Raw genomic sequence first — 230686 nt, 5'->3', positions numbered from 1 at the left:
CTGAAAACTGAGACTAAAAACTTGAAACCTGAAACCTGAAACTTGAAACTTTAAAAAAAAACTACTTATGATCAAATGGGCAGATGTAATTCGTTTTACAAATAAAGGAAATCCGGCTCCTGAAAAGAGAGTGGAAAAAACAGAAGAAGAATGGAAACAACTTCTAACTGCTGAAGAATATCAGGTAACTCGTTTAAAAGGAACAGAAAGATCTTTTAGTTCTGAGTTATGCAGTTTATTTGATCCCGGAATTTATGAATGTAAATGTTGTGGTACGCTACTTTTTGATGCCAGTGAAAAATTTGAATCAGGAACAGGCTGGCCCTCCTTTACGCAACCGATTAAAGAAAATGCAATCGCTTATAACGCCGACAAATCATACGGAATGATTCGTGTTGAGGTAGTTTGTAATACTTGTGACGGACATTTAGGACACGTTTTTCCCGATGGCCCGGAGCCAAGCGGATTGCGCTACTGTATCAATGCTATATCTCTTTCTAAAGTAAAAGAGTAATTAATTCAAGTTATAAGTTTTCTGATGCCGAAAGCCAAATCAACTAAGGTTTGTTAAAGCATTATATTGAATAATCTCCTGCTTTAGTTTGAGGAATATAGTTAAGATGTTTTTCATGCAGATTTTGCGGATTTTTTTTATTTCAATCTGCTAAAATCTGCGAGAGACTTTCTTTTGACAATCCTTAATTTAATGGCGTTGAACTTTAGCTGGAGGAATATAGTTAAGATGTTTTTCACACAGATTCTGCGGATTTTGCGGATTTTTTTTATTTCAATCTGCTAAAATCTGTGGGAGACTTTTTTTGACAATCCTTAACTTAATGATATTGAGCCAAAGCTTGAGGCAAATCAAATAGTAAAAAATTCAAAAAGGATAATTATTTACAAACTAATTATTCAGAAAAGCGATTCCTTATTAGTAAGTGAATTGCTTTTTTATTTTAGTCTTATAAAGTAAACGATTATTGTAAGTCGCTTTTAAAAGTAATCCGCTGCTAAATCATTTCTTTCGTTTTTATAAATCATACTATTTATACTACTATTTTTTCATATAATCTCCCCATCACTAAAAAAACTTTTTTTCGCCACTATTTTACGCTTCGTCCTCATTATGAACGAATTACAATAAAGATCAAAATCAAAATTCGGAATGAGCCCAAAAAACCGAAAATTGTAATTTTTCCGATCTCTCTTTTTTCACAAAAAAGAAACAACAAAGCAGATAGTACGGCATAAAACATCAAAAGCAGTTCACAATAAATACATGATAACCAACAAAATAAAACCTCATTCTTCTTTTTATTTTTTACTGAGATTTACATATCTAAACTACAAAATCTGCAGCGGAATCAAAATTTATGCAAACCTGAAAATTGCACAACAATCAAAAAATTAGTAGTTCTAGTATTAAATTTGTAATATTTAAACTATTATTTAGAGAGTAATTTAAAAAACTTAAAAAGAACATTAGGTAATTCGAATCAAATTGATTTTATTTGGCAAAAAATAACCCCTACAATCAATTTAATTCATTCATGAAATCCTATTCAATCCAAGAAATTAACGAAGTCATAAAAGGTGAAATTTATGGCACTACTTCGCAAAGCGTAACTGCAACAGAGCAACTGGAAAAAGCAACAACTACTGAAATTTCTTTCATAGGAAATAAAAAATATGAAAAATTATGGGAAGCTTCAAAAGCCTCAATAGCAGTTGTTAATGAAGATATTTCGATTGAACCTGGAGATAATCGTGCTTTTATAAAAGTAAAAAATGCCGATTTAGCGATGTCTCAAATTCTTGCCCTTTTTGCCCCACCTACTCCAATATTTCACAATCAAATCCACAGAACTGCGGTTATTGACGAAACTGCTATTATTGGTGAAGGAAGTAAAATTGGTGCAGGCTGTTATATTGGTCCAAAAGTAGAAATTGCTGCTAATGTGACCATCTATCCAAATGTGACTATTTTAGACGAATGTACTATCGGTAAAAATACCGTTATCTGGTCAGGAACCGTAGTGCGCGAGCGTTGCCATATTGGTAGCGATTGTATCATTCATCCAAATGCAACAATTGGAGCTGACGGTTTCGGATTCCGTCCTTGTAAGGAGAAAGGATTGGTCAAAATTCCACAAATCGGAAATGTAATTATCGGAAACGGAGTTGAAATTGGAGCCAATTCCTGTGTGGATCGTGGTAAATTCAGTTCAACCATTCTTGGTGACGGTTGTAAAATTGATAATTTAGTTCAAATCGGACATAACAGCAAATTAGGTAAATTTTGTATTATGGCCGGAAACAGTGGTTTAGCAGGTTCTGTAACCCTTGGTAACGGCGTAATAATTGGTGGTAGCGCCTCTATTAAAGACCACACCACTATCGGTGACGGAGCCATTGTAGGTGCCGGTTCCGGAGTTGTTGGAGATATCCCTGCCGGAAAAACAATGTTGGGTTATCCTGCTGTAGAAGCTCGTGATGCTCTAAAACAATGGGCAATCCTAAAAAGATTGGTTTGCGAATCTAAAAAATAATCGTACGATTTATACATATACTAAACAGGAGTTCGCTCCTGTTTTTTTTTGCTCTTTAATTACAAAAAAGAAATCAAATTTCAATTTTAAATCCATAATAGTTTATTTCAATTGATTTTGTAAATTAGCGCAGACTATTTTGTAAAAAAATCAATTTCTTATGGATTTAAACTTCAATAAAAACGAAGATCACAATAAATTACTACTTTCTGAATTAAAACACAGATTTGCTAAAGTCAAATTAGGGGGAGGTGAAAAGCGAATTGCAAAACTTCATGCAGAAGGCAAAATGACAGCCCGCGAACGTATCGATTATTTACTGGATGAAAATGCTAAAAGTATCGAAATCGGAGGATTTGTCGGAGACGGAATGTATGCCGAACATGGAGGCTGTCCATCCGGTGGTGTGGTTATCAAAATAGGATACATAAGAGGAAAACAATGCATTGTGGTGGCTAATGATGCTACTGTAAAAGCCGGTGCCTGGTTTCCTATTACAGGAAAGAAAAACTTACGCGCTCAGGAAATCGCAATGGAAAACAGATTACCTATTATCTATTTGGTAGATAGTGCCGGTGTTTATTTGCCATTACAAGATGAAATTTTTCCTGATAAAGAACATTTTGGACGTATTTTTAGAAATAACGCTCAAATGAGTAGTATGGGAATTACCCAAATAGCTGCCGTAATGGGCAGTTGTGTAGCCGGTGGTGCTTATCTGCCTATTATGAGTGATGAAGCTTTAATTGTAGACAAAACCGGAAGTATTTTTCTTGCCGGAAGCTACCTGGTAAAAGCGGCCATTGGTGAAACGATTGATAATGAAACTTTGGGTGGCGCAACAACACATTGCGAAATTTCGGGTGTAACCGATTATAAAGCAAAAGATGATGCCGATGCCTTAGATAAAATAAAAAACATCGTAGATAAAATAGGTGATTTTGATAAAGCCGGATACAGTCGTATCAAAGCCGAAAAACCTGCTTTAGAACCAAAAGATATTTACGGAATCCTGCCAAAAGCCAGAAACGAACAATACGACATGATGGAAATCATCAATCGTCTGGTTGACAATTCTGAATTTGAAGCTTATAAGGATGGTTATGGACAGTCTTTGATCACCGGTTATGCCAGAATCGATGGTTGGGCAGTTGGTATTGTAGCCAATCAAAGAAAAGTAGTTAAAACCAAAAAAGGAGAAATGCAATTTGGAGGAGTTATCTACTCTGATAGTGCCGATAAAGCAACCCGTTTTATTGCCAATTGCAACCAGAAAAAAATTCCCCTTGTCTTTTTACAAGATGTGACCGGTTTTATGGTTGGATCAAAATCAGAACATGGCGGAATTATAAAAGACGGAGCGAAAATGGTAAATGCCGTGAGTAATTCAGTAGTTCCGAAATTTACCGTAATTGTGGGTAACTCTTATGGAGCCGGAAATTATGCCATGTGTGGAAAAGCCTATGATCCAAGATTGATTTTTGCCTGGCCAAGTGCAGAACTTGCCGTTATGGGTGGAACTCAGGCCGCAAAAGTATTGGCTCAAATTGAAGCCTCTTCGCTTAAAGCTAAAGGAGAGATTGTAGATGAAGCCAAAGAAACAGAATTGTTCACCAAAATAAAAGCACGTTACGACGAACAGACGTCTCCATATTACGCTGCTTCGAGATTATGGACAGATGCCATTATTGACCCTTTAGATACCCGTACATGGATTTCTATGGGAATTGAGGCTGCCAATCATGCTCCTATTCAAAAACCATTTAATTTGGGTGTAATTCAGGTATAACTTTTAAGGGATTCTTAAAATACGTTAAATTAAAAGTAAAAAACTTATTTTAAGTCCCTTAAAAATATTTATCTAATTAAAAATTAGTAACTTAGTGTGTAATTTTTAATCAGGTAACATCATGGAAAATGTAAAAAGCTTGAATAAATGGGCTAATTCGCACACTTATTTGCCAGTAGATTTAATACGTATTGTATTGGGCATTTTTTTATTTATGAAAGGAATTTCATTTGTAACCAACGTTCAATATTTGCATGATTTGATTTCACCAATTGACCAATTTGGAGGCGGAATGTTTCTCTTACATTATATTGCGCCAGCCCATATGATTGGAGGAATCATGATTTTCTTTGGATTACTCACCCGTTGGGCAATTGCCGCGCAATTACCCATACTATTTGGAGCTGTTCTCGTAAATTCCATGGGACATATGCACTCTGAAAATCTGACTGTAGCCATAGTCGTTTTATTAGTTTGCATTTTCTTTTTGTTCTACGGAGGCGGAAAACACTCGGCTGATTATTATTTCAAAATGCAAAAATAATATTGTTTTATCCTCAATTGTATCACAAAACTGTTGAGGATAAAATAATAACACCTTTTTTTAGCGTTAATTAATTCTTTAAAATTTCTTTAATTGTCTTTTATGAATTAAATTCGCCGCTATGAACGGGATTCGCAGAACCATTATCTTTTTTTCACTTTTAATTATAAGTTTCTTTGCTTGTCAAGGGAATGAAATTACTGTTGAAAAAACTCAAACGGAGAAAAGAGATCCTGCGTTCTCTATGGAATTACCTGATTCTTTAGCTTTCATACAACCTCAGGCAAGCTATCAATTTGTTGCAAATGTCAAAACCAACTATCCAAACTTAGTTAAATGGTTTGACGCTATATTGATGCCCATTCCAAGACATCAGGCCGTAAAATCAGCATCCAATTTTGCTAATCAACATTTAAATCAGAGTAAAAGAATACTACTTCTGCTCTATCCTTTCCATTATTTTTGGTAATTAGTTTTTGAAATTTCAAACGGAAGAAGTTCGTTCTTCTCCAATCACTAAACGGTTTTCCTTATGAAAGCGGTTTAACTATTTCATTCAATTAAACTTCAAAAACAAAATGGATACAAGTGTAACTATTATTGGTATTGTGATTGCGATCATAGTAGCCATCCCTATATATTTTTCTGCAAGAACAAATGCCGTAAACAAAGCAAAAATTTTAGACATAAAAAAAAGATTCAATCCAAATCACCCACAAGATTTCGATTTGACAGAATCTCAAAACAATAAAACGCTTACTATTGATCAGAAAAACGGGAAATTTATTTTGATGAATTTCAATCCAAATCAACAGGAATCTACCTACGTGGATTTAAAAAACATTTCTTCCTGTAAATTGGTTCCGACTACTGAATCCGGTTCAGATACCATCTTGAAAATCGATTTTGAGTTTCAGGAAAAAGAAACCTCCAAAAAAATTACAATACCATTCTATGATTTCGATGACGATCGCATCAAACAAATAAGTGCTTATCAAGATCAGCAGTTTGCAAAAAAATGGCTTAAAATCATTCAGGATTCTATTTAATGTTAGTTATTTAATTCACCGAAGAGGCTCAATTGAGCCTCTTTTTTTTGTGCCGGTCGTATGACATTTATCATTTTATATGTTGGCCTCGCTCCTTAATTTTGATAAATCGAAAATCCATTTTTATGAAAATTTCCCTCACACAGAAATACAATGTTCCCGGTCCAAGATATACCAGTTACCCTACTGTTCCGTATTGGAATGAGTCTGATTTTACAGAACAAAAATGGATAGAGTCGTTTCAAAAAGCTTTTTCAGAAAGTAATACCCAAAACGGAATTAGTTTGTATATCCATCTCCCTTTTTGTGAAAGCATGTGTACTTTTTGCGGTTGCAACAAACGAATCACAAAAAATCATACGGTTGAAGAAACGTATATAAAAGCACTTTTAAAAGAGTGGAGTTTGTATTGCAAACTTTTCACAGAAAAACCACTTATAAAAGAAATACACTTGGGAGGAGGTACGCCCACTTTTTTTTCTATAAACAATTTAGAACACCTCATCAACGGAATTTTCTCTTTTGCCAATAAAGCAGATCATTACGAATTTAGCTTTGAAGGCCATCCCAACAATACCACTTACGAACAACTTAAAAAATTATATGAATTAGGTTTTCGCAGGGTTAGTTTTGGTGTTCAGGATTATGCAGAAAAAGTGCAGAAAGCAATTCACCGCATTCAACCTTTTCATAACGTAGCCAAAGTATCGTTTTGGGCAAAAGAAATCGGATATACTTCTATTAGCCACGATTTGATCTTTGGATTGCCTTTTCAGAATGTGGAAAACATAATTGATACGGTCGAAAAAACAAATTCTCTAAAACCGGACCGATTGGCTTTTTACAGCTATGCTCACGTGCCGTGGATAAAAGGGAATGGCCAACGTGGTTTTAATGATGAAAACCTCCCAAAAGATGCCGAAAAACGACAACTGTATGAGATTGGAAAACATTTACTTTCTGAAAATGGTTATCACGAAATTGGTATGGATCATTTTGCTTTAAAAACAGATAGTTTGTATAAGGCTTCGCAAAGCAACCAATTACACCGAAACTTCATGGGATATAGCGCTTCTAAAACCCAACTCATGATTGGATTGGGCGTTTCTTCTATTAGCGACAGTTGGTACAGTTTTGCTCAAAACACCAAGAATCTGGAAGATTATTATCAATTGTTGGAATGGGATAAATTGCCTGTTGTTAAAGGGCATGTTCTTACTGATGAAGATCTGACGATAAGAAAACATATTCTAAATCTTACCTGTGAATTTGAAACTTCCTGGAATAACAAAACAGGCTATTTTAAAGAACTTCCCGCTGTTTTATTTGATTTGAAAGAGATGGAAAGAGATCATTTAATGGTAATCGAAGAACATAAAATCAAAATTACAGAAGCCGGAAAACCATTTGTTCGCAATATTTGTATGGCTTTTGATTTGCATTTAAAAAGAAAGTCACCGGAAACAAACTTGTTTTCGATGACCATTTAAGTTTAATGACAATTGGACTTTTGCTGTACAAATAAACTCATATTTGATGGTGACAGGTACGGAATTCCGAGCCCCAAACCCCTTAAGATAAACAAAACTCCAATAAGCACCGCTACATATGGAATTACCTTCTGAATTCTGTTTCTAAAGGATACCGTAATTATCGAATTGATGTACACTACAAGGGTCATTAACGGCACTGTACCCAGTCCAAACAAAAGCATATACAAAACTCCTAAACCGGCACTTTGCATGGCCATTGCTCCAAATAAAGCCACATAAACCATTCCGCAAGGCAGGAATCCGTTTAATAAACCGATTAGAAAAAGGGATTTGTAACTCTTGTTTTTAAAATGACTTCCTAAACTTGATTTTATTTTTGAAATGATTTTGTAGACGGGTTTCGAAAAATTGTATTTAGAAATTGTTTTTTCCGGAATCAAAACCACAAGTATCATGGCGACACCTATAAAAATGGACATTTTTTGCTGTAATCCTGCCAAAAAGAAAACCCGTCCCAGCAGTCCAAATAGTAATCCTATAGTGGCATAAGCTGTTAATCGCCCCAAGTGATAGGTTATAATCTGGGCGCTCTTTTTGGCTTCATTGGTACGATCTACAGGCAACATCATCGCAATCGGGCCACACATTCCTATGCAGTGAAAACTACTGATGAGTCCGAATATAAAAGCTGAATATAACATCTTGTTTTGTATTAATTGACATAAATCACTTCTTTTGACAAGTATTTTGTGCCATTACACTGCCATTCCATATGGACATCCCAGCGTCCTTTGATTAATTTTTTCTGCGGAATTAACAGTTCATTATTGGTCAAGGCAATTTCAGTATCAAAATCAAATTTCTTGTTTGATGGTCGATACAATAGTACGTTTCCTTTTATTTTTTCATTTTCAAATGTATTCGGAAAAGCTATTTTTAAACCCTCAGCGGTATAAATGATAGAAGGTTTATTCTTTAGATCATGGGCGTTCTGAATTCTTGCCATCTCGTCCTGAAAATGCGAATCGTGTTTGTAATATTCCTCGACAACCAGGTCGTTGTCGTATTTACTATTCGATTGTACTTCAAAAACAAAATATAAAATAAAGGTCATAAATAATCCAAACGCGATTACTATTCCTGTTCCCCAGTTGATTTTCATGGTAGTATTATTTTAATTATTTTTTTTCACGCAGATTTTGCGGATTCCGCGGATTTTTTTTTATTTCAATCTGCTTAAATCTGCGTGAGATTTTTTTTTGATGATTCTTTACTTGATGACGTTGGGCTGAAGCACAATGTCATTGAGTTAAGAGATTTTTTTCACGCAGATTTTGCGGATTTTGCGGTTTTTTTTTGTTTCAATCTGCTTAAATCTGCGTGAGACTTTTTTTGATGATTCTTTACTTGATGGCATTGTGTTTTAGCCTAAAGAATTACGGTATATTTTGGCTAAAGCCATTTTATTTTTAATCCCAACAACATTCCTACAGCTAAAGCTGTAGGCAATTCATAATGATCCTTTTATAAATCTTTTAATTTTTAATCTTTAATTTTTACAGTATTACAATTCAGAAAACGAGGTATAACTTGTTTCATTTTAGGGATAAGCCCCCCAAACTTGAATTAGTTAAAACTTCGTGGTCCTAAAAAATTTGTTGTGGCTGTTTCCAACAACTGATTTCCGTTATAAATTCCAATTTTGACTTTAGTTTTATCGCTTTCTAAAAGTGCTTTGTCAATTTCTATAAAAAGAGTTCCTTGCGAAATTCCTTCTTTCAATACTTTAAAATGTTGCTTTCCGACGTTTTTAATTGCTCCTTTTTGGTCTATGAGCTCAAAATGGATATCGGGATACTCTTTCATCGTTTTGTTTACAATTTTATAAGTATACACATTACTTATTTTATCGCCTTTGTGCTGAAAAAGCTGTCCAGGAAGTCTCAAAACAATCGCCTGAACATCTGTTCTTAAAAATAACATTCCAACAAAAACACTCAACAGTATCAATAAAACGGCGGTGTAGCCTTTCATTCTGGCGGTGAATTTAAAAGGTGCTTTTTTCTCAATTTCATCCTCAGAAGCGTATCTGATAAGTCCTTTCGACAAACCTACCGTTTCCATTATAGTGTCGCATTCGTCAATACAGGCGGTACAATTGGTACATTCTAACTGAGTGCCGTTTCTGATATCAATTCCCATTGGGCAAACATGAACACATTGATGGCAATCAATACAATCTCCTTTTCCTGTGGCCGCTCTGTCTTCTTTTTTACTGAATTTTGCTCTGCCGGTTTCTTTTTCGCCACGAACAAAATCATAGGCCACATTTATTGATTTATTGTCTAAAAGTACTCCTTGCAAACGACCATAGGGACACGCAATGATACAAACCTGCTCACGAAACCAGACAAAAACAAAATAGAACACCGCCGTAAAAATCAGCAACGCCAGAAAGTTACTGGCCTGTTCAAGAGGCCCTTGTTCGATCATTAAAAACAAGGTATCACTCCCTACTAAATACGCCAGAAAGACATTTGCAATTCCAAAAGAGATTAGAAAAAAGATAGTCCATTTTAAAACTCTTTTGCGAATTTTTTCGGCATTCCATTCTTGTTTTGACAATCGCAACTGAGCGCCACGATCTCCATCAATCCAATATTCGATCCGACGAAAAACCATCTCGAGAAATATGGTCTGCGGACAAATCCAACCGCAAAAAATCCTTCCGAAAACCACGGTAAACAAAATAATAAAAACGATACCAACCAGCATGGAGATCACAAAAAGATAAAAATCCTGTGGCCAAAATGGAAATCCGAAAATAGTAAACCGACGTTCCAAAACATTGAACATCATAAACTGATTTCCGTTTATTTTTATAAATGGGTTAGCTATTAAAATGGCTAATAACACATAACTGACCCATTTTCTATACTCATAAAATTTACCCGACGGTTTCTTAGGAAAAATAAACTTCCTTTTACCACCTTCATCAATAGTTCCAATGGTATCTCTAAATGTTTCGTCCGGTAAATTTGACATGGTATTTCTTTTATTATTTAACTTGCGTACTGTCTGCGGCTTTAGCAACCGCTGCTTCTTTTTTGGGAGCCGCTTCATCAACCCAAATTTCGCCCTCAGATTCTTTCGGGTCTTTTGGATTGCTTCCTTGTAAAGACAAAATATAACTTGCTACTTTTTGAATTTCTTTAGGTTTTAAAGTTCCTTTCCAGGAAATCATTCCTTTTCCGTCACGTCCGCCGTTGGTTATGGTGTGAAATAAATTTTTAATTCCTCCACCCAATATCCACTGATTATCTGTCAGGTTTGGTCCAATTTGCCCGCCTCCATCTGCACGGTGGCAAGCGGCACAGTTGGTGGTAAATATCTCTTTTCCGGCATCGAGACTTGGTGCATCTGTTAGCAGAACAACTGTTTTTTCATCCATTAAATCGGGGGCAGTCTTTAGGTATTCTTCTACATCAATTTTAGCCTGAGCCATCTCCATTTTTAGCTCCGTTTCCTGATCGTCACCACCAAACAATTCATATCGGGCGACATATATTACTCCGAAAATGACACAGATATAGAACAAATAGACCCACCAGGGTGGTAAATTATTATCGAGCTCTTTGATTCCGTCATAATCATGATCCATCAACAAATCGCCTTCTTTTTCTATGGGCTGAGTCTCGGTCAATTTTTGCATTAAGTTTTTGTACCAATTGCTTTCTGTCAGCGGCAGACTCTTTTCATACTCTATTTTTGCTTTTTCTTCGGGAGACAATAATTGAAACAGAACCCTATTTACAGCACTTAGCGTAATTTCTATTGCAATTAAAATGAATAAAAAGACCAATAGAAAGACAGTAACCATCGGATATTTCACAAAAGCAGGCCTATCTCCTGAATCAATAAAATACTCCATCAAACCGAAAACGATAAAGAAAATCACAGGGACTCTTAGATATACGGGGAAAAACTTTTTCATTTTATTTGTCTTTTGATATTACACAAAGTCCTTCGTCTAAAGGGATTGCACTCATTTCTCTAATTTTTTCTTTTTTATAGGAGAAAACCCAAAGGGCCAAACCCACAAAGAAGAAAAAGAATATCAGGAGGGAAAGTATCGGGTAAATTTCGATACCCGATATGTTTTCCATGTTGTGTTTAATTTGTTCGAACATAACGCTTAGTTTTTGGCAGTTTCTTTTACTTTAATATCTGTACCCAGTCTTTGGATGTAAGCAATCAACGCTACAATTTCTCTTTCGTTCATAGGAACGAATTTTTCGCCTTTTGCAGCTGCTTTCTTCTTACTGTCTTCGTAACTTTTTACAAAATCAGGATCGCTTTTTAGATTGTTCTCGATCGCTATTGCTTGCGTTCTCAAAGTCTTTTGCGCATTGGCTACATCGGCATCGGTATAAGGAACACCAAGCGAAACCATGGCTTTCATTTTCTTTTCTATTAAAGAAGTATCCATTGGTTTGTTATCAAACAACCATTTGTAACCTGGCATAATTGATCCTGCGGAAGTACTTTGAGGATTCCAAAAGTGATTAAAATGCCAGTTGTCGTTATATTTCCCTCCGACTCTCAACAAATCAGGTCCTGTACGTTTTGATCCCCAAAGAAATGGATGGTCGTAGACAAATTCTCCGGCTTTGGCTTGTGGTCCATAACGTTCAACTTCACTTCTAAACGGACGAACGGATTGAGAATGACAACCAACACAACCTTCACGAATGTATAAATCACGTCCTTCAAGTTCCAACGGACTATATGGTTTCACACTGCTTATCGTAGGTATATTTGATTTTACCATAATCGTTGGCACAATCTGAATAACTCCTCCGATTAAAATAGCGATCGTAGCTAAAATGGTTAGCTGGATTGGTTTTCTTTCTAACCAAGAGTGGAATTTTTCTCCGCTAAGTCTATTGCTGTTTATTACCTGTAAAGCAGGAGCCTGAGCTAATTCGTCTTCCACTGGTTGACCGGCTCTCACTGTCATGATGATATTATAAACCAAGGTCAGCATACCAATCAAATACAAGGTACCTCCAATGGCTCTCATCCAGTACATTGGCATAATTTGCGTAACGGTTTCCAGGAAATTTCCGTAAGTTAAAGTCCCGTCCGGATTAAATTGTTTCCACATAGAGGCTTGAAGAAAACCGGCTACATACATCGGAACGGTGTACAGGATAATCCCTAAAGTACCAATCCAGAAATGGAAGTTTGCTAATTTGTTTGAAAACAAAGTGCTTTTTGTCATTCTTGGAATTAACCAATAAATGATACCAAATGACATAAACCCATTCCATGCTAAAGCTCCAACGTGTACGTGGGCAATAATCCAGTCCGTATAGTGTGCAATAGCGTTTACGTTTTTAAACGATAACATTGGTCCTTCAAAGGTTGCCATACCGTATCCCGTAATAGCGACTACAAAGAATTTTAAAACCGGTTCTTCACGAACCTTATCCCACGCTCCTCTTAACGTTAAAAGTCCGTTGATCATACCTCCCCATGATGGGGCAATAAGCATTACAGAGAATGCAACTCCTAAATTTTGTGCCCAGTTTGGTAAAGCAGAGTATAACAAGTGGTGTGGTCCTGCCCAGATATAGATAAATATTAAAGACCAGAAATGTATAATTGATAAGCGATACGAGTAAACAGGTCTGTTAGCTACTTTCGGAACGAAATAATACATTAATCCTAAAAATGGCGTTGTAAGGAAAAAGGCCACGGCATTATGCCCGTACCACCACTGCACTAAAGCGTCCTGAACACCCGCGTAAACAGAATAACTTTTTAAAGCTGAAACCGGAATTTCGATATTGTTGAAAATATGCAATACGGCAACGGTAACAAATGTGGCCAGATAAAACCAAATGGCTACATACAAATGGCGTTCTCTACGACGCAACATCGTACCAATCATATTAATCCCCATTACAACCCAAATAAGCGCAATAGCAATATCAATTGGCCATTCGAGCTCTGCATATTCTTTTGAGGAAGTATAGCCTAACGGCAGCGTAATTGCAGCGGCAACGATAATAAGCTGCCATCCCCAGAAATGAAGTTTACTTAAAAAGTCGCTAAACATTCTGGCTTTCAGCAATCGTTGCAGCGAATAATACATCCCTGCAAAAAAGGCGTTACCTACAAAGGCAAAAATAACCGCATTGGTGTGCAAAGGTCTTAATCTCCCGTAACTCAGCCAGGGAATCCCGTCGGTTATATTGGGAAAGAGGTACATAACCGCTAAGGTCAGTCCTACTAACATCCCTACGACTCCAAAGAGGATCGTAGCGTAAATGAACTTCTTTACAATTTTGTTGTCGTAATAAAACTGTTCCATTTCCATAATTATACTTGTTTTTCTTCTGTATTTGATTTATTCTTTTTGGGGGTAATATTGGTCTCATCGTCAAAAAGCATTCTGACCGAGGGGGTATAATCATCGTCGTATTGTCCGGATTTGACAGCAACGATAAAAGCAATAAAGAATCCAATTGCTACGAAAATACTTACTGTAATTAGCAGATAAATGACACTCATACTCTAAATTTTATGTTACCAAAATTATTGTGTAACGAGCGTATAAAAAATGATATTTATCATGGTAAGGGAGGAATGTTGGCTTTATAAAAACACCTTCCGTATATTTTTAGTTTACCGTAGATTCTTAGCACTAAAATAGTTAGTAGCAAAAGTTACAAATCCAACTATAGTAATCGTACTTAAAGGCATAATTATAGCGGCCACTAAAGGAAGGAGATTGCCTGTAACAGCAAAAGATAAGCCAACAATATTATAGAGTAAGGATAAAGCAAAACTCATCTTTATAATAAGAATTGATTTTTTCGAAAGTTTTAAAAAATAACCTAAGCGGGCAAACTCCGACGCATCTAAAATGGCATCGCAGGCGGGTGAAAAAACATTCACATTCTCTGAGATTGAAACTCCGATATTACTTTGCACCAAAGCACCTGCATCATTCAAACCATCTCCGACCATCATCACGTTTTGTCCTTTTTCCTGGAGTTGTTTAATGAATTCTAATTTCTGCTCGGGTTTTTGATTAAAAACCAATTCTGTATTTTCCGGCAGGATTGCTTCTAAATTGGCTCTTTCACCATCATTGTCACCCGAAAGTACTTTTATCTGATACTTTTTGCTTAATGCTAAAAACAATTTTTCTAAACCCTCCCGATATTGATTTTGAAATGTAAATCTGCCATAATAAATACCGTCAATTTCGATATGAAGCGAAGTTTTCCCAGCCTGCGTCTCTTCGGAAACAGGAACGTCAAGAAATACTGCTGAACCTATCCTTACTGTTTTATTAGCAACTGAGGCCTGAATTCCTTTTCCGGTTATTTCGCAGAAATCATCGATTTTAGTCTTTTTATTTTCAGGTAAAAAGTCATATAACATTCGGCATAACGGGTGATTTGATGCACGTAGTACATTTTTTATAAGTACATTATTTTCTTCTGAAATTAGTTTCCCGTCATACTTGATATTTGCCTTTTTACTGGTGGTGATCGTCCCTGTTTTATCAAAAACTATGGTATCTACTTTTGCCAGCTGCTCAATTACGAGCGCATTTTTAAGATAGAATTTTTGTTTTCCTAAAATCCTGAGGATGTTCCCAAAAGTAAAAGGTGCTGTCAGTGCCAGTGCGCAAGGGCATGCTACGATAAGCACCGCCGTAAAGACATTAAAAGCAATGTTTGCATCAATAGCAATCCAATATCCAAAACCTGCAATAGCAATTAATAACAACAGAGGCGTAAAATAACGACTAATCGTATCCGTAATGGTTTTATGCTGCTGCAGTACCTTTTTCTGAAAAATCTCATTGCTCCATAACTGTGTCAGGTAACTTTGCGAAACCGAATGTAAAACTTCCATTTCGATCACTTTCCCAATTTGTTTTCCTCCGGCAAAAACTCTATCCCCTGATTTTTTGGTAATCGGAATAGCTTCACCGGTAACAAAACTATAATCGATCTCTGCTTTTTCACTAATCAAAATACCATCAACGGGGATCAATTCCTGATTTCTGATTATTAATCTATTGCCTTCTACGATATCATAAACCGGAACACTTTCTTCAGATCCGTCAGCATCAATTCGGGTGACGGCGATCGGAAAATAGGATTTAAAATCTCTTTCAAAACTTAAAAAACTATAGGTTTTAATCTGAAACATTTTCCCTAGGAGCATAAAGAAAACCAGTCCCGTTAAACTATCAAAAAAACCTGAACCATAATCCATTACAATATCAAAAGTGCTTCGAATGAACATTACAATAATACCCAGGGCTATTGGAATATCAATATTTAACATTCCGGCCTTTATACTTTTATAAGCCGAAACATAATAACCACTTGCTGAATATAAAAAACTGGGCAATGATAAAATCAAAATCAAAACCCTGAAAAATGGTTTGTAATTGTCTAACCAAAATTCCTTTATTTCGAAATATTCCGGAAATGACAGTAACATAATGTTTCCAAAACAAAAGAAGGCAACCCCTAATTTATAAGTCAGACTACGATCTACATTATTTTTTCCGGTTTCATAATTTTCTAAACTTATATAAGGTTCATATCCTATCGAGCTTAACAGGTAAACAATAGTTTTAAGAGAAACGAGTTCCGAATTGAAAGTAATTCGAACTTTCTTGTCCGGAAAATTAACTTGCGAGTTACTGATTCCGGGTTGCATCCTATTGAGGTTTTCCAGAATCCAAATACACGAACTACAATGGATATGCGGAATACTTAAGGATACAATAGCAGTATTTCCTTCCTGAAATTCTAGTAGTTTAGATAGTATGGCTTCATTTTCCAGGAAATCATATTTGCCCTGAATATCTTGCGGTGTAGCTCCCGGTGCTTTTTCAAAATCATAATAAGAGGTTAGATTATGAACGCTGAAAATCTCGTAAACTGTTTTACAGCCTTTGCAACAAAACTTTTTTTCATCAAAATTGATCTCTTCGTCTTTAGAAATGGTTAATCCGCAATGAAAACACCCTTGCTCGCTCATAATATGTTATTTTAACTTCTGCAAAGTTTATAAATCACAAAAGACTTTAACTATGATATTTATCATTCGCAGCTACCGGATAATTACAAACCCGCAGTGCATTTAGAAAACCAGCTAAAAAAGCATATATAGCGGATCAGGAGAATTTTTTATTGCAAATACAATCTGTAACTTCTAAAATTGGTACTTTTCATTGCAAAGAGTTGAATTGCCGTTGGTTTCAACCAATGGTTCTGTAGGTCTGAGTTCGGAGGCTTTAGCCAAAATTTTATACTTTAAGTTTTTTACTAAAACATAATTTCATTAAAATTAAAATGTTTTTTCACGCAGATTTTGCAGATTTCGGGGATTTTTTTTATCTGCTAAATCCGCTAAATCTGCGTGAGACTTTTTTGAGAATCCTTAGCTTAATAATATTGGGCTAAAGCCTTACATCAGCACCTTTTAAATCAGTTGGTTGAAACCAACGGTACTGTAGGTCTGAATTCGGAGGCTTTAGCCAAAATTTTACTCTTTAATTTTTTTGCTAAAGCCTAATACCATTCAAATTAAAATGTTTTTTCACGCAGATTTTGCAGATTTCGGGGATTTTTTTTATCTGCTAAATCCGCTAAATCTGCGTGAGACTTTTTTGAGAATCCTTGGCTTAATAATATTGGGCTAAAGCCTTACATCAGCACCTTTTAAATCCGTTGGTTGAAACCAACGGCTATTCAAAAAATACAATGTTACTTAAATGTACTGCACGCAATTACAATTCTAACTTTACAGAAATAAAAAAATACTAGCTATCAATAATTTTTTGCTGTTATTTTTCCAGTATAATTGGAGCATGATATTAAAACTCTTACATACGATTTTGGATAAAACACAAAAAGTAAATCAGGAGAGTTTTTTATTGCAAATACTATCTGTAACTTCTAAAATTGGCACTTCCCACTGTAAATAATCAATCCGGATTTGAATTGCCGTTGGTTTCAACCAACGGTACTGTAGGTCCTAGTTCGGAGGCTTTAGCCAAAATTTTATTCTTTAATTTTTTTGCTAAAGCCTAATGTCATTCAAATTAAAATGTTTTTTCACGGAGATTTTGCGGATTTCGGGGATTTTTTTTTATCCGCTAAATCCGCTAAATCTGCGTGAGACTTTTTTGAGAATCCTTAGCTTAATAATATTGGGCTAAAGCCTTACATCAGCACCTTTTAAATCCGTTGGTTGAAACCAACGGCTATTCAAAAAATACAATGTTACTTAAATGTACTGCACGCAATTACAATTCTAACTTTACAGAAATAAAAAAATACTGGCCATCAATAATTTTTTGTTGTTATTTTTCCAGCATAATTGGGGTTTTGAATACGAATAATCGTAATTTTGCAGTAAATTTTTTTGCTATGAACAAATGTGATCAATGCATCGTAAGACAGCTTACTTCTCTAAAAGCACTGAATAAAGATGAGGTTATTAGATTAGCAAATAGCAAAACAACATTAAGCATAAAAAAAGGGGATGCGATTTTTGAAGAAGGTGAAATTACCAATGGTGTTTTTTGCGTAAAAGACGGTATTGGAAAACTTTCTAAGTTAAGTGCTAACGGAAAAGATCAGATTGTAAAGCTTGTTAAATCAGGTGAACTTTTAGGGCAACGCTCGATGATCAGTAACGAACCCGCAAATCTAAGTGCAAAAGCTGTCGCTGATATGGAAGTTTGTTTTATTCCAAAAACAGAAATCATCAACTTTTTTAACCATAACAATCAGTTCTCCATGAATCTGATGCAATCGGTGTGCGAAGATTTAAAAGAATCTGAAAACGACAAAATCGCATTGGCACAAAAAACCGTAAAACAAAGACTGGCCGAAACTTTATTATACTTACTGGCTACTTTTGGTGAAAACACAGACAAAACCTTAAAAGTTCAGCTTACTCGTGAAGAATTAGCCGGAATGATTGGTACTGCCACTGAAAGCTGTATTCGTTTATTATCCGATTTCAATAAACTCGGACTAATCGAATTGGTTGGAAAAAAAATTGTACTCAAAGACATCAATTCCCTAAAACGATTGGCGGAATAATTGACTCAAATTGCTAATTATTATTTTTCAATCTGTTGCTATTTAAACAGCCTTCTTCTTTAGCTTAATTTCATTAAATTATTATTTTTTTCACGCAGATTCTGCAGATTTTGCGGATTTTTTTATTTCATTCCGCTAAAATCTACTTGGGCTTTATAACAACCTTAACTTAATGATATTGTCCTTTAGCAAGAAATAAATAACTGATCAGCAAACAGTTGAATTTCACCGAAAGAGGTGTAGTATATTTTGGCTAAAGCCCTTTAATCTTAACGTATTCCTCCAGCTAAAGCAGGAGGCAATTCAAAAAATGAGGTATCACTGGTTTCATTTTTGAGATAAGAGAGCCTGCAACCTGAATTAATTACTGTTTTTTTGCTTCATTCCAAAACACATCCATTTCAGCTAAAGTCATATCCATTAAAGGTTTGCCCATATCACTTGCTTTGCTTTCTAAATATTGAAAACGCTTAATGAATTTTTTATTGGTGCGTTCTAAAGCATCTTCGGGATTTACATTTAAAAATCGGGCATAATTGATCATAGAGAATAAAACATCTCCGAATTCGGCTTCTATTTTATCCTGATCGCCTGCTTTTACTTCTACTTGTAATTCTTCTAATTCTTCCTGTACTTTATCCCAAACCTGGTGCGGTTCTTCCCAGTCAAAACCTACACCTTTTACCTTATCCTGTATTCTGCTGGCTTTTACTAAAGCGGGTAAACTTCTCGGAACGCCTTCTAAAACTGATTTTTTGCCTTCTTTAAGCTTTAGTTTTTCCCAGTTTTGTTTGACTTCTTCTTCATCTTTTACAACCGTGTCACTGTAAATATGAGGATGGCGATGAATCAGTTTATCACAAATTTCATTGCACACATCAGCCATATCAAAAGCATTGGTTTCACTGCCTATTTTAGCATAAAAAACAATATGTAATAACAGATCTCCAAGTTCTTTTTTAACTTCATTCAAATCATTGTCCAAAATGGCATCTCCTAATTCGTAGGTTTCTTCAATAGTAAGGTGTCGCAGGGTTTGCAAAGTCTGTTTTTTATCCCACGGACATTGCTCACGAAGTTCATCCATAATAACTAATAATCTTTCGAAAGCCTGAAGTTGAAGTTCTTTGCTCATTTTTGACGTTTTTTTGATTGTATAACCGAACGGTGTAAAAGTAAAAAATCCTGTCAAGAAAACATCTTAACAGGATTATTATATTTGAATGTAAAATTTACTATTCTTCTTTTTTAACTTTTGCTTTCTTAGGAGCTGCAGCTTTTTTTGGTTTTTCCTCAGCAACAGGAGCTTCTTCAGTTTCAGTTGGAACCGGAGCTAAATCTGTCACTAAACCTTTTCCTTGAAGAGTGTTGTACCAGTTTAATACTTTTTTAATATCTGATGGGTAAACTCTTTCTTCATCATAATCAGGTAAAACTTCTTTAAAATAAGCTGTTAAAGTTGCATTATCTTCTTTATGAGAAATCGCCTGACCTTTGTTTTCTTTAACCGCAATGCGTTGCATTACTTCAGTCAACGGCTTTTCACCATCTTGTGTATAAATCGAAATTTCAGACAATAAACTTACATTACTTTTTAAGCTTACAGTGATTTTTTTTCCATCAGTTAATGATTCAGCTACAAATCCTGTACGAGTCTGTACTTTTAAAGCATATAAACCTGGTTTCCCGGAAACAGCTAATATTTTTTCTAAATTCATGTTTATTATAATTTGTATTAAGAATTTCGTTTATTTTTTATTGTCTCTTTTTTTATCAAAAATAATTATCTGCCTTTTTTGGCAGCAACAAATTTCATTTTATAATCCTGAAAAGTCTTGCCTTCTGTAATATTTTTTAATTTCTTTTGAATCAAACGCTTTTTTAAAGAAGATATTTTGTCTGTAAACAACACTCCTTCAATATGATCGTATTCGTGCTGAATAACTCTGGCAATCAAACCGTCAAAAACCTCTGTTTTTACAACAAAATCTTCTTCACAATACTCGATTGTAACGGTTGGTTTTCTGTAAACGTCTTCACGAACATCAGGAATACTTAAACAACCTTCGTTAAAACTCCACTCCTCGCCTTCTTCTTTCACGATTCTGGCGTTGATAAATGTTTTTTTGAAACCTTTTAATTTATTTTGTTCTTCTGTTGAGTAATCTTCATCGTCACTAAAAGGAGTTGTATCAATTACAAACAAACGAATTGCTATTCCAACCTGTGGCGCAGCAAGTCCAACACCATAAGCGTTGTACATGGTTTCATACATGTTTGCTAATATCTCTTTTAAGTTTGGATACTCCGGTGTAATTACCTCACACACTTTTCTTAAAACTGGATCACCGTATCCTACAATTGGTAAAATCATTTGTATTATTTTTTGTATTATCTACTGGAAAACACTGAATTTTATTCTCCTAATTCAGCTGGCAAAAATAGTAAAAAATAGTCAATGAATAATTCTAAACAACATATTAATCTCATTTTTGCATGCTTATTAAAAACTCAGCTATAATTGTGCCAAAAGAATTCGTACAATTCTTACCTTTGCTGGTAAACCATACTATATGTTTAATCGTATCTCCAAATTTACCAATAGTACCTCTTTTCTAAATGCTTCTAAAGTAACTATTGCTTCTGTTGTTCCTGTTCTGATCCTGAACTTTCTGGGACATTTTGAAATTGGTTTTACGATTGCCTTAGGTGCGTTTTATACCTATCCGAGTGATATTCCGAGTACGTTAACGCATAAAATAAAAGGTCTTATTGTAGCCTCCTTAATCGTTTCGGGTGTAAATCTTCTGGTGAATCTTGCTTATCCGTTCCCAATATTATTTTATCCGTTTTTAGGATTGTTACTGTTTTTATGCTGTATGATTTCTGTTTATGGGCAGCGCGCTACCTTGGTATCCTTTTCTGCATTACTTTCAATTTCTTTGTCTTTTGGCCATTTACATGAAGGCTGGGATGCGGTTGAATATTCCGGTTTTATTTTTATTGGTGGTATTTTATACCTCATTGTCTCGCTTATTTTTCATTTTGTACAACCTTATAAATATGTTGAATTACAAATTGCTGAAGGCATAAAACTAACGGCAAAATATTTAAAACTAAGAGGAGATTTATGGAGCCCTGAAGCGAATCGCGAGAAAATAACTCAAAAGCAATTGGCTGTTCAGGTAGAACTAAACCAAATCAACGAAGATTTAAGGAAAGTGTTAATTGGAAATCAAAGCACTTCCGCTGCCACCAGTCAGAATCGTAAAATGTTACTTGTTTTCATAACGCTTGTTGAAATTCAGGAATTAGCATTATATACCTCATTTGATTACGACAAACTTCATGAAAAGTTTGACAAACATCCCGACGTTTTAAGAACGTATCAAAATGTGGCGTACAAACTGGCTTCCACTTTAAAAAAACTATCCAAAAATGTACATCATATTGCCGCTTATGTGGACAAAAATGATCTGAAAAATGAATTGGACGCGCTCGAATTTGCCATTTTTGACTATGAAAAAAGCTTAGGAAGAGACGAAGCAAACGAAGGAGTTCTCATGCTGACCAATATGCTGAAATATGCTAAAAATCAGGTTGGAAAAATCAAGATTATACAAAGGGCTTTTTCGCTTGCCATGCAATCTTACAAATTGAAAGACAAAGACAAGGAACTGGAAAAATTTCTGACACCACAGTATTATCCGCTTCGTACACTTATTGAAAATATGAGTTTTTCTTCTTCTATTTTCAGACATTCGCTCCGACTGACCATTACGATTCTGATTGGTCTTGTTGTTGGGAACTTTCTTCCTTTTCAGAATGTCTATTGGATTCTACTAACCATCGTTGTCATCATGCGTCCGGGTTATGGATTAACAAAAGAGCGTTCGTATAATCGAATTTTCGGAACTGTACTAGGCGGACTTCTGGCATTTGGGATTGTATCCCTTATTCAGAACCATGTGGCGTTGAGTATATTTTCTATTGTTTGTATGTTACTGGGTATCTCATTTACACAGATTAACTATAAAATAAGTGCCACTTTCGTAACCATGTATGTGGTTTTTATTTACGGAATTCTAACGCCAAATGTTGTAGAAGTAATCCAGTTTAGAATATTAGATTCGCTTGCAGGAGCTATTTTAGCTTTTATTGCCAATCAATTTTTATGGCCGGCCTGGGAGTTTATCAACACTCCAATACACATTGAAAATTCGATTCGCGCCAATCGAAATTACCTTAAAGAAATTGCTGATTTTTACAATAAAAAAGGAGAAACACCAACATCCTACAGATTAGCCAGAAAACATGCTTTTGTTGAAATTGGCAATTTAACGACCTCGTTTCAACGTATGATGCAAGAACCTAAATCAAAGCAAAAAACGCTGCCATTGGTCAATAAACTGGTGGTTTTGAATCATTCTTTGCTATCGGCTTTGGCTTCTTTGTCTACTTATATCCAATCGCATCAAACTACATCTGCTTCGGAATCGTTCAACTATATTATTAAAACGATATTATTGAATCTTGATCATTCTATTTCGGTTTTAAAAAACGAAACGATTATAACCGATACTTTTTTTGATAAGGAAGATGTAACCCTGCAATTTGAAGAATTAAAACGCATTAACTTTACGCGTCTGGCGGCAGACGATGAACTTGATAAAGAAACCCGTCAGGCTAAAATGCAGGAGGCTCAGATGGTGATCGAGCAATTGATCTGGATGAGCAATCTGGCAGAAAAAATACTAAAAATTACGAAAGAGCTAAAAGCAACAAATCCAGATTAATTCATCTGGATTTGTTGTTTATAATAGTAAGTAGTTGATTCTAGTTTTTCAATTTTAAAACTTCAGAAGTATATTTTCTCATTTCTTCTAAAAGCTCCGGTGTCTCATTCAGGTTTTTACCGTAAGAAGGAATCATGATTTTCATTTTCTCTTCCCATTCAGGTGATTTACTTTGATCTGCAAAACATCTGCTAATTAAGTCCACCATGATAGAAACAGCTGTAGAAGCTCCCGGAGAAGCGCCTAATAAAACCGCTAAAGTTCCGTCGTGTGTATTAATTACTTCTGTTCCAAATTCTAAAACTCCACCACCGTTTTCGTCTTTTTTAATCACCTGAACACGTTGTCCGGCTCTTTCTAATGTCCAGTCCTTAGAACGTGCTGTTGGTAAATATTCGCGAAGTGCTTTCATTCGGTCTTTTGGAGACTGACGCACTTGTTCGATCAAATATTTGGTTAATGGAATATTATGAAATCCCGCTGATAACATCGGGATTACGTTGTTTGCTTTTATAGACAAAGGCAAGTCCAGATACGATCCGTTTTTTAAGAATCGCGTAGAGAATCCGGCGAAGGGCCCAAAAAGAAGCGCTTTTTCACCATCAATGACACGGGTATCAATATGTGGAACGGACATTGGAGGTGCTCCAACACTTGCTTTTCCGTACACTTTTGCCTGATGTTTTGCAATCACTTCAGGATTGGTACATTTTAACCATTGCCCGCTTACCGGGAAACCGCCGTACCCATTTCCTTCCGGAACATTGGCTTTTTCTAATAAAGGTAATGAACCTCCACCAGCTCCGATAAAAACAAACTTGGTATAAGATTTTCTTTTTTGTCCTGTAGCTAAATCGGTAATTTTAATTCTCCAGGATTTATCTTCACGTTGTCTCATTTTTTGAACCTCGTGATTGAAATGCAGCGACACACCATCCAGTTTTTCCAGATAATTAAACATGCTTCTGGTCAATGCACCGAAGTTTACATCGGTACCAATCGGCATAAAGGTGGCTGCTAATTTTTCATTATTTTCTCTGCCTTCCATTACAAGAGGCATCCATTGTTTCAATTGTTCAAATTCGGTACTAAAAGTCATTTGAGCAAAAATTGGATTGCTTTGTAAAGCTTCAAAACGTGTTTTAAGATATTCAACGTTTTTATCTCCCCATACAAAACTCATATGCGGAACGCTTTTTATAAAATTGTCAGGAGAGGGAACTTTATTTTGTTGCACTAAGTAGGCCCAAAACTGGCGGGAAACCTCGAAAGATTCCGCTATACTTATTGCTTTTTTAGGATCAATACTTCCGTCTGCCTTTTCCGGAGTGTAGTTTAATTCACAAAAGGCCGAGTGACCGGTTCCTGCATTATTCCAAGCATCAGAGCTTTCGGCTGCAGCAACATCTAATCTTTCGTATATTTCAATTTTAATATCCGGTTGTAACTCTTTCAAAATTACTCCAAGAGTGGCACTCATAATTCCAGCTCCAATGAGAACTACTTCACTATTTGAACGTATTGTTTCGTCAGGCATAACAAATTTATTTTAAAACGCAAAGGTACTTTTTATAATTGCAAAAAAAAACTAATTTCATAGGATAAAAGTTAGGAAATTTAAAACTCTAAAATCCTTGAAGATTCCAAAAAAGAAAATGCTAAAATCGTTTTGAAGAAAGATAATCCTGAAGCATTATGGTAGCCGAAATTTCATCAATCAACCCTTTATTCTGGCGTTGCTTTTTGCTTAATCCGCTATCTATCATCGTCTGGAATGCCATTTTTGAAGTAAAACGCTCGTCTACACGCACTACTTTCATATCCGGAAAGATATTTGAAAAATGCGTTACAAATCCTTTAATTATCGAAGCACTTTCAGACGGAAGCCCGTTCATTTGTTTAGGCTCCCCGATCAAGACCGCTTCTACTTTTTCTTTAGCGAAATAATCTTTCAGAAAATCTATTAAAGTATTCGTCGGAATCGTTGTCAAACCCGAGGCGATAATCTGCATTTCGTCTGTAACGGCAATTCCGGTGCGTTTTTGTCCGTAATCTATAGAGAGGATTCTTGGCATTTTAGTAATTTTTATCAAAGATAGAAAGGAAAATTTACAAACCTGAAAAAAGAATTATTTCATTTTACAAAAAAAGAGTCCGCCTTGATTACTCAAAGCGAACTCATCCAACATTAAAACCTAAAAAAATGGGGTTATCTACCAAATAAACGACTAAAAAAACCTCTTTCGTCCTCTTCCTCCTCTTCCTTTTGCTCCTGGTGGAAAGACTTAGATTGTGCTCTTTCGTGGTCTAAAATCAGTTCCTTGATATATTCTACATAAGATCTCTTTTTCTCTTCTAAAAATCCGATCAGGTATTTTTCGCTGAACTCCACTCCGCTCGCGTTTTCTATTTGCAGTAATTTTTTGTACAAGGGTTCAATATGCAGGGCAATGACTTCTTGAGGAATGGCTTGTCTTCTTCCAAAATAATTTACAATAACGCCATTTTCATCTTTCGCAATTTCAAAATCAGTAATAACCCAGTAATATCTTCCTGACTTGGCCAGATTTTTTACAACGGCATGAAAGTTTTTACCTACTTTAAGATTTTCCCACAAAACTTTAAAAATTACTTTGGGCATATCGGGATGCCTGACGATATTATGTGGCTGCCCCATAAGCTCGTAATCTTCATATCCGCAAACGTCTATAAAAGTTTCATTTGCATATTCGATGATACCAAATGCATTGGTTTTACTCATAATCACCTGAGTTTTGTCCCACGAGACTTCTTTATCTATTATGGTTCGGTTTTGGAGCTGATTTTCGCTATTCATATCTTAGTAGATTAATTTGTTTTGGATTGGTACTGACAATTCTTACTTTATATTGTCCGAATTAGGGTACAAAACTAACAAGAAGTAAAAACACAAAATCTGACTTTTATCATATTATAACAGTAAAAAAACGTTTACAGACCATTGTTTTAATTTTTAGATATAAGAAAGTTGTACTAAAAAACCAGGAAAAGCATCATTTTATACTTTGATTTACAAATCATTTTTTTGTTTTCGTAAATTCTCTACAGACTTAAAAGCCTTCCCAAATAATCTGTTTTACGAATATAAACTAAACATCAAAGCATATCAATTTTTAAGAGGATTACCACTTTGTCAGGTTAATTTTGAAGCTGCTTCTAATACAAAAACCTACAAATAAATGAGCCGTTACAAACAAAGCATTTCTTTGCTTTTAAAAAGAGTTCTTATCGTTTTATTACTCTATCAATTCACCAGAGTTCTTTTTTACTTATTTAATATTGAATTGTTTACCGAATTTACTTTTCAAACTTTTTTGGGAGGACTGTCTTTTGATATGTCGGCTATCGTATACATAAACAGTATTTTTATAGTTGGTCATTTACTTCCCGGTAACTTAAAATATAATACGGCTTATCAGCATATTTTAAAGGTCTCGTTTTATCTTGTAAACCTTCTTTTTATCGCTACCAATTTTATTGATATTATCTATTACAGATTTACAGGAAAAAGAAGCACTCTTGCCATGATCACTGCAAAAGGAATGGAAAATGAAACATTAGGACTAATCCCTTCTTTTTTAAAACAGTTTTGGTACGTTACGCTCTTTTTTCTTATTATTAGTATTTTATTCTGGTTCTTACTATCGAATTTTAAAAACAATACAAATCCAGAACATTCAACAAAGAAAGACCGTTTTAAAGAATATGCCTGTTTTATTATTTCACTACTTGTAATTGTAATTATAGGACGCGGAGGATTCCAAAAAAAACCAATTAAGGTCGTAGATGCAATTAGATACAGCACACTTAACAATACAGGCTTAGTCTTAAATACCCCTTTCTCCATTCTTACAACTCTCTTTAAAAAAGAGGATATTGACAAAGTTAATTACTTCAGTGAAAAAGAATTAATTTCAATTTACAACCCGATAATTTCACTAAAGCCTAACCAACCTACTATAAAGAAAAATGTAGTAATTTTAATTTTGGAAAGTTTTGGGAATGAAAATATCGGACGAGGACAAACTCCTTTTTTAGACTCACTCATCACAAAATCTTATTATTTCAAAAATGGTTTTGCAAACGGGAGAGTTTCTATAGATGCGGTTCCCTCCATAATTTCGAGTTTACCAAGTCTAATGAATAATGCATTCATATTATCCAGTTATTCATTAAATAAAACAAATAGTCTTCCGCAAATTCTTAAAAAAGAAGGATACAATACCTCTTTTTTTCATGGTGCTTTTAATGGTAGTCAAAACTTTAATCAGTATGCACTAATATCCGGTTTTGATCAATATTATGGAAAAGACCAATATACAGGACATGATGCCTTTGATGGAAAGTGGGGGATTTTTGACGAAGAATTTTTACAATTTTACGCTCATAAATTGAACACTTTTAAAAAGCCATTTTTTAGTTCTTTATTTACAATTTCTTCTCATTTCCCGTATACAATTCCAAAAAAATATCAAGGAAAATTTCCAAAAGGAACTACTGAAATACAAGAAAGTATAGCTTATACTGATTACTCTTTACGAAAATTTTTCAACACTGTTAAAAAAGAAAAATGGTATAAAAACACCTTGTTTGTTCTTTCATCGGATCATACTTCCGGCGGAGATAAAAAGACAGACAAAACAAATATTGGAATATACCGAATTCCAATACTATTTTTTGATCCTTCCAACCCCGAATTAGTTGGCGTTACTAAAAAGAACTTTCAACAAATTGATATCATGCCTAGTATCCTCGATTACTTAAATATAAAAACTGATCTAATTAGTTTTGGAAAAAGCTACAGATCTAAAGACGACTTTGTAATCAATTATCTTCAAGGAACTTATCATTATATACAAGGCGATTATTATATAAATTTCGCTAATAATCAAATAATTGGCTTATACAACTGGAAAAAAGATGTTTTATTAAAAACAAATTTGATGCAATCAGACAAGACCAGAACCAAAAAAGCTACAAAATTTCTGAAAGCATATATTCAATCTTTTAACGAAAGGGTCATTGACAATAAATTGACTCTTTAAATCAATCAAATTTCACTTCTTTCATTGAAATTTAGTACTACATATTCAAAAAAAAACTTCAAATAATTGTGATAGAGCGTTTCTTCCTGAAAAACACAATATTACACATTACTTATTAGAATAATTAAATTATGCAATTGAGAAACACAAAAAAACTATCCGTTATCATTCTTACTCACAATGAAGAGTTTTACATTAGTGAAGCAATAAAATCGGTTTCCTTTGCAGATGAAATCATTGTTTTAGATTCATACAGTAATGACAGAACTCCAGAAATTGCTTCGGGCTTAGGAAGCAATTTAATTTTCAGAGAATTCGATAATTATTGTAATCAAAGAAATTATGCCATACCCTATGCCACGGGAGATTGGATTCTATTTTTAGACGCTGATGAGAGAGTATCTGAAAAACTTAAAAGAGAAATATTAAAAAGCATCGAGTCAAATAAATTTAGTACTTATAAAATCTGGTTTCCTCATTTTTTCATGAATCGATTTTTATTTCATTATACAGATAAAACTGTTCGTTTGATGAAAAATGACGATCTACTATTTAAAAATGAAGTACACGAAAGATTAGTTCTTAAGTCAAAACCTGGTGTATTACGAAATCATATGATACACTATACCTACAGAGGGCTTTTACATTTTATAAGTAAAAAAGATAAATATGCTTGGTTTCAAGCAAAAATGTGCATTTCTAAAGCACAAAAAGTAACTTTGTTTTTGTTGATTTTCAAGCCCTTTTATCGTTTTTTCCACACCTATATTATCAAAAGAGTATATCTTGATGGCGTTCCGGGTCTTGCTGCTGCAGCAATAGATGCATACGGGGTTTTCTCCAGATATGCTAAAATGATGCTCATTGAAAAAGACTCAAAATAGTCTTAATTTACCCCATCTTATTTTTAATCTAAAGATCATTAAACTATCGTGCCCTTCAATACTAATTCGTTTTATCTCATATTGATCCTTAAAAGGAAAATAGTTGGGGCGATTACCAATTTTTAAACCAAATTTCATTTTATTTTCAACGATTACGCTCTTAAATTCTGCTTTTTCCTTGTTTTCCCTCGGATAATTACCGTAAGGATACGCTAAGACCGGGAAAACTTTCAAATTGTTCTTTGTCATCACTTCTTCACATTTTAAAAAATCATTTTCTATTTCCAAAGCAGATAATGAACTGTATTTTTTATGTCCAAACGAATGATAACCTAATTCTATTTTATCACTATTAAGACATTTCAATTGATCCATAGTCATTATTTTCTCTCCAGGGAACTTTGAGTTTTCATTCCATAAGTCTATTTTACCAATATAAGAAAAAGGAATAAAGAAACTGGCCTTTAAATTGAACTTCTCCAATAACGGAACTGCATAAATCAGTTGATTCTCTGTAACGTCGTCAAAAGTAAGAACAATACTTTTCCGGGGAATAACCTGCATCTTTTCCAATTCACCAAAATGAAATGTTCTGTAGTTATTGTCTTTTAAAAATCGAAGTTGCTCTTCTAAATTTCGTGCTGAAATAGTCAGTTTATTGCTTTCATTTTCACACTGACAGATGTTATGATACATTAAAATGGGAAGTTTAGACATTTTTAATTTTATTTTTAAAAATTATTAAAAAATACGTATTTTCATACAAAAATATTCTATGTTATCCAGTATACCAACTCCCAAAATCAGTGTTATTGCCTTTTGCACTAACGAAGTAAACGATATTAAAAAACTTATAGACAACGTTTCATTTGCTCATGAAATCATTCTAATAAACACTAATAAACGTAACAATGCTATCCTACCACTTGTCGAAAAATGTGGGGCAACTCTTGTACAACAAACTATCACAAATAAAACCCAACAACAAAATCTATTAATTAACCAAGTACAAAACGACTGGATACTGCTATTAGATCTAAAAGAATATATTTCTACTGAACTTAAAAATGAAATTTTACTCAAAATTTCTAATCCGCAAGCAAATAGAATTTACTACATCAAACAGACGTTTCATTTTTTTAAAAAGAAAATAAATTATGGCGAATTTATATACCGAAAAAGGGTCTTCCTTTTTAGAAAAAAAGTAGAAATCTCTTTATCTAATAACAGGAATAAACCTTCTATAATTGCTTTCTTTAGAAAATCTGAAATATTAAAAAACAGAATCGATTCATACACTTATAAAGATTTCGACGAATACAACTTGCGATTAAGTTTAAAAAGCAAAGAGGAAGCAATACTTTTACATATGAAAAACATCAAACCCAATATGTATCATTTTCTTTTAAAGCCTTTTTTTAATTTTATGAATCAATATTTCGCAAAACTTGGTTTTTTAGATGGAAAGGAAGGTTATATTCTTGCTTACATAAACTCGTTTGCCATTCTAAAACGTTATTTATTCCTTTGGTTATTACGCAATAAACTGGAATAATTTTATCTGTAATCAGAAAATTTACTAGTTCTTTTTTTTTAGAATCCTTATAAGATCTCCAATAACAGAGTGTATTTTTCTTTTTCGATTTATTCCCTCATTAGTCAGAAACACTCTTATTGTCGATGCCAAAAAAGTACTTTTTACTTAAAAATTTAATTCTCTGTTCAAAATTTTTAAACCAAAGCAATGAAGCAGACCTGTTAAGTCTATTTTCTTCTCGAATAATGTCTTTTATTTCGCTTATTGTTTTTGTAGGAAAAAAAGCTAATTTCTTGCATCTTTTAGGTTTTGAATAATGAAAGTCTCTGTATTCCTTATAATTATTTTCATTAACCTTCAGCCATTTTACCAGGAACCCATTGTCAACTTCTGCATTATGTCCCCAATTTTTAAGTTTAAAACGTAAATCTTCTTCTGTTCTGGATAAAGACTCATGCAAGACTATATTGTTAGTATAAATTTGACGCCCGTAGGTTCTGCGTCCAAACATATACTCGGGGTAATTTGTAGCAAAAATTGCTTTCTGAGGTTTATCTACATATAGAATTCCATTATCTGTGTATTTATAAAGCATGATCAAAAAAGCACAAATCTGAACCGGTTTTTTCTCCGGATTTTCAAGATAAGAATCGTATTCTCTTAAATCGTAAACAAACTGTTTGAAATTAACAAAATACTCGTCACTATCAATTTGAATTAACCAGTTTCCTATACCCATCTTCTCCGAAAGCATTTTTCTTTCCCTAATTTCGCACTCCATCGTTGTTAAGGTCGGAACGTAAAAATCCTCTTCATAAATGACAATCTTATTTTCGATATCAAAATTATCAATCCATTGAAAAAATGATTCTTCTATAAAAAAAGAATCTCCCTTCCATGTAAGTCTTTTTTTATCAATTGCAAAAAAGATAGTATCCGCATCCTGATAGATAATTGGTATTGATTTTTTTAATAATTCGTAATCATATGAAACTAAATAACCTATTTGTATTTTCCCTTTCATTCTTTCCATATTAAATCTGTTGCAAGATACAAATTGACGCTCAAAAGTTTAACAAGAAAAAGACACGATTATAAATCGTTACCTGCCATTGATTTGCTCAAAACCAAATTTGCGTCAAGAATTACGGTACAAATCCAACTAAATAATAAAGCTTCTTTAAGTCAGCACTTATTTTTTCAAGTTCAATTAAAAAAGTACACCTAAATTTAAAAAATTAGCATCGAGACAGATTCCGTTATTATTCTTAAATTAATTTAGAAATAAATTGCAAAGGTTATTCTGTTATAACAACGAAAAAAAATAGTCTTCTTTCATTTACTATAATTTTTAGTACGCAATTTTGTTTATCAAATTAAACACAAAATGTTATATTTATAACACTTTCAACTGCTTTTACCTTTTTGCTTTTGGCCAAATACGCTATCTTTGCCAAAAATTAAAACTTATGAATTCTTTACAAACGATAATCGAACAAGCTTGGGAAAACAGAGCTTTACTACAAGAAACTACTACAACTGATGCCATTAGAGAGGTTATAGAATTATTAGATACAGGAAAATTACGTGTTGCTGAGCCGGTTGGTGAAGGATGGCAGGTAAACGAATGGGTAAAAAAAGCAGTAGTAATGTATTTCCCAATTCAAAAAATGGAAACATTAGAAGCGGGTATCTTCGAATACCACGACAAAATGTTACTAAAAAGAGGTTATGCTGAAAAAGGAATTCGTGTAGTACCAAATGCAGTTGCACGTTACGGAGCTTACATCTCAAGCGGTGTTATTTTAATGCCAAGTTATGTAAATATCGGAGCTTATGTTGACGAAGGAACTATGGTTGATACCTGGGCGACTGTTGGTAGTTGTGCACAAATCGGTAAAAATGTTCACTTGAGTGGTGGTGTTGGTATTGGTGGTGTTTTAGAGCCTTTACAAGCTGCTCCGGTAATTATTGAAGATGGTGCTTTTATCGGTTCTCGTTGTATTGTAGTAGAAGGTGTACATGTTGGTAAAGAAGCCGTTCTTGGTGCTAATGTTTGTCTTACTGCATCAACAAAAATTATAGATGTTACGGGTGACGAACCAGTTGAAAGAAAAGGTTATGTTCCGGCTCGTTCCGTTGTAATTCCGGGAAGTTATACTAAAAAGTTCGCTGCTGGAGAATTTCAGGTTCCTTGTGCCCTAATCATTGGTACACGCAAACCTTCTACAGATTTGAAAACTTCATTAAACAATGCACTTCGCGAATACGATGTAGCTGTTTAAATTAATGTTAACAAAATATTAATTTTTTTAGGTTTTTTTTAAAATTGGGTTTATACTTTTGCGCAAAAATTAAAATCCCATTTTTAAAAAAAACCTAAAATTTTTAAATGAACAATATTAATCAAAACGTAATTTTATTTTTAAAAAGATTTACTTTAATATTACTGACCTACCAACTTAGCAGATTTCTATTTTTCATTATGAATATAGAACTGTTTGAACAATTTACTTTTAAAATTTTTATCGGAGGACTGCTTTTTGACTTAGCTGTTATAGCCTACATAAACTGTATTTTCCTTATTCTACATATAATTCCGGGTAATTTTAAATACAGGCCGTTATACCAAACAACATTAAAAATTACTTTTTTCGCAGTTAATCTTCTGCTTATTTCTACCAACTTTATTGATATTATCTATTACCGCTTTACGGGTAGAAGGAGTACTTTTGGACTGATTACTGCTACAGGTATGGAAAATGATATTATCCGATTAATTCCTTCCTATTTAAAAGAATATTGGTATGTTGGTGTTTCTTTTTTATTGACCAGCATTGTACTTTGGATGTTGATGCCAAATCCAAAAGACAAAATTGTTATCAACAATTTAACCAAAAAGAACTATTTAAAAAAATGCTCTTACGGAATTGCATTGCTGCTTGTCATTTTAATTATTGGCCGTGGTGGGTTTCGAAAAAAACCACTCCGAATTGTAGATGCTATTGAATATGGTGAAGTCAACAATGCAGGATTAGTGTTAAATACTCCTTTTTCTATTTTAAAAACTTTATTCAAAAAAGAGGGCAATACTTTTACACACTACTACGACAGTAAGGAATTGTCTAAGACTTACAATCCAATCATTTCCATAAAATCAAATCAGGCACCGCTACGAAAGAATGTTGTCATTATAATTTTAGAAAGTTTTGGAAATGAAAATGTCGGAAGAGGTCAAACGCCATTTTTAGACTCCCTTATTACAAAATCATACTATTTCAAAAATGGATTTGCAAACGGAAAAGTATCAATTGACGCTGTTCCTTCGATCATATCAAGCATCCCGAGTTTAATGAACGATTCTTATATATCGTCCAGTTATGCTTTAAACAAAGTACATAGTCTACCCCTGATATTTAAGGAACAAGGATACACTACTTCTTTTTTTCATGGTGCTTTTAATGGCAGCCAAAACTTTGACAAATACGCAAAAGCAGCAGGTTTTGATGAATATTACGGAAAAGATCAATACCAAGGAAAGGATGCTTTTGATGGAAAATGGGGCATATTTGACGAAGAATTCCTGCAATTTTACGCTACGAAACTAGGCACATTTAAAAAGCCGTTTTTCAGCTCCATATTTACTATTTCTTCGCATATCCCTTACATTATACCGGAAAGATATCAGAATAAATTCCCTAAAGGAACAACTGACATACACGAAAGTATAGCGTACGCGGATCATTCTCTTCGTAAATTTTTTGATACTGCAAAAAAACAGAAATGGTACAAAAATACATTGTTTGTTATCTCATCAGATCACACTTCATCTGGTGGAGATCGGGAAACAGATCAAACTAACATTGGCAAATTCAGAATTCCAATCTTATTTTTTGATCCTTCAAATCCGGCATTAACAGGTGTCAGCGAGAAAAATTTCCAACAAATTGATATTATGCCTAGTATTTTGGATTATCTGCATATCAAAACCGATATGGTGAGTTTTGGAAAAAGCTACAAATCAAAAGAAAATTTTGTTGTGTACTATCTTCAGGGAACTTATCATTATATTCAGGACGATTACTATGTTTCATTTTCAGACAACAAGGTAATTGGATTGTATAATTGGAAAAAGGATGTTTTATTGAACAATAATTTAATGAAAATTGATAAAGTCCGAGCCCAAAAAGCAGAAAAATTCTTAAAAACCTATATTCAATCCTTTAACGAAAGAGTAACAAATAATCAATTGGTAATTTAAAAAGAAAATTACTTTTCGAAAGACAAATAAAATTCCAAATTCCAATCAATAAAATAATTGGAATTTGGAATTTTTTGCTTCAATTTGTATTCTCAAAAAAAATTCTATTTTTCTATATGAAGATACTTGTAATTCAGCAAAAAATGATTGGTGATGTTTTGGTTAGCAGTATCATTTGCAACAATCTGCGTATTGCTTATCCTGACGCCCAGATTGATTATTTGGTTTACAGCTCAACAACTCCTGTTCTCGAAGGCAATTCAAGTATTGATAATATTATCCTGTTTGAAGAAAAACATCGAAAAAGCAAAAAAGAATTACTTCAACTTGGTTTACAGATCAGAAATGAAAAATATGATGTATTAATTGACGCCTACTCCAAATTAGAAAGCTGGGTGTTGGTTCTCTTAAGCAATGCCAAACGAAAAATCTCGTACAAAAAACCGGGTAGAAACTTTCTTTACACAGACAATATTCCGTTTGAATCTTATCCGAAAACCAATCTGGGTCTGGCGATTGAAAGACGTCTTTCTTTACTGGAACCTCTGGATTTACAAATAAAGACAGATCCTATTCCGAAATTATTTGTTTCGGACAAGGAAAACCAAGATGCCATTGCGCTTTTTGAGAAACATAAAGTTCAAAAAGACCGAAAAACAATTATGATCAGTCTTTTAGGAAGTGAAAAACTAAAAACATACCCTTTAGCCTTCATGGCCGAAGTTGTCGATTATATTGCGGATCAGGAGGATGTAAATATTCTTTTTAATTATTTTCCAAAGCAACTTGAAAGCGCCAAAACCGTATTTAATGCCTGCAAACCCTCCACTCAGGAGAAAATTTATTTTGATTTACTAGGCGATGATTTAAGATCCTTTATTGCCATTATGAATCAATGTGATTTAATTATCGGAAACGACGGGGGTGCAATCAATATGGCAAAAGCCTTAGAAAAACCCTCTTTTATTATTTTCTCTCCTTGGATTGAGAAAAAAATATGGGCCACTTTTGAAGATGGAATCCATCATCTCTCAGTGCATCTTAAAGATTTCCGACCGGACTTGTTTGTGGACAAAACGGAAAAAATGCTCAAAAAAGAAGCCTTATTTTTATATGAGGAGTTCAGACCTGATTTTTTTAGCGATACAATCAAATTGTTTCTAAATCAAAACATAAGCAAGTAACAAAATGATATTGCCTGAAAAACAACTTTTATCGGCCTTGCTTATCACTTATAATGAGGAGTCAAATATAAAAGAAGCGCTTCTCAATCTGTCTTTTGCAGATGAAATAATCGTTGTTGATTCTTTTAGCACGGATCAAACAGTAGCAATTGCCTCAAGCTTTAAAAATGTAAAAGTTTTTCAACATGTGTTTGACAACTTTGCTTTGCAACGAAATTATGCACTAAGCCTTGCTTCCAATCAATGGATTCTTTTTATTGATGCAGATGAAAGAATAACTCCGAAATTGCAGCAGGAAATCAACGCTATAATTAATGAAGCCGACAGTTATCCTGCTTATTTTATGTATCGCAATTTCATTTTCGAAAACAAAAAATTACGTTTTAGTGGCTGGCAAACAGATAAAATCATTCGTCTTTTCAAAAAAGAAAACGCCATTTATAACATCGAAAAGATTGTTCACGAGAAATTAATTGTAAACGGAAAAACCGGCAAATTAAAACACAAACTGATTCATCATTCGTATTCCAATTATGAGGATTACAAGCAAAAAATGATTTTTTACGGGAAGTTAAAGGCGCAGGAAGAACTGCTAAAGAAAACCAATCCAAACTTTTTTCATTTTTATATCCGTCCGCTTTACCAGTTCCTGAATCAATACTTGCTTCGCTTTGGTTTTTTAGACGGTAAAAAAGGAATTATAATTTGTTATCTTAATGCCATGAGTGTGGCCATACGTTTTCAGGAACTTAAAAAAATCCGAATGACGTCTTAAGACTTCCAGAATTTAAGTTTCTTTTTAAGTCTTTTCTTTTTTGCAAACTCTTCCTGAAACTGCGTTGTATCTTGCCACATCTGCTCAAAAATCTCCAGTTCAGATTTAGCGGTATAGAACTTCGAATATTCATTACTCATCACCGCAATCATTTCTTTCTTTGGAGTTAAACGTCTGAAATTATTCATGCGTTGTTCAAAACTCATATTTTCATGAAAATTCATTCGATTTAAGTCGACCAGAAAAAAATCATATTGATTAGCTTCCTTTTTCTTGATTAAAGTGTTTCCGGGTGAATGATCTAAGAACTCTACTCCTTTTTCATGCAACTCAAAAGTAAATTTAGTGAACTGTCTTAGAATGTTCTCATAATCCGGATAATTCGCGATTTCTACCAGTTCTCTATAAGTCAATTCCGTTACCAAATGCTGGCTTACATAATAGCTGTCCCTTAATCCAACCCAGCTAAAATTTTCAAGAAATGCAAGGGGCGTAGGAGTTCCAATCCCTTTTTCTAATAAGATAGTAGCAAATTCAAAAGAGCGTTTGGCTTTGGATTTCCTAAAGTATTTATAGGCGATTTTATTAACAATATTGGGGATTTTAAATGACTTGATATTAATGGTCTCCTCATTTAAACTAAAAAGCTTTATTTTATTTCGATCTCCATTACCAAAAAGAGTTCCTGAAGTATTAAATGTTTCAATATTTTTAAGTATTGACTCGGTACTATTTTTAAAAATCGGATTTATCTTGAAATTCATTCAGTTGTGTTTTACGAACAAACAAAAATACGCATAGAATTTTAGACTTCAAATTATTATTGTATTTTCGTAAAAAAAAGAATTAAATGTCCAGCAAAAAAAGTGTTTTCTTAGAGACCCATAATATCAACAACAGGGCTACTGGCTTAGGCACTTTTAATTATGAACTAATTAAAGGTCTGCAACATCTTAATTTTGAGGATTTAGAACTGCATCTCAACGCAGGACAACCTAAATTACTAAAAGACGAATTTGGCGATTCATTCAAATACCATAAATACAGGTCGTTTCACAGGTATAAAACCTTCAGACCGCTACATAAATTTGATTTATGGCATTCTGTAAATCAAAACTCTAAATTAGAACCCAGATCGTATTCTAAATATCTTTTAACGATTCATGATGTCAATTTTCACGAAGAAGTTTCTTCTGACATGAATCATAAAAGAAACCGACTTTTTACGGAGAAACTAAATAAAGCGACCGCTATTACTTATATTTCTGAATTTGCAAAAAAGCAAACTCATGATTATTTTGATGTCCCAAATGTTCCGGAACATATTATATACAACGGAAATCCAATTTCTACCTTATTAGATACTTCGGGTTTTGTAAGTACCGTTCCTGTAAACAAACCTTTCTTTTATACTATCGGAGATTTTATCGAAAGAAAAAACTACACCTCTATTATCAACATGATGAGGTTAATGAAAGATTTCAATTTGATTATTTCCGGAAATAATGACAGGAAATACGGGCAGGTAATTAAGGATCTTATACAAGAAAACGGGCTTCAGAACCAGGTTTTTTTAACAGGTAAGATCAGTAATGAGGGAAAACAATTTTACATGAAAAACTGTACCGCTTTTCTTTTCCCGTCTATACGAGAAGGATTTGGTTTACCTCCTATTGAAGCAATGAGTTTTGGCAAACCGGTCTTTTTATCTGATAAAACTTCTTTACCTGAAATTGGTGGCGAAATGGCTAATTATTGGTCCGATTTTGATCCCGAATACATGAAAGAGGTATTACTAAACGGACTGGATCATTTTGAAAATAACAAAAACCTAATCGAAACAGAGATGAAAAAAAGAGCAGCAAGTTTCGATTGGAAAGTTGCTGCTGCTGATTATTTGAAAATTTATAAGGATATTCTAAAATAGAATTACTTAAATAAATGTTTGAACCATTGTCCGAAGTTTTTCTTTGAGATGTACGAAAATGTTGGAAGTACATCTAGGAAATCTAAATTTTGCTCAATTTCTTTAAATGTGGTTCCTTTTACGAAAGCCAGTTTTTTCCATTTTTCAGGCTCCATATAGAAGAAATTGCGCATCTCTTTATAATTACTCTCATTTACAGCTTCCCATTTTTTGAGAAACTCGTTTTTATTGATATCGGTATCGTGTCCCCAGTTATTGAACTTCATTTGCAGTTCTTCTTTTGTTCTGGAAAGGCATTCATGAAGCACGGCACCTTTGTAATAAATAATTCTTTTACGGGTTTGACGTCCGACTCTATAACTTGGATAATTGGTGGCGACCATAATTTTTGTTGGTTTCTCAACATACAGCACCCCATTCTCAACCCATTTATACATATTAATTAAAAAAGGAGAAATCTGAACCTGCTGTTTTTTAGGGTTATCCAAATAATGGTTTTTAGACCTCAGAAAAGAGACAAACTCTTTAAAATCCAAAAAATATTCATCGGCATCCAATTGGATCAGCCAATTTCCAATTCCCATTTTTTCTGCAAGAATTTTACGCTCGCGAACTTCGCATTCCATACTTGTTAATTCCGGACGATAGAAATTATCTTCCACAATTTGAATTTTTGAATCAACATCAACTGATTTAATCCACTGAAAAAAACTGTCTTCAACCGTAAAAGACTCCCCTTTCCAAGTCTTTCTATCCTTATCAATTGCTAAAAAAATTGAATCGGACTCCTTATACACCTGAGGTATAGCATTTTTAAGCAATTCGTAATCATATGAGACCAAAAAACCAACTTGTATTCTTTTCATTATAAAATTTTGTTAAAAAACAAAGATAGAAACATTCGCAAATTATCACACAAAATTACTTTTGAATTATATAAAATAGACTAAGTTAATATTATATATTTGTCATTTTAATAATAAACTAAGTTTATGGTAACTCCCGAAATTTCTGTTATAATGCCCGTTTACAATGCAGGTAATTTTTTAGCTGAAAGTATCGAAAGCATTCTAAAGCAGACTTTCACGAATTTTGAACTAATTATTCTTAACGACAAATCTACCGACAATAGCCTGGAAGTAATCTCTAATTATCAACGAAACGATTCGAGAATTATTATAATCAACAAAGACATTAACGTTGGTCCGGCAAATCTTAGAAATGAAGGTCTGAAAATCGCTAAAGGAGATTTCATCGCTTTGATGGATGCAGATGATATCGCATTGCCTACACGTTTTGAGAAACAAATTGCAGTTTTAAAAAACAATCCTGAAATTGGAGTATGCGGAACCTGGTTTACTTTTTTTGGATCTAAAAAGAACAAACTCATAAAACACAGCGAGAAACCTGATGCTATAAAAATTTCATTTCTACACAGCTGCGTTATAGGAAATCCAACTGTGATGCTTCGAAAAACAGCCTTAAACAACGCTCAATTCGAAAACGAATATGTACCTGTGGAAGATTATGATTTATGGAGCAGATTATCAGCTAAAACGGCCTTTTACAACATCCCCGAATCCTTACTAGACTACAGACAGCACGATAACAACATCAGTAAAACCAAAATTGACAATGTAAACCGATCGGTAAGAAAGGTTAAAATCAATCAACTGAGCCAATTTGGAATTGAAAGCTCAGACCCAAAAATTGATTCTTACTTAAATGCAGTATCGTTAAAAAAAGGGTTGTCTTCGGAAGAAATACTTCAGGTTATTTCAGCAGCAAAACATTTGATTGAACAAAACAACAAACTTAACAATTACAATTCCGAATTACTTGAAAGCCACATTACCAAAACCTTATTGCGTACAATAAGAAATGCCGGTAATTATAACTTGGCTTTCTACAATCAGTTAAAAGAAACCGACAAAAAGTTGTTTGGAAAAATAAATGGTCTTGATAAAGTCCTTCTATTTTTCAAATCTTTAATTGGCTGGAAAAAGTAGTTTTTTTTTACTTCAACATCTTACTTTTTAAAGAACGCATAAAAAATTTGATTCTGGTTCCTATAGAGGCCTGATCTAAAAATTCTTTAATTGCCTCTTTTTGCTTTGTATTATCAAGCGTTTTATCATGAACCGATTTTAAGGCTTCGTATGCTGAAGCTTTTAATAACGTTTTCATAACACGCTTAACATTTGCTGTTTGCGACTGAGGGATGATGTGTTCGTAAATTTCTTTAACATTCAAATACGAAGAATAACGTTGAGTGAATGGCTTCTGCAAGGAGTAGATTCCTCCACAATGCCACCTGTAAACGGCGCTTTGGAAATTCATGTAAGCCCCTTTTCCGTTACACAATACCAGCGCATAAAGTGTGTTGTCTTTACCGTAAGCAAATTTTTTATAATCAAGAGGATCAACTGCCGTTTTTCTGAATACAGCTGTTAAGGTATAGGTACAATACGGAACAAATAAATTATCAAAGTCAATCGTATAAATGTCCGGTAGCGAATCTTTAAAATCATTTGGAACCATTTCACTTTCTTTTTTCATTAAAAAGTCAGTCCATGTTATGGCATAGTCCGCATTGTTTTCTAAAAAATCAACTTGTTTTTGTAATTTTAAGGGATCGATCCAATAATCATCTCCTTCGCATAGGGCTATATAAGTTCCTTTTGCTTTCGGAAAAGTAACATCACTCCAGAAATTAATCTTTTGTGAATATTGGTTCACTGTTTGAAAAACAGGCTTTATAATTAAGGGGTATTGATCTGCAAATTCTTTTACGATTGCTGCCGTTTTATCTGTAGATGCATCATCATGTACGATTATTTCAAAAGGAAAATTCGTTTCCTGACTTAAAAAACCCAGCAAAGTTTCACGAATAAAATTTTCATGATTATACGTATCGCATAAAATACTTACCAACGGTTGTTCCGGATTTCCTTCCCAATTTAAAACAATACTTTTTTGATCTCTCATTCAATACCTCTTTCAATATTATACAGTTTCTTTTGATCTAGAAATTCAAGACTTTCGCCGGAACACCAAAAACTGTAGTACCTTCTTTTACATTTTTAATCACTAAACTTGAAGCTCCTACTGTTGCTCCTTTACGAACGGTTATATTTGGCAAAACTGATGCTCTGGTATTCAAGCACACTTCTTCCTCTAAAACCGTAAAACCTCCAGTAAAGCTATACGCATTCAGATGTGACCATTTACCTATTTTAGTATCATGGCCTAACCCTACAAAACCTTGTATCGTAACAAAATCATCAATAACACAATCATTACTGATATTGGAATACATAAAAACAATCACCCCATTACCAATAACAGCATTTGTATTTAAAGTAGATGAAGGATGAATCAGGTTAATAAATTTACCTCCTTTAGCCAGAATAAGTTCAACATAGTGTTTTTTCCATTTGACACTCCCAAGAGCGCATACAAAAACATCATTATCCTGTATTTTGTACTCTTCAACACCTGAAATAATTTCCGGGTAATTCTCAAAATCATTTAATGCATCTGATTTATCATCCAAAAATCCTTTTATAGTATATTCTGTATTATATCCTGAACATTGTTTTGCCAGATCGTGTACCTCACGCCCGTAGCCTCTTGCTCCTATTATAATTAAGTTTTTCATTATTCTACAATTAAATTACAAGCTGCCCAGGAGTAACCAACACCAAATCCTGCTAAAACTATATTTTTACTGCTATCAACCCTGCCTTGTTTTTGAGCTTCATATAAGGCTATTGGAATTGTTGATGAAACTGTATTACCACAATTTTCCATCGCGATAAAAAAGTTTTCTTCCGCAATCTTTATTTTTTTCCTTAAATGATTCAGCATGTATTTATTTGCCTGATGAAAAATAAATAAATCGATGTCTTCTTTAACCAGATTCGATTTCTCTAAAATTGCCTGGGTAAGTTTTGGAACAAACTCTCCTGTAAAATTAAAGATTTCGGTTCCATTCATGAACAGGTTTTTATCATTTCGAACATTTCCAAACTCATCTGCAACATCTTCACTTTGGTTTGAAACCGGGAAACGCATTCCACCTTGTTTTACAATTAGATTTTCAGCTCCTTTTCCATCTGTTCCAAAAATAAAATTTTCAATAGAACAAAATCCTTTTTCACTGGTTACTAATGTCGCTGCTGCTGCATCACCAAAAATTGTTTTATTGCTTTTGTCTTTTGGATGGATAAATTTTGAATAGGTTTCTGAGGTAATCAGTAAAACATTTTTTGCCATTTGTCCCGCAATTAATCCTTTTGCTAAACTCAGACCGTATACAAAACCGGAGCATCCTAAATTAAAATCTAAGGCTCCAATAGTGGTTTCAAGTCCTAATTTCTGCTGAATTATACAAGCTGTTGTTGGCAAAAAGTAATCCGGACTTTGGGTACAGAACAATAAAAAATCAATTTCTGATTTATCAATATGGTGTTCAGCAAATAATTTTTCGGCTGCTTTAACGGCCATATCTGATGAAAACTCTTCCGGAGCACTAATGTGTCGGGCATTAATTCCCGTTTTAGAACTGATTTTTTCAATACCCCATTCCGGAAACTCCTGATGGATCAAATCATTCGATAAAACTCCTTCAGGTAAATAATACGAAATGGCTTTTATATTCGCTTTCATTGTCAATTATATCGTTGAGGTTCTCCCGCCGTCTAAAACTATATTTTGTCCCGTAATCCAGCTGCTAGCCTCAGACAATAAAAACACAATTGGATTTGCCACCTGAACAGGGTCACCATATCCTAAAGGGTATTTTTTTTCGTCCTGCTGAATTACTTCTAAAGATAAATCTTCAATAGACTTTGAGGTTATTTCTGTTTTTACCATTCCCGGCGAAACACAATTTACTCTTGTTTTACTGTTTGCAAACTCGCTTGCCCATACTTTCGAAATCGCAATTAATGCGCCTTTACTTGCCGCATAGATTCCGTTTCCTTTCATTCCGAATAAACCTGCGATTGACGAAACTAAAACAATAGAACTTCCTTTATTTATCTTTTTCTTTTTGAAAATTAAATTAACCAGATAGGCTATTGAGTCAAAATTTATTGCCCTCATTTCATTCATTAACTCTTCCGAATAAAATTTAACCGGTGCTAATGAAACAATTCCTGCAGAATGTACAATACCGTCGATATTTTCTATAGTATCTACAATACTTTTAATATCTTCCATTTTAGATAAATCAGCAGCTATAAAACTATTTTCGCCTGTACAGTCTTCAATTAGTTTTTCGAGAAAATCCTGGCGTCTGGCGACCGCAATAAATGTCCCTCCCTGTCTTACTATTGCCAAACAAGTTTCGTAACCAATGCCCGAAGATGCTCCGGTTACTAGTATTTTTTTTCCTGATAAATCAAATGGATTCATTATATATCTTTTAATTCTTTCTTATTAAAATATTCATAGAATTTTAAAATTCTAAACTCTTCATCACCAAATATTGGAGAACTGTCTTTAAAATTAACCAAGTTGGTCTGAATATTTTCGACTATTTTTTTGTCTTCATTCAAAACAAGATCCAACGAATCATTTGAACTGTTATTAATAAAATCAATAATATTCTGTTGTGACTCATTTAGTTCTTTTTCAAATTTAGGAGCAAAATATCGTACTCTTAAATTTGTTTTTGAAGGGGATTCCGGAAACATAAATCCAAAATAAAACCCTTTTCCTTCTACAGAACTAATAAATGCGTTCGGGTAAATATAAAAATGTAAATAGCCCTGTATTTTTAAAGTTCGGTCTGCTAATGCTTTTTCAATAATTTTACTTGGCTTGGCACTTTCTCCTTTCGGAAACTCGCACCAGCTGTGTGCATCAAAAAAATCGAATTTTTCGGGAGCAACTGATCCAAATCCCATTTTTGCAAATGAATTTTCATGAACCGAAGTACAATGATAACATTCTAAAACATTCTCGACCAAAAGCTTCCAATTGACTTTATGTTCAATTGTATAATCAATCGTTTTGTCACCAAAATGCTTGCTTATTTCCTCTAGCGGACTAAATATGTTTCCTAAATAATCACTTAATTTTTTATCTGTCTGCTCGTTTAGCTTTATAAAAACGAAATCGCCGCAAAAATCAACTTCATATTCTTTTAATCTTAATTCACTTATATGGTCTTTCTCAAATGAATTACGACACATTAACCCTACTACATTTCCTTTTTTACCGTAAGTCCAGTTATGATACAAACAAGAAGAAACCCGGTTTCCAAAAGGTTCCTCATGTATCGTATTAAACCTGTGCAGACAAACATTCTGAAAAGATTTAATAGTGCCATTATAGTTTTGGACAAAAATTTTATTTCCAAAATAGTCTAAAGCGACAAAATCGTTGTTGTTTAGTAACTCATTCTTGTGGGCAACTAATATCCAGGATTCATTAAAAAACAAAGATTTTTCTTTTAGATAAATAGCTTCATCTATGTAATTTAAGTTTTTTATCATATTTCAATTAAATCTGAAATTACAGTATTTTCCAGTCTTACTTTTACTGTTCCCCAAGATAAACCAACTCCAAATCCACAAAGGATTAAATCCTGTGAAGCATTTGTCAGATTGTCTTTTAATTCGGTCACAATAGTTAATGGAATTGTTGTAGAAGAAGTATTACCGAATTCTTTTAAGGAATACGGAACTTTCTCAAGGGGTAATTTTAATTTTTTAACAATCATTTTATTCATCATTAAATTGGCCTGATGAAATACAAAATGATTGATTGCCTCTTTATCGATATCAAACTTTTCAATAAGTTTATTTACTGTTTTCGGGGCTTGTGAAATTCCAAAACTAAAAACATCCATTCCGTCAAGAATCAGCTGACAAGCATTTCTTTCAATTCCCGGTGAAATCGTATGATAGGTTAGCGAATCTGAATTTATTCTGTTTCTGGATCCGCCATCGTTTATAATTATCGTTTTATATCCCGAACCATCCGTACCCAGATCAAAAAGTAAATCAGCTGCTTTTTCGTCAAATTCAAATGCAGTGGCACTACCTCCGTCTCCAAAAAGCGGAACGGTACTTTTGTCTGATTTGGAAAGCAGTTTAGTACTGGTGTCCCCGGCAAGAAGTAATCCTTTTTTCAAACCGGTTGCTTTCATCATACCTGCTATTATAGACATTCCGTACACATAGCCCGAACATCCTAAAGGAACATCAAAAGCAATACAGTTTGTCGATAAACCCAATCTGTCTTGAAGTATCGCAGCAGAAACAGGTAAAATGTAATCGGCCGTTTGTGAAACAAAAACTAAGATTTCTATTTCCTCCTTTTGCCAATTCAAATCTTTGATTAATTTTTCAGCAGCTTCAGAACATAAATCAGAAGTACAAATTTCTTTTGTTGCAACACGTCTTTCTTCTACTCCGGTTGCATCAATAAACTTCTGAATTTCTTCCTGTGTCAATATATCTAAATCTATATTGCGCTCCGTATTTTTCGGAACGCAACACGATATACCTTTAATTGCAATATTATTTACTGAAAAAGTAGCCATTTCAATTACCCTTTATTTTTGATTATTTCGAAGATATCATTTAATGAATTTGAAGATTTAATATCATCTCCCGTTAATTTTACTTCATATTCTTCATCGGCCATAGCTATAAGCGACAAAGCAGTTAACGAATCCCATTCTTCTAAATCTCTAAAAACAGTTTCTTGTTTTATTAATGTTGCATCTGTATCGTCTAAAAGATCTGCAAAATTTTGCAAAAAAGTGTTGATTTCCATAGTATTCCTAAATTTATTTTGTTTTTATTCTGTTTTTTAATTTTGTGAAATTTCAAAAAGGCAGCCATTTCATTTATCTTAGGAAAACTACTCCTAAAATATTGTTTTTCAAAGCCTCAAGTACATCTAATAAAGGTTCTCTTTTTTATAATTCCCGCTTATGCTGATAAATCAGCATTCTTTTGTTATTTTTACCCCGCAAATATAACAATAGTTTGCCCTTAAAGGTTAATTAAACTTACTAAATCCATAATAAAATGATTCCTGTTACCAAAACTTTTCTACCTCCACAAGAAGAATACAATTCTTATGTAAAGCGTGCCTGGGATAAAGTTTGGCTCACAAATCGTGGTGAACTCACATTAGAACTTGAAGATAAACTTAAAAAATATCTGGACGTTCCTCATATTACAATTACTAACAACGGTACAATACCGCTACAAATTGCCTTAAAATTATTTGGCAAAGGCGGAGAAATAATTACCACACCTTTTTCTTACGTAGCTACTTCGGCTGCTATTGTATGGGAAAATTGCACACCTGTTTTTGTTGACATCAATCCGGAATACTTAACGATAGACGAAACTAAAATTGAAGCTGCTATAACTTCAAAAACAACTGCCATACTGGCTACTCACGTTTTTGGAAATCCATGTCATATTGAGGCCATAGAAGCTATTGCAAAAAAACACAACCTGAAAGTGATTTATGATGCTGCACATTGTTTTGGAGTGACCTACAACAAACAATCAGTATTTAACTTTGGAGATGTAAGCACTTGCAGTTTTCACGCGACCAAATTATTTCATACCGGAGAAGGCGGTGCCATGTTCTGTAATGACGATGCAACACAGCAGCAATTGTTCTACAGTCATAATTTTGGACATAACGGACCATTAGCCTTTCATGGCCTTGGAATTAACGCGAAGATTTCAGAACTGCAATCAGCCATGGGATTGGCTCTTTTTCCTTATATGGAGCATATTATTGCAGAAAGAAAAAAGGTAACTGATTTTTACAATAGCCATTTGAATTTCGAAAACCTTAAAAGCATAAAAATCAGAGAAAATACCGAGTGGAATCATAGCTATTACCCTTTACTTTTCGAATCTGAAGCTGTCTTATTAAAAGTTCAGGAGGCATTAGCAGAGGAAAACATTATACCAAGACGTTATTTCTACCCTTCCTTAAATACCATTACTTATACTAATGGTGCTGAAATGCCGGTATCAGAATCTATCGCCTCCCGAGTAGTTTGCCTGCCGTTATACGTTGGTCTTTCTACAATTGATCTGGAGAAGATTGTCGCTATTATAAACAAATTAACTTCATAAAAAGCAGTATCGTTTTTTACGAAGTATTACAATTACAAAGTAAATTTTTCAATTATGAGTCAGGATATCAATCAGGAAATAATCAACGCCTACGAAGTTATTAAAGAAGGCGGAATCATCCTTTACCCTACCGATACGGTTTGGGGAATTGGTTGTGATGCCACCAATCCGGAAGCAGTTGCCAAAATATACAAACTCAAACAACGTGCAGAAACACAAAGTATGATTGTTTTGATGAATGGAGAAAAAATGATGTACAACGTTTTTAAAAACATTCCTGAAGTTGCCTGGCAGCTTTTAGACTTGTCTGAAAAACCAACTACCTTAATTTTAGATGAACCGAGAAATGTTGCCGCAAATATAATTGCAGCTGATAATTCGCTTGGAATTCGCCTCGTAAAAGAACCTTTTTGTTTTAAACTTTTAGAGCGAATGAAAAAACCATTGGTTTCTACTTCTGCTAATATTTCAGGACAACCAACACCCATCGCTTTTAAGGATATCAGTCCCGAAATTGTAAAAGGTGTTGATTATGTGGTAAAATTAAATCAGGATAAACTTGCCGGAAAACCATCAACGATTATCAAATTAACGAATGATTCTCAAGTGAAGGTTATTCGTAAATAGTTTTTGTGTGAAATGTAAAATGGTCTTGGTTAAATTGTTGATTTGAAAAATGCAATGACATGATTTAATCAAGGTTCGTAAAGTTTAATTGTAGCATTACGACTTCTTTTTAATTTTATACCTATTCCTTTTGCACGCAGATTTGGCAGATTACGCTGATTTTATTTACTTTTTATAAAAAATCTGTACAATCTGCCAAATCTGCGTGCAAAAGAAAATCTTTCCGAGCCTTTTTAATCGCAAAGTAAAAACAAGGTTTTACGCAAAGTTAGCTATACCTATACACCTAAAAACCTCAGAAACTTTGAGCCAGCAAACCTAAAAACTCAGAAACTCAGCCTCTCAGAACCTCAGAAACTTTAAAAAAACTAAACCGTTTTCAAACTCTCAATCAACCAGTCAATATCTTCTTTGGTGTTGTAATGGCTGAATGAAATTCGCAAGTTTGGCAGTTTTAAATCTTCCTCTGAAAGCATTTCTTTTAAAACATGGGAAGGTTTAATACTTCCGGATTGGCAGGCACTTCCTCTGGAAACTGCAATTCCTTTCATGTCTAAACTAAACAAAAGCATAGCAGTTTTATCGGAAGAAAAAGGAAGAATGATATTGATGATATTGTAAAAATCCTCTTTTTTACCGTTGATTCTAAAGCCCGGGAAATGAATTTCAAGCTGCTCAATAAGATACATTTTCAAATCTGAAATGTATGTTCTTTCCTGATCTAAATTTTCATAAGAGAGCGCCAACGCTTTTGCCATTCCGGCAATTTGGTGCACGGCTTCTGTACCTGCGCGAAGTCCTTTTTCCTGCTCTCCTCCAAAAATAGAAGGCTGTAATCCCGAATTTCTTCGAATAAAAGCAAATCCGACTCCTTTGGGGCCGTGAAATTTATGCGCACTAGCCGAAATAAAATCAACAGGCGTTTTTTGCAGGTCTATTTCTGTTTTGCCGACAGATTGCACCATATCAGAATGAAACAAAGTATTGTATTGCTTGCAAATAACACTTACCCTATCCAGATCCAAAATAGTACCGGTTTCATTATTTACATGCATTAAACTTACGATGGTCTTCTTTTCTTCAGACAACAAATTGGACAAATGAGTCAAATCAATGCTTCCATCGGGATTGATTTTTACATAATCAACCTGAATAGTATACTCCGCTTGCAAAGCCAAGGCGGTATATAAAACAGCATGATGTTCAATTTTGGTCGTAATAATACGCTCTATTTTAAGATCCTTTACTGCAGAACGCAAGATCCAATTATTGGCCTCAGTTCCTCCTGAGGTAAAAATAATTTCCTGTGCAGAACAGTTTAGGTATTTGGCAATACTTTTTCTGGAAAGCTCCAGAATTGTTTTGCCGTTTCGTCCAAAGCTGTGAGTTGAAGATGGATTACCAAAATCATCGGTCATGACTTTTGTTATTTCCTGAATAACTTCAGCACGCATAGCAGTTGTCGAGGCGTTATCGAGATATACTTTTTTCATTGCGGCAAAGTTAAGAAATATCAATTGTGAATTCTTAAATATCAATTGCCAAATTTTTCACTATTTTTGACCCAAATATATTTATGATGAGAAAATATGCATGCCTTCTGTTATTCGCCCTTATATTAAACGGCTGCGATGATGGTGATGTAACTGTTGAAACATTAGATTTTAGCGACATCAAACAAGCTTCTAGTTGTCCTAGTAGTAACAATCAATTGGTTTATAAAATTAAAAGTCAGGAATCACTGCTTTTACAATTAGACAAAGACACCTTCAAAAACGAACCAACACTTCCTGGTAAACCAAATACATATCAGATCGATGATAATAAATTCAAGCTTTACTATAGAAGTTACGACGGACCTGTAGGAATACCAAACATTTGCGACTTCATTCCTCCCACAACACCAAATGTGATTAATGAATGGTATGCAAAATCCGGAAGAATTGAAATTGCGACTACAGCAATAACATCTACAAACTCAACCACCAATGCTATCACAATTACAGGATACAGTCATAATATTGTCATCAAAAATATAACCTATTCAGTATCCAGTCTGGATATCACACAACCTCAGGTTGTTTTTGGTGATTTTACAACAACCGTAGCTGATGTGGATAAACTGGATTTAGCCTTCACCAGACCACTAGTACAATGTCCTACTTCAAAACAAATCTACACCTACAATACCAAATCTGCAATGACAATTGATGCTATTGATCCTCTATTAATTAAAAATGAAGCAACAGCTCCAAATTCCCCAAGAAGAGGATTAATCGGGTCAACTGTAAACAAGCTTTTGTATAAATTATTTACTGGCCCTCCAGTTAGTGACGATTACTTTTGCGGTACAACTATACCAACTACACCTACAGTAAAAGAGACCTGGACCGGAGTCGATGGTGTAGCTAATACAAGTGGTATTATAGAGGTAACCACAACTACAGCTGTAAACAATCAGTTCAAACACACAATTGTACTTAAAAATACTTCTATAAAAAAAGGAAACAACTTTGTTAATTTAGGAACCAGTTATGTATTGGGGGAACTATTAACGAAATAACCGACCTTAATTCCTGTTTGTAAAAAAGTTTTTTTTCTTACAAAAAAGAAGTCCGTTTTCATGCTAATTTAATTTTAAAATTAGTTCTGAAAACGGACTTTTTTTTACCGTATATTCTGGGTGATCTCACACCCAAAAAGTACTTTACTTGGTATTTTGCCTAAAATAAACTTCGGTCGCTCCTAAGCCATATTTTTGATAATTGGCGTCTTGAAAATCTACTCCGTCATATCGACCCAACAAAAAGTCAAGTTCTGACTTTAGAATTCCTTCACCAACTCCGTGAATAAAAACTATTTTCGGAATACGATTTCTAATCGCAAATTCTATGTGTCTTTTTGCCGTCTCCGTCTGTAAAGTTAAAATGTCATAATTCGACATTCCGCGTTTGTTCGGAACCAGTTTTTCGATATGCAAATCAAATTCCGGAGCCGAAATTTCGCGTTTATCTTTGCGTTCTTTCACAAAACTTCTTGGTTTTGGCTCTGTTTTCTCTTTTGTAATCTCATCTAAATTAATTCTTTTAATAGAATTCATTAAATTACTGGTATCTTGTATTTTAAGTAATTCATTGACAAAAAATGTCATCATAAATCCATCCTCCGTTTCAATCAAAACCTCCTTGTTTTTAACTGAAACCACTACTCCGTTTATGGCCTCGTCTAAAACAGAAACCTTATCTCCTTTACTTAACATCTTCTTCTTCTTTATCCTGGTTTTTACTTGGTGTTTTTGCACTCAACTGCATCATTCCATACATGAAAACCACAATGGCAATTATCATGATATAGACATTTTTCTCTGCTGAGACCTGCTCATATAAAGCGACCGAAATGGCAAGTAGCATTATTAAAATTTTAAAAGCTTTCATATTTTTAAATCATAAGAACTCAAAAGTAAGAAACTTTAAAATAGCAGTTCTTACCTCCGGAAACATTATCATATATTTTTTGTAAAATTGTAAAAATTAAAACCCATGAGTTTAGAACATTATATGCTACCCTGCCTTTTCAAAACGCTCTTTGGAATAGAGTGTTTAGGCTGTGGTTTTCAACGCGCTTTATTCTTACTTTTTCAGGGTGAGTTTTTAGCCGCTTTTAAGATGTATCCGGCACTCTATTCTACCCTTCTTTTTTTTGGTTTTATCCTTTTGTATTATTTCGACAAATCAAAAAACTACACCAAACTACTTTGGATTTCCGGAATCCTAAATGCCCTTTTTATGGTTGCGGGATATTGGTATAAACACTTTTAAATTCAAATATTACACTCCAATTATTTTTTAATCTGGTTCAGAATATCATCCATCATTTCGATTTGTACTTTCTGAATTTCGATTAACTCCTGTTGTTGGTGCATAATCAAATGATCAATTTTATCGTGAATCATTCTAATTTCCAATTCCGATTTTAAGTTAATCATATAATCTTTTTTGGCACGATTTCTATCTTTTTCTTCCTGACGGTTCTGACTCATCATAATTACCGGAGCTTGTAATGCAGCAATACAGGATAAAATTAAATTAAGCAAAATAAAAGGATAAGGGTCGAAACCTTTATTCACCAAAATCCATACATTCAAAGCAATCCAAACGATGATAAAAAACAAGAATGAGATTATAAACGTCCAACTCCCTCCAAAATCAGCTACCTTATCGGCTATTTTTTGTCCAAAACTTCTGTTCTCATCTTCATCCTCAACAATACTCACTATTGATTTATCTTCTTTTAATGACTCAATAACATTCTTTTCAAGATCCGAAAGGGCTCCAATCTCCGTAGATAAATAATTGGAGATGTATTTCTGACGATACGCATTCAATTCCTTAACCGCTATGAAATCACTATCGCAAAAAGCCGGATAATCTTTTACAATAAGGCCTAAAATAGGATCGTGAATCGATTTTCCCGAAATTTTATCCTTTGCAGGGAAAGACAAATTTGAAATAGCACTTTTAAAAGTCGGATTGTTTTTCATTTTAATGTGTTTTAACTGCTAATTTAAGCATTTAACTTATTCCGAATCACAATAAATTAGTAGTCTGTTATTTTTCTTTATTTATCACAAATCCAATTCGCAAAACAAAATTTCTTTAGGCAAATCATGCCTTTGTTTCCAAAAAACACCTTACTTTTAAGGCTTCAAAAATATTCATTCAATTTTACAATTGTGTCAAAAGAACTTATCATACAAAATATAAAAGCGTTAAAAAGTCATTTAAATATAAATTACGGGATCAAAACCAAAACGGAAGACTTTACCGAAAAGCTTTTTTACACTCTTTTTGATTCTAATGCAGCGTTAGACCAAAGTATCCAGGAACTTGAAGTACGATTTAAAGAGATTGCTATTCTGGCCTGCAAAAAACCGGAAAACTTGTGCGAGTCGATCTGGGAACGTTTTCTGGAAAAACTTCCGGGTGTCTTAGAAAAACTAAATGAGGATGCGGAGTATATTTTAGAAAATGACCCTGCGTCTAACAGTATTGATGAGGTTTATTTAGCCTATCCGGGCTTTTATGCCATTGCTATTTACCGATTAAGTCACGAATTGTACCTTATGGACTTGTTACTCTTCTCGAGATTAATGAGTGAATATGCACATCGCATTACCGGAACTGACATTCATGCCGGCGCTACTATTGCTTCACCGTTTTTTATTGATCATGCCACCGGTATTGTTATTGGAGAAACCACCGTTATCGAAAAACATGTCAAAATTTACCAAGGTGTTACTTTAGGTGCTTTGAGTGTAAGCAAAGAAATGAAAAATGCCAAGCGCCACCCAACCGTGGAAAAAAATGTTTGCATTTACGCAAATGCGACCATTTTAGGAGGAGAAACCGTTATTGGCAAAAACAGTATCGTAGGAGGAAATGCCTGGATCACCAAGTCGATTCCTGCCGATTCTATTGTAACAAATACCACCACTACAGAAATTAAAATAAAAGAAAAAAGATAATATGGGTCCACAGAAACTGCTAAACCTAATTGGAAACACACCATTGATGGAAACAGTCAATTTGGTTAAAAATAAAAATGTAAAACTGCTATTAAAATTAGAAGGAAATAATCCCGGCGGAAGCGTAAAAGACAGAGCCGCTTATAACATGATCGCATCGGCACTTGAAAGAGGCGACATCAAAAAAGGAGACAAACTAATTGAAGCAACCAGTGGAAATACAGGAATTGCACTTGCAATGATCGCTCAATTGTTTCAAATAGAAATAGAATTAGTACTACCGGAAGATTCTACAAAAGAACGAACACAGACCATGCGTGCTTATGGCGCTACAGTGATTTTAACACCTGCCAGTGAAGGAATTATCGGATCACGTGACTATGCCGACAAAAAGGTCGCAGAAGGCGGTTATTTGATGTTAAATCAATTCGCCAATGAAGACAACTGGAAAGCACACTATAAAACTACCGGACCAGAAATCTGGAACGATACTGAAGGAACGGTAACCCATTTCGTTTCAGCAATGGGAACCACCGGAACGATCATTGGAACTTCGACTTATTTAAAAGAAAAAAATCAGGACATTCAGATCATTGGTGCACAGCCAAGCGATGGTTCTCAGATTCCGGGAATTCGCAAATGGCCAAAAGAATACTTACCTAAAATTTTTGATGCTTCAAAAGTTGATACTGTGATTGATGTCAGCGAAGACGAAGCCCGTCAAATGACCAAACGTTTAGCTCTTGAAGAAGGTGTTTTTGCAGGAATGAGCAGCGGAGGTTCTGTTGCAGTAGCTTTAAAAATAGCAGAACAATTAGAATCGGGGGTTATCGTAGCTGTAATCTGCGATCGTGGGGATCGCTATCTTTCATCTGATTTATTTGATTAAGAAAAAGAGACTAAGTTTCTGAGATGCTAAGTCAAAAAGTTTTCTTTTCATTGTAAATCAAAATTTATCATTTTAGCCTCTCAGAATCTTATTCAAATTAAACAGAATCTTCCATTATAAGACTAAACTCAGTCACTTCAAACAAAAAATTCCATTCCAAAATTAAACTCAGTACCTTAGCCCCTCAGGAACTTAGTCACTTCAAACAAAAATGCTTACAAAATCAAATTTCAAAGAATGGTTTAACAGGTATAAATATGCTGAATTAGCAAGCACAACAGCAGCACTTCTAACCTCATTCTTTAGCACAATCTACAGCGGATTAACAACAGCCTACCTTATTACCTTTGCCGAATACCTGGCCTTTTACGGGACCATTCTGGTTTCTTCTTATAGAAAAATTGCACAGCAGAATAAACTTCAAAACAAAACAACCACTTTTGGCGAGATGGTATCTCTTGTCAAAAATTTAGTTTTAGAGTTTGGATATCCGGCGTTTTTAGATTTTTTAGTCGTTCGCCCTTTTTGTATGTATTGGATGCCAATCTTATGCGGAAACTATTTCTTCGGAATTATTCTGGGGAAAATAACAGCAGATACTTGTTTCTATTTTTTCACCATTATCAATTACGAAATCATCAAGAAAAGATCTTGATTAGAGTTCAAAAACGATTTTAAATTCAGCTCCTTTATTTTTTCCTTCACTGGTAGCACTTAAGATACCTCTATTTCTCTCTATGATTTTTTTACAGAGATAAAGCCCAATTCCGGTTGAGGATTCTTTTGCTGTCCCTAATCGGCTCATTGTGGTGAACTTTTTAAACAATTCATCAATCTGGTGTTTATCAAAACCAATCCCCTTGTCAGTGACCGTAATGATCAATTCGTCATCTTCAAAATAGATTCTTACTTTAATTTCACTATCAAAGTAAGAAAATTTTATTGCGTTACTGATTAGATTCACTAAAACCTGAACCAACAAACCTTCTTCGATTCTCAATTTAGCTTCAGATAGCTCTAAACTCAAAGTCAGCTTAATATTTTTATCAATCAGTCGTTGTTCAACCTGCTCATTGATAAAAGGCAAAATATTAGGAAATACAATCGTTTTTAATTCCTGATTCATTTTTACAATCTGATCCTGTTCATTCAACAATTTTATGAAATTATCGATATATCTAAATTGCAAATTAGTGGATTCACAAATCAAACCAGCCAGATGTTTCACCGAGTCTGACGGGTTTTCGCTTATAATGAGATTGGCTAAACCTTGAGGATTCCCTGCAAAGTTTTTTAAATCATGTGAAAGCATATAAATTAAATCCTGCTTTTCATTTATATAACTTTCGGCTTCATAAATAGACTCCTGAATATTACACATTAGCAAACCTGCCTCATCACTGTATTCCGTTGGCAAAACCGATAATCTTCTGTTATTCCTGTAATCGTCTAAAGATTTTGAAGCCTTTGCTATCGGCTCAATTAGATTCTTTAAAACCAAGAGTGTTATCGCAGTTGCCAGTAAGGTCATTATTAAAGAAAAAACCAAAACAGAAGCCGGTGAAATAGAAGTATCAAAATAAAGCACAAAAAACAAAATACCGATAAGGGGAATATGTATACCTATAAAAGCTACAAACAAGAATTTGAATGCGTAACTCTTCTTTAAAAAGCTAATTTGTGAAAGATTGTGATACAACTTCATAAAAAGATAACAAAACTATAGGTTAAAAATGTAGCTTTTGGGATTATTGCTAAAACAAAGTTACTTTTAAAAGTCGATTAAACTAACAATTTAAAAAAAATGGTAAAATATTTTAAAATTTAAATTTATAAAAGTTTACAAACCCTTATTTTTGCGCTATGGGAAGAAAAAATACAGACAAAGTTGTCTTTCATCAAATTCAAGTTCTTGATGCTGGAGCAAAGGGAGTATCAGTAGCAAAGGCTCCTGACGGAAAAGTGATCTTTATTCCGAATGTGGTACCTGGTGATGTAGTTGATGTACAAACTTTTAAGAAAAGAAAAGCCTATTATGAAGGCAAAGCAGTAAAATTTCATGAATTATCAGAGCATCGCATTGATCCTATTTGCGATCATTTTGGTGTTTGTGGAGGATGTAAATGGCAAAACATGAAATACAGCCAACAGCTGTATTACAAGCAAAACGAGGTGAAAAATCATTTACAACGTATTGGAAAAGTTGAACTTCCTGAATTCGAAACTATTCTGGGTTCAGACAAACAGTTTTTCTACAGAAATAAAATGGAATTTTCGTTTTCTAACAGTCGTTGGTTAACCGAAAAAGAAATTGATAGTACGGAAGATTTAGGAAACAGAAATGCTTTAGGGTTCCATATTTCAAAAATGTGGGATAAAATCCTTGACATTACAAAATGTCACCTTCAGGAAGACCCTTCAAATGCTATTCGTAACGAAATCAGAGCATTTGCCAACGAGCATAATTTAGCTTTTTTCAATCCTAGAGAGCATTCCGGTTTATTGCGTACTTTTATGATTCGCACGGCTTCAACAGGAGAAATCATGGTTTTGATTCAGTTTTTTGAAGAGGACCAAAAGAACAGAGAATTGTTATTAGATCATTTATATGAAAAGTTTCCACAGATTACTTCTTTGCAGTATGTAATTAATGGAAAAGCAAATGATACCATTTATGATCAGGATGTTAAATTATACAAAGGAAGAGATTATATCCTCGAAGAAATGGAAGGTTTAAAATTTAGCATTAATGCGAAATCATTTTACCAAACCAACTCTGATCAAGCGTACGAATTGTATAAAATAACACGTGATTTTGCAGGTCTTTCCGGCAACGAAACGGTTTATGATTTATATACAGGAACCGGAACTATTGCTCAGTTTGTTTCTAAAAAGGCAAAAAAAGTAATCGGGGTAGAAAGTGTACCTGAAGCTATTTTAGATGCTAAAGCCAATGCCGAACGCAATAATATTACCAATTGTGAGTTTTTTGTTGGAGACATGAAAGTCGTATTTAATGAGGCTTTTATTGCACAACACGGAAAACCTGATGTAATTATTACAGATCCGCCAAGAGATGGTATGCACGCTGCCGTTATTGATCAGATTTTGAAAATTGCACCTAAAAAAGTCGTTTATGTGAGTTGTAATTCAGCTACACAAGCACGCGATTTAGCCTTGATGGATGAAAAATACAAGGTAACACGTGTTCGTCCGGTAGATATGTTCCCGCAAACGCATCATGTTGAAAATGTTGTACTTTTAGAACTTAGATAACAAAAATATACATGAAAAAAATAATCTCTTTTTTATTGCTTTTTGCTTTTGGTTTATCCGGCTGCGAGAAAGATGACATTTGTGATGCAGATACACCAACAACGCCACGTTTAGTAATCTCCTTTTATGACATAACCAATGCATCTATAAAAAAGAATGTAAAAAACCTTAAAGTAATTGGTAAAAATCAAGATAGAGGTATTGTTTTCAACAAAACCGGTATTGGTGATGCAATGTACATAACCAGTGCGAACACTATATCTATTCCTTTAAGAACAGATGCTGACACGACAACTTATACGTTTATTTACGACTCGGGAAATCCGAATTCTCCTGAGTTTAATACGGATGTACTGGAATTTAAGTACACGCGTCAAAACATTTATGTTTCAAGAGCTTGTGGTGTTAAAACTATTTTTAATCTAGAAGCTTTCATTCGAATAATCCCTGATGCTGACAACCCTTGGATGAAACAAATTAACATAAAAAAAACTAACATTGAATACGAAAATGAGACACATGTTGAAGTATTTTTTTAGTATTCCTCTCTTGTTTTCAATGTTTATGGTTCAGGCACAAGAAACAACCAAAACAAAAGAAACTGTTCAGGAAAAACCAAAATCGGAAATCAAAAAACCAGCTGCTCAGCAGGTTACCACGGACACAATCCCTCCAAAAACAGATCGATACGGTCTGCGCGTTGGTGTTGATGTCTACAAATTAACACGTGGTTTTTACGACAAAGATTATAAAGGTGTTGAATTTACAGGTGATTTTCGTCTGACGAAAAAATACTATTTAGCAGCAGAACTTGGTTTTGAAGACAAAACCACTGATGACGACAGAGTAAACTCCACCGCAACAGGAACGTATATAAAAGGAGGTTTTGACTACAATACGTATCAAAACTGGCTTGATATGGAAAACCTTATCACTATAGGCTTGCGAGGCGGTTTTAGTACTTTTAGTCAACAATTAAATACTTATAAAATCTATAATCGAGATCCTTACTGGTCATCACAAGAATCAATTGTTTCAGGTGAGAAATACAATGGTCTTACTGCTGCCTGGCTCGAAGTCGCTATGGGAGTTAAAGCAAAAGTTTTCAATAACGTATTCGTTGGTTTTGGTGTTCAGTTAAAACTTTTGGTAAGCAATAAAGAACCAGGGAATTTTGAAAATCTTTACATTCCCGGTTTCAACAGAACCTATGACGGAAATTTTGGAGTAGGTTTTAATTATACTGTTTCTTATTTTATTCCGCTTTACAAGAAAAAAGTAATCATACCGGAGATTAAGGACATTCCGAAGAAATAGGTTTTCTTAAGTTGCTAAGCTCCTAAGTCGCTAAGTTTCTGAGTTTTTTAACTGAGAAAAATACAGCCAAAAAATAAGCCACAAATTCACGAATTAAACTTAATAATTCTTGAATTTGTGGCTTATTTTTTATCAGAAAAACTCATCTCAAACCAATCAAAACTAAAAGTTATGATACACTTTGTCTCGTTTTTAGAATCTCGCAAAGACGCAGAGTCGCTAAGTTTTTTCTTAGAAACTCAGTCGCTTAGAAACTCAGTCACTTAGAACCTTAGCACCTTCAACACCTACCCTATTTCTCTAATTCCTTTTATAAAAATCCATTTCATAAAAAGCTTTTCACCGTCTTTGGTTTTTACTGCTTGAAATTTAGGCGAAATCAAAGTCGCGGCAATAAAAGAGGTCACCGGAATCCAAAGTCCTGTTAATCCCGTATAGCTTGCTACCAAATACCTTCCTGCTATAAACAAAATAGCGAAACATCCCAACTGATATAAAAAACCTCTTACTTGTAGTTTTGTCATTTTTTTTTTTAAGTTGCTAAGGTTCTAAGATACTGAGTTTCTAAGATTTTTTTAATCTGGCAACTCAACATCTTAGAACCTTAAAATTATTATTTTAAATTGTATAGAAAAGCTTAGCACCTCAGAAACTTAGTCCCTTAGAACCTTTTTCCTATTCATTAACCTGAAACTTAGTTCTCTTACTTCCCTCGTACATTTCGTACTTCACCAAACGCGCTTCTAAACTTGCGTTGAAAAGTTTGATTTTTCTAGACGGTTTTAATCCAACAAATTTCAGTGCTTCAAGATTGGCTGTAATAAACCAGGCGTTTGTTCCCGGGTAGCTTTTCTTCAAAGTATCTCCAATATTTTTATAGAATTCTTCCATATGAATGTCCAAACGTTCATCATAAGGAGGATTGAAAACCATATGTAATTTACCTTCAACCGCTTTTTCGCTATCAAAAAAGTTGTTTTCCTGAACCGTAACGTAATCTTCTAAATTAGCGTTTCTGATGTTATCTTTAGCTTTATTTACCGCACTTGGCGCTTTGTCAAAACCTTTTATGGTGTAATGAAATTCTTTTGTCTTTTTCATCAGACTGTTTACAATCTGATCAAATAAATCATTGTCCCAGTCTTTCCATTTCTCAAAAGCAAACTCTTTACGATTAATGTTTGCCGGAATATTACAAGCAATCATAGCAGCTTCTGCCAAAAACGTTCCCGAACCACACATTGGATCCAGAAAATGACTCTGTCCTTCCCAACCTGACAACAATAAAATTCCTGCTGCCAAAACCTCATTAATCGGTGCAATATTCGTAGCAGTTCTGTAACCACGTTGGTGCAATGAATTCCCTGAAGTATCCAACGCAACCGAAACCTGATCTTTATCAATATGAATGTTAATTCTTAAATCCGGAAAAGCTTTATCAATACTCGGACGTTGCCCTGTTCGCTCTCTAAATTGATCTACAATGGCATCTTTACACTTTTGAGAAACAAACTCAGAGTGATTAAAATAAGTAGAATGTACCGTAGCATCAATAACAAAAGTCTGATTGGCATTCAATAATTTAGACCAGTTTACACCTGAAATTCCTTTATACAATGCCTGTTCATTATTCGCCCTGAAAGAATATATAGGTTTCAAAACTTTAAGAGCAGTACGCAACGACAAATTGGCTTTGTACATAAATCCTTTGTCGCCTTTAAAACTAACCATTCGCACTCCTTTTTCTACATCCTGAGCACCAAGCGCACGCAACTCATTTTCCAATATTTCTTCAAAACCAAAAAAACATTTGGCTATCATTCTAAAATTTTCTTCCATTTTTTCTCTAAATTAAAACAGATTTCTTATCAATCTCAAATCTGCATTAAAAATTTCACCTTACACACAATGATTCACGAGGTATCATTGCGAAATAGTTATTTTTCGGCAAAAATACACTAAATTTGCGGGACTTTTGAATTAATTGAAATAGAATAAATGTCTGACGCATCGAACTCATCCACACCGAATCAGGAACGTAACACCGAAAATTGGTTTACTTCGTGGTTTGACACTCCTTATTACCACATTCTTTATAAAGATAGAAACTACCGCGAAGCTCAGATTTTCATGGATAATCTTACACATTATCTAAATTTACCTGAAAAAGCAAAAGTACTCGATCTTGCCTGCGGGAAAGGCCGTCACTCTATTTACTTAAACCAGTTAGGTTTTAACGTAATAGGAGCCGATTTATCTGAAAACAGCATTGCTGAAGCAAGCAAAAACAGTAATGAGACACTTCATTTTAAGGTACACGACATGCGTGAGCCTTTTGAAGAAAAATTTGATGCGATATTCAATTTGTTTACCAGTTTTGGTTATTTCGAAAGTGACGACGACAATCTAACCACCTTAAAAGCCATAAAAGAAAGCTTATCCGAATATGGTTTTGCTGTAATTGATTTCATGAATGTAACTCAGGTCTTAGAAACTTTGGTTCCCGAAGAAATTAAAACAGTAGACGATATCGATTTTAAAATTAAAAGATATCTACAAGACGGACATATTTTTAAAGAAATAGATTTTGAAGATAAAGGCCAGCATTTTCATTTTACTGAAAAAGTAAAAGCCTTAACATTAAAGGATTTCGAAGAGTTAATGAATGAAGCAGGTATTTTTCTTTTAGATACTTTTGGAGATTATAAACTAAAAAAGTTTCATAAGACTGAAAGCGAACGATTAATCATGATTTTTAAATAAAATGGTTTAATTGCCACTTTGTTTAACCGTTGCATCGATTAAACAACCCAACAGTTAAACGATTAAACTTAACAAACGATTAAACAAAAAATGAACTACTTATTACCTTTATTTTCGGTACTTCTGGGCTATATTGTAGCTTTGTTTTTAAAGCCAAAAAACAAATCCAATCTAAAACTTTTATTAGCTTTTAGCGGCTCGTTTTTACTATCCTTGACGGTTATGCACCTGTTGCCGGAAGTTTACGCGTCACACAATCATAATATTGGTTTGTTTATCATGGTGGGAATCCTGTTTCAGATCATTCTGGAATTTTTCTCACAAGGCGCAGAACACGGTCATGTTCACGGGCACGAAAAAATGAACCAAATCCCGTGGTTGCTTTTTATAAGTTTGTGTATTCATGCTTTTTTAGAAGGTTTCCCAGTCAGCCATCATCATGATTTAGCGATTGGAATTGCAATTCATCATTTGCCAATTGCCATTATATTAACGACATTTTTCCTAAACGCAAGCTTAAACAAAAAAGCCATTTTTGCTTTTATGCTAACTTTTGCAGTTATGACGCCGTTAGGTACAATCGCATCAGAATATTTGCCGATTTTAAACGAATACTATACAGAGATTACAGCAGTTGTAATCGGTATCTTGTTTCACATCTCCTCTACTATTATTTTTGAAAGTAGTGAAGGACATAAATTTAATGTCGCTAAAGTGTCGATGATCGTTCTTGGAGTTCTGTTGGCTTTTTTCTTATAATTAACAGCAACAGATCTTAACAAGAGATTCTATTTGACAAATCGCTTACAATACCCACATTTCATAAACATACAGAAGCAGGTTGTTTCTAATTCCTCACAAAAAACTAATTGGTACAAATATATTTCGTTGTTATAAGCCTTAAAACTTTGTAACTTTGAGGCTTTGTAACACAGCACATAAAAGATACCATGATTTTTACAAAAACTACAGAACAAGCATCAAAATATGATCATTTAGAAAAAATGTCTGTCCATGAATTGCTTGCTAATATCAATAACGAGGACAAAACCGTTCCGCATGCCGTTGAAAAAGCGATGCCACAAATTGAAGCTCTTGTAGCACAAGTTGTAGCCAAGTTAAAACTAGGCGGAAGAATGTTTTACATCGGAGCCGGAACATCGGGACGTTTAGGCGTTGTTGATGCTTCTGAGTGCCCTCCTACTTTTGGAGTTCCCTTTGATCTAGTAAACGGAATTATTGCCGGTGGTGATACCGCTATTCGTCGTGCCGTAGAAAATGCCGAAGACGATGCAGCACAAGCCTGGATTGATTTACAAGCAAATAATATTGGAAAAAATGATATTGTTATAGGTATTGCTGCTTCTGGAACAACACCTTATGTTATTGGAGGTTTAGAAACTTGTAATGAGAATAATATTACTACAGGCTCTATTACCTGTAACGCAGGAAGTCCTTTGGCCCTAACAGCACAATTTCCAATTGAAGTGGTTGTAGGACCAGAATTTGTTACCGGAAGCTCCAGAATGAAAGCCGGAACTGCACAAAAATTAGTTCTGAATATGATTTCGACTGCAGCCATGATCCAAATTGGTAAAGTAAAAGGAAACAAAATGGTCGATATGCAGCTCAGCAACATCAAATTGGTCGATCGCGGTGTCAAGATGATTATGGGAGAAATCCCTGTCACTTATGAAGAAGCCTCTGATTTGCTGAAAAAATATGGAAGTGTCAGAAATGCTGTTGACAACTATAATTTGTAAAATGTGAGATGTTTTTGGTGAAAAGACTATCGATTTGTCATTTTGGTCATACGATTTGTCATTTCGAGGTACGAGAAATCACACTCAAAATTCGACAAAGATTAGCGATTTTCATAACGGAATTTCTTGTGTGATTTCTCCTCCGTCGAAATGACAAGATTGCGAAAAACTTGAAACCTGAAACAACTTTAAACCTGAAACACTTTTAAACCTGAAACCTTAAAAAAAAATGGCAACAAATAAAGAACTACTCGGAAAAGGCATCAAATACGTGACAGGTTCATTACCGTTACTATTCATTGGACCATCCCTAATTTATAACGCTTTTATGAATCAGCATACGAACTGGCACTATTTGGTTTTAGGAATCGGAATTGTAGCTTGTTTAAGTGCCATGTTTTTAATTTTTTATGGATTGAAAATCATCATGAAAGGTTTGTTTAATGATTAATTTATATCTTTACTAAAACTCTTTATTATGGATATGCAAGCAGAAATAAATTGGATTCATCAAGAAATTGACAAGGTCAAAGATCCTTCCTTTGTAGAGAAACTAAAACATCTTTTACAATCTGTCAATAGCACTACTGCTGATTCTGATACTGCCTACAATTTAGATATAGAAAATGCTTTAGAAGACATTAAAAAAGGGAATTTCCATTCTGAAGAAGAAACCAAAGAAATAGCCAAAAAGTGGGGAAGAAAATAATTTGGTCGGGTAACGCTCTACAACAATTAGAAGATATTCATTTCTATATTTTCTTTGAGAGTAAATCACTCCAAATTGCCGACAAAGTAATTAATTCCATTTTTGACAGTACCGATATACTAAAAACACAACCTGAAATTTATAAACTTGATAAGCAAAAAACCAATAATGATGGTAGTTTCAGAGTTTATATGATCTATAATTTCAGCGTTTCATACCAAATTACCAATCAAGTAATTCAAATTTTACGGGTAAGACATACTGCCCGGAAATCAAAAAAATATTCATGGAAAGTCTAATACACATTCAGAAAACATTTGACAAAGTCATTTATATTGATAAAAAAATAAACAATCGGGAGTTTGAAGATTGTGTTTTTAAAAATTGTGATTTTTCCAACAGTAATTTTGCTTACAATACTTTTTTAGACTGCGAATTTATAGATTGTAATCTGTCGATGACCAGTTTAGCCGGAACGAGTTTAAAAAATGTGACTTTTAAGAATTGTAAACTTTTAGGAATTGCTTTTAATGAGTGTGATGACTTTTTATTTCAAGTTTATTTTGAAGAAAGCACTTTAGACTACGCTGTTTTTTCGAACAAAAAAATGCCAAAAACTAAGTTTATAAACTGTTCGGTGAGAGAAGTAACTTTTATAGGAACCAATCTCACAAGCTCTTCTTTTGATAATTGCAATCTTGAAGGCGCTATTTTTAACGAAACTCAATTAGCGGCAGTTGACTTTAGAACAGCTTATAATTACAAAATTGATCCTGAATTCAATCCGATGCGAAAAGCACAATTTGCAACTCAGGGAATTGAAGGCCTTTTAGACAAATATGACATTAAAATTGTTTAGTTATGGATGCAACCGAATCGTATTTAGAAAGTGTTAAAAAGCAATTTTTATATTACAAAATCTTAGGCGAAAAAGCAATGGCTCAATTGGAACCCGAACAGCTTTTTACTGCCGTAAATGAGGACACCAATAGTATCGCTACAATCATAAAACACATTTCGGGCAATATGTTATCACGTTGGACTGATTTCCTAACTACCGATGGCGAAAAAGAATGGCGCAATCGTGACGCCGAATTTGAAAATGACTTACAATCAAAAGAAGAAGTTTTAGCGGTTTGGAATAAAGGATGGGATTGTTTTCTGACTACTTTAGAAAATTTAAAACCCGAACAACTTTCCCAAATAATCTACATCAGAAACGAAGGCCATACGGTCATTGAAGCCATCAATCGACAATTGGCACATTACCCTTATCATATCGGACAAATTGTTTTTTATGCCAAACAATTAAAAAAAGACGACTGGAACAGTTTATCAATTCCGAAGAATAAATCGGGAAATTACAATGCCGAAAAGTTTGCCAAAGAAAAAGAAATTAAGAACTTTACGGATGACGAGCTAAAAAAATTGAAATAATCGTATTATCCGTCTAAACGAAGTCAAATGTCGGTCTGAACGAACCCGAATGTCAGTCTAAGCGAACCTGAATGTCAGTCTGAGCGAAGTCGAAGACCTACTAAAACTCCTTCGACTTCGCTCAGGATGACTCAAAAAACAACATAAACAAAAAAATGAAAAAAATTATATTCTTACTTCCGTTATTAGCATTAGTATCATGTTACAACGCAGAACACAACTGCAAGGACTTCAAAAACGGAAAATTCAAATTTGAGTTTGAAGTAAACGGTGTAAAAAAAACCACAATATTTGAACGAAAAGACACTATAGAAATTGAAACCTTTGATGGTAAAACAGATACATCAACCGTACGTTGGGTAAGTGATTGTGAGTACATTCTTCAAAAGAAACACCCAAAAAATATGGCAGAAGAAAAAGCAATCAGTATGAAAATCCTAAACACTACAAAGGATTCCTATACATTTGAATTTGGAATGGTGGGCTCTGAAGAAAAACAACGCGGAACAGTTCATAAAATAGAATAAATTAAAAGCTCTTAAAAATGGAAGTATTCCTAAACCCCGATGCGTGGATTGCACTCTTAACACTTACTTTTCTTGAAATTGTTCTGGGAATTGATAATATCATTTTTATATCGATTGTAACGGGTAAACTTCCGGAAGAAAATCGCAAAAGAGCTACCAGAATTGGTTTGTTTTTAGCCATGTTCATGCGTATTGCCTTGTTGATGGGGATTTCTTATCTAATTGCTATGAAAGCCATTTTGTTCAGCATAAACTGGGGTTGGCTAAATGCAGATTTTACAGGACAAGCACTGATTTTATTTTTCGGAGGATTGTTTCTTATTTATAAAAGTACCAAAGAAATCAGCGAGAAAGTAGATCATAAAGGCGAAGAGGAAAAAAACATCAAGACGGCAGCAAAACAATCCTTCTCCAATGTTATTCTACAAATCTTATTAATCGATTTAATCTTTTCGGTTGATTCAATCCTAACGGCGGTTGGAATGACAAACGGCGTAAATGGCGCTTTGACTATTATGGTAACTGCCGTTATTATTTCGGTAGCAGTAATGATGCTGTTCGCTGTTCCGGTTGGGAATTTTGTCAATCAGAATCCTTCTATACAAATATTAGGATTGTCTTTTTTAATCCTGATTGGTTTTATGCTGATTACCGAAAGTATGCATTTATCTGAAGCCACACTTGCAGGGGAACACATTGGCGCGATTCCGAAAGGGTATTTGTATTTTGCCATAACATTTTCGTTGGCTGTTGAATTTGTCAATATGAAAATTCGAAAGAAACAATAATATCTTTCTTAAAAATAAGCTTCTTTTCGGGGAATTTTAACCGCAGAGCGCGCAAAGGGTTTACGCAAAGTTCGCAAAGTTTAGTTATAGCTTTGCGAACTTTGCGTTTTTTCTTTTGCAAGCAGATTTAGCAGATTAGGCTGATCTTATTTACCTCTTAAAAAAAATCTGTGCAATCTGCTAAATCTTCTAAATCTGCGTGCAGAAAAATTAGGTATAAAGTTAAAAAAGTGCCGCAATACTATAATTAAACTTTGCATACCTTACCGTTTAAACTTTTTAGCTCAAAAGAGACAAAATCATTTTTAATCTTTAAAATCTGTGGCTACTTTTTCTTGCCACAGATTAAACGGATTGGATGGATTTATTTTTAGGGTTACTTTTTCAATTTCGCATCTTTACTCTGCTATTATACTTCTATTTTTTCCGCAGTTTTATTATAACTTCCCTACACGCATAAAATTTACAATTAACTTCCAATATTTACGATTTAATAATATATACCTTATAGTTTATTAGCAATTATAAAAAACTGACGTAACATGTATTTTGTTTTTGAGGGATAGCTTTGCTCAAAATAAAAAAACCAAAATATTATGAAATTTAATTTTTTAAGATCGCTAGCATTGCTTGGTATTACGGGTCTTTCTGCAATCAGTTGTCAAGATGATGACAACAAAGGTGCTACTAACGAGGTAAAGTCCTCTATCGATTTCACATCACACTCAAAAGTCCCTGCTTTTGTTTTTCCGATGACTGGTTTCGAAAACCTTCAGATTAGCACCTTGATCAGTAGTGCAGACGTTTTACCGGAATCTCCGAAATTTGTTTATGGAGCACAGCCAGATGGAGCCGGGTTCATGAAAAATCCAAACGGAGAAGGTTATATCTTAATTACCAACCACGAAATATTACAATCTGTATCAAGAGTTTATTTAGACAAAACTTTTAAACCAGTAAAAGGAGATTATCTAGTAGACGGAATTGGAGGTTTAACACGTTTGTGTTCGGCAACTTTAGCTACTCCTGAAATTCACGGATTTGGTCCAATCTTTTTAACTGCCGGAGAAAGTGGTCAGGAAAGTATGGTTCATGGAATTAATCCACTAGGATTATCTTCAGACAAAAGCAAAACCGACAGAGTTTTACCTGCTTTAGGGAAAGCCAGTATGGAAAATGCAGTTCCATTACCAAAAGAAGCGTATCCTGGAAAAACAATTATCATGATTGGTGAAGATCAATCTTACGCAACTTCACATGCAAGTGCGGGACAATTGATCATGTATATGAGTACTGTAGGAGATTTATCAAACGGAAAACTATATGCTTTAAAAAGAAATGATGGAAATCAGGTAGAAACTGCCATGACTTTAAACAATTCTTATCCTGTTTCTTTTGTTGAAATTCCAAATGCAAAAAACCTGACAGGAGCTGTAATTAATACTACTGTAAATGCATTAGGAGCTATTCGTTTTTCAAGAGTAGAAGATGTTGACTACAGAAAAGGAAGTGCCAGCAATAACAGAGAGGTTTACTTTACAGCAACCGGACAAGCTACTTCAAACGCTCCTGTTGACGGTTATACGATGTGGGGAAGAGTTTACAAACTAAAAATGGATGCTGCTGATCCTTTAAAAGGAACTTTAGAATTAGCCGTTGAAGGTGATAGTACTCCGGGAACAGGAATCATCAATCCGGACAACCTTTGTGTTACTGAAAATTACGTTTACATTCAGGAAGATGGTGATAGTTATTATGCTGATGCAAAACACGATTCGTACATCTGGCAATATAATATTGCTTCAAAACAAAACAAGCCTTGGTTAAACATGAATCACAAAAGAACAGACGCGTCTTGGAATGCCTTATACAATCAAGCTGGAGAGACAAGACTTGGTAGCTGGGAATTTGGTGCCATGCAAGATATCTCTGATTTAATTGGTGTACCAAACACTTTTACAGTAAATATTCACTCGCACACTTGGCAACTTGATGCATTCAAAAATGCAGATGGTTCGGGTATTAACACCAACAAAGAAGGTGGACAAACTGTTATTATTAGAAACGTACAACGCTAATAATTTCAACCTAAATTAAATTTACAACCCTTATTTTTTTGATAAGGGTTGTTATCTTTTTACGTACTATGATAAAATTAAAATACTTTATTCCTCTGTTTATACTTTTTTGCCTGGCCATTTCATGCAAAGAAAATCAAGCTTCTCAAACTACCATCAATCAGGATTTGATCATTGATTTAAACAAATTAAACAATGAAATTGTACAATTTCAAAAATTAGTGACTACAGACCAATCCCAAAAAGAAATTGTAGAACAGTTTAAAAAGTCCCGTCTGGCCTATAAAAAAGTAGAATGGGCAGTTGAATACTTCATTCCCGAAACCGCTCGTTTTATGAACGGCCCAGCCTTAGACGAAATGGAACTGGAAGAAAACAAATCCTTCGAACCACATGGTTTTCAGGTTATGGAAGAACTTATTTATCCGGAATATGAAATTACGAACAAGGAAGATTTAGTTCGAGAATTAAACATTTTCGCCTCCAACATAAAACAGTTGAAAAGCACTTTTGAAGTTATTACGATTAGCAACGATTATGTCTTAGATGCTGTTCAGCAAAACGTTTTTAGAGTAATTGCTTTAGGTATAACTGGTTTTGACAGTCCAATTTTACAGACCTCAATTCCTGAAGCTGGTGAAAGTTTAATCGGTATTCCAAGTCTACTTCAAAGAATTGATGGCAATAGTAAAACGTTAGCAGATTTAAAAAAACTAATCACAGAGGCACAAAAATATTGCAAAAACAACAACAATTTTAATGCCTTCAACCGAGCCGTTTTTATAACTCAATATCTGAATCCAATTTCAAAAAAAATAAAAGCTTTCCAGAAAGAAGAAAAGATTCAAAATGTAAAAAAAAGCAGTCCGTTAAAACCCACTGCAGCCACTTTTTTCGATAAAGAGGCCTTTGACGTAAATGGATTTGTTCTTTCGGATGCACATAATTTTACCGCTGATAAAGCAACATTGGGAGAAAAGTTATTTTATGATAAAACGCTTTCCAAAAACAATGACAGAAGCTGCGCCACTTGTCATCATCCTGAAAAAGCCTTTACTGATGGCCTAAAAACAAATGTTTCGCTAAATGGCAGTAACTTGATGAGAAACACGCCTACCCTGACTTATGCTTCACTACAGAATGCACAATTTTGGGATATGCGCCAATTAGATTTAGAAAAACAAAGTGTTGATGTCATTGAAAATAAAGACGAAATGCATGGTTCCTTAAAAGATATTCATGCTCAGATTTTACTGGATGCCGAATACGTAAAACTTTTCAAAAAGGCTTACCCTAAAACGGCAAAACCGGAAGCCTGGCAAATTCAAAACGCAATTGCAAGTTACGTAAGGTCGCTTAATGCTTTTGATTCTAAATTTGACGTTTACATGAGAGGCGAAGAAAATACACTGACCAATCAGGAAATAGAAGGCATGAATCTTTTTATGGGTAAAGCAAAATGTGCGACCTGCCACTTCACACCTCTGTTTAACGGTACGGTTCCACCAAATTATTCCAAAACCGAACACGAAGTTATAGGAACTCCAAAGGACATCTCAGGAAAAGCATTGAGCCCCGATACCGGCAGATACTTATACAATAAAATGCCTCAGTTGGTTGGAGCTTTCAAAACACCAACGGTTCGAAACATTGCTGTAACAGGACCCTATATGCACAATGGTGTTTTTAAAACTTTAGAAGAAGTTGTTGACTTCTACAATAAAGGTGGTGGAAAAGGATTGGGTTATGCAGTAGACAACCAAACATTGCCTTTTGATGCACTAAAACTGACTAAAAAAGAAGAACAATCGTTGGTTGCATTCATGAAAACACTAACGGATAAAAAATACCAACAAAACTAAAATAACACTTTATCACCAATAAAAAGGATGTCTCGCAGTTAGCGAAACATCCTTTTTTTATTACTTCTTTTTCTGAACAGCTCAACTTCAGCAAATTTGAGCTCGCTTTTTTTACCATTTCGATACGAGAAATCACACTAGCTGCTCCATTTTTATTTCCCACAATTTTGTCATACTGAGGAACGAAGTATCTTCACAAGTAATTCCGTAAAGTGAAGTTAAACGCTATCGATTCAGCAAACGTAGATCCTTCGTTCCTCAGGATGACAAACTGTACGGAGTTTCTTCTATGATTTCTCGTGCATCGAAATTAACGCTCGCTTTTATCATGGAAATCGGAATGACAGGTCGGGCCAAAAAATGACTCCAAAAATTATATTGCAAATTGCCTCCTGCTTTAGCTGGAGGTTCCAAAATGCATACAAAAAAGGCTTTAGCCAAAATTGCAGTTTTGGCTAAAGCCTTGAAATCTATACTTGATCTGATTCCTCCAGCTAAAGCAGGAGGCTATTCAAACCTTGCTCTAAATCAAGAATGGATTTTTATGATTTTATCTTTTTAGTAACTTGCTCTACTTCCTTTGTAGTAAGATTCAAAATAACTGCTATTTGTTCTATTGTCATCTTCTGTTTTAGTAAATTGGAAATAACCGTCATTTCAAATTCAATCCTTAAAGACTTTTCTATTTTTGCGGTTTCCTTAAATTCTTTTGCCGATTCTTTTAATTGGTTTGTTGTTTCCTTTAATTTATCCGCTTTTTCTTTCCCTAATCTGATTTCCATTTCCTGTTTGCGGATTATTTCTTCTATTTTATACGGAACAACATATTTCAGGCTTTTTTCTAATTGAGCCATTAATCCAATATCCAAAAAACTAATATATTTTTCTGCACTAATAATAAAATGGTCTAAAAATTTTATATCTAAAATTTTCCCCACTTGTATTAATCGGTCTGTAGTATCCTTATCGGCTTCAGATGGAGTCAAATTACCACTCGGATGGTTATGCACAGCGATAACACTTGTAACACCTTTTAATACCGCAACTCTATAAACATTCATTGGCTCTGCTTGTGAAGCTTTTACGCTCCCCATACTTACCAACTCTATATACACGATTGTATTTGCCATGTTTAGCCCTATCATCCAGAAATGTTCCTTCTCACGGTCTATTTTATTATCACGAAACAAAATCTGTCGCATGATTTCGTATAATTCATCAGGATTCGTTACACTAATTTTATCTTTATCTGTTAGCTTAACATTCATTTTTTATTACTTTTTAGATTCAGTAAGTTACACAAACATAATCAATTTTGGTTGATCAACATCTGTATTGTAGGAATAGATTTTATTACTGTTTCATCTAATAAATCAGATTTCGGAGGCACGAGAAATCACACTAAATGCTCCGCTTCTATTTTTCACAATTTTGTCATACTGAGGAACGAAGTATCTTCACAAGTAATTCCGTAAAGTGAAGTTCAACGGTATCGATTCAGCAAACGTAGATCCTTCGTTCCTCAGGATGACAAACTGTACGGAGTTTCTTCTATGATTTCTCGTGCCTCGAAATTAACGCTCGCTTTTTATCATAGAAATCGGAATGACAGGTCGGGCCAAAAAATGACTCCAAAAATTATATTGTAAATTGCCTCCTGCTTTAGCTGGAGGTTCCAAAATGCATACAAAAAAGGCTTTAGCCAAAATTGCAGTTTTGGCTAAAGCCTTGAAATCTATACTTTATCTGATTCCTCCAGCTAAAGCAGGAGGCTATTCAAAAAAAACTTTTATCGCTTCATATTAAAATAAAATCATTCTAATCCATTAATCTGTGGCAAAAAATCTAAATCGCTATATAGCTACAAGCAAAAGCAAAAAAAACCGCCTCAAACTGAGACGGTTTACACTAATTTATCTTAATCCAGAACCAGACCAATCTGGCCGTCGTCATCTAATTCGGTTTCAACTGAACCATCGTCATTATAACTCACTTTTCTTTCTACAACCTCTTCTACAGGCTCTTCGTAAGGCAATGGCTCTAATAAATTAACCTGTTTCAATTTATCAGTGGTCAATTGATTTCCTAATGCTTTAAATCCTTTTACAGCAATGAAATCCTCAACATCAATATGTAAATCTTCTTTCTGAACTCCTTTTACTTTTGCAAAAACCAATTGCGCAAGCGGACGATAGTCTGTCGATACAATTTCTAATTGCGAATTTGGGTGATCGGTAATAAAACTTTCTTCCTTGTTTTCGGTTTCCACCAGAAAACGTTTCAGAAAATAGCGCTCTTTTTCCCCATCATAATAAATCGCTGAGATCGGTTTCTTAGGTTTCCATTTCTCCAGAACAATCATATCTTCATCAAAATGAGTAGACAATTCCGGAATGATAACTTTTACTTTACCTGCCTGGCTAATGACCAATATCTTATCACTTGGCTTAAATTCGCCTAACAGTTCGCCTCGTGCATCTACATTCAGACGTTTTACCGTATCGTCGAACCAAACTTTTCTTGGTAGTAAAGTTGAAATTCCTTTCTCTTTTAATTCGATTTTTTTAATTGGATATTTAGTAACCAGATTCCCTTTTGAAGCGCGTCCTTTAATCGCCAAATTAGCAAAATCAATATCAAATTTCAATTTTTTGATAGTTCCAATCTGACGCAGTAAAATGGTCACCACCTCAGCTTCTCCGTTTGGATTATGTGAAAAATAAACGACCTGTGAACCATTTGTACCATTTGTCAAATCGTAAGGTTTGTCACGGGTAACTCCAGTCACGTTAAAACGTTTTATATAAGAAGGACCCGATTTACCATCACGATACATCATGTTGTAAATTGTACGTTTGTCTCCTTTATCAAAAACGGCAACATGTATAATATCTTTTCCTGTAAATGTTTTGGAATCGACTTTTGTAATCATCAATGTACCATCACGCAAAAACACAATTACATCATCAATATCAGAACAATCTGCTACATATTCGTCTTTCTTTAAACTCGTTCCGACGAAACCTTCTTCGCGGTTTACGTACAGTTTTGTATTTCTTAAAACTACTTTTGTAGCTTCAACATTATCAAAAATACGAAGTTCTGTCTGGCGTTCACGACCTTTTCCGTATTTCTCTTTTAATTTCGTAAAGTAGGCAATGGCAAAATCTATCAGGTTTTCTAAATGATGCTCTACCTCTTTCATTTCGTCTTCTAACCTAGCGATAAGATCATCGGCTTTATCAGAGTCAAAACGGGTGATACGAATCATCGGAATCTGAGTCAGTCGTTGCAAATCATCGTCGTTGATTTCTCTGACGAATGCTTTTTTGAAAGGCTCAAATCGATCGTACATATATTTGTATAATCCTTCTTTATCACCATACAGCTTAAAGTCAATATACATTTCTTCACGGATGAAGATTTTTTCTAAAGTAGCAAAATGCCATTTGTTTTTTAATTCCTCCAATTGAATTTCCAACTCCTGACGCAGTAAATCAACCGTTCTCTCTGTTGAAATTTTCAACATATGAGAAACTCCTATAAACAACGGTTTATTGTCTTCAATTACACAACCTAAAGGCGCTACAGAAGTTTCACAGGCCGTAAAAGCAAACAAAGCATCAATTGTTTTATCCGGAGAAACGCCTGGAAAAAGGTGAATTAAAATCTCAACATCGGCTGCTGTATTGTCTTCGATTTTCTTGATTTTGATTTTACCTTTATCATTGGCTTTCAAAATACTGTCAATCAAAGTCGTGGTATTGGTCGAAAACGGAATTTGTGTAATCACCAATGTGTTTTTATCCAACTGGGCAATTTTAGCGCGCACACGCACACGACCGCCACGAAGTCCGTCATTATAATTGGACACATCGGCAATACCCTGTGTCATAAAATCCGGATAAAGTGTAAACGGTTTTCCTTTTAAAATCTTAATTGAAGCATCGATTAACTCATTGAAGTTATGAGGTAAAACTTTCGTTGAAAGTCCAACCGCAATACCTTCAGCTCCTTGTGCCAGTAGTAATGGGAATTTTACCGGAAGATTGTTCGGTTCAGCACGACGTCCGTCATACGAAACACCCCAATCGGTAATTTTTGGAGAGTATAAAACTTCCAAAGCAAATTTAGACAAACGCGCTTCGATGTAACGCGAAGCTGCAGCACCGTCACCCGTTAATATATTTCCCCAGTTTCCCTGGCAGTCAATCAATAAATCTTTTTGACCAATCTGTACCATAGCGTCACCAATACTAGCATCTCCGTGTGGGTGATACTGCATGGTGTGACCAACTACATTGGCAACTTTGTTATAACGACCATCATCCAGCTCCTTCAAAGAGTGCATAATACGACGTTGTACCGGTTTAAATCCGTCTTCGATAGCAGGAACTGCACGTTCCAGAATTACGTACGACGCATAATCCAGGAACCAGTCTTTATACATTCCGGTTACTTTCGTAATCGTATCCTGACCTTCCTCTTCCTGATTTTCGTAAAAATGCTGGCCTTCGAAATGTTTGGCATCTACATCAATAATTTCGTCAGAATCCCCATCCTGATTATCATCAGCTGAGTTTTCTTCGTAATTATTATCTTCCCCGTCCCGAATTATGTTATCGTCTTCTTCGTCTTTCATTATTTATATTCGAAATTATAAATTTAATGTTATCTGTTTTCAATGCGTTTTTTTAATACTGACTCACTAGGTAAAACGGTCTTATACTTGCTGGCAAAAATTTGCTCATTATTTTCATCTTCCAAATGCTTTTTTCATCATCAATACGCATTAAAAATTGTAGTGCGTAAAACTCAATTTGAAAAACGAAGACAATGTTGGATAATCTAGTTTACTAAATTGAGCAGTAACCGACTGCTCTTTTTGAGATATGAATTCCGCAGTCACTGATTGCGTATTTCGAATTTGTAAAATCCGCATCACTGACGCGGAAATTGAGTAAGTCAAATAAAACTTCCTTATTCTTTCCAAATTATCTATCGAAAATCCTTTTCCAAATTCTTAATTCAATCGTTGTAAAAGTCCTGATAAAACCTGCTGTCTAGCGTTTTGAAGCAACTCGACTACTTGTTGAAATACATCTTTATTTTGCAGATTGTTTGACAATAATATGTTGTTTTTTAAGCTTCTTCTTCAATCGCATCCAACTCCACCTTCAAATTCTTGATAATAAACTCTTGTCTGTCCGGTGTATTTTTACCCATATAAAAAGACAATAATTGCTCAATCGAAGTATTTTTATCCATCATAACCGGGTCAAGGCGAATGGTATCTCCGATAAAGTTTTTAAACTCGTCGGGCGAAATCTCTCCCAATCCTTTAAATCGCGTGATTTCCGGCTTTGGTTTTAATTTCTCAATCGCGTCTTTTCTTTCTTCTTCCGAATAACAATAGATCGTTTCTTTTTTATTTCTAACCCTAAAAAGTGGTGTTTGCAAAATGTATAAATGCCCTTCTTTTATTAATTCGGGGAAAAACTGAAGAAAGAACGTAATCAACAACAAACGGATGTGCATACCATCGACATCGGCATCGGTTGCGATTACGATATTGTTGTATCTTAATTTTTCTAATCCGTCTTCTATATCTAAAGCAGCTTGCAGTAAATTAAATTCTTCGTTTTCATACACAATCTTTTTGCTCATTCCGTACGAGTTCAGAGGCTTACCACGTAAACTGAAAACGGCTTGTGTATTTACATCACGCGATTTGGTAATCGATCCCGATGCCGAATCTCCCTCGGTAATAAACAAAGTACTTTCTAAGTTTCTTGGATTTTTTGTATCAGGAAGATGTGCACGACAATCTCTTAATTTTTTATTGTGAAGATTGGCTTTTTTAGCACGGTCTGTGGCCAGTTTTCTAATTCCTGATAGTTCCTTACGTTCGCGTTCTGCTTGTAAAATTTTACGCAACAAGGCTTCTGCCGTTGGTGTATTTTTATGTAAATAATTATCTAATTTGGTTTTCACAAAATCATTTACAAAAGTACGAACCGATACTGCAGGCGTTCCATCATCAGAACCCATGTCCATTGAACCCAATTTGGTTTTGGTCTGAGACTCAAAAACAGGTTCCATTACCTTGATACTAATCGCACTCACAATCGATTTACGAACGTCTGATGCCTCAAAGTTTTTGTTATAAAATTCTCTAATGGTTTTTACAACAGCTTCTCTGTAAGCGGCTAAGTGCGTACCTCCTTGTGTGGTATTCTGACCGTTTACAAAAGAATGGTATTCTTCGCTATATTGTGTTTTACTGTGTGTTAAAGCGATTTCAATATCATGATCTTTCAAATGAATAATCGGATATTCTAAATCTTCTTCACTGATGGTTTCTTCTAATAAATCTCTAAGACCGTTTTCTGAAAGGTATTTTTCACCATTGAAGATAATCGTCAAACCATTGTTCAGATAACAATAGTTTTTGACCATTTTGATTACATATTCTAAACGGAATTTATAGTTTTTGAAAATCGTTTCGTCCGGTGTAAAAGAAACCTTTGTTCCTTTTCGTTTTGTTGTATCAATTACATCTTCTTCTGAAACAAGATTCCCTGCCGAAAATTCTGCTGCTTTCTGTTTCTCATCACGAACCGATTCTACACGAAAACTACTTGACAAAGCATTAACCGCTTTTGTTCCGACACCATTCAGACCCACTGATTTCTGGAAAGCTTTAGAATCGTACTTTCCTCCAGTGTTCATTTTCGAAACTACGTCGACTACTTTACCTAACGGAATTCCACGTCCGTAATCCCGAACAGAAACCGTTTTATCCTTGATCGTCACTTCAATAGTTTTTCCGGCACCCATAACGAATTCATCGATACAGTTGTCTAAAACCTCTTTTAAAAGAATATAAATACCATCATCTGGTGAAGATCCATCACCTAATTTTCCGATATACATTCCCGGACGCATACGGATATGTTCTTTCCAATCGAGTGATCGAATGTTATCTTCGTTATATTGATTTTGCTCTAGCATAAATGAATTTAGGATTTTTGGCTAATGTACCATTTCTGGGTAAAAAATGAAAGCGTATCATTTTAAAGTTATCAATAAAAACGGCTTTTTAAAACTATTTAAATTGATTTTAAAATAATACGGACCTTAAAAATATAAAAAATCAACGTTACAACAAAAAATACTATTTAATTCCCAGTACTTCTTTTGCCAAAGCAATCATTTCGGGCGTTCCTGTATTTTTATTTTTTTCGTCAGAAAGTTTCACAACTCCCTGCCAATGTGTATTATCTGGTTTGGTATCGGTTAATTTCACCACCATATTCATAGACGGAAGGCCAACATCATTGGTAAAATTAGTTCCGATTCCAAAAGACATTCTGATCTTGTCTTTACAGAAATCGGATATCACTTTTACTTTATCAAAATTAAGAGAATCCGAAAAAACAATACTTTTTGACTTGGGGTCAATTCCCATCTTGGTGTAATGTGCAATTACTTTCTGAGCAAATTCTACGGGATCACCACTATCATGCCGAACGCCATCAAAAAGTTTGGAGTATTTTTTATCAAATTGGTTGAAAAATATATCCGACGTATACGTATCTGTAAGCGCAATTCCGAGATCTCCTCCATACACCTGTGTCCAATGCTCCAAACTCATTGAATTGGCCATCTTAAAGCCGTATTGTGCTGCATGAAACATAAACCACTCGTGTGCATGTGTTCCCAGTGGTCGTTTATTGTTGACCATTGCAAAATGCACATTACTGGTTCCAATAAAACTTTGATTACCAAAATTATTCAGCGTTTCATTTACCAACTCCTGCACCTCGTAAGAATGGCGGCGGCGTGTCCCAAATTCCAAAACAGCCACCCCAAGTGCATTGTAATTATCTATTTTATCTTTGGTCAGGCTTTTTATGGCATCATCGTTTAATCGAATCAGAAGATTGGCTTTATAAAAAAGTTCCGATATCAGAGCCATCAAAGGAACTTCCCACAAAATGGTACGATACCAATAGCCTTCAATAGTAACTTTTAACTCTAATCCTTCCTGACTAATTTCGACTTCTGAAGGATCAAAACTGTATCCTTGCAAAAAATCCAAATAGGTGGGATCAAGGTAATGGGTATGATGAGACAAATAACGCTTCTCTTCTTTTGTCAATCGCAAATCTGCCATCGCATCAACCGAACGCCGAAGCAAATCAGCAAAACCGGGCGGAAAAACATGCTTTCCACGATTGATAAAAGCATAACGCACCTTTGCTTTTGGAAAAAGTTTAATTACAGCATGCTGCATCGTAAATTTATAGAAATCATTATCTAAAATTGATTTCAGAAAAGTTGTTTCCATAAGTCCAAAACTATTTTTTTATACTTCTTGCTAAGATACGCTATTAAAATAATATTTCGAAATCTCCTTAAAGTCTAAATTGTTTTTGGAACTACTTTAAAAGAAGCAAGAGCATTTTTATCAAGATACAAAGTAATAAAACGACCCTGTTTTCTATTATAAGTAATTTGAAATTCTAATACCCCATCCTGTTCTTTTAGATTTTCAATTTTAACTTTTTCTTCCTTTTTATCAAGATAATAAAGATCATCCCCTTTTGAAACATTTTTAATCTTAAAAGTTACCTTATCTCCTTCATTAGCATTAATTACACCCGAAAAAGGCATTAAGATTTCGCACTTTTCCGCTATAAAATCGTTATAGATAAGTGGTCCATTCAGAAATTCATTTTTATTTCCTGTATTACCTTTGTACATCGCAGCTTCAGGATAATGTTTGGCGTTAAAATATTTTGGCTCCATGTCAAAATAAATAGGCGTAAATTTCCTTACCAGTACTTTACGTTTGAAATCATAAGACCCTTGTCCCCAGGTAACATCAATTAAAATCCATTTTCCATCAACCTGAACCGTATTCCAAGCATGATTCGAAAGATAATTTCTTCTTCCAATATCCGGTAAATCTACTTTTGAATCCCCGGTTACTACCTGACATTTTAATCCGGTTAATGCAGCCAAATGTGCATACAAATTCGCAAATCCTTCGCATACCGCTTTTCGGGATCTAAAGGCTTTTTGAGTAGTACTGGCATCGTTTAATTGTTTTTTTTTAGCCCAATCAGCATCCTCTTTGGCTGAAAAACTTTTTTTATCGCGTGGATTTAAAAATGTCTCTAAATCATATTCTAAATTTAAAGCAATCCAACTGTATATTGCTCTTGCTTTATCATGTTCTGAAGTAAAATCTATTTTAATTCTTTCTGCTAATTTTGTTGTGTTTCCAAAATCCGGATATTTTAATACAATACTGTCAATAGCGCTGTAATTTTGGGAATAAGAGGCATGTAAAAAAATCATATTCGCAAAAAGGAATAAGATAAGGAGTTTTTTTAGTGGCATTTAATTAAGGTAATTTTTGGGAAATCTGGTTTTAAGTTTTATTTATTTTTGAATAACTTTAAAGGAAACAATACTGCTTTTGTCAAGATAAAAAGTAAGGTATTGGCCGATATTCTGGTCAAATGTAACCTGAAATTCTAAACTTCCCCCCCTTTCTTTTGAGTTTTCGATTCGAACCGCCTGATTTTTTTGATTCAGATAAAAAAGTACCGCTGTTTTTGAAATGTTTTTAATTCTAAAAGTAACCTTATCGCCTTTTTTCACTGTAATAGTTCCCGATTGAGGTGCCATAATTTCATAGTCCCCTTCAATCGTTTTGTTATAAATCAGAGGTGCATTCATGAAATCACTTTTACTTAATTGATCCCCAAGATAAGTACCTGAATCAGGAAAATGTTTGGCAAAAAAATAGGATGGATTGGTATCAAAATAAATGTCCGTAAAATCTTTGGCCAATTTTCTTTTGCTTTGATCGTAATATCCTTCTCCCCAGGTCACATCTACCAATCGCCATTTTCCATCTGCTAGAACAACATTCCAGGCGTGGTTAGAGGTAGTGTTTTGTCGCCCGATATCATTCAATCTGGTTTTAGAATCTCCGCGGACAATCTCACACTTTAAACCAACCAATCCTGCCAAATGACGGTACAAAAGCGTAAACCCTTCGCAAACTGCTTTTCGGGTTTTAAACACTTTTTGAAGGTCTTTATCATTCTGAAGTTTTATTTTTTGCTGTTTATCCAATTCAGTCGTATAACTAAAACCTCGTGCTCTTGGAGGATTCAGATATGTGGCTAAATCGTAACTTATATTAAAAGCAATCCAACTGTAGATCGCTCTTGCTTTGTCGTAATCTGAAGTAAAATCTTTCTCAATTCTTTCTGCTAATTTTTCAGTACTGCTAAATTGCTTTGGGTATTTTAAAACAATATTGTCAACCGCATTATACTTTTGCGAGTAAGCGGATTGTAAAAAAAGGACACTTAGAAAAAGAACGAAAATGGTATTTTTTTTTAATATCATGGACTAGAAACTGGCTTTTATACTCTCTTTTAATTCTCTATCTAACTCTGTATTTGAAATTTTATTTTGCTCAATATCAAAATTAGCATTGAAAGCCGGTAAGGAGAAAGTCGCTTTTATCTGCGCTCCATACCTTGGTAAAGCATTGTTTGCTATTTCTAAAACAGATGCTCCTCCTCTAGCTCCTGGTGAGGTCGCTAATAACAGCATCGGCTTTTGCTGAAAAATTTCTTTCATAATTCTGGAACTCCAATCAAAAAGGTTTTTGAAAGCTGCCGAATAATTTCCGTTGTTTTCTGCCAGAGAAATGACCAAAGTATCAGCACTCTCTATTTTACTCAAAAACAATTTGGCAATTTCGTGCTGTCCTATTTCTTTTTCCAGATCGACACTAAACAAGGGCATTGCATAATCATTTAAATCTAAAACTTCAATTTCTGCATTTTCAAATAAACCGGCTGCGTATGTTGCCAATTTTTTATTGATTGAATGCTGACTGTTACTTCCTCCAAACGCTATAATTTTCATATGTATAAATATTAATTTTTCTTTGTGTTTTTAAACATTTAAGGTACTCATTTTCTAAACCATATAAGTAATGTAAGTTCATTAAAGCTTTGCGCATAGTTTGAAAAGCTTTTTAATATGAACTTACATTACTTATATGGTTAAAAAAAACGTATTATTATCATTCCTTGATTTCGAAAATTTCTTTTTTTATTTCGACCGAATACTCGTTTGGCACAATCTGTCCGCCGTATGATTTTGCATATACTTTCGTAAATTCAGCTCCAAAATATAAAATAATAGCCGAGTAATAAACCCAGACTAAAATAATAATTACAGAACCTGCAGCTCCGTAAACGCTGGCGATAGTTGAACTACCTAAATAAAATCCAATCGCAAATTTACCGATCATAAAGAGAGCCGCTGTGCAGGAAGCTCCTATAAAAGCGTCTTTCCATTTTATGACCCCATCGGGCAGCGTTCTGAAAATAATGGCAAAAAGCAACGTGATACTCGCCAAAACAAGGACTAAATTTATAACATAAAAAAGATATACCGTACTTTCGGGGAAATATAATTTCAACCTGCTGTTTAAAAGGTCTAAAACAGTATTTAACATTAAACTGACCAGCATTAAAAACCCCACAGAAGCAATCATAGAAAACGACATGATCCTGTTTTGAATGAATTTCTTTAGCCCTTTATTAGGCTTGGCTCTAAGTCCCCAAATAAAATTAATCGAACTCTGAATCTCTGCAAAAACACCCGAGGCCCCGATAAGCAACATCACAACTCCAAAAACCGTAATAAAAACATTGCTATCTGACAATTGCACATTTTTTATCGCTTCCTGAATCTGAATGGCGGCATCGTTTCCTACCAATCGGTTGATTTGTCCATAAAGTTCTCCTGTTACGGCTTCTTCTCCAAAAAAGAAACCACATATCGTTATAATGATGATCAACAAAGGTGGTAATGCAAATAATGTATAATAAGACAGTGACGCACTTAACTTGATCGCGTTATCTTCGTTGAATTCTAGAAAAGTATCCTTCAGTAAATTCCATGATTTTAAAAATATATTTTGACGTTTCACGAGTTCCGGTTTTAGACATACTCTCAAATTTAAGGATTCAACAGAAAAATTACGTTTCGATATTCCCTTAGAAGTTTATCAGATTCCCATGTTAGTTTAAGGTAAATTAAGACGGGAAGCTTTTTTTTTAAACCATATAAGTAATGTAAGTTCATTTAAACTTTGCGCATAGTTTGGAAAGCTTTTTAATATGAACTTACATTACTTATATGGTTAGAAAAGCGCATTACTTTTTTTTTGCACGCAGATTTAGATTTGGCGCATAAAAAAACCGCTAAATTTCTTCAGCGGTTCAATCTATATTCTTTATTCTATTCTCTTTATTCTATCGTCAAAAAAATTATACGTTGAAACGGAAATGCATTACATCACCATCTTTCACAATATATTCTTTTCCTTCTACTTTGAATTTTCCTGCTTCTTTTGCTTTGGCTTCTGAACCGTATTGAACGTAATCTTCGTATGAAATTACTTCTGCACGGATGAATCCTTTTTCGAAATCAGTGTGGATAACTCCGGCTGCTTGTGGTGCAGTAGATCCGATATTGATCGTCCAGGCACGAACTTCTTTTACACCTGCTGTAAAATACGTTTGTTGTTTTAATAATTTGTAAGCAGCACGAATTAAAACAGATGCTCCCGGCTCTTGTAATCCCATATCTTCAAGGAAAACCTGACGCTCTTCGTAGCTTTCTAATTCGGTAATATCTGCTTCTGCTCCTACTGAAAGGATGATAACTTCAGCATCTTCGTCTTTTACTAACTCACGAACCTGATCTACATATTTATTTCCGTTTACTGCTGAACTTTCGTCAACATTACAAACGTATAAAACCGGTTTTGCGGTAATCAATTGGAAAGATTCCATTAGAACCTCTTCATCATTCCCTTGAGGTACAATAGTACGAGCCGACTTAGCTTGTAATAACGACTCTCTGATTCTGTCTAAAAGCCCTTTTTCTGTTTGCGCTTCTTTGTTTCCGGTTTTAGCGGCACGGTTTACTTTTTCCAAACGTTTTTCAACCGTTTCTAAATCTTTCAATTGAAGTTCAATATCAATTGTTTCTTTATCACGAATTGGGTTTACATTTCCGTCAACGTGTACAATATTATCATTATCAAAACAACGTAAAACGTGAATAATAGCGTTACACTCTCTAATGTTTCCTAAAAATTGGTTTCCAAGACCTTCCCCTTTACTTGCGCCTTTTACCAAACCTGCGATATCTACAATATCAACGGTTGCCATTTGTACGCGTTCTGGCTTTACTAACTCTTCTAATTTGTTAATTCTCGGATCCGGAACGTTTACAACACCAATATTAGGCTCGATAGTACAAAACGGAAAGTTGGCACTTTGCGCTTTTGCATTAGATAAACAATTAAATAATGTTGATTTTCCAACATTTGGTAATCCTACAATTCCTGCTTTCATCTGTTGACTCTATTTATTTTTTATGTAATCCCGATTTTATCAGGACTTCCCACCTCATGTTATCCTTATACAGGAGTCACTTTAAACGGGTTATGATTTACGTATTGTTCTTATTCTTCTGTCAAAATATTATTTTTCGACTTTAAAATTTTGCAAATATAAGATTTAATAGCTCGCCAGTGAAGTAAAAATGATGATTAATATTTTTAAAAGCATCCTCTTGAAAATAATTATATTTTTTATTAATTTTTTGTTAAAAAACATTACTTTTATAATATACCAAACAGAAAAAGTAAACCAAACTTAAGTAACTATGAAAAAGATTGCACTATTATTATTTCTATTTAATACGGTATTTCTCTTTGCTCAAAAAGAAATATCGGGAGTTGTAAAAGACAAATCAGGCACACCAATACCGGGAGTTAACGTTCTTGAAAAAGGAACAACAAATGGGGTATCTACCAATTTTGAAGGCGGTTACCTTATAAAAGTAAAAGAAGGTGCTACCTTAATTTTTAGTTATGTTGGCTATACTAATGTAGAAAAATCAACAACAAACCGTATAACTGACGTTACTTTAGACGAAAATGGCGGACAAGTACTAAGTGATGTCGTAATTGTTGGATCAAGAAATTCCAAAAGAACTGTAGTCAATTCTGCTGTTCCTATTGACGTTATTAGCGTAAAAGATGTTACTACCCAAAGCGGTAAATTAGAGATTAATGAATTACTGCAATATGTCGCTCCTTCTTTTAATGCCAACAAACAGTCCGGTTCTGATGGTGCCGATCACGTAGATCCTGCTTCCTTGAGAGGTCTGGGACCGGATCAAACCTTAGTTCTTATTAATGGAAAAAGAAGACACCAATCGTCACTTATTAATTTATTTGGAACTCGCGGGCGTGGGAATACAGGAACGGATTTGAATGCAATTCCGGCTACGTCTATCAAAAGAATTGAAATTTTACGTGATGGTGCTGCAGCACAATACGGCTCTGATGCTATTGCGGGGGTTATTAATATTGTATTAAATGACAATGTTGATGAACTAACCGGATCCGTAACTTATGGCGTGTTTAATACCAATGCAAAAGGTGATTTCCTGGACGGAACTCCAAATACCAAAGATTTCAGATTGGATCAAAACGGGAATGGAAATTCATACGGTAAAAACCAATCTTTTGATGGTGGATCCGTAAAAGTAGCTGCCAACTATGGAGTTGCTATTGGTGAGAAAGGCGGTTACGCTAATTTCACTACAGAATACATCAACAAAAACAAAACACTCAGACCTGCTTATGATTTTAGAAAAGGTTTTGGAGATGCCGCCATTCAAGGCTTTAATCTTTTTGGAAATTTATCCATTCCTATTTCTGAAAAAACGCAGTTTTATGCTTTTGGAGGCCGAAATTACAGAGATACTGATGCTTATGCTTTTACCAGAAATGGTGGCGAAAGAGTGGTAGAATCTGTATACCCGGGTGGTTATACACCAAGAATTACCTCTAATATTGTGGACAATTCTTTGGCGGCAGGATTTAAAACCAAAACAGCCAGTGGATGGAATATCGACATGAGTAATACTTATGGGAAAAACCTTTTTCATTACTATATAAAAGGAACCATAAATGCTTCATTAGAAGACAAATCTCCAACAGAATTTGATGCCGGCGGACACAGTTTGACTCAAAACACTACTAATTTTGATCTTTCTAAAAATTACGATTCGGTATTGAGTGGTTTAAATCTTGCTTTTGGAGCAGAATTCAGAACAGAAAAATTCAACATTTTTGCCGGAGAAGAGGGTTCTTATGCAACCTATGATACTAATGGAAGACCTATAACGGATCCTACAACGCAACAGGCTCCAACAATCCCAAATCCGGATTATGACCCTACTAAACCTACTTCGCCTGATAATCCTTTAACAATTTCAAGACCAGGAGGATCACAAGGATTCCCAGGATACAGCCCTGCCAATACAGTTGATAAAAGCCGTACCAACTTATCCTTATATACAGATGCTGAGTTGGACGTAACAGAAGCCTTTTTATTAAGCGGAGCGGTTCGTTTTGAAAACTACAGTGATTTCGGAAGTACTCTAAACGGAAAATTAGCTGCCAGAATAAAAGCAGGAGAACATATTAACTTCAGAGGATCTGTAAGTACCGGTTTTCGTGCTCCGTCATTAGCACAAATTTACTATAACTTACGTTTTACAAATTTCAATGCAGGCGGTGCTACCGAAGTTTTACTGGCTCCAAATAATAGCCCTGTTACAAAAGCTTTTGGAATTCAAAAATTAAATGAAGAGAAAGCCGTGAACGCCTCTTTGGGTTTCACTGCTACATTTGGTGACTTCACAGCAACAGTAGATGGTTATTATATCAAAGTAAAAGATCGTATCGTTCTTACCGGATATTTTGATGCAAGTGCTTTTAATCTTGGCGTTGACAAAGCGCAGTTTTTTGTTAATGGTGTTGATACCAGCACACATGGTTTGGATTTAGTTTTGGCCTGGAAGAAAAAATTCGGAGCCTCACAATTTGGAGTGACTTTGGTTGGAAACATCAATGATATGAAAATTGATAATGTGAAAAATGGTTCTCTGGCCGAAGCTACTTTCTTTGGAAAACGTGAGAAAGCCTTTTTATTATCCTCCGCTCCGGACAGCAAATTTGGTTTAAACTTAAACTATTCTAAAAATAAATTTGATGCGGGCTTAGCGTTCACACGATTTAGTAAAGTAGTTTTAGTGGACTATGGTGACGAAGATGATGTTTACAACGCAAGATTAATTACAGATCTAACAGTTGGTTATAAACTGACAAACAACCTAAAATTAAGTGTGGGTAGCAATAACTTATTTAATGTATACCCAACTAAACAAGACGAATTAGGTAACACCGAAGCCGGTGGTTATTGGGATGCGGTTCAAATGGGTTTCAGCGGTGCTTACTACTATGCCAGAATTGGATTTAATTTCTAATAGGTAGTACATAAAAAAATAAATCCGACAGGTTTTTGAAACCTGTCGGATTTATTTTTTTATATTTTTAAAACTACAGCTTAAAATCTAATGCGCTGATTAATACTTTTTCCTCTTCAGTAGCTGTGAATCCTGAAATATCCCAGTAATTAGTCAAAATCTTATTGCGTTTATTAAAAAGGGTTTTCTCTTTAAAAACATCGCTATCCTTATAACTAAACTTTTGCTTATTGAAATTGGTCGTAATAAAATTATTGCGAACATGGATTTTTTTAACTTTATTATCTTTCAGAATAAGATCATACGCAATCTCTTCATTCGAACTCAATAAATAATAGTCTAAGCCATCCAGTCTGTAATTTACTTTCACCACCGATTGGGTAATATTCTTAGCTCCTACTCCTATTTTATCTACTTTTTCGGCTAATGTTCTCGGAGTAATCGTAATCGAAAACTCCATAATTACTTTTTTTACCGGATCGTACACAATTTCGAAATTATCTACTGCGTCTTTAGATTTATCGCGTGGACTAATACTCATTATATAATAGTCCGTATTAGAAGGATGTCCTTTGGTAAAAAAATCGTACTCCTTTTTTGCTTTTGGACTTAAGAGTGGATCCAAATAACTTAAATTCGAATAATTCTCCATGATATTATTCAAATTATATCCTTTTAAATCTGCGCTTACATCATTTTCCAATAAACCATACGAACGATTTTGCTCTACCAATAATGTAGTATTCACTTTCTTCTGGTTCACCGTAAATTGAAAATTAACAAGACCGTCATTATAATACGAATATTTGTTATCAAGACTAAAAAATTCCCTCACATACACCTTTAATCGATAAGGCATGGCCAGTTTCTTTCTGGAACTGGAGATAATTTTTTGCAGTGTTTTTTGAGGAGATTCTTTAGATAAAACAATTTCATCTAATTTGCTGTGTCTGTTTTTTAAATAAACAACAAATCCACTTTCTTTTAAAACAGCCCATCGCACGGTTAAATCTTCATGATCCGGTTCCGAAACCTGAACATTAGTACCCCCATTTAGTATAAAAGTAACTTTACCCTCTACATTACTTAATAAAATTTGCTTGGTTTTCATGATCACAACCGATGCATTTTCTATAGGCAACTGTGTTTCCAGGTCTTTTACAACAATAGAATACTCTGCGTTTTGGGCTAAAACACTGACACTAAAGAACACAAAAAGTAAAAGTAAAACTCTCTTCATAGGATGCTTTTAAAATTATCAAACAAAGTGTTAAAAAACATCGCCAAATTAACTAAATTAAATCCTTAAATACCAATACTATACAAAAATAAAATAAGAAATAGCTGGTAAAAAAAATCCCAAGTTCTAAAACTTGGGATTTTTCTTATGTTTAAAACTTGTGAAATATTATTCGTTGTGCAGAAATGCCTGACGCTCTAGTAACGTTTCTTCATCTTCTACATGATTATCATCAGGTACGCAACAATCAACCGGACATACTGCAGCACATTGAGGTTCGTCATGAAAACCTTTACACTCCGTACATTTTCCGGGAACAATGTAATATACTTCATCAGAAATTGGAGTTTGTGCATCACCTGCATCTACTTCAGTTCCATCAGGTAAAATTATTTTTCCGGATAAACTTGTACCATCTTTGTATCTCCAATCATCCGCTCCTTCATAAATTGCTGTATTCGGGCACTCCGGTTCGCAGGCCCCACAGTTAATACATTCGTCGGTTATAATTATTGCCATTTTTGTCTTAGTTACGAGTTAAAAGTTACAAGTCGAGAAATAATCGATTAAGATTTTATTCTCCTTTGCCTTATAACTTAATATAGCTTATTTTTGTGCAAAATTACAATCAAAACAATTCATAAACAAACATTATGACATTAGAAACAAAAAAAAGTGTTTTTGTTGAATTAGGAAAATTCTTAAACCAATTTTCTGAGCAGGATACAATTAAAAAATCGGATGTTTTACACAACGATTTATTTTTTGATGATTTCGAAAAACTCATTCACTTATCGCAATCTCATAATGGCTGGTATACTCCTGAACAGGTTTATTTTGCTCTTCAATCCTGGGCTGCTGCCTTAAAGGAAGAAAACATTACAAAATGGCTTTCTGCTTATTCGTTAGACGCTGCTGAAAATGACAAAACGGTAGCTTTGATATTAGCAGGAAATATACCATTGGTAGGTTTTCATGATTTTTTATCTGTTTTACTGACAGGAAATCGTGCTATCATCAAAACATCTTCAAATGATCAGCATTTATTGCCTTTTTTCGCAAAATACATCATTGCGGTTAACCCTGATTTCAAAGATAAAATCACTTTTGTCGAAGGTAAATTGGAAAATTTCGATACTGTAATTGCTACGGGAAGCAACAATACAGCGCGTTATTTTGAATATTATTTTAAAGACAAACCTTCTATTATTCGAAAAAACAGAAATTCGGTCGCTGTTTTAAACGGAAAAGAAACCAAAGAACAACTAGAAGCTTTAGGGGAAGATATTTTCAGATATTTTGGTCTGGGATGTCGCAATGTCTCGAAACTATTTGTTCCAAAAGGATATTCTTTTACTGCTTTTTTTGAAGCAATTTTCAAATATCAGGACGTTATACATTATGAAAAATACGCCAACAACTACGATTATAATAAAGCGGTATTCTTAATGAGTAATTTTAAATTGCTAGATAATGGCTTTCTAACGATAAAAGAAGACCCAAGTTACGCCTCACCTATTTCGAGTGTTTTTTATGAGTTCTACGATGATATTGAAGAGCTGGAAAAACGCCTTCAGGCTGATGCTGAACAAATTCAGTGTATCGTTAGTAACGATTTAGTAAAAAACAGTATTTCGTTCGGACAAACACAAAATCCGCAATTATGGGATTATGCGGATAACGTAGATACTATAACGTTTTTGTTAACAACAAAGTAACAAAATGTTCAAACATTTCTAATATTTTATCGCTTTTTCCGCTCCTATTGCCGAAATTTGCGTCTTTAAAATTCTCGACTATTAACAAAAACCATGAAAAAACACAACTACAGCGCAGGACCAAGTATCTTACCTCAAGAAGTTTTTGAGAAGGCATCACAAGCAATTTTAAATTTTAACGATTCAGGACTTTCTATCCTTGAAATCTCCCACCGAAGCAAAGATTTTGTTGCTGTAATGGAGGAGGCGCGATCGCTTGCTTTAGAACTACTTGGTCTTCAAGGAAAAGGATACCAAGCCCTATTTTTACAAGGTGGTGCCAGTACAGCATTCTTAATGGCTCCGTATAATTTGATGAAAGAAAACGGAAAAGCAGCCTATTTAGATTCAGGAACCTGGGCAGCAGCTGCAATAAAAGAAGCCAAAAATTTTGGTGAAACGGTTATCGTTGGTTCATCAAAAGAAGAAAATTACAACCATATTTCAAAAGGTTACGAAATACCAAGTGATGCTGATTATTTTCACTGTACCAGTAACAATACTATTTTTGGAACTCAAATGAATGATTTCCCTACTACAAACGTTCCTGTAGTTTGCGATATGAGTTCAGATATTTTTTCACGTGTTTTAGATTACTCTAAATTTGATTTAATCTATGCCGGAGCTCAAAAAAACATGGGTCCAGCTGGAACAACTTTGGTTGTTATAAAAGAGGAAATTTTAGAAAAAACCGGAAGAACTATTCCAAGTATGTTAGACTATGCTAAACATATTAAAGCAGAAAGTATGTACAATACACCTCCTGTTTTTGCTGTTTATGTATCGTTATTAACTTTACAATGGATTAAAAATAAAGGTGGCGTTGCTGCAGTTGAAAAATTAAATGACGCAAAAGCAACTTTACTTTATAATGAAATCGACAGAAATCCTTTATTCAAAGGAGCAGCAGCAGTTGAAGATCGTTCTAAAATGAATGTTACTTTCTTATTGAACAATCCGGATCACGCAGCTACTTTTGATGCTTTATGGAAAGAAGCTAATATTTCAGGATTGCCGGGTCACCGTTCTGTTGGTGGTTACAGAGCTTCTATTTACAACGCAATGCCTATCGAAAGTGTTCAGGTTTTAGTTGATGTAATGAAAGCTTTAGAAACTAAAGTTTAATTGTTAATTCGGTTACTTTTTTAATCGAAATAATGGTTTGCTCAGAATACCGGAAGCCCTAGCCCCGATGGGAGGGAAAATCCTTTTGCTTTTTTCTTTAAAAAGCAAAAGATTGGAAGGAACAGCGGGAAATAGCTACTGAACAAAAAAGAAAAAATCGTAATACTTGGTTGATCAGTTAAACGATTAGCCATATAAACAAAATAGATACAAATGAAAGTATTAGCCAATGATGGAATTTCTAAAAGTGGAATTCTAGCTTTAGAGAAAGGTGGATTTGAAGTTATAACTACAAAAGTTGCACAAGAACAAGTTGCTAATTTTGTAAACGAAAACAATGTAAGCGTAGTTTTAGTGCGTAGTGCGACTAAAGTTCGTAAAGATATTATTGATGCTTGTCCGGGTCTTAAAATCATTGGACGTGGTGGTGTTGGTATGGACAATATTGATGTTGATTATGCTAAAAGTAAAGGGATTCATGTAATCAATACTCCGGCTTCCTCATCAGAATCTGTTGCGGAATTGGTGTTTGGTCACTTGTTTAGTGGTGTTCGTTTTTTACACGATTCTAACAGAAATATGCCACTTGAAGGAGATACTAATTTTGACGGTTTGAAAAAAGCCTACGCAAATGGTATTGAATTAAGAGGGAAAACTTTGGGAATTGTTGGTATTGGCCGTATTGGTCAGGCTACTGCAAAAATGGCGCTTGGTTTAGGTATGAAAGTTATCGCTGCCGATAGTTTCATACCGACAGTAGATATTAAAGTGGAGTTTTTTGACGGTCAGTCGATCACTACAACAATTGTTTCTCAATCTTTAGAGTCTTTATTTAAAGAAGCTGATTTTATTACTTTACACGTTCCGGCTCAGGATGGTTACATCATTGGAGAAAAAGAACTTGCGATCATGAAAGATGGTGTTGGAATCGTAAACTGTGCCCGTGGCGGTGTTATTGACGAAGTAGCATTAGTAAAAGCGCTGGATTCAGGAAAAGTTGCTTTTGCCGGATTAGACGTTTTTGAAAGCGAACCAAAACCGGAAATGACTATTTTAATGCATACTAAAATCTCGTTGACGCCTCATATCGGAGCGGCAACCGGAGAAGCACAAGACAGAATTGGAACAGAATTGGCTTCACAAATTATTACTTTATTAAGCTAATTAACTATAATTAAATATCTTAAAAGGGATTTATTAACATCGTTTAATAAATCCCTTTCTTTTTTTCATTAAATTTGAGGATACCAATCCAAAAAAATTTAATCATGTTTGAACAATTAACACAATTAGTGCAGCAATATGGAGGAGATGCTGTTGTAAATAACAGTGCTGTCCCAAATGAGCATAATGAAGCAGTAGTAAAAGAAGCTGGTAATTCGATATTTGAAGGACTGCAAAAAATTGCTTCAGAAGGTGGTGCAGAGCAATTGGCGGGTTTATTTAACGGAAGCACTCCAATAGACAGTTCAAATCCTGTTGTACAGCAAATAACACAACAACTAACTGGAAGTCTTGGTGAAAAATTCGGACTTAGTAGCGCTGACTCTTCAGGTGTGGCTTCTAATATGATTCCGCAAGTATTGAATTCTTTAGTTAATAAAGCAAAAGATCCTAACGATAGTAGTTTCCAGATTTCAGATATCATCAATTCAATTTCAGGAAACAGCGGACAAGCGTCAGGCATCATGGACACCATTTCTAAATACGGAATGCAATTTGGACTGGATCAAAATGCCGACGGAAAAGTCGACATCGCAGATGCCGTTGCCATTACTCAAAGCAAAGGTGGTATTTCTGGTCTGCTTGGTAAATTATTTGGAAAATAGGTTCTTCTTATAAGTTGCAAAGTTTCAAAGGCACAGAGGAACAAAGTTTTTCTCTTTGTGAACTTCCTTAATACAAAAAGCTGTTTATTTTTTGAATAAACAGCTTTTTGTATTTTATTAAAACCTTTGAACCTTTGCCACTTTGTACCTTCCTTCAAACCAACCTTCACTTTTTTTTCGTAAATTTAAGATCAAATAAAAAGTCATGAAAAATGCTGTTTACATCCTGATCATTTTAGGTACTATTATTGCGTGCTCTACTGCTAAAACCAATGTAGAGCAACCTGTAACTAAAAATGTAGCCTTAAGCGATACGGTCAGAATTGCGAATGATTCTTTAGAATATGAAGTTATTATTATTGATAACGGCTTTAGTACGTGGTTAGCTTCCAGAGCTTTTCCAAGACAGTATTACTCACAAAGCTACCTTGAAACAAAAAACAGACTTTACATAACCGAATGGAACAATCGTGTTTTACAACCACAACGTTACAGTCCGAATTTGTACGAAATGAATATTAATTACAATCCAACAATCGATTATGGATATGAAGTAAATTACCTCATTTACAATTACATGATTTATTTTCAAAATACTTACAAACAAAAGCTTTGGGGATATGTTCCGTCCAGATAATGTTGTTATATTTGTAATTGTTATAAATAAAGAATGAAGAGATTAAAAGAACGTTGGGGTATTACCTCAAACCTACAAGCCATAATCATACTTACCGTTTTTGCTATCACAGGATCATCTTCTGCATGGCTTTCTAAACCCTTTTGTGTTTTATTGGGAATTACGAAAGAAGATTTTGGAGGTTGGTTTACTCTAATTCGTCTGTTGGTTATTTTTCCTATTTATCAGGTTCTATTGGTTGCAATAGGAGCTCTTTTCGGTCAATTCCGTTTCTTTTGGAATTTTGAAAAGAAAATGCTTAAAAATATGGGACTTGGATTTTTATTCAAAGACTAATTTAAACTCGTCTTGTATAATCCAGCTAAAGACTATTTAACACATAGAAACATAGACTTAGAATTGTCAATTTAAAGCGCTCAAGAAGTCATAATTTTTTCACATAGTCTTATTAGTCATATGTGATTTATTTCAACAAAACATCCTCTTTAGCTATCCTCGATGTAATAAAACTAATTGAAGTCAATAGCTTAATTCTACTCTTTCTTCTGAATATAATAGGTATAAATCCATGTAAGAGTAAAGGACGGAATTATATCTGTAAAGGGTAAAATCTCTTCTACAAAAGTCAAAATACCGGCTACTTTCCCAACCCTGCCTTTATACATATAAGTCATTAAGAAACCGGCAAGCGGTGCCCAAATCACATCGGCAAAATCGCCAACTAAAGGAATCGTAAAGGAAAGCATTCCTATACCATCAAAAAGTAAACCCATCAAAAGTTTCTTGTTTTTTTCGTCCTTCACGATTATTTCTTCTTTCATGTTCATAAATTTAGTTCTATTTTCTTAAAAAAACAACTTCCCTAAAATTCCAAATCTTAAATCTTAAATTCCAAATTCCAAAATCTACATTTCTCATTTTCTCATTTTCACAAACCACCAGAAACCCATTAATCAAATATTGTTCCCAAAATTCTGTTACAACCCATTTTAATATCGACAGAATCTTTGTTTCTTTGTAAAAACAGTTTCATCATGATACACGCAAAAAATATACATAAGTTCTACGATCAGCTTGAGGTTTTAAAAGGAGTAGATCTGCATATTAAAAAAGGTGAAATTGTTTCTATCGTTGGAGCTTCAGGAGCCGGAAAAACAACGCTTTTGCAAATTTTAGGGACTCTTGATAAACCTTCAAAGTCAGCGGATGAAACTTCATTAATCATAAATGGAGAGAATATTTTAGGACTTAACGATAAAACATTATCCAAATTCAGAAATCTGAATTTTGGTTTTATTTTTCAATTTCATCAACTTTTACCTGAATTTACAGCCTTAGAAAACGTGTGTATTCCCGCTTACATTGCAGGTAAAAAACCCGCGGAAACAGAAGCAGCAGCAAAGAAACTTTTAGACTACTTAGGATTATCTCACCGAATTAATCATAAACCAGGCGAACTTTCGGGCGGTGAACAACAACGCGTCGCCGTTGCAAGAGCTTTAATCAACAAACCCGATGTGATTTTTGCCGACGAGCCTTCAGGAAATCTGGATACTCATTCTGCCGAAAACTTACACCAATTGTTTTTTCAGCTTCGTGATGAATTTGGTCAAACATTCGTAATCGTCACTCATAACGAAGAATTAGCCAATATGGCCGACAGGAAACTAATAATGGTTGATGGTTTAATTAGTAATTAGTCACTTTAAGCTATAAGCTCAATGTTACTAAATTAAGCTGTCTTCTCACGCAGATTCTGCGGATTTTGCAGATTCTACGGATTTTTTATTTCAATGCTAAAATCTACGTGAGACTTTTTTTGATAATCTTTAACTTAATGATATTGGGTTATAAATTGTAGGCACAAGCTAAAAACTAAGAACAAAAAAACACAAACCTCCAAGAACTTTCATTTTATCATGACCCAAAAAGAACTCAAAGAATTTCTCGACGAAAAAGTCATTCAATACAACAATCTCGATTTTATTGAAAGCGATCCGGTGCAGATTCCGCATTTGTTTACGCAGAAAGAAGACATCGAAATAGCCGGTTTTCTGAGTGCTACTATTGCTTGGGGAAATCGCAAAATGATTATCAAGAATTCACATACCATGATGGAATTAATGGGGAACACTCCTTACGATTTTATCATGTCCCATTCGGATGAAGATTTAGAAAGATTAGAAAATTTTGTACATCGAACGTTCAACGGGAAAGATTTTACCGCTTTCGTAAAAGGATTGCAAAACATTTACAAAAACCACAACGGCTTAGAAGCTGTTTTTGCCAAAAATCAGGAAAAAGACAGTTTACAGAAAAGTATCCATGAGTTTAAAAAAGTCTTTTTTGAAATTGACCATTTACCGCGAACGCAAAAACACATTTCAGACCCTTTAAACAATTCGGCAGCCAAAAGAATCAATATGTATTTGCGATGGATGGTGCGTCAGGACTCAAAAGGTGTCGATTTAGGCATCTGGAAAAGCATTTCGCCAGCCGCTTTATCTTGTCCACTAGATGTGCATTCCGGTAATGTTGCCCGTAAACTGGGCATTTTAACCCGAAAACAAAACGACGGAAAGGCTTTGACTGAATTAGACCTTAAACTCCGAAAAATGGATCCCAAAGACCCTGTAAAATATGATTTTGCTCTTTTTGGATTAGGCGTTTTTGAAGGGTTTTAAAAGATTCTAATCCTCATCAACACCTGTATACAAACACTGATTTCACAATTATTTTAGTTCAAATAGATTTTAATGTTTTTTGCTTGACTACAAGTATTTTTTTGCCAAATAAAACATGTCGAGACTATATTTCTGCTATCCCTATCTTGTTAAATAAATATAAGCTTTAATTAATTTACGTATTTTCTTACAATTAATCAAATTAATTGCTAATATTGCAGCTTAGAAAAATAACAGATGGCTGGAGAAAGACCGAGAATAAAATCTATTATCACCGACTCAATTGTTAACCTTGAAGCATATTCTGAAAATTGCTGTTCAAAAAATGCACGACAAGTACTATCAAGTCCCCATAAATTCAACTCAGATGTATGGGCAGATAAACACTATACTATTAGAGTACAACAAGGTGATGATAATGGAGTTCGAGAAGGAATTGAGCTTGAAGCAATTTTAGAGCTTATAAGAGACACTTTTAATCACGTCATTAATTATTCACTTAAATATGGCAAAATTGTTAATTTTCCACCATTTGCGCCGCCACAAAGCACAAGAATAGTTATTCAAAATCATGTTGATAATCAAGAACATTTTTTAAATGTTGCTCTCGAATATCATTTTCTCGATGTTGATACTTATGAAGTAACGGTCTGGACTGCCATGAAACATAAAGGCTTCCATATTAGAGAAGGGCAATATATTATCCAGTTACATCATGACAAAACTATTCTTTTACAATTTGTAAAAAGAGCTCTTAAAAAACTACATACTTTTGACAGAAAATAACTATAAACTATAAAATAGAATATCCTAATAGATTAATACAATTGATTTTATTTACACAAATGAAAAAAATACTTACCTTTGCTTAAACAAAGACAGGATAAAGAATTTGACAGGTCGAAAGACAGAATTCTTAATCTGAAAGGTCTTTAAAAAAACCAAAGCTCCATTAGTGGAGCTTTTTTTATATGAAATTCTTACCCATCTTGCGAACAAATTAGGGATCAAGACATATTGTTGTGGAGGAACAAATATCTTATAGTTCTGTAATTTCGAATCAAGTTAAAAAGTTGTGGAATAATTTTTAGAAATTTCTTTTGTTAGAAGTAACAGATCTTATACTTTTTCGCCACAGCTTTTTAAGTACCTAATTTTCCAACTTCTCGCTTTGACGATCTCGCAAAGACGCCAAGTCGCAAAGTTTTTTTTCTGTTTTTTCATTAAAACTTTGCGATTTTGCGTCTTTGCGAGATTTTTACTTCCCCACAACTTTGGGACTTGATCCCAAATTGGCATCAAACCACTAGCTATTTTCCTTTTGCAACTATTTGAACTTTAGCATTCAAATTACCTCTTGTTAAGATTACAGAACTTAGTTTTCCATCACTGTAATCAAATTTTAACAAGTTCGGGTAATCTGCAATTTTAAACAATCCGTTTTTAAGATAGATTAATTCAATATCATTTCTCTCCATGAAATGGCCCAACATTACAGATTCTATATAAAGACGATTATTCTTTTCTGTTATTTTTGTTTCTCCTCCCATTCCGTAAAGGAAATCGTCGTAAGTTCCGATTAGTTTCTCTCTTAGAGCTAAGGGGATATCCTGAACCTCGTCAATCGCTACTTTTTTATTCCAGTTCATCAATTTCAGAATTTTCATTTGCGTATGTTTTATCACAGGAATTCGGTTCTGTTTTTCGCCGTTAGCAAGAAAAGCAAAGCCATTTCCATCGGTCATTGTAGCAAAAACACTGCCACCCACTCCGGTATTAGAACCATTACACGACAACCAATCATAGTTATTATAACTAAAAGATCTTTGCCATCCACTACTCCAGCCCCCTACAGCATTTTTTAAAGCAGCTACTTCTGCTATTTTTTCAGCCACGCTATGAGAAATCACTTTGTTGTTTTTATTACGTAAGGCATTTTGCATTTCAAACGAAAGTTTAGCTAAATCAGTCGGTGTAGACCACATTCCTGATGCTCCTACTTGCGGCGTGATTGGCAAACCTGTTCTGATCACTTTCTCCTCTTTATCGTGTGCAAGAGCTACATTGGTTAGAAATCCTTTTTCATTGGGCTGAATCATGGTTGTGTTTTTCATCCCCAGAGGCGAAAAGATATATTCTTGAGCAAGTGTTGTAATAGATTTGTTTAAAGTGTCTTCCAGCGCCATTTGTACAATTACATAACCTCCACCGCTGTACGACCAACCTGTTCCCGGAGTAAACAAAAATTCAATTTCTTTATCATATCTTGGTATCTGTCCTAAAAGACTTTGTTTTATTGTTGGAATCGTATCGCCTTGATAATGGTCTGCAAATCCACCTTGACTGGTACCGGCGGTGTGATTCAAAAACTGTTTCCAGGTTGGACTGTTGTTTTCCGTAAACTTACTTTTTGGCAAATGCCAACGTTTTAAATACTTGTCGATTGGATCATTGAGGTTAATTAATCCTTTTTCGGCAAGGATATGACAAAGAAGCGCTGTTACTGATTTAGAAATTGATCCCGTAGAAAAAGCTGTATTTTCATTGATCTTCTCTTTAGAATCTACCGATTTCACACCAAATTGATTGGAGTATACAATTTGATAATTTTCAAAAACAACCAGACTAAATCCGGCCAATTTGTATTTTCCTAACTGTTGGTCCATTTTCAAACTGTCCGTAAGAAAACTATAGTCTCTTTTTTGAGACAATGTTTTATTGTTTGTTTGAGCGTTCGAGATTATAATTGCAAAAAATAGTAAAAAAATAGTACTTTTCATTGTATCGTGTTTTGGGTTAAAAATTTATTTCGATACAAAGATGTGGATGTAAGTATTCTTATGCGACCGAATAAAAACAGTCGGACGCATTTGTTTCAAAAAATAAGTACGAGTAGATAAAAACACAAGTACGAATCATTACAAAATACTATTTTACAGACTTTTACGGTAATCAGTAGGTGTGCTTCCCGTGTGTTTTTTGAAAGCGGTATTAAAAGAAGATTTTGAATTAAACCCTACATCGTACAGAATTTCTAAAACAGTTACCTTACTTTTTGTAACATCTTTTAAAATTTCCATAGCATTTTCTATACGATAGGTATTGACAAAATCATAAAAATGTTGCTCTAGTTTATGATTAATCAGAAGAGACAAATCGCGAACAGGAATTTCAATCCCCTTAGAGACATCTTGAATAGTCAGCGAAGGATTAAGAAATGGCTTTTCTTCGATCATATACTTTCTCAATTTTACTAACTCTTCATTTGATTCGTTTTCCTTTAAAGCCGGCTGCTCCTTCTTTTTTTCTTCTAAAACAATATCCGAAACCAGTTTTAATTTCGAGTCAATATTTCTAAATAAACCGGGATTGTTTAATGCTTTAAACAAATACCAACAGGTAATAACCAACTGAAATGCCAGTAGTCCTACTTTTATCCCTGCTGAAATATAGGGGTAATCCGAAAATTTAAAAATGTTTTTTACAATGGTAGCCGCATATAAAACAGTCAGTACAATCGTAAACTGAAACAACCAATTATAGGACTTAATATTTGTACCAGCGTAATTTTCAAGATATAGTTTTTTAGCTTTTCTCAATATCATAAAAACAAGAACAAGGTAGGTCACCATTTGAACATGTATCAGAGCATGATTAAACTTTAGCTCTATTTCATTTTGATAATTTTGAAGAAAACTGATCTTAGAAGCGAGATCAACACTATAAAAACGAGGTATCAAAATGGCATTCGCAATAAAAAAAGGAAGCAAATGCAGTATAAATTTAGGTTTGAACTTAAAATCCGAATAACAAGCAGATACTACATAAAGATAAAAAACAGGGAGCTGTAAGAAGCATAATAAATTTCTTAACATTCCTAAATTTGAAGGTCCGTCACTCACTAAATCAAATAAAGGATAACTAAAATCAATCGCGCTTATTATTAAAAAAAAAGCAAAAAGAGAATTACTAATCTTATGTTTTGTTTTAACCGTAAGCAGAAAAAAGGCAAGAAATAATGAAATAAACAAGGAGATAACAGTCACAATAATTAGTAAATTAATCTTATCCATTTATTAGTTTCTATTGGTTTTTTGGGTTTATAATTTTGGTAACGTTTTACGATTTGGTGAAGGTAGGATTTTGCCATAAACCTTCATTTGAAACCTTAATGTTCAAACTTACAAAAAACTTTTATACGAAGTCTATCCTTCTTGCTTTTGCCTAACCAAAATCTAACACAGGCATTTCTATCCTTTGTCTATAGTGATAGTCAGTTTGTTTTCTTCCTGTTTTATAAATACATCTCGATTGTCATTTCGAGCGAAGTCGAGAAATCACACAAGGTACTCCGTTTCTATTTTCTCCAATTTTGTCATAATGAGGAACGAAGTATCTTCACAAGTAATTCCGTAAAGTGAAGCTCAGCGCTATCGATTCAGCAAACGTAGATCCTTCGTTCCTCAGGATGACAAACTGGACGGAGTTTCTTGTGTGATTTCTTGTATCTCGTAATTGACAAGCTACACAATACATTTTACAGATTTCAGTATACTGCTTACTGGTATCGAGATTGTCACAATTCTGTCATTTCGAAGTATGAGAAATCACATCCAATATTCCGTACAGTGCGTGCTCTGCTTGTGTGATTTCTCGACTTCGCTCGAAATGACAATATTGAGGAACATGGGGATAAAAGTGAATGTAATATATTTCACTAACAATCAAATAACAAAATCCCTAATCTAGTTGATTTTTTTCTTAAACTGTAACAATAATACGTTTCGATTGTCAATTTCGACGCAAGGAGAAATCACACAAGCTGCTCCGTTTCTATTTTCCCTAATTTTGTCATACTGAGGAACGAAGTATCTTCACAAGTAATTCCGTAAAGTGAAGCTCAGCGCTATCGATTCAGCAAACGGAGATCCTTCGTTCCTCAGGATGACAAACTGTACGGAGTTACTTTTGCGATTTCTCGCATCTCGTAATTGACAAACTACACAATACATTTTACAGATTTCAGTATACTGCTTACCGGTATCGAGGTTGTCACAATTCTGTCATTTCGAAGTATGAGAAATCACATCCAATATTCCGTACAGTGCGTGCTCTGCTTGTGTGATTTCTCGACTTCGCTCGAAATGACAATATTGAGGAACATGGGGATAATAAAGAGCTGATCAAACAACTCCCCCTATCTAGTTGATTTTTCTCTTAAACAATTAAAGTAATGCTCTATTTAAACTAAACACAAACGTTTATTAGAAACGTTAATTTTTCTAAAGTTCAACTTCGTCGAGCAGATACAGATGACAGTGTTTTTTATTCAATATTATGCCATTCATGTCCGCAATCATTTTGACACACTGAATTTCTTCTTTCTGTATCTGTTTGCTTAAATATCCATAACAAAGCAATTATAGTCTTACTTCTTTCGGCTTCTGTAATTTTCTCCAGTTTATTAAATGCAATTTTTGTCGAAAATGAGTTTAAAATAACGACCGGTGTAAATGTTGCTCGCAAAGGAATTGTTTGAATTGCATTTTGATAAGCTTGACTATTATAATTTGTTTTCTCCGGAATAGAGTTAAAAATATAATTTCGTAAACAGTTAAAAACGATTTCGAAGTTAAAATCTAAATCACTCAGTACCTTTTTACAGCCTTCATTAAATTCAATTTTATCTTGCGCTATTTCATTAATAGTACGTTCTATCTTATTCATTCGTTTTTTGATTTCAATCTTTTGGAAAGTATTCAATTTCACCTTTCACTACCTTTATCAATACTACTTTATTTTCGTTCTCGGGTGTTAAAATAACCGGTTTGTTTAAGAGGACAGACATTTGACTCATATATTCTATAATTTTTTCATGGTCTTCAATAGTAACGATTTCTCTTGGTGAAATATCATTTTCAATTTCATCTTTCACGAAGAAATGGTTATTGATTTGTATCTTTCCTATATAAATACTAGCCATAGAAATGAACTCGTGTTCCGCATTCAAATACCCTTAAACAGTTTCAAACTCAATTTTATCTTCATTAATTTGTTTTAAACCATTAAACCAATTAACCTCGTAGTTATTATTCGCAAATTCACACCATTTCTCATTATCCTCTATGTCTGTATTTTGAATATAAATATCTTTCAAAGAGCCGTCTGTATAGTAAATTTCACTTTTTAATTCAGTCCAATCCATCGTTTAGTCAAAAGTTGCACTTGCAATAAATCTTGTAATTGTATATTTATTTTCAATATATAATCCATAAAATATAGCAAATTGATAAAGCCTGTTTTTAGTATCCCAAAAATATTCAAAAAAAAATGCAAATCGTTGCAAAGCTTTTTTGTTCTTGAATACTTTTCATGTATGAAACAATACAAATGACACCAATAATTAAGACTTACCACTTTTTGAATTGGTCGTTTTTAAAGCATACAATCATTGATAATCAACCAATTAAATACCTAAATTTCTCGAATCAACTAATAATCTAACAATCAAACCGTTATTTTAACGTACCTTTGCACAAAATTTAATGTAAATGAGCACTTTCGAACAATTCAATCTTCCAAAATCACTTCAAAAAGCAATAGACGAATTAGGTTTTGTTAAACCTACTCCTATTCAGGAAAAAACTTTTTCTGTGATTATGTCAGGTCGTGATATGATGGGAATTGCCCAAACCGGTACGGGTAAAACATTTGCCTATTTGTTGCCACTTTTAAAATTATACAAATTTACACCAACCAATACACCTAAAATTGTAGTGCTGGTTCCAACACGTGAATTAGTTGTTCAGGTGGTAGAAGAAATCGAGAAATTAACCAAATACATGTCGGTTAAAACACTTGGAATCTTTGGTGGTGTAAACATCAATACACAGAAAAAAGCTGTTTACGAAGGAATCGACATTTTAGTCGGAACTCCGGGAAGAACAATGGATTTGGCTTTGGACGCGGTAGTTCGTTTTGATGAAACTCAGAAATTAGTTATCGATGAGTTTGATGAAATGCTGAACTTAGGGTTCCGTACTCAATTGACGGCTCTTTTGGCAATGATGAAAACCAAACGTCAAAACATTTTATTCTCTGCAACAATGACTGATGAAGTTGATGCTGTTTTGAATGACTTTTTTGATTTTCCGGAAGAGGTTACACTTGCCGCTTCAGGAACTCCACTTGAAAAAATCACACAGATTACCTATAATGTTCCGAACTTTAATACCAAAGTTAACTTACTGAAACATTTATTAGAAACAAACGAAAGCATGGAACGTGTTTTGGTTTTTGTGAATAATAAAAAGATTTCGGATATGCTTCATACCCGAATCGAAGAGGATTTTGAAGGTCAGTTTGGGGTAATTCACTCGAACAAGTCTCAAAATTACCGTTTGAGCACGATGGCAGAATTTCAAGAAGGAAATCTACGCGGATTGATCACAACCGATATTATGGCCAGAGGTTTGGATATTTCGAACATCTCGCACGTTATCAACTTTGAACTTCCGGAATTCCCTGAATTGTACATGCACAGAATTGGTCGTACTGGTCGTGCTGATGCAACGGGAACTGCAATTAGTTTCATCACTCCTCGTGAAGAAGAATTTAAAGTTGAAGTTGAAGTTTTGATGAATCAGGAACTTGAAATCGCTGATTTCCCTGAAGAAGTTGAAATTTCTTTGAAATTAATCGAGCCGGAAAAAGACCGTCAACCAATTAAATTCTTAACGAAAAAACCAAAACTTACCGGAGATGGTGCTTTTCACGAAAAAGATAAAAAGAATAAAAAAGTCAATCTTGGTGGTCCTTCAAAAACCAAAAAGAAAACGCATGGTTCTGTTAATAGAAATATGTTGAAGACTAGGGATAAGAAGAGGAAAGATAAGAATAAATAGTTTTCTTGAAGGTTCTGAGGTACTGAGTTGCTGAGGTTCTGAGTTTTAAAATATTCAATTTGAGATTCTGAGACACTTAAGATACTGAGATTCTAAGTTTTAAGATATTAAAAAAGCTTCAAATACAAGTTTAATCATTTAAACCTGTATTTGAAGCTTTTTAAGTTCCGATTCTTAGCCACTTAGAAACTCAGTACCTCAGTACCTTCAGAAAACTAAATCTTCGTAAAAACCAACCCAACCGGCGAGCACAATTCGATTTTTTTGCCTGTATCGGTCAATTTTCCTGTTGTTTTATCTCTTTTAAAAATAACGATAGTGTTTGTGTATTGATGCCCTACTAAAAGGTAATTTCCAGTTGGATCGATAGCAAAATCTCTTGGGCCTTTTCCTAAGGTACTTACTTGTTCTACTTTTTCAAGACCTCCGTTTTTAAGGATTTTATATACGGAAATAGCGTTAACATCTACACGATCGGACACGTATAAAAACTTTCCGTCAGGCGAAATTTTTATGGCTGCTGCTCCCGTTCCTCCTTTAAAATCTTTTTCAAGAATGCTTGTTTCTGCGATAACTTTCAGGCTTCCGTTTTTATCAAAAGAAAAAGTAGTTAGTGTTCCGTCTAATTCCTGAACCAAGTACACAAATTTGCCATCTTTGCTAAAAGTCAAATGTCTTGGGCCACTTCCCGCTTTCACAGCAACACTTTCTTTTAATGTCAATATTTCGTTTTTAGAATCGGGATTGTATTTATAAACAAAAACTTTATCTAAGCCTAAATCATTAGACAAAACATATTTTTTATCGGGAGAAAAACAAACCATATGTACGTGTGCCTTTTCCTGGCGTGCAGGATTAACTCCTTTTCCTTCATGTTGAATTAATTGCTGTCCTGTTGTAATACTTCCGTCAGGATTCTTTTTGAATACAGCGATGTTTCCACCGGAGTAATTGGCGATAATTACATTTTTATCGTCATTAATCAGATGACAAGGATCAGCTCCCAAAGCATCATTTTTATTCAGGAAATTAAGTTTCCCGCTTGCTGAATCATAACCAAAAGCGCTTACTGTACTTTGAGTTCCATTTTCGTTTACTGCATAAACAAATTTGTTATCCGCCGAAACCGACAAATAACTTGGGCTCAAAACATTTTCTGAAGAACTCTTTAACTTAAAATCTCCGGAATTTGAATCAAATTCGTAAACGTAAATTCCGTCACTTTGACAAGTATTGGTATAAGTCCCAACCAACAAATTAAATTTGCTTTGAGCCTGTGAAGCCGAAAAAGCCAACACAGAAAAAAGCAACATATAGACTCTTTTCATATTTTTTATTTTTTGAATCTGGCTAAAATACTTAATATTCTAATTAGGGCATCTAATTTTTATTACAAATGAATTCACAAAAGTTATATTTCTTTTTAAACCATATAAGTTATGTAAGTTCATTTTACTTTTGCGTATAGTCCCCATTTTGTCTTAATGCTTTGGAATAAACTCGCACAAGTTGTATTTCTTTTTAAACCATATAAGTAATATAAGTTCATTTTACTTTTGCGTATAGTCCCTAAAGTCGCCTTTTTCATTAAACTACGTTAGCGCTAAAAATTAACTTTACTTTTGCGCACAGCTTTGATGAACTTACATAACTTATATGGTTAAAATTACATTGAAAAATAAATTAAATCCGTTCTGATCCGTGTCTTCGTGTTAACGAATCTATTCAATCCGCTTGTGAAATTAAGTTACAACATCAGTATGTGAAGATTGTGATGAATTTAGACGCAGATTATACCGATTTGCAATAGCAAAAACGCGGACAAAAACGGATTTTTTTATTAGAATGCAATTTTTAACACATAGAAACATCGTTTTAAAATGGATTGTTTTAAGTGGTTTTAAGAAAATCGTGATTTATTCGCACAGGTATCTGTGATTTATTTTAAATGAAATGCCTTATTATGATTTCTACAAGCTATGTTTCTATGTGTTAAAGAACTTTTACAGCATTACAGCCGCCACCTTAGATTAATTTAAGTTTAGCCCGCTTGATTTTCAAAGCACTGTATTTACATGAACTTATATAACTTATATGGTTAAAATAAAAAAACAAATTTGTATTTTTGACCAGCATCTTCATGAAAAATCAAACGTAGTGAAGTAAATCGAAGCCAGAATGCATTTTAAACACCCTGAAATTCTATACTTTCTGTTTCTGTTGATTGTTCCAATTTTGGTGCATTTATTTCAATTACGCCGCTTTAAAATCTCTTATTTTACTAATGTCCGTTTCCTGAAAGAACTTTCGATACAAACCCGAAAAAGTTCGAAAATTAAAAAACGATTGCTACTGGCAACCCGTTTATTACTGTTGGCATTTGCTATTATTGCCTTTGCCCAGCCTTTCTTTGAAGCAAAAGACAGTAAAAATGCCTCAAACGAAATGTATATCGTTTTGGACAATTCGTTTAGCATGCAGGCCAAAGGAAAAAAAGGCGAATTACTAAAACGTGCCGTTCAGGAATTGCTTGAAAACACACCCGAAACAGCGCAATTCTCCCTACTTACCAATACCGAAAACTTTTGGAACACGGATATCAAATCATCCAAAGGTGCTTTGCAAAATCTAAATTACAGCGCCACTCCGTTTGAACTTTCGGCTATACTGGCGAAAATAAAAGCGCATAAATCGGCTCATAAAAAAGACATCGTCATTATTACAGATGCCGTAGGTCTGGCCGAAAAAGAGTTAAAAAACATTGATTTTGAAGAAAAACCGTATTTCATAATTCCCGAGGCCGAACAAAAAAACAATGTGGCCATTGATAGCGTTTTTATCAATCAGACTTTAGAGAATTTTTACGAAATCACTGTCAATTTAGCTGCTTACGGTGAAGATTTCAAACCTGTATCGATGGCCTTGTACAATCAGGAGAAATTAATTGCCAAAACCATTATCAATTTTGACAGTAAGGAAAAGAAAATCAATTTTACAATTCCAAAAGAAGCTTTTCATGGTTACGTAACGATCGAAGATCATGGTTTGACTTACGATAACAAACTTTATTTTAGCATTTCTAAAACTAAAAAAACGAATATAATTAGTATCGGAGAACCGGAAAAAAGCAACTTTTTATCGCGAATCTATACCCCAACCGAGTTCAATTACAACAATTATTCGATCAGTAGTTTGGACTATAATAGTTTAGACAAACAAAACACTATTATTCTAAACGAATTAGAAGAAGTGCCACAAGCTTTGCAAACGACCTTAAAAGCATTTGTAGCCAAAGGTGGTAATCTGGTAATCATTCCATCTGAAAAAACTTCGGTTGCGAATCTAAATTCTTTTTTAGGCAATTTTGGAAAAATTCAATTCAAAAACCTTCAAAATACCAGTAAACTAATTACCAAAATCAACTTTGATCATCCTTTGTTTTCGGGTGTTTTTGAAAATAAAATCACCAATTTTCAATATCCGAAAACGTCCAAATCATTTGATATTTCGAGCCCTTATCCGGCCGTTTTATCTTATGAAGACCAAAGTGTATTTTTGACCATGGTTCAAAATCCGGTTTCGGGAGTCTCTGTTTTTTCGGCACCGATTAATGCTGTGAATTCAAATTTTCAGCAGTCTCCGTTAATTGTTCCTCTATTTTACAAAATGGGACAGAACAATCAAAAAACTGGAGTTAATGCTTTGACCATTGGCAATAATCAGCCTTATTTTGTTGATGTTCTTTTGACGAAAGATGCGATTTTGGAAGTAAAAGGAAATGATGATTCTTTTATTCCGATTCAGCAAATATTGAACAATAAAGTAAAATTAGTTTTCAATGATTTCCCTGAAACAGCCGGAAATTATAGTGTATTTGACAAAAAAAATTGGGTAGAAAATCTGAGTTTCAACTACAAACGAAGCGAAAGCGATTTAAGCCAGGTCAATACAAATGTGGTTTCAGATTTCAAAACTGCCGATACCGTTTCTACTATTTTTAACACCCTACAAACTGAGCGAACTGACAGCCAACTTTGGAAATGGTTTATTATCTTTGCACTGTTATTTTTAGCATTAGAAATGGCAATCATCAAATTTGTAAAGTAATTCAGTCCTCATTTCATCGAAAGAAAAAGTACAAGCACTGAGAATACACTACATGGAATATTGAATGCGATTTCTCCTTCGTCGAAATGACAAATAGAATGGTTAAAAAACGATTTCAGTACAAAATAAATTTATCTACATATGAAAATAATCATCAGAAGCGCCAAAATTATCGACTCCAAAAGTCCGTTTCACAACCAGACCGTTGATCTTTTAATTGCAGATGGTATTATAGAAAAAATAGGAGCTTCACTTCCTGAATCTACAGAGGCTAAAGAAGTAAAATTTGATAACCTGCATCTTTCACAAGGCTGGTTCGACAGCAGTGTTTCTTTTGGAGAACCTGGTTACGAAGACAGAGAAACCATTGCAAACGGGTTAACTGTTGCTGCCAAAAGTGGTTTTACGGGTGTAGCCTTACAACCGAACTCCTTTCCAATTATTGACAATCAATCGCAAATTAATTTTGTAAAAAGTAAAGCCCATGGTTTTGCTACAGAACTTTTCCCTATTGGTGCTTTAACCAAAGCCAGTGAAGGAAAAGATATGGCAGAATTGTTTGATATGAAAAAATCGGGTGCCGTGGCTTTTGGAGATTACAACAAAAGTTTAGACAATGCCAATTTGCTTAAAATCGCTTTACAATATGTACAGGATTTTGATGGTTTGGTAGTAGCGTATTCGCAAGATGTTAACTTAAAAGGGACTGGTGTTGTAAATGAAGGAATCATTTCTACCAAATTAGGATTGAAAGGAATCCCGAATTTAGCCGAAGAATTACAAATTTCAAGAAATCTGTTTTTACTGGAATATACCGGTGGAAAATTACATATTCCAACTGTTTCTACAGCAAAATCGGCTGCCCTGATTAAAGAAGCCAAAGCTAAAGGTCTTAACGTGACTTGCAGCGCTTCTGTTCATCATTTGGTTTTAAACGATGAAAAACTGGAAGGTTTTGACACCCGTTATAAAGTTACGCCACCCTTGAGAACTGAAAGCGACAGAGTTGCTCTTGTAAATGCTGTTCTTGACGGAACTATTGACATGATTACTTCTGACCATAATCCGATTGATATTGAATTTAAAAAAATGGAATTTGATACGGCTAAAAATGGTACTATTGGACTTGAAAGTGCTTTCGGAGCTTTACTTACTGTTCTACCTTTGGAAACTGTTATCGAGAAACTAACTCTTGGAAAAGCTGTTTTTGGAATCGAAAATAATTCGATTGCGGAAGGTTCTAAAGCCAATTTCACCTTCTTTTCTCCTGAAGGCAACTCAACTTTCACAAAAGAAAACATCCTTTCAAAATCAAAAAATTCTGCCTTCTTAGGAACTGAAACAAAAGGTACTGTTTATGGCATTTTAAATCAAAATCAACTCGTTATCACAAAATAATTACAATGAATAATTCAATCGAAGAGGGAAAAACGGCCGCAATTACCAGCTATATTTTAATCGTTGGTGTACTAATTGCCATGTCTATGAACTCGGAAAATAAAAATAGTTTTGCTTCTTTTCATATTCGTCAGGCTTTGGGATTGTCTTTAGCTTTTATTTCGTTTGGAGCGATTATCAGCAACTTTGACAGCTTTTTTATCACTTTCCCAATGTGGATTTGTATTTCTGTTCTATGGTCTTATGGCATTTTCAGTGCTATTCAGGGACATACAAAACCAATTCCTTTGGTTGGTGAGCTTTTCCAGAAATGGTTTAAAAGTATCTCTTAAGTTTAAATCCCAAACTTTTTAAATTCCAAATTCCAATCTTTGTTAAAGTTTAAAACTTTGTCAAAGTTGAAGCCGAAAACCAAAAACTTACATTTCACAATTAAAAACTTAGAGCCTCAGAATCTTAGTCTCTTAGAACCTTAAAAAAAAATGAATCTATCTTTAGAATATAAAATACAAGAACCAAAAGTTATTTTAGATAAAAATCCTGTTTTACTTTTATTACATGGTTATGGCAGCAACGAAGCGGATTTGTTTTCGTTTGCAACCGAATTACCGGATCATTATTACATTATTTCGGCCAGAGCACCTTATGACATACAATATGGCGCTTATGCTTGGTACGCTATAAATTTTGATGCAGATCAGAACAAATTTTCAGATAACGAACAGGCGAAAACCTCTCGTGATTTAATCGCTACTTTTGTTGATGAATTGGTAGCTACATATCCTATTGACGCTAATAATGTTACTTTAATTGGTTTCAGTCAGGGGTCGATTTTAAGTTATGCAGTGGCACTTTCTTATCCGGAAAAGATTCAGAAAGTAGTTGCGATGAGCGGTTATTTTAATGACGAAATCATAAAAGAAGGTTACGAGCAAAACGACTTCAAAAACCTGAAAATATTTGCTTCTCACGGAACTGTAGATCAGGTTATCCCAATTGACTGGGCGAGAAAAACTCCGGCAATTTTAGAAAAATTACATATTCCTGCTGTTTATAAAGAATATCCTGTTGGTCACGGTGTGGCGCCTCAGAATTTCTTTGATTTTAAGAATTGGTTGGTGGAGTAGTTTACAGTCGCAGTTTTCAGTATTTAAAAATTAAATGGAAATAAAAATGGATAAGAACATTGAAAATTTAATTCCGAAAGATAAATTTGATATTGAAAGAGCTGAAAATTTAAAGAACTACTCCTACTTAGAAATAAAATCAATTGTTCCAGAATTATTGGAGTGGATTCAAGATTGTAATTGGTCCGTAGCAAAACCTATTTCAGAATATTTAGCTAGTATCCATGAAAATATCACTTTTGAAATTCTGCAAATTCTAAAAACAAATGACGAAGTTTGGAAATATTGGACTATTTTAATTTTTGGAGAAATCACGAATAATAAATCAATTCGTGATGAAATTATCAGAATTGCAATAAATCCTACTGAAAATGAAATCGCTGAAGAAGTTGATAAAGTAGCAAATGATATAATAAAAGTTCGAAATTGGAATTAAAACTTCAAAATATGAGTAGCACAAAACTTAATAACCTGGCATTAATTTTAATTGATATTCAGAAAGGATTCGATGATATTGCTTATTGGGGAGGAGACCGAAATAATGTAACTGCAGAACAAAAAGCCGGCGAACTTTTAGGAATCTGGAGAGCTAAAAACTTACCGATTTTTCACGTACAACATTGTTCCTCTAATCCAAATTCAATTTTGAATGAGACAAGTCCGGGAAATGAATTTCAGGATGTTGTAAAACCACTTGAAGGCGAAACCGTCATCAAAAAGAATGTAAACAGCGCTTTTATCGGAACTAACTTAAAAGAGTTACTCGATACTGCAAAAATAGAAAACCTTGTTATTGTTGGTCTAACAACCGATCATTGCGTTTCTACAACAACGAGAATGGCCGGAAACTTCGGTTATTCCGTTTATTTAGTTTCGGACGCAACAGCAACATTCAATAAAAAAGGTATTAACGGAGAAGATTTCTCAGCAGAAATAATTCATCAAACCGCATTAGCAAGTTTAAACGAAGAGTTTGCACAAGTGGTAACAAGTGCTTTTATCCAACAAATCGTTTAGATTTATGTGAAATGTGAAGTTTGATGCACCTAATAAAAAAGTGAGATATAATTTGGCATTCACCATCTTACATCTCACTTTTTCACATCCCACATTTTACAAATTTGGAATTTGGAATTTCAAAAATTTGGAATTTCCAAACCTATATCCCTGTATAAATAATTTTACCTGCTTTTTTAAGAACATATCCTTTCCATGGAATTAGCTCATAATCGCCTTTTGTCCAGGAATCACCTTCTGATTTTCTTTCTAAGATAATGGTTTCGTTTTCTGTATTGTCCAGAAAAAGCTCTGCTTTATCTCCTTCAAAAATTACGTAGGCAACTGTCGAATATGTTTTTCCGTCTTCGGCGTGAGCCAACTGTGTTCCGACTTCAAAAAGACGTACACATTCTTTCTTAACAATTGACCAGGTATAACCGGCAGAGCCTTTACATCCATGAGCATCACTATCGCCACCAACCACTCTTGGTTTTGGTTCTTCTTGCACTGGTTTAGCTTCCTGAGCAACTTTCTTATTGCAAGAAAAAGAAAGTGTGATAATAACTGCGAATAAAAATAGTTTTTTCATAATTTCATTGTTTTAAATTACTACATATCAAAGCATTATCATTCTTTATTTTTGATACAACAAAGATTGATTTACTTCAAATGTAATACTTTCGTCAGTATTAACAAAGTACTTTAATAAGACTTCTCCCCATAATTCACCATTACTATAATCAGCGATAATCCATCTGTGATTCAGGATTTTAATTTTATTGATGATAAACTTTTTACCTTCAATTTTATCCTGTCCTGTATAAGGATTCCCATTTGGATTCGAATTCAGGTCTAATAATTTTTCAGTTACAACCGGAATCAGTTTTTCGTATTGAATAATTTTTCCACCTGTAGCACTGTTATCAAAGTAGTTTTGGGCATTTTCGTTACGCTCTAAAGAAAAATAATCTGATTCAGATAGTTTTGTCGAAACCAAACTGATACTGTCTCTGAGCTTTTTAGTAGTCTTCTCGTATCTTTCCTGCTCAAATTTCACTTCGCGACTATAAAACATATAAGTAAAAACATTCATTAATATCGCCAGGATAAAAAGATAAAGCATTAAGGATTTTTTCATTTTGTAATATAATTAAATTGTAATTTCTAAATTATCGTAAGCCAGAAAAACGTTTTTAGGCAGTAGTTTTTGCACTTCTTCGTGAAAACCTAAAACATGACTGATATGCGTCAAATAAGCCACTTCAGGTTTTACTAAATCAATAAAATCTAAAGCTTCCTGTAAGTTAAAATGGGTGTCATGCGGTTCAACGCGCAAAGCATTCACCACCAAAACTTTCAGATTTTTAAGTTTCTGTATTTCAACATCTTCTATCGTCTTTACATCGGTCAGATAAGCAAAATCATCGATTCGATAGCCAAAAACCTGTAAATCACCGTGCATTACATTTACCGGAATTGCCATTTTATCTCCAATGGCAAAAGGTTCATTGTTTTTTACTTCAATAGTTCTGACACTTGGAGCGCCGGGATATTTGTTTACGGTTTCAAAAACGTACTCAAAACGACGTCTTAAATTGTCTATAACACGTTGATGCGCATAAACCGGAATTTCGCCTTGCCTAAAATTAAACGGACGAATGTCGTCCAATCCCGCAGTGTGATCCGCATGTTCGTGTGTAAATAGGATTGCATCCAGTTTTCTGCAGCCGCAAGTAAGCATTTGTTGCCTGAAATCAGGTCCGCAATCTACCACATACGAATGTTCACCCCAAGTGATCCAAATGGACACTCGAAGTCTTTTATCCTTAGCATCAGTGCTTTTACAAACAGGATGATCAACCCCAATAATTGGGATGCCTTGAGAAGTGCCGGTACCTAAAAAATTGATCTTCAATTGAACTTATTTTTTTTACAAAAATAGGATTATTTCTCTTTCATTAGAAGCCTAATTTGCTAACTTTGTAACAAATCTATTTAAAATAAAATGGGTACAGAAATAAAACTCAAAGGTGACAAGGTCATCGAACAGATTCCTTCTATAAAAGACAAAGCTTTACGCATTAATTTAAACGAGAATATTTACGGGACATTTGCTGAAATCGGTGCTGGACAAGAAACCGTTAGACACTTTTTCAGATCCGGAGGTTCATCGGGAACAATTGCAAAAGCAATGTCTGCCTATGACAAAGATTTTAGTGATGCGGTTTACGGAATTGAAAGTGATGGAAGATATGTGACGGAAAACCGTCTGAAAAAAATGCTGACTTTTGAAGGAGAGCTTATTGAAGAGCGTTTGAGCCGTGAAAAACATCCAAACAAACTTTTCTTTAGTTATGCGAATACCGTTGCAACTATTGATTTTGCAAAACAATTTAAAGGTCATGGTTGGGTTGGAATCCGATATCAAATTGAGCCGGACGAAGCTTACAACGAAATCATTCTACACATTCGTTTTAAAGAAACCGATGCCAGACTACAACAGGAAACACTTGGTATTTTAGGGGTAAACTTAATCTACGGTGCTTTTTACAAATACAATGATCCAAAACGATTACTTCGTTATTTATACGATCACTTAGACAAAGATCAATTAGAAATTGACACGATTAACTTCTCAGGACCTCGTTTTGCTGATGTTGACAATCGTTTGATGAGTTTACAATTGGTTAAAAACGGAATGACTGATGCGGTAATGTTCAATCCTGAAGGAAAAAACATCTTACCAGCTGCTATTTTATACAAAAAGAACCTTTTAGCTTTAAGAGGAAGTTTTCGTCCCGTTACAAAAGTTAACATGGACATGTATGAGAAGTCATTAAAAATGTTTCTCGAAGAAAACAAAGTTGACAAAGACAATACTTTGGTGGTTTTTGAAATCACACTTTCGAATTTACGTTCAGATGGTGAAATTGACGAGCGTGACTTTATGGACAGAGCCGAATTACTTTGTTCGCTAGGTCAGACTGTTATGATTTCAAATTTCCAGGAATATTATAAGGTTGTTGAATATTTTGCAAACTATACCAAAGCACGTATGGGACTGGCAATGGGTGTTAACAATTTAGTTGATATTTTTGATGAGAAATATTACCGTCATTTAAGTGGTGGAATCCTTGAAGCTTTCGGAAAATTATTCTACCGAGATATGAAAGTATTCTTATATCCGATGTTAGATGAAAATGGGACTCTAATGAATTCAACGAACTTAAAAGTACATCCACGAATGAAAGAATTGTACAAATTCTTTAAATTCAACGGAAAAGTGGTTGATGTCGTTGGTTACGATCCACATAATTTGGAAGTTTTCTCTCGCGAGGTTCTAAAAATGATCAATCAGGGAAAAACCGGCTGGGAACATATGTTACCTCCAGGTATCGCCGAAATCATAAAAGAACACCATCTTTTTGGTTACCATCCGGAGAAAGAGCTGAATCAGACGAATTAAAAAAAAATCCCCTTAGAAGAAATTCATTCTTTTTAAGGGGATTTTTTTTTAGTATTCAGTCGCAGTACTCAGTTTTCAGTCGCAGTTTTCAGTCTCAGTTTTATACTAAACGCTGAGACTGAGACTGAATACTGAGACTGGGTACTTATTTCAAAATCTGCGCTGCGTGTTCTTTTGTTTTTACTTTTTCGATTACCTCGTCGATGATACCGTTTTCGTCTATTACAAAAGTAGTTCTGTGGATTCCATCATACTCTCTTCCCATGAATTTTTTAGGTCCCCAAACACCAAAAGCATTGATTACCGATTTATCTTCGTCGGCAATTAGCGGAAAAGGAAATTCATATTTATCTTTAAATTTCCCTTGTGCTTTCTGACTGTCTGCACTTACACCTAAAAGTTCATAATTATTGGCTTTAAAACGCTCAAAATTATCTCTTAAATCACAAGCTTCTGCCGTACAACCCGGTGTACTAGCTTTAGGATAAAAGAAAACCACTAATTTCTTACCCGCATAATCCGCCAATTTATGCACTTTTCCATCCTGATCTGTTCCCGAAAATTGCGGCGCTTTATCTCCTTTTTGTAGTGTTGTCATATCTTGTTTATTGTTTACTATCGTTCTGTGAAAATGTGAAATGCCAAATGTTTGATGTGAAATATGTTTGTAAGATCTGAAATTTTCAATTTTATTAATTTTAACTTGTCAGAATACGCATTTTACATTTCACTATACACATTTCACTAATAAAATTATGCTATTTTTACGGGACTAAAATTACGGAAATGAATAAAGAAGCTCGCGTACAATTTGTTATAAATACGTTAAAAGAACTCTATCCTACTATACCAATTCCTCTTGATCACAAAGATCCTTATACTTTATTGATTGCTGTTTTACTGTCAGCGCAATGTACAGATGTGCGGGTGAATCAAATTACGCCTTTACTTTTTGCAAAAGCGGATAATCCGTATGACATGATTAAAATGTCGGTGGAAGAAATCAAAGAAATCATCCGTCCTTGTGGATTATCGCCAATGAAATCGAAAGGAATTCATGGTTTATCACATATATTAATTGACAAACATGACGGAAAAGTTCCGCAAAGCTTTGAAGCACTTGAAGAATTGCCGGCTGTTGGTCATAAAACAGCAAGTGTTGTCATGTCTCAAGCTTTTGGAGTTCCGGCATTTCCGGTTGACACACACATACACCGATTGATGTACAGATGGAACCTTACTAATGGGAAAAATGTAGTTCAAACTGAAAAAGATGCCAAAAGATTATTTCCAAGAGAAATATGGAATGATCTGCATCTTCAGATTATTTGGTACGGACGTGAGTACTCCCCTGCCCGCGGCTGGAGTTTAGAAAAAGATATTATCACCCGAACCATTGGGAAAAAGTCTATTATTGAGGAGATGAATAAAAAATTACAAGTTTAACCGCTAAGTTCGCGAGGGTTTCGCAAGGTTCGCAAAGTTTAATTATAGCATTACGACTCCTATCTAATTTTATACCTAATTTTTTTTCACGCAGATTTAGCAGATTGCGCAGATTTTTTTTCAAGAGTTAAAGAAGATCTGCCTAATCTGCTAAATCTGCGTGAAAAAGAAAATCTTTGTGAGCCTTGCATTTAATTTTTAAAGTAAAGGTTAGCGTAAAGGTTTTAAAATAAACATGGATTTTGCCATTTGGAATTTAATTCCCCTTATAACAAATACCGATACCTATTTTAAAACCTTTACCTCTTTATACCTTTAAACCTTCAAACTTATTCCCTCTCTACATCCCTCCTTTCAAAGAATTATACTCATTGGTCATATCAAGTGATTTATAAACTCCCAAAAGTGTTTTTGTAACGGACGTATTTTTAGGTTCAATAAGAAGTGCTTTTTTAAGATATGGTATAGCACTTCTGGTTATATCATCTTTTTTAGCATTTAGTTTGTCATACTTTTGCATTTCTGCTGCGCTGGTACCTAAAGTCGCAATCTCGTCTGCCAATACCTTTTTCAATTCTAATTTCAAATATGCCAAATTGATATACGCATCTATATTGTTAGGATCTAACTCCAAAACATTATTATAGATTACTTCTGCTTTGGCGAAATCCTTTTTTTCCAGATAGGCATAAGCTAAATTCTTATTGACTTCTGTTTTCTTGGATGGAATAGACTCCGTTCTTGGTTTTTCGTAAAGCCCGGCCTGAATAGCTGATTCTCTTGCTTTCGGTGAGATAAAAGTATCTTCTTCTTTTGTTTTTTTATTTGTAGCGAAATAAAGGATTCCTTTTCCTGAAAACTTAATCTTTTTTAACTGTTCATAATATTTTATGGCTAAGTCATAATCTTCTCCGTTTATAGAAGCTGCGGCCGCGTTATATAAGTTCAAAGTATCTTTTTTATCAAACAAATAAACCTCGTAACTCTTTTTTGCACTTTCTTTGAAATTACCAGTTTTAAAATCATTCATCGCGCCGTTAACGAGATTCGATTTCATTTGTTTTAATGCGGCATTCGCTTTTATACTGGATTTGTATTTACCGGATTCGTTTTCGTATAACAAAACATCCTGATAGGCTTGCGAGGCCAGAGTGAAGTTATTGGCTGCATCTATATTTTTGGTCGCTAAATCCTTTAATACATTTCCTTTTAAAAAGTAAAAATCAGATTTGTCTTCATCGGATGCGTTAAGAATAAGATACTCTGTTTTATTCAAAATCGTAATCGCATCTTGGGAATTACCTTTTTCAAAAATAGATTGGGCTTCTTTTATTTGTGCATTTTGTGCATACGCACCAACATTTACCAGTAGTATGGATACTATTATAAATTTTATTTTCATTGGAGATTAAGTTTGATTTTTAAAATAGATTTTGGGCCTAATTTTGCGACCAATTTTTAGCAGTAAGCCAGCTTAAAAAATTACCATTAGAATATTTTAAACAAAATATCCTTTATGATTCCAGACAAAACGAAGGTTTATCAATGTCCAGTGGCTTTCTTTTAAACAAAATTGTGTCTTTCTTTTAATATCCTCTCGTGGATTTAAAAGTGTATCAAACTGAAAAATTAAAAAGGGTAGTTTTTTATCATACTGAGCATTTTACAGGTTAAACATATCACATTACTTCTTTATCATAATTACAGAAAAAATATCATTTTAACAATATTTAAGCTATAAATATTTTTTAATCAATAAATTATTAAAAAGAATTTATTTTTAACTAAAATAAAATTAAAAACTGAATGCACAAATAAAATACAGGCAATTTTTTAACTAAAATATAACATTTTAGGTAAAATAAGTAATAACTTATGATTTACTAATTATAAGAAAGTATTTTACTATAAGAATAGTCTTGAATTACATTTTTGATCCTATTTGAATATTTTGCACTTTTTAAAAAGACAAATGGATCAAACTTTAAAATTGTGGAGTTTATGGGAGCTCTTCGGCTTTGCTCAGAGTGCTCTTCGACTTCGCTCAGAGTGACAGGCTTATTGGTTTTAACAAACCTTTGTTTTTTTGTTGGGAATGATAAAATTATTTAATCCGTTGCTTGTTTTTGTTTTGCTACAGATTAAAATGATTAAATAATCTGTGTAAATCATTTTAATCTGTGGCAAAAAAAACAATTCGTGACAATTGGTATAATTCGTGGCAAAAAGATCACCCATTAATCGGCTTATTCTTTCTACAGGTAAAACTAATTCAAGTTTTGCGGTTTCCAAAAACTTGAAACTTGAAACTCGAAACCTGAAACAAACAGAAAAACTCACTAGCTGTACTTACATACCTATAGTGAGCTTTCAACCAAACGACCAGTTGGTTTTTCTTTTTAAAATATATCCCGTTAAAAGTACCGGGCAGTTTAATTCGCTATTATCTCAAAACTTTTGCCTTCCACTTTCACAACAGAAAGTGCTTGTGAATAGCTTAATAAAAAAGAAACAACTTCTTTTCTAGGTTTTAGGTCTTTAGAAGCTAACGCTTTTTTAGAGTAAATTTTCGCCATACTATTAAAATGATTTGTTTTATAGTATAACGAACTAATACTCAAAATAGTATTAGTTGGTTAAAATAATTTGATGTTTGTCAATTATTTTTCTCAAATTCATTAATGCATAACGCATTCTTCCTAATGCGGTATTGATGCTTACCCCTGTAAGTTCTGAAATTTCTTTAAAACTCATGTCTTGATACATGCGCATTACCAAAACCTCTTTTTGATCTTCAGGAAGCTCTTCGATTATCTTTTTCAAATCCACCTCAACCTGATCAAAGATCATTTTGTTTTCGATTGTCAAAGAGTTGTCCGACATTACAGAGAAGATAGAAAACTCTTCTGTTTCTCTGTACATGGGCATTTTTTTGGTTTTACGAAAATGATCTACAATTAAGTTATGCGAAATACGCATTACCCAAGGCAGAAATTTTCCTTCTTCATTATAGGAATTACTTTTAAGGGTTTTGATTACCTTAATAAAAGTATCTTGAAAAATATCATTTGAAATATCTCTATCAGCAATCTTCGAATATATAAAACCATATATCTTAGATTCGTGTCTTTTTATTAGTGTCGCCAAGGCAGTTTCGTTGCCTTCGATATAGTTTTTTACTAATAGAGCGTCTGGAATATGCAGATCAACCATAATACTACTTTTTTAGTTTCTGTTTAAAATTTGGAGTAATTTTTTCTAAAAAGTAATTTTATGTAATAGGCGGATCTTTTTTTGTGAGTTATGTTAATATTCTGTTCAAATTTAACAAATTATTATTCTAAAAAGCAAATTAGAACGACAATTAATTAATAATAAAAAGGGCACTATTGCAAATTAAAAGTAATTTTTAGGTGCAAAGTGCTTAAAATCACCAAATAACAGCGACTTCTTTAACAATTTAAAATGAAGAATAACAAGTTAAAACATTCAGTACAAACAAGTTATCCTTCATTTTTTTGTACTATTTATAGTACTTATATTGCTATTGATAAACACGAATATAATCGATATAGTACTTTTGAGGCAATATACTATCATCAACCTCAGGCCCTCCAAAGTTACCTCCGATCGCTAAATTAACAATTATATAAAAGGGCTTATCAAAAGGCCAGGTATTTTCATCTTTTACCTTAGGATCAAAAGTATAAACTAAAGTAGTGTCTACAAAAAAATCAATTTTATCTTTAGACCATTCTATTGCGTATACATGGAACCCTTCTTCAATATTAGGAAATTCTGTTCTTTTGGTATTGATTGTATTCCCGTGACTGTCTTGTGTATGCAGGGTTGTATACACCATATGAGGATCTCTTCCGATGTATTCTAAAATATCAATTTCGCCTGTTTTTGGCCATTTTACCTCATCAATATTAGCGCCCAACATCCAAAATGCCGGCCATAAACCGTGACCTACAGGCAATTTTGCTCTCGCTTCTATCCTGCCATATTTAAATTCTTTTTTTCTTTTGGTTGTAATTTTAGTAGACGTGTACTTATTTCCTTCTTTTCTAGCTTCAATAATCAGATTTCCGTCTTTTATTTCGTGGTTTGTCTTGGTATAAATCTGTCTTTCATTATTACCATAACCACACAAATCCGGACAGCCGTCTCCCAGTTCAAAATTCCAAAAGGTCTCGTTTATTTTCTTTTTGTTAAAATTTTCTTCCCAGATGAGTTTTCTGTTTGTCTGCTGTGCAAAACAAAAGCTGCTCATTAATACCAACACGATTATTTTCTTCATACGTACGTTTTAAATTTCTACAATTAAGAAGGTCAGCCTGCAACTGACCTTCTTCTTTTATTCTTACTACTCAACTCGTTGTTGCTGTTTTAAATCACATCCAACGAATTACTTTATTGATACCCTATTGATACACTCTCACATAATCAATCTCCATAGCCGACTGTGTAAAGGCAGAATCAATCGCACCTCCGAAGGTTCCTCCCATCGCAACATTCAAAATCAGAAAGAAATCCTTATTGAATGGCAAAGTGGCATCATTCGGAACAGAGTGAATCAACTCTGTGTCAACGTAAATTTTTACCGATGCAGGTGACCAAATCGCTTTATATACATGGAACTCTGTGGATACATTAGGAATGGTTTTAGAACCTGTATTCGCATTTCCTCCGGAACGTCCCGGATAATGGAGTGTTCCGTGTATCAAGTTTTGACTGTTTCCAACATGTTCCATAATATCTATCTCGCCACATGCCGGCCATGCATTTGTAGCATAATTGGCACCCAGCATCCAGATGGCGGGCCAGGTTCCTCCTCCTATTGGAAGTTTGGCGCGAACCTCAACTTTACCATACGTAAAATCAAATTTTCCTTCCGATTTTAAACGTGCAGAAGAATAATTGAATCCACCTGAGGCTTCTTTTTTTGCAGTGATTTTTAAGTTTCCTCCTTGTACTACTACATTTGATGCGGCATTGGTATAATTTTGTTTTTCGCTATTTCCCCATCCGTTATCGCCATTTCCTAAGTCATAGACCCATTTGGAAGGATCCGGTGCTCCATCCGTATTAAACTCATCAAACCAAACTAAATTGGTGTAATCTGTAGTTGGATTTTGATTGGGCGGTGTTGTGGTAAAGGTATGATACCAAGCCAATGCTGTGTTGCCTCCCATTACGGCTCTAACCGTCATTCTGTTTTCGGTTATTGATAAAATCTCGTAAGAACTTTGTCCAATATAGTACCCCATAAAACCTCCATCAGAGAAATTCAACATCGTTCCTCTGGTTTGCTCGGCATGTTTTGGGTTTTTCATCACTACTGATTCTGACGGACCTAGTAAAACCGATTTAATTCCGCTCGCATCGTATGCCAAACAAGCATCAGAACCGGAACTTCCGCCACCGATGGCTTCGAAAGCAGCATTAAAGAATGTAGCTCCGCCATTGTCTAACTGATATTTTAATTGTCCATCTACTAAAGAGAAAGTCAATACGTTTTCGTATAAACAGCTGCTCGTTGGCGAGCCTGCTTTTTCAAAAGGAGTGGCTTTGTAGTAATCCGGAATCCAGTTTTTATCGACATTGTCATCATTTGGACCTACACCCAAATGCCCTACTTCTGCCGCGGCCCAATACCATTTTTTAGAAGTTCCTGCTGTTAAGAACTGTACGGCTTGCTCGTCTTTGAAATCACTAAAAACCTCAACCTCCATTGTTATATTGGTTGCGACACCACCTCTTCCATAAGCAATAACAGTAACCGTGTATTTATTAATTCCTGTGGTATTAAATCTCTTTTCAGAAATTCCATTCGGCGAATTTTCCGAGCCACCATCACTAAATACGTATTTATACGAAATAACCTTATCTGCAGTGGCTTTAAAATTAACTTTTCCTGATCCGTCACCATAAGGCATCTCGGCCGTCTTACCTACTATCTCAGCGGTTATCTTAAGATTTGTTGGCGTGTCTATTGCCCCAAACGCATAATCTTCTTTTTGACAACTCATTGCCAGTATTGCAAAAAGGAACACGAAGTATTTAATATATTTTTTCATTTCGATTTTTTTATAAAATGTAAATTCACTTTAAATGAATCAATAAGACTTACTTTCTATTTATGAAAATAAACGTTATCAATATAAACAGTATGACTTCCGGCAGGCTTTCCTGAATAGATCAACTGTGCAATATGTCCTCGCGTAGTTAATCCTGTAAAGTCACTGAGAGGAATATCCAGACTCACCCAGCCTCCCTGTACGGGCGCCGTAAACTTAATTTCGTGTTCAACATCATCACTTCCTGCTCCGTTGTAAACGCCATTTACTCCAAAATCGACTAGTTTTATTCTAAATTCTGTAAAATCAGAAGACCATACGTCTACGTGAAAATGTGTCATTGCAGTGGCATCAATTGGTGCAACAGGTTCAACACCTACGAAATCTAAATCTGCGTATTTTTTTACTGCATTTCCGCTAATGGCGGTCTCCTCCAATACAGCACTTGACCATGAAGTTCTCCAGGTACTCATTGGTATATTGGTATACGCATCACTAAACAATGAAATAACGTCTCCGGCTGCTTTTGTTGGTGTTGGAGCTGGGGTTAAACTCGTACCTTCTTTATAAAAATAAATATTATCTATAAAAACCGTTCCTTGTGCCCAAGGTGTTCCAACCAATTTCAATTGAAAAATATTGGTCACGATGAATCCATCCTGGCTTGTAAAAGCCGAAATCGGAATGTCTATACTAGTCCATTGATTTGCAGTAAGATTTTTCACAACCGGTCTTTCTTTACTTGCTGTATTGATTAAAGAAGTTTCAATTTTCTCTACATCAGCTGTCCAAACATCCATGTGAATGTAATCCATACCGGAAACATCTATAGAAGTCCCCTCCGCTAATGCAATCCCTTGGTAACTCAGCTTGATATAATTCAGCATTTTATCACCATTCAGATCAAACTCACTCCAACTACTACCTTGGCTTGCTTGTCCCCAATCCGGGAAATAATTGACTCCGGCAAGGTTTGTATATTTAGACCCATAAATCGAAATTACATCTCCGGCTTGTCTGTTTGGAGGCGTTGGCGCTGATGCTGTCGGGTTTAGAATAAGGATGGCTTCAAACTGCTGCGTTTTTTCTGTAGTCTGAATTGCAGCACTTTTTGAAACAACTCGTATCGTATAAACTCCCGCTTGCTGATAGGTATAGGAAACAGGATCTCCATTGTTTGCCGAAACAGGGTCCGGTTTTCCTGCTTCTCCAAAATAAACATCGTAGAACAAAGCAAAATCGGCTGTTGCCTTAACGGTTACTTTTTTTGAGATAGCGATATCATTTGTAATAAGAACCACTAAATTTTCGGGAGCTCTGAAAGAAACTACCACTTCTTTGTCTACTGTGGTTATTTTTCCGTTGATTCCCATTGCAGTGATTTTAGCTTGATACACACCTTCAGCATAGGTATGTACGATTCCTTCTCCGGGAGCTACATAAGCCGATTCGGCGCTACCATCCCCAAAATTGATTTTGTACTGCGTTGCACCTTCACCTTTAGGAACAAAAGTTACTTTACCGGTATTATCCTGCGTTACGGTCGTCAAAGCCGAAATATTTGCCGGCGCACTAACGCTATCTAAATCAATAGTACCACCGTCATCGTTTGCACAACCTATAAGTGTGGCTAAAACGAAAAGACTTATAATAAAATGTATTTTTTTCATAATTACTTTTTTTTAATAACCCTGATTTTGAGGCCAGTTTCCATTAGCAAATTGAATTTCTTCAATCGGCAGCGGAAATAATTCGTTTTTATTTGCTTTAAAACCAGGTATGGTTCCAGCTGCTTTTCCGGTTCTTACTAAATCAAAGAAACGGTGTCCTTCTCCGAAAAGTTCTACTCTTCTTTCATTCAAAATCACATCCGTCAAAGAAGCTCCTGTAAGATTTACATCATGATTGTTGTCTCCAAAAGCACGTCTTCTGACTTGATTCAGGTATTCTTTTGCTTTGCCATCGTCGATTGCGCCTCTGTTGTAGGCTTCTGCTGCCATCAATAAAACATCTGCATAACGAATGGCTCTGTAATTATTTGGATTTGTCAGGTTCAAATCTCCCTGAGAATTGGTACTTCTTTTTCTTGGAATGTATTTTCTGTTAAAGAAACCGGTGTCTTCATTCCCTTTTCCGAATTTAATTCCGTTACCACCATCATAACTTGCATTTGCCAAAGCCCACGCATTAATATCCAAAATAGCAACCTCTTTGCGTTTGTCTCCTGCCGCAAATGCATTTGCACTTTCCTGCGTTGGAAGATTAAAACTAAAACCTGATGTGTAAAGCGGTCCGTCATAACCTCTTACTCCGCTAAAACCTACGGCAACGTTTCCTTCACTACATTGTAAACAGGTAAAAGCTGCTCCTTCAACATCGGTATATTGAACTTCAAAAACAGATTCATTTCCGTTTTCTTGCTCTGCTTCAAATATTTCATTGTAATTAGGTAGTAAGGAATAACCTCCCGTAGTAATTACAGTTTGTAAAATATTCGCAGCCGGAACAAATTTATTTTGGTACAAATACACTTTACCAAGCAATGCCTGAGCAGCACCTTTTGTAACTCTTCCTTTTTGTGAAGGTATTGGAGATAAATTAGCTGCCGCGAAAATCAAATCGCCTTCAATAGCAGCATAAACTTCTGCTACTGATGAACGTGGTATCTTAGTTTCATCTCCAATTTTAAACCTCGCGTCGCCTTTCATCGGAATACCACCAAACCATTTCACTAATTCAAATTGGTAGTAGGCTCTAAGAAAACGGGTCTCCGCTATAAGTTGTGTTTTACCTTCAAAATCTATTTTATTTTGAAATTCAAGTATATAATTAGCTCTTTGAACACCTGCAAACATCCAGTCCCATACATCTTTAAGGTTACTGTTTGTCGGTGTATGAATCATATCATCTATTTGCTGAAAACCAATTACATCTGTTGGGCTTTCTCCTCCACAAAGTGTATTGTCTGATGCAATTTCACCCAATAAAACATTTACATATGTGGCTTGAAGTAAATCGTAAGCTCCGATCAAAGCCTGATCGTAATCGGCCTTTGAATTGAAATAATTCTCAGAGTCGATGGAATATGGCGGAGTGGGATCAACAAAATCATCCGAACAGGAAATCGTTACGGCTGAAAACAGTGTTACCATTACTATTGTTGTAAAAAAATATTTTTTCATTTTAATAAAAATTAAAAATTAATGTTTAAGCCTAACAAATAGGTTCTTGGAACGGGATAGAATCCATAATCGATTCCGGCTCCAATAGGAGATTGTGATACTCCATCTCTATTTTGAGGTCCAAAGGAAGCTCCGGGATCAAAACCTTTGTACTTTGTAAAAGTGTACAGATTATTTACTCCTGCATACAGTCTTAGTTTTGTTATTCCGGCCTTCAGCGTTACTTTCGGGTCAAGTGAATATCCTATCTGTATATTTTGAATTCTCAGATAAGAAGCATCTTCAACAAAATAATCGGAGAAAACATTGTTTGCCGTAGCTCCTGTTGTAACTCTTGGTGTCGAATTACTGGTTCCTTCTCCGGTCCAGCGGTCTAAAACATAATTTAAACGATTGGCGTTTGTAACGGTTCTTTCGTAGTTTCTTACCATGTCATTTCCGACAGAGGCAAAAGTAAAGAGCGCAAAATCTACATTTTTATAATTCAGTTGTAAATTGAATCCCATTGTGGCTTCAGGAATTGGGTCTCCAATATTTGTTTTATCCTGAGTATCAATTTTTCCATCACCGTTTACATCAACAAAACGAAGATCTCCCGGCGCCGCATTGGCTCCCAACGCTAATTGAGAAGGATGCGCTGCAACTTCTGCCTGATTCTGAAAAATCCCATCGGTTTTATAGCCATAAAAATAGCCAATTGGTTTACCTACTTCCATACGGGAAGGCGCCAATTGCCCTACTCCAAAGGCTCCTCCGGGAATAAATCCGGTACCATTGTTTACTTCCAGCACTTCGTTTTTCAAAAACGTCACGTTGTACCCCACACTTAATGAAAACGAATTAGAAAATTTTTCTTTATAATCTATTGAAAATTCAAACCCGGAATTTCTAACGGTACCCGCGTTCACTGTTGGCGGACTTGCACCAGGTGCTCCGGTACCATTAATTCCTGAAACAGGGACATTGGGAATCAACAAATCTTTTCTCGTATCAATAAAGTAATCGGCAACGATGGAAACTTTGTCATTAAAGAGTTTTAAATCTAAACCTGCATCAAATTTTTTCGCCTCTTCCCATTTTAAATCAGGATTTGGCACTTGTCCTGTTGCTTGACCACTGGCCAAAGAACCTCCAAACACATAGGTCGCTTCACCATTTAATAGAGAGATATAGCCGTAATTTGGAATTTGATCATTCCCCAGCGTACCATAACTGGCTCTGAACTTTAAAAAATTAAATGTTTCAGATTTGCCAAAGAAATTTTCGTCAGAGATCACCCATCCTGCGGTAAGAGAGGGAAAATAACCTACTTTGTTGCCCGGACCAAACTTAGTAGAGGCATCACGTCTGATCATAGCCGAAAACAAGTATTTTCCTTTGTAGTCGTATTGCACTCTTCCAAAATAAGAAAGCCTTCTTTGATCGTACACATATCCGGCTGTATTGACCGCGACCGGCACTCCTCTTGTTAAACTAATGTCGGCATACTCCCAGGAATTGTTCGGAACATCAAAACCGGTAGCATTAAAACTGTTTCCCCATTGTTTGTAGATGGTATTACCTATTGTAGCGACTATGTTATGATGTTCTGCAATTTTAGTCGTATAAGTTCCAAAAAGGTCAAATGAATAGTCATTGTCATTCGTTGCACCCTGATTAACCGAACTTCTCAATACGTCAAATACTTTATCACTAGGATTAATCCAGTACAAAAGTTTTTTCGCAAAAGTTTTTGATTCACTGTTAGAGGTATTAAAACCTATAGAAGACGATAACGTAAATCCTTTAAAAATTTTATAATCCAAGCCAAAATTTCCATTGATTTTTTTATAATTATAGTCATTATAAGTATTTTCAATTTGTGCTAATGGATTTATAATTTCGTTTCCAAATCCGGCTATAGGCACTTTGGTAAGTTCACCATTAGCATCGTAAGGAGTCATCGTTGCAGGCACGTTTAAGGCATTAAACAAAACCGATCCTAATCCATTTTCATTTAATGTTTTTCTGGTGAAATACGTATAAATAACATTGGTTCTTAATTTGAATTTTTCGCTTAAATCAGCACTAAGGGCTATTCTAGCTGTATTTCTTAAAAAACCTGATTTATCACCTCCTACTATACCTTCCTGATCTAAGTGAGAACCACTTACAGAATACGTAATTTTTTCTGAACCTCCCGAAATAGTCAAATCGCTATTGAGAATAGGCACTCCTGTTTTAAAAACCTCATCCTGCCAATTGGTTCCTTTGCCTAAACCGCTTACGTTCGGGTAAAGAACCGGTTTTCCTCCATTGGTATAACTTTCGTTTAACAATAAAGCATATTCTGTGGCATTCAACATTTGTATTTTTCTGGATGTTTCCTGAAATCCGGTGTAACTGTTGAAAGAAATTTTGGTTTTAGAATTTTTCTTTCCCATTTTGGTCGTTACTAAAATAATTCCGTTTGCTCCAATCGTCCCGTAAATGGCGGCCTGAGCATCTTTTAAAACGGTAATAGTTTCAATATCGTTTGGGTTTAAAATTCCTAAATCGCCGACATAACCGTCAATAATTACGGTAGGTGAATTTTGTCCATTAGTAGCAATACCACGAATACGGATATCCAACGGAGCTCCCGGCGAACCTGATTGTGTGGTCACATTTACTCCCGAAATAGTTCCTTGTAAAGCTTGTTCGATTCTTGCTGGTTTTAAAATATCAAGTGTTTTACTGTCCAGAACCGCTACTGCTCCCGTTACTTCTCTCTTTTTCTGGCTACCATAACCAATCACAACAACTTCGTCCAGTGATCTGGCATCCTCACTCAATTTCACGGTTATTTTAGGTCCCGTAACCGCAACTTCCTGCGTCCGAAAACCAATATAACTTAAAACAATTATAGTCCCTTTTGGAACACCTGAGAGCTTAAAAGATCCATCAAAGTCTGTGGTTGTACTTTGTGATGAACTTTTAACTTTTACATTCACACCAGGTAATGATAAACCTGATCCATCCAGTACTGTTCCGGTCACATCAAAAGTCTGCGAGAATGCAAAAGATGTAAACAGTAACAATACCATTAGTAATAATTTAGATTTCATAATTAGTTAGTTTTTATTGAAAGTTAAATTTATCGCATCCTTTTAACAATAACCCAAAATTAACCTCAACAAAAAACATACATCATAAAAAAATAAGACTAATTTTTAAGATATCATAAAACAAACCCTTATTTAACTGTAAATTACAAATGTTAATTTTTTTAACATTTACATCGAAAATGCACAACAAAACGTTAATGTTGTGGTGATGTATAGGTGTTTTGGGGCGCTCTTGGGTTTCCTATACAGCCAGAATGTACTCTACTAAGCCATTTTCGTGCTGTAAATCCATTTTTTTGCGTAAACGATATCTTTTTATCTCCACACTTCGAACGGAGATATTAAACAAGGGAGCGATTTCTTTTGAAGAAAGATTCAATCGTAAATAAGCACAAAGGCGCAAATCGTTGGGTGTTAATAAGGGATGTAAAAGCTTAATTCGCTTTAGAAAATCTTTATCGGCACTATCAAATGCTTCTTTAAAAACCTTCCACGAATCCTCTTCGGTAATGTTATCGTTTATGGTTCTGATCACCGATTTGATGTTTTTAGTATCGTCCTGAGCTGTTTTCTTTAAATCTTCTTTGATAAAAGCCAAAAGTTCATTTTTACTATTCAAACTCATAGTCGAAACGGCCAGCTCTCTGTTTTTAGTATCGACATCTTGCGACAACTGTTCGTTTCTTAACTTCATGAGTTGCTGCTCATTTTCCAGCTCTTTTATCTCCAGCAAAAGATTGTTTTCTTCGATTAACTTCTCTTCTTGTTTTCGGTAAAAATTACGATAGGTTTTGTTCACAAAATAGGCCAGAATAAGGATTAACAGGAAATAAATAAAGTAAGCCAGATAGGTTAAATACCAAGGTTTTAAAACCACAAAAGTATAAACCGCTGTATTCTGCAAAATTGTATTGGCGTATTTAGCTTTTAATTTGAATGTATATTTGCCCGGCGCCAGATTTTTAAAATTAACCGACGATTTTGTACTCCATTCGCTCCAATCGTTTTGAAATCCTTCGAGTAAATATTGATACTCTGTGTTGATGTATTTGTTGTACTCGGGAACGGTGTAGTTTAAGGTGATGTTATTTTCATTCGATTTAAAACGTCCTTCTTCATTGAGCACAACATCCTTCAGCGTTTGATTTTGCTTATTAATTGAAATTTCCGAAATCAAGACGGTATAGTTTTTAAAACTTAAATCATCAATATCCAGCATATAATAGCCATCAGTAGTTCCGATTAAATAAGTTGATTTTGAAATTTGTGTAATATTCTCAAAACCCAACATCGAATTGGTCAGAGAGGACGGAATCGGAATTATGTTTTGTTTTAACTGATTGCTAAGTTTGCTGGCAGAGAAGTAATGAATGTAGTTTTTAGAGAAAAGCCATATTCTGTTGGAATTATCTACAATTAATTTACCGGAAGTATATTCGTCCTTTTCAAAAATAGAACTTAGTACTTTCTCTTTTTCAAATTGTTTTGTGGTAGGATTCAATTTAAAAATCCCTCCTTTATAAGCATAATAAATCGAATTATTGAATTTTATTAAACTTGCATTTTTTCCTTTTTTTGGAGCTGAATAGGCATAGAATTCTTTTGCTTTTAAAAGGCTTTTGTCCAGTTTAAACCTAAAAATCCCCTTGTACTCGTGGCTAACATAAACCTCCAGATTATTTGTTATTTCGAAATAACGGGAAGAATAATCAAATCCCTGAATCTTATTTCTAAACTGCCATTGATCCCCTACTTTTTCTAAAACCGAAATTCCGTAATAATTCCCTTGTATTAACTGGTTTTTCGCATTCGGAACGGATTCAAATTTCCAGGTTCCTGAACCGGAGAAAATAGTTCTTGCTGAGGTATTCGCCACGATAAAAGTCCCGGAATCGTGCCCACAAAAAAGCGTATTATCATAAACAAACAGCGACCAAACTTGTCCTTTTGTTCCGCTTATAAACTGAAAATCTCCATTGCTTTGGTATTTTTTACAAAACAATCCCTGATTGGTACCTACATACAACATTCCGTTATAGGTAATCGATGCATATACGGTTCCCAAAACTCCGGTATCGTCTGTAAAATTATGTACCGGTGTTTGCAGATTGATACAATTAATTCCATTATCAAGACCCACCCATACATTTTGATCTTTATCTTCAAACAAAGACAGGGCGGTATTGTTGCTCAAACCTTTACTTTGCGAAATATGGTATCTTAATTGCCCTTCTTTTGACAGAATATAAATCCCATTTGAAACGGTCCCTAAAGCATATCCTCCATCTTGTAAACGCTGACTGCTGTACACAAAACTTGATTTCAAATCTGCATCTACAGCGGTTTTAAATGGTGTTAATGCAGTTCCGCTTAGCTTATAAAATCCGTCTAATTGGGTTTGAACTAATAAACCATCATCAAGTGTAAAAACATTAACAATAGTATATTTTTTAAAAACGGGATGATCTGAAATTAGTTTTCCTTTTCCGGCTTCAATTTCAAAAAGACCTTCGTTTGCGGTTTGATAATAAATCGAATTTTTGTTACTGAACGATTTTATAACCCCTTTCTCAGGCGAAATGATTTTGAAGTTTTTTGTTTTTGTATCGTAAATATAAATTCTGTTTAAAGACTGAAACAAAATCCATTGATCGTATTTTAGAATGTTCCAAAACTGTTCGTCGTCCAGAATTTTTGATTTAATGGTATCACTTAACGAAGTATACGTCAATTTTCCGTTTGGCTGTCTTGTCCAATAGCCAAAATTCATATAACAACCTGTGTAGATCTTATTGTCGATTACTTTTACAGAACGCATTATGGTTTCGTTTGGCGTCGGATATAATTTCCAATTGGTACCATTAAACTCCAGAAGGCCCTCGTTGTTGGCAAAATACAGGTAATTTTGCTCGTTCTGAGAGATCATCCAACTTTGATTTCCGGCACCATAAACGATGGGCGGATATTTTACAATTGGCGGCAGCTCTTGCGAAAACACCGTAAAGCTGACCAAAACAAATAGCAGATGTAATTTTGATTTCAAACTGGAATGGTATTAATTTACTATAAAAACTGCTCTAAAATAGCTTATTTTATACTGATACAATAACTTTTTAATAAAAAAACCAATATTAAAAAATGAGAAACCAAGCTGTAAATTGTTAAGATTTGGATCAATCTCATTAACTAAACTCAAGTCAAAATTGATTACTTTTGTAGAAATTGACTTTTTTTATGCAAATCGACCTTTCTACACTCGACCCAAAACATAATATTATCATTAAAGGCGCACAAGTACATAACTTAAAAAATGTAGATGTAGCTATTCCCAGAAACAAACTCGTGGTTATTACAGGACTTTCAGGTTCCGGAAAATCGAGTTTAGCCTTTGATACCTTGTATGCCGAGGGACAGCGTCGTTATGTGGAGAGTTTGTCTTCTTATGCGCGTCAGTTTTTAGGTCGTTTAGACAAACCAAAAGTTGAATATATCAAAGGGATTGCACCGGCAATTGCGATTGAGCAAAAGGTAAATACTACCAATGCCCGATCTACTGTAGGAACATCGACTGAGATTTACGATTATATGAAACTGCTATACGCCCGAATTGGTCGTACGTACTCTCCGGTTTCAGGTCAGGAAGTAAAGAAAAATACCGTTACTGATGTTGTTTCAGATGTAAAAACATTGGAATTAGACAGCAAATGGCTTTTATTAGCTCCCATTCATCTGGAAGAAGGAAGGCAATTGGAAGACAAACTAAAAGTGCTTCTTCAACAAGGTTTTGCCCGTATTCTTGTGAATAATGAAATGGTTCGTCTGGATGAATTTGCTGAGGCAGAGTTACATCAATTTGACAATAAAGACATACTGCTTATTATTGACCGAATCGTTGTAAAAGAGGAAGAAGAATTCTATAATCGTCTGGCAGATGCGATACAGACTGCTTTTTTTGAAGGAAAAGGGATTTGTTATCTGCAAGAATTAAACTCAGAACGAAGATTTTCTTATTCTAATAATTTTGAATTGGATGGCATTACGTTTTTAGAACCAAATGTTCATTTATTCAGTTTCAACAACCCCTACGGTGCTTGTCCGGTTTGTGAAGGTTATGGAAATATTATCGGAATAGATGCCGATCTGGTGGTTCCGAATACTTCTTTATCTATTTTCGAAAGCGCCATCTATCCCTGGAGAGGTGATAGTATGAGCTGGTACAAAGAGGAACTGGTTAAACATGCTTATAAATTTGATCTTCCTATTCATAAACCTTATTTTGAACTGTCAGAAGAACAAAAAGAGCTGATCTGGAGTGGAAATCAATATTTTCAAGGGTTAAATGATTTCTTCAAAGAGTTAGAAGAAAAAAATTATAAAATCCAAAACAGGGTAATGTTATCCCGTTACCGTGGAAAAACAAAATGCCATGTTTGTCGTGGTAAACGCCTACGCGAAGAAGCGTCCTATGTAAAAATCAATGGAAAAACGGTCTCTGACTTAGTCGATTTGCCAATTAAACATCTGGTTACTTTTTTCAAAAATATAGAACTAAACGTTTACGAACATCAAATCGCAAAACGTCTGATGATCGAAATCAATAATCGTTTGTCATTCCTAACCGAAGTAGGTTTAGACTACCTTACTTTAAACCGAAATTCTGCAACACTTTCAGGAGGAGAATCACAAAGAATTAATCTGGCTACCTCTCTCGGGAGTAGTTTGGTTGGGTCAATGTACATTCTAGATGAACCGAGTATTGGTTTGCATCCAAAAGATTCAGAACGTTTAATAAAAGTTTTACTCTCTCTGCGTGATTTAGGCAATACCGTTATTGTTGTAGAGCATGACGAAGATATCATGAAGGCAGCCGATATGATTATCGATATTGGTCCAGAAGCCGGTACTTTTGGTGGACATCTTGTGGCACAAGGTACTTATCCAGAAATCCTGCAATCAGAATCTCTGACCGCAAAGTATTTAAATGGAGATCTGGAAATTACCGTTCCGAAAAAAAGACGAAAATTCAAAAATCATATTGACATCGTTGGCGCCAGAGAAAACAACTTAAAAAATATTAATGTTACTTTTCCTTTAGACGTTTTGACAGTCGTTACCGGTGTATCCGGAAGTGGAAAAAGTACCCTGATAAAGAAAATTTTATTTCCGGCCATGCAAAAAATGCTGGAAAGTGCTTCTGAAAAAGCGGGGCAGTTTAGCGAAATAAAAGGCTCTTTTTCGCAAATAAAACATATTGAGTATGTCGATCAGAATCCGATTGGAAGAAGTTCGAGATCTAATCCTGTTACATATATCAAAGCCTATGATGATATTCGTGATTTGTACTCCAAAGAAAAACTATCAAAAATAAGAGGGTATCAGGCGAAACATTTTTCTTTTAATGTTGATGGAGGCCGATGTGAAACCTGTAAAGGAGAAGGTTCTATTAATGTTGAAATGGTCTTCATGGCCGATGTGCAGCTACCTTGCGAAACTTGTGGAGGCAAACGCTTTAAAAAAGAAGTCTTAGAAATTACTTTCGATGATAAAAACATCAACGATATCCTTACGATGACGATTGATGATGCTATTGCTTTTTTCGAAAAAAACAAACAAGCCAAGATCACTCAAAAATTACAACCGCTTCAGGATGTAGGTTTAGGGTATGTGCAATTAGGGCAATCTTCTTCTACTCTTTCAGGTGGTGAAGCGCAACGTATTAAGCTGGCTTCCTTCTTGGTAAAAGGAGCTACAAAAGACAAAGCTTTGTTTGTATTTGATGAACCTACCACCGGTTTGCATTTTCACGATATCAAAAAATTACTTGCTTCGTTTGAAGCATTAATAGATAAAGGTCATTCGATAATTGTTATTGAACACAATCTGGATCTCATCAAATGTGCTGACTGGATCATTGATTTAGGCCCGGAAGGTGGAGAAAATGGAGGTCATTTACTAGCGGTAGGAACTCCGGAAGACATTGTAAAAGTAAAAGAATCGGTTACTGGAATATATTTAAAAGACAAACTGTAGGTTTTGCACAAAGCTTTACGAATACTATTTCGTTTAGTCAGTGCAAGAATGACAAAATAGTAAAAGGAGAAATCAAAAACCTTAGATCAAATCCTTTTAATTAGTGTAATTCGTGGCCAGCTTTTCTTTGTATTGCTATCACTCTGAACCAGCGTACTTATTTTTGTACCACAGATTTCGAGAAAGTACATTTTTGGGATAGGAAATACAAAAGTAGAATAGCACGCAGATTTTGCAGATTTAACAGATTTTTTCAAAAAACAATGAAAAAAAATCTGCAAAATCAGCATGAAAAAAATAAATAAATTGCGTTTAATACGTAACTAAATAACTCAAAAAATAAAACGGCCAGAAATCCTATTTCTGGCCGTTTTACTTACTGTTAGCTGTTACTTTTAAGCTACTAAACATTTCTCTTCAAAAGGAAACCCGTCTTCATCTATTGCGACTAATATTTTTTTCTGTTTAGACGCTTCCAGAGTAAGATAAAGCCATGCAAATGACCATAACCCCAAAGTCAGACAAAAAATTGTAAAATTCAAACTGTGATTGACCACTTTTCCCCCTTTTGAAAGAACTGCAAAAAGCAATTCATCATTTCTTTCTTCCAGTGTAAATCCATTATGAACTTTATTCGATATCATATTAGAAAATACTTGTAAGCTTTGTTCCTGACTAAGTTGATTGTGCTTCATAATTACCAAATTAAATTAATCCCAATACTTCCACTCTCATTGTTAATTTTTCTTAATTACTATCAATTATTTCAATCTACTAAAACACCATTACTTTATATTTATTGCATTTTATTAGATTTTTTTAATCATACTAATTAAACTGCTATTAAATTCTCACCTAAAGTTAGTTTTTATTAAGCGAACAACAAAATAAAAAACTGTTAAAATTTTAATACTTATATCTGCCTATCAGCAACTTAACTCTTGTTCTTTACATTAAAGGTTGGTGCTTCATAGTCTGTTTTTAAATAATTTTCAGGAATTGTTGTTGTGTTTCCGTCCCTTAACGCTTTATAGTGTGGAGACATGATCTCGATACCGGCAGCATTAAAAGAGTCCTGAATATTTTGATGCAACGACGAATAAATCCTCGGTTGTTTTGTAGGTTCTTTAGTATAAACATTTACCTGATAGGAAACGTAAAAATCATCCAGACTCGTTTGCAATACAAAAGGAGTCGGAGTTTGTTCTATCATGTCTGTTTTTAGTGCTGCTTCAATCAAAGCTTTATGAATATCTTTCCACGGAACATCGTATCCAATTGTCACCGTAGTGTGGATTAACAAGCCATTTGAGGCATTTTTTGTATTCGCCGAGAAGTTCGTCGATGTACTCGATAATACAGTCGCATTTGGAATCGTAATGTCTTCAAACTTCGGAGTTCTTACACGGGTTACTAAAGCTGTTTTTTCGATCACTTCCCCGCTTACATCACCAATCTTAATAAAATCACCAATCTTAAAAGGACGCATATAAGTAATAACTAATCCCGCCACCATATTGGCAATGGCGTTTGAAGAGCCCAATGAAAACAAAACCCCCACAAATACGGAAACTCCTTTGAAAATCGGAGAATCAGAACCCGGCAGATACGGGAAAATAATAACCAGCATAAAGGCCATCATTAAAAACCGAATAATATTAAAGGTTGGCATTGCCCAATCGCTGTAAAAACCATCGATTTTTATGTTCTCTTTTTTTATTTCGTCAAAAAAGAATTTGATAATTTTCAGCGCGTATTTGAATATTACAATGATCACTATAATAGCAAATAAACTTGGCAGAAAACCAACAAATCCTAAAAAAGCAAGTTTTGCCGGAGAAAGCACCCAGCGAAGCAATGTTGTGGTGTAATCTTCTGTAGCCGGAAAAATACTAAACAATAAAGGCAAAGAGAAATAAACGATCAGAATCAGCGCAATAATCTTGACGAATCCGTATAAACGCATCACGACAAATTGCTGTCTTTGCGGCGAAAGCATCGTGATATTATTATAAACAAACCCTTTAAAGTGTTTGTCGCTGTTCTTTAAAATGTAAAGTTTAACTCTATTAAAAATCTTGCCGACAAAAAACAGTATAAAACCAACAATCAGAATAAGCAGAACCGTATAACCCAATCTTTTTGGAAGCTGGGAATGATTTTCGTTCTGGCCAATAATTGCTTTCTTAATTAAGTTTAGATTCCGTTTTGCAAGATAAGCTGCGGACTGTTTTTCGGACTGGGCATCAATGTCCAAAACAGACATAATGACAAAATCACCTTTATAGACGATGTCCTGAGTAATATCCGACGGCACGACCTGAATCGAGTCTGTATCGAAAAAAGAATCTTCGTATATTTTTTTTATCTTTCCTGTAATGGTGTTTGCTCTGTCTTCTGCAGAAAACGAGCCTACTCTGTTGTAAATGTAAAAAAGTGTATCTTTAAAAGGACTTACAGGATAACCTTTTAACTTAACTGAATCTATAGCTTTTGCTGGCTCTTGCGGCTCTTTTTTCTGAGCAAAACTGACAGAAGAAGACAGTGCAATAAAGAGCACTAAAAAACAAACTAATCTTTTTTTCATAAGCTATTAGAAATAAATTAATTATCCTTTCTAACAAATATAAAAACAATTAAGTTTCCTTTTAACATTTCTTTTTATTTTCTGTAAAATCTTATTAAATGCTAATTCCGATTCTTTTTAAAAGATTCTTAATAACCTGATTGATTTCAGGTGAGATATTGAACTTATAATTGAAATAAACATAAAAAACAGTTACTATAGCGGATTTTAAGGCAATGCTAATCAATTGATAAAAAGGAAATTCCCAAAAATAAAACACTAAAAACAAAGCAGCTGTTATTAAAATAGAATGTATCGTCTGTTTTGTAAACGGATACAGATGCAGTCTCTTAACCACAAATTGCAATTTAGCTAAGCTGTATAAAGTAATAGACAATAAAGTCGCAAATGCAGAACCGAATATTCCCCAATACGGAATAAAGATCATGTTTAAAACAAAAGTCAAAAACACCAGCAGTAATCCTAAATACAGCACCATTCGGTAGTATTTGGTATTAAAAATAATGGCATTATTATTTCCTAAAATCAAATCGAAGTACTTCGACAATCCAATCATAAACACTACAGGAATTCCCCCGCTGTATTCTTTAGGAACCAATTCGTACAATTGATTGATGTTTACAAAAATGCACAGCATTACAAAACCACCGACGAACTGTAGGTTTATTGAGGTTTTTTTGTATAAAACATTCAGTTCATCATGTTTATTTTCGTGCATCAATTTTGCTGTAATTGGATATACAATCTGATGCATCGCCCGACTTGGAACCGAAATTACCAACGCAATATAGGTCGCAACAGAGTAATAGGCAATATTCTCAATTTTCATGTATTGATTCAGCATCAGTTTATCCCCGTCCAAAAGTAAATTTGCTACACTTCCTGATAGAATAATAAAGAAAGTATATTCCATTACACTTTTTACATTCGCTGGAATTGTAATCTGAAAATTGGGTCTTTTTATGTAAAAGGCATAAAACATCGTCACCAGAAAGCCAATAAAATAAATTACTGCCGTAACGTAAACAAATTGCACCAAGGTAATCCAATGAAAATACAAACCAACTAATGCAAACGAAGAAAACAATCTCAATCCTACTTCTTTAATAAAATTTCCAAAAACCGAATGCATGTGTACTCTTGCCCAGGCATAAAAAATTTCAAAATAAGCCATACAAATTCCGATAAAAGGAATCAGAAGCATAAATTCCTTTACAACAGGATTTTCTTTAGAAACAAAAGCTGTAATATCGTCAAAGAAGAGCAAACCAATAATCCCTAAAGGAATACACATTATAATAGGAAACAATGCCGTAAACGACAGAAACTGCTCTCTTTCTTTTTCTGTTTTATACTGCGAATAAAATTTAACCAATGTGTTTTGCATTCCGATTGCAAACAATGGCATGATTACATTGGCCGCGGAAAGAACATAATTGGTTAAAGCATAATAGGTAGCACCTAAAAAAACCGGATACAAATAAAGGGTATTGATAGCTCCAATTCCGAAGCCTATATAAGTAATTATGGTATTTTTGAAAGACTGATTTAAGACAATGCCCATTTGTAATTTTAGATTGTAGTGTTCTGATCGTTTATTCGCTAATCAACTGTGCTAACTGTTTGGTTAGGTTTTTTCTCGAATATTGTTGCAAACCAACGCCATTCGCTTGTAATTTCCCTTCCAAATATTGATTATAAAAGTCCAAAATTACACTTTTTAGTTTCGCTTTTTCAGAATAATCAAAAAATACACCTGTATTTGTTTCCTTTATAATATCCGCGAAATCAGAACCTTGTGGTCCAATTGCTATTATAGGTCTGTTTGACACCATATATTCAAACAATTTACCCGGAATAATACTTCTGGTATCTTCTGAATTAATTTCGATCAGCAGCAAAACCTGTGATTTTTTCTGATGCGCAATAGCTTCATGATGCGAAACATAACCCAATAGGTTTAAATATCCCTCCAGATTAAACTCCTTGATAGCATCTAATACTTCCTGACTTACGGCACCAATTAATTTTATTTCTAAATGCGTCTTAAAATCCGGAACTTCCTGAAGCAATTCGATCAGACTTTCCCATAAAAAACGAGGGTTGCGATCTGAAAGAAAGGATCCGATATGAGCCAGAGTAAACTTGGTATCCAACGTTTGTTTTTCAACATTTTCAATATCATAACCGTTTGTAATTACCGAAATTGGTTTACTGGTGATCGCCTGAAACTCCGTTTTCGTCGTTTTACTGGTTACAATAATCGTATCTGCCGAATTAAGTACTTTATGCTCTAATTTTTTATGTTTTTTCGCAGCGTAAGCAGATAAACGCAATGCTTTATGATAGCCAATTGTAGTCCACGGATCGCGGAAATCAGCAAACCATTTTACATTTAGTTTTTCTTTTAATTCTAATCCGATTAAATGCAAACTGTGCGGTGGACCCGAAGTTACAATCGTATCTATATTGTTTTCTTTGATGTATTTTTCAAGATAAGAAACAGAAGGTTTTACCCATAAAACACGGGCATCCGGAATAAAAAGATTCCCTCTGACCCAAAGAAAAAGTTTATCCAGAAACGTTTGCTTTTTCTTTTGTGGAAAGATTCCCGAACTGATTTTCTTTGTTTTATTTTTAGAAAAAAGAGCCGCCAGTTGGTAAGGCTCCATAATTTTATTTTTAAGAACAATTACCTGATCCGACACTTCGTTAACCAAAGCTTCATCAACGATTGGATAGGTTGGATTTTCAGGAACATAAACGATAGGCTGAACATTAAAGTCAGGTAAGTACTTTACAAATTTCAACCAACGTTGTACACCAGGCCCTCCGGCAGGTGGGAAATAATAGGTAATGATTAAGAGCTTTTTTTGTTCCAAGAAAAATTGGTTTAAAGTTTTAAAAATGCAAATTTAAAAGTTATTAGAATCATTTATGCCTTTTTAAAATCAATTTCTTATATAAATTAAATAAAAAATAAAATAACAGAATACCGTTTAAGATAAGCCAGAAATTACTAAAGACATAAACTACTTTATATTTCATTTCCATGCTTGAAAAACTAAAATACTCTCCTTGACTTTCATCATAAAAATCATCGTATCCCATCATAAAAAGACCACAGAAAATATAAACTGAAAGATCTAAAATCAGCAGACCAATAATTGAAAAAACGTTCAAAAATAACTTACTCAAAATCACCCATTTCTAATTAAACTAGCTTTTATATATCTTTAAAAGTGTACTTTTTTACCCTTCTCAACATATAACACAACTCTATCAGAGCCATTAATTTTTCAAATCTTTCCAAATAAGAAAGCGCTTTTTAGATTCTGCTTTCCATTTATTTTTTATTCAATTTATTCAATTCTTCAATATCCAGCTGATCTTTTAATCTATTAGTCGCTTTTTTTGCAATCATTAAATTATCATAATCAATAAAATAGACAGGTGTTTTTTGTAAATAAACAATAGTAGCTTTTCGATGTAATTCATCAAATTTCACATTCTCTAGACCTTTAATCGAAGTCATTACATCTAATCTCAAATCATAAGATATAGTAAAATCAGTATATCCTGCTACAAATTGCATTGTTTCAATTTGTGGAAAATCACCTAATCCTATTTTTTTAAAAGCGGCACGAAGGTTTAATCTATTTTCAACAGAATCCTCAATCAATATATCAATATCTCCTGTATTTCTTACATAACCATAGATATTAACAGCCAAACCTCCAATAGTAATGTAACGAACATTCTCTTCATTAAAAATTCTCCAAATATTTAGAATTTCCAGAAGCATTATTTACTCTGAATAATTTTAGGAGAATGTTTTAAGGCATATGAAAGTTCCACTAAAGCCATAAAACGCTCTATCCTTTCAACGTATAACTGCTGCAATTCCGAATTAACGGAAGTATCATTCACTTGAGGTTTCTGATTTTTTTTTACAGTAGTAGTTTTCATGAAAATTTACTCTTTATGTAAAATTACTCTTTTCCTTTCAAAATAAATCCCACCAATCAACAATAATAACATTCCGATTGAACTTATCAAGGTAATCGTACTTCCGGTTTTTACAACCTGAGGTTCAAATTTAAACTCAATAGTGTGTTGACCACCCGGAATCTCCATCGCTCTTAAGACATAATCTACAGGGAAATGATCTGTCAATTGTCCATCGATATAGGCATTCCAACCATTTTTATAATACATTTCAGAAAAAACCGCTAAACCGTCTTTCTTATTATCCGATTGGTATTTAATATAATTTGGTTTGTATACTACCGTTTTGATCGTTCCGGTTGTATCCCATTGCTTTTTTAAACGTGCATTTCTGAATTTACCTTCGTGTTCACGGACATTAAAAACAGCGACCCTTTTAGTATCGATATTGTCTAATGCTTTCATCACATCATCCGGTTTGTTTACCAGTCTAACCGAACTTACAAACCAGGCATTACCATTGGTATTCGGGTTTACGGTCGGGAATTCTTTCCCTTCTTTATCCGTCTGGATAATATATTTTACATTCAACATGTCCAGCACTTCCATATTGTTTTTTGCAATTTGGTAATCAAACAACTGTTGAATTCTTCTTGGTTTTGCTGCGTGGTATCCTCCCAATGAATGATGAAAATAAGAAGCACGTGCACTCGACATATTTCCGTTTACTTCAAAAACTCTGTAATGTGTGGTATCTTTTAAAATCTGAGCATCGGATGGCGTTTCCTGAAATGGAGCTGCAATTTGCACCGGACTAACGAAATCTTTGGCTGAAACATATTTTTTATCTACAAAAAACAAATCAAAAATCATTAAAACACCAACAATGACCAAAGTTGTATTTTGCGAAAATTTGTTTTTAATGAACAACCACAGAATTCCAAAAGTCACTACAATAAAAAAGCCTGATCGCAATAAATCTGCCGAATACAAACTCATTCTGTCTTCTTTTAATGCGTCAACAAAATCAGGTCCGTAGCTTTCTAAGTAATAACTATCGCTGCTTCCTGAAAAATGGAACATGCTTTTGGTAAATACTAAAATCAACAAAATTCCAAGACCAAAAACTCCGGTTTGCACCAATGCTTTCTGTTGTAATTTTGGTTCTTCTTTCGCTTTAAAAAACGATTGTAATCCCATAACAGCCAAAACAGGGAAACACAATTCAAGTATCACCTGAATAGAAGAAACGGCTCTGAATTTATCGTACATTGGTACGTAATCGATAAAAAAGTCTGTTAAAAGAGAGAAGTTTTTCCCCCATGAAAGTATAAGTGAGACTAATGCTCCAGAAAGAAAAACGTATTTTATTTTTCTATCATCAATAAACAATGCCAAAACGGCTAAAAAGAAAACTACAACCCCAATATAAGCCGGAGCTGCAACAATAGGTTGGTCTCCCCAATAAGTAGGCATCCCGGATACAAAATCTTGTGCTTGTTCTGACGGAACTCCTTTTTCGATCATGAAAGAATACATACGACTGTCTGTCCCTACATTTTCATGATTTGAACCTCCAAAAAGTCTTGGCGCAATTAGATTCAAACTCTCTGCAATTCCATAACTGTATTCTGTGATATATTCACGGCTTAGCGCATTCTCGTTAGTCTTTTTTGTTCCGTCCGGATTAAAAGTCAATTCGCTATTGCTTCGTGTACTAAATTTAGCATATTCGCTAGTCGCCAATAAATTAGTTGCATTGGCTCCAATAGCCAAAATTCCTGCAGCTACCAAAACACCAAACGAAATTAAAAGCGGCTTGTATTCTTTATCTTTAATGAAATTGAACGCATAATAACCCGAAAGTATCAGCAGAAAAATCAATAAATAATAGGTCATCTGGAAGTGGTTGGCATTAACCTCTAAAGCCACCGCAAACATGGTGAGCAAACCTCCCCAAATGTATTTTTTCTGAAAAACCAGTATAAATCCGGCAATAACCAATGGCATATAAGCAATCGCATGTGCTTTTGCATTGTGCCCTACTCCCAAGATAATAATTAAGTAGGTTGAAAAACCAAATGCCAATGCGCCAATAAAAGCTTTTAAAGGATCTGTTTTTAAAACCAACAATAAACCGTAGAAACCTAAAAAGTATAAAAATAAGTAATCAGCCGGACGAGGTAAAAAACGCAATGCATCGTCTAATTTCCCAACATAATCGTTAGGGTAATTGGCACCAAGTTGGTACGTCGGCATCCCTCCAAAAGCAGAATTTGTCCAATAAGGCTCGGCATGTTCTGTAGCTCTAAAATCATTTTGCTCCTTTGCCATTCCGGTATACTGAGCAATATCAGACTGGAAAATTTGTTTTCCCTGTAAAACCGGGTAAAAATAAATTAGGGAAACGAGAATAAAGCCCAAAACTACTAGGGCGTGCGGATAGAACTTATTTACTATTTTCAATTTAGGCAAGTTTGGTTAAATGATGAATCCTGTTTTTTCAGGACACAAACTTAATCTATTTCTTCGTAATCAACATAATCTCCCACTTTTTTGGTTTCACGGGGATTTTTCGCATTCGCAGTATCGATAATTATCTCATCTTTATTGCGTTGCGTATTTTGCCATGAGTTACCTTGGCTATATTGTTGTTGTCTCTGAAAATTCTCTCCTGCTTTTTCTACAGCCTTTTTAACCAACACAGGCAAAAAGATTCTAGCTAAAAATTTAAAAATATAATAAAAAGCCAAGATGTAAAAAATAGCTTTTATTAAACCTGAAAAAGATGCTTCTTGCATAATTGTATATTTTTTTTTCAAAATTAAGAAATCTGTTGTTTAAAATTAAAATATCAATCTTAAATAAATAATAAAATATGTACATTTGAAATGCGTTATTACTTTTTAATCAAAAATTACGTTTATGTTAAAAGTTAAAAACTTATTTATTGCTACTCTCTTTTTTACACCACAATTCTTTTTCGCACAATACACTGATATCATTAATTCTAACCGTCCGGGGGAGACAATGTCTGCCTTTGCTGTTGGAAAAACTGTTATTCAGGCCGAAATTGGCATCTATGGAATAAAGGAAAAACATGATTTATTAAATTATGATGCGAATGGTTTTGGTACCGATTTAACATTCCGTTATGGTGCATTTTTAGAAAAACTTGAATTTGTACTTGATTTGCAATATCAAATGGAAGCTTTTAATACACCCTACAACAATTCTAAGAGAAATAATTTCAGACAAACCGTTTTGGGAGCGAAATATTTAATTTACGATCCTTTTAAAAACTACGAAAAAACCAAAAACATATACAGTTACAAAGCCAATCATAGTTTTGACTGGCATCAGTTAATACCTGCTGTATCACTTTTTGCGGGAGCCAATTTTGTTGGCGCAGACAATCCGTACTCTTTTTCTCCGAAGTCCAGTATTTCGCCAAAAGTAGTATTGATTACACAAAATCAGTTTGGTGGCGGGAAATGGGTATTTGTAACTAATATTATTGCCGATTATATCACAACAGATTACCCAAGTTATGGTTATGTATTAACTTTAACGCACGGTTTCAACAACAAATGGTCTGGTTTTGTTGAAAATCAGGGTTATAAAAGTGATTTTTACAGCGATGCCATCGTGCGCGGTGGAGCAGCCTATCTGATTAACCCAAACTTACAGGTTGATGCTTCTGTAAGCACCAATTTTAAAAACACACCGTCTATATTGTACGGAGGAGTTGGAGTTTCATGGCGTTATGATGGAAAATACAAAGAGAAACAAATAGAATCCAAGAGACAGTCCCGAAAAGACAAAAACAATCCTAAAGATGCTAAATCTAAGAAAGAAACAGATTATCAGGCACAAGAGAGAAAACGTAAATCTAAATACGAATAAAAATTTAATAACCTAAATCTCAAAACAAAGAGATATTTCACAATACGATCTTAATGATTACAATTAAAGAAGCCAAAAGCAAAAAAGAATTAACAGATTATATCAAATTCCCGTTTTCATTATACAAAGACAACCCGTATTGGGTTCCGCCTATAATTGCTGACGAACTGGAGTCTTTTGATAAAACCAAAAACCCTGCTTTTGAGAACGCCGAAGCTTATTTTTATCTGGCTTACAAAAATGATGAAATTGTTGGTAGAATAACGGCCATTATCAACTGGTCGGAAGTAAACAATCAGCACAAAAAGAAAGTTCGTTTTGGCTGGTTTGATGTTATTGATGATATTGAAGTGACCAAAGCCTTATTAGAAAAAGTATACGAATTAGGAAAACAAAACAATCTGGAACATGTTGAAGGTCCAATGGGCTTCTCTAATTTGGACAAAGTTGGAGTACTTACAGAAGGATACGATCAGATGGGGACTATGATTACCTGGTACAACAATCCTTATTATGTAACCCATTTTGAACAATTAGGTTTTCAGGTCGAGAAAGAATATCTCGAAAGCATCTTCCCATTTTCTAACGTAAAACCTGAATTTTTCCTGAAAGCACAGGAATTAATCAAAAAAAGATACGGTTTAAGATCGCTTACTTTTACCAAAACAAAAGACATTATGCCACATGTGGATAAAATGTTTGATTTGTTTAATGATTCTTATGCAAACCTGGCTTCATTTGTTGCCATTTCTGATGTGCAGAAAGAATATTTCAAAAAGAAATACATCAGTTTTATCAATCCGGAATACATCAAATTTGTTGTGGACAAGGACGATAAATTAGTAGCTTTTAGTATTGTAATGCCTAGTTTTTCTGAAGCTTTACAAAAAGCAAAAGGAAAACTTTTCCCATTTGGTTTTTACCATCTATTAAAAGCCAGAAAACACAGTAAAGATGTTGTTTTCTATTTAATAGGCGTACATCCCGACTATCAAAACAAAGGAGTTACAGCGATTATCTTTGATGAGTATTTTAAAACTTTTTCTGAAAAAGGAATCGTAAACTGCATTAGAACTCCGGAATTAGCCGAAAATACGGCCATTCATTTACTTTGGAAAAATTTCGATCCAAAAGTACACTGTCGAAGAAAAACGTATAAAAAGGATCTTTAAAATAAACTAAACCCGACAGGTTTGAAACCTGTCGGGTTTGATTTTATTATTTTATTCGACCTTACAATCGACCTTCGTCAACGCATTTTTCTGATCAAACTTCAGTTTTGTTTTATCCTTAAAGGTTGCTTTATCATTTACCTCGACAATATCTCCATATCCTTCAATAAATGCACCGTCTTTTTGAAGAAAAACAACTTCTCTGACAGACGAAAGTCCTTCCGACATAAAGGTATAATCTGCAATCAGCGTATCTCCCTTCATATTTCCGATAATCGTTCCGTCATTCTTATCCTTTCCCGATAAAGCATAACTCAATTTCCCGTTAACTTCCTGATGTGAATTTACATTAAAACTAAGTTGCACAATACTATTATTAGCAATAGAAGCATAACATTGATCTCCGGAAGGCTCTACAATCTCTGCCTCTTTTGGCGGATTTGGCGCAATCTCTACCGGTTCAGGTGCTTTTTTACAGGATGTTAAAACAGCCAAAGTGACTATCGTTAGTGCGAGTATTTTTTTCATAATAATAATTTTTATGTTTTACTATTATAAATTTAGCTGAAATAAAAAAAATCCATTCTTATGCAGAATGGATTTTTTTACATAATTCCCACTATTGGAGGAATCTATCATTTTCAGCAATTAAGCATCTAAATCAACCTTTGTTTTACTTGCTATTTCTTTGTAGGTACCGTTTTCTAATTTCTCACGAATTGCTTCAAAAGCAACTAACGTTTCATCAATATCAGCTAAAGTATGTGAAGTTGTTGGAATCATTCTCAATAAAATAATCCCTTTTGGAATTACCGGATAGATTACAATAGACAAGAAAATACCGTAGTTTTCTCTTAAATCATTCACCATAACCATTGCTTCAGGAACACTTCCTTCTAAATAAACCGGTGTTACACAAGTATTAGTATCTCCAATATTGAAATTTTTTGAACGTAATCCGTTTTGTAATGCATTTACGTTTTCCCAAAGTTTATCTTTCAATTCCGGGTGGTTACGCAACAATTCCAAACGTTTCAAAGATCCAATAGTTTGAATCATTGGTAACGCCTTAGCGAACATTTGAGAACGCAAATTGTATTTTAAATAATCGATAATATCTTTATCTGCAGCTAAAAAAGCTCCAATATTAGCCATTGACTTTGCAAAAGTAGAAAAGTAAACATCGATACCGTCCTGAACTCCTTGCTCCTCACCTGCTCCGGCTCCTGTTTTACCAAGAGTTCCAAAACCGTGTGCATCATCTACTAATAATCTGAAATTGTATTGCTCTTTAAGCGCAACAATTTCTTTCAATTTCCCTTGTTGACCACGCATTCCAAAAACACCTTCTGTAATAAGTAAGATTCCACCACCAGTCTCCAATGCCATTTTAGTAGCACGCTGCAGGTTTTTCTCTATACTTTCAAGATCATTGTGCTTGTAAGTAAAACGTTTCCCCATATGCAAACGAACTCCGTCAATGATACAAGCATGAGAATCTACATCATACACAATAATATCATTTTTAGTAACCAAAGCATCAATAGTAGATACCATTCCCTGGTAACCAAAGTTCAACAAATAAGCCGATTCTTTCATTACGAAAGCAGCCAATTCATTCTCTAATTGTTCGTGGTATTTAGTGTGACCAGACATCATACGTGCTCCCATAGGATAAGCAGCACCATATTCTGCAGCAGCATCAATATCTGCCTGACGTACTTCAGGATGATTTGCCAAACCTAAATAGTCGTTTATACTCCAGTTCAAAATATTTTTCCCACCAAATTGCATTCTTGGACCAAGTTCTCCTTCTAATTTAGGGAATACAAAATACCCTTCAGCTTGTGAAGCCCATTTTCCTAACGGCCCTTTATTGTTTTGAATTCTTTCGAATAAATCTTTTACCATAATATAATGAAGTAATATTTTTAATTTTAAACGCGAGCAAAAATAAATATTTATTCTATGTTATCATAATAATTTAAAAATGAATCGGATTCAAGGCAATACTTTAATATACTTTAAGAGTAAAAACCTTTTTATTTGTAGTGTTTTTCTTTTAAAAAAATACAACCAACACTAAAAACCGTAATTTATACCTGTTATAAATTCCGCTTAAACGAACGAAATTGTTTTATTTTTTATTAATTTTAAAAGCATTTTACAAAATGAACATTATAAATTCTAATATCTAAATAATGGCTTTAAGCACCTCAAAAGATTTAAAACTAGCCGTTCTTATTGATGCCGACAACGTTCCTTATAGTAATGTAAAGGGTATGATGGAAGAGATAACAAAATTTGGAACACCAACCACAAAACGTATTTATGCCGACTGGACCAAACCAAACGCTAACGGATGGAAAGGGGTTTTACTCGAGCATGCCATCACTCCTATACAACAATACAGTTATACGGTCGGTAAAAACTCCTCCGATTCAGCACTTATAATCGATGCCATGGACTTGCTTTACTCCGGTAAATTGGATGGTTTTTGCATTGTTTCCAGCGATAGCGATTTCACACGTTTAGCAATTCGTCTACGGGAATCCGGCATGAAAGTGATTGGTATTGGGGAAAAGAAAACACCAAACTCTTTTATTGTCGCCTGTGACCGATTTATTTATATTGAAGTTTTAGACGGTGCCATTCAGAAAAAGAAAACAAAAACCGCCGTAGCCGATATTAAAAAACCCGTCGAAAAACCCGCCGAAAAAGCCCTTCACAAAATCGACAAACAAACTATCGAACTTATCGAAGCCACAATTGAAGACATCGAAGACGATGACGGCTGGGCATTCCTTGGTGATGTCGGAAATCTGATTGTAAAGAAAAAACCCGAATTTGACCCTAGAAACTACGGTTTCTCAAAACTTACGCCCATGTTGAAATCCTTAACTGATATTCTTGAAATTGACGAAAGAGAATCAGACAAAAAAGGCATTAAACACGTATACGTTCGTTTACGCTTCAACTAATTACCAAACTATTCCATTTTAATTTCAAAAAAACATGAGAAAAAAATTCTTTATTTACGGATTCTTATTGTTTCTAATTGTTGCTGCCGTCTATTATTATACAGATCGTGGTTTTTTACTCGTTATCATTCTGCCGATTCTATTGGTTGTCGGAATCTATAACGCTGTTCAAACCAAACATGCCATTCTGAGAAACTTTCCGGTTTTAGGCTATTTCAGGTATTTATTTGAAATGATCGCTCCGGAAATTCAACAATATTTTATCGAAAGATCTACAGACGGAAAACCTTTTTCCAGAAATCAGCGCTCCTTAGTCTATCAAAGAGCCAAAAATATTGATTCAAACACCCCTTTCGGAACACAACTCAATTTAAACCAGGACAGCTACGAAGGAATCAAACATTCTATTTTCCCCGCAAAAGTAAATGACGAACTACCACGTGTATTAGTTGGAGGAAAAGACTGCAAACAACCTTATTCTGCCTCTCTCTTTAATGTTTCGGCCATGAGTTTTGGCTCCCTAAGCGAAAATGCTGTTCGTGCATTAAACATTGGCGCACAAAAAGGAAAATTTTATCAAAATACCGGTGAAGGAGGATTAACAGAATTTCACCTTGCCGGAGGCGGAGATATTACCTGGCAAATTGGAACCGGTTATTTTGGCTGTCGTGACGCTGAAGGAAATTTTAGTTCGGAAAACTTTAAAGAAAAAGCCAATCATCCAAATGTAAAAATGATTGAGATTAAACTTTCGCAGGGTGCAAAACCAGGTCATGGTGGTGTTCTTCCGGCAGCAAAAAACACCGTTCAAATTGCAAAAATAAGAGGAGTTATTCCACATACGCTGATCCTCTCCCCTCCTAGCCACAGTGCTTTTTCTGATGCAAAAGGCTTAGTTCATTTTATAGCACACTTACGTGAATTGTCGAACGGAAAACCAATCGGTTTTAAATTATGTATCGGAAACACTGCCGAATTCGAAGCCATTTGTCACGAAATGATCGCAGAAAACATCTTCCCTGATTTCATTACAGTAGATGGCGCAGAAGGTGGTACCGGAGCAGCACCTCTGGAGTTTTCTGATGGTGTCGGAATGCCTTTTGAACCTGCTTTGATCTTTGTAAACAAAACATTGGTAGGTTTAAATATTCGTGACAAAATACGCATTATTGGCAGCGGAAAAATTATTTCGGGTTACTCTATTCTACATGCCGTTGCTTTGGGCGCCGACATGTGTAATAGCGCCCGTGGATTTATGTTTTCTCTAGGTTGCATCCAGGCATTACGTTGTCACAATAACGAATGTCCTACCGGAGTAGCAACTCAAAACAAAATGCTCATGAAAGGTTTGGTAGTAACTGATAAATCTGATCGTGTCTATCATTTTCACAAAAACACTTTACATGCCGCAAATGAACTTCTTGCCGCAGCCGGCAAAAAAAGCTTCGCCGATGTAGACATTAATATATTCATGCGTGGTGATGAATTCAGCAATTTATCAGACAGTTATTTCCCTGATAACCTAACGAATGTCACCAAACATTAAAACAACAAAAGCTACTTTGCGGTTATATTCAACCGAAAAGTAGCTTTTATTTTTAGTTTGCGGTCGCAGTTTTCAGTCGCAGTTTACAGTCTCAGTTTACAGTCTCAGTCCCAACCTGAAACCTGAAACTTGAAACTTGAAACCTAAAAACAGTCTCAGTTCACAGTCTCAGTCCCAACCTGAAACTTGAAACTTGAAACCTAAAAACAGTCTCAGTTTACAGTCTCAATCTCAACTTGAAACCTGAAACCTGAAACCTTAAACAGTCTCAGTTTACAGTCCCAATCCCAACCTGAAACTAAAAAAAACTTCTCACCCCTCTAGATCACTTTGCTAAAACTATTTTTTCAACAAAACAACAACAGCTTCCTTATCCAGAATTTCTTTTACCAGAACCGTATTATCATTGGCTAAAAAATAAACATCAAATCGCACTCCTTCTTCGATTAGCTCTTTGGGAATTTGATTTTTATGGATCATTTCTTTTAATAATTCAGGAAATGATGCATTGGCAGCTACTTTATTAGGTTCGTTTTGTTCTAAATTGGTTTCAAATCGCAGTTCAATCTTATCGTCGTTTATATATCCTCTTGCGGTAGTTAATGTTACGTTTTCTGCTTTAAAGCTTTTAGCCGTATTGTTATATTCAACCACATACTCCTGAAGTTTTTGTTTAGTGTTTTTACAACTTACCAATAGTACCATGATACTAACTGCAAACAAAATCCGACTTATTTTCTTCCTCATAATTTTTAGAATTTTTACATTAATCGCTTTACTCTTAAAAGTGTCTCAAGATAATAATAATCCGTCTAATATATAAAGACAAAAAAGAAACCTAATCTGTTGCCTTTTTTTTAGACACGCTAAAATCACACTACTTTACGCCCCTTTTTATATCTTTGTTTAACTAAAAGACTACCAAGACCTAAATTAATACAGAAATTGAAAAAATCAAGAATCTACTATACTCTCGTATTTCTTTTGGTAATCTGTCTTGGAATACTCTCCAGAAAAATTACACTAATTCCGCTATGTTTTGGAGATGTATTATACGCCATAATGATGTATACTTTAGTTAGAATTGTATTCATTAATAAAAAAGCATACTTTATTATACTAATTTCTTTATTGATTTGTTATAGTATTGAAATTTTTCAACTCTGTCAGCAAGAATGGATTATCGCTCTGAGAAAAACGCTCTTCGGAAGGTATGTTTTAGGACAGGGATTTTTATGGAGTGATCTCCTAGCTTATACTTTTGGAATTGCAATTGCCTATACAATAGAAAAACTTACCTTAAACTATACTACTTATGAATCTCGTTTTCGCTTCAAACAACAAAAATAAAATTAAAGAAATACAAAGCATCCTTCCGGATTCTATCAAAATATTAAGTCTTGAAGAAATTGGCTGCCACGAAGACATTGCCGAAACTGCCGATACCATAGAAGGAAATGCAATTTTAAAAGCCGATTATGTATCTAAAAACTATGGCTACGATTGTTTTGCAGATGATACAGGTCTTGAAGTTACTGCTTTGAATGGCGTTCCAGGTGTATATTCTGCCCGTTATGCAGGCGAACATCGTGATGCAAATGATAATATGGACAAACTTTTAGATGCGCTATCGGATCAATCAGATCGCAGCGCCCAGTTCAAGACCGTTATAACATTAAACTTAAAAGGAGAACAACATCTTTTTACGGGAATCGTAAAAGGAACCATCACACTTACCAAAGCAGGAGATGAGGGTTTTGGGTACGATCCGATTTTTCAGCCCGAAAACTATACGGAAACTTTTGCGCAACTGCCTTTAGAGATCAAAAATAAAATCGGTCATCGCGGAAAAGCAACACAGCAACTAATTGATTTTCTGAATTCAGCAAAATAATCGTTTAAAATACAACATTTTAAACTCAAAAAATTATATTTCACGACGTATTTTTTTTCTTTTTTAACGATTTCTTACTCAAAATGATTTTACAATATTTATAACTTTTTGATAATCAAATCATAACAAATCCATAATTCTTAAATAAGCATTAGTTTATCTGAATAATTAACAGTAATTTTGCACCCTATTTTAAAAATACATATGAATAAATTTGAACAATTAGGATTGAATGAATCGTTACTGAAGGCGATTTTAGATCTAGGATTTGAAAATCCGTCAGAGGTACAGGAAAAGGCGATTCCCCTATTATTGGAAAAAGACACAGATATGGTTGCGTTGGCTCAGACAGGGACAGGGAAAACGGCAGCTTTCGGTTTTCCGCTAATTCAAAAAATTGATGCTGACAACAGAAATACACAAGCATTAGTTTTATCGCCAACACGAGAACTTTGTTTACAGATTACCAACGAACTTAAAAACTACTCAAAATACGAAAAAGGTATTAATGTGGTAGCAGTTTACGGCGGGGCTAGTATTACAGAGCAAGCCAGAGAAATTAAAAGAGGAGCTCAGATCATTGTAGCTACTCCGGGGAGAATGCAAGACATGATCAACAGAGGTTTAGTTAACATTAAAAATATAGATTACTGTATTCTTGATGAGGCTGACGAAATGTTGAACATGGGATTTTATGAGGATATCGTATCTATTTTATCCGATACTCCAGACGAAAAAAGCACATGGTTGTTCTCTGCAACTATGCCACAAGAGGTAGCCAGAATTGCAAAACAATTCATGAGCGAGCCTGTAGAAATTACAGTAGGTGCTAAGAACTCAGGTTCTGCAACTGTTTCTCACGAATTTTACTTAGTAAATGCACGTGACCGTTACGAAGCTTTAAAACGTATCGCCGATGCTAATCCGGACATTTTCTCAGTAGTATTCTGTAGAACAAAACGTGATACACAAGCGGTAGCTGAAAAATTAATCGAAGATGGATACAGCGCTGCTGCGTTACACGGAGATTTATCTCAAGCGCAACGTGATGGTGTAATGAAATCTTTCCGTGGAAGACAAATTCAGATGCTTGTTGCTACTGACGTTGCTGCACGTGGAATTGACGTTGATAATATTACTCACGTAGTAAACTATCAATTACCTGACGAGATTGAAACTTACAATCACCGTTCAGGACGTACAGGTAGAGCTGGAAGATTAGGAACTTCTATCGTAATTGTTACTAAAAGTGAATTGCGTAAGATTTCTTCTATCGAAAGAATTATCAAACAAAAATTCGAAGAGAAAGTTATTCCATCCGGAATCGAAATCTGCGAAATTCAATTATTACACTTAGCTAATAAAATTAAAGATACTGAGGTAGATCACGAAATTGACAACTACCTACCGGCTATCAACAACGTTCTTGAAGAGTTATCTAAAGAAGAGTTGATCAAAAAAATGGTATCTGTAGAATTTAATCGTTTTATCGCTTACTACAAAAAGAACAGAGATATTTCATCTCAAGCAGGAGAAAGACGCGAAAGAAGTGATTCTGAACCAAGAGAATTCAACAATAATGGAGCAGTTCGTTATTTCGTAAACATCGGTTCAAGAGACAACTTCGATTGGATGTCACTTAAAGATTACTTGAAAGAAACATTAGACTTAGGTCGTGATGACGTTTTCAAAGTAGACGTAAAAGAAGGTTTCTCTTTCTTTAACACTGATCCTGAGCACACAGAAAAAGTAATGGAAGTATTAAACAACGTACAATTAGAAGGACGTCGTATTAATGTTGAAATTTCTAAAAATGACGGTGGCGGAAGACGTGATCATAATGGACGTTCTGGTGGCGGAAGAAGCTCTGGAGGACCAAGAAGAGAAGGAAGTTTCGCTCCAAGACGTGAAGGTTCTGGTGGTGGTGGATTCAGAAGCGACAGAAACTCTGCTCCTAGAGAAGGTGGTTTCAGAAGCGACAGAAATTCATCTGCTCCAAAAAGAGAAGGTGGTTTCAGAAGTTCAACTCCAAGAACTGAAGGTGGTTCTGACAGAGCCCCAAGACGTTCTGAAAGCTTTGGTGATTCGCCAAGACCAAGAAGACCAAGAAGAGATTAATTCTCTTTGTTAATTTTCTGATAATTATATTTGGATACTGCGAAATATTTAATCTTGATTCACTACTTTTAGTGCTTTAAATCAGGATATGAAATATTTCGCAGTTTTCTTTTTTACATTACTATCTACTATTGCTTTTGCACAAGACACCCCGTCTACAATACCTCAAAGAGTTTCGGGTTACATTATTAATGACAACAGCAAACAACCTCTTTCAGGAGTTAACATCATCAACACCAATAAGGTGAGAGGTGCAAAATCTGATGAAAAAGGATATTTTGAAATCGATGTACAAGTCAATGATACCCTTCATTTTTCGATTTTAGGATTTCAATCGCTGCGTATCAGAGTAACCAATGACTGGATAAAAAATAAAGTAACCAGAATTCAGCTTACTGAAAAAGCAATTGCGCTTGAAGAAGTTATTATTGCTCCCTTTAGCTTAACGGGTTACCTTGAAGTTGATTCTAAATTAATTCCGACTAAAGAAAACTATCGTTATAGCATTTCAGGCCTTACACAAGGGTACGAAGCCGGTGAATATTCTCCAAATGCCTTTGGAAAAGTATTAGGCTCGATCTTTAATCCTGCAGATATGCTTTATAATTTCTTTGGAAAAAATGGTAAAGAACTCAAGAAGCTTAAAGAGATGAAAAAAGACGATACGGTTCGAAATCTCTTAGAGTCCAAATACGATCGCGAAACAGTTTCTGTATTATTAGGTATCAGTAAAGATGAAATTCCGGAGATTATGCATCGTTGTAACTATTCTGATTCTTTTATTCAGACCGCAAACGATCTGCAAATCATGGATGCCATAAGCGCTTGTTATGAACAATATAAAGTATTAAAACGAAATTAATTGCTACATTATAAAAATCAATCCTCAATTGTCTAATTGGGGATTTTTTTATTTACGGCATTATTCTTTCAAAATAATGGTATTTCAACAAATAATTGATTAAATTAGTCATTATACATCTCTTAAAATCGTCATCGATTTTAAAAATCAATTTAAAATGATAAACATAACCGATAAGATTCTAAATTTTATAGATCTGCATAAAGGGGAAGAAGACAAAAAAACAGTAATACAAAACATTAGCAGCACGGTATCTTTTAGAGGATCAAATCTCTGGATCTTAGTATGCGCTATCATCATTGCATCTGTAGGGCTAAATGTCAACTCTACCGCTGTGATAATTGGCGCCATGCTTATCTCTCCTTTAATGGGACCAATCGTTGGCGCTGGATTTGGCTTAGGAATGTATGATTTTGAATTACTAAAAAAATCGATTAAGAATCTATTAATTGCAACAATCGCAAGTTTAGCAACTTCTACCATTTACTTTTACATTAGCCCTTTTAAAGAAGCACAATCTGAATTACTAGCCAGAACATCTCCAAATATCTACGACATCTTAATTGCCTTTTTTGGAGGTTTGGTTGGTGTGATAGCCGTAACCAGAGTCGAAAAAGGAAATCCAATTCCAGGTGTTGCTATTGCAACGGCTTTAATGCCTCCTTTATGTACCGCGGGTTATGGCCTTGCTTTAGGTAATTTTAAGTTTTTCTTAGGTGCCATGTACTTATATACCATCAATTGTGTTTTTATCTGTATCGCTACTTTTGTAATTGTCAACTACCTGAAATACCCTATAACCAGACAGCTTGATACTGTACATCAAAAACGTGTTAAATACATTATTACGATTCTGATTTTATTTTTAATAGTTCCCAGCATCTATTTTGCTTACCAATTATTCATTCAAAAAAATTATACCTTTAAAACAGAAACTTTTATCCGAAAAGAATTTCTGGATAACGATTATCCTATCATCTACAAAAACATCGAATACAATACTAATCCAAAAAGAATAGAACTTGCATTTTTAACAAAGAAATTTAACGATGCCGAGATTATCAACTTAAATAAAAAATTAACGGAATACGATCTGAAAAATACCCGATTGATTATTAAACAAGATACTTTTAATCTGTCAAAAGACATCATGAATAAAATCAACAGCAGCAAAAACTTAGTCGATCAAAAAGATGTTCTGATTAACGATTTAAGAAATCAATTGTCACAATATCAATTCAAAAACCTTCAGATAGGAAGCGAAGCCAAAATTCTGTTTCCATTTGTAACCTCACTGTCTATTGGAAATTATTCGTCTGAACACAAAGACAGTAAAACCAAAATTATCCCGATAATCCTTTTTCAAAGCAAAAAAGACATCACTTCAGAAACCAAAGAAAAACTAAAGTCCTGGCTAAAAGTGAGACTTCAGAAAGATTCTATAGAAGTATATAGACAAAGTGTACCCGAAATAAAAACCCTAAAAAAATAAATATTATGTCAAAAAGTCAAGATGCAAAAAAAACGGTAAAAAAAGAACCGTTAAAAACGGCTAAAGAAAAGAAAGAAGAAAAGAGAGAGAAGAAAAATAATCCTAAACGAGATTGATAGTAGTATTCAGTCGCAGTCGCAGTTTTCAGTTATTACCGAAAACTGTGACTGCAAACTGAGACTAATTACTTATTTAACCGGAATATTTGATAGAATTTCTAATACAAATTTCCAATATTTCTTAGCAGAAGAGATACTTGCTCTTTCGTCCGGAGAGTGTGCTCCGTGAATGGTTGGCCCAAAAGAAATCATATCCATATCCGGATAATTTGTTCCTAAAATTCCACATTCCAAACCAGCATGACAAGCCACTACTTTTGGTTTCTCGTTATTTTGTTTTTCGTAAATCTCTTTTAATACTTCTAATATTTCTGAGTTTACATTTGGTGTCCAACCCGGGTAAGAACCTGAAAGTTCTACTTCGCAACCTACTAATTCAAAAGCAGAACGCAATGCATTTGCCAAATCAAATTTTGAAGTCTCTACAGAAGAACGTGTCAAACATCCAATTGTGATTTCACCGTCTTTTATTATTACTCTGGCAATATTATTGGAGGTTTCAACTAAGTCCTCCATATCAGCACTCATTCTGTAAACACCATTATGAGCTGCATAAATAGCACGAATAATACCTTCCTGAACCCCTAAATCCATTACTTTTTCCGGTAAATCGCATTTCACGATTTCAATAGAAAGATTAGGTTCAGTCGTTTTATACTCCGCTTTAATATCGTTGATGATTTCCTGCATATCAAAAATGTAAGCTTCATCAAACATTTCAGAAATGATTACTTTAGCAACACTTTCTCTTGGAATTGCATTTCGTAAACTTCCTCCGTTTATTTCAACCACTTGTAAACCAAAGTTTTCAAAGGCATCAAATAACAAACGGTTCATGATTTTATTAGCATTCCCTAAACCTTTATGAATATCCATTCCTGAATGACCTCCTTTAAGCCCTTTTACGGTAATAATATGTCCAACAGAACCTTCCGGAACTTCTTCTTCATGATAGCTTCTTGTAGCCGTTACATCAATTCCTCCGGCGCAACCAATATCAATTTCATCATCCTCTTCAGTATCTAAATTCAATAAAATCTGTCCTTGAAGAATTCCTCCTTTTAGGTTTAAAGCTCCTGTCATTCCGGTTTCCTCATCAATTGTAAACAAAGCTTCAATCGCAGGATGCGGAATATCTTTACTTTCTAAAATAGCCATAATAGTAGCTACCCCTAACCCGTTATCTGCACCAAGTGTAGTACCACGCGCACGAACCCAGTCACCATCAACATACATATCAATTCCTTGCGTATCGAAATCAAAAACAGTGTCTGCATTTTTTTGGTGCACCATATCAAGATGCCCTTGCATTACAATCGCCTTACGATTTTCCATTCCCAGTGTTGCCGGTTTTCTAATTATAACGTTGCGGATATCGTCTTCAAAAGTTTCTAAACCTAAGCTATTTCCAAAGTTCTTCATGAACTCTATCACTCGTTCTTCTTTCTTTGACGGACGTGGAACGGCATTCAAATCAGCGAATTTATTCCATAGCGCTTTAGGTTCCAGATTTCTTATTTCCTGACTCATTATTTTGTGTTTGAAGTTTAACAATTAAGAGCATCAAAGTTAAGAAAGTATTACCTCTTAAAAAAAAGTATCTACCATTCAATCAACAAATAAAATGAATCGTTGGATATTACTTCCAATTAACAAATAAGGAAGGTTATAAAAAGTAAAAATCTATTTAAAATTATAAAATTTTTCTTACTTTTAGTTATTGTTTTAATTTTTAAACTAAAAATCATTTTATGGAATCTCTCCTTTCAGAATTTACAGTTTCCACTCTATTATTCAATATTATTTGCAGCTTCTTTGCTTCGTTCTTTTTTATCTTTACGCTTTTAATTTTTTTCAAACCCAAATTTGAAATAGTACCCTTAATAGCAAAAAACAATAGTCCTTTTGATAATATTGACCAAATTTGTTATTCGTTCAAAATTATAAACAAATCACTCTTTGGTGCTTATAACATTGAAGCCAGAACCAATTATTATTACATCATACAAGGCGAAAATGGTATTATTAATAAGATCTTTTCCAGAATTGAACTTAAAACAGATACAATCAATTACATACCCGGTTATATTCCTTTCAAAAAGAATTACGGTCATAACTGCATTCAGTTTTTTACTTATGAAGATTTACCTGAAAAAATGAAATATTCCCCTACACACATACAATTTCAAATTACTGCCCGTCATAGTTTAACGGGGTTAAACAACATATTTACACATGAATTTGTCAATAAAGCCGCGATCCGTGAAGGAAAATTTAAAGAAGGAAACTTCAAAGAAATCTTACAATGTTAATTAACTTTTTATATCAATAATAAATACATACATTTACGGTATTAAACTTAAAACAAAACGGTTATGAAAAATGATATCATTGCAATGTAAGCCCATCAAAAAATAACACTTAAAAAATACAACCAAAAACCGAAGTCTCTTCGGTTTTTCTGTTTTTTAATACTTCGTATCGCCATAAATGTATCTTTACCATTTACGATCTGCCAGAATATCAAAAATCTCTTATAGAAAATTAATAATTGTATTTATATTTACGTAACCAAAATTTACATTGTGAAACGAAAATACATTCTACCTTTATTACTTCTCCTGCAGATTATTCTTTTAAAGATTCTTCCCTTTTTTCCGGAATTCATCGAACGCTTTTATAGCAATGGAATGTATTTGAAAATCTCTCATTTCTCGAGAATTATTCTAGGTTGGATTCCGTTTTCGATAGGCGATTGTGTATACTCGGTTTTAATACTCCTTTTAATTCGTTGGTTTTGGAAAAACCGTAAGACCTGGAAATCAAATTGGAAAGACCATCTTTTAAGAACACTAAGCGTAATTTCTATATTTTACTTTTTCTTTCACCTGATTTGGGCTCTTAATTATTATCGTGAACCTCTTTTTGAAAAAATGAAGATTAAAAGAGAATACACGGATGCCGAACTATTGGTTTTTACTAAAAAACTAATAGCAAAAACGAATGAAATTCAATTTCAAATAACAAAAAAAGACAGTTCAAAAGTCGTTTTCCCGTATTCACAGCAGCAAGCTTTTCAGATGAATTTAAACGGATATCAAAATCTTGCAAAAGAACATCCCTATTTTGCTTATCAAAATCTAAGCATCAAAAAATCGCTATTCAGCCTGCCATTGACTTATATGGGATTTGGAGGTTACCTGAATCCATTTACCAATGAAGCGCAGGTCAATGATTTATTGCCAATGTATAATTTCCCTGCAACGAGTTGTCACGAAATGGCACATCAAATCGGGTTTGCCAGCGAAAGCGAATGTAATTTTATTGGCGTTCTGGCAACCGTTAAAAACGATAATTTATATTACCAATATTCAGGTTATAGTTTTGCTTTGCGTTATTGTCTTGGCATTTGGCAGGCAAAAAATGAACCCCTTTTTAATCAATTAAAGAAAACGGTTCATGTTGGGATTTTAAAAAACTATCAGGAAAGTCAGGACTTTTGGAAACAATATGAAACCCCGATCGAAACCGGTTTTCATATTTTTTATGATAATTTCTTAAAAATAAACCAGCAAAAAGACGGCATGGAGAGTTACAGCAAATTTGTCGATTTGATGGTGAATTATTATAAAGGAAAAGAATTTTAATTTTTAGAGGATCCAAACCATTACTGTCTGGATCCTCATAAAAAAATTAGGGAATAACTTCTATTTCGACTCCCTGATTCCAGTTCTTATGTTCATTTTCATAATACAGATAGGCGGATGAAGCTACGCCTTTATACTTCCCGGGAACAATCGCTTTCAGATCAATGTTAATTTTCCTGATTTCATTGGCTTCCAACTTTCTAAAATACAAAACCAGTTCACTTCCAAAAATTTCATAATAATCTATATTGTTTTTTTCCACAAGCAATTTCAATTGCCAAGGCTCAGGAGTTAATCCGCCTGGAATTCCAATTCGGGCAATAGGGTTTGAAACCTGTTCTGCGCTCTTGTTTTGAATTTCAATTTCGAGTCTTGCTGTCTCACTAATCTTCAATTTATTAGTCAATGTGTTTGTTTTTAAAAGCAGCTTACATTTTTTAGAATTGTTTGGTGTGTACGTATTGTATTTCACATAAAACAAATAGGGAATTGTATTATTCTCCGGAATTTGAACCGAAAAATTGTTTGTTCCTGCATTGATTTTTAAATTTCCTACTATTACATTGCCGCTATTGTCTTTCGTTCTTAAATCTATCGACTCCCTATTTAAATTCATTTTGGGAACTGCTACCGTTACTGAGTTGCTATAAATTTTGGTAAACTCGGTAATTGCTTTCAAAGCCAGAGCAGTAGCTTGTGTAGAACCAAATCCATAAATTGAATTTGACGACTGAATATAGTCTAAAACGTCTGTCACTTCTTTTGTAACTTGTTTTTCTTTTAACAAAGCAAGAGCGTAAAGAGATGAAATTTCTATAGTTTTAGATTTCCCGTTACTAGAAATAACAGTTTGTTCTGCTTTCAAATCTTTTAATCCCAGCTTATCAATTTTAGTTTTTATTAGTGACATCAACTGCTTGTACTCATGCACTTTTTTCAGATTAAAAGAAGCTAAAGCCATTAATTCCATTCGGTACAAATCATTGCTCTTTAAAGCTTCTTCTAACCCTTTTTCATATTCTTTTTTGATATTATCTTCTCCAATTTCAGACAAAACATAGACAATATAAGCATTGTTAACCTCGTATTTTATTCCTGAAAAACCATATCTTCCTGAATTTTGTTTGAATCCGCCCAGGCCATCTTTCCTTGAGTATAACCAATTCGTCGTTCTTTCAATCATCTTTTCATCGACGTTTATAAATTCCTTCATTTCATTAAATTGCAATAAACCATAAGCAGTTAAAGCTTCATTACCGGGGTCTCCACCGTACCATTCAAAACCACCGCCTTTTGATTCATAGTTTTTTAGCTTTTTATAACCTGATTCTAAAAATTTTAAAGCTTTATTTTTAAATTCCGGTGCCGTATTTTTATATTTTAACAACTGCATTGCCATAATATTGGGGTAATTGGAAGAAGAAACCTGCTCAAAACACCCGGAAGGTTCACGCATCATACCTTCTAAACCATCAAAAATAGCAGAGAATGGATTGAAGAAAAACTTAACTCCCGAGTCAATAGAACTGGGCATTGGTTCAAAAATAGAAAAATCTGTATCCTGAGATTTAGTTCCGGCAATATCAATATTCATCGGAAAACCTTTAGCGTAAACACTGATCGTTTTCTTAATTTTAGTTTTAAAGTTTTCACCTTCCAATACAATTTCCAATGAAATATTTTCCCCCATTTTGTTCGGAATCAATGTGATATAAACTGTTTTAGATTCATTTGGATTTAGCACTACGAAAGAATTTTTAAAATTGTCGTTTTCTTTCCCATCAAAAATCATTTTATAGTTTAATTTCAAACTATTTTCAGAATTATTTTTTAACCACAGTGGCATCAAAATAACATCTTCTTGTGAAGTATAAACCGGAATTTTTAAATCGCACTGAATTAATTCCCTTACCGAAAAAACAGCTTCCGATTTTCCAATATCTCCCTTATAAGAAGTCCCTTCTGCTATAATTTTAAAAGACGTATTATCATCAGAATTATAAAACCCAAAATAGGCTACTCCTTTATTATTGGTTTGAATAATTGAGTTCCAGTAAATACAGCTTCTAAAATCCGATTTTTCTTCTGTTGTTGTTGCGCTATAAATCGGCTTATAAAAAGACTCTGCTTCGTTTAGTTCTCTTGTACCTGACTTGGAAATATTTTGAAAACTGTAATTGTAATTTCCTCCCAGAAGAATATTTCCCTGTTGCAATTTCTTTTTTGTCGTTATCAAGATTACTCCATTAGCCCCACCTGAACCATAAAGAGTGGTTGCGGACGCATCTTTCAGAATAGCAATTGAGTTTATTGAATCTGGAGGCAGATTTCCCAGCACAGAAGAATTCTCATTATTCGGGTACGGAATTCCGTCAACAATAATCAATGGCTGTCCCCCTGCCCTGTTTCCATAAAGTGAAGAGTACCCACGGATTACCACTTTGTCGGAAGCACCCGGCTGACCTGATCCTGAAGTAATTTGAATTCCGGCTGCTCTCCCACTTAACGAACGTGCAATTTCCTGGGCACTAATAACAGTAACTGAGCTTGAAAGCTGTTTTTTAAAACTATAACCATATGCTGTTACTACAACAGACTCCAACAAAGCCTGATCAGAATTTAAAGAAACGGAATTAGATCCTGATGTTACATGTGCGGTTGTTTTTTCAACTGTATTCTCTTTATTCACAACCTTATAATTTATTTCCACTGAACTCGTATTGGAAAGCGTGTCTTTCATTCTCAAAAAATCAGCTTGATTTGAAATTGAGCTTTTAATCGTGTATTCGTTTAATTTTCTGCTTTCCGTAATCAAACATCCAAAATCAGAAAAAACAACTCTGTTAAAATTAAAATAACCACTTGAATTACTTTTTGTTTCAAAAACTTTTCCCTGATCTGTAAAAAACATCACTTTTACCGCAACCGGTTTTTCTTTATTATTTAAAACAAAACCTTCGAGTATATCACTTTTTTCAGGCTCAAAATGTTCCCTTTCTGACATTAACTTCTGAATCTCTTTTTGACTGTACTTTCTCCAACCATGCGTATTTAAAAGTAAATCGATGGCTTCTTCTTTTAATTCTGTTTTTTTAGTGTCATCAAAATAAAATCTTGGCTCATGAATTTTGCCTTTCAGCTCTGATCCGAGAAGCAGCCACGATAAAATAGTATCTTGTTTGTCATCTATATAAGTCAACAACTTGGAGTCGACTACTGAAACAGACAAACTAGAAGAAATCGGATCATTATTTTTATCCTTTGTGAGAACGGAGACCTCAACTTTTTCTCTTGGTAAATAACTGCTTTTGTCTGTTTTAATTTCTATTTTTAATCCCTCCTGATAATTCAGAAAAACAAGTCTCTCAGCTACTACTCTTTTTTCAATAACTAAAGAAAAGGACTGTATACCAACCGGAAAATTCTCTGTTTTTATAGTAACGGTATTCCAGCCCTGCTCTAAATTCACCTTTACCGATTTATGAATCTTTGATGTATTGCGTACCAAAACATTGCCATCAATTGCTAATGGTGCATAAATATTTAACGCGACACTTTCTCCGGTCTTTTGAGCGTTTATTGTAAAAACATTTTTTCCGGCTTCAGGTAATGTTATTTTTTTTTGCGATTTAAATGGAGAAGTTACTACTGCAACGTATTTTTTGTTTTTTTCTGTCTTTAAAAATACCTTTCCCATTCCATCATGAGTGGTTGTAAAATCAGTCACTTTAGTTCCATTTTCATCTTCAATATAACCTCCAACATCCATTGGTAATCCGAACTCATTTTTTGCAATAAAAAACAAAGAAGAAATTTCATTCAGAATAAAATTACCGCTTTCCGGCAAAAATTGTAAGTCAACAAAATTTAAATCAATGGGAATGGCACGTGTTACCGATTCTTTAAAATTATCGTAATCAAGCATAACGTTTACGATTCCATCGTTTGACTTTAAATCATTTGGCAATTTAAAATGAATAATCGCTTTTCCTAATTCGTCGGTTTTTCCTTCTAATGAATCTATCTTTCTTCCTGCAATAAAAACATCATATTTAAACACCTGATACTTAATGGCCTGGTTTTCTAGATTTTTTAATTCAAAATCGGCTTCACAAGTTTCACCTTTTCCGTATGATTTTTTCTTAAAATCTAACGTCATTAGAATTCTTGGTGTTACTACTTTTTGTACAAAAACTGTTCTCTCAAAAATATTCTCGGAAGTCTGTTTTTGAATTCGGGTATATGCTTTTATTTTATACATCCCGGCAGCTGCATTTTCAGAAATTCTATAAGAACAGGCTACACTGCCGTTTTCGACAACATAAATCTGGCTGGCTACTTTTTTGTTACCACTATCAAACAGATCTACATAAACAAAGTCACTTAAAGTTGATGGACTGTTGTCACTTTCTGTAACAAATCCTTTAAAATAAATCGTTTCACCAGGCGCATACAGCACATTATTTAGTTGCAGATATACTTTTTCTGTGATCGGTTTTCTATAAATTTTATCCCAATCTTTTTCAATATCTTGGGCTAGCACGGTTTGAAATACCAACAGAAACATTGCGTATAATATATTTTTCATTTTAATTAAAATTTGATTGTTAAGGAAGATCCAAAGCTTCTCATCATTGGGGCATTGAAATAATCTAATCCACCGGTTTCTATAGAATTAAACATGGCATTGTTACTAAAAGCAGACTTGCTTTTGGAGATAATGAAAACATTATTCATAAAAAAGGAAATAGAAAAACTGAATTTATTATCAAAATAATCGAAACCTTTTGTGTAAGACAGATTAACCGAACTCAATCTTACGTACGTAGCGTCTTCTATCGCCTCTTCTGCGACTCCTTCTACACCATATCTTGACCAGCGATTTTGTTCTACCGGAAGATTGACATCATAAAACGAAACTGGCTGAGTGTTTTTTAAACCGGATTGTGTGACACCGTCAAAAACATAATTGGTAACATTTCTTTGGTTTCCGGTCCATTCCGATTTTCCGTAATAATTTAAAGTTTGCTGTGTACCGTTCCATATTTTACCTCCCTGACTCCAATCAAAGGAAAAATTGAGCGTTAAATCTTTGTAACGGATTGTATTAGACAAACCAACAACAAAATCCGGATTCGCATTCCCTAAAACTTTTGGTTGTGCGTCTTCAATAGGAAAACCATTTTCATCGACAATAACAGTATGATTTGCGTCTCTTAAATAACCATTACCAACAATAACACCAAGTGGTTGCCCTACTATATAATTTTTGTTTACATCGGCAAAACCGGCAAAAGGAAGACGGGTTTGATTGCTGTTAAAGCTTGTTACTTCATTTCTGAAATGTGTAAAATTCAAGTTAAAACCATAACTCAATTGACGTGAAAAATAAATTATCTTATCTAATTCCGCTTCAATCCCCTTTTGTTTATAATTGACCTCAGGTGACCAATTGACCGTATTCGAATTAAAAACCGGAACATATAAATTATGCACATTTTTGTTGTAATAATTCACCTTAAAACTCCAGCGGTAGTTTATGTTATAAAGCAACCCAAAACTGGCAGTTGTTTCTTCTGTAGCAATGGCATTTTTTGGAGTCATCAGCTCTAAGTTATTCTGAAGCTGCTTAAACTGGGCGACCTGGTATCGCAAAGAATTAAAACTCAAATTATTATTCTGCAGAGAAGGTTCCGTCTCATTTGAGGTGTAGCTGATACTAAATGCCATTTTTTTATTAAACAGGTTTTTTATTTCTGCAGAAACAAGTGAATTTAACATTAATCTATTCTTGACTGTTGAAGAATAATTTAAGTTCGAACTTGCTTTTAAGACAAGTTCTTCATAGTTGCCTAAAATATCTTTAAAAGAATAGGAACCATTTAGATTGTAAAAAACTTCAACTCTCTTCTGTCTACTATCAAGTTTATTCTGAGGCAAATTATTGGCAGGAGCATCAATTGGAGTCACAAATCCGCTAAAATAATTTCTTTCCAGACCCCGCTCCAGAAATCTGAACTCCATTTTTGATTCGACAAATGCATCACTATTAAAATCACGTCTGAGAAAATCCGAAACAGAAAAATTCTTGAATTTTTCGAATCTTTTATTGACATTTGGAGCCGTAATCCTCGCAAAATTAAAATTCTGACCGCTACTGTTTGTAATTTCAGAAGATTGAAAATTGGCATTTAAAGTATTTTCATAAGCCCCCTTACTGTATTTATGATTAAAAACAAAAGAAACTGTTTTACTTTTGTTTTTATCTAAATTATTCTGAATCAAATAATAGGGGTTATTTTCAAAAGCAGAATAACTTCGTTGTAAACCGCTTGACAGTGTTGAAGCTGTTTTATTATCAAAATGAATTGGTGTAACAGCGTTACCAAAAATGATTTTATTTACTCCAAAATTGGAATTGGAAAGATTGTTTTCAAAATCATTGTATGACAGAAGTGTTTCAATTGTGCTGAAATTCGACACTCTTCTAAAATACTTTAACGTTGTTGTACTTTCATTATTTCTACTTGTTGGAATCGAGATGGTACCTGTTTTATAGAAAAAATTTATTTTAAGAAAATTTCCTTTGGGGCTTTCAATTTGAGTGGCCAACGAAAATTTATTATCCACCCCGTTTTGGAAAAAATCATTCGCATTGTGCAATTGTAATGTATTACTATTCCCTGAAGACTTGTTTACAATATCCCCTTGCGGATAATACTCTGAAGGGGTTGTCGAATATGCTAAAGAATTGACATTTGGTCCCCAGCTAAAAATTTCCTTAGTCGCAGGAGATTGATACACTGCTTCTCCGTTTAAGCTCCTTCCTTGTGCATATGTATTTTGATATTTTGAGAGTCGGATTGGTGTCGAAGAAATATATTCCTGATTTAATTCAAAAGATATTTTATGATATTGGTTTCTTTTTTTAACGCTATAGATACCATACTTATTTCGATCAATTTTGAGTATATTTTGATCTTCGAAAACTTCACTAAGATTAAGCTCATGGCTTCCGGATGACTGCGCAATTTTAACTGTATCTGTCGTTTTTCTTACTTTTTCTATATAATCACTACTTAGAATCTGATCACCTGAATTGCTCTTTTTTTTAAAACTTGCATGCGTAATTTTAAAAGACTTTGTTTTCATTCCAATATAAGAGATCTGCAAAATATCCCCAACCTTAGCCTCAATTTGGTAATTCCCATCAAAATCACTGGTAGTACAGGTTTTTGTATTTCGAATGCATATACTGGCTCCCGGTAATGCAAGACCTCCCTCACTTACATTTCCCTTATAAACTGATTGTGAAAATCCAACTGTTGAGACAAAAAGCAAAAGTAATAGTTCTTTCATATTCATGTTTTTATATATAGAGTATCTATTTTGGCAAAAGGTTGGAAAGAACTTAAAATTTTATAAGAATAGCATTAATATTTTATTTTGTTATTAATTATATTTTTCTACTTTCACACTGTAACAAAATTTGTTGTAACACTACTAATACAATATGAGCGAAAATCTAGAACAGTCATTTGTTGTGCAATTGCAGGCAAATCAGAATATAATCCACAAGATTTGTAGATTATATACTGCTGGCGAAGACGCTCATAAAGACTTGTTTCAGGAAATTACTATTCAATTATGGAAAGCTTATCCTAAATTTAGAGGCGACAGTAAATTTTCGACCTGGACGTATCGCGTTGCTTTAAATACCGCCATTACCTTATATCGAAAAACCAAAAGAACCATATCTACTGTAGATTATGAAAGTCATCAGCATTTTGTAAAAGACGTTGATTACAACTATGAAGAGGAGGAACAAATTAAACTGATGTACAAAGCCGTTTATCAGCTTAATGACATCGAAAAAGCATTAGTTTTTATGTATTTAGAAGACAAAGATTATCAAGAAATAGCAGAGACCTTAGGAATCAGCGAAGTGAATGCACGTGTGAAAATGAACAGAATAAAAGGGAAACTTAAAAAAATATTAAATCCTTAAAAATTATTATGAAAGAACTGGATTTATTAAAAAAAGACTGGAAAAAGAATGCCGATTCTTTTGAGCAAATTTCAGAAAATGAAATCTACAAAATGATACACAAAAAATCTTCTTCGATCGTGAAGTGGATTTTGATTATCAGTATTTTGGAAATTTTATTCTGGACCGTTTCAAATTTATTTTTCAGTACTGATGAAATGTTAATTAAGATAAAACATCCTGAAATGATTTTTTATCTTGCTGTTTTAACCTACTTCAACTATGTAGTTGTGCTTATTTTTGTCTATTTTTTCTATAAAAATTACAAAACAATATCGACTACAGGGTCTACTAAACTATTAATGAGCAGTATTTTGAAAACCCGAAGAACAGTTCAATATTATGTGTGGTATAATTTGGGAATGGCCGTAATCAGTTCGATAATAAGTTTCTTTATCGCCTTTGTATACAATCCGGATATGAGCTTTTTAAGAGATAAATTAGCGACAAACGGTAAAGCAATGTTTGTTACGGGTGGGATTTTACTTTTGGTTACATTAGCTTTCTTAGGGATATTCTGGTGCTTTTACAGATTATTGTACGGTACACTTTTACGCAGATTATACGCTAACTATAAGGAGTTGAAGAAGATTGATCTGTAGTTTTAAAAAAGGTTCTGAGGTGCTGAGTTGCTAAGGTTCTGAGTTTTTTTCTTAGGCGCAATTCAGAGTTGCAGAGGTTTCTTTGAGTTACTATGTCTATTGTGGTGCTAAATCTAAACAATAGACCAACAAACTTTAGAATACCTACTCTGCTGTCCGCAAACCAAAAAAAACTTAAAAATTTTCAATCTAAAATCTACACTCCAAAATCTAAAATCAGAAATCTACACTCTAAAATCAGAAATCTAAAATTCTAATACCCCCATCTTCTCATTTGGTTCAGTTCTTCCTGCACTTTTAATTCTTCTGCGGGAATTACTTTTAAGAATGACGGGTGTTGTTCGATTGCGTATTCTACCTTTTCTACGATTTCGTCGATCGTATCGTTTTCGTAATCAATATCAAGAGGTTCTTTGATTATAAAGGACTGTAGAATCCCTTTCTTTTTCATTCGCAATCCTTTTTTATCAAATGAACGACGAAAACCGTCAATGACAATTGGAATTACAACTGGTTTATGCTGTTTTATAATATGAGCCGTTCCTTTTCGAACGGGTTTAAACGATTTTGTAGTTCCTTGCGGGAATGTGATTACCCAGCCATCTTCCAGCGCTATTCTAATATTTTCGGTATCGTTAGGATTTACATCTCTTTTTTCGGTAACATCAACCCCTTTTGCACGCCAGGTTCTTTCTACTGTAATTGCACCAACGTAAGCCAAAATTCTTGGCAACAGGCCAGCTTGCATCGTTTCTTTGGCAGCAACATAATACAGATTCATTTTAGGTTGCCACAAATAACCAATATTCTTGATCGTATCCTGACGACCAGATAAACTTGCATTAAAAACATGAAACATGGCTACAACGTCAGCAAAATAAGTTTGGTGATTGGATATAAACAAAACATTAGTATCCGGCAAGTTTTTTATGATTTCAGATCCTTCAATCTGTAATTCATTAAAACCTCTATATCTTCGGTGCGTCATGGCACCCAAAACACGGATTAACCATTTCTTGATGAATAATATATGTCCGAAAGGATTTCGTTTAAACAATCCCATAGCTGTGTATTGTATTTTTTAGTTAAGTTCGCAAACATACAAAAATTATTCTTTTACCTATAGTATTAAGCAATTTCTAAGACAAATGCTTATCGTAATGAATATCAAATTGTTAATTTATTGTTTTTACGAATTTTCTGCAAAAGTCAATTTTAGCACATCTCTTAATTCACTTAATATCATCGCTGTTGCTCCCCAAACGATATGATTTTGAATATTAAATGCCGGAACCAGAATATTTGATCCGTAAGAAGTTGACAATGTGGCCTCGATTATAATTTCGTCATTCAAAAAAACAGAAAGAGGTAATTCTATAATGTCCGCAACTTCTCTGACATCCGGATAAAAAGAAAGTTCTTCTGAAGAAACTCCCAAAAAAGGATGCACCATAAAATTACTCGGCGGTATAAACATCGGCGTAAATTCCTTAATTACCTTTATTTTCTCCGGTAAAATCCCTACTTCTTCATGTGTCTCTCTTAAAGCCGTTGCTGCAAATCCGGCATCAGTCGTTTCGTATTTTCCACCCGGAAAAGCAATTTGCGAAGAATGAACTCCGTTGTAGGCATTTCGGACTATTAAAACCAAATGTGTTTTTCCCTTTTTAGGATAAAACAACATCATAACAGCTGCTATTCTGGGATTTATCGCTTCTGCATTTAAGTTCTTTAATGCCTCTGCCCGCTCTTTTGGAGCCATTTTCAAATGAGCTAGTATAGCCGGCAACTCTACCGGAATTATATTAGGAACATAATGCAAGAAATCTTTAAAATCCATATTATAGCGTTGCGAATACTTTTAAATAATATCTAAAGATAGTTTAGAATTCATCGCCCCACAAATTTTAATGCAAACTACTTCTGAAAATCTTAATGCGTAAATAAAAAGTGTACTTTTATAAAAGGCAATTTTTTAAACGAATAATAAAGTCACAAAAAACTAATTTATGATTAAGAAAACCTTACTCCTCTTTTCTTTTCTGTTTATTTTACTTATTTCCGGCCAAAGGATTAACGCTCAAAATCAAATCGTTAAAGACACTTTGGTTTCAAAAAACAGGCTTACCTCAAAAGGCAATATGTACAGTGGGCTAACTTTTAATTTCTCAACAAAAGATACCGATGTCAAGCAAGGCTTGCTTGTAGACGTTAGTGATCAATCACGAAATCAGTTTAAAATGAGCGTTGATGCGGGTTATTTTATCAAAGATAATTTTGCTTTGGGAGCCTTAATTAGTTTCGAAAATGATCGTCATAATCAAACCGAAACGGATCAACAAGGCACAAAAACGGCAGTGCAATATGCCAAGGATTCTTATGGAATTTATGGCGGAATGAAAAATTTCATTCCACTTGATTCAAAAAGACGCTTTTATTTGTACAATTTGGTTCTTTTGGGAACCAGTTTTAAACATATAATTGAAGAACGAACTACAAACGATTTGCTAAAAAGAAGTTATACCAAAGATGTCGCTCTTGAATTGCAGATTAATCCGGGGATTATGGTCAATGTTGTAAAGGGGTTTTCTATTGAAGTAGGGGCTCAAATTGCCGGTTTTAGCTCAACTTGGTCAAAGACTACACTCAATAATGAAGTTACGGAGAAATCACATGCAACCGATGCCGATTTCAGTATCAATTTATTACGGTTGAATATTGGTTTTTATTATTATTTCCCCATTAAAAAACACTCAAAATGAAAAATATAATCTTTAAAATTTTCAGCTTTTGTTTGTTTCTGCTTACCGCCGCTTGTGTAAACGATACTTATTTTGGTAAATCCGACAAAAACGCTATTCGCTATTTTACAGTCGCAGGACAGTCGGGTTTTTCTACTATCAACATCGCAACAAAAACGATTCAGATTACGGTGAATTCTGAAGCTGATATCACAAAACTGGCAATTGATTCACTTGCTTTATCAACTTTTGCTACAATTTCACCAGTTAAAGAAACGATACGAGATTTTACAACTCCTCAGACTTATATAGTAACCGCCGAAAATGGAGATCAGGCAGCTTATCTTGTTACTGTTACACAAGAAGGTGCTAACCCGCAATTAGACAACAGCACTTTTGATGCCTGGTATCAACCTTCGGGAAAATCATACAAACAACCCGGAACCAATGATAATACCATTTGGGCAACCGCCAATGACGGAACCACCACTACCAGCAGCGCCAATGTAACCACTTATCCTTATCTGAATACGGGCACTGATTATGTAGCTCAAATTATTACCAAAGATTTGGGCAGTGTCTCCGGAATTGTGGGACAACGTATGGGATCTGGTACTTTATTTACCGGAAAATTTGTTTTGAATGTTGCAAATCCGCCTGCTTCGGCACAATTTGGAATTCCGTTTACCGCCAAACCCAAAAGTTTCTCTGCCGAAATTAAGTACACGGCCGGAACACCTTATCAGGATGGCAAAGGCAATGTTTTAGACAAAACCGACCAAGCAGATATTTATGTTATTCTTGAAAACAGAGAGGATCCTAATGCGATCAAACGTATTGCAACAGGTTGGCACAGAACCGGAACAACAACAGGTGTGAATCTTCAAAATATTAATGTAGCTTTGACCTACGGAACGTTAAACGCAACATTCCCTGATTATCAGAAGCCTGGCAACGGAATTTATGGAAATTCTAATGACAAACCAACACACATCATCGTTGTTTTTGCCTCCAGTGCCGACGGAATCTTGTATGAGGGAGGTGTAAACAGTACGTTATTCGTAAATAATTTTGAACTTAAATATTAAAATAGTTCCGACTATACCAATTTTTAAAAATGTACAGTAAAGAAGAATCACAGCGAATAAAAAGAGAATTTTGGGTGGCTTTCGCCGAAAAATACCCGCGTAAATGGGTACTTTATGATACTAAAATTAAAGACTTCTCTTTTAAGTTTTATGTAGACAATAAAAAAGCACAGGTTTTAATTGATATCGAGCAACGAAACGATGAAAAGCGAATTGCTTATTTTGAAAAACTGGAAGCCCTAAAAAATATTCTGGAAGAAGAATTCATCAAAGATTTGGTTTTCGAAAAGGAATATACCCTTGAAAGCGGCAAAACCATAAGCCGAATCTGGGTAGAAATAACAGGCGTTGGTTTTAGTAATCGTACTAATTGGGATGCTATTTTTGATTTTTTCAACGAAAAAATGCACGCTCTTGAAATGTTCTATCTTGAATATGATGAATTTATTAAGGATATTGAGTAGGTTTTTTTTTAAGATTCTAAGGCTCTGAGTTTATAAGTCGCTAAGTTTTTTAGCCTTTTTAGATGCAAAGTTGCAAAGGTTTAAAAAAATAAACCCGATAGGTTTTAGAAACCTGTTGGGTTTATTTTTTTGTCTTATACCGTAACAATATTATAAACTATAATCTGATTATCGTAATTAATGTAAAGCTGTTTTCGATAATCTTGTTTTTTTCGCGTAATTATGGAGAGCTTACAGTCGTTTCCGTTATTATCTTTGCATAAAAATGAATACACTATGTCGGTGTCGTTTTCTTCGCGTTCGATATAATTGGTGATCGTGTACAACTGAATTTCCTGAGAATACACCACGATTCGGTGTTTATCAGTATCCAGAATTACAGAAAGATTGACCAGATCAAGCGTGGACCACTCTCCCCATTTTCCTCTTTCATTTTTTTCTAACACACTAAATCCGGATGTTTTAAAACGATAAGACTGACTATAGGACTGCTGCAAACCAAGTCCAAGGAAAAGGAATAATATGTAGGTACGTAAAGTATTCATGATGTAATTTAGGGCTATTAAAACTCAAATTTAGCTTTTTCCTTGCTTGCAATTTCAAAATCGGCCATCATTTGTTGAATAATTTTTTCTACAGGCAAAATTTCATGAATAATTCCGGCAATTTGACCTATTTCAAGTTCTCCTTCTTCTAAATCTCCCTCAAACATTCCTTTTTTAGCTCGTGCTCTGCCTAAAAGCTGTACCAATTCTTCTTTTGACGGACATCTTTCATATAAGTCCTGAACATCCTGGTAGAATTTATTTTTAATCAATCGTACCGGTGCCAATTCTTTTAATGTTAGTTGGGTATCCCCTTCTTTCACATTCAAAATAGTCTGTTTGAAATTATCATGAGAAGAAGATTCTACAGAAGCTGCAAAACGGCTTCCAACCTGAACACCATCGGCACCTAAAACCATAGCGGCCAGCATTCCTCTTCCGGTTGCAATACCTCCGGCAGCGATAAGCGGAATCTGAACTTTTTCTTTCACCATAGGAATCAACGTCAGCGTTGTGGTTTCATCTCTCCCGTTGTGTCCACCGGCTTCAAAACCTTCCGCCACAATAGCATCTACACCTGCTTGTTCCGCTTTTAAGGCAAAAACACTACTACTGACCACATGCACTACTGTAATACCTTTTTCTTTCAAAAAAGAAGTCCATGTTTTAGGATTTCCTGCTGAAGTAAAAACGATCTTCACGCCTTCTTCTACAACAATATTCATAATTTCTTCAATGTTGGGATACAACATTGGTATATTGACTCCAAAAGGTTTGTCCGTAGCTTTTTTACATTTCTGAATGTGTTCGCGTAATACTTCCGGATACATAGAGCCGGCACCAATAAGTCCTAAACCTCCCGCATTACTAACTGCACTTGCTAATTTATATCCGCTGTTCCAAATCATTCCTCCTTGAATTATTGGATATTTTATTTTAAAAAGTTGTGTGATTTTATTCATTCAAAAATGCTGTTATTGTTTGATAATCTTTCCTGTTTTATGTAAACCTTCGGCATCAAAAGTATAAAAATAGAGACCGCTTTTTAAGGTTTGTAAAGAAAGAGTTGAATTTTCATTTGTAATTTGTTTCTCCAAAACTTTTTGTCCCAAAACAGAATAAATCGTTATGGAAGCTGTGTTTTGATCTGAAAGGGCAAACGTAACTGTGGTCTGAGTCGGATTTGGATATACCGAAAAAGAAGAGATCTGAAAATCATCAACTCCTAAAGTCGACCCGAAATTAGGGATTCCGTAACCATAATCATTATTTGGAACGGTATATCGATCTGAAGATTTCAGAATCATTTGTCTAATTTCCTGATTCGTTTTGGAAGAGAAAGCCTGCCACAAACAAGCAACCATCCCCGCCATAATAGGACACGAAAATGAAGTCCCATCAATCGTAGTAATAGTACCGGCAGGGCTTGAAACAACTGCTGAGCTTCCTTGTGCCATAACTTCCGGCTTAATTCGACTATCAAAACTTGGCCCTATTGAACTAAAACTTGATTTAACCTTTGAAGCGGTAACGGAACCCACTGCTATAACGGAAACAGCATCTGCCGGCCCACCAATATGTCGTTCTGTTGTATTTCCTTCATTTCCTGCTGAAGCAAGCACCACAATACCTTTGCTAAACGCCATTTCGGCACCACGGGAAATAAAATTGGTCGTTCCATTCATATCACTATAGGTATGACTGTAATTCGCATTATCAAAACCAAAATATCCCAATGAAGTCGTAATGATATCAACTCCAAACTCATCTGCTTTTTCTGCCGCTTCAACCCAAAGTGATTCTTCCACCGGATTTTCTGTAGCATCAATTTCTGTAATGAACAAATAATAAGAAGCATCCGGAGCTGTTCCTACTAAAGAATTCTCTTTGTAACCACCCATTGTTGAAAGCACCATCGTACCATGCTCGTCTCCGGCATAAAAATTGGCGTTACGGGTTGTAAAATCATAACCGCCTAAAATTTGGTTATTATTTATCAGTCTTTGAAAAGGTTGTGCCACGTCTACTCCCGGAAAACCGGCATCTAAAACAGCAATTATTTTTCCCGATCCGGTATAGTTCTGCTGGTGCAAAACCTGACCATTCAACATCTGAATTTGATTTGCGGAAGCTCCGTAAGCATAGTTAACGGTAGCTTTAAACTTATCCTTTGTTTTCGCTATTTTATTCTGCCTATCTTTTTTTGAAGTCGTATTTAAAATCTTATTGGCAAAAACCACTTTATCAACGAAAGTAAAGTTTTTCAAAGCATTAATATCGGCCTGACTCCCCCTGATATGAAGTGCGTTTAACCACTTGGATTGTGCCATTACCGTAATTCCGGTGCTTTGTTTTACCTGAGTAACAAAGGTAGTTTCTACAGGAACGTCAGTACTGCTTAAGGCAATATTCTGATTGGTTCGTCGATCTAATGCTCGTTGTGAAAGCATTTGCAGTGGGTTATCCAGATAGAACTGTGCATTGGGCTTTGCATTAAAATACACCCACGCATCTTCTTGCGCAAACAAGGCAGAAGAAAATAACAATAGAAAAAATAGGTAGTTGTTTTTCATAGTATACTTTTTTAAAGGCAAAACCTTCTTAAAAAGTATAAAGCTAAGAAATTACTCCCGAACCAACTAATTCATTCTCAAAATACCAAGCTGTAAATTGACCTTCTGTTATAGCAGATTGAGGTTCATCAAAAGAAACATACATCCCCTCTTCAAACTGGTGTAAAGTCGCTTTTTGCAAAGGCTGACGGTAACGAATTCTAGCCATCACTTCCATCGTTTCTCCAACTTTTAAAGCCAGATCAGTACGAATCCAGTGTACCTCAGACTTTTCTATAAACAAAGCTTTCTTAAACAATCCCGGATGTTGACTTGTTAATCCTGTATAAATAGTATTGGTTTCAACATTGGTAGCAATAATAAATAACGGATCAGTTGTTCCGCCTACATTAAGGCCTTTTCTTTGTCCGATTGTAAAATAATGTGCGCCTTGATGTTTACCCACTACTTTCCCCATTATAGGAAGGTAATTTCGTTTCTGAGACTCTAATTTTAATTCTTCTTCTATAGATAAACCAGTTGGTTTTTCGATTGTATAAATCGGATCATTTTTATCAATCTGTACAATTTTACCCTCTTTTGGTTGTAGTTTTTGTTGTAAAAACTCCGGTAAACGAACTTTTCCGATAAAACATAATCCTTGGGAATCTTTTTTCTCTGCTGTTATCAAATCCATTTCGGCAGCAATTTCGCGAACCTCCGGTTTGGTTAAAGCGCCAATTGGAAACAATGATTTAGCTAATTGCTCTTGTGACAACTGGCATAAAAAGTAAGATTGGTCTTTGTTCGTATCTGCACCTGCTATTAATTGATAAACCGGCTTTCCATCTACTTCAATTTCGCTTTTTTGACAGTAATGTCCTGTGGCCACATAATCGGCCCCAAGACTTAAAGCAATTTTCATAAAAACATCAAATTTGATCTCACGGTTACAAAGTACATCCGGATTTGGAGTTCTTCCTTTTTCATATTCGTTGAACATATAGTCAACGATTTTTTCTTTGTACTCTTCGCTCAAATCAACAGTTTGAAACGGTATTCCAAGTTTTTCGGCTACCAATAAAGCATCATTACTATCTTCTAACCAAGGACATTCGTTAGAAATAGTAACCGAATCATCGTGCCAGTTTTTCATAAAAAGGCCAATAACTTCGTACCCTTGTTTTTGCAACAAATAAGCAGCAACACTAGAATCAACACCACCGGAAAGTCCAACAACTACACGTTTCATTTTAACTCGTTTATATTTTTACAAGGGTGCAAAGGTAAGCCAAATTATAGATAATTGTAATTCTTTTGATTACTTTATATAATGCTGCGGTAGATAAAACTTATTGTATTTTTTGTTTGCCCGCAAAAATCACCAAAGTCAATGCAAGGCACCTATTTTTTTTCTTAAAGAATGTGAAGTTCTTTCTATTTCTTTAGGAATTTCCCTAAGTCGTTTTTTGGATAAAACTTAAATACGCTCACCACTATTCAAACTTTACTACTAAAGATGAAATTATACTTTCTATTTTTCTGTCTAAAAAATTTTGGAATGTATTTTTTTCTGAATCAAAATCATTACACCTGATTTTACCAAACCATTCAGGTCTTACTACAGGCAAAAATCAGGTGTAATGACAGATAAAAAGATATTTTCTAAATACTAGTTTTTCACAAATTTATGAGTGATTAATTTTCCTTCCCTTATTTCACAAATAAAATAAATACCATTAGCTAAATTTTCGACATTTACTATTTTATCTACCTCTGCTACTACTTTAAATGTTTTAATGATTCCTCCCAATGAGTTAATAAGATTTAAATCCGCATCATGATCTGACTTGATCGTTATAATTTTATTACTTGGGTTTGGATGTAACATAAACTTTACAGCTTTATCGAACGATACTGTACTAAGATTGTTAAAGTTTATACAATCGGAAGAAACAGTACAACCATTTAAAGTCATTACAACTTTATAGGAGCCATCTATCTTTGGTTCAAAGAATTGACCTGTTTCTCCATCGATTGATGATATAGGACATTCGTACCATTGGTAAGTCGCACCGGATTGATCCGCAATTAAAACTTCAGTTCCAACCGTTACATTTGAATTTAAAGCCGGAGGTTCTGTTATATTAAAGGTTCTCGTTTTACTTCCCCCTTTATCATCCTTAACTATTAGGCTATAAATACCTGCTTTTAAATCGGATGCGGTGGCAGTTGTTCCTCCGAAAGGCGTCCAAGCATAAGTGTAATTACCGGATCCTCCCACAACGCTTGCACGAACAACTCCGTCAGCTTCCCCATAACAACTTACGTTTGTTTGTACTCCGGAAATAAAGATATCCGAAACAGGGGTGTCCGAGATCGAAATAAACCCTGAAATAGAATACCCCCCAACCGAACCGTATGCAGAATAACCGCCATATAAAATATCGCCAGCTCCAATTCCACTCACGCTGATAAAATATTTACCTGCCGGCAGGTCTATACTCATTGACGCATTGAGCGAATAAGGGTTCGGATTCCAAAATTTTTCTATTTCAGCACCAGTCGAATTATGCAACGTAATTGCAACATGGAGATTCCCTTTACCAGATCCGTTTATTGCATTAGCGTTGATTATTACATTTCCTCCTTTGGTGGTAAATGCAAAGAAATCACGATCACTTTCTTTTTCGATTACGCCCTCTTTTTTAATAATCAATCCTGTATCATCGTGAGTTAAACTAAGTGCTGAAGATACATCATTACCATAATCATCCATTCTGTACCCCACTCCATATTCCCGTCCGGAAATAACATCAACATCACTCTCTTTATTATTTGCGCTATTGTATTCTCCCTTGCTCCATTGCGCAACAGGTCTGTAATAACTAAACCCCATAATTGGTGCCCAGGAAGTATTGTCTAATCCGTAAAAATATTCTTCCGTCGGCAAAGTACGTCCATCATGTTCTAACCCAAAAGTATGCCCTATTTCATGAGAACAGGTATCTCCAGCATCCTTACCATTATTAAGATTAAAACACCAGGCCGGAACATCATTATCCCAGCCAAAGGACCCCATATAAGCTACTCCACCCGCTTTTGGACTTGCAGTTTTTGTTGTGGTCAGCACTATACGCATCCTTTTCGATTTAGGATACTTATTAAAAACGGCTTCATTTGTTGTTATATTCAGATTAAATGGTCTGAAATCTTCTGCAACAATTTCAAAAAGTTCCATTATATAAGCGCTTCTCAATCCAGCCGGAGCTGCATTAATTGCTTTCCCTTCATTCCAATAATTTCCAGCAAGCATATTGTAACCGTCAAAATCCAACAGTACACAACCTTTTCCGCCTGGCAAGCTTTCTAAACTAAATATGTTAGCACTCAACTCTGCAACATTATACTTTGTAGTTGTGGTCTTTTTTTGTGGCAGTTTACTATATTCCACACAAATCAAAGAATTTATGTCTACTTTTGAAACATAAGCATTTCCATGAGTATCAGAAGAATACTTATATGCTTCTTTTGTTTTTCTTAAAATAATATGCCCTTCCAATGACTGCCCAATTACTTTAATATAAAAAGAAGACTCTGAAATATCTTTAATTTCTCCAATCAAAAATTCACTCGAAGGAGTTGATTCCTTGTAATTTATTTTTCCATTAAACTTTTTTGAATCGACAGTCTGAAGTAAAACACTTTTCACGTCCCTTTTTCCCTTTGAAACAATAAACTCCTTCTTTAAGCTATTCATAAAGCTTGTACATGTCCCTAGAGAAGTTTGAGAGATAGCGACATTATTAAAAAAAAACATTACTAATAAAATCAATAAAAAATGGTAGTTTTTCCTCATATATATTCCTTTTTTTTCATACAAAAAGAAGTCTAATAAAACACTTCTTTAATTAAAATGCAAAATTGCGATTAAGCGGCGAATATAGATATTTACTTACCAAAAAAGAACATCACTCCATTTTTTTATTAAAAATTAAAAAAAATACTATCAAAAAAACTCCACATATAAACAACTCAATCTAGACAAAATAGAATATAAAGTAATTTTCATTGAGTCGAGCTATAATCCGAAATCACAGTTACAAATTACCAATCAAAAAAAATCCTTAGCATCTATTTTACTTTAGTCCGAAATAGAAGCCTAAAAATTTTGGCATAAAAAAAGCCTCAAATTTGAACTGCCACCAAAAAGTTCTATTCCATTTTAGGTTTTGAGTCAGACTGGTAATTACTTTTCGGATCACTCATATTTACTTCTTTCGTCAGTTTTCCTTTTAAGTAAAACTTCCACATTCCGGCTTTTTTTCCTTTCAAAAATTTTCCTTCAGAAGCCACCACTCCATCAGAATCATAGAAAACAGCATCTCCGTTATATTCGTCATTCTTGTAGGTACTTTTCTCCAGAATAATTCCGTTCTGCCCGTACTTTTCATAGATCCCTTCTTTCTGACCATTCACATAAGTCATTTTTTCTGCGACTTTAGCATTTGGGTAAAAAACGGTCCTTGCACCTTCCAATTTCCCATTTTTATAATTTTCGGTGGTCATTACTATAGCTGAAGCTTTATGGTAGTACGTCCATTTCCCTTCGTAATTTTTTCCGATCACTTTTCCTTCACTTACTTTATTCTTTTTCTGATCATAAAAGATATTATAAGCACTTCCATCATTGGCACTAAAATCACGTGTTGCAACAACATCTCCTTTTTTGGTGTCATCAAAAAACTTAAATACTCCGGTTTCTTTTCCGTGGCTGAAAGTCCCTTCGTATCTCGGACGTTTGGAAACTTCATAAGTTCCTTTCCACAAACCTTCTTTTTTTCCGTTTGCATCTAACTTATTAAAGTCTGTTTGAGCATTTATTACTATAACATTCAGTAAGGCAAAGCCAAGTAGTATTCTTCTTAAAATCATCTTTTAATTCCTTTTAAACTTTAACGAAATTACACTTTATAAAGTATATCTGTGGTAAAAAAAAATCCCGATAAATCGAGATTTCTTTTAGTGCTTATTTCTTTTTATTCTGACCTTTTGCGGCCTCTTGTTGCTCCATTACTTCCTGAAGACGTTGTTGAAATTTACTTTGCTTTTTAGGCTCTTTCAACTTGTTCTCCTGAATCTGAGCATGAATTTTATCTGTATCCACAATGTAGTTTTTAATTACAAACATAATTCCGATTGTAATTAAGTTAGAGATAAAGTTATACAAACTCAATCCTGCACCATAACTATTGAAGAAAATTAACATCATTAATGGTGAAACGTAAATCATGATTTTCATCATTTTCGCCATATCCGGCATACCTTCTTGTTGAGGAGCTGCCATTTGTTGGTCGCCCGAAGTCATTTTCATATAGAAGAAAATCGCAATTGCAGCCAAAATTGGAAACAAACTGATATGATCTCCATATAAAGGAATGTGAAATGGTAAGTTTACAACCGCATCAAAAGATGATAAATCGTCTGCCCAAAGGAAACTTTTTTGTCTTAACTCAAAAGCAGATGGGAAGAACTGGAATGACGCATACATAAACGGAAGCTGAATCAATGCCGGAATACATCCTGCCATTGGGTTCACCCCTGCTTTATTGTACAATTTCATCGTTTCCTGTTGTTTCTTCATTGGGTCTTTTTTGAATTTTTCTCCCAACTCTGTAATCTCCGGACGTAACACTTTCATCTTAGCCTGAGACAAAAATGACTTATAGGTAATTGGCGACATTGCCAATTTAATGATAATTGTAAAAATGATAATCGCAATTCCATAAGCAATATAAGAGCTTAAGAATCCGAATAATGGAATAAAAATCCATTGATTAATCCATCCGAAAATCCCCCATCCTAGTGGAATAATTTTTTCGAAGTTTTTATCATATGCTTTTAAAACTTTATAATCAGCTGGTCCAAAATACCAACTCATTTTATAATCCACTTCTCCATTAGAAAAAGCTAAAGGAACTGTTGCTTTAAATTGTTTGATAAAAGTCGTATCTATTTTTTCATCTTTTACTAAAGCATCAGATTGTAATTTAGATTTCTCAAATGGTTTATCAGTCGCCAAAATAGCCGTGAAAAAGTGTTGCTTAAACGCTACATAACTCACTTTTTCAGGAGTATCTTCTTTTGCTGTACCGTCGCTTACCGAACTGTATTTTTCATCTTCATATTCGTATTCAAGTTGCGCATAACGCTTCTCGATAGAAATACTTTTCTCGTTTCTGTATGATTTTAAATCCCAAACTAAATCTAATGGCTTAGACGAATTTAAAATTTTATTCAAACCTTGAGAACGAACATCAAAACCAACTAAATATTCGTTTGGTTTTAAAATATATTTGTATTCTAAAAATTCGTTCGCTCCAGCTTTCAAACGCATTGTTAAAATCTGATCTGCTCCAACTTTAGATAGTGTTGGCTCAAAAAACAAATCTTTCGAATTTAAAGTTCTGTTATCTGTTGTTTGTAACTGAATGTTTAAATTAGAATTATTATCTTTGATTAATTCCACTAATTGTTTTGAACCTTTTTGAAATTTTTCAAATTCTTTAAGAGTAGCTTCAACAATATAACCTCCTTTATTAGCGATTTTTAGTTTAATCTTCTCATTTTCGATTGTTGTAAAAGACTCCTTTGCAGAAGGAAGTGTCGCTGAGTAAGCAAAACCACCTAAGGTTTTTTGCAATTGTGCTAATTGAACTGTATCGCCCGGAGTTGTTGCTACAACTGGCAAAACTGCCGTTTTAGTTTTATCCGATTTAGCTTGAGCTTCTTGTTTCGCAACTAATTCTTTCTTGGCTTTTTCAGCAGCAATTTCCTTATCAGAAGGTTGATTTTGGTACATAATCCAAATCAAAATTCCAAATATCAATACAAAACCAATGATTGAATTAAGGTCAAATTTTTTTTCTTCCATTATAGTTTAAAAAAGGTTATTCGTTAAAGGCTATTTGTCTTGAGTTTAATCCAAACGTTACAACCTTACAGAATATTAATTATTGTTTCTTATGTGAATTTACAGCAGCAGCTACAAAGTTTACAAAAATCGGATGTGGATTGGCAACCGTACTTTTATATTCCGGATGGTATTGTACACCTATAAAAAACGGGTGATTTTCAAGTTCCACAATCTCCACTAAACCGGTATCGGGATTAACTCCTGAAGCCAATAAACCTGCTTTTTGTAATTCTTCAGCATATTTATTGTTGTACTCATAACGGTGACGGTGACGCTCTGAAATCGTTTTTTCTCCGTAAATTTTATGTGCAAGTGTATTTGGCTTAATATCACATTTCCAGGCTCCCAAACGCATTGTTCCACCTTTATCTGTAATTGTTTTTTGCTCTTCCATTAAATCTACAACAGGATGTGACGTTTTATCGTTCATCTCTGTAGAATTCGCATCTTTGTATCCTAAAATATTTCTTGAATATTCGATTACTGACATTTGCATACCTAAACAAATTCCGAAAAACGGAATATTATTTTCACGTACATAACGAACGGCTTCGATTTTTCCTTCTATACCTCTTTCTCCAAAACCAGGAGCAACTAAAACACCATCAAGATCTTTTAGTTTTTCTACAATATTGTCCGCATTAATGTGTTCTGAATGAATAGAAATTACATTTACTTTGGTTTCATTAGCAGCACCGGCATGAATGAACGCCTCTAAGATCGATTTGTAACAATCCTGCATTTCTACATATTTCCCAACCAAACCGATGTTTACGGTATGCTTTGGATTTTTTAATCTGCGTAAAAAAGTATTCCAGTTTTTAAGGTCCGGCAATGCTTTTTTAGGTAAATCTAATTTTTTCAAAGCCACTACATCTAATCCTTCTTCAAGCATTAAATTAGGCACTTCGTATATCGTTGAAGCATCAATAGACTGAATAACCGCTTCTTTTTTCACATTACAGAACAATGCCAATTTTTGACGTAGTTCCTGAGACAATTCATGCTCGGTTCTACAAACCAGGATATCGGCTTTGATACCACTCTCCATTAACGTTTTTACCGAGTGTTGCGTAGGTTTTGTCTTTAACTCCCCTGCAGCAGCTAAAAATGGAACTAATGTTAAGTGAATTACGATTCCGTTATTTTCACCTAATTCCCAAACCAACTGACGAACAGACTCTATATAAGGTAGTGATTCAATATCACCAACTGTTCCACCAATTTCAGTAATAACAATATCATAATCACCGGATTTGCCCAGTAATTGCATTCTGTCTTTGATTTCGTTGGTAATATGAGGAACAACCTGAACTGTTTTTCCTAAAAATTCTCCTCTTCTTTCTTTTTCAATAACCGAAAGATAGACTCTTCCTGTTGTCACATTATTCGCCTGAGAAGTAGGAACATTAAGAAAACGCTCATAATGACCTAAATCTAAATCGGTTTCAGCACCATCATCAGTCACATAACATTCCCCATGCTCATATGGATTTAACGTACCCGGATCCACATTAATATATGGATCAAATTTCTGAATAGTTGTACGATACCCTCTTCCTTGTAACAATTTTGCCAAAGATGCCGCGATAATTCCTTTTCCTAAAGATGAAGTCACACCACCTGTAACAAAAATATATTTTGTCTGATTCATTCTGTTGTTGTTTGTATTGTAGTTGTGTAAAAAACTTGGCAAAAGTACAAATTTAATTGGACATTTTGGCAAATAGCGAATGAGATAATTTGCAAATTTATAAACAGATCGTTTACTTGTTTCCGTAATCCCTAATTTTAGATGTTATAGCGACTTATTTTTGAATAATTTATTGGTCTCACTTAAATCCTACTTTGCTATAAATCTAAAATACGGAATAAGTAACCCTTATTTTTATTTAAAGTTAAAAACATTGCTCCTACCTATTCGGAAGAAATTCTATTCTAATTTATATCTCAAATTATCAAAGAAGCGTTCGATCAGTCTCCTGTCTTCTGTTATGATCTCGGCTGTTCCTTTAGCTTCAGCATGAAAATTTAATACAACATCATAATTCGTTTTTAATCCGTAGGGCAGATTTACATCAACCAGATAGGAACTCATTTTCTTTTGATTATCAGAAAGAACCTGCTGGTTTGTTGCAAGTGATATCCTTACCACCTTACCTTTAATCGAGCCATATTCATTATAAGGATAATTATTCAGTTTAATTATAACACTTTGTCCAATTTTCACTTTACCGGAGCCATTTTCAGGCAGATTAACCTGTCCTATTATTTGGTTATTATCTGGTACTATTTTAAATAATTCTTCTCCGGACTGAATATAATCGTTGTCTTTAAGAAAATTCAAAAAATCTACTTTTCCTTTTATCGGGGAAAGAAAAACATACGTCCGTTCCCATTTTTTTATGGCATCGATTAAATCATAATAGCTATTAAATAACCCAATAATCATTTCTCTTTCCTTAGCTGTTTTTTCAATTGCAATTACTTGTGATTTATTATGAGCTTCATTGATTTGATAATTTGTATTATTAATCTCTTTATCAATTGCTTTATAATCCAGCTCACTATTTGCTTTTGCTATAATTGAACGTTCTATATCTGCTTTGGAAGTGACATTTTTACTATATAGTGTCGAATCTTTATAAAAAAGACTCTGTGAAACTTCGTGTTTTATTTTTTGGCTTTTAAAATCATTTTTTAACTGCTCAAATTTCTTTGTCTGCAGCTCGAGTAATTTTTTATTAATTTGTTTTTGAACCTCATAAGGCTGTTGATTCGTGTAATCTAAATATTGATACAGCGCATTTAAAAAGTTATAGTATTTATTATTTATATCTCCTAAAGATAAATTTTCAGGAAATAAATGACGGTGTTTTTGAAAATCGACTTCATGAATATTTATATCATCAAGTGTGTTTTTCAACAGTTTGACATCGGCTAAATTGGCTTCATTTTTTATGTAGGCAATGTATTCTCCGGCATGTACATTAGCACCGGAAGCATGTTCTAACAATATAATATTCCCTTGAGTCGATGCAACTAATTTGACAGGCGCCTGTCTTGTATTTATCACAATTTGACCCATTAATACTTCCGGATATTTTATAAGCCAGCCAAAAAGCAACAATAGCAATACCAAACCTATAGCAACTGAGCTGATTAAAATTCCGAATTTAGTCGGCATTTTTTCAATAATCCAAGCTACCTCTTCGGTTCGATTTGAGTTTAGTGTTTTATGAAATCCTTTATTATCCATTTACAGTATCTCCTGTCTGTGTTTTAACCAATTCATAATAATGCCCACCTTCTTTTGTCATCAACATATCATGATTTCCAATTTCACTAATAAATCCATTTTTAAGCACTATAATCTGATCTGCTTTACGAATCGTACTCAAGCGATGTGCTACCACGATTACTGTTTTATTCTTAAAAATCTCTTCTAATGCTGTCACAATTTTTTGCTCATTTATAACATCCAGTGAATTTGTTGCCTCATCAAAAAACAAATAGTCGGGATCTTTGTACAAAGCTCTTGCAATCAGAACACGTTGCTTCTGTCCTCCACTTAAACCCCTGCCGTTTTCTCCCATCATCGTTTGATATCCTTTGGGCATAGCTTCTATTTCTGCTGCTATATTGGCTACCATTACCGCTTTTTTCAACCTTGCATAATCAATATTCTCATCGTCCAAGACAATGTTATTTTGAATCGTATCGCTAAAAATTTTGCCGTCCTGCATCACCGCTCCGCAACTTGCTCTCCATTGTTTTAGATTAACGTTCTGAATATTAAGATTCCCCATAGAAAGTTCACCATGGGTCGGTTTATACAATCTTAAAATAAGTTTCAACAAAGTGGTCTTACCGCTACCGCTATCTCCTACAATGGCAGTTACTTTTCCCTCCGGAATCAATATTGAAATATTCGTTAAGATATAAGGACTATTTCTACTGTACTGAAAACTAACATTTCGTAATAGCAAGCTTTTATCTTCCGGAAGCTTGATGCTGTTATTGGTTTCGTTTTCTTCTTCTTCCTCTAATTCGTGTATTTCGTTAAGCCTTAAAAAACTAATTTTTGCATATTGAGCAGATTGAACAAAAGAAATGAACTGCATAATCGGACCATTAAGCATCCCTATTATAAATTGTGTCGAAATCATTACACCAAATGTAATATCACCTTTTATCACTGCTTTTGCAGAATAAAATGTAATCATTAAATTGGTTAATTGATTAATAAATTGCGCTCCCAGATTTTGCGCATTGGTAATTCGCAGTATTTTTTGGTCAATCTTAAATAACTGAACTTGCAAAGCCTCCCATTTCCATCTTTTTTGCTTTTCGTAATTATTGATTTTTATATCCTGAATGCTTCCAATAGTTTCCACCCAGTAACTCTGATTTTTTGTGTGAACGTCAAAATACTCCCAATCCAGTTTTTTCCTGAATTTTAAAAAAAAGACCACCCAACCAATAAATAAAGTACTACCGATCAAATAAATCAAACACAAGACCGGACTGTAAACAAACAGAATGATTCCGAATATAAAAAAGGTGAGAATAGAGAAGATAAAGTTGAGCGAATTGTTCATTATAAAATCCCGAATACGCTCATGATCTTGCGCTCGTTGTAAAATATCTCCAATCAACTTATTCTCAAAAAAAGTAATAGGCAGTTTCATTAATTTTATCAGATAATCTGATATCAAAGAGATGTTTATTCGCGAAGTAAGATGCAGTAAAATCCAATCGCGAATCATGTTGCTCAATAAGATACTGACTATAATGGTAATATTGGCGATTAAAACAAGATCAATAAAATCTAAATCATTGGTCTGAATTCCAACATCGATAACCGATTTTGAAATAAAGGGCAAAAAAGCCTGTAGCAATGTCACTATAAGCATCACCACAAACAGGTTTACAAAACTCTTTTTGTAAGGTGTAAAGTACCCCAGAAAATTCTCTAACGTTTTTCTTCGTTCTAATTTATCACTTATAGAGCGTTGTTTAAAATCCGCCATGGGCTCTATGGCTAAAACAGCACCCACTTTTGATTCTTTTAACCAGTCTTCCTGAAAACTCTCGTAAGAATATTTACACAACCCTTTTGCGGGATCTGAAACATATACTTGTTTCTGTGTTATTTTATAAACCACAATAAAGTGACTCTCCTGCCAATGTACAATGCAAGGCAATGGAATTGTCTGCAAAACACTAAAATCTACTTTAACACTTTTAGTACGCAAACTAATTGCTTCACAAGCATCGCTAAGATCTAAAAAACTGACCCCTTCGCGCGTGATACCACATAAATCACGTAAAAAAGGCAGGCTATAAAACCTGCCATAATATTTTGCAATAATTTTTATACAGGCAGGACCACAATCTTTAGCATCGAGCTGAAACTCGTGGGGGAAATTAATCATAAGTGGTCTATTTTTTTAGCAGCTCGAATATCTCACCTTCACCTGTATCGTAACGTATTAAACCTTCTCTTTTATCCCAGTAAAAAGATTTTAGATAGTTATTACCAAAGTTTCTTGCATTGATACCGTCTTCAAAAACATACACATGTGTATACTTTTTTAAAGATGTTCTCAAGACAACCCAACTTTCTGTCGGTATAGGTTTTACTTGAACATCCGGATAAAATAGGCCAAAAACATTAAAAGTAGGAAAAGACTTTTTATTTATTTCGTCTTTACTAATTGATACTCCGCTAACAAAATAGGAATCATTGTGGCAAATTCTGGACTTAAAGTCAATATGCATCATATTGTATTGTAAATTACCTACTTCGTAACAATTACATTCTTTATTATCATATGTTTCATATTTATCCGCTACAAAAAGCGTGTCCAATTTCCCCAGATTGCTTTTAAAAATTATTTGCTGCCCCTTTTTGTAAGCCGAAAACCACTCTTTTTCGTCTTTAGATAAATGAGTTTTAGTACACTTGCAATTGCATGAACTTAATGTAGACGCTACAATAACAAATAACATAATTACTTTTTTCATCTCACTTTGATTTTATACCCAGTTCTATTGCCATTTCATTTACACCATGCCCTCCTGATGTTCTGGTTGGTGTAATATAGTGTTTTTGCCCTCCCGCTGTTGTTAGTCCCGGTATCACCATTTGCGCTATATTTAAAGGATCATTTGTCATAATATAAGAATGCGTATCTGACACGAACCCTATTCCTAAAAGTAAAGCTGTTGAATAACTCAATCCTGCCGCATTAATTGTGACAGCACTTCCTCCCGTAGCGCGGGCATTGGCTTCTGCCATACCTCCGCCTAAAGAATGCCCTGAAAAAGATAATGCATCACCAAACAGAGCCTTTAATGCCTTTGCATTATCCACAGATTCTTTATATTGCAGAGAAATCCCCGCTGTTTGTAAGACGTCCGCAGCATAATCTCCTATCTCAGGTTCTGTACCAGCAGTTACATAACAATATTCTTTTTTACCAGCTGTAATTCTTTCATATAATTGTGATTTAAAACCTGAGGAAGGATCATTATACTTAATACCTTTTACTTCATTGGAAACTTTCCATCCGAAAAGCTTATCAGGCCCAACCGTGTCCTTACCACCATAAACTGATTTCGATAGTAATGCCGCTTCTAAAGGTGAAGGTTTTGAAGAACTGCCATGTATAGGCATTACATACCAAGACGCATTTGAATTTGTCGTATTGGTTGTACTTGTGCTTCTTGGACCATTGGAAAGATTAATTTGCAATGTCATATTATCAATTACAGTACCTTGTTTTATTGTACTTGGCCCTTTGTAATAATTCACTACAGTAACATTATCTAATCGTGTGCCCGGCAATTGAATATTATACTGAATAAAATTTTGCTGCTGTCCGCTTGCCGTTTTTTCGTTATTTACGAAGGCATTTACTTGATTCGCATTTACAATCCCATTATTTGCGCGAATAAATTGAAAATAACGATCAATAGCAATTGCACTTGTAGTACTTAGATTGCCTTGAGCATTGACAAACCAATCATTATTATAATTGGTATTAGAAGTAGAAGAATTTAAATTATTTGTTCCTGAACCAGAATTTGTACCAGTCCCTGAATTAGAGTAATTCCCGCCAAAGGAAGCATTACCATAACTGCCTAATTGAGAAAAATTGTTAGCACTCCCGCTAACAAAACCTCCTTGGCCAAAACCTGTCAAGCCAAAACCACCGTTTCCTCCAATATTATCCGCTTCACCGGGAGCTTCCTGATCGTTAGTATACTTTATAGGTCCTCCTCCCAAAATTCCCTTTGCTTCATCTGCCTCTAACATTCCTGTAATGTCAGAAAATTTCATTTTTTTAAGATTTTTCATAATAGAGATATTTCAATATTTATCCAAATATATAAAATATTTCTTACAAATAATAAAATTTATGTAAAATTTTTGTAGTCTTTATATTTCAAAAAACCACTCTTTTATGTATCAGAAAATCACTTTTAAAACCTTGATAATCTTCCTCCTTCTCATTATAATGAAGTTTTTACGAATAAGACTGTTACCAAAAAGAAACAATTGTTCAATTATTATTTTTCTATAACAGCCTGTTTTATTTATTTTTCACAACGCTATCGCTACAAAGTAAAATCAAGGCATAAATTAGCCGCTTCACATAAGCAAAATCGTGGTATATTAATTCCGTTAAAAAAACTTCGATAATTGAAAAACAAATACAAGTGTAGCTCTAACAGCTAACCCAAAAACTACTTCAAAGGCTTAGGATACTGCTTTTTGATATTACGGATCAACTCTTCTAATCCGTTTAGTTTTAGTTCATAGATCAGTTGAAGTTGTTGTCCTAGCTCTCCTTTCGGGAAACCTTTATTTTGATACCAAACAACATAATACTCGGGTAAGTCTATTAAGTAACGTCCTTCGTATTTCCCGAAAGGCATTTTGGTATGGGCTAATTTTATGAGAAGTTTACTGTCTTGTTGCATTTTTTTTAGAAAAAAGAAGCAAGAAAAAAAGAATAGACTCATTCTCTTTTCTTGCTTCTAATTATGCAAAGTTACTTTTATTTTTTATTTTTTTTGCCACAGATTTAAAGGATTAAAATGATTTTTTTTTTTAAATCTGCAAGAATCCTTTAATCTGTGGCAAAAAAAAAAGCCACGAATCACGCCAATTATCCCGAAAATAAATTCGCGAAAATTCGTGTAATTCGTGGCCAAAACTTTTTTTAACTCAGAACCTTAGCAGCTCAGAATCTTAGCACCTTCTACCTAGTAATGCCATCTCACAAACGCTTCCATCGCCGCATAAGTCGCTAAACCTAATTGCTGATACAAAGCTGCTGTTTCGTGATTTCGGTCTTCGGCTCTTTGCCAAAATTCTCTGGCATCGGTTCCCTGAAAAACAACACCGTCTTTTTGAGATTGGTGTTTGAAGATTCCATGGCGTTTTGCCAAAACCTGATCCGGGCTCATAGGCACTGCCATTTCTACTTCGTCAATACCCCATTCCTGCCAAGCACCACGGTACAACCATAACCAACAGTCGTCCATAAATGATTTTGGTTTTAAGGCTTTCACGGCTTCAAAAATAGCATCTAAACATACTTTGTGTGTTCCGTGTGGATCTGCTAAATCTCCTGCAGCATATATTTGATGTGGTTTAATTTTTTCAATTAAATCCATCGTCAATTGAATGTCTTCTTGTCCGATTGGTTTTTTCTCAATGGTACCTGTTTCATAAAATGGAAGCTCCATAAAATGAATTTGATCGTCTGTTAAACCAACAAAATGACTTGTTGCTCTTGCTTCTCCTTTTCTGATTAGTCCTTTGATATAACGCACTTCAGGGATATCAATTTCGCTGTTCTTTTTATTTTTTAAGAAGTTAACTGCTTTTTCATAAATCGCATCCGCTTCCGGACTTTTGATTCCGAATTTCTCATTGTAATCAATTACGAAACTTGCAAAACGCAAGGCTTCATCATCGGCAACGGCAATATTTCCTGAAGTCTGGTACGCTACGTGCACTTCATGCCCTTGCTCTTGCAAACGCATAAACGTTCCTCCCATACTGATAATATCATCATCAGGGTGTGGACTGAAAAGCAATACACGTTTTCTGGCTGGCTCCGCTCTTTCAGGACGATTAGCATCGTCTGCATTTGGTTTCCCACCTGGCCAACCTGTAATTGTATTTTGTAATTTATTGAATATCTTAATATTAATGTCGTAAGCAGGACCTGAATCGGCCAATAAATCACTCATGCCGTTTTCGATATAATCGGCATCGGTAAGCATTAAAATTGGTTTTTTAAGATCAAGTGCCAATCCTAAAACGGCTTTACGGATTAATTTATCACTCCAGGTTACTTTTTCAACCAACCAAGGTCTGTTGATTCGGGTTAGTTTTGAAGATGCTTCTTTGTCTAAAACAAAAACAGCATTATTGTGTTCCTGTAAAAACGAAGCCGGAATCTGATTGGTCACCTCATCTTCAACCGATTTTTTGATCACATTGGATTTTCCTTCTCCCCAAGCCATCAAAATAACTTGTTTGGCCTCCATGATTTTTTTAACTCCAAGTGTAATTGCAGTTCTTGGCGTATTACTCAATCCGGAAAAATCTTTACTTGCGGCAACTCTTGTAATATGGTCTAAAGCTACCAAACGCGTTTTGGAGTTTTGAAGAGAACCGGATTCATTAAAACCAATATGTCCGTTTCCTCCAATTCCAAGAATTTGTAAATCGATTCCACCTAAGGCTTCAATTTTAGCTTCGTAATCATGGCAGTAATCTGCAATTTGTTCTTTGGTTAAAAGTCCATCGGGAACGTGGAAGTTTTCAGGTAAAATATCGACATGGTCAAACAGTAATTCTTTCATAAAACGAACATAACTGTTGATAGAATTGGGTTCCATTGGATAATATTCATCCAAATTAAAACTAATTACGTTTTTAAAACTCAAACCTTCCTCTTTATGAAGACGTACTAACTCTGCATACAATCCTTTTGGAGAAGAACCGGTTGCCAGACCTAAAATACAAGGTTTGTTTTCTTTTTGTTTGGATTGAATTAAAGCTGCAATTTCCTGAGCAACCGCCTTAGAAGCCTCATTAGAATTTTCAAAAACTACTGTATTGATGTTTTCAAATCGTTTTTCGAAGCCTGTTGCTTTGTCTATTTTACTTTTTAACATGATATATATCTTTTTTTATTCCTGATTCTAAATCTTCCAACTTCTGTATTTATGACCTTTTATTGCATAAAAAAGAATCATTAAATACGAAGGCAATAATATTAAATAAGCAATTTGATTCCCGCTTTTTGAAGTTAACGCTACTCCATTTTCAATATTTGATGTATTTACGTGCTCCACAATCATCCCATAAAACAGAGGAAAAACAGCACCACCAATAATTCCCATAATCAAAATTGCACTTGCAATTTTAGTATAACCTCCTAAATCCTGAAGAGCCATCGGCCAAATTGCCGGCCAGCAAAGTGCATTTGCCAATCCAAGTAAGGCTACCAAAAGAATTACAATCGGTAAATTTGGAATTCCGGGCAACTGAATCATTAACTTTGGAGAGATTAATACAATCGCTAAAACCAAAATTAAACCTAAAAATCCCGAAGCTTTTAAAGCTGTAACCTGCGAAAGATATTTTGGAATTAATGTGATTCCCAATACATAACCCACTACCATAAATGACATAGTGAATGAGGTTAATTTCAAATAAAAGTTCCCTTCATCGCCATAAACTCCTAATTGTTTTCCGAAACCACCTATTGAATCACCGGCCAAAACTTCCGCTGATATGTACAGCATCAAAGTTACAACACCTAAAACCAATTGCGGGTACTTAAATGCGTTTTTTATTTGCTGAAAAATACTCAAATTTGTTACATTTCCGTCTTCATCCAAATCAATCTCAGGAAGCGGAGAAAACTTAACCAACAACGCTAAAACCATAATGATCAACCCCATATAAAGATAAGGTCTTTGCAATTGCAGTGCAAGTGAATTTAAAGCAGCTGTTTTTGATGCTTCATCCAACAACGCAATCTTATCGGCAGTAAAATCCTGCATGTTTGATAAAACCAAGGCTGTTAATACAATCGGAGCCACAAATCCGGCCAGTTTGTTTGCAATTCCCAGAACACTTATTCTTGCCGCAGCACTTTCACGAGGACCTATAACGACAACATACGGATTAGAGGCAGTTTGCAAAACAGCTAAGCCTGTTCCCATCACAAATAATGCAATTAAAAACAGCAAAAAAGTACGGCTTGACGCAGCGGGATAAAACATAAATGCGCCGGCTGCAATGATCAATAATCCTAAAGAAATACCATTCTTATACCCTACTTTTTCGATAATCCAAGAGGATGGAATTGCCATCACAAAATAGGCAATATAAAAAGCAAAAGTCACAAAATAAGCTTGTGAAGAGGATAACTCACAGGCCAATTCGAAAAATGGAATTAAAGGCCCGTTAAGCCAGGTAACAAAACCCAGAATAAAAAACAATAAGGTTAAAATAACCATCGGAATAACCGGATTCCCTCTCTCTAAACGGACTGCATTTTCAATGTTTGACATACTATTTTTGGTTGATTGTTAAAAAGATTTTGATTTCAAATCTAAAGTAGAATCAACACTAAATTACTTATTGCGGTTTTTACGCAAATGTTTTGCATTTTTTTTGCAAAACAAAAGTAATACAATAAGTTGGTCTTATTCCTAATTCAGATATGAAAATTTTGTTAATTTTTTGTTTCCCAATTTAGGTCAGGGTAATATTTCTGAAGGTATTCCTTTACATCTGCAATATCTTCTTTTGCAGTTAAATCAGGTACATGCTCAGAAAATGCGATACCAATTGTTGTACCGGGGTTTTCTTTAACAGAGTTCAAAAGTACCGTTGGCAATTCTTTCTCGTCTCTTTCGGGATGAACCGGACAGTTTTTAAGATGCGTATATAAGGTTGCACCATTAAATTTAAAAGCATTCATGCTCACTCTGATTTTCCCGTCAATATCTTTATATTCTTCTAAAACATCAGCCGTAGGTTTTTCTAAAATATCCAACAATTGATTGTTTTTATCCAGTTTGGCGATCGCAAAACGTGAAATTCGTTCTATTGGAAACGCCAAAGCATCACGATCGTAACTAATAAAAGCATTTGGACTTTCGGTTTCACGAAGTGCCAATAAAGCGGCAGCTGAATACAGGTTATCACTGTTACAAACGGAATACTGTTGTGTATTTAGTTCCGGATATTGCTCAACAGCCTGAAACAAAGCATCAGCAGTACCAAACGGTTTTTCTCTTCCTTCCGGAATATACTGTACAGCGAATGAGATGTTGAGTCCATGAAAATCATTGTTCTTCATTTCACTTCCGTAAAACTCTTTAAACAAACCTCCCTGTTCTCCAATAATAATGTAAATATTTTGGTACCCTGCTTTTTTTGCATTCAACAAAAGATAATCCAACAGCGGTCTTCCACTGGCTCCTACTCCGATTAAACCTTTACTTCTTTCGTTTGCCTGTGCTATTTCTTCCGGCGATAAATTAGTGGTAATCGCTTCTTTTTTCATGCGGGAAGAAGCTCCTCCGGCAAGAATAACTAAATTGTTGTGCATCTTATTTTTTTAAATTTCAATATTTTCTAAAATTCTTACGCCAGCATCTACATTTACAGCGTAAGCCTCCTCTGCTCCGGCTTTTAAAATGGCCTCTATAACCAGATTTTCCACTTTAGGATCGGCAATAACTACAATACTTCCGCCACCGCCTGAACCAACGATTTTGGCTCCGTATGCACCCGCTTTCAAAGCTGCATTTACCATGTCGTCAATTCTTGGAACAGTAATTTTCAATAAATCACGCAAAACGGCATGATGATCATTCATTAAAGAGCCTATTTTTTTAAGATCCAAAACGGGTTTTTCGAACTCTTTTAAGGCTTCTTTGGTATAGTGATAATTTTTAATCGCCGCTTCAAAAAACGGAATTAACCGATCGGGAAGACAATTTCTGTATCGGTCTATATCTTCAATTTCAGCAGTATATAAATCAAAATCGGGAAAATTTTGCTTTACCACATCAATAGCCATTAAAGCATTCCCTTTTAAGTCCCCTAACAAACCGATGGTCTCTTTTGGAACCCCGGAAACTCCGGTAATCAGACCTTTTAATTCAGCCCCGATAACTTTATAAGAAAAAGGATCTTTTGTATTGATATACACTATATTGCCAACACCAATGCTAAAATGATCCATCATTCCACCCGGCTCTCTGTGCTCCAATACTTCTGATTCGTATCCGATTTTTGAGATAAACTCAGGAGTAACCTCATCATCAACTCCGAAAGCTGCAATTAAAAAACGAATCCAAGCCATCAACAAAGCCGATGAACTTGACGTTCCCGAATTGATCGGAATATCTCCTGTTATCGTGATATCGTAACCAACTGTTGGTATACAGCCGTATCTGCGCAAGACCCGCAGCGAGGAAGCAAAATAATCACGTGGTTCCAACGTCGTAAAAGCGGCATCTATAGCAATCACTCTAACTTCGTCAATATCAACCATATTAAGAACAAATGTTTCTCTACCGTTTTGTTCTGCCGTTAGGCTAATTTTTCTATTGATGGCGCAGGCTATAACAGGTAATCCTAAATAATCCTGATGGTCTCCAAAAAGACATGTTCTTCCTGGTGCTGATGATATGATTCTTTTCACTTACATATATGATATTAAAATACTGAATTTCAAAAAAATACAGTATTACTTGATTATAAATTCGGCTCTGATTTCGGGTTTTGATTCTACGAAACTATAGATTATTTTTTGATAAAACAAGAAAAAACAAAAAAATGTGCTCGAACACACTTAAAAATGTTCTCGAGCACATTTTAATATTTCCTTAAACTATATACTCAAATAATTAAATCAAATTTATATATTTGCTAATATGGATAAGAAATACACTATTAAGGATATTGCAAACATGGCCGGAGTTTCTAAAGGAACTGTTGATCGTGTATTACACAAAAGAGGAAAGGTCTCTCCTGCAGCACTTGAAAAGATAAACGAAGTCTTAAAGGTAATTGACTATGAACCCAACCTTATTGCGAGAAATTTAAAAAATAATAAAATTTATCGCATCTGTGTTTTACTACCTGATCCTAAAATAGATTCCTATTGGCTTCCGTGCGTAAACGGAATCCAGGATGCGGTAAAGGAGTACAAAGCTTACAATGTCAATATCACTATCCATTATTTTAATCCGGAAAGCAAAAAATCATTTATCAATACCAATGATGTGGTAGTCAAAATTGCACCTGAAGCGGTTTTGATAGCCCCCCTATTTCACAAAGAAACTTTAGAAGCTGTAAAACAATATGATGAGTTAAACATCATGGTCAATACGTTTAACAACCAGGTGGAGTCTGATACCATTAAAAGTTTTGTCGGACAGGATTTATACAAAAGCGGTCGTGTTGCGGCCAGTTTAATGAATTTGATTTTAGAAGACGGTCATATCGCGATTGTGCATATTGATGAGAGTCTAAAAAATGCCGTTCACATGCAGGAAAAGGAAAAAGGTTTCCGGAATTATTTTGATGAAAAAAAACTAACCAACTTTTCCTTAACCACTTTAAAATTAAAACATGCGAATGTAGAAAGTAAGTTTTTAAATTTCACAGAAGAACATCCTAATCTGAAAGGAATTTTTATCACCACTTCCAAAGCTTACGAAATTGCTTCGATACTCGCCGAACAAAAGAATAAAAAAATTGCCTTAATCGGATACGATTTAGTTGAAAAAAATGTCAGCTTCTTAAATCAGGGATTGGTTCATTTTTTAATTCATCAAAATCAAAAGAGACAAGCCTATTTAGGTGTAAGCACCTTAGTAGAACATTTTTTATACAGCAAAGAAATCCCTGAAACGGTGTTACTACCAATTGACATTATCAATGTTGAAAATGCCGGTTTTTATATTTCATAAAAAATACCTGATGTTAAGTTTTAAACCATATAAGTAATGTAAGTTCATTTTAGCTATACCTACATTTTCTTAAATATTGTTATGCGCAAAATTTAAAACCGTATTAACATCGTACTTCTTTTTTTTGTCATTTCGAGCGAAGTCGAGAAATCGCACCAGGTGTTCCGCTTCTATTTTCCACAATTTTGTCACACTGAGGAACGAAATATCTTCATAAGTAATTCCGTAAAGTGAAGCTCAACGCTATCGATTCAGCAAACGTAGATCCTTCGTTCCTCAGGATGACAAACTGGACGGAGTTTCTTGCGTGATTTCTCGACTTCGCTCGAAATGACAGAAGTTGTGGGGTAATGTAAGTTCATTTTAGCAGTATCTACATTTTCTTAAATATTGTTACGCACAAAATTTAAAACCATATTAACATCGTACTTCTGTTTTTTTGTCATTTCGAAGAATGAGAAATCGCACTAAGTGCTCCGCTTCTATTTTCCACAATTTTGTCATACTGAGGAACGAAGGATCTTCACAAGTAATTCTTCCATAAACTGAAGTTCAACGCTATCGATTCAGCAAACGTAGATCCTTCGTTCCTCAGGATGACAAACTGTATGGAGTTTCTCGCTTGATTACGCCTCCTCAGGATGACAAACTGTGCGGAGTTTCTTGTGTGATTTCTCATTCTTCGAGATGACAGAAGTTATGGGGTAATGTAAGTTCATTTTAGCAGTATCTACATTTTCTTAAATACTGTTACGTGCAAAATTTAAAACCATAATAACATCGTACTTCTGTTTTTTTGTCATTTCGAAGAATGAGAAATCACACTAAGTGCTCCGCTTCTATTTTCCACAATTTTGTCACACTGAGAAACGAGCTGTCTTCACAAGTAATTCCGTAAAGTAAATTTCAACGCTATCGATTCAGCAAACGTAGATCCTTCGTTCCTCAGGATGACAAACTGTATGGAGTTTCTCCCTTGATTACGCCTCCTCAGGATGACAAACTGTGCGGAGTTTCTTGTGTGATTTCTCATTCTTCGAAATGACAGAAGTTGCGTGGTAATGTAAGTTCATTTTAGCAGTATCTACATTTTCTTAAATATTGTTACGCGCAAAATTTAAAACCATAATAACATCGTACTTCTGTTTTTTTGTCATTTCGAAGAATGAGAAATCACACTAAGTGCTCCGCTTCTATTTTCCACAATTTTGTCACACTGAGGAACGAAGTATCTTCATAAGTAATTCCGTAAAGTGAAGCTCAACGGTATCGATTCAGCAAACATAGATCCTTCGTTCCTCAGGATGACAAACTGTATGGAGTTTCTCGCTTGATTACGCCTCCTCAGTATGACAAACTGTACGGAGTTTCTGGTGCGATTTCTCGACTTCGCTCGAAATGACAGAAGTTGTGGGGTAATGTAAGTTCATTTAAGCAATACTTCTGCTTTCTTAAACACTTATATGGTTTAATAAAAAACAAAGGCTCTTCACCACCCTAAATCAACACATCCTCTTTCATTATCTTACACTTTACATTTCACACTACACATTCTACATTTCACATCACTTCAACTTCATCTCTTTAAAAGAATATTAAAATCCAGTAAACTCCTTAGAAATTTTCTATTCTTTTTTTGCCAAAACCACTTGATATTCTTCCAAAACCTTAATTCTTAATTTTTTGTTAATTTTTACTTTTCTAAAAATTGAAAATAGCATCAAAAATGATCCCTTATTTATATCAATTCCAATATAGTTTTCTAAACTAGAAATTTAAACGCAAAAAAGCTTTTTTGAAACCCCTTTTTTGCAAAAACATAAGCCTCTTTATCGTGTATAACACAAGACTACATAATATAAAATATTCAGCATTTTCACACAAATACCAATTATACAACAAGTTATAATGATTTAGCATTAGAAATACTCAAACTAATAAATCTTTTTAAAATCAAAACATTTTATACAAATCGCATCATTTTAAGTTAATAATTACAATTTACAACTATTTATGTGTTCGAGAACATTAATTTAATGTGTTCGAGCACATTTTTCGTGTTTTTTCTTGTTTAATAAAAATATAATCTATAATTTCGTTAGGTACTATTCTTAAAATTAAGTTAATAGGTGAAATTTTTAAAGCGTTTTATAAGGTTTAAAGCAAGTAAAATGGATTAAGTAAACCAACATTAAGGTTGAAAAATGAAGCAGTGATTTATTGAAAAAAAAGATTCGATTAAAGAATACCATATTATTCCCAATCAGAAAAGAAATCCAAAACCTACAAATATTAAAAACAGATTATTAATTAACCAAACTCGATTAAAGTATGAAATTTTTAACCCAAAAAAAGCCTAGAGATTTTCGGATTAACATTCTATCCGGTAAAAAGGTCAAATTAACAGTTCTCTCGCTATTAGTTTTTACGTTTCAGGCTTCGGCTGCTTCTTTATTGCATACGACGTACAAAAATAATACTGGGTTGTTTTTTGAAAAAACGGTAAAAGGAAAAGTAACGGACCAAAACGGACTTCCTTTACCAGGTGCAAATGTTCTCGCGAAAGGCTCCAAAACTGGTGTACAAACCGATGTTGATGGGACTTTTACTATTACAATTGCAGATAACGTGACTAAACTTATTGTGTCTTATATCGGTATGGAAGACCAAGAAGTAACAATTGAAGGTAGTTACCTAAAAATCGTAATGAAAGAAACCGGTCAAAAATTAGATGAAGTTGTTGTTATCGGGTACGGAAAACAAAAGAAAAAAGATCTTACGGGTTCTATAAGTTCGATTAGCAAAGACAATTTAAACTTAGGCGGAACCGTAACAAATGTCGGTCAGGCCTTGCAAGGTCGTGCTTCCGGAGTACAAGTACAACAAAACAGTTATGCACCGGGAACTTCACCTTCCATCATAATCAGAGGTGGGAATTCTATTAATTCATCTAATACTCCACTATATGTAGTAGACGGATTTATCACCAGCACTGGTGCTTCTATTAGTCCAAATGATATTGAAACTATTCAGGTTCTTAAAGACGCTTCTGCCACTGCCATCTATGGTTCCAGAGGCGGAAATGGTGTAATCATGATTACCACCAAAAAAGGGAAATCAGGGAAAATGCAAATTGAAGCGGAGATCTCCGATGGTTTTCAAAACATTATAAAAGAACCTTCTTTACTAAACGGGCAACAATATGCGTCTATTCAGAATGCACTTGCAAAAGAAAATGGCAGACCGCCTGTTTTCCCGGTAAGTTTTCCGATTACAAATACCAATTGGTTTGACGCAGCGACACGCCCCGGCGAAGTAATTAACAGAACCATTACTTTTAGCGGAAGCGATAAGACCTCTAAGTTTTTTCTTTCAGGAAATTATCTAAAACAAACCGGAGCATTAGAAAATACGGATTTTAAAAGATACACCGTAAGAATAGGCGCTGAAAAAAAATTCAACGAAAAATTAAATGTAGGGACAAATGTTTATGGAGCTGCCAGCGAAGGAAACAACAGTGACTTTGGAGATAATATTTTAGCTCCGTTATTTTCCATTCAAACTGCACCACCTTCTGTTCCTATTTACAATCCCGATGGCTCATACTATAAGTTTCAGGGAAAAGATAATGCGTTAGCACTATTATTAGAACCTACAGATCATACGATTAACCGATTGGTAAACGGGAATATGTTTGCAGATTATGAAATTATCAAGAATCTGACCTTTCATTTTGGAGCGGGTGCAGAATGGCAGGAAAACATTCAGGGAAAATATACTCCTCGTACATTGGTAGCCGGAGCAGCATTAAAAGGTTCGGGATCTGAAGAAAACAAAACCTATTTCAGATGGAGCACCGATCAGTATTTGACTTATAAATTTGATATAAAAGAACATAGTATAACTGCAATGATCGGAACTTCAAACCAAAAAGACACTTATGAGCGTATAAAAGCGTCCGGTACGGGTTTCCCCAGCGATGAACTAACCTATTACAATCTTGCGAGCGCATCCGTCTATTTAAAACCTGAAACGGAGAAAACAGAAACGAAGCTAACTTCTTTTTTTGGAAGGCTAAATTATTCTTTTTCAGATAAATATTTAGTTGCATTTACTTTAAGACGTGACGGTTCTTCCCGATTTGGCCCAAACAATAAATATGGAACCTTCCCATCCGGTGCTATCGCCTGGAAAGTTTCAAATGAATCTTTTATGAAGAATCAAAACGTCTTTTCTGAACTAAAATTCAGAGCCAGTTATGGTGTTACCGGAAGTGACGGTATAGGAGACTACAGATACCTTTTTAAATTAAATCCATGGGGTGTAACATTAGCGCCGGGTAACTTTGTTAGCGGTAACGAACCAGCTAATCTACCCAATATTGATTTAAAATGGGAACAACAAACGCAATTCAATTTAGGTCTGGATATGGGATTTTTTAACGATAAATTGACTGCTACTATTGATGTATACAGAAAAAGATCTACCGATGCCTTGCTGGATGTTCCTGTTGGAAGATGGTGGGGTTTTGGTTCCTATCTAATTAACTCAGGGGTTGTTGATAATAAAGGGATTGAACTGGGGCTTAGCAGTCAGAATTTTAAAACAGATACTTTTATGTGGACAACGTCACTAAATATTGCCTACAATAAACAGGAAGTGGTGTCTCTGGCCGACAATGTTAATATTATCAGTAACAATACTTCCAACCCAAGTGGTACAGTTTCCGGACAAGAATTTACCCGATTAGAACCTGGAAAAGAATTGGGAGTACTTTACGGATATCGCTATGCAGGCGTAATAAAAACAGGAGAAACCTATGCGCCGCAACCTCTTTCTGTACCGGGAGATCCAAAATACGTGGATATAGACGGAGACGGAACCATTACAGCCAAAGACAGAACTTATTTGGGTAATTCTAACCCTCATTATACTGCAGGTATTAACAACGATTTTAAATATGGAAATTTTGATATGAATATTTTCTTTCAAGGTGCTTTCGATTATTCTGTCTACAATATGACAGCAATGGTAGGAGAATCAACTACCAGTACAGATGCTTTAAACCGTTGGGTAGCAAATACAAACGAAAATACAGATATTCCAAGAGACGGTTATTACAAAAGTAAATACGGTAGTTATGTCAATTCAAAATTCGTTGAAGAGGCCTCTTACCTTCGTTTGAAAAATGTTACGATCGGCTATACTATTCCGGAGAGCACACTAAAACAAGTCAAATTTATTGACAATATCAGATTGTATGCTATCGGTCAGAACTTAGTGACTTTTACAAAATACTCCGGAAATGATCCAGAGGTAAACGGGCATTTTGTTGCGGATAATACTACAAAACAAAACTTAGGTGGCGGAATTGACTTCAACTCTTTTCCGGCTTCCAGAACGTTTATTTTAGGTATTAAAATCACCATTCATTAGTCTAAAGTCGTTTTTTAATAACATTAAATTTATTAAAATGAAAAAATATACTATCCTTTTACTTTTACTTACCGCAGGAGCACAGTTTTCGTGCAATGAAGATCTTGATCCTACGGTTTATAGTAATTTGACCAATATCAATGGTTATAAGACAAAGTCGGATGCCATCGCTGCTGTTAACTCGATTTATGGCAGACTAAAAGGCCCTTCTGTATCTGATAACTTTTCGTACTGGGCAACACGACATTTTGCTCTGACAGATATTGCAACAGATTTAGGACATTGCCAGTATGGTGGAGATCCCGGACAGTTGTCATTAGGCACCTGGAATTCAACAAACGGATTACTTTCAGAAGATTGGAACGCCATGTACAAATTGATTTCCAATGCCAATACTGCTATTTTCTATATCAATCAAATGCAGGAAGTTTCAAGTTCAGATAAAACACAATTTATAGCCGAAGCCCGATTTCTAAGAGCTTCCGCTTATATGGACTTGACAGATTCCTGGGGACCTGTAATTTTAATTACGGAAGCTGATTTAGCTAATCCGGATTACTTAGCGCAAACCCCGCCAACATCTGTTGAGGCAATTGATGCTTTTCTGATCAAAGAACTCAACGATGCTGCTGCTGTACTTCCTGTAAATTATCAGGACAATCCTATCTATGGTGGTAATGATGTAGGACGCGCTACAAAAGGTGCTGCTCTAACTTTATTAGCAAAATTGTATTTGCGTGCCCACGACTGGCAAAAAGTCGCTACGCTTACACAACAAGTAATGAACTTAGGTCAATACAGTCTTTATCCTAGTTATTCAGGATTGTTTAAAGAAAGTAACAAATGGTGCAGCGAAAACATTTTTTCTTCTCTTAGCGATGCCAATACAAACGGAACGGAGTTATTGAACCATTTTGGACCAATTGATCATCCTGTTGTTGAAAACAGATGGCAGTATTATACGGTAAACTGGGATTTTTACAACACCTTTGGTAATGAAGATGACAGAAAACAATGCTTTTTTCCAGAATTTATGGGAACAGATAAATTGCTGCACAAACAAGCGCCATCTTTGGGGGCAGAGCCACCGGCGGGTGTATTTTACATGCCCGATGTATCGACCAGAAAATATGCTGATGATGAAACTACCACCTATTATGACGGTCACAGTGTCAACATTTTACGTTATGCCGATGTATTGTTAAGCAGAGCCGAAGCACTAAACGAGATTAGCGGCCCGACCATTGAAGCTATAGATCTTATCAATCAGGTGAAAGGAAGATCTCATGCCAAATTATTGGTTTTAGCAGATTACAATCAAAGTACTTTGAGAGATGCTATTCTGCAAGAAAGAGGATGGGAACTTTTCTATGAAGGTAAACGCCGTCAGGATTTAATCCGAATGAATAAATTCGACGTTCTTGTAAATGCCTATCACCTCAGAGTTGGAGAAACGGCACAAATCAAAATGCCACAAAATAAATATTATACCTATCCGCAAAGCCAGGTTGATCTAAACCCCAATTTAAGCAATGCTAATAGATAAATAAGAGCAGGAAAATCAGGAGTAGACAACGTTTTCAGCGTTGTCTGTTCCCGATTTCATACAAAAGAAGTACCTTTCTGTTTCACAAAAGAAGCTTTTCCTATGATCAAAAAATTAATTGTAAAATGGAGTTTTATTTTGGTATTACTTGTATTGGCAAGCTGTTCCAAAAATCAGAATCGCATTCTAAATATTGCCATTGGAACTCATAGCAACAACGAATTGAAGATTCAGATCGATGTTACTACGAGTGACGACCTTTCGGTTTATGCAGAATATTGGGCTGATACAAAAGGAATTAAAAACAAAGTAGCTACTCCAATTTCAAAAACAGGACTTTCACATTCTTTGATACTTTGTAGCGTTAGTCCCGAAACTAGTTATAGTTTTCAGGTGGTTACGGTTGCAGACGGAGAAAAAAAGACAAGCAAAATATATCATTTTAAAACCAGAAAATTACCCGAATGGTTACAAAAACAATTTAAAGCCAATTTTCAGAAACCGGAACTTTTGCCTCAAAATTTCAAAAAAGGTTTTCTGCTAATGGGCAAAAGAGAAACGCCGGGTACCGCTTATATTGTTGATTATAAAGGTAATTTGAGATGGTATCATACCGTAGAAGGAACCGGTTTTAAAGTCACTCATTTTACTAAAGACCAAAGCATTATAGCTATTTTAGGAAAAAACAATGAACCGACAAGCTACGGAAGTGAAATTCTGGAAATCAATTTACAGGGAGACACTTTAACACATATTAAAAAAGGACAAGGTGATTTTAAACAAGTCATTCATCATGAAATTATCAAAAAATCGACTAATGAAATTGTAACCTTGTTTGTTGATGAAAGAATAATCGATTTAACGGCTATTGGTGGCAAAAAACGTGATACAATCAATGGAGATGGTATTCTTATTTTGAATAAAAAAGGAAAACAGCTTTGGAAATGGAGTGTTTTTGACGACTTAGATCCAATGAAAGATAAAGCATTATTGAAAACCAAAAAAGACTGGATGCACGCCAACAGTCTGAATTATGATAAAGATGGAAACTTTCTGATCTCTTTTTACAATAACGGTCAAATTTGGAAAGTAGATGCCAAAACCGGAAAAGTGATCTGGAAATTAGGAAAAGGTGGTACATTATCGCAAAAAGAAAATTCTAGTTTCTCGCAAGCACATGCCGCACACATTAATCCCGAAGGCAGTCTACTCTTTTTTGATAATGGTGTTGATAAAAAACAATCCTCGGTATTTGCTTTGAAAATAAATGAAAAAGATAATTCCGCGCAATTGGATTTTCAGATCAAATTGCCCAAAGAAATTTATAATGACAGAATGGGAAGTGCTTATATGATTGATAAAGAAACGCTATTGTGCTGTTGTTCAAAAAGACATATAACGGTTCTGACGAATAAAAAAGGAGTTTTACTTTGGGCTTTAGAGTCCGAAATTCCTCCTTATCGCGTTGAGTTTATTCCGGAAGAAAAATTAAAACCGTTTCTTTTCAATTAAAAAAAACTTTAGTCACAATTAATTTTTAACACATAGAGACATAGCTGACAAAGCTTAAAAAAAGGCGTTTTACTTTAAATAAATCACAGGAGACGAGATGAAAAAAAATGTGATTTTCTTGAAATTTCTCCAATTGTAAAATGCCAAATCTATGTTCCTAATGTGTTAAAAAACATTTAGCTAAACTATAACCAACGGATTAATAATAATGACGTAAGCGATTCACTTTTTTAGTATTCGAGTATCAGATTAAAACTAGTAAACATGAAAAAAATAATTCTTATTGGTTTCTTTTTAGTGCTGCCAATTGTAGTGTTCAATTCGTGCAATACCTCTAATTCTCAAACATTAGCAAAAGAAACCTCAGACGATGAAGGTTACATTACCATAGATACCTCCAAAATTCCGGACGATCCATTTGGTGAATCCGTTCGATATGGAAGAGAATTAATGCTAAAAACAGCTTATTATATTGGGCCAAACGGCATTAAAGGAAAATATTTGGGCAATAAAATGAACTGTACCAATTGCCATCAGGATGCCGGTACAAAACCGCATGCTTTCAACCTGATGTCTTCGCATGACAATTATCCACAGTATCGCGGACGTGAAAATAAAGTACTCACACTTGCTGAACGGGTTAATAATTGCATCATGCGTCCTCATTCCGGTAAACCCCTTCCGCTTGACGGAAAAGAAATGGTCGCTTTTTTATCTTACTTTAAATGGATTAGCAAATTTGTTCCTAAAGACGGACAATTCAAAGGGGCAAAAAATCTGGAAATCGATTTTCCTGATGTAGCTGCCAGCCCTGAAAGAGGAAAAACATTATTTATCGAAAACTGCGTTCGTTGCCACGGAGCTGATGGGGAAGGAAAATACAACGAGGACAAATCCGGTTATGTGTATCCTCCGCTTTGGGGACAATACGGCTATCAGCCGGGCTCAAGCATGCATAGAGTTATCAAACAAGCCCAGTGGCTAAAAAGCAACATGCCATACGATAAAGTAACGCTAGGAAAACCTTATCTTACAGACACAGAAGCACTGGACATTGCCGCTTACGTAAATGATGATGCCATACACGCGAGACCAAATCCCAAAACATTTGACTATCCAAATAAAATGGGCAAACCAATCGATTATGCCCACAGTCCTTTTAGTGATACTTTTTCTGAAGAACAACATAAATACGGTCCATACAAACCCATTATTGCCTATTGGAAACAAAATGGATGGAAAGCCGTTTATTAACTTTTATATCAATATCTCCCTTTAACTTGAACAAAAAAATGAAGCCAAACCTAAAAAACAACCCAATTTTAAGTCGAATAGTGCTAATGTATTTTTTCATTATCAGTATTCCATTAAGCGCGCAACAAATAAAATATACCGACGGTAATGACAGTTGGAATCCAAATCAATTAGGAAATCATCGCGCTATGGTGGTCTTTTCCGGTACTGGCGCCGTTGCCAAAACGACTATCGAATGGCGTCGAAGAGATACAAATCCCGATCAAAAGAGAATTATCATTCAGGATGCCACCGGAAAAGAAATTACAAACCTGAAAACAGTTAACATCACGAGAGAAAGCGGTACTATTTTCTTTGAGCCGGTTTCGGGTCAGACGACTTATTATGTGTACTATATGCCCTATATTGATGAAGGTGATGCAAACTATCCAAAAGGAGTGTATGCCAAAGCCGAATACAAAGCCGATGCGCAATGGCTGGCCAAAATAAAAACAGCTGTGGCGGACAATACTACTGTTCAGGAAATCCAGAGTGTAAATGCTTTTAACAGTTACTACCCAATGGAAGTTATTGCTACAGCGGCAGAAACACAGGACATCATTGCTAAAAACAGTGGTAGTTCTTTTATCGTTTTTCCCGAAGACCGTTTAAATTCAATCCGAATGAAAAATGATCTGCCACAGCGCTGGATCCAAAAAGGAGTTCAAAACACCTTTACTGACACCGCATTAAAAGGGGAATATTTAGCTTTTCAATTGGGGGTTTACGCCTTGCAGGACATTACTAATTTAAAAGTTACTTTCTCCAATTTAATCAGCAACAACGGAGCAATCATTGAAGCTAAATATTTAAACTGCATCAATACCGACGGAACCAGATATGACGGATCTGTATTTGCCAATACCGTTTCAGTTTCAAAAGGAAAAGTACAGGCAATGTGGTGTGGCATTGACATTCCGCAAACTACTGCCGCGGGAACCTATACCGGAAAAGCAGTCGTGAATTGTGATGGAAAAACAAAAGAAATTACCCTTCAAATAAAAGTAACGAACGAAGTGACTCAAAACGGAGGAATCGATTTTCCGGAAAAAATGACGCGTTTAAAATGGCTAAACTCAACTTTGGCTCAGGAAAATACGGTTATTGCACCTTACATTCCATTAGTAGTAAAAGATACTGAAATCTCTTTATTAGGGAGAAAATTAGTCTTAGGTTCAAATGGTTTTCCAACCCAAATCCAAACTTTCTTTACTCCCGAAATGACTTCTATCGGTACAAAACCAAATGATATTTTGACTGCTCCGGCAGCATTTCATTTTATAGATGCAACAGGAAAAGAATCTTTAAAATGGAAAAACTCAGGCCTTAAATTCCTGAAAAAAGAAGCCGGAACCGTTTCGTGGGAAAGTAGCTCTACCTCACAATCCCTTCAAATGGATGTGATGGGAAGTATCGAATTTGATGGATTTGTATCCTATGCTGTAAAAATTACTGCTTTGGAAGATGCTACATTTAATGATATTAATTTTCATATGCCATTGCAGTCTTCTGCTTCAAAATACATGATGGGATTAGGTCAAAAAGGGGGTGATCGTCCTCAGACTTTTGATTGGAAATGGGATGTAGCACACAAAAATCAAGATGGTGCCTGGATTGGAAATGTGAATGCAGGATTGCAGTTTTCATTAAGAGATGAAAAATACAGCCGTCCGTTAAACACTAATTTTTATTTGCAAAAACCTTTATTGCTACCGTCTTCCTGGGGCAACGAAAACAAAGGCGGAATCACAATCACGCCAAACCAAAAAACAGTTTTGGTTAATGCCTACAGCGGCAATCGCACAATGAAAAAAGGGGATGTTTTATACTACAACTTTAATTTATTGATTACGCCGTTTCGCAAAATAGACACTGATTTCCAATGGAACACGAAGTTTTATCATAAATACAGTAACCTCGACACTATCGCCCAAACGGGAGCAACGGTAGTCAATATACACCATGCCAATGCCATTAATCCGTACATTAATTATCCTTTTATTGAATTCAAAAAAATGAAAGAGTACATTGATGAAGCGCATCAAAAAGGATTAAAAGTAAAAATTTACAACACCGTAAGAGAGGTTTCTAATAAAGCTTATGAAACTTTTGCTTTAAGAAGTTTGGGTCACGAAATTTATTCTCCGGGTAAAGGAGGCGGATTCTCCTGGCTACAGGAGCATGTGGGTGATGATTATATCGCAGCCTGGTTTGTTCCCGAAATAAAAGATGCTGCCATTGTAAACAGCGGTATGAATCGTTGGCACAATTATTATGTGGAAGGAATGAATTGGCTGACACAAAACGTTGGTATCGATGGTGTCTATCTTGACGATGTGGCTTTTGACAGAATTACCATGAAACGTATCAAAAGAGTGCTTACCAAAGACGGTCACCCCGGAATCATCGATTTGCACAGTGCCAATCAATACAACAAAAGTGATGGTTTTAACAATAGTGCTAATTTGTATATGGAACACTTTCCATACATCAATAAACTGTGGTTTGGAGAGTATTTTGACTATGAAAAAAACAATCCTGACTTTTTCTTAACTGAAGTGAGCGGTATTCCTTTTGGATTAATGGGAGAAATGCTGCAAGATGGAGGAAATCCATGGAGAGGAATGGTTTACGGAATGACCAACAGAATGCCTTGGAGTCACAATGCAGACCCAAGACCAATCTGGAAATTATGGGATACTTTCGGCATTAAAGGCTCTGAAATGATTGGTTATTGGAGCGAAAACTGTCCGGTAAAAACAACTAACGAAAAAGTATTGGCAACGGTTTACAAAAAGAACGGTACAGCCTTAATTTCAATCGCAAGCTGGGCAGATACTGATGTAAAAGTAAAATTAAACATCGACTGGAAAAAACTGGGAATCAATCCTGCCAAAGCGACAATTACAGCGCTGGAAGTGGCTAATTTCCAGCCTGCGCAAACTTTTACGGCAAAGGATGAAATTCCGGTCGCTAAAGGTAAAGGGTGGTTGCTTATTGTTAAGTAATGCTTTATCCAGATTGAAACACGAATTGCACGAATTAACACAAATTGAAAATGTTTTCTTGCTACTGATTTCACAGATTGACCGCCCAGTTTGTCATTCTGAGGAACGAAGAATCTTCACAAGCAGCTCGACAAAGATTGTCGAGTTTCTTTCGGAGATTTCTCACCCGTAGAAATTGACAAGATTGCAAAAATCTTTTTTAATCTTGTTATCCCGATAGCAATCGGAAATGACAATGCAAAAGTAAAAATTAAACACGAATTGCACGAATTAACACAAATTGAAAATGTTTTCTTGCCACTGATTTCACAGATTGACCGCCCAGTTTGTCATTCTGAGGAACGAAGAATCTTCACCAGCAGCTCGACAAAGATTGTGGAGTTTCTTTCGGAGATTTCTCACCCGTAGAAATTGACAAGATTGCAAAAAATCTTTTTTAATCTTGTTATCCTGATAGCAATCGGAAATGACAATGCAAAAGTAAAAATTAAACACGAATTGCACGAATTAACACAAATTGAAAATGTTTTTTAGCCAATGATTTCACAGATTAACACAGATTAATTTATTTAAAAAAATCCTTTTTAATCTGTGGCAAAAGTAAAATCGTATTTAACACAGATGTAAAGATAAAATAGCACGCAGATTTTGCAGATGCTAAAAAAAATCTGCTAAATCTGCGTGAAAACAAAAAAGAAAAAAATCTTTTCTAATCCTTTTAATCTGTGGCAAAAGCAAAATCGTTTTTAGCACAGATGAAAAGATAAAATAACACGCAAATTTTGCAGATGCTAAAAAAAAATCTGCCAAATCTGCGTGAAAAACAAAAAAGAAAAAAAATCTTTTTTAATCCTTTTAATCTGTGGCAAAAAAATACGAAACAATAAATCGCTCCCTATGAAACTTAAACTATTCGTTCCCTTTCTGCTCTTCGGAAGCCTTTTTTCAAATGCTCAAAACCAACCAACAATAAAAGAATACCAAAAAGTATTCACCACCTATCCATTCTCAGATCCGGATCCGATTCCGAAACCGGACACCAAAATTTATCCGTACTTCCGTTTTGATGGTTTTACTGATAAACCGATTCAAAAAGGATGGAAGGTCATTGAATTGGAGAATGACTATATCAAATTAATGATTCTGCCCGAAGTAGGCGGAAAACTTTGGTCAGCCGTAGAAAAAGCTACCGGAAAAGACTTCGTTTACAACAACCATGTAATTAAGTTCAGAGATATCGCCATGCGTGGACCTTGGACAAGCGGTGGCGTAGAAGGCAATTATGGAATTATTGGACATACACCAAATTGTGCTACTCCGGTTGATTTTATAACCATTAACAGAGAAGACGGAAGTGTGAGTTGTGTGATTCAGGTTTTAGATTTACTGACCCGTACGTCGTGGAAACTGGATATTAATCTGCCAAAAGACAAGGCTTATTTTACCACCAATTCGTTTTGGTTTAATTCAACCGAATTCGAACAGCCTTATTACACCTGGATGAATACGGGAATCAAAGCCGCCGGAAATCTGCAGTTTATTTATCCGGGCACTACCTACCTGGGTCATGACGGTGAGCACAATGCCTGGCCTATCAACAAACAAAATGGCAAGGAGATCTCTTTCTATAAAAATAATGATTTTGGCGGTTATAAATCTTATCATGTTTTTGGAAAATATACTGATTTCTTTGGTGGTTATTGGCATGACGAAGACTTTGGAATGGGAAGATACAGCAATCACGATGATAAAGCAGGTAAAAAAATATGGATTTGGGGACTGTCGCAACAAGGAATGATCTGGGAAAAATTATTAACCGATACAGACGGACAATATGTTGAAGTACAAAGCGGAAGATTGTTCAATCAGGCAAGTGAAAACAGTAGCTTTACTCCTTTTAAACAACGCTCTTTTGCACCCTACCAAACAGATTCCTGGACCGAATACTGGTTTCCTGTAAAGCAGACCAAAGGTTTCGTAAAAGCAAACAACTATGGTTCTATAAATGTAAAAAATGAAAACGGCTGGCTGAAAATTTATTTTTCGCCACTTCAAAAAATAAAAGACAAACTCGAAGTTTTTGATAATGAAAAGAAAATTTATTCTAAAGACATTTCGCTTTCGACCTTAGAAACCTTCAAAGACTCTGTTCAAGTTTCGGTTAATCCAAATAAAATAAGACTTACGCTTGGCGAAAATAAATTAGTTTGGAATTCAGATCCTGAAGACGGAAATCTAAGTCGTCCTTTAGAAATACCAAAAGATTTTGACAACAATTCCCTTTACGGATTGTATCTTCAAGGAAAAAATTACATTAGTTTTAAAGATTACATAAAAGCAGAAGAAAAATTGTCGGCTTGCCTGAAAATAGATCCGAACTACGCTCCTGCTCTATCCGATCTGGCTTCTTTACAAATTAGAAAACTGCAATACAAGGAAGCAATTGCAACCGCAAGTAAGGCTTTGGCAATAAATACTTACGATCCTGCTGCAAACTATTATTATGCTTTAGCCAATTTACATTTGGGAAATAATACGGATGCTAAGGATGGTTTTGACATTGCAGCCTCAAGTGTCGAATACCGCTCTGCTGCTTACACGCAATTGAGTAAACTTTATTTCAACGAAAACCAACAAGCAAAAGCAATCGAATACGCAGAAAAAAGTCTGCTAAACAATCCATATAATTTAGAAGGTTTACAATTGTTAGCTGTGATTTACCGCTTGCAAAACAATTCCGAAAAAGCCACCGCTTTATTAAATCAAATAAACTCCATTGATCCGTTGAATCATTTCGCAGGGTTTGAAAAATATCTTTGGGAAAAATCAGCAGCTTCAAAAGTGCATTTTACTTCACTCATTCGAAATGAAATGCCGGAACAAACTTATTTGGAATTAGGGATTTGGTATCAACAATTGAATCGCAAAGAGGAAGCTTTAAAAGTTTTTGCTCTTGCCGTTCCAAATGCTGAAATTATCTATTGGATGGCTTTTTTAGAAAATAAAGCCGTTGATTTAAGTAAAATACAACCCGGAACCAGTTTTCCTTTCCGTCCTGAAACTGCTGAAATTCTGGAGAAATTAATCCAAACAAACGGGCAATGGCAATTGAAATATCATTTGGCTTTAATAGAATGGAATCGCAATACGCTTTCAAAAGCTAAAGAATTGTTTCTACAATGCGGCAGCCAACCAGCAGATCCGGCTTTTTATGCGGCAAAAGCGGCTTTAATGAAAGAAGACGCTCAATTGGTCGTATCGAGCCTGCAACAGGCTGCTAAATTAGATAATCAGAGCTGGAGATATCCTAAATTACTGGCAGAGCATTATATCAATCAAAAACAATATGACAAAGCGCTGGCCATTGCAGCTCCTTTTTACAAACAACATTCCACGAATTATATCATGGGAATGTTATACGCCAAAACTTTATTGTTAAACAAAAAATATGCAGAAGCAGATACGTTTTTGACTAAATTAGAAATTCTTCCGTTTGAAGGAGCAACTATAGGACGGCAACTTTATCACGAAGCCAAACTCATGCAGGCATTAAACCAAATAAAAAACAAACAGTACAAAAAAGCCTTACAATTTATCGCCGATGCCAAGTTGTGGCCTCAAAATCTGGGTGTTGGAAAACCATATGAGGAAGATATTGATGAAAGACTTGAAAACTGGTTAGATTATCACTGTTATACCAGCCTTAATAATTTGGATTCAGCAAAACAATCCTTAGAAAAAATTCTTACTTTTAATCCAAAAATAGACAATACCGTTATGAATTTTTTACCGGCAAATCAGCTTGTGTCCGCTTGGGCTATTGAAAAAACTTCTTCAGCAGAAAAAGCAACAGCATGGTTAAAAAATCAAGCTTCGTTATATCCTTCCAACAAAATTATTCAATGGACCTTACAAGTATATACTAAAAAGCAATCAACTCCTTTGACCGAGGATGAAAAAGACGGTGAGGTTCGAATTATTGAAAAACTATAAAACTACCCATATAAATTATAATATCATGAATAAACATTTTTTAAAATACACCTTTTTTAGCATTGTCTTGTTGGGCTGCCAAAATATAGAGGCACAAAATGCAGATCAGAACAAAAGCGATCTGTCGATTTACAGAGTTACACCGTTAAAAGTTCATGATATACTGCATACCAAACTAGAAGTGTCTTTTGATTATGGAAAACGTTTTTTGTATGGAAAAGAATGGCTTACGCTGAAACCTCATTTTTACGAAACCGATGCGCTTACGCTAGATGCCAAAGGAATGGACATCAAAGAAATTGCCGTTATGGACGGAAAAAAAAGTATTCCTTTAAAATACAGCTATAATAACGAACAACTTTTTATTACGCTAAACAGAAAATACAAAAGCACAGAAAATTATACTATTTACATCGATTATACGGCAAAACCGGATCAATTGAAAGCCAAAGGGAGTAATGCCATCACAGATGCAAGAGGATTGTACTTTATAAATCCGGACGGAAAAGGAGACAAACCCGTTCAAATCTGGACACAAGGCGAAACAGAAGCCTCTTCGGCCTGGTTTCCTACTATTGACAAACCCAATCAGAAAACAACTTCTGAAATCGCTATGACGGTTGAGGGCAAATACACCACCTTATCCAACGGGAAATTAACCGCGCAAAAAGTAAATAAAGACGGAACGCGTACCGATACCTGGAAAATGGAATTACCGCATTCTCCTTATTTATTTATGATGGCTGTTGGTGATTTTAAAGTCTATAAAGATACTCCCTATAAAGGAAAAGAAGTAAGTTATTATCTGGAGCCAAAGTATGCGCCTTACGCCAAACAAATTTTTGGAAAAACACCTGATATGATGGCGTTTTACAGCAAAATGTTGGGTGTGGAATATCCTTGGGCGAAATATTCACAAGTAGTAGCCAGAGATTTTGTTTCGGGAGCAATGGAAAATACATCTGCCACTTTACATGGCGAATACGTACAAAAAACAGAAAGAGAATTATTAGACGATAACCAAGAGAGTACCATTGCTCATGAACTTTTTCATCAATGGTTTGGAGATTATGTTACCGCTGAATCCTGGTCAAACTTAACCATGAATGAATCTTTCGCCACTTTTGGTGAGGTACTTTGGCACGGTCATGATGCAGGACAAGACGCAGAAGATAAATCTCGTTATGAAAAATTACAAAATTACCTGCGCTCTCAAAAAAATGGAGACAGTCCTGTCTTAGCTCGTTTTCATTATCAAAACCAAGACGATATGTTTGATAATATCAGCTATTCTAAAGGATCGATTATCTTGTATGCGCTAAAAAATCAAATGGGCGATGAAGCCTTTTTTAAATCCTTAAATCATTATTTAACGACAAATGCTTATAAATCGGGAGAATCACACCAACTGCGTTTAGCTATGGAAGAGGTTACCGGAAAAGACTGGAGTCCTTATTTTAATCAATGGTATTACCAAGGCGGAAACCCAATTTTAAATGTTGAATACGGATATGCTGACGGAAAAGCTACCATTGCCGTAAAACAAATACAAGACAACTCGGTTCAGACATTCAGCTTACCGCTAAAAGTGGATTTTTATGTGAATGGAACTAAAATTAGAAAAGAAATCTTAATTGACAAAAAAGAGCAAACTTTTAGTTTTGATGTACCGGCACAGCCCAATTTTACAGACCTGGATCCTGATAAAATCTTAGTAGGCAAAATTATTGACAACAAAAAAATAGCCGATTATCTTTTTCAATATAAAAATGCGCCTTCCTATTTTAACAGAATCGAAGCCGTAAAATTTGCTACTGCAGATAAAAGTCAGGATGCACAGCTTGTTTTGTTGGCAGGATTAGAAGACCAACAAGACGATGTACGCGTTTTAAGTATTAAAGCAATTGGATTAGAAGATAATCAAACTAAAAATGCAGCCTTAAAAAGCCTGCTTAACATTGCCAAAAACGACAAAAAGACAATTGCCAGAGCTGCTGCGATTATAAAACTTGCCAGCACAGTTAATCCCGAATACAAAGAATTGATGCAGGAAAGCATCAAAAATCAATCCTACAACGTAATTGCGGCCGGTATCTGCGGACTAACTAAATTCTCAGCTGATGAGGCGGATAAAGCGTTGAATTCTTTAGATGAGGATACCAAAAACCATGTAACTCCGCTAATCAAAAGGTTTAACAGTCAGAAATACTAAAAAACGACAACAAAGAAATTAAAACCTAAGTAAGCGATCTTATTTAGTATTGTTTGTTTTTGAAGAGATTATCTCGCAATCCGTGAGATAATCTCTTTTTTTATAAAGTTTATTTCCCATGTGTCAGGCTGAGCAAATTTCCCATCTGTCAGGCTGAGCGAAGCCGAAGCCCCCTTTACCTATCCAGCCTTCGACTTCGCTCAGGGTGACAATCGTACAGAAAAGAGAGTAGTATCAAAACGATACTCTTTAGCAAATGCCTTTAACCGCAAGAAAACACAAAGATTTGTTCTCCCTTTCGCGAAAAAAACTCGCGAACCTTGCGTAAGCCCCAGCACACTTTCGGTTAAACCTGAAACCTGAAATTTGAAACTTGAAACCTGAAACCTGAAACTTAAAACAATCCACCCCTTACTCGATCAAAACAAACCTCCCAAAAGAAGAAGCAATATGAAAATTAGGCGTTTCAGTATTAGGATTCACCCACGAAATCCAGGTGGCTTCATATTGTGAATCCGCTTTTTCAGAAAATTTAGCTCTAAAAACACCGGTCTCAATTGTATTATTATGAATTAAATCTAAAGCTTTTAAAGACGCCATACTGATCTTGCCCTGCACGGTAAAAAAACCATCCTCTTTTGATGCTTCGAGCTTTAAATCGGTTCTAGGCCAATTCCACTTAAAATCAAAATTGTGATTGGGAAAGGCCTCAAAATCCATTATTCTGGCCGCTGTATCCATCTCCAAACAATAATACGGGCTCATCGCTTCATTTTTCCTGAAAAATAGCTCTACCCTATCCGAATTTCCAATACTATCGATACTATCATCTTTTTGATCGATATGAATATCACCATCAAAAACCTTAAAATTAAAATACAGATTATCGAAATCCCACAGCGCTCGAAATTCGATTTTTGAAAAGGGATCTGTATTCCAAGGCGAACAAAAATCGGTTAGACAATTGGCTTTTTCCCAGCACTGAAAATCCAAATCTGAAGCATTTATTTTTACGTTTTGATTGGTAAATTTTACTTGATATTCTTTTAAAATTGTGCTCATATTTTTTTAGATTTTCAACGGTTCATTAACCCAAATTGGCTTCTGTTTTTTCGAAATTTCAGCCTCAAAAAAAAGACTGTTTTATTTCGTTTTTAAAACACTAATATAAGGCAAACTTTCGTTAAAATTAAAGCTGTTTTTCACGTTATTTTTAGCTTTAAAATCAAAAAATAACAAAAATACGGAACCTCACTTTGCGAACGAATAATCAATTTATTGGCAATATAAATATCAAAAAATTAATATATTCTTATTTAATAAAATCAAATAACGGTTATTCACTAAAAACAAAATATTCAGCTTAAGATTCCTGTTAAATAAAAGAACTCTGTCTTTTGCATTATATTTTGAAAAATTGTCATCTTTTTATGCCAAAAAAAGCATTTATTGCATTTTCATGTGCTCGAGAACACGAATTTTGTGTGTTCGAGCACATTTTTCACATTTTTTCTTGTTTAATAAAAATATAATCGATAGTTTCGTCGAATAATTAAAATTTAGTGGTCTTTTTTCAGTTCAATTTCACTCTTTTTTTTGTGAATTAAAACGATCCTAAAGACCTTATTAAAAACTAAATTTTGACTGTGAAAAAGAAAAACCTACTAAACAAAAGATTCAATTTATTAATCAAAACCAAACCAGAGTATGAAAAAAGTATTTGCAAAAAAACCTGGAAATTCAGGTCTGCATAGTGTACTTGAAAAAAGCTTAAAAGCGACTTTAGTTTCACTTTTGTCATTAAGCTTTCAGACAGCCGATGCTGCTGCTCCTGCTAATGAAAAAGCTTTGAACAAAATCAGTTTATTAGCATTCCAAAAAATAGTAAAAGGAAAAGTTGTAGACGAAAAAGGGGTTCCAATCCCAGGCGTAAATGTTATTATAAAAGGATCCAAAACAGGTGTTCAGACTGATATGGACGGTAGTTTTGCTATAGATGTGCCAAATGCTTCTACAATATTAGTATTCTCTTTTCTGGGAATGCAGGAAATAGAAGCCCCTGCAGGAAACGGTGGTCTAAAAATAACTATGAAAGAAGCCGGACAACAAATGGATGAAGTTGTTGTTGTAGGATACAGTAAAATTAAGAAAGAGAGTTTAACCGGAGCTTTACAAACGCTGAACAGTAAAAAGCTTATTGACGCTACAACTCCATCTGTAGAAAACTTACTAGCCGGTAAAGCAACAGGGGTATATGTAAGCTCGGGATCCGGTCAGCCTGGTGATGTTGGAAAAATAGTTATTCGTGGTAAAACAACTGTTAACGGTAGTACAGATCCTTTATGGGTTATTGATGGTGTTATTGTGGGTAGCAACTCAGGAAATATGAACCCGGCCGATATTGAAACTTTAACGGTTCTTAAAGATGCGGCATCTACAGCTATGTATGGTTCACAAGGAGCAAATGGTGTTATTGTTGTTACTACAAAAAGTGGAAAAAATGGCAAAGCATCCATTAATGCCTCTATCAAAACTGCCGCGACTAGTGTAAATAATGGTAATTTTAGCGTCATGAATGGGCAGGAATTATATGATTTGTATGATTCTTTTGCAAACAAACAGGATTTTAGCAATGCGTGGTGGTGGAAACCAGAATTGCGAAACAAAAATTATGATTGGTGGAAAAATGCAACACGAACTGGTCTTGCAAGAGATTTTAACTTATCTGTAAATGGTGGAAGTGACATCTTTAAAAGTTATGTTTCTCTTGGTATCTACGATGAAACAGGAGCTATAAAAGGATACGACTATACACGTTACAACTTACTTCTCAAGTTTAGCTACAAAGTAAACAGCTGGCTGACCATACGCCCTCAGGTAAATGTTACACGTACAGGAACAGAAGATAAACAACATGATGTAGGCGCTATGTATCGCAATATGCCATGGGACAGTCCTTATTTAGAAGATGGAACTTTGGTAGGAAACCAACCAAATCCAACTTGGGTTAATACGACCGGATCTAACTATTTGTATGATTTACAATGGAATTACGGAGAATCAAAAAGCTACAATGTACGAAGTAACTTAGACTTTGATATCAAATTTACGCCATGGTTAACTTTTACCTCTACAAATAACTACATTTTTTCAAATAAAGATTCCATGTACTATACTGACCCCAGATCCTCAGGAGGATTATCTGTAAAAGGAAGAGTTCAGAATAATAACGACGGTTATACCCGTTTCTTTAGCAACCAATTATTAACATTCAACAAGTCCTTCGGAGCACATGCTATAAATGCAGTTGCAGCTTACGAATGGAATGAATATGACGCAAAAGAATCAGAAGGAATTGCCACAGGTATTGCACCCGGGTTTGTAATTCCCGATGTGGCTGCCATTCCTGAAAAAGTAGGCGGTACCAGAAGACAATCTGCAATACAATCGATGTTAGCAAACATTAACTATACCTACGATGACCGATATATGGCGCAATTCTCATTACGTCGTGACGGAGCTTCCAATTTTGGAGAAAACGCTAGGTACGGTAACTTCTTTTCGATCAGTGGTGGTTGGAACATTCACAAAGAAAACTTCTTCCATGCTGATTATGTTACGAACTTAAAACTTAGAGCCAGTTACGGATCGGGAGGAAACAGACCTAACAGTCTATACCCCCACTTACCTTTATACGCATTAGCATCATCAACAAAATCATATAGTTATAATGGTAATTCCGGAGCATTAATTTCTCAAATTGGAAACCCTGATTTAAGTTGGGAAAAAACATATACAACCGGTATTGGTTTGGATGTCAGTTTCTTTAAAAGAATTAATTTGACATTAGATTATTATGACAAAGACACTTCGGGTTTATTATACCAGGTCCCTTTGCCGGGAGTAATCGGAGTGACCAGTATCTGGAGAAATGTCGGAGCGGTAAACAACCGAGGATTCGAAGCCTCTATTAATGCCGATATTGTTAAAACTGAAAATTGGAGATGGAATGTTGACTTTAATATCGGTACAAACAAAAACAAAGTAACAAGCCTTTACGGAACAAGAAAAGAAATTATTGTTGGTGACGGAACTGGTATTGCAGGTTCAGCAGATAAACTATTAAAACCAGGAATCGATGTTGACACCTGGTACCTTACGGAATGGGCTGGTGTAGATCCCGAAAATGGAAAACCACAATGGTTTAAAACGGATGCCACAACAGGAGAACGTGTTAAAACCTATAGCTATTCAGAAGCTTCAAAAAATCGTGTTGCTATTGACGCTTACACACCATCCTATTTTGGAGGATTTTCGACTACTTTAAATTATAAAAATTTCGACTTTGGAGCAACATTCAGTTATTCAGTAGGTGGTAAAATTTACAATTATGCACGTGCAGAATTTGATTCAGATGGAGCTTATACAGACCGTAATCAAATGAACCTTCAAAAAGGATGGAGCCGTTGGGAAAAACCGGGCGATATTGCCACACACCCGCAAGCCATATACAATAATCCTAGTAACTCGAATAAAGCCTCGTCGCGTTTCTTAGAAGACGGATCATATTTAAAAATGAGAAGCATTTCATTTGGATATAATCTAAACATTGAGCGTTTGAACATATCAAACCTTAGAATATTTGTAGCTGGCGAAAACTTGTTTACGATAACTGATTTCTCAGGTGTTGATCCAGAGATACCACCATCTGAACGAAATGGCGTAAGATCAATAACTGGAGTTGCAACCTCGGTATACCCTCAAACCCGCAGATTTGTATTAGGCCTTAATCTTTCTCTTTAAAAACAAAATCATGAAAAATATATTCATACTATTTATTGCGCTTAGTTTTCTATCTTCATGTGAACTGGAGCGAGAACCATTTAATGCTTACACAAAAGATAAAATTCTACAAGATAAAGAAGCAGCCGTAGATGTACTGCTTAACGGATGTTATGCACAACTTAGAGACTGGTCGGATGTTATGCACCGCGTGGGAGAATATCCGGGAGACAACATCATGATCAGAGGAACCTCTACTGATTCCTTCTACTCTTTTATATCCTATCAACATATTCCGAATAATGACAGGTTGGCTACTTTCTGGAACAATAGTTACAAAATTATCTCACAGTCAAGTGATTTAATGAAAATGATTGCTGAAGGAGAAAACCCCGTATTAGATCAAAAATTAGGAGAAGCCTATTATTTAAGAGGAATGCTTTATTTTTATTTAGGCAAAACATATGGCAGACCTTATGCACAATCTCCGGAAACTAATTTGGGCGTACCAATTGTAAATGGATTACCGGAAGACATCGCTAACATAAGCCTACCGGACAGAGCTACCGTAAAAGCAACCTATGAGCAGGCCATTAGCGATCTTAAAAAAGGAGAAGCTTTAATGAGCGAAAACAGAACTGCAGCGTATGCAACCAAAGAAGCGGCACAAGCAATGCTTTCAAGAGTATATTTATATATGAGTGGAACTTACGAAACACCAAATCAAGAATACGCTACTTTATCTATTGATTATGCTAAAAAAGTTATTTTGAGTGGTCGCTATAATTTACTTAGCAGAGCCGATTTTATGAAATATAATACTTTTGCACCAGATGCAAGCGGACAAACAGAAACGATCTTTGCCGTTAAACGTGTAGCATCTGAGTTCTCAGGTTATGATCACTATTATGGTATTGGCGGTATGTATGCAAATCTTCAGGGTCAAGGCTGGGGAGAAATGTACGCTAGTGCAGAATATCTTGATTTATTGCGAAAATCAGGGCTGAAAAAAGATGCAAGATGGGCATTTATTGAACCTCAATATGCTTTAGATGCTTCTAATAATAAAACAGCAGCTTTCCGCTTTATAACTGATGCATTTAATGCAGCGGGGACACAAACTGGATTCAACTATATCCAACAACCTCTTAAAACTAAAACTGACGGTTCTTATTATATTACTATAGCAAACGTAGATTACAATCTTACTGTCGTAAATGCTGCCGAAAATAACTATTCAATTTCGTATGCAGGTAAAACTTATGTAGGCGAAAAAGATTATATGATGCTATTAAATCGTGTATATCCTATGTTCTACATTACAAAATGTTCGTTACAGGATAATGATTCACACCTGCACTCCCCTATTATTTCGAGATTGGCAGAAATGTATCTGAACATGGCTGAAGCTTATGCTAAAAAAGGAGATTATGGAAATGCTTTGACTAATTTAAATGTCATCCGTGAAAGAGCAATTGTTGGAGGCGGATATACTTCATTAAACAGTACTAATGCCGCGCAACTCATCGATGAAGAACGTCAATTAGAGTTAGCTTTTGAAGCACAACGTGGTTATGATGTTTACAGAAACGGACAAACCATGACACGTCGCTATCCTGGTCCTCATCTGCCATTAATAGATGTACCTGCAACTAGTCTTCGTGTAGTACAATATATTCCACAGTCAGAAATAAACGCATATCCGGGGACTTTAACCCAGAATCCGTAATCATTTTAAATATTTGTTTTTTGTTTGTTTATTACCTCTCTAATTAAAAAGGATTAGAGAGGTTGTTTTAAAAATAGTTGAATAAATTCTAATCCAATAACCTCAAATTATGAAAAATATATTTTACTTGTTTTTTGCAGCTTCTTTAGTATCATTTTCATGCGCCAGCAATAATAATGATGATACCCAGCAGGATACACCACCGAAAAATGAAACAATTCAAAACCCAAAAACAACAATTTCTCTGCCACTCGGAGGAAATGCCTATAGTTCTAAACATTTAGATGGAAACAATACGATTACAGACAATGGAATAGAAAACTGGACTGATTCCAACGAATTTTTTACTGCTTATTTTAAAATTTCGACTCCCGGAACATTTCAAATTACTGTTGAAGAATCTGTTGAAGTAAATGGGAAATCAGAAGTAGAATTTTCGATAAACAACGAGTCTAAAAAAGTAAATTTTACCACCACAAAAAAAGCAGTTATCGCGGGAACCTGGACGATTAAACAAGCCGGTTATGTAGCTGTCAAAATAAAAGGAATCAGCAAAACAGGCGATCGTTTTCCGTCTATTAGTCGCTTAACGATTGCCAGTGCTGATTATGATGGTAAAATAGCCTACGTACCTAACAACGAAGGTAGTTTCTATCACTGGGGAAGACGTGGTCCATCTGTTCACTTAAATTATCAAGTACAGGAAAGCATCAATGCCGAATGGTATTACAACGAATTGACAATTCCTGAAAACGAGGACAAAATTGGTTCTTATTTTATGGCAAATGGTTTTGGCGAAGGTTATTTCGGAATTCAGGTAAACTCATCGACAGAAAGAAGAGTTTTATTCTCTGTATGGAGTCCGTTTACTACTGATGATCCAAACAGTATTCCTGATTCTCATAAAATTAAAATGTTGAAAAAAGGAGAAAATGTATATACAGGAGAATTCGGAAATGAAGGTTCAGGCGGACAGAGTTACCTAAAATACAACTGGAAAGCAGGTACAACCTACAAGTTTTTACTACGCGGACTTCCAGCCGGAAATAATACCACTACTTACACTGCTTATTTCTTCGCTCCTGAAGTAAACAAATGGTTGTTAATTGCGAGTTTTAATCGTCCTGAAACCAATACTTACTTAAAAAGATTTCATTCCTTCTTAGAAAATTTCGTTCCGGAACAAGGAGATTTCTCGCGTAAAGTGTTATTCAACAATCAATGGATTTGCGATGATAAAGGTGCTTGGACTGAAATTAATACCGCTCGATTCACAAACGACAATACGGGTGCAAAAGAATACCGAATGGATTTTGCCGGTGGTGCAGAAAATGGTTCTTTCTTCCTGAAAAATGGTGGTTTCTTTAATGATTTTACAACTCCAAAAACTACATTTACAAGGCCATTAACGAATAAAAAACCGGAAATAAATTTCACTACTTTACCGTAGATAATCTTTAATAAAAACAAAAACTACTTATATTATCGATAATCGATCTAGTAGATTATCAAATCATTTAAAATCAAATTAATTATGAAAACTAGTAATTTAAAATTCATTTTAACCGTTTGCATTTTGTTTTGTGGAGCAATTGTATCGGCGCAAATGATCAAAACCAAAACCCCGTCACGTGCAAAAGGTCAAACTGACGTTTTACGTTTGGCAGCAACACCACTACCAACCGTACGTGTTGCTTTTATAGGTCTTGGAATGCGCGGCCCCGGAGCAGTAGAACGCATGACTCATATACCCGGTGTTGAAATTGTCGCTTTATGTGATATGACACAGGAAAACACTTCTAAAGCAAACGAAATCTTAACCAAACAAGGACTTGCAAAAGCACAGGAATTTTATGGTGATGAAAATGCATGGAAAAAAGTTACAGCATTACCAAATGTAGATTTAGTATACATCGCAACAGACTGGAAACATCACGCTATGATTGGTGTTCAGGCTATGAAAGATGGTAAACACGTTGCAATAGAAGTTCCTGGAGCAATGACAATGAAAGAAATCTGGGAACTGATCGATACTTCTGAAAAAACACGTAAACACTGTATGCAGCTTGAAAACTGTGTGTATGATTTCTTTGAACTTACGACATTAAACATGGCGCAACAAGGTTTATTTGGAGAAATTCTTCATGCAGAAGGATCTTATATTCATGGTTTACAACCTTTCTGGGGTGAGTATTGGAACAACTGGAGAATGGATTACAATATCAAACATCGTGGTGATATTTATGCTACTCACGGTATGGGACCGGCTTGTCAGGCACTTAATATTCACCGTGGTGATAAAATGAATTTCTTAGTTTCTATGGATACGAAAGCAGTTGGAAACCCGGCTTACATCAAAGAAAAATCCGGAAAGGAAATTAAAGATTTCAGAAATGGAGATCATACGATGACGATGATTCGTACTGAAAACGGAAAAACTATTCAAATTCAACACGATGTTACTTCTCCTCGTCCATACAGCAGAATGTATCAATTGAGCGGAACTAAAGGTTTTGCTAATAAATATCCAATGGAAGGTTATGCTTTAGATGGTAAAGAATTAGGGGATGATGTAAAACCAAATCATGAAAAATTAAGCGCTCACTCTTTTGTTCCTGCAGAAGTTAAAAAAGCGTTGATGGAAAAATACAAACACCCAATTGTAAAAGATATCGAAGAGCAAGCTAAAAAAGTAGGTGGTCACGGCGGAATGGATTTCGTAATGGACTACCGATTAATTTACTGCCTTCAAAAAGGATTGCCATTAGATATGGACGTTTACGATTTAGCAGAATGGTCTTGCTTAGGTCCGTTAACAGAAATTTCTCTTGACAACAATTCAGCTCCTGTAGAAATTCCTGATTTCACACGCGGAGGTTGGAACAAGCTACAAAAACTAGAGTTTTCAAATTAAATATTTCTTGGTTAGTTAGTGAGAAAGGGCATCTTAAATTTATTAGATGCCCTTTTTTCAATTTTAATATTTATTATTGTTGCGCTCATTTAACCGCTAAAGGCGCAGAGAAAAAACGTAAGCTCCCCAAAACTTAGTTATGGTTTTGTGAACTTTGTGAAAAAAAAACTTAGCGTGAGGTTAGACTTCACAAAGCATGCAAAGGGCACTATTAAAAGAGTTTAAAAAAAATATGCACGCAGATTCGGCGGATTTTAACGGAAGATCACAGAAAAAATCTGTCAAATCTGCCAAATCTGCGTGCAAATCTTATTTCCCTTCAATCAATTTCTCCAACTTTGCCATCATCTCATCTTTTTCCTTCGACATACGTTCTAGAGAGCGATCTTTTCATCGTGAAGCTGAATGATCTTTTCGATTGGATAAAAAGTGTAATTTTCGTTTTTCTGATAACCGGGTTATATGGAGTCTCGTAGTATAAGAAAAAAAAATATTGGACTTATTAATGAAAAAAGAGGCTGCTACACTAGTGTAACGACCTCTTTTCCTTTATTTTAAAAAACACAAATTACTACTTCCAATTAAAAGTAATTCGTTTTTCAATCTCACTGTTTAAACTCAAAAACACCGGACAGGTCATGGCAGCACGCTCTAAGATTGTTTTGCTTTTTTCGTCTGTTGTACCTTTCATTTCAAAAACAATTTCGATTGCTCCGATACGTCTTGGTTCAGCGTTCATTATTTTAGTTACTTCGGCTGTAGAATCGTTGATATTGATTTCCATATCACGAGCTTTGATTCCCATAATCGTCATCATGCAACTTGCTAAAGCGTTTGCTACGGTGTCTGTTGGAGAAAATGCTTCTCCTTTTCCGTTATTATCTAATGGTGCATCCGAAATGATTTCACTTCCGGATTGCACGTGGATTGATTTCGTTCTTAAATCCCCTAAATAGGTTACTTTTGATGTCATTAATTGGCTACTTTTAAAGTTAAATCTGAATCGTAATATAAAATGTAAACACCTTTGTTTGCGTGTCCGCCATCTTCTTTTTTGTAATATTGAAATTTATTGTCCGCTTGTTCAGTTGTCATTAAATCTGCTGTTTCCTGATAGGTTTTACCTTGAACCAAACGCATCATTGTATCAAAAGTTACATCGAAACCACGAGTCGCATACGTGTTTGGATTTATTTTGTTTTTCAATCGATATTCTTTTTTAAAGATTGAAACACCAGATTCATCACTTTCACGGGTTACTGACGGATACATTAATTTCAATTTTATTAAATTTTCAAAACTAATTTCGTCTGTATCTAAAGTGCTGTTTGGTTCTAAAATCACCAATTGCACCTGACAAGTTTTTTGCGCATCAATCAATGCTTTAATTGTTGCTTTCACCATAGCGGTATTAGCCGTTTCCATTACCACATAATTCATTCGGTTAGGCAATAACAAACTTTTTAAGTTTGCTGCATCTAAACCTCCGGTCTCTGTTAAAGCAGCAAAAACAACTCCTTTTTGATTTTGCTTAATATAGGTAACAACCGATTCCTTTTTCTTATCTACTACCGCAACAATGTTTCCGTTTTTAGCACGCATATAATCAAAAACTGCATTTTTAACGACATCGTTTGTTGGGATAGACTGGTACAAATTATCAA

Annotated in this window: 187 protein-coding genes and 1 pseudogene (1 of these 188 running past the window's edge); 88 read left to right on the top strand and 100 right to left on the bottom strand. The window is 34.7% G+C overall.

The annotated features are described in order from the left end of the window. Positions 1-67 precede the first annotated feature (67 nt). The 7 genes from msrB (at position 68) to hemN (ending at position 7421) form a co-directional block, all read left to right on the top strand. Positions 68-514: a peptide-methionine (R)-S-oxide reductase MsrB gene (gene msrB / locus LNP23_RS13320; protein ID WP_230001577.1), complete on the top strand. Its 447-nt coding sequence runs from the start codon at positions 68-70 to the stop codon at positions 512-514. Positions 515-1550: 1036 nt separating this feature from the next. Then, entirely contained in the window at positions 1551-2549 is a 999-nt protein-coding gene (gene lpxD, locus LNP23_RS13315; protein WP_047776132.1) for a UDP-3-O-(3-hydroxymyristoyl)glucosamine N-acyltransferase, read from the top strand. Between the two features lie 160 nt (positions 2550-2709). Beyond that, positions 2710-4338 (top strand): acyl-CoA carboxylase subunit beta, encoded by a 1629-nt coding sequence (locus tag LNP23_RS13310; protein WP_047776134.1) that lies wholly within the window; start codon positions 2710-2712, stop codon positions 4336-4338. A gap of 121 nt (positions 4339-4459) precedes the next feature. Then, positions 4460-4882 (top strand): DoxX family protein, encoded by a 423-nt coding sequence (locus LNP23_RS13305; protein WP_047776135.1) that lies wholly within the window; start codon positions 4460-4462, stop codon positions 4880-4882. A gap of 121 nt (positions 4883-5003) precedes the next feature. Beyond that, positions 5004-5351 (top strand): hypothetical protein, encoded by a 348-nt coding sequence (locus LNP23_RS13300; protein WP_230001576.1) that lies wholly within the window; start codon positions 5004-5006, stop codon positions 5349-5351. A gap of 109 nt (positions 5352-5460) precedes the next feature. Then, complete coding sequence (locus tag LNP23_RS13295) at positions 5461-5931, top strand: hypothetical protein (protein WP_047776139.1); 471 nt, start codon at positions 5461-5463, stop codon at positions 5929-5931. 125 nt (positions 5932-6056) lie between these two features. Then, positions 6057-7421: an oxygen-independent coproporphyrinogen III oxidase gene (gene hemN, locus LNP23_RS13290; protein ID WP_230001575.1), complete on the top strand. Its 1365-nt coding sequence runs from the start codon at positions 6057-6059 to the stop codon at positions 7419-7421. Between the two features lie 2 nt (positions 7422-7423). Here the strand turns inward: hemN and LNP23_RS13285 are convergent, their stop codons facing one another. The 8 genes from LNP23_RS13285 to LNP23_RS13250 all read right to left on the bottom strand — a co-directional run bounded on the left by LNP23_RS13285 (position 7424) and on the right by LNP23_RS13250 (position 16505). Continuing rightward, positions 7424-8125 carry a sulfite exporter TauE/SafE family protein gene (locus tag LNP23_RS13285; RefSeq protein WP_230001574.1) on the bottom strand — a complete coding sequence of 234 codons (702 nt, stop codon included), beginning with the start codon at positions 8123-8125 and terminating at the stop codon, positions 7424-7426. 11 nt (positions 8126-8136) lie between these two features. Further along, the gene (locus tag LNP23_RS13280) at positions 8137-8586 is read right to left on the bottom strand and encodes a FixH family protein (protein ID WP_230001573.1); all 450 of its coding nucleotides are present in this window, start codon (positions 8584-8586) and stop codon (positions 8137-8139) included. 464 nt (positions 8587-9050) lie between these two features. Further along, positions 9051-10469 carry a cytochrome c oxidase accessory protein CcoG gene (gene ccoG, locus LNP23_RS13275; protein WP_230001572.1) on the bottom strand — a complete coding sequence of 473 codons (1419 nt, stop codon included), beginning with the start codon at positions 10467-10469 and terminating at the stop codon, positions 9051-9053. 13 nt (positions 10470-10482) lie between these two features. Next, positions 10483-11418: a cbb3-type cytochrome c oxidase N-terminal domain-containing protein gene (locus LNP23_RS13270; protein WP_230001571.1), complete on the bottom strand. Its 936-nt coding sequence runs from the start codon at positions 11416-11418 to the stop codon at positions 10483-10485. 1 nt (position 11419) lies between these two features. Further along, positions 11420-11614: a cytochrome c oxidase subunit IV gene (locus LNP23_RS13265; protein ID WP_047776148.1), complete on the bottom strand. Its 195-nt coding sequence runs from the start codon at positions 11612-11614 to the stop codon at positions 11420-11422. 5 nt (positions 11615-11619) lie between these two features. Next, positions 11620-13809 carry a cytochrome-c oxidase, cbb3-type subunit I gene (gene ccoN, locus LNP23_RS13260; protein WP_230001570.1) on the bottom strand — a complete coding sequence of 730 codons (2190 nt, stop codon included), beginning with the start codon at positions 13807-13809 and terminating at the stop codon, positions 11620-11622. A 2-nt stretch (positions 13810-13811) separates the two neighbouring features. After that, entirely contained in the window at positions 13812-14003 is a 192-nt protein-coding gene (gene ccoS, locus LNP23_RS13255; protein WP_047776152.1) for a cbb3-type cytochrome oxidase assembly protein CcoS, read from the bottom strand. Between the two features lie 114 nt (positions 14004-14117). Beyond that, entirely contained in the window at positions 14118-16505 is a 2388-nt protein-coding gene (locus tag LNP23_RS13250) for a heavy metal translocating P-type ATPase (RefSeq protein WP_230001569.1), read from the bottom strand. Positions 16506-17899: 1394 nt separating this feature from the next. Between LNP23_RS13250 and LNP23_RS13245 the strand changes: the two genes are divergently transcribed. Next, positions 17900-18580 (top strand): Crp/Fnr family transcriptional regulator, encoded by a 681-nt coding sequence (locus tag LNP23_RS13245; protein ID WP_230001568.1) that lies wholly within the window; start codon positions 17900-17902, stop codon positions 18578-18580. Positions 18581-18944: 364 nt separating this feature from the next. Here the strand turns inward: LNP23_RS13245 and mazG are convergent, their stop codons facing one another. The 3 genes from mazG to def all read right to left on the bottom strand — a co-directional run bounded on the left by mazG (position 18945) and on the right by def (position 20954). After that, positions 18945-19715, bottom strand: a complete 771-nt coding sequence (gene mazG, locus LNP23_RS13240; RefSeq protein ID WP_047776314.1) for a nucleoside triphosphate pyrophosphohydrolase — start codon at positions 19713-19715, stop codon at positions 18945-18947. A 100-nt stretch (positions 19716-19815) separates the two neighbouring features. Next, entirely contained in the window at positions 19816-20298 is a 483-nt protein-coding gene (locus tag LNP23_RS13235) for a DUF5606 family protein (protein WP_047776158.1), read from the bottom strand. 65 nt (positions 20299-20363) lie between these two features. Further along, on the bottom strand, positions 20364-20954 hold the full coding sequence (gene def, locus LNP23_RS13230; protein ID WP_047776159.1) for a peptide deformylase: 591 nt from the start codon (positions 20952-20954) through the stop codon (positions 20364-20366). Between the two features lie 199 nt (positions 20955-21153). Here def and LNP23_RS13225 point away from each other — a divergent pair, with 199 nt between their 5' ends. Beyond that, positions 21154-23376 (top strand): FUSC family protein, encoded by a 2223-nt coding sequence (locus tag LNP23_RS13225; protein WP_230001567.1) that lies wholly within the window; start codon positions 21154-21156, stop codon positions 23374-23376. 40 nt (positions 23377-23416) lie between these two features. On the opposite strand, the gene LNP23_RS13220 is transcribed toward LNP23_RS13225, so the two are convergent. The 3 genes from LNP23_RS13220 to LNP23_RS13210 form a co-directional block, all read right to left on the bottom strand. Beyond that, on the bottom strand, positions 23417-24913 hold the full coding sequence (locus LNP23_RS13220; RefSeq protein WP_047776162.1) for a malate:quinone oxidoreductase: 1497 nt from the start codon (positions 24911-24913) through the stop codon (positions 23417-23419). Positions 24914-25034: 121 nt separating this feature from the next. Then, positions 25035-25451, bottom strand: coding sequence for a Holliday junction resolvase RuvX (gene ruvX, locus LNP23_RS13215; protein WP_230001566.1), 417 nt, complete (start codon positions 25449-25451; stop codon positions 25035-25037). A gap of 134 nt (positions 25452-25585) precedes the next feature. Beyond that, the gene (locus LNP23_RS13210; RefSeq protein ID WP_230001565.1) at positions 25586-26212 is read right to left on the bottom strand and encodes a PAS domain-containing protein; all 627 of its coding nucleotides are present in this window, start codon (positions 26210-26212) and stop codon (positions 25586-25588) included. A 382-nt stretch (positions 26213-26594) separates the two neighbouring features. Here LNP23_RS13210 and LNP23_RS13205 point away from each other — a divergent pair, with 382 nt between their 5' ends. Further along, complete coding sequence (locus tag LNP23_RS13205) at positions 26595-28460, top strand: LTA synthase family protein (RefSeq protein ID WP_230001564.1); 1866 nt, start codon at positions 26595-26597, stop codon at positions 28458-28460. A gap of 137 nt (positions 28461-28597) precedes the next feature. Then, positions 28598-29344, top strand: coding sequence for a glycosyltransferase family 2 protein (locus tag LNP23_RS13200; protein WP_230001563.1), 747 nt, complete (start codon positions 28598-28600; stop codon positions 29342-29344). Here the strand turns inward: LNP23_RS13200 and LNP23_RS13195 are convergent. Continuing rightward, on the bottom strand, positions 29336-30061 hold the full coding sequence (locus LNP23_RS13195) for a polysaccharide deacetylase family protein (protein WP_230001562.1): 726 nt from the start codon (positions 30059-30061) through the stop codon (positions 29336-29338). The two genes, LNP23_RS13200 and LNP23_RS13195, sit on opposite strands and share 9 nt — an antisense overlap. Before the next feature lie 58 nt (positions 30062-30119). Between LNP23_RS13195 and LNP23_RS13190 the strand changes: the two genes are divergently transcribed. Further along, the gene (locus LNP23_RS13190; RefSeq protein WP_230001561.1) at positions 30120-30899 is read left to right on the top strand and encodes a glycosyltransferase family protein; all 780 of its coding nucleotides are present in this window, start codon (positions 30120-30122) and stop codon (positions 30897-30899) included. Positions 30900-30999: 100 nt separating this feature from the next. On the opposite strand, the gene LNP23_RS13185 is transcribed toward LNP23_RS13190, so the two are convergent. Beyond that, positions 31000-31905 (bottom strand): hypothetical protein, encoded by a 906-nt coding sequence (locus tag LNP23_RS13185; RefSeq protein ID WP_230001560.1) that lies wholly within the window; start codon positions 31903-31905, stop codon positions 31000-31002. Between the two features lie 445 nt (positions 31906-32350). Here LNP23_RS13185 and LNP23_RS13180 point away from each other — a divergent pair, with 445 nt between their 5' ends. From LNP23_RS13180 to LNP23_RS13165, 4 genes are all read left to right on the top strand, one after another. Then, positions 32351-33166, top strand: a complete 816-nt coding sequence (locus tag LNP23_RS13180; protein ID WP_047776174.1) for a 2,3,4,5-tetrahydropyridine-2,6-dicarboxylate N-succinyltransferase — start codon at positions 32351-32353, stop codon at positions 33164-33166. A gap of 107 nt (positions 33167-33273) precedes the next feature. Beyond that, positions 33274-35142 (top strand): LTA synthase family protein, encoded by a 1869-nt coding sequence (locus LNP23_RS13175; protein ID WP_230001559.1) that lies wholly within the window; start codon positions 33274-33276, stop codon positions 35140-35142. 116 nt (positions 35143-35258) lie between these two features. After that, positions 35259-36326 carry a glycosyltransferase family 9 protein gene (locus tag LNP23_RS13170; RefSeq protein ID WP_230001558.1) on the top strand — a complete coding sequence of 356 codons (1068 nt, stop codon included), beginning with the start codon at positions 35259-35261 and terminating at the stop codon, positions 36324-36326. A 4-nt stretch (positions 36327-36330) separates the two neighbouring features. Then, positions 36331-37101 (top strand): glycosyltransferase family 2 protein, encoded by a 771-nt coding sequence (locus tag LNP23_RS13165; RefSeq protein WP_230001557.1) that lies wholly within the window; start codon positions 36331-36333, stop codon positions 37099-37101. On the opposite strand, the gene LNP23_RS13160 is transcribed toward LNP23_RS13165, so the two are convergent. Further along, a complete protein-coding gene (locus LNP23_RS13160) occupies positions 37098-37865 on the bottom strand; it encodes a Kdo domain containing protein (RefSeq protein WP_230001556.1) in 768 nt (255 codons plus the stop codon). The genes LNP23_RS13165 and LNP23_RS13160 overlap by 4 nt on opposite strands. Positions 37866-37951: 86 nt before the next feature. Here LNP23_RS13160 and LNP23_RS13155 point away from each other — a divergent pair, with 86 nt between their 5' ends. Continuing rightward, positions 37952-39028, top strand: a complete 1077-nt coding sequence (locus LNP23_RS13155) for a glycosyltransferase family 4 protein (RefSeq protein WP_230001555.1) — start codon at positions 37952-37954, stop codon at positions 39026-39028. Positions 39029-39030: 2 nt separating this feature from the next. Here the strand turns inward: LNP23_RS13155 and LNP23_RS13150 are convergent, their stop codons facing one another. Further along, positions 39031-39894, bottom strand: a complete 864-nt coding sequence (locus LNP23_RS13150; RefSeq protein ID WP_230001554.1) for a hypothetical protein — start codon at positions 39892-39894, stop codon at positions 39031-39033. Between the two features lie 126 nt (positions 39895-40020). Between LNP23_RS13150 and LNP23_RS13145 the strand changes: the two genes are divergently transcribed. Then, positions 40021-41037, top strand: coding sequence for a glycosyltransferase family 2 protein (locus LNP23_RS13145; protein WP_230001553.1), 1017 nt, complete (start codon positions 40021-40023; stop codon positions 41035-41037). A 7-nt stretch (positions 41038-41044) separates the two neighbouring features. Here LNP23_RS13145 and LNP23_RS13140 read toward each other — a convergent pair whose 3' ends face one another. Genes LNP23_RS13140 through LNP23_RS13110 form a run of 7 tightly spaced genes read right to left on the bottom strand, consistent with a single transcriptional unit; the run spans position 41045 to position 46822 of the window. After that, positions 41045-42016, bottom strand: a complete 972-nt coding sequence (locus LNP23_RS13140) for a glycosyltransferase (protein WP_230001552.1) — start codon at positions 42014-42016, stop codon at positions 41045-41047. A gap of 37 nt (positions 42017-42053) precedes the next feature. Beyond that, positions 42054-42689: an acetyltransferase gene (locus tag LNP23_RS13135; RefSeq protein ID WP_230001550.1), complete on the bottom strand. Its 636-nt coding sequence runs from the start codon at positions 42687-42689 to the stop codon at positions 42054-42056. Continuing rightward, complete coding sequence (locus LNP23_RS13130) at positions 42689-43699, bottom strand: ketoacyl-ACP synthase III (RefSeq protein ID WP_230001548.1); 1011 nt, start codon at positions 43697-43699, stop codon at positions 42689-42691. The genes LNP23_RS13135 and LNP23_RS13130 overlap by 1 nt, the downstream gene beginning before the upstream one ends. Before the next feature lie 6 nt (positions 43700-43705). Then, the gene (locus LNP23_RS13125) at positions 43706-44449 is read right to left on the bottom strand and encodes an SDR family NAD(P)-dependent oxidoreductase (protein ID WP_230001546.1); all 744 of its coding nucleotides are present in this window, start codon (positions 44447-44449) and stop codon (positions 43706-43708) included. Continuing rightward, positions 44449-45534: an aromatic ring-hydroxylating oxygenase subunit alpha gene (locus LNP23_RS13120; protein WP_230001544.1), complete on the bottom strand. Its 1086-nt coding sequence runs from the start codon at positions 45532-45534 to the stop codon at positions 44449-44451. Before LNP23_RS13120 ends, LNP23_RS13125 begins: the two co-directional genes overlap by 1 nt. Further along, complete coding sequence (locus LNP23_RS13115) at positions 45531-46586, bottom strand: 3-oxoacyl-ACP synthase III family protein (RefSeq protein WP_230001543.1); 1056 nt, start codon at positions 46584-46586, stop codon at positions 45531-45533. Before LNP23_RS13115 ends, LNP23_RS13120 begins: the two co-directional genes overlap by 4 nt. Positions 46587-46591: 5 nt before the next feature. Continuing rightward, on the bottom strand, positions 46592-46822 hold the full coding sequence (locus LNP23_RS13110; RefSeq protein ID WP_230001541.1) for a phosphopantetheine-binding protein: 231 nt from the start codon (positions 46820-46822) through the stop codon (positions 46592-46594). A 257-nt stretch (positions 46823-47079) separates the two neighbouring features. Between LNP23_RS13110 and LNP23_RS13105 the strand changes: the two genes are divergently transcribed. Together LNP23_RS13105 and LNP23_RS13100 are read left to right on the top strand one after the other, a co-directional pair. Continuing rightward, the gene (locus LNP23_RS13105) at positions 47080-48156 is read left to right on the top strand and encodes a DegT/DnrJ/EryC1/StrS family aminotransferase (RefSeq protein WP_230001539.1); all 1077 of its coding nucleotides are present in this window, start codon (positions 47080-47082) and stop codon (positions 48154-48156) included. Positions 48157-48210: 54 nt separating this feature from the next. After that, complete coding sequence (locus LNP23_RS13100) at positions 48211-48783, top strand: L-threonylcarbamoyladenylate synthase (RefSeq protein ID WP_047776201.1); 573 nt, start codon at positions 48211-48213, stop codon at positions 48781-48783. Between the two features lie 368 nt (positions 48784-49151). Here LNP23_RS13100 and LNP23_RS13095 read toward each other — a convergent pair whose 3' ends face one another. Next, positions 49152-50276 (bottom strand): cysteine desulfurase family protein, encoded by a 1125-nt coding sequence (locus LNP23_RS13095; protein WP_230001537.1) that lies wholly within the window; start codon positions 50274-50276, stop codon positions 49152-49154. Between the two features lie 83 nt (positions 50277-50359). Between LNP23_RS13095 and LNP23_RS13090 the strand changes: the two genes are divergently transcribed. Beyond that, complete coding sequence (locus tag LNP23_RS13090) at positions 50360-51346, top strand: hypothetical protein (RefSeq protein WP_230001535.1); 987 nt, start codon at positions 50360-50362, stop codon at positions 51344-51346. A gap of 144 nt (positions 51347-51490) precedes the next feature. Here the strand turns inward: LNP23_RS13090 and LNP23_RS13085 are convergent, their stop codons facing one another. Both LNP23_RS13085 and LNP23_RS13080 read right to left on the bottom strand, forming a co-directional pair. Continuing rightward, entirely contained in the window at positions 51491-52042 is a 552-nt protein-coding gene (locus LNP23_RS13085) for a Smr/MutS family protein (RefSeq protein WP_230001533.1), read from the bottom strand. Next, a complete protein-coding gene (locus tag LNP23_RS13080) occupies positions 52032-52217 on the bottom strand; it encodes a hypothetical protein (RefSeq protein WP_230001531.1) in 186 nt (61 codons plus the stop codon). Before LNP23_RS13080 ends, LNP23_RS13085 begins: the two co-directional genes overlap by 11 nt. Positions 52218-52322: 105 nt before the next feature. Here LNP23_RS13080 and LNP23_RS13075 point away from each other — a divergent pair, with 105 nt between their 5' ends. After that, a complete protein-coding gene (locus tag LNP23_RS13075; RefSeq protein WP_230001529.1) occupies positions 52323-52601 on the top strand; it encodes a DUF2752 domain-containing protein in 279 nt (92 codons plus the stop codon). A gap of 20 nt (positions 52602-52621) precedes the next feature. Here LNP23_RS13075 and LNP23_RS13070 read toward each other — a convergent pair whose 3' ends face one another. Beyond that, the gene (locus LNP23_RS13070; RefSeq protein ID WP_047776215.1) at positions 52622-53323 is read right to left on the bottom strand and encodes a DUF1003 domain-containing protein; all 702 of its coding nucleotides are present in this window, start codon (positions 53321-53323) and stop codon (positions 52622-52624) included. Between the two features lie 192 nt (positions 53324-53515). Between LNP23_RS13070 and epsC the strand changes: the two genes are divergently transcribed. The 3 genes from epsC to LNP23_RS13055 all read left to right on the top strand — a co-directional run bounded on the left by epsC (position 53516) and on the right by LNP23_RS13055 (position 55851). After that, positions 53516-54307: a serine O-acetyltransferase EpsC gene (gene epsC, locus LNP23_RS13065; protein ID WP_047776320.1), complete on the top strand. Its 792-nt coding sequence runs from the start codon at positions 53516-53518 to the stop codon at positions 54305-54307. Position 54308: 1 nt separating this feature from the next. Then, a complete protein-coding gene (gene cysM / locus LNP23_RS13060; RefSeq protein ID WP_230001527.1) occupies positions 54309-55196 on the top strand; it encodes a cysteine synthase CysM in 888 nt (295 codons plus the stop codon). Between the two features lie 211 nt (positions 55197-55407). Further along, positions 55408-55851: a hypothetical protein gene (locus LNP23_RS13055; RefSeq protein ID WP_230001526.1), complete on the top strand. Its 444-nt coding sequence runs from the start codon at positions 55408-55410 to the stop codon at positions 55849-55851. Here LNP23_RS13055 and LNP23_RS13050 read toward each other — a convergent pair whose 3' ends face one another. Further along, positions 55852-56838, bottom strand: coding sequence for a sensor histidine kinase (locus LNP23_RS13050; protein WP_230001523.1), 987 nt, complete (start codon positions 56836-56838; stop codon positions 55852-55854). Between the two features lie 221 nt (positions 56839-57059). On the opposite strand from LNP23_RS13050, the gene rlmD reads away from it, so the two are divergent. Genes rlmD through LNP23_RS13035 form a run of 3 tightly spaced genes read left to right on the top strand, consistent with a single transcriptional unit; the run spans position 57060 to position 59789 of the window. After that, the gene (rlmD, locus tag LNP23_RS13045) at positions 57060-58472 is read left to right on the top strand and encodes a 23S rRNA (uracil(1939)-C(5))-methyltransferase RlmD (RefSeq protein WP_230001521.1); all 1413 of its coding nucleotides are present in this window, start codon (positions 57060-57062) and stop codon (positions 58470-58472) included. An 11-nt stretch (positions 58473-58483) separates the two neighbouring features. Beyond that, positions 58484-59011: a DUF6452 family protein gene (locus tag LNP23_RS13040; RefSeq protein WP_230001519.1), complete on the top strand. Its 528-nt coding sequence runs from the start codon at positions 58484-58486 to the stop codon at positions 59009-59011. Beyond that, positions 58983-59789: a DUF6048 family protein gene (locus LNP23_RS13035; protein WP_047776226.1), complete on the top strand. Its 807-nt coding sequence runs from the start codon at positions 58983-58985 to the stop codon at positions 59787-59789. The genes LNP23_RS13040 and LNP23_RS13035 overlap by 29 nt, the downstream gene beginning before the upstream one ends. Before the next feature lie 287 nt (positions 59790-60076). On the opposite strand, the gene LNP23_RS13030 is transcribed toward LNP23_RS13035, so the two are convergent. Together LNP23_RS13030 and LNP23_RS13025 are read right to left on the bottom strand one after the other, a co-directional pair. Beyond that, a complete protein-coding gene (locus tag LNP23_RS13030) occupies positions 60077-60313 on the bottom strand; it encodes a hypothetical protein (RefSeq protein WP_047776321.1) in 237 nt (78 codons plus the stop codon). 151 nt (positions 60314-60464) lie between these two features. Further along, the gene (locus tag LNP23_RS13025) at positions 60465-61628 is read right to left on the bottom strand and encodes a THUMP domain-containing class I SAM-dependent RNA methyltransferase (RefSeq protein WP_047776228.1); all 1164 of its coding nucleotides are present in this window, start codon (positions 61626-61628) and stop codon (positions 60465-60467) included. A gap of 159 nt (positions 61629-61787) precedes the next feature. Between LNP23_RS13025 and LNP23_RS13020 the strand changes: the two genes are divergently transcribed. The 12 genes from LNP23_RS13020 to LNP23_RS12965 all read left to right on the top strand — a co-directional run bounded on the left by LNP23_RS13020 (position 61788) and on the right by LNP23_RS12965 (position 71716). Next, positions 61788-62552, top strand: coding sequence for a class I SAM-dependent methyltransferase (locus tag LNP23_RS13020; RefSeq protein ID WP_047776229.1), 765 nt, complete (start codon positions 61788-61790; stop codon positions 62550-62552). A gap of 90 nt (positions 62553-62642) precedes the next feature. Next, positions 62643-63311, top strand: a complete 669-nt coding sequence (locus tag LNP23_RS13015) for a ZIP family metal transporter (RefSeq protein WP_047776231.1) — start codon at positions 62643-62645, stop codon at positions 63309-63311. Positions 63312-63502: 191 nt separating this feature from the next. Then, positions 63503-64315, top strand: coding sequence for an N-acetylmuramic acid 6-phosphate etherase (gene murQ / locus LNP23_RS13010; RefSeq protein WP_230001517.1), 813 nt, complete (start codon positions 63503-63505; stop codon positions 64313-64315). A 229-nt stretch (positions 64316-64544) separates the two neighbouring features. Then, on the top strand, positions 64545-64766 hold the full coding sequence (locus tag LNP23_RS13005) for a DUF6095 family protein (RefSeq protein WP_166924360.1): 222 nt from the start codon (positions 64545-64547) through the stop codon (positions 64764-64766). 27 nt (positions 64767-64793) lie between these two features. Further along, complete coding sequence (locus LNP23_RS13000; protein ID WP_230001515.1) at positions 64794-65024, top strand: hypothetical protein; 231 nt, start codon at positions 64794-64796, stop codon at positions 65022-65024. After that, on the top strand, positions 65009-65323 hold the full coding sequence (locus LNP23_RS12995; RefSeq protein WP_230001513.1) for a type II toxin-antitoxin system RelE/ParE family toxin: 315 nt from the start codon (positions 65009-65011) through the stop codon (positions 65321-65323). The genes LNP23_RS13000 and LNP23_RS12995 overlap by 16 nt, the downstream gene beginning before the upstream one ends. Beyond that, positions 65311-65883: a pentapeptide repeat-containing protein gene (locus LNP23_RS12990; RefSeq protein ID WP_230001512.1), complete on the top strand. Its 573-nt coding sequence runs from the start codon at positions 65311-65313 to the stop codon at positions 65881-65883. Before LNP23_RS12995 ends, LNP23_RS12990 begins: the two co-directional genes overlap by 13 nt. A 2-nt stretch (positions 65884-65885) precedes the next feature. Continuing rightward, complete coding sequence (locus tag LNP23_RS12985) at positions 65886-66461, top strand: DUF1572 family protein (protein WP_230001511.1); 576 nt, start codon at positions 65886-65888, stop codon at positions 66459-66461. Between the two features lie 155 nt (positions 66462-66616). Then, positions 66617-66988: a DNA topoisomerase IV gene (locus LNP23_RS12980; RefSeq protein WP_230001510.1), complete on the top strand. Its 372-nt coding sequence runs from the start codon at positions 66617-66619 to the stop codon at positions 66986-66988. Between the two features lie 17 nt (positions 66989-67005). Then, positions 67006-67776 carry a TerC family protein gene (locus LNP23_RS12975; protein ID WP_047776241.1) on the top strand — a complete coding sequence of 257 codons (771 nt, stop codon included), beginning with the start codon at positions 67006-67008 and terminating at the stop codon, positions 67774-67776. 596 nt (positions 67777-68372) lie between these two features. Then, positions 68373-69854 (top strand): PhoX family protein, encoded by a 1482-nt coding sequence (locus LNP23_RS12970; protein WP_230001507.1) that lies wholly within the window; start codon positions 68373-68375, stop codon positions 69852-69854. A 68-nt stretch (positions 69855-69922) separates the two neighbouring features. Continuing rightward, positions 69923-71716: a cytochrome-c peroxidase gene (locus LNP23_RS12965; RefSeq protein WP_230001499.1), complete on the top strand. Its 1794-nt coding sequence runs from the start codon at positions 69923-69925 to the stop codon at positions 71714-71716. Between the two features lie 542 nt (positions 71717-72258). Here LNP23_RS12965 and LNP23_RS12960 read toward each other — a convergent pair. The 9 genes from LNP23_RS12960 to ychF all read right to left on the bottom strand — a co-directional run bounded on the left by LNP23_RS12960 (position 72259) and on the right by ychF (position 85188). Further along, positions 72259-72984: a JAB domain-containing protein gene (locus tag LNP23_RS12960; protein WP_053004235.1), complete on the bottom strand. Its 726-nt coding sequence runs from the start codon at positions 72982-72984 to the stop codon at positions 72259-72261. A 650-nt stretch (positions 72985-73634) separates the two neighbouring features. Next, positions 73635-76358, bottom strand: a complete 2724-nt coding sequence (locus tag LNP23_RS12955) for a DNA gyrase/topoisomerase IV subunit A (protein ID WP_230001497.1) — start codon at positions 76356-76358, stop codon at positions 73635-73637. 500 nt (positions 76359-76858) lie between these two features. Further along, on the bottom strand, positions 76859-78730 hold the full coding sequence (locus tag LNP23_RS12950) for a DNA topoisomerase IV subunit B (protein ID WP_047776245.1): 1872 nt from the start codon (positions 78728-78730) through the stop codon (positions 76859-76861). 163 nt (positions 78731-78893) lie between these two features. Further along, positions 78894-80069 carry a nicotinate phosphoribosyltransferase gene (gene pncB / locus LNP23_RS12945; RefSeq protein ID WP_230001495.1) on the bottom strand — a complete coding sequence of 392 codons (1176 nt, stop codon included), beginning with the start codon at positions 80067-80069 and terminating at the stop codon, positions 78894-78896. A 74-nt stretch (positions 80070-80143) separates the two neighbouring features. Beyond that, positions 80144-81127: a transglutaminase domain-containing protein gene (locus tag LNP23_RS12940; protein WP_230001479.1), complete on the bottom strand. Its 984-nt coding sequence runs from the start codon at positions 81125-81127 to the stop codon at positions 80144-80146. Between the two features lie 42 nt (positions 81128-81169). Beyond that, positions 81170-82150 carry a transglutaminase domain-containing protein gene (locus tag LNP23_RS12935; protein ID WP_230001477.1) on the bottom strand — a complete coding sequence of 327 codons (981 nt, stop codon included), beginning with the start codon at positions 82148-82150 and terminating at the stop codon, positions 81170-81172. A gap of 3 nt (positions 82151-82153) precedes the next feature. After that, on the bottom strand, positions 82154-82678 hold the full coding sequence (locus LNP23_RS12930; RefSeq protein ID WP_047776252.1) for an NADPH-dependent FMN reductase: 525 nt from the start codon (positions 82676-82678) through the stop codon (positions 82154-82156). A 160-nt stretch (positions 82679-82838) separates the two neighbouring features. After that, on the bottom strand, positions 82839-83753 hold the full coding sequence (locus LNP23_RS12925) for a YihY/virulence factor BrkB family protein (RefSeq protein ID WP_230001475.1): 915 nt from the start codon (positions 83751-83753) through the stop codon (positions 82839-82841). Positions 83754-84093: 340 nt separating this feature from the next. Continuing rightward, a complete protein-coding gene (gene ychF / locus LNP23_RS12920) occupies positions 84094-85188 on the bottom strand; it encodes a redox-regulated ATPase YchF (protein ID WP_047776258.1) in 1095 nt (364 codons plus the stop codon). Between the two features lie 313 nt (positions 85189-85501). Here ychF and LNP23_RS12915 point away from each other — a divergent pair, with 313 nt between their 5' ends. Continuing rightward, positions 85502-88177 (top strand): TonB-dependent receptor, encoded by a 2676-nt coding sequence (locus tag LNP23_RS12915; protein ID WP_230001473.1) that lies wholly within the window; start codon positions 85502-85504, stop codon positions 88175-88177. 73 nt (positions 88178-88250) lie between these two features. On the opposite strand, the gene LNP23_RS12910 is transcribed toward LNP23_RS12915, so the two are convergent. Further along, positions 88251-89417 (bottom strand): hypothetical protein, encoded by a 1167-nt coding sequence (locus LNP23_RS12910; RefSeq protein WP_230001472.1) that lies wholly within the window; start codon positions 89415-89417, stop codon positions 88251-88253. A gap of 168 nt (positions 89418-89585) precedes the next feature. Continuing rightward, positions 89586-89936: a 4Fe-4S dicluster domain-containing protein gene (locus tag LNP23_RS12905; RefSeq protein ID WP_047776265.1), complete on the bottom strand. Its 351-nt coding sequence runs from the start codon at positions 89934-89936 to the stop codon at positions 89586-89588. 134 nt (positions 89937-90070) lie between these two features. Here LNP23_RS12905 and LNP23_RS12900 point away from each other — a divergent pair, with 134 nt between their 5' ends. The 6 genes from LNP23_RS12900 to LNP23_RS12875 all read left to right on the top strand — a co-directional run bounded on the left by LNP23_RS12900 (position 90071) and on the right by LNP23_RS12875 (position 95101). Further along, positions 90071-91135, top strand: a complete 1065-nt coding sequence (locus tag LNP23_RS12900; RefSeq protein WP_230001470.1) for an acyl-CoA reductase — start codon at positions 90071-90073, stop codon at positions 91133-91135. Positions 91136-91228: 93 nt separating this feature from the next. Then, on the top strand, positions 91229-92299 hold the full coding sequence (gene serC, locus LNP23_RS12895; protein ID WP_230001462.1) for a 3-phosphoserine/phosphohydroxythreonine transaminase: 1071 nt from the start codon (positions 91229-91231) through the stop codon (positions 92297-92299). Positions 92300-92512: 213 nt separating this feature from the next. Continuing rightward, positions 92513-93463 carry a D-2-hydroxyacid dehydrogenase gene (locus tag LNP23_RS12890; RefSeq protein ID WP_047776271.1) on the top strand — a complete coding sequence of 317 codons (951 nt, stop codon included), beginning with the start codon at positions 92513-92515 and terminating at the stop codon, positions 93461-93463. Positions 93464-93567: 104 nt separating this feature from the next. Then, positions 93568-94128, top strand: coding sequence for a hypothetical protein (locus LNP23_RS12885; RefSeq protein WP_047776273.1), 561 nt, complete (start codon positions 93568-93570; stop codon positions 94126-94128). Positions 94129-94333: 205 nt separating this feature from the next. Continuing rightward, complete coding sequence (locus LNP23_RS12880) at positions 94334-94765, top strand: DUF6146 family protein (protein WP_047776275.1); 432 nt, start codon at positions 94334-94336, stop codon at positions 94763-94765. Positions 94766-94798: 33 nt separating this feature from the next. Then, entirely contained in the window at positions 94799-95101 is a 303-nt protein-coding gene (locus LNP23_RS12875) for a DUF6787 family protein (RefSeq protein WP_047776276.1), read from the top strand. A 197-nt stretch (positions 95102-95298) separates the two neighbouring features. Here LNP23_RS12875 and LNP23_RS12870 read toward each other — a convergent pair whose 3' ends face one another. Beyond that, complete coding sequence (locus tag LNP23_RS12870; protein WP_047776279.1) at positions 95299-95586, bottom strand: hypothetical protein; 288 nt, start codon at positions 95584-95586, stop codon at positions 95299-95301. 213 nt (positions 95587-95799) lie between these two features. On the opposite strand from LNP23_RS12870, the gene LNP23_RS12865 reads away from it, so the two are divergent. From LNP23_RS12865 to LNP23_RS12855, 3 genes are all read left to right on the top strand, one after another. Further along, entirely contained in the window at positions 95800-96465 is a 666-nt protein-coding gene (locus tag LNP23_RS12865) for an ABC transporter ATP-binding protein (protein ID WP_047776281.1), read from the top strand. 219 nt (positions 96466-96684) lie between these two features. Beyond that, on the top strand, positions 96685-97449 hold the full coding sequence (locus LNP23_RS12860; protein WP_230001461.1) for a TIGR02757 family protein: 765 nt from the start codon (positions 96685-96687) through the stop codon (positions 97447-97449). A gap of 237 nt (positions 97450-97686) precedes the next feature. Further along, entirely contained in the window at positions 97687-98235 is a 549-nt protein-coding gene (locus tag LNP23_RS12855) for a hypothetical protein (RefSeq protein WP_230001459.1), read from the top strand. 524 nt (positions 98236-98759) lie between these two features. Here LNP23_RS12855 and LNP23_RS12850 read toward each other — a convergent pair. From LNP23_RS12850 to LNP23_RS12830, 5 genes are all read right to left on the bottom strand, one after another. After that, complete coding sequence (locus LNP23_RS12850) at positions 98760-100229, bottom strand: serine hydrolase domain-containing protein (protein WP_230001457.1); 1470 nt, start codon at positions 100227-100229, stop codon at positions 98760-98762. A 153-nt stretch (positions 100230-100382) separates the two neighbouring features. Next, positions 100383-101522: a helix-turn-helix domain-containing protein gene (locus tag LNP23_RS12845; RefSeq protein ID WP_230001455.1), complete on the bottom strand. Its 1140-nt coding sequence runs from the start codon at positions 101520-101522 to the stop codon at positions 100383-100385. 1252 nt (positions 101523-102774) lie between these two features. Continuing rightward, positions 102775-103176: a DUF5958 family protein gene (locus LNP23_RS12840; protein ID WP_230001453.1), complete on the bottom strand. Its 402-nt coding sequence runs from the start codon at positions 103174-103176 to the stop codon at positions 102775-102777. 13 nt (positions 103177-103189) lie between these two features. Beyond that, positions 103190-103459, bottom strand: coding sequence for a hypothetical protein (locus LNP23_RS12835; RefSeq protein ID WP_230001452.1), 270 nt, complete (start codon positions 103457-103459; stop codon positions 103190-103192). Between the two features lie 6 nt (positions 103460-103465). Continuing rightward, complete coding sequence (locus LNP23_RS12830; RefSeq protein ID WP_230001450.1) at positions 103466-103654, bottom strand: hypothetical protein; 189 nt, start codon at positions 103652-103654, stop codon at positions 103466-103468. Between the two features lie 346 nt (positions 103655-104000). Between LNP23_RS12830 and LNP23_RS12825 the strand changes: the two genes are divergently transcribed. Continuing rightward, positions 104001-105353 (top strand): DEAD/DEAH box helicase, encoded by a 1353-nt coding sequence (locus tag LNP23_RS12825; protein ID WP_047778752.1) that lies wholly within the window; start codon positions 104001-104003, stop codon positions 105351-105353. A 215-nt stretch (positions 105354-105568) separates the two neighbouring features. Here LNP23_RS12825 and LNP23_RS12820 read toward each other — a convergent pair whose 3' ends face one another. Continuing rightward, a complete protein-coding gene (locus LNP23_RS12820) occupies positions 105569-106681 on the bottom strand; it encodes a lactonase family protein (protein ID WP_230001448.1) in 1113 nt (370 codons plus the stop codon). A gap of 850 nt (positions 106682-107531) precedes the next feature. On the opposite strand from LNP23_RS12820, the gene LNP23_RS12815 reads away from it, so the two are divergent. The 6 genes from LNP23_RS12815 to LNP23_RS12790 all read left to right on the top strand — a co-directional run bounded on the left by LNP23_RS12815 (position 107532) and on the right by LNP23_RS12790 (position 113002). Then, a complete protein-coding gene (locus LNP23_RS12815) occupies positions 107532-109460 on the top strand; it encodes a vWA domain-containing protein (protein ID WP_230001446.1) in 1929 nt (642 codons plus the stop codon). A gap of 141 nt (positions 109461-109601) precedes the next feature. Beyond that, positions 109602-110858: a dihydroorotase gene (locus LNP23_RS12810; RefSeq protein ID WP_230001444.1), complete on the top strand. Its 1257-nt coding sequence runs from the start codon at positions 109602-109604 to the stop codon at positions 110856-110858. A 5-nt stretch (positions 110859-110863) separates the two neighbouring features. Continuing rightward, complete coding sequence (locus LNP23_RS12805) at positions 110864-111190, top strand: hypothetical protein (RefSeq protein WP_047778756.1); 327 nt, start codon at positions 110864-110866, stop codon at positions 111188-111190. A 150-nt stretch (positions 111191-111340) separates the two neighbouring features. Beyond that, entirely contained in the window at positions 111341-111985 is a 645-nt protein-coding gene (locus LNP23_RS12800) for an alpha/beta hydrolase (protein WP_230001442.1), read from the top strand. A 46-nt stretch (positions 111986-112031) separates the two neighbouring features. After that, positions 112032-112421, top strand: coding sequence for a DUF5071 domain-containing protein (locus LNP23_RS12795; protein ID WP_230001440.1), 390 nt, complete (start codon positions 112032-112034; stop codon positions 112419-112421). An 11-nt stretch (positions 112422-112432) separates the two neighbouring features. Beyond that, positions 112433-113002 (top strand): cysteine hydrolase family protein, encoded by a 570-nt coding sequence (locus LNP23_RS12790; RefSeq protein WP_230001438.1) that lies wholly within the window; start codon positions 112433-112435, stop codon positions 113000-113002. Positions 113003-113144: 142 nt separating this feature from the next. Here the strand turns inward: LNP23_RS12790 and LNP23_RS12785 are convergent, their stop codons facing one another. From LNP23_RS12785 to LNP23_RS12775, 3 genes are read right to left on the bottom strand one after another with little or no spacing between them, the layout of a single operon-like run. Further along, entirely contained in the window at positions 113145-113573 is a 429-nt protein-coding gene (locus tag LNP23_RS12785) for a hypothetical protein (protein WP_230001436.1), read from the bottom strand. A 45-nt stretch (positions 113574-113618) separates the two neighbouring features. Beyond that, entirely contained in the window at positions 113619-114122 is a 504-nt protein-coding gene (locus LNP23_RS12780) for a hypothetical protein (protein ID WP_047778761.1), read from the bottom strand. A 12-nt stretch (positions 114123-114134) separates the two neighbouring features. Continuing rightward, positions 114135-114899, bottom strand: a complete 765-nt coding sequence (locus tag LNP23_RS12775) for an MBL fold metallo-hydrolase (protein ID WP_047778762.1) — start codon at positions 114897-114899, stop codon at positions 114135-114137. Between the two features lie 90 nt (positions 114900-114989). Between LNP23_RS12775 and LNP23_RS12770 the strand changes: the two genes are divergently transcribed. Beyond that, entirely contained in the window at positions 114990-116450 is a 1461-nt protein-coding gene (locus LNP23_RS12770) for a TonB-dependent receptor (protein ID WP_047778763.1), read from the top strand. 145 nt (positions 116451-116595) lie between these two features. Here the strand turns inward: LNP23_RS12770 and bcp are convergent, their stop codons facing one another. Then, positions 116596-117048: a thioredoxin-dependent thiol peroxidase gene (bcp, locus tag LNP23_RS12765; protein WP_230001434.1), complete on the bottom strand. Its 453-nt coding sequence runs from the start codon at positions 117046-117048 to the stop codon at positions 116596-116598. Between the two features lie 188 nt (positions 117049-117236). Between bcp and LNP23_RS12760 the strand changes: the two genes are divergently transcribed. Further along, positions 117237-117896, top strand: coding sequence for an endonuclease III domain-containing protein (locus LNP23_RS12760; protein WP_047778765.1), 660 nt, complete (start codon positions 117237-117239; stop codon positions 117894-117896). A 340-nt stretch (positions 117897-118236) separates the two neighbouring features. Here the strand turns inward: LNP23_RS12760 and LNP23_RS12755 are convergent, their stop codons facing one another. The 9 genes from LNP23_RS12755 to LNP23_RS12715 form a co-directional block, all read right to left on the bottom strand. Further along, positions 118237-119298: a tetratricopeptide repeat protein gene (locus LNP23_RS12755; RefSeq protein WP_047778767.1), complete on the bottom strand. Its 1062-nt coding sequence runs from the start codon at positions 119296-119298 to the stop codon at positions 118237-118239. 1030 nt (positions 119299-120328) lie between these two features. Further along, positions 120329-120472 (bottom strand): hypothetical protein, encoded by a 144-nt coding sequence (locus LNP23_RS12750; RefSeq protein WP_165579396.1) that lies wholly within the window; start codon positions 120470-120472, stop codon positions 120329-120331. 52 nt (positions 120473-120524) lie between these two features. Continuing rightward, a complete protein-coding gene (locus LNP23_RS12745) occupies positions 120525-121109 on the bottom strand; it encodes an RNA polymerase sigma factor (RefSeq protein WP_047778768.1) in 585 nt (194 codons plus the stop codon). A 331-nt stretch (positions 121110-121440) separates the two neighbouring features. Continuing rightward, positions 121441-122199, bottom strand: a complete 759-nt coding sequence (locus tag LNP23_RS12740; protein ID WP_230001432.1) for a glycoside hydrolase family 16 protein — start codon at positions 122197-122199, stop codon at positions 121441-121443. A gap of 124 nt (positions 122200-122323) precedes the next feature. After that, positions 122324-123979: a glycoside hydrolase family 16 protein gene (locus LNP23_RS12735; RefSeq protein ID WP_230001430.1), complete on the bottom strand. Its 1656-nt coding sequence runs from the start codon at positions 123977-123979 to the stop codon at positions 122324-122326. A 56-nt stretch (positions 123980-124035) separates the two neighbouring features. After that, positions 124036-125649 carry a PKD domain-containing protein gene (locus LNP23_RS12730; RefSeq protein ID WP_230001428.1) on the bottom strand — a complete coding sequence of 538 codons (1614 nt, stop codon included), beginning with the start codon at positions 125647-125649 and terminating at the stop codon, positions 124036-124038. Between the two features lie 12 nt (positions 125650-125661). Continuing rightward, positions 125662-127161, bottom strand: coding sequence for a RagB/SusD family nutrient uptake outer membrane protein (locus LNP23_RS12725; protein ID WP_230001426.1), 1500 nt, complete (start codon positions 127159-127161; stop codon positions 125662-125664). Positions 127162-127172: 11 nt separating this feature from the next. Beyond that, positions 127173-130247, bottom strand: coding sequence for a SusC/RagA family TonB-linked outer membrane protein (locus LNP23_RS12720; protein WP_230001419.1), 3075 nt, complete (start codon positions 130245-130247; stop codon positions 127173-127175). 241 nt (positions 130248-130488) lie between these two features. Further along, positions 130489-133290: a triple tyrosine motif-containing protein gene (locus LNP23_RS12715; RefSeq protein WP_230001417.1), complete on the bottom strand. Its 2802-nt coding sequence runs from the start codon at positions 133288-133290 to the stop codon at positions 130489-130491. A gap of 191 nt (positions 133291-133481) precedes the next feature. Here LNP23_RS12715 and uvrA point away from each other — a divergent pair, with 191 nt between their 5' ends. Next, on the top strand, positions 133482-136277 hold the full coding sequence (gene uvrA, locus LNP23_RS12710) for an excinuclease ABC subunit UvrA (RefSeq protein WP_230001415.1): 2796 nt from the start codon (positions 133482-133484) through the stop codon (positions 136275-136277). A gap of 395 nt (positions 136278-136672) precedes the next feature. Here the strand turns inward: uvrA and LNP23_RS12705 are convergent, their stop codons facing one another. The 8 genes from LNP23_RS12705 to LNP23_RS12670 all read right to left on the bottom strand — a co-directional run bounded on the left by LNP23_RS12705 (position 136673) and on the right by LNP23_RS12670 (position 145613). Then, positions 136673-136972, bottom strand: coding sequence for a hypothetical protein (locus LNP23_RS12705; RefSeq protein ID WP_047778776.1), 300 nt, complete (start codon positions 136970-136972; stop codon positions 136673-136675). A gap of 239 nt (positions 136973-137211) precedes the next feature. Further along, a complete protein-coding gene (locus LNP23_RS12700; RefSeq protein WP_230001407.1) occupies positions 137212-138864 on the bottom strand; it encodes a mechanosensitive ion channel family protein in 1653 nt (550 codons plus the stop codon). A gap of 94 nt (positions 138865-138958) precedes the next feature. After that, entirely contained in the window at positions 138959-140428 is a 1470-nt protein-coding gene (locus LNP23_RS12695) for an oligosaccharide flippase family protein (protein WP_230001405.1), read from the bottom strand. 31 nt (positions 140429-140459) lie between these two features. Next, positions 140460-141746 (bottom strand): glycosyltransferase family 4 protein, encoded by a 1287-nt coding sequence (locus tag LNP23_RS12690; protein WP_230001403.1) that lies wholly within the window; start codon positions 141744-141746, stop codon positions 140460-140462. A gap of 464 nt (positions 141747-142210) precedes the next feature. Then, entirely contained in the window at positions 142211-142669 is a 459-nt protein-coding gene (locus tag LNP23_RS12685) for a hypothetical protein (protein WP_230001401.1), read from the bottom strand. After that, a complete protein-coding gene (locus LNP23_RS12680) occupies positions 142669-142833 on the bottom strand; it encodes a hypothetical protein (protein ID WP_230001399.1) in 165 nt (54 codons plus the stop codon). The genes LNP23_RS12685 and LNP23_RS12680 overlap by 1 nt, the downstream gene beginning before the upstream one ends. A 6-nt stretch (positions 142834-142839) precedes the next feature. Further along, on the bottom strand, positions 142840-145278 hold the full coding sequence (locus LNP23_RS12675; protein WP_230001397.1) for a YfhO family protein: 2439 nt from the start codon (positions 145276-145278) through the stop codon (positions 142840-142842). A gap of 50 nt (positions 145279-145328) precedes the next feature. Next, on the bottom strand, positions 145329-145613 hold the full coding sequence (locus LNP23_RS12670; protein ID WP_047778782.1) for a DUF4834 family protein: 285 nt from the start codon (positions 145611-145613) through the stop codon (positions 145329-145331). A gap of 124 nt (positions 145614-145737) precedes the next feature. On the opposite strand from LNP23_RS12670, the gene LNP23_RS12665 reads away from it, so the two are divergent. Then, positions 145738-146718, top strand: a complete 981-nt coding sequence (locus LNP23_RS12665) for a transporter (protein ID WP_230001395.1) — start codon at positions 145738-145740, stop codon at positions 146716-146718. A 53-nt stretch (positions 146719-146771) separates the two neighbouring features. After that, entirely contained in the window at positions 146772-147890 is a 1119-nt protein-coding gene (locus tag LNP23_RS12660; protein ID WP_230001393.1) for a GTP cyclohydrolase, read from the top strand. Between the two features lie 51 nt (positions 147891-147941). On the opposite strand, the gene LNP23_RS12655 is transcribed toward LNP23_RS12660, so the two are convergent. After that, positions 147942-148418 (bottom strand): hypothetical protein, encoded by a 477-nt coding sequence (locus tag LNP23_RS12655; protein WP_047778785.1) that lies wholly within the window; start codon positions 148416-148418, stop codon positions 147942-147944. A 120-nt stretch (positions 148419-148538) separates the two neighbouring features. Beyond that, positions 148539-149801, bottom strand: coding sequence for a cysteate-C-fatty acyltransferase (capB, locus tag LNP23_RS12650; RefSeq protein ID WP_047778786.1), 1263 nt, complete (start codon positions 149799-149801; stop codon positions 148539-148541). Positions 149802-150091: 290 nt separating this feature from the next. Here capB and LNP23_RS12645 point away from each other — a divergent pair, with 290 nt between their 5' ends. After that, on the top strand, positions 150092-150871 hold the full coding sequence (locus LNP23_RS12645) for an NYN domain-containing protein (RefSeq protein ID WP_047778787.1): 780 nt from the start codon (positions 150092-150094) through the stop codon (positions 150869-150871). A gap of 34 nt (positions 150872-150905) precedes the next feature. Then, positions 150906-152417: an FMN-binding glutamate synthase family protein gene (locus tag LNP23_RS12640; protein WP_230001391.1), complete on the top strand. Its 1512-nt coding sequence runs from the start codon at positions 150906-150908 to the stop codon at positions 152415-152417. Positions 152418-152756: 339 nt separating this feature from the next. On the opposite strand, the gene LNP23_RS12635 is transcribed toward LNP23_RS12640, so the two are convergent. Continuing rightward, positions 152757-153164 (bottom strand): hypothetical protein, encoded by a 408-nt coding sequence (locus LNP23_RS12635; RefSeq protein WP_230001389.1) that lies wholly within the window; start codon positions 153162-153164, stop codon positions 152757-152759. Positions 153165-153362: 198 nt separating this feature from the next. Here LNP23_RS12635 and LNP23_RS12630 point away from each other — a divergent pair, with 198 nt between their 5' ends. The 5 genes from LNP23_RS12630 to LNP23_RS12610 all read left to right on the top strand — a co-directional run bounded on the left by LNP23_RS12630 (position 153363) and on the right by LNP23_RS12610 (position 158783). Then, the gene (locus LNP23_RS12630) at positions 153363-153767 is read left to right on the top strand and encodes a ribosomal maturation YjgA family protein (RefSeq protein WP_230001387.1); all 405 of its coding nucleotides are present in this window, start codon (positions 153363-153365) and stop codon (positions 153765-153767) included. Beyond that, on the top strand, positions 153733-154311 hold the full coding sequence (locus LNP23_RS12625) for a non-canonical purine NTP diphosphatase (RefSeq protein WP_230001386.1): 579 nt from the start codon (positions 153733-153735) through the stop codon (positions 154309-154311). Before LNP23_RS12630 ends, LNP23_RS12625 begins: the two co-directional genes overlap by 35 nt. Before the next feature lie 204 nt (positions 154312-154515). Then, on the top strand, positions 154516-156429 hold the full coding sequence (locus LNP23_RS12620; RefSeq protein WP_047778792.1) for a DEAD/DEAH box helicase: 1914 nt from the start codon (positions 154516-154518) through the stop codon (positions 156427-156429). Between the two features lie 88 nt (positions 156430-156517). After that, on the top strand, positions 156518-157291 hold the full coding sequence (locus LNP23_RS12615; protein ID WP_047778793.1) for a carboxypeptidase-like regulatory domain-containing protein: 774 nt from the start codon (positions 156518-156520) through the stop codon (positions 157289-157291). 157 nt (positions 157292-157448) lie between these two features. After that, positions 157449-158783 (top strand): DUF389 domain-containing protein, encoded by a 1335-nt coding sequence (locus LNP23_RS12610; RefSeq protein ID WP_082210676.1) that lies wholly within the window; start codon positions 157449-157451, stop codon positions 158781-158783. A gap of 188 nt (positions 158784-158971) precedes the next feature. Here LNP23_RS12610 and LNP23_RS12605 read toward each other — a convergent pair whose 3' ends face one another. Further along, positions 158972-160432 carry an aminoacyl-histidine dipeptidase gene (locus tag LNP23_RS12605; RefSeq protein ID WP_230001384.1) on the bottom strand — a complete coding sequence of 487 codons (1461 nt, stop codon included), beginning with the start codon at positions 160430-160432 and terminating at the stop codon, positions 158972-158974. Positions 160433-160653: 221 nt separating this feature from the next. On the opposite strand from LNP23_RS12605, the gene LNP23_RS12600 reads away from it, so the two are divergent. Continuing rightward, positions 160654-161214, top strand: coding sequence for a hypothetical protein (locus LNP23_RS12600; protein WP_230001382.1), 561 nt, complete (start codon positions 160654-160656; stop codon positions 161212-161214). A gap of 273 nt (positions 161215-161487) precedes the next feature. Continuing rightward, the gene (locus tag LNP23_RS12595; RefSeq protein WP_230001380.1) at positions 161488-162549 is read left to right on the top strand and encodes a DUF3810 domain-containing protein; all 1062 of its coding nucleotides are present in this window, start codon (positions 161488-161490) and stop codon (positions 162547-162549) included. A 46-nt stretch (positions 162550-162595) separates the two neighbouring features. Here LNP23_RS12595 and LNP23_RS12590 read toward each other — a convergent pair whose 3' ends face one another. Next, positions 162596-167137, bottom strand: coding sequence for a TonB-dependent receptor plug domain-containing protein (locus LNP23_RS12590; protein WP_230001378.1), 4542 nt, complete (start codon positions 167135-167137; stop codon positions 162596-162598). 5 nt (positions 167138-167142) lie between these two features. Next, a complete protein-coding gene (locus LNP23_RS12585; protein WP_230001365.1) occupies positions 167143-169908 on the bottom strand; it encodes a carboxypeptidase-like regulatory domain-containing protein in 2766 nt (921 codons plus the stop codon). A 154-nt stretch (positions 169909-170062) separates the two neighbouring features. Here LNP23_RS12585 and LNP23_RS12580 point away from each other — a divergent pair, with 154 nt between their 5' ends. Both LNP23_RS12580 and LNP23_RS12575 read left to right on the top strand, forming a co-directional pair. Beyond that, positions 170063-170557, top strand: coding sequence for an RNA polymerase sigma factor (locus LNP23_RS12580; RefSeq protein WP_047778797.1), 495 nt, complete (start codon positions 170063-170065; stop codon positions 170555-170557). 8 nt (positions 170558-170565) lie between these two features. Then, positions 170566-171198, top strand: a complete 633-nt coding sequence (locus tag LNP23_RS12575; protein ID WP_047778798.1) for a hypothetical protein — start codon at positions 170566-170568, stop codon at positions 171196-171198. Positions 171199-171451: 253 nt separating this feature from the next. Here LNP23_RS12575 and LNP23_RS12570 read toward each other — a convergent pair whose 3' ends face one another. Both LNP23_RS12570 and LNP23_RS12565 read right to left on the bottom strand, forming a co-directional pair. Continuing rightward, positions 171452-172261: a lysophospholipid acyltransferase family protein gene (locus tag LNP23_RS12570; RefSeq protein ID WP_047778799.1), complete on the bottom strand. Its 810-nt coding sequence runs from the start codon at positions 172259-172261 to the stop codon at positions 171452-171454. Between the two features lie 126 nt (positions 172262-172387). Next, positions 172388-173038, bottom strand: coding sequence for an NUDIX hydrolase (locus LNP23_RS12565; RefSeq protein WP_047778800.1), 651 nt, complete (start codon positions 173036-173038; stop codon positions 172388-172390). Between the two features lie 169 nt (positions 173039-173207). On the opposite strand from LNP23_RS12565, the gene LNP23_RS12560 reads away from it, so the two are divergent. The 3 genes from LNP23_RS12560 to LNP23_RS12550 are packed head-to-tail and all read left to right on the top strand — an operon-like array spanning position 173208 to position 175491. Further along, positions 173208-173960, top strand: coding sequence for a hypothetical protein (locus tag LNP23_RS12560; RefSeq protein ID WP_230001363.1), 753 nt, complete (start codon positions 173208-173210; stop codon positions 173958-173960). Further along, a complete protein-coding gene (locus tag LNP23_RS12555; RefSeq protein ID WP_230001361.1) occupies positions 173957-175027 on the top strand; it encodes a PCMD domain-containing protein in 1071 nt (356 codons plus the stop codon). The genes LNP23_RS12560 and LNP23_RS12555 overlap by 4 nt, the downstream gene beginning before the upstream one ends. Positions 175028-175056: 29 nt before the next feature. Further along, positions 175057-175491: a DUF4268 domain-containing protein gene (locus tag LNP23_RS12550; RefSeq protein ID WP_230001359.1), complete on the top strand. Its 435-nt coding sequence runs from the start codon at positions 175057-175059 to the stop codon at positions 175489-175491. A gap of 134 nt (positions 175492-175625) precedes the next feature. Here the strand turns inward: LNP23_RS12550 and LNP23_RS12545 are convergent, their stop codons facing one another. The 17 genes from LNP23_RS12545 to LNP23_RS12465 form a co-directional block, all read right to left on the bottom strand. Further along, positions 175626-176036, bottom strand: coding sequence for a hypothetical protein (locus LNP23_RS12545; protein WP_047778804.1), 411 nt, complete (start codon positions 176034-176036; stop codon positions 175626-175628). Between the two features lie 17 nt (positions 176037-176053). Then, entirely contained in the window at positions 176054-176998 is a 945-nt protein-coding gene (locus tag LNP23_RS12540; RefSeq protein WP_230001357.1) for an NAD(P)H-dependent flavin oxidoreductase, read from the bottom strand. Positions 176999-177010: 12 nt separating this feature from the next. Next, the gene (locus LNP23_RS12535) at positions 177011-178609 is read right to left on the bottom strand and encodes a S8 family serine peptidase (protein WP_230001349.1); all 1599 of its coding nucleotides are present in this window, start codon (positions 178607-178609) and stop codon (positions 177011-177013) included. A 43-nt stretch (positions 178610-178652) separates the two neighbouring features. After that, positions 178653-179840: a tRNA 2-thiouridine(34) synthase MnmA gene (mnmA, locus tag LNP23_RS12530; RefSeq protein ID WP_230001347.1), complete on the bottom strand. Its 1188-nt coding sequence runs from the start codon at positions 179838-179840 to the stop codon at positions 178653-178655. Between the two features lie 420 nt (positions 179841-180260). Further along, complete coding sequence (locus LNP23_RS12525; RefSeq protein ID WP_230001345.1) at positions 180261-182447, bottom strand: T9SS type A sorting domain-containing protein; 2187 nt, start codon at positions 182445-182447, stop codon at positions 180261-180263. 356 nt (positions 182448-182803) lie between these two features. Continuing rightward, on the bottom strand, positions 182804-183523 hold the full coding sequence (locus LNP23_RS12520; protein ID WP_230001340.1) for a toxin-antitoxin system YwqK family antitoxin: 720 nt from the start codon (positions 183521-183523) through the stop codon (positions 182804-182806). Positions 183524-183617: 94 nt separating this feature from the next. Further along, on the bottom strand, positions 183618-185522 hold the full coding sequence (gene yidC / locus LNP23_RS12515; protein ID WP_230001338.1) for a membrane protein insertase YidC: 1905 nt from the start codon (positions 185520-185522) through the stop codon (positions 183618-183620). Between the two features lie 79 nt (positions 185523-185601). After that, the gene (gene pyrG / locus LNP23_RS12510; RefSeq protein WP_047778817.1) at positions 185602-187218 is read right to left on the bottom strand and encodes a CTP synthase; all 1617 of its coding nucleotides are present in this window, start codon (positions 187216-187218) and stop codon (positions 185602-185604) included. Between the two features lie 279 nt (positions 187219-187497). Further along, positions 187498-188823, bottom strand: a complete 1326-nt coding sequence (locus LNP23_RS12505; protein ID WP_230001336.1) for a beta-barrel domain-containing protein — start codon at positions 188821-188823, stop codon at positions 187498-187500. After that, positions 188816-191002, bottom strand: coding sequence for a peptidase domain-containing ABC transporter (locus LNP23_RS12500; RefSeq protein ID WP_230001334.1), 2187 nt, complete (start codon positions 191000-191002; stop codon positions 188816-188818). Before LNP23_RS12500 ends, LNP23_RS12505 begins: the two co-directional genes overlap by 8 nt. Before the next feature lie 7 nt (positions 191003-191009). Further along, entirely contained in the window at positions 191010-191594 is a 585-nt protein-coding gene (locus LNP23_RS12495) for a hypothetical protein (RefSeq protein ID WP_230001332.1), read from the bottom strand. Between the two features lies 1 nt (position 191595). Next, positions 191596-192930, bottom strand: coding sequence for a Tle-like phospholipase domain-containing protein (locus LNP23_RS12490; RefSeq protein ID WP_230001330.1), 1335 nt, complete (start codon positions 192928-192930; stop codon positions 191596-191598). Positions 192931-193319: 389 nt separating this feature from the next. Further along, positions 193320-193556 (bottom strand): DUF3820 family protein, encoded by a 237-nt coding sequence (locus LNP23_RS12485; protein WP_047778819.1) that lies wholly within the window; start codon positions 193554-193556, stop codon positions 193320-193322. Between the two features lie 285 nt (positions 193557-193841). Further along, a complete protein-coding gene (gene nagB / locus LNP23_RS12480; protein ID WP_230001328.1) occupies positions 193842-195770 on the bottom strand; it encodes a glucosamine-6-phosphate deaminase in 1929 nt (642 codons plus the stop codon). Positions 195771-195797: 27 nt separating this feature from the next. Further along, on the bottom strand, positions 195798-197177 hold the full coding sequence (locus LNP23_RS12475) for a sugar MFS transporter (protein WP_230001326.1): 1380 nt from the start codon (positions 197175-197177) through the stop codon (positions 195798-195800). A 164-nt stretch (positions 197178-197341) separates the two neighbouring features. Then, positions 197342-198223: a sugar phosphate nucleotidyltransferase gene (locus tag LNP23_RS12470; protein ID WP_230001319.1), complete on the bottom strand. Its 882-nt coding sequence runs from the start codon at positions 198221-198223 to the stop codon at positions 197342-197344. A gap of 9 nt (positions 198224-198232) precedes the next feature. Beyond that, positions 198233-199324 (bottom strand): mevalonate kinase family protein, encoded by a 1092-nt coding sequence (locus LNP23_RS12465; protein WP_230001317.1) that lies wholly within the window; start codon positions 199322-199324, stop codon positions 198233-198235. Positions 199325-199556: 232 nt separating this feature from the next. Between LNP23_RS12465 and LNP23_RS12460 the strand changes: the two genes are divergently transcribed. The 8 genes from LNP23_RS12460 (at position 199557) to LNP23_RS12425 (ending at position 219597) form a co-directional block, all read left to right on the top strand. Beyond that, positions 199557-200597, top strand: a complete 1041-nt coding sequence (locus LNP23_RS12460) for a LacI family DNA-binding transcriptional regulator (RefSeq protein ID WP_047779123.1) — start codon at positions 199557-199559, stop codon at positions 200595-200597. 2331 nt (positions 200598-202928) lie between these two features. After that, a complete protein-coding gene (locus tag LNP23_RS12455; protein WP_230001309.1) occupies positions 202929-206033 on the top strand; it encodes a SusC/RagA family TonB-linked outer membrane protein in 3105 nt (1034 codons plus the stop codon). 37 nt (positions 206034-206070) lie between these two features. Then, positions 206071-207579, top strand: a complete 1509-nt coding sequence (locus LNP23_RS12450; RefSeq protein WP_230001307.1) for a RagB/SusD family nutrient uptake outer membrane protein — start codon at positions 206071-206073, stop codon at positions 207577-207579. Positions 207580-207681: 102 nt separating this feature from the next. Beyond that, positions 207682-209091 (top strand): aryl-sulfate sulfotransferase, encoded by a 1410-nt coding sequence (locus tag LNP23_RS12445; protein WP_230001305.1) that lies wholly within the window; start codon positions 207682-207684, stop codon positions 209089-209091. Between the two features lie 264 nt (positions 209092-209355). After that, entirely contained in the window at positions 209356-210345 is a 990-nt protein-coding gene (locus LNP23_RS12440; RefSeq protein WP_230001303.1) for a c-type cytochrome, read from the top strand. A gap of 38 nt (positions 210346-210383) precedes the next feature. Beyond that, complete coding sequence (locus tag LNP23_RS12435; RefSeq protein WP_230001301.1) at positions 210384-213392, top strand: glycoside hydrolase domain-containing protein; 3009 nt, start codon at positions 210384-210386, stop codon at positions 213390-213392. Between the two features lie 897 nt (positions 213393-214289). Next, positions 214290-217385 (top strand): DUF5107 domain-containing protein, encoded by a 3096-nt coding sequence (locus LNP23_RS12430; protein ID WP_230001294.1) that lies wholly within the window; start codon positions 214290-214292, stop codon positions 217383-217385. 25 nt (positions 217386-217410) lie between these two features. After that, a complete protein-coding gene (locus LNP23_RS12425) occupies positions 217411-219597 on the top strand; it encodes a M1 family metallopeptidase (RefSeq protein ID WP_230001292.1) in 2187 nt (728 codons plus the stop codon). Positions 219598-220008: 411 nt separating this feature from the next. Here the strand turns inward: LNP23_RS12425 and LNP23_RS12420 are convergent, their stop codons facing one another. Then, positions 220009-220659: a sugar-binding protein gene (locus tag LNP23_RS12420; RefSeq protein ID WP_230001278.1), complete on the bottom strand. Its 651-nt coding sequence runs from the start codon at positions 220657-220659 to the stop codon at positions 220009-220011. A 645-nt stretch (positions 220660-221304) separates the two neighbouring features. On the opposite strand from LNP23_RS12420, the gene LNP23_RS12415 reads away from it, so the two are divergent. The 4 genes from LNP23_RS12415 to LNP23_RS12400 all read left to right on the top strand — a co-directional run bounded on the left by LNP23_RS12415 (position 221305) and on the right by LNP23_RS12400 (position 229022). After that, positions 221305-224400: a SusC/RagA family TonB-linked outer membrane protein gene (locus LNP23_RS12415; protein ID WP_230001271.1), complete on the top strand. Its 3096-nt coding sequence runs from the start codon at positions 221305-221307 to the stop codon at positions 224398-224400. 10 nt (positions 224401-224410) lie between these two features. Next, positions 224411-226108: a RagB/SusD family nutrient uptake outer membrane protein gene (locus LNP23_RS12410; RefSeq protein WP_230001269.1), complete on the top strand. Its 1698-nt coding sequence runs from the start codon at positions 224411-224413 to the stop codon at positions 226106-226108. Positions 226109-226217: 109 nt separating this feature from the next. Further along, positions 226218-227558, top strand: a complete 1341-nt coding sequence (locus LNP23_RS12405; RefSeq protein WP_230001256.1) for a DUF3472 domain-containing protein — start codon at positions 226218-226220, stop codon at positions 227556-227558. Positions 227559-227642: 84 nt separating this feature from the next. Beyond that, positions 227643-229022 carry a Gfo/Idh/MocA family protein gene (locus LNP23_RS12400; protein WP_047775715.1) on the top strand — a complete coding sequence of 460 codons (1380 nt, stop codon included), beginning with the start codon at positions 227643-227645 and terminating at the stop codon, positions 229020-229022. Positions 229023-229331: 309 nt separating this feature from the next. On the opposite strand, the pseudogene LNP23_RS12395 reads toward LNP23_RS12400, so the two are convergent. The 3 genes and pseudogenes from LNP23_RS12395 to LNP23_RS12385 form a co-directional block, all read right to left on the bottom strand. After that, positions 229332-229444 (bottom strand): annotated as a pseudogene (locus tag LNP23_RS12395) (XRE family transcriptional regulator); the annotation flags it as partial. Between the two features lie 149 nt (positions 229445-229593). Further along, a complete protein-coding gene (locus tag LNP23_RS12390) occupies positions 229594-229995 on the bottom strand; it encodes an OsmC family protein (RefSeq protein ID WP_230001248.1) in 402 nt (133 codons plus the stop codon). After that, a protein-coding gene (locus LNP23_RS12385; RefSeq protein WP_230001246.1) for a LysM peptidoglycan-binding domain-containing protein crosses the window boundary here: on the bottom strand, positions 229995-230686 show its end. The gene runs 1411 nt beyond the window's last position; 692 of the gene's 2103 nt are visible here — the last part of the coding sequence; the start codon falls outside the window, past its right edge — the gene reads right to left on this strand; it ends in the stop codon at positions 229995-229997. The genes LNP23_RS12390 and LNP23_RS12385 overlap by 1 nt, the downstream gene beginning before the upstream one ends.

It is taken from the genome of Flavobacterium cupriresistens, assembly GCF_020911925.1.
GTDB classification, from domain to species: domain Bacteria; phylum Bacteroidota; class Bacteroidia; order Flavobacteriales; family Flavobacteriaceae; genus Flavobacterium; species Flavobacterium cupriresistens.
This window is presented reverse-complemented; position numbering and strand designations above follow the sequence as displayed.

Coding starts and splice junctions, on each gene's coding strand:
- msrB (WP_230001577.1), top strand. CDS start 68: ATGATCAAATGGGCAGATGTAATTCGTTTTACAAATAAAGGAAATCCG.
- lpxD (WP_047776132.1), top strand. CDS start 1,551: ATGAAATCCTATTCAATCCAAGAAATTAACGAAGTCATAAAAGGTGAA.
- LNP23_RS13310 (WP_047776134.1), top strand. CDS start 2,710: ATGGATTTAAACTTCAATAAAAACGAAGATCACAATAAATTACTACTT.
- LNP23_RS13305 (WP_047776135.1), top strand. CDS start 4,460: ATGGAAAATGTAAAAAGCTTGAATAAATGGGCTAATTCGCACACTTAT.
- LNP23_RS13300 (WP_230001576.1), top strand. CDS start 5,004: ATGAACGGGATTCGCAGAACCATTATCTTTTTTTCACTTTTAATTATA.
- LNP23_RS13295 (WP_047776139.1), top strand. CDS start 5,461: ATGGATACAAGTGTAACTATTATTGGTATTGTGATTGCGATCATAGTA.
- hemN (WP_230001575.1), top strand. CDS start 6,057: ATGAAAATTTCCCTCACACAGAAATACAATGTTCCCGGTCCAAGATAT.
- LNP23_RS13285 (WP_230001574.1), bottom strand. CDS start 8,125: ATGTTATATTCAGCTTTTATATTCGGACTCATCAGTAGTTTTCACTGC.
- LNP23_RS13280 (WP_230001573.1), bottom strand. CDS start 8,586: ATGAAAATCAACTGGGGAACAGGAATAGTAATCGCGTTTGGATTATTT.
- ccoG (WP_230001572.1), bottom strand. CDS start 10,469: ATGTCAAATTTACCGGACGAAACATTTAGAGATACCATTGGAACTATT.
- LNP23_RS13270 (WP_230001571.1), bottom strand. CDS start 11,418: ATGAAAAAGTTTTTCCCCGTATATCTAAGAGTCCCTGTGATTTTCTTT.
- LNP23_RS13265 (WP_047776148.1), bottom strand. CDS start 11,614: ATGTTCGAACAAATTAAACACAACATGGAAAACATATCGGGTATCGAA.
- ccoN (WP_230001570.1), bottom strand. CDS start 13,809: ATGGAAATGGAACAGTTTTATTACGACAACAAAATTGTAAAGAAGTTC.
- ccoS (WP_047776152.1), bottom strand. CDS start 14,003: ATGAGTGTCATTTATCTGCTAATTACAGTAAGTATTTTCGTAGCAATT.
- LNP23_RS13250 (WP_230001569.1), bottom strand. CDS start 16,505: ATGAGCGAGCAAGGGTGTTTTCATTGCGGATTAACCATTTCTAAAGAC.
- LNP23_RS13245 (WP_230001568.1), top strand. CDS start 17,900: ATGAACAAATGTGATCAATGCATCGTAAGACAGCTTACTTCTCTAAAA.
- mazG (WP_047776314.1), bottom strand. CDS start 19,715: ATGAGCAAAGAACTTCAACTTCAGGCTTTCGAAAGATTATTAGTTATT.
- LNP23_RS13235 (WP_047776158.1), bottom strand. CDS start 20,298: ATGAATTTAGAAAAAATATTAGCTGTTTCCGGGAAACCAGGTTTATAT.
- def (WP_047776159.1), bottom strand. CDS start 20,954: ATGATTTTACCAATTGTAGGATACGGTGATCCAGTTTTAAGAAAAGTG.
- LNP23_RS13225 (WP_230001567.1), top strand. CDS start 21,154: ATGTTTAATCGTATCTCCAAATTTACCAATAGTACCTCTTTTCTAAAT.
- LNP23_RS13220 (WP_047776162.1), bottom strand. CDS start 24,913: ATGCCTGACGAAACAATACGTTCAAATAGTGAAGTAGTTCTCATTGGA.
- ruvX (WP_230001566.1), bottom strand. CDS start 25,451: ATGCCAAGAATCCTCTCTATAGATTACGGACAAAAACGCACCGGAATT.
- LNP23_RS13210 (WP_230001565.1), bottom strand. CDS start 26,212: ATGAATAGCGAAAATCAGCTCCAAAACCGAACCATAATAGATAAAGAA.
- LNP23_RS13205 (WP_230001564.1), top strand. CDS start 26,595: ATGAGCCGTTACAAACAAAGCATTTCTTTGCTTTTAAAAAGAGTTCTT.
- LNP23_RS13195 (WP_230001562.1), bottom strand. CDS start 30,061: ATGTCTAAACTTCCCATTTTAATGTATCATAACATCTGTCAGTGTGAA.
- LNP23_RS13190 (WP_230001561.1), top strand. CDS start 30,120: ATGTTATCCAGTATACCAACTCCCAAAATCAGTGTTATTGCCTTTTGC.
- LNP23_RS13185 (WP_230001560.1), bottom strand. CDS start 31,905: ATGAAAGGGAAAATACAAATAGGTTATTTAGTTTCATATGATTACGAA.
- LNP23_RS13180 (WP_047776174.1), top strand. CDS start 32,351: ATGAATTCTTTACAAACGATAATCGAACAAGCTTGGGAAAACAGAGCT.
- LNP23_RS13175 (WP_230001559.1), top strand. CDS start 33,274: ATGAACAATATTAATCAAAACGTAATTTTATTTTTAAAAAGATTTACT.
- LNP23_RS13170 (WP_230001558.1), top strand. CDS start 35,259: ATGAAGATACTTGTAATTCAGCAAAAAATGATTGGTGATGTTTTGGTT.
- LNP23_RS13165 (WP_230001557.1), top strand. CDS start 36,331: ATGATATTGCCTGAAAAACAACTTTTATCGGCCTTGCTTATCACTTAT.
- LNP23_RS13160 (WP_230001556.1), bottom strand. CDS start 37,865: ATGAATTTCAAGATAAATCCGATTTTTAAAAATAGTACCGAGTCAATA.
- LNP23_RS13155 (WP_230001555.1), top strand. CDS start 37,952: ATGTCCAGCAAAAAAAGTGTTTTCTTAGAGACCCATAATATCAACAAC.
- LNP23_RS13150 (WP_230001554.1), bottom strand. CDS start 39,894: ATGAAAAGAATACAAGTTGGTTTTTTGGTCTCATATGATTACGAATTG.
- LNP23_RS13145 (WP_230001553.1), top strand. CDS start 40,021: ATGGTAACTCCCGAAATTTCTGTTATAATGCCCGTTTACAATGCAGGT.
- LNP23_RS13140 (WP_230001552.1), bottom strand. CDS start 42,016: ATGAGAGATCAAAAAAGTATTGTTTTAAATTGGGAAGGAAATCCGGAA.
- LNP23_RS13135 (WP_230001550.1), bottom strand. CDS start 42,689: ATGAAAAACTTAATTATAATAGGAGCAAGAGGCTACGGGCGTGAGGTA.
- LNP23_RS13130 (WP_230001548.1), bottom strand. CDS start 43,699: ATGAAAGCGAATATAAAAGCCATTTCGTATTATTTACCTGAAGGAGTT.
- LNP23_RS13125 (WP_230001546.1), bottom strand. CDS start 44,449: ATGAATCCATTTGATTTATCAGGAAAAAAAATACTAGTAACCGGAGCA.
- LNP23_RS13120 (WP_230001544.1), bottom strand. CDS start 45,534: ATGATAAAAAACTTAAATTACATAGATGAAGCTATTTATCTAAAAGAA.
- LNP23_RS13115 (WP_230001543.1), bottom strand. CDS start 46,586: ATGGCTACTTTTTCAGTAAATAATATTGCAATTAAAGGTATATCGTGT.
- LNP23_RS13110 (WP_230001541.1), bottom strand. CDS start 46,822: ATGGAAATCAACACTTTTTTGCAAAATTTTGCAGATCTTTTAGACGAT.
- LNP23_RS13105 (WP_230001539.1), top strand. CDS start 47,080: ATGATTCCTGTTACCAAAACTTTTCTACCTCCACAAGAAGAATACAAT.
- LNP23_RS13100 (WP_047776201.1), top strand. CDS start 48,211: ATGAGTCAGGATATCAATCAGGAAATAATCAACGCCTACGAAGTTATT.
- LNP23_RS13095 (WP_230001537.1), bottom strand. CDS start 50,276: ATGAAAAAAGTATATCTCGATAACGCCTCGACAACTGCTATGCGTGCT.
- LNP23_RS13090 (WP_230001535.1), top strand. CDS start 50,360: ATGATGAGAAAATATGCATGCCTTCTGTTATTCGCCCTTATATTAAAC.
- LNP23_RS13085 (WP_230001533.1), bottom strand. CDS start 52,042: ATGTTAAGTAAAGGAGATAAGGTTTCTGTTTTAGACGAGGCCATAAAC.
- LNP23_RS13080 (WP_230001531.1), bottom strand. CDS start 52,217: ATGAAAGCTTTTAAAATTTTAATAATGCTACTTGCCATTTCGGTCGCT.
- LNP23_RS13075 (WP_230001529.1), top strand. CDS start 52,323: ATGAGTTTAGAACATTATATGCTACCCTGCCTTTTCAAAACGCTCTTT.
- LNP23_RS13070 (WP_047776215.1), bottom strand. CDS start 53,323: ATGAAAAACAATCCGACTTTTAAAAGTGCTATTTCAAATTTGTCTTTC.
- cysM (WP_230001527.1), top strand. CDS start 54,309: ATGGGTCCACAGAAACTGCTAAACCTAATTGGAAACACACCATTGATG.
- LNP23_RS13055 (WP_230001526.1), top strand. CDS start 55,408: ATGCTTACAAAATCAAATTTCAAAGAATGGTTTAACAGGTATAAATAT.
- rlmD (WP_230001521.1), top strand. CDS start 57,060: ATGGGAAGAAAAAATACAGACAAAGTTGTCTTTCATCAAATTCAAGTT.
- LNP23_RS13040 (WP_230001519.1), top strand. CDS start 58,484: ATGAAAAAAATAATCTCTTTTTTATTGCTTTTTGCTTTTGGTTTATCC.
- LNP23_RS13035 (WP_047776226.1), top strand. CDS start 58,983: ATGAGACACATGTTGAAGTATTTTTTTAGTATTCCTCTCTTGTTTTCA.
- LNP23_RS13030 (WP_047776321.1), bottom strand. CDS start 60,313: ATGACAAAACTACAAGTAAGAGGTTTTTTATATCAGTTGGGATGTTTC.
- LNP23_RS13025 (WP_047776228.1), bottom strand. CDS start 61,628: ATGGAAGAAAATTTTAGAATGATAGCCAAATGTTTTTTTGGTTTTGAA.
- LNP23_RS13020 (WP_047776229.1), top strand. CDS start 61,788: ATGTCTGACGCATCGAACTCATCCACACCGAATCAGGAACGTAACACC.
- LNP23_RS13015 (WP_047776231.1), top strand. CDS start 62,643: ATGAACTACTTATTACCTTTATTTTCGGTACTTCTGGGCTATATTGTA.
- murQ (WP_230001517.1), top strand. CDS start 63,503: ATGATTTTTACAAAAACTACAGAACAAGCATCAAAATATGATCATTTA.
- LNP23_RS13005 (WP_166924360.1), top strand. CDS start 64,545: ATGGCAACAAATAAAGAACTACTCGGAAAAGGCATCAAATACGTGACA.
- LNP23_RS13000 (WP_230001515.1), top strand. CDS start 64,794: ATGGATATGCAAGCAGAAATAAATTGGATTCATCAAGAAATTGACAAG.
- LNP23_RS12990 (WP_230001512.1), top strand. CDS start 65,311: ATGGAAAGTCTAATACACATTCAGAAAACATTTGACAAAGTCATTTAT.
- LNP23_RS12985 (WP_230001511.1), top strand. CDS start 65,886: ATGGATGCAACCGAATCGTATTTAGAAAGTGTTAAAAAGCAATTTTTA.
- LNP23_RS12980 (WP_230001510.1), top strand. CDS start 66,617: ATGAAAAAAATTATATTCTTACTTCCGTTATTAGCATTAGTATCATGT.
- LNP23_RS12975 (WP_047776241.1), top strand. CDS start 67,006: ATGGAAGTATTCCTAAACCCCGATGCGTGGATTGCACTCTTAACACTT.
- LNP23_RS12970 (WP_230001507.1), top strand. CDS start 68,373: ATGAAATTTAATTTTTTAAGATCGCTAGCATTGCTTGGTATTACGGGT.
- LNP23_RS12965 (WP_230001499.1), top strand. CDS start 69,923: ATGATAAAATTAAAATACTTTATTCCTCTGTTTATACTTTTTTGCCTG.
- LNP23_RS12960 (WP_053004235.1), bottom strand. CDS start 72,984: ATGAATGTTAAGCTAACAGATAAAGATAAAATTAGTGTAACGAATCCT.
- LNP23_RS12955 (WP_230001497.1), bottom strand. CDS start 76,358: ATGAAAGACGAAGAAGACGATAACATAATTCGGGACGGGGAAGATAAT.
- LNP23_RS12950 (WP_047776245.1), bottom strand. CDS start 78,730: ATGCTAGAGCAAAATCAATATAACGAAGATAACATTCGATCACTCGAT.
- pncB (WP_230001495.1), bottom strand. CDS start 80,069: ATGGAAACAACTTTTCTGAAATCAATTTTAGATAATGATTTCTATAAA.
- LNP23_RS12940 (WP_230001479.1), bottom strand. CDS start 81,127: ATGCCACTAAAAAAACTCCTTATCTTATTCCTTTTTGCGAATATGATT.
- LNP23_RS12935 (WP_230001477.1), bottom strand. CDS start 82,150: ATGATATTAAAAAAAAATACCATTTTCGTTCTTTTTCTAAGTGTCCTT.
- LNP23_RS12930 (WP_047776252.1), bottom strand. CDS start 82,678: ATGAAAATTATAGCGTTTGGAGGAAGTAACAGTCAGCATTCAATCAAT.
- ychF (WP_047776258.1), bottom strand. CDS start 85,188: ATGAAAGCAGGAATTGTAGGATTACCAAATGTTGGAAAATCAACATTA.
- LNP23_RS12915 (WP_230001473.1), top strand. CDS start 85,502: ATGAAAAAGATTGCACTATTATTATTTCTATTTAATACGGTATTTCTC.
- LNP23_RS12910 (WP_230001472.1), bottom strand. CDS start 89,417: ATGAAGAGAGTTTTACTTTTACTTTTTGTGTTCTTTAGTGTCAGTGTT.
- LNP23_RS12905 (WP_047776265.1), bottom strand. CDS start 89,936: ATGGCAATAATTATAACCGACGAATGTATTAACTGTGGGGCCTGCGAA.
- LNP23_RS12900 (WP_230001470.1), top strand. CDS start 90,071: ATGACATTAGAAACAAAAAAAAGTGTTTTTGTTGAATTAGGAAAATTC.
- serC (WP_230001462.1), top strand. CDS start 91,229: ATGAAAAAACACAACTACAGCGCAGGACCAAGTATCTTACCTCAAGAA.
- LNP23_RS12890 (WP_047776271.1), top strand. CDS start 92,513: ATGAAAGTATTAGCCAATGATGGAATTTCTAAAAGTGGAATTCTAGCT.
- LNP23_RS12885 (WP_047776273.1), top strand. CDS start 93,568: ATGTTTGAACAATTAACACAATTAGTGCAGCAATATGGAGGAGATGCT.
- LNP23_RS12880 (WP_047776275.1), top strand. CDS start 94,334: ATGAAAAATGCTGTTTACATCCTGATCATTTTAGGTACTATTATTGCG.
- LNP23_RS12875 (WP_047776276.1), top strand. CDS start 94,799: ATGAAGAGATTAAAAGAACGTTGGGGTATTACCTCAAACCTACAAGCC.
- LNP23_RS12870 (WP_047776279.1), bottom strand. CDS start 95,586: ATGAAAGAAGAAATAATCGTGAAGGACGAAAAAAACAAGAAACTTTTG.
- LNP23_RS12865 (WP_047776281.1), top strand. CDS start 95,800: ATGATACACGCAAAAAATATACATAAGTTCTACGATCAGCTTGAGGTT.
- LNP23_RS12860 (WP_230001461.1), top strand. CDS start 96,685: ATGACCCAAAAAGAACTCAAAGAATTTCTCGACGAAAAAGTCATTCAA.
- LNP23_RS12855 (WP_230001459.1), top strand. CDS start 97,687: ATGGCTGGAGAAAGACCGAGAATAAAATCTATTATCACCGACTCAATT.
- LNP23_RS12850 (WP_230001457.1), bottom strand. CDS start 100,229: ATGAAAAGTACTATTTTTTTACTATTTTTTGCAATTATAATCTCGAAC.
- LNP23_RS12845 (WP_230001455.1), bottom strand. CDS start 101,522: ATGGATAAGATTAATTTACTAATTATTGTGACTGTTATCTCCTTGTTT.
- LNP23_RS12840 (WP_230001453.1), bottom strand. CDS start 103,176: ATGAATAAGATAGAACGTACTATTAATGAAATAGCGCAAGATAAAATT.
- LNP23_RS12830 (WP_230001450.1), bottom strand. CDS start 103,654: ATGGATTGGACTGAATTAAAAAGTGAAATTTACTATACAGACGGCTCT.
- LNP23_RS12825 (WP_047778752.1), top strand. CDS start 104,001: ATGAGCACTTTCGAACAATTCAATCTTCCAAAATCACTTCAAAAAGCA.
- LNP23_RS12820 (WP_230001448.1), bottom strand. CDS start 106,681: ATGAAAAGAGTCTATATGTTGCTTTTTTCTGTGTTGGCTTTTTCGGCT.
- LNP23_RS12815 (WP_230001446.1), top strand. CDS start 107,532: ATGCATTTTAAACACCCTGAAATTCTATACTTTCTGTTTCTGTTGATT.
- LNP23_RS12810 (WP_230001444.1), top strand. CDS start 109,602: ATGAAAATAATCATCAGAAGCGCCAAAATTATCGACTCCAAAAGTCCG.
- LNP23_RS12805 (WP_047778756.1), top strand. CDS start 110,864: ATGAATAATTCAATCGAAGAGGGAAAAACGGCCGCAATTACCAGCTAT.
- LNP23_RS12800 (WP_230001442.1), top strand. CDS start 111,341: ATGAATCTATCTTTAGAATATAAAATACAAGAACCAAAAGTTATTTTA.
- LNP23_RS12795 (WP_230001440.1), top strand. CDS start 112,032: ATGGATAAGAACATTGAAAATTTAATTCCGAAAGATAAATTTGATATT.
- LNP23_RS12790 (WP_230001438.1), top strand. CDS start 112,433: ATGAGTAGCACAAAACTTAATAACCTGGCATTAATTTTAATTGATATT.
- LNP23_RS12785 (WP_230001436.1), bottom strand. CDS start 113,573: ATGAAAAAACTATTTTTATTCGCAGTTATTATCACACTTTCTTTTTCT.
- LNP23_RS12780 (WP_047778761.1), bottom strand. CDS start 114,122: ATGAAAAAATCCTTAATGCTTTATCTTTTTATCCTGGCGATATTAATG.
- LNP23_RS12770 (WP_047778763.1), top strand. CDS start 114,990: ATGGGTACAGAAATAAAACTCAAAGGTGACAAGGTCATCGAACAGATT.
- bcp (WP_230001434.1), bottom strand. CDS start 117,048: ATGACAACACTACAAAAAGGAGATAAAGCGCCGCAATTTTCGGGAACA.
- LNP23_RS12760 (WP_047778765.1), top strand. CDS start 117,237: ATGAATAAAGAAGCTCGCGTACAATTTGTTATAAATACGTTAAAAGAA.
- LNP23_RS12755 (WP_047778767.1), bottom strand. CDS start 119,298: ATGAAAATAAAATTTATAATAGTATCCATACTACTGGTAAATGTTGGT.
- LNP23_RS12750 (WP_165579396.1), bottom strand. CDS start 120,472: ATGGCGAAAATTTACTCTAAAAAAGCGTTAGCTTCTAAAGACCTAAAA.
- LNP23_RS12745 (WP_047778768.1), bottom strand. CDS start 121,109: ATGGTTGATCTGCATATTCCAGACGCTCTATTAGTAAAAAACTATATC.
- LNP23_RS12740 (WP_230001432.1), bottom strand. CDS start 122,199: ATGAAGAAAATAATCGTGTTGGTATTAATGAGCAGCTTTTGTTTTGCA.
- LNP23_RS12735 (WP_230001430.1), bottom strand. CDS start 123,979: ATGAAAAAATATATTAAATACTTCGTGTTCCTTTTTGCAATACTGGCA.
- LNP23_RS12730 (WP_230001428.1), bottom strand. CDS start 125,649: ATGAAAAAAATACATTTTATTATAAGTCTTTTCGTTTTAGCCACACTT.
- LNP23_RS12725 (WP_230001426.1), bottom strand. CDS start 127,161: ATGAAAAAATATTTTTTTACAACAATAGTAATGGTAACACTGTTTTCA.
- LNP23_RS12720 (WP_230001419.1), bottom strand. CDS start 130,247: ATGAAATCTAAATTATTACTAATGGTATTGTTACTGTTTACATCTTTT.
- uvrA (WP_230001415.1), top strand. CDS start 133,482: ATGCAAATCGACCTTTCTACACTCGACCCAAAACATAATATTATCATT.
- LNP23_RS12705 (WP_047778776.1), bottom strand. CDS start 136,972: ATGAAGCACAATCAACTTAGTCAGGAACAAAGCTTACAAGTATTTTCT.
- LNP23_RS12700 (WP_230001407.1), bottom strand. CDS start 138,864: ATGAAAAAAAGATTAGTTTGTTTTTTAGTGCTCTTTATTGCACTGTCT.
- LNP23_RS12695 (WP_230001405.1), bottom strand. CDS start 140,428: ATGGGCATTGTCTTAAATCAGTCTTTCAAAAATACCATAATTACTTAT.
- LNP23_RS12685 (WP_230001401.1), bottom strand. CDS start 142,669: ATGCTTCTGGAAATTCTAAATATTTGGAGAATTTTTAATGAAGAGAAT.
- LNP23_RS12680 (WP_230001399.1), bottom strand. CDS start 142,833: ATGAAAACTACTACTGTAAAAAAAAATCAGAAACCTCAAGTGAATGAT.
- LNP23_RS12670 (WP_047778782.1), bottom strand. CDS start 145,613: ATGCAAGAAGCATCTTTTTCAGGTTTAATAAAAGCTATTTTTTACATC.
- LNP23_RS12665 (WP_230001395.1), top strand. CDS start 145,738: ATGTTAAAAGTTAAAAACTTATTTATTGCTACTCTCTTTTTTACACCA.
- LNP23_RS12660 (WP_230001393.1), top strand. CDS start 146,772: ATGATTACAATTAAAGAAGCCAAAAGCAAAAAAGAATTAACAGATTAT.
- LNP23_RS12655 (WP_047778785.1), bottom strand. CDS start 148,418: ATGAAAAAAATACTCGCACTAACGATAGTCACTTTGGCTGTTTTAACA.
- capB (WP_047778786.1), bottom strand. CDS start 149,801: ATGGTAAAAGATTTATTCGAAAGAATTCAAAACAATAAAGGGCCGTTA.
- LNP23_RS12645 (WP_047778787.1), top strand. CDS start 150,092: ATGGCTTTAAGCACCTCAAAAGATTTAAAACTAGCCGTTCTTATTGAT.
- LNP23_RS12640 (WP_230001391.1), top strand. CDS start 150,906: ATGAGAAAAAAATTCTTTATTTACGGATTCTTATTGTTTCTAATTGTT.
- LNP23_RS12635 (WP_230001389.1), bottom strand. CDS start 153,164: ATGAGGAAGAAAATAAGTCGGATTTTGTTTGCAGTTAGTATCATGGTA.
- LNP23_RS12625 (WP_230001386.1), top strand. CDS start 153,733: ATGAATCTCGTTTTCGCTTCAAACAACAAAAATAAAATTAAAGAAATA.
- LNP23_RS12620 (WP_047778792.1), top strand. CDS start 154,516: ATGAATAAATTTGAACAATTAGGATTGAATGAATCGTTACTGAAGGCG.
- LNP23_RS12615 (WP_047778793.1), top strand. CDS start 156,518: ATGAAATATTTCGCAGTTTTCTTTTTTACATTACTATCTACTATTGCT.
- LNP23_RS12610 (WP_082210676.1), top strand. CDS start 157,449: ATGATAAACATAACCGATAAGATTCTAAATTTTATAGATCTGCATAAA.
- LNP23_RS12605 (WP_230001384.1), bottom strand. CDS start 160,432: ATGAGTCAGGAAATAAGAAATCTGGAACCTAAAGCGCTATGGAATAAA.
- LNP23_RS12600 (WP_230001382.1), top strand. CDS start 160,654: ATGGAATCTCTCCTTTCAGAATTTACAGTTTCCACTCTATTATTCAAT.
- LNP23_RS12590 (WP_230001378.1), bottom strand. CDS start 167,137: ATGAAAAATATATTATACGCAATGTTTCTGTTGGTATTTCAAACCGTG.
- LNP23_RS12585 (WP_230001365.1), bottom strand. CDS start 169,908: ATGAAAGAACTATTACTTTTGCTTTTTGTCTCAACAGTTGGATTTTCA.
- LNP23_RS12580 (WP_047778797.1), top strand. CDS start 170,063: ATGAGCGAAAATCTAGAACAGTCATTTGTTGTGCAATTGCAGGCAAAT.
- LNP23_RS12575 (WP_047778798.1), top strand. CDS start 170,566: ATGAAAGAACTGGATTTATTAAAAAAAGACTGGAAAAAGAATGCCGAT.
- LNP23_RS12570 (WP_047778799.1), bottom strand. CDS start 172,261: ATGGGATTGTTTAAACGAAATCCTTTCGGACATATATTATTCATCAAG.
- LNP23_RS12565 (WP_047778800.1), bottom strand. CDS start 173,038: ATGGATTTTAAAGATTTCTTGCATTATGTTCCTAATATAATTCCGGTA.
- LNP23_RS12560 (WP_230001363.1), top strand. CDS start 173,208: ATGATTAAGAAAACCTTACTCCTCTTTTCTTTTCTGTTTATTTTACTT.
- LNP23_RS12555 (WP_230001361.1), top strand. CDS start 173,957: ATGAAAAATATAATCTTTAAAATTTTCAGCTTTTGTTTGTTTCTGCTT.
- LNP23_RS12550 (WP_230001359.1), top strand. CDS start 175,057: ATGTACAGTAAAGAAGAATCACAGCGAATAAAAAGAGAATTTTGGGTG.
- LNP23_RS12545 (WP_047778804.1), bottom strand. CDS start 176,036: ATGAATACTTTACGTACCTACATATTATTCCTTTTCCTTGGACTTGGT.
- LNP23_RS12540 (WP_230001357.1), bottom strand. CDS start 176,998: ATGAATAAAATCACACAACTTTTTAAAATAAAATATCCAATAATTCAA.
- LNP23_RS12535 (WP_230001349.1), bottom strand. CDS start 178,609: ATGAAAAACAACTACCTATTTTTTCTATTGTTATTTTCTTCTGCCTTG.
- mnmA (WP_230001347.1), bottom strand. CDS start 179,840: ATGAAACGTGTAGTTGTTGGACTTTCCGGTGGTGTTGATTCTAGTGTT.
- LNP23_RS12525 (WP_230001345.1), bottom strand. CDS start 182,447: ATGAGGAAAAACTACCATTTTTTATTGATTTTATTAGTAATGTTTTTT.
- LNP23_RS12520 (WP_230001340.1), bottom strand. CDS start 183,523: ATGATTTTAAGAAGAATACTACTTGGCTTTGCCTTACTGAATGTTATA.
- yidC (WP_230001338.1), bottom strand. CDS start 185,522: ATGGAAGAAAAAAAATTTGACCTTAATTCAATCATTGGTTTTGTATTG.
- pyrG (WP_047778817.1), bottom strand. CDS start 187,218: ATGAATCAGACAAAATATATTTTTGTTACAGGTGGTGTGACTTCATCT.
- LNP23_RS12505 (WP_230001336.1), bottom strand. CDS start 188,823: ATGGATAATAAAGGATTTCATAAAACACTAAACTCAAATCGAACCGAA.
- LNP23_RS12500 (WP_230001334.1), bottom strand. CDS start 191,002: ATGATTAATTTCCCCCACGAGTTTCAGCTCGATGCTAAAGATTGTGGT.
- LNP23_RS12495 (WP_230001332.1), bottom strand. CDS start 191,594: ATGAAAAAAGTAATTATGTTATTTGTTATTGTAGCGTCTACATTAAGT.
- LNP23_RS12490 (WP_230001330.1), bottom strand. CDS start 192,930: ATGAAAAATCTTAAAAAAATGAAATTTTCTGACATTACAGGAATGTTA.
- LNP23_RS12485 (WP_047778819.1), bottom strand. CDS start 193,556: ATGCAACAAGACAGTAAACTTCTCATAAAATTAGCCCATACCAAAATG.
- nagB (WP_230001328.1), bottom strand. CDS start 195,770: ATGTTAAAAAGTAAAATAGACAAAGCAACAGGCTTCGAAAAACGATTT.
- LNP23_RS12475 (WP_230001326.1), bottom strand. CDS start 197,177: ATGTCAAACATTGAAAATGCAGTCCGTTTAGAGAGAGGGAATCCGGTT.
- LNP23_RS12470 (WP_230001319.1), bottom strand. CDS start 198,223: ATGCACAACAATTTAGTTATTCTTGCCGGAGGAGCTTCTTCCCGCATG.
- LNP23_RS12460 (WP_047779123.1), top strand. CDS start 199,557: ATGGATAAGAAATACACTATTAAGGATATTGCAAACATGGCCGGAGTT.
- LNP23_RS12455 (WP_230001309.1), top strand. CDS start 202,929: ATGAAATTTTTAACCCAAAAAAAGCCTAGAGATTTTCGGATTAACATT.
- LNP23_RS12450 (WP_230001307.1), top strand. CDS start 206,071: ATGAAAAAATATACTATCCTTTTACTTTTACTTACCGCAGGAGCACAG.
- LNP23_RS12445 (WP_230001305.1), top strand. CDS start 207,682: ATGATCAAAAAATTAATTGTAAAATGGAGTTTTATTTTGGTATTACTT.
- LNP23_RS12440 (WP_230001303.1), top strand. CDS start 209,356: ATGAAAAAAATAATTCTTATTGGTTTCTTTTTAGTGCTGCCAATTGTA.
- LNP23_RS12435 (WP_230001301.1), top strand. CDS start 210,384: ATGAAGCCAAACCTAAAAAACAACCCAATTTTAAGTCGAATAGTGCTA.
- LNP23_RS12430 (WP_230001294.1), top strand. CDS start 214,290: ATGAAACTTAAACTATTCGTTCCCTTTCTGCTCTTCGGAAGCCTTTTT.
- LNP23_RS12425 (WP_230001292.1), top strand. CDS start 217,411: ATGAATAAACATTTTTTAAAATACACCTTTTTTAGCATTGTCTTGTTG.
- LNP23_RS12420 (WP_230001278.1), bottom strand. CDS start 220,659: ATGAGCACAATTTTAAAAGAATATCAAGTAAAATTTACCAATCAAAAC.
- LNP23_RS12415 (WP_230001271.1), top strand. CDS start 221,305: ATGAAAAAAGTATTTGCAAAAAAACCTGGAAATTCAGGTCTGCATAGT.
- LNP23_RS12410 (WP_230001269.1), top strand. CDS start 224,411: ATGAAAAATATATTCATACTATTTATTGCGCTTAGTTTTCTATCTTCA.
- LNP23_RS12405 (WP_230001256.1), top strand. CDS start 226,218: ATGAAAAATATATTTTACTTGTTTTTTGCAGCTTCTTTAGTATCATTT.
- LNP23_RS12400 (WP_047775715.1), top strand. CDS start 227,643: ATGAAAACTAGTAATTTAAAATTCATTTTAACCGTTTGCATTTTGTTT.
- LNP23_RS12390 (WP_230001248.1), bottom strand. CDS start 229,995: ATGACATCAAAAGTAACCTATTTAGGGGATTTAAGAACGAAATCAATC.